Genomic DNA, 230,686 nt, shown 5'->3' on the forward strand with positions numbered 1-230,686 from the left:
CATTCCTGGTCTTTTAATCATAGGGGGAATCAGGATGGCAAAGGCGACAAAAACGGGTTTAAAGTCGGCGGCTACAGTCATCGAATAACCGGGATTCCAGATCCGATGCCCGTCCATACGGTCAGATATTCCTTAGCTGTCAATAACGGCTCCAGCGGTTTTTATGCGAATCATCAGCCAGGCCAGTCGGCTAACTGGATCAATAATACGGCCTATAATAATAGCAGGGCTAACTTCAATATGCTGGAGCGTCTGAGCCCGACTGAAGATATCGACGTTCCCGGTTTCAGAGAAGTGCTGCATAATAACATTGCTTATGCGGGTACGCCAATCATAAATGATAATAATCCGCCGGAAAATGTAACGAATAATTCCTGGACCCTAAAAGATAAGGATCTTAAATCAAAGATAAAGATTTTGTAAGTCTGGATATCACCCAATTATCCGCACCTAGAAAACCGAACGGCAGTTTGCCTGATGTTACTTTTATGCTTCCGGTAAAGAGCAGTCAGCTTTACAAACACGGTTTAGGCTATCTTGCTGAAAAAAGCAGCAGCGGCTCCTAAACCCGGATGATGCTGGAGTCGCCCGACTGGGAAGGTGAGAGCTTTGAAAATCAAATCTGCCCTCTTAATATTACTAGTCGTCATAGGTGCAGCAGCTGTCGGACTGATTTATTATCAACAAATAGCTGCTGACGATGAAATCAATTTACCCAAAACAGAAAGCATTGAAGTGGGGCAGGGCATAAACATGGAGTTTGTTCTCATTCATCCGGGAACATTTACTATGGGCTCTCCTTTGGGTTCGGAAGAAAGCGGGGACGAAAGTCCGGAACACAAAGTCACGATCACCAAACCATTTTATATTGGAAAATATGAGGTGACCCAGGAACAATGGGAACAGCTTATGGGAATCAATCCAAGCACATTCAAAGGCGATAAGCGACCGACCGACAGTGTGAGCTGGGATGATTCTCAATTGTTTTTAAAAAAACTACAAGAAAAGACCGGACATTCATTTACCTTACCTACGGAAGCGCAATGGGAATATGCCGCACGTGCAGGCACAAGCACCCGATGGAATTTTGGCAGCGATGAATCCGTTTTAGGCGACTATGCCTGGTTTGCGGAAAATTCCGATGAGGGGACTCATCCGGCAGGTCAGAAAAAGCCGAATGCTTGGGGGCTTTATGATTTGTACGGCAATGTCCAGGAGTGGTGTTATGATTGGTATGCAAACCCCTACTTGTTAAGTGATGATTCCGACCCGCAAGGTCCAGATTCGGGTGAGTCACGCGTATTGCGCGGCGGGGCATGGGGAGACGACTCTTCAATGGTTCGCTCTGCCTATCGTAACGCTTCCGGATCTGACAATCGAGCTCCCGGCAGCGGGATCAGGGTTGTAATGGTGATCGATTAAAAGGGTGCGCTTGGGAAGCCAATGTTTGGAAAAACAGCCTTGTACGGCAATTGCCGCACAAGGCTGTTTTTTATGTCGTTTAGTCCTCAAAAATAGCAACCGGACGGGCCCAGCCTCCGCTCGCTTTCTCCACTTTCACCGGAAAGCAGCTGACTTTAAAGCCGAATGGCCGTGGAATTTGGTCCAAATTGGCCAGCTTCTCGATCTGGCAGTATTCGTAGTCCTTACCGACAAAATGCGCTGCCCATAAGACGTCATCCCGCGGATTCTGTTTGTATGATTCGGCTTGCAGGTTGAGCGGTATATCCCAGCCCCAGCCATCGGTACCGACCACCTTGATGCCCTGATTCAGCAGCCAGCGAGTCGCTTCGGCCGATACCCCTGCATGAAGGAACGCATAATGATCATTATAAAGACGCTTGTCCGCATCGCACCGGATAAGGACGATATCAAACGGTTTGAGTATGTAGCCGATCCGCCGAAGCTCGGCGATAAGATCATCCGTTGTGATCTCGTACCCCGGCAGCTTCGCGCTGAAATCGAGCAGCACGCCGTCGGAATAAAACCATTCGAGCGGGAGCTCGTCAATCGTTCTTGACGGTTGCCCTTCCGACGTCGGCCAGTAGTGCCACGGCGCATCTATATGAGTCCCCGAATGGGTATTCAGCGTCACCGTTTCCGTTGCCCACGCCCGGCTTTCCGGAAAATCTTCCGGCTTGAGGCCAAGAATCGCAGCAGCCTGCTGCGCTCCGTCCTCATGGCTCGCATAGTCGATCTTTGCGGGAAGCGGCTCCCGGATGCCAGGACTGAGCGGCACGCTCAAATCGATAAGCTTCATCAATTTCCCTCTCCTTAAATATCCAGATTCATTTTTTATTATATCATTTGCACGAAGTAAACGGTTTTTGGTAACAATATATTTCAGGAAGAAATGACCAATTCACGTAAAAGAGGATGAATATGAAGGGAATTACCTTTAAAGCCATTGCAATCATGAACGAAATCGATTTGAACAAAGTAGCTATGGATTGCGGCATTCCCAAAAAATACACATGGGAGCAGCCCCTGATCCTGAGAGGAGACATTCTTCGGTCGATTCTCCAGAAGGATGTGGACGAAGAGCAGCGGGTGCTTGTTTTTTCCTTTGGCAGCCTGGTGTTCATCAATCATTCAAACTATCATGAGATCACCGGTTTTCTGAAATATCTGCAAAGGTTCGAACCGGTGATGAACCTCCAGCAAATCGAAAGGTATACGGATGACTACAGCTTGCACATCGGTGACACCGACATGATCGAATTGACTGATGAATATGTTGTCGTGCCGTCCTATGAGGATTATTATCCGGAATTGATATCGACTGTTCTGGCCAAATCGGTAGCGCTTGAGAAGAACGAGGAGCAGCTGGGGAATATTCAGGACAGCCTCGAAACGATGATAGACCGGGTGGAAAGAGGGAAGCTGCGGGTCGGCAACAAGGAGCTGGCGAGAACAACCGCCAAAATCGTACGTCACGAGTACAATACGCTAGCGTACGTCATGATTCTGGATAAGCCGGATATTACGTGGGCTAACAGCTCTGCAAACGATTTTTACGACAAAATGTTGGAGTTTTTCGAACTAAACGACCGATACAAAATATTGAAGAGCAAGACGGACATTTTGTATCACATTATGGAGGGTTTCTCGAACATGAGCCATTCCATTCGCGGACTGTTCGTTGAATGGATTATCGTTATTCTGATTGTTGTGGAGGTGCTTCTAACGATTATGGAGTTTGCGGGTTGGATTTCTTAGTACATTCAAAAATTATTTCTTTCGAATTCCAAAAATGGATGTATAAATAGAAAAACAATCCACAAAATAACATTACATCCAGAAAAGGAGTGACATACATGAGCAGAAAAAGTTTAGTCGTTCCACAAGCACAAGCAGCTCTTGAGCAAATGAAATACGAGGTAGCCCAACAGTTTGGAATTCAATGGTCTCCGGATGGTTACAACGGGAATATGACGACTCGTGATGCAGGTACGATTGGCGGAAACATCACAAGAGCGTTAATCCAAATGGCAGAACAATCCCTTAGCTCGGGAGCAAGAAGATTCTAAATGACCAATAAAAAATAGCCCTCCTCCATCTCATAAGAGACTGGGGAGGGCTATTTTATATTTATTTTTCTATGGTTCAAAATTTCGAAGAGATTTAGAACTACATATCGATCCTATAGCAAGTGACGCTGAGTTTTCCTGACGATATGATCGGCTGTCCGGATCGCCAGCGCAACGGTCGTGAGGGTCGGATTGGACGCCCCCATAAACGGGATGACGCTGTTGTCCGCCACATAAAGCCCGTCGATGCCATGGATTTGCCCGTAGCGGTCGGTTGCGGACGTCTCGGGGTCGTCCCCCATGCGGCAGGTGCCGGACTCATGATTGCCGTAACCGATCGGGCGCAGGCAAACGTTGGGACGGCCGTTTTCCAGATCCTGCGTTAAACCTGCCGCGCGAATCGCTTGAAGATCCGCTCTTGCCGCCACTTGGATCGTTGCCAGATCCCGAGTGCTGTAGGAGAAATCGACTTGAACTCGCGGGATTCCGTCTTCATCCAATTGGCACGGATTTAACCGGACCCGATTTTCAAACCGCGGCTCCACAATGCCAAGCGCCAGAAACGCGATTCTCCGGTCTTCAAGGCGCCCTGTCCTGAAAATCTGAATTTGATAGGGATGGTTTTCAACTTGAGGAATGAGAAGATCGAAAAACTGCACATCATTAACCGGAGAATCCTCCGGTCTGAAGGTGCCGCTCGCCCGTATAAAGGAGTGATTAGTTAAATAGCGGCCGATCGCTTTCCCTGGAATGCCGGAATACAGCAGCAGGCGCGGAGTTTCCAGCCAGCTTGCCGACAGCACAACGTTTTTTGCGCGAATGAAGTGCATTTTTTTGTCCGGCGACATCACGTTTACTCCCCGGACGGCATGATGATCCCTGACAATCTGCACGGCGCGCGAGCGGACGGCCAGATCGAACGGTAAATGATTTAGCGCTTCGGCCATAAGGCTGAATGAGCTGAAATAAACCTCGGATTGAATTCGTCCGCTGACGGTTAACGTATCATACTCAAGAGCCATCGGCGAGTAGATAGCTTCCGGAAAGCCGCCCGTCCACAGCCTGCTGAGCAGCATCTCCGGAAGCGGAAAGGTGAGCGGCGGCCTTTCACTTCGATTCAGTATTCGTTCTGCGATGTTGTAATAGGGCTCGATTTCCTCATACGAAATCGGCCAATCGGCGAACACCGACGGAAGGATGCGTGGGATAATGGCGTTCCAAAACAGCGTTCTGCCTCCCAGCGCGTAAGTGACGCGAGCTTCCGGCAAATCCGGCACAGGCCGTGACAAATAAGTATAGTAATTGTCCAAGCGTCCGGACATAATCGATAGATTCCGTGCGTTTGTCGGCAGAACGGCGTCCCCCTGCTCGACGATTCCGACCCGCATGCCCGTGCCCCTCCATTGCTCGCACAACCGCCACAACGCTGACGCGCCGCCTGCTCCGCTGCCAACGATAAGCACATCATATTCCTGGTTCGCCATCTGTTCGAGAGGAGTTAATGGAATCCAATAATGTACAGCCGGAATCGGCGCTGACGGACAAGAGGTAATCGGAAGAGGCCCGGTGTCCTCCATTTTTATAATATCGCCTGTATCCGTTACGTAATATCTCATAAGGTCACACTCCGGAAAGGTAAAATGGCAGGACTTCGATATTTATTCGTATGTGGCCGTGGAAAGCTTCATGATTGAGGATAAGCAAACGGAGGTGTTAAACTTCCTGTTTCCAATTTACGGCTATTATATTAAGATATATAGAAGCGAACGGGTAAATCTAAAGCTGGTGCCAGGGATAGAGGCCTTCGAACGCCCCGTTCCGCACGATTACAAAACATATGGATGGTTAACGTGGTGAGAGAGAATTTTTCTCTCTCTTCTTTGTTTTAGAAAGGAGATGTTTCAATGAGCAACGATTATAACGTGCAAGCAAGAATGCCTGTCGTTACAGAATATTTAAAGCTTTGCACCGCAGTAGGCTGGAAAGACTTTATGAACTTCGATGCTGCGGAGCAATCTTTAAAATCATCCCTGTACGGGGTTGTTGTCGAATATAAGGATGAGATCGTCGGAATGGGCAGGGTAGTTGGAGACGGGCATATCTATTTTTATATTCAAGACATTGCGGTTATGCCGGAGCATCAGAACAAAGGAATCGGAAAGCTGATTATGGCTGCCATTACGGACTATATCAAAGAGCATGCGCCGGAGAAAGCTTTTGTAGGCTTGTTTTCGGCTCAGGGAAAAGAATCTTTTTATAATCAATTTGGTTTTCATCGGCACGATGGATTAACGGGAATGTTCGGAGTCGTTCATGAGAGGGAAATTAAATGACGAAAATAGAGGAACATTTTCAACCCTTTCCGGTCTTTGAGACAGAACGGACCTTGTTAAGAAAAATGACCTATGATGATCAAGACGATATGTTTCGTTACTGCAGCGAGCCCGACGTGTCAAAATATACGGTTTGGGATATGCATAAATCGGTGCAGGATACCAAGCAATTTATCGATTTTGTACAGCAGCGTTACGACACTCAAAAAGTTGGCCCATGGGGGATTGAGTACAAAGGAACAGGCAAAATCATCGGCAGCTGCAGCTTTGTGAGCTGGGACAACCGACAAGCAAGAGCCGAATTAGGTTATGTTTTATCGAAGGAATATTGGAATCAAGGTATCATGTCAGAGGTGATCAGCCGGATTATCGAGTTTGGATTTTCCGAATTACATTTGGTGCGGATTGAAGCCAGATGCCATCCGGACAATATCGGATCTGCCAGAGTAATGGAAAAGACGGGAATGAAATTTGAAGGGGTTTTACGGAAGTATATATTTGCAAAAGGCGATTATCAGGACTTGAAGATTTACTCGATTATTAGGGATGATTTGGGAAAGCAGTGATACCGTTATGGATACCATTCTTTATTTTGTCAGACATGCAGAATCTGTTTATGTGGAAGGTGTCTTTCGAGAAAAAAGTTTACTTTCAATCACACGGTTATGGGAGTGAACGCCATGCAAATCAGGAGATTGCAAGCCGGCGATTTTGACGTCTTTTGGCAGCTTCGGTTAAAAGCGCTTAAGGATTATCCGCAAGCCTTCGGCGCCTCTTATGAAGAGGCCGCTGTTCTTCCTCCGGAAGCGGCCAAGCAGAGGCTAACGAATACGGAAACCCGGTTTGTGCTGGGTGCGTTTCTCGATACCGGCGAGCTGGCCGGAATGGTCGGCTTCAGCCAAGAGAGCTCCAGGAAGATGCGGCATAAAGGCTTCGTTTGGGGCATGTACGTGGATCAGCCCTTTCAGGGGCGAGGCATCGGCAGAAAGCTGCTAAGCGAACTGTTTCAGATCGTCGAAGCGATAGAAGAAATCGAATTGGTGAACTTGATGGTCGTGGACAGCAACCTAAGCGCAGTCCGCCTCTACGAGTCGATGGGCTTCAAAACCTATGCGACCGAGATGAACGCTATGAAATTGGACGATTATACGTACGTCAATGAACATCTAATGGTCAAAAAGCTGGAGAGATAGCGATAAAACGGGGGTCTTATTTTGCAATATACGAATGTATTATTTGATTTGGACGGCACGCTGACCGATCCGAAGCTTGGCATTACGAAATCGGTGCAATATGCGCTGCGGAAGTTTGATATCCATGAAGAACATTTGGACAAGCTGGAGCCGTTTATCGGTCCTCCGCTGGCCAAATCTTTTATGGAGCGTTATTCCTTCTCCGAATCCGAAGCCGTAAGTGCAGTGGAGCATTACCGTGAATATTTCAAGCCTTTCGGGCTTTATGAAAATTCACTGTACAGCGGTATGATAGAGCTATTGAGCCTGCTAAAGGATCAGAAAAGAAGGTTATTTGTGGCGACTTCGAAGCCGACGGTTTTTGCCGCGGAGATCTTAAAGCATTTTGACATAGCAGGTTATTTCGAGCGAGTATACGGCAGTGAACTGGACGGCAGGCTGTCCGACAAAACCGAGCTGATCGGGCACCTGCTAAACGAAGAAAAACTGGATAAGCAGGCTGCGGTGATGATTGGCGACCGGAAGCATGACATCATCGGCGCCGCTAACAATGGAATTGCATCTATTGGCGTCGGATACGGGTACGGCTCCGAGCAAGAATTAACGGACTGCAATCCGACATACAAGGTTAATACCGTAAAAGAGCTTAGACAGATATTCCTCACTGGCATGTAGACTCGGAGCATAGCTGAAACACTCCATAACCGTAAAAAAGCTTCCGCCTCGTCCGTGACATAAGACGAAGTCTGGAAGCTTTTTTCTCGCAACGCTACTGGTACCAATACCAAACCCGGACGCTAGCCCTTACCGTCAATTGCCCCGGCTGGATCGGTGTCCCCGCGGCGTCTGCCTTCTGCAGGGAGAGCGCAAACGGTACGGGAGGGGGAGCTTGCGTCAGCTCCTGGACCTCACAGGGGATGGCTGCAAGCGCAACGCCCAAGCTGGCGGCGATCGTCTCGGCTTTTCTGCGCGCATTGGCGATGGCAAGAGATAAGGCTTCATCCTCATACCTTTCGGGCTCCGACAAAGTAAACTGAAGGCTGGACACCTGATTGGCCCCGTGGGCAACCGCCGTGTCGATCAGCGCTCCGACCGAATCAACCATATCGGTTCTAATTTGCAGAAGATGAGTGATCTTGAAATCGCGGAACACCTGCTGTCCTTCAGGGAAATCGTATTGCGGCTCAATCCGGAATTCGGCCGTCTGAATTTGTTCCCGCGGCAGCCCCAGCGCCAATAAAGCTTGAATGATGCCGCTGACCGCTTCTGCGTTCTCGGCCTGCAGCTCCTGCAGCTCCTTTCCTTCCGATATGGCCCCCAGCACGATGACCGCCTCGTCAGGAGTGGCGGAACGTTCGCCCTCGCCGGTAACTTCGATTGTGAACGGACATTTGGAATGCCCGGTTGCCGCCTGGCCGGCAAAATTCGTTTTCATCGCATGCTCCTTTTTGGTGCTTTTATACCGATATATATGAGGGATTGCGGCGAATTAGAGCGAATTGGTTTTAAGCAGCTGAGAGCAGCTGAGAATACTTCCCGCTTTTACAAATTTTACAGACACAGGTGACAGAGACTTAACACTTCCTCCTTATGCTTGTCCTTGTAGAGGATAATAAAGATGAGGAGTGGACAGCTTGAATAAATCGATGGACCGCAAAACGTTTTTGTCTTACTTGGGTACGGGGGGCGGCAGCCTTGGCTACAGCTTCGGCGGGATTGGGCGCTTTGAACGGCAAAGCCTCCGCTGCGTCTGCAACGGCCGACCATCTCTTCGGCTTCGGAACGAACCGGGTAAGCGGCTATTTCGAGCCGATTGAGCCTTCCAAGGCGGACAAACTGATTTTGCCTAAAAATTTCAAATATGACGTCGTAGCGGCATTCGACGATGTCATTAACCAAGCAGGCGAGCGTTTCGGCTCTGGCTGCGATTATAATGCATTTTTCCCGCTTAAGGGCTCGAATACGAGAGGATTGCTTGTCAATAACCACGAATACAGCACGATTTTCTCGATCGGTCCGGTGAAGGACGGCAAGATGACGGCGGACCAGCTCCACAAAAACTTGTACTACCAAGGCATGTCCGTAATCGAAGTTTACCGCGATGATAAAGGCGTGTGGAAGATGGACACGACCTCGACATATGCCCGCCGCATCAACGGTTATACGAAATTCGAAATGACAGGTCCGGCAAAAGGCGGCACGGCGCTCGGCGGCGCAACGACGGCTCAAGGCACGTTCGCGAACTGCTCGGGCGGCGTAACGCTGTGGAACACGGTTCTGTCCTGCGAAGAAAATTTCGCGGAAACGGCTGCAGCTTCCAAGCTTCCGGAAACGCATTACGGCTGGGTCATCGAAGTGGATCCGTTTGACAAATCGTATTTGAAAAAGCATACGGCTCTCGGCCGCTTCAATCACGAGAACACGGCGATGGGACTTGCCAAGGACGGACGCGTCGTGGTGTACATGGGCGACGATAAGAAGGACGCTTGCGTCTACAAGTTTATAAGCAACGGGAAATACGAGAAGCAGAAAGGCCGCGCCAATTCCGCGCTGCTCGAGGACGGTACGCTGTATGTGGCTAACCTGAAAACCGGAAAATGGGTGCCGGTTACGCTGGAGGAAGTGTCGAAGGCGATTAAGGAAAAGCCGGAGCAGCAAAAGAAATTCAAAACGCAGGGCGATGTTGTCACATATTGCCAGGAAGCCGCTATTTTGGTAGGCGGAACGCCGACCGACCGTCCGGAGGATATCGAAATTTCCCCGTTCGACAATACGGTTTTCATCTGCCATACGAACAATGACAACCATGGCAATATTCACGGCCATATCACGCGTATCTTCGAAGCGAAAGACGACCTGGCTTCGCTCGAATTCGATTTTGAAATTTTCGCTGCCGGCGGACGCCAGTCCGGCTTCAGCTCCCCGGATAACCTGGCATTCGATTCGAACGGGCATCTGTGGGTTGTAACGGACATTTCGAGCAGCAGCCAAAATAAAGGCGTTCACAAATCGTTTATGAACAATGGCCTGTTCGTCATTCCGACAAGCGGACCGGATAAGGCGGTCGCTCTGCAGTTTGCTTCGGGACCGGTGGAAAGCGAGCTGACCGGACCGTTCTTTACTCCGGATGAACAGACGCTGTTCCTGTCGGTTCAGCATCCGGGCGAGAATACGACGGATCTGAACAACCCGACGAGCAAATGGCCTCACCGTCCGGGCGACAGCAAGGCGCGCTGCGCGGTTGTCGCGATCAGCGGCTTTAAGTTGGGTTAATTGAACGACAAACTCGGGAAATTCTCACGCAGCCGGGGACTTCGCGTTCGCGGCTGCCATACTATTTTAAAGGAGATGTTTTTATGCCGTTTGGTAATATTGGTATCGGGGGCTTAGTGTTAATTCTCATTATTGCGCTTATTATTTTCGGACCTTCCAAGCTGCCGGAGCTGGGCAGGGCTTTCGGCAGAACGCTGAGCGAATTCAAAGGGGCTACGCGCGGTCTCGTGAACGGCGAGGATGAAGGAAAGCAAGAGGACGAGGAAGCGAAGAAGGCAGCGCCTGCTGCTGGCAAGTAAAATGAAAAATCCGAACGATCAAAGCTTAATCGGCCATTTGGAGGAAATGCGGACAAGACTGATCCGGACGCTTGTTTCCTTCCTGGTCGCCATGGCGGCCGCCTTCCTGTACGTGGAGGAGATTTATGATTGGCTGGTGAGGGATATGGAGCAGAAGCTGGTGCTGCTCGGTCCCTCCGAGGTCATCTGGGTTTATATGATGATCGCAGGGGTAGTGGCCATCGCCATTACGCTTCCGGTCGCAGCCTACCAGATCTGGAAGTTCGTTACGCCCGCGCTGCCGAACTCCACGAAGCGGGCCGCGCTGCTGTTCATTCCAGGCATCAGCGTCTTGTTTGCAGCCGGCATCTGCTTCGGTTATTTTATCCTCTTTCCGATGGTGCTGCATTTCATGAATCAGATGGCGACGGGATCGTTTGAAACGATGTACACGGCGCAAAAATATTTTACGTTCATGATCCATATGACAGTGCCGTTCGGCCTGTTGTTTGAAATGCCGGCTATCGTGATGTTCCTGACGAAGCTGGGCGTACTCAATCCGGTTCGACTGGCCAAAGCGCGAAAGCTTGCCTACTTCGTGCTTGTTATCGTCGCGGTTACGATTACCCCGCCGGATATTTTGTCCGACATTATCGTCGTTGTACCATTGTTCCTCTTATATGAAATCAGCATTACGATTTCCAAATTCGTATACCGGAATCAGCTCCGGGCGCAGCAGGAAATGTACCCGAGCACAAAATAAAAGAGCGGCCGCGGCCGCTCTTTTTCCATCTTTAATGCCGTTTCTCCAGCATGCGAATCATAACCATAACCAACCGACAAATCCGCAAAAAATGCCGGCTAAAATAACCGAGCCCAAAACGAAAACGAGCACTTTCCTCGGAAAAGCCTTGGAAACCAGAAGCAGCGAGGGCAAGCTGATCGCGGGAAGCGTCACAAGGAGCGCCGCGGCAGGTCCCGTGCTAATGCCTAACATCCGGAACGATTGAATGATCGGAATTTCGGCTGCCGTAGGAATAACGAACAAAGCCCCGACGATTGCAAACAGAATAATGGCGGCAATTCCTTCATTCAGCCAGACAGGAAACATGTAGCTTTGCAATGCGGCTAATGCAAATACGGAGATCAGGTAGACGGGAGCAACCTGCAGAACCATTTTCCCAAAGCTTGTGCCCCACCTGATCCACACGGATGCGGATCGATCTTCTCTGGACGAGAGCTCTCCAGCGGCGATGGCATCCGTTATTTTCTCCTGCCGTGCAAACCGGTTGGCCGCATAGCTAACCCCAAAGGTAATGAGGAGGCCGAATACAAGACGCAGAACGGTATATTTCCAGGATAAAACGAAGGTCATGAAAATAAGCGTTGCCGGGTTCAGAAGCGGATTCCCGAGCCAAAAAGCAAGGCTTGCACCAACCGACACTTGCTGTTTCCGCATGCCTGATGCAATGGGAGCCGCGCAGCAGGAGCACATCATGCCGGGAATGGAGGCTGCCCCTCCAAGCACCGTACTTTTCATGGATGAACGCCCGAGCAGCTGGTACAGCCAATTTGCCGGAAGCAAAGCCTGAATGAGAGTAGCGATGAGCATTCCGAGCAAGGCGGCTTTCCAAACCGATTTAAAATAAGTGATGGTGTATTGCAAGGCAGATTCCCAAATGGACAAAGCCTGATCCGTATTTATCCCAGTTAATATAGAAGTGCCGATCGAATGCTCGTTCATTGCCGTAAGAGCCTTTAGATAATAAGGCCACCATTTCACATAGGACAATCCGATTGCGGTCAACAGGACGAATAAGCCGATGAACAGCCATTTTTTCCGGTTAGATGGCTGATTGAGAAGTTTTGAGTGATGGACCGTTGACATATTAACCTCCGAGCGATTAGAAAAAGTTTTTACAAGCTATTGTGGATTATATCATAGACCTCCTCCTGAGAGTGAACAATAAAATTTGCGTTTTCAACGCTCTGCATGTACGATTTCTATAGTAAGCGTGAACACGAATGCAAGAAAGGAATGAAGACGATGAGCGAGTATGAAAATATAAAATTAACTTCATTATCCAGCAAGGGAGGCTGCGGGTGCAAAATAGGTCCTGCCGACTTGAAGCAGGTGATCGGGAGCTTGCCGGTTGCGGAGCAGCATCCGGATTTGCTTGTCGGTATCGACACAAGTGACGATGCCGGCGTATTTCGGATAAGCGATGAGTTAGCCTTGGTTCAAACGGTCGATTTCTTTACGCCTATCGTCGACGATCCGTATTCGTTCGGCCAAATCGCAGCCGCGAATGCGATTAGCGATATTTATGCGATGGGCGGCAAGCCGCTAACGGTGCTGAACATTGTTGCTTTTCCGATTACGACATTGGATAAACGGATTTTGGCCGATATTCTCCGGGGGGCGGCGGATAAAGTGAAGGAAGCGGGGGCCACTCTGGTCGGCGGTCATTCGATTGACGATAAAGAGCCTAAATTCGGTCTTGCCGTTACCGGCCTCATCCATCCCGACCGGATTAAAACGAACGCAGGTGCCAAAGCAGGCGATAAACTGATTCTGACAAAGCCGATTGGGGTAGGGATCCTTACTACATCCATCAAGAAAGACCAGCTTAGCGCAGCCGAGGTCGAAAGACTGACGAGCGTTATGGCGACGCTTAACAAAACCTCCGCCGAAATCATGAGCAAATACGAAGTAAACGGATGTACCGACGTTACCGGCTTCGGCTTAGTCGGACATGCTCTGGAAATGGCTAAAGGAAGCGGCGTAGGCATTACCCTTGTAAAGGATTCGGTGCCGCTGCTGCCTCGCGTGAAGGAGCTGGCGGAAAACGGCTTTGTACCGGGCGGGACCAAAAACAACTTTATGCATGTAAAAGACGACGTCGTGTTCCCCGAACATTTGAGTCAGGTGGATCAGTGGATTTTATGCGATGCGGTCACGTCGGGGGGATTGCTTATTTCCGTAAATCCGGAACAAGCCGTAGCTCTGCTGGATGAACTCATCCGAGGCGGCGTCGAAGCGAGTATTATAGGTGAAACAACGGCGGAGGGCGCCGGCCGTATTGTCGTGAAATAGCTGCTGGAGCAGGCACAAAGAGAGATAGAGAGGGTAATTCATATGTTTCAAGACATAACGGTAGATGAATGGGCAGTACTCCGGTCCAATAAGGAGCTTGTGCTGATCGATGTCAGGTCACCGTCGGAGTACCGGGCGGCGACGGTTCCAGGAAGCTTAAACATTCCGTTATTCGACGATCAGGAGCGCGCGGAAATCGGAACTTTATATAAGCAGGTAAGCGTGCAGGCCGCTAAGGAAAGAGGCCTCGAAATCGTTTCTGCAAAGCTGCCGTCTTTTATCAAACAATTTTCCGAAATCAATCATAAAAAAGCGGTATTTTGCTGGCGCGGAGGAATGCGCAGTAAAACGACAGCCACTTTATTGTCCCTGATGGGGATCCATGCTTACCGGTTATCGGGCGGCTACCGCGCGTATCGGCAGTGGGCGGTCGAACAGCTGCAAACGATCCGGTTTGCGCCTCCAGCCTTTGTTTTGCATGGGCATACGGGCAGCGGCAAAACCGCGATTTTGCAAGGGCTGAAGCAAAAAGGACATCCCATATTGGATATTGAAGGGATGGCCGGGCACCGGGGTTCTATATTCGGAGAGATCGGACTGCAAGCCCATAATCAAAAAACATTTGATTCTCTGCTGCTAAACGAACTGCATGCAAACAGCTCCGCTCCGTATGTTATTTTTGAGGCGGAAAACAGGAAGGTCGGAAAAGTTACGCTTCCCGAAGTGCTCATGGACAAGAGGGCATCCGGATATCATATTCTGATTGAATTGCCGCTTGAAGCACGTGTACGCCAAATTATTGAAGACTATAGGCCTTGGGAGCATCCGGAGGAGTGTATGAATGCCTTTAAGCGGATCAGGGCCAGAATCCATACTCCTGTCGCAGCCGATATCGAGTTTTTTTTGAAAAACGAGCAATATGATACGGCAGTAGAGCTGCTGCTCATCCACTATTACGATCCGAGGTATTCGCATTCCTCCGGTCTCCATCAAGAAATCATTTCTTCCGAAGTGAGAGCCTCGAGCGTCCAGGAAGCATTGCTCGCGGTCGAACAAATTGTTGGAACGGTGTCAGGACAGAGCGCATAAGATCGGCGTTTGAATAAAGAAGCCTCAAGCTGTTTGGTGAAAACGGCTTGAGGCTTCTTGTCTGAACGTTATCTTTTTGCTTTGAAATGGACGACCGCACTGTAATGAATTTTTTCCGTCTTCGGGTTAAAAACGGTTTGATGAGTGACGCTGTAAACGTCAAGCAGCAAAGCTTTATTCGTCTCGATCTGCTGATCGATTTTCTGCTCCAGCGCCTTCAGGTCGTACGCTTCAAAAAATTCAATCTTCGTTTCTATCAGGTCTAACCGGAAATCCATTTGTCTTGTCTCCTAAGCAGGGAATAATAGAACGATTCTATTATACATGCGCGGGCGGAGAGTTACAAAGCCTCGGTACGGGGCTTCAGCTTCGCCTCGTCGCCGGCGGCTTCCGCTTCCCAAAGCGCTTCGATCTGCTCCAGCGATTTTCCTTTTGTTTCCGGCACGATGCGCCACGTGAAGAAGAAGGCCAATACGGCCATGCTGCCGTAAATCCAGAACGTAGCTGCAGGTCCTGCCGAGCTCAGCATAGGCGGGAATGTCTGCGAGACGACATAGTCGGCCGCCCAAAGCGCCATTGCGGCGATCGCCGTCGCTTTGCCGCGGATCCGGTTCGGGAAGATTTCAGAGATGATGACCCATACGACAGGCCCGAGCGAGACCGCAAACGATGCGACGTAAAGCAGGATGAAGATGAGAACGAGCGGCCCTGCCGCATGGCCGGTCTGGAAGGCGATGCCAATGACGAGCAGACAAACGGCCATTGAGGCGGAGCCTGCGAGCAGCAGCGCTTTGCGGCCGACCTTGTCAATCAGCCATAGGGCAACGATCGTGAAGACGAAGTTGATAAAGCCGACCAGAATCGTCTGCACCAGCGAAGCGTTGGTGCCTGCACCCGTTTCCTTGAAAATTTCCGGGGCATAATACATGACGGCATTAATTCCGGTTACCTGCTGGAGAATAGCCAGCCCGACACCGGCGAATAAAGCGATTCGGAGCCCGGGTGCAAAAAGCTGCCGCAGCGAGCCGCTTTCCTCCTGCGCGAACGACTGCTTGATGTCCACGACCTCCTGCTTGGCGAGCTCTTCGCCGTGGATTTTCAGCAGGATCGGCAGCGCATCTGCAGGGCGCCCCTGTTTGATGAGCCATCTTGGACTTTCAGGCACAAAGGCAAGCAGAACCAAGAACAAAATGCCGGGTACGGCCCCGACGCCGAACATCCAGCGCCAAGCCGATTCTACGGCCCATACTTCATCGCCCGAGCCGGAAATCCACAGGTTCACGAAATAAGTCAGAAAAATTCCGCTAACGATCGCCAGCTGGTTGAGCGCCACCAAACGGCCCCTGTATTTGGCTGGTGCGATCTCGGCGTTATAAAGCGGGCAAAGGGTGGAGGTAATGCCGATGCCGATACCGCCGACGATTCGCGCGATGACGAACCAAGTGAAGGTTTCCGGCAAAGCCGTCCCGACCGAGCTGATGACGAAAAGTACCGCCGCGGCGATCAGCACTTTTTTCCGTCCGAACCTGTCACTTAGTATGCCCGATACTGCCGCGCCTACGATACATCCGATAATCAAGCTGGAGACGGCCCAGCCGACTTGCAGCTTGGATAGCTCAAAGTGCTGCTCCATGAAGCCGACCGCCCCCGATACGACGGCCGTATCGAAGCCGAATAACAATCCGCCTAAAGCGGAAATGATTGAAATGAGCGTGACGAATCTTATGCTTACTTGTCCGTTTTTATTGCTTGTCGCTGTTTCCATTTCCAAATTCTCCTCTCTGTATTTCCTTCCGGCCTTGAATTGAGTTCATTATAGCACGCGTCAGCCCGCGGCCGGCGGGCGATCTCCTGCACTTATCGGAGGTATTCCCGCACAATATTAGGGTGAAGGGAGGAGGAGCCGCGACCGGGACCGGAATAGCATTATATTGAGGCGGAAAACACAAAAAAGTCCATGTCGGCAGACATGGACAGCAGCAAACGGCAATTATTTGGATTGCGACTTGAACTCCGACGGGGTGAGGCCGGTCACCTTCTTGAATACGCGGCTAAAATAATTCGGGTCGTTATAGCCGACCTCGAAGCATATTTCCTTCAGACTAAGCTGGTCCTCCGACATCAGCGATTTCGCTTTTTCGATCCGCAAGGCGGTTACGTAATCGATAAACGTCGTGCCGGTCTGCTGCTTGAAAATTTTGCTGAAGTAATGCGGGTTCAAATGGACGTAATCGGCGATGTCCTCGAGCGACAGCTCCTCCGCAAATTTGGACTGAATGTAGCTTTTGGCGCGGTCCAGCACGCTTTCGGTCTGCTGCTCCCGCTGTTCGCGGATGCGCTGCATGGCAGACAGCACGTAGGAATCGGGCAATGCTCCGTTATTGCCGGAGCGTGTATCTGCCGGCAGCGAGGACGGCTTCCCGCCTTGCTTCAGCTCATCGAAGTGACAGACTTGCCCGCACTGCTCATAATAGGTGGACGCGAACACCGCTTCAAAATACGACTTTCGGAAACCATCCGCTCCATCCCGGCACATGCCGACTCCGACCGCAATGTCGGTACCGAGCCGCCGCGAGGTCAAGCCGCACAGCTCTTCTCCGAAAGCTGTCACGGTTTCCTTCCAGCTGGCTGCGGATACTTCCGGAGGCTTGCGCAGGAAGACGGCCATATGGCGGTCGATCAGGGAGCTGACGATACAGCTTAAAGCACGCGACTTCGCATAGCCGCGGACGATGTCGTACATGCTTTGCTTGCTTGCGGCTTGCTGCTGCTCCGGGAAAGCGATGACGACCGCCGAGCCTTGGTCGAGCGGAAATTCCAGCCACTCGGAGAGCTGGCCGATATCCGTTTCGCCTGTCGGCGCTACCATAAGCATCAGCGCAAGCTCGTTTTCCGCCAGGGGCAGAAGCTGAGACAGCTTGTGCTTGAGCTCCAGCTGATCCGACCGCTTTTGCTTCTCTTCATCGAGCTCCCGGACCAGCTGCTCCAATACCGCAACGACCTGCTCCCGTTTGGCCGGTTTTACCAAATATTCCTTGACTCCAAGAGACAGCGCTTCCTTCGCATACGAAAAATAGTCATATGCAGTGACAAGCACAAATTTGGTGTCCGGAAGCTTGCTCCTGATTTCCCGGATCGCTTCCAGGCCTTGTATGCCCGGCATATTAATGTCCATCAGAATAATATGGGGGCGATGCTCCTCGGCTTTCTCGATCGCGATCCGCCCGTTCTCGGCATGGAACAGCTGGAAGCGGCCGGGAAGCATCCGCTCCGCGATCCATTCGAGGCCTTCCCGCTCCAAAGCCTCGTCGTCTGCGATAAGCAGTCTATACATGCTCTAGTTCACCCTCCTGTGAGGCTGGGAGCCGTAACGTGACGGTCGTCCCTATCCCGGATTCGCTCGCGATATGGACGAGGTCTTCCTGTCCATAAAACAGCTGCAGCCGTTTGAATACGTTTTTGGTGCCGAGTCCGCTTGACTGCTTTTTGACGGCTGCCGCATCCTGCCGAAGCAGGGCCTGTCTGTCTTCCTCGCTCATCCCTTCGCCGTTGTCCGCGATGGAAACCGTTACGAAAGCCCCGTCCCGGGCGACCGTCAGCCGGATTTCAGCATCCTTCTCCATATGGGCAATCCCGTGCAAAAATGCATTTTCTACGAGCGGCTGCAGCGTTAATGCTGGAATGGCCTGCTGCAAAGCGGCTTCATCTACTATTAGTTCGATCCGCACACGATCTCTGAAGCGTGCCTGCTGAATCGTGAAATATTCCTTCACATGCTCCAGCTCGTCGCGAAGGGTGACCGGCTGATCGAGATTGCGTAAATTGTAGCGCAACAAATTCGACATCGACACGATCAAATCGCTTGTTTTCTCCGCGCCTTCGATCAGGGCGAGCTTTGACAGCACATTTAACGTATTAAAAAGGAAATGCGGATTGATTTGGCTTTGGAGCGCCTGCAGCTCCAGCTCCTTAACAAGACGGTCCTTCTCCAGGCTTTCCTTTTCCTTCTCCATCATGCTGAGCAAGTCGCCGGACATCTGCTCGAAGGCGTCAGCGAGAACGCCAAGCTCGTCGTTAGACCGCTTGACCGGCGAAGCCGGCTGCAGCATGCCGCCCGATATTTGCTTCGCCCTGCTGACTAGGTCACCGACCGGGCCGGTAACGCTTCTTGAAATCCAGATCGCAAGCAGGATGCTTAGAATCGTATTCGTGAGCAGAATCGCGGCTCCCAGCCGGTTCATCCTTTTATTCTCCGCCTGTATATCTTCATACAAAGGCTGATAAAAGCCCAGCTCGCGGTCGACGAGAGTCTGGCCCTCCTCGCGGATGAACGCCGCCGTCTGCTCGGCCTCTTCATAGCGGGAAAGGGCGGAGGCTTGCGAAGCGTCGTGCATTGACTTCATTACGGCCTGCTCCTGCTCCGCAAACGTATCCAGCATCAGAGAATAAGCGTTTAAGGCATGGGCGGATAGAGCGGCCGATTCGCTTCCTTCAAGCTGTGCCGCTAGCTCCGTTAATGCTTGCCTGGATTCGGACAGCTTGTCCAGCAGCTCGTCGCCCGGATTGACGAGATAAACGTACAGCATTTGCAAGTGGCGGTCCACCGCCTGAGTGGACTGCTTGTACAGCAGGATCCGGTTCAGCAGGTCGTCATAGCTTCTTTGAACCATGGCGCCGCTTTGAAACAGAAAGAAGGTGACGGAATTGACGAGCAGCACGAGCAGCGGGATAAAGACAAGCAGCTTCGTTCGGATCGTCATGGGCGGCCAGCTCCTTCAGGTTTTTCCGCAATCGAGCTTCGATCGAGTACGGAGGCAGCCGTGTAATGCCGCTCCGTGACCGGTTTTCCCTGGATGTGATCGTTCAGCATCGAAACCGCCACATAACCCATTTCATAAGGCTGCTGAACGAGAGTTGCCGAAATACCCCCGCTTCTGATGAGATCAACCGTTTCTTCCAAATCGTCGAAGGCAAAAATTTGCAGGCCCCTCGAAGGAAAACGCTCCGCCGCCTCCGCGATGCCTGCCCCGTCCAAGGCGCTTAAGCCGACAGCGAAATCGAGCCCCGGGTGATCGTCAAGCAGCTCTTCGGCAACCGCGGCGGCTTTCAGGCGCGAGATGCTGGAGGAACGCACCTCCACAACCTTAAGTCCCCGCGATTTATCGATGACCGATTGAAAGCCGTTTAGCCTTAGCTGCTGATTAGGCGCCTGCTCATTGCCGATCAGCACGGCAATTTCGGAGGGGGGGAAGGCGGCGCCTGCCACTAGCTCTCCAAGCCGCTCACCCGCTGCGAAATTATCCGTTCCGATATAGGCCAGCCGTTTGCTCTCCGGTTCATCGGTGTCGATTGTCAAGACGACGGTTCCTTGGTCGGCCGCTTTGTCGATGGCCGCTCTATAGCGCGGGTCGTTCAACCCTTGCAGCAGGACGGCATCGGCTTTTGCGGCCAGCGCTTTTTCGAGCAGCTTGATTTGTTCCTCCGGGTTGATGCGTAAAGGACCGGCATAATCGAGCTGCATGCCGTAAGCGTCCGCCGCTTCCCTGGCTCCTTTCTCGATGGCGCGCCAATAAGGGTTGTCAAGCTCCTGCGCGATCAGCGTGATTCGAAAGGCGGAAGTTTGCGCTTTGTCGTCCGCCGCCTCCGGCTGCAGCAGTCCGCGAATCCGCAGAGAAGAAAGGAAAAAGCTGGCTAATAAGCCCGCGAACAGGAAGAGAAGAAGGAAGACGGCAATGTTCCATTTCATGTTGCGCATGCGTTTGCACCTCTGTAGCATATTGAGGCTAATTATACAAGAAGGTTGCTTCATCGCAAAGCCCGGAGCGAGATGCCCGGCAAGTGTTAGCTCGGAGAGCGTCTTTTTGAGCAATTGTTGCTAAAATGTTAACGAAATTGGCGAGAATAAAAACAGGTTATCATGTACAATAGACGAAGTGAACTGAAGGGAGGAAAATTAGATGGGTGTTCCGGTAAGCGTTTGGGTTATTGCCGGTATAATTGTAGTCCTTTTAACGTGGATGACCTTATGGGTAACGAAAAAAGCCTACTCGAAAAAATGGGACGATTCCGACCATTAAACCTCAGACAGACAGAAGGGAAGAGTGGCATTGCATTCTTATGAGCTGAATTCCTTGCTTATCCATAAGAAGGAGGAGCGCTATTATGTTTTAGCGCTTATCTTCAGTATAATCATTTATCTTGGATTGTTAGTATCGATACTGTTCATTTTCCTCATCCCGCCGCTGCTGCTGCTGCCGCTGTTCGCACAGGCGGTCATGATGGCGGGGATCCGCACGAACGGGGTTCGCGTTACGCCAAAGCAGTTTCCGGAGGTTTACGCCATCGTGGAGGAGCAGTGCGCGCGGATGGGGTTTGCGACGATTCCCGACGTTTATGTCATGGAATCCAGCGGCGTGCTGAACGCGTTTGCTTCCCGGTTTTTTGGCCGGAGCATGGTGGTTCTGTACTCGGATTTGTTCGAGCTGATTCAATCCGGCGGAACCCGCGAGCTTGCATTTGTCATTTCGCATGAGTTGGCCCATATTAAACGAAATCATATCGTGAAGCAGCTGGCGATTATTCCCGCGCTTTGGATCCCGTTTCTTGGAGAAGCCTATTCCCGGGCTTGTGAATACACCTGCGACCGGATGGCGGCTTACTATACGAATGACGCCGAAGCGGCCATGCAGGGGCTCACGGTACTTGCTGTCGGCAAAACGCTCTACAAACGGGTGGATCGGGAGGAATACCTGCTCTACAGCAGCCGTGAGAGGGGATTGTTCGTCTGGCTGTCGGAAAAGCTGTCGACGCATCCGACGCTGCCGAAGCGGATCAGCGCGGTTCAGCAATTTGCCGGATTGCCGGCTTCTGCCGAGTTTAACAGCTCCTCGAGGATGGTCGTTGCGATTGCCGCCATTACCGGAGCGGCCGTTTTGGCCGCAGCTGCTGCCGGAATCACATTCGCCAAGCCGATCGTCCGGTTCGTGGAAACCATAACGGCGGCCGCACCCGCAGAGGATCTGCTTGCCGCCGCTTCCGAAGGAGATGCCGCTCAGGTGAGCTTGCTGCTTGATAGAGGAGCAAACCCGGACGTGACGGACGAGGAAGGATGGACGGCGTTGATGTGGGCTGCCCAGCTGAATGATACTGAAACTGCTTTGCTGCTGCTCGAAGCGGGCGCCGATCCCGATATCGCCGAACAAAGCTATGAGGAGACGGCATTGATGGTGGCGATATATAACGGGAGCGTGGAGATGACAGCCCTGCTGCTGGAGCAGGGAGCAAATCCCGAGCTTCAGGACAGTACGGGCTGGACACCGCTCATGTCGGCGGCTTCGGGCGGAGATATCGAGGCGCTTCAGCTGCTGCTCGATGCGGGGGCGAATCCGGATACGGCGGACGATTCCGGCCGTACCGCTGCGGATTATGCGCTGGAGAACGGCTACCGGGAAGCGGCAGAGGTGCTTCTGGGTCGAGGGGATGCCGTGTAATGCCGAGTCATACAAAAAAGACGCTTGATTTATTCAAGCGTCTTTCTTTATGTATGGGTTCATGCCTTTATTAACGAAATGGTCGGGACGACACGATTTGAACATGCGACCCCCTGGTCCCAAACCATGTGCTCTACCAAGCTGAGCTACGTCCCGGAAATAAGTGGTGCCGTCGAGAGGACTTGAACCCCCAACCTACTGATTACAAGTCAGTTGCTCTACCAATTGAGCTACAACGGCATGTCTTATTTGTGAAACACAAGATGTATTATTGCACAAACCGCAGATTTCATGCAATACCTCTATTTGAAGTTTGAATTTTCAGAAAACAGATTATTTTCATGCAGAGAACCATGCTTTGTTTAAAAGCTTTATTCCCGCTATCAGCTCTTCCTCCGATAACCCTCCAAAACCTATCATAATATATGAATCCGGACAACACTTCGGGTCAAGCCAATGCCGTTCAGGGTTATACACCTTACATCCGAGCCGTGCAGCATGGTCGATCAGGGAGCTCCTGGATTTTCCTTTTACGTCAAGGAGAATGTGAAGTCCCGAATCGCCGCCGATCATTTCGGTGCGTTCATTCAAATACAGCGAAATGGCGGCCGTTAAAGCTTTGTGTTTTGCTTGATACAGACGCTTCATTCTGCGTACATGCCGGGCGTAATCGCCCCGCCTCATGAAGTGCCATATTGCCTGCTGGATAATGGGCGATACCGCTTGGCTGTAATTTTGCAGTTCGTCTTGGATGTCATGCAGCAGCTCGGGCGGAAAGATGATATAGCTTAGCCTTGCTGCGGGGAGGAAGGACTTTGAAAAAGTGCCTAAATAGATGACCCGCTCCTGTCTGTCAAGCGCCTTCAGCGAAGGAATGGGCTTACTGTTGTAACGGAATTCGCTGTCATAATCATCCTCGATAATATAGGAACGGGTGTCGGCAGCCCATTGCAGCAGCTGCAGCCGCTTTTGTACCGGAAGCACCATCCCGAGTGGAAATTGATGGGAGGGCGTCACATAAACCGTATCGACACCGGAAGCACGAAGGCTTTCGAGTGAAATGCCGTCCTTCTCCAGGACAACGGGAACGAGCTTGCAGCCATGATTCCGGAGCACGGTTCTGACACCGTGATATCCCGGATCCTCGATGCCGACAGTTTTTTCTCTCAGCTGCAGAAGCTGGCATAGAAGGCTGACGGCATGCTGGGTGCCTGCGCATAAGACGATCTGCTCTGGTTTACAGGAAATGCCGCGCGATTGAAACACCATATCGGCGATTTCGGTCCGAAGTCCTTCATGACCTTGACGATCGCCGTAGCCCAGCACATTGATATCCGGATGGGATAAAGCTTCAATCATGCATTTTTTCCAATGGGCCAATGGGAACCGGCTGAGCTCGATATCTCCGTATTTGAAATCGTATTTGATTTTTTTAGATGGTGCAGCTGCGATCTTATGTAAAGACTCGGATGCTTCCGATGCTGCTGTATGATGCTCAAGACTTTCGCTCAATTGCTCCAGCGGCAGGACAATGTAGCCGTTCCGCTCCCGGCTTTGAATATAGCCCTCGGCCAGCAGCTGTTGATAGGCCGTTTCTACCGTATTTTTGCTGATGGATAAATGCTGGGCAAGCTGCCTGATCGAGGTCAGAACCGTTCCCGGGCCGATAGATCCATTCTCAATTTGGCTGCGGATATATTGATAGAGCTGAACGTAAATAGGAGTGGAGCTGCTTGTGTCAAGCAAGGGGGTGAATCCCAGCTTCATTGTTTACTGTCCCCTTTATTTAGTGCATTTCTGTCACTTTTGTTAGTGACAAAACCGATTTATATTGACCTTATCATAAAAACGATAAAACAGAAAGGGATGTTGGATATGTTTACAGTAAGATTGCAGAAAAGAGAGTGCACGGACAAAAGCCGGATTGAGGCTTTTCTGGCTCAGGCTCAAACCGGCTTTTTGGGGCTGGCTGACGGGCGTTTTCCGTATGTGGTCCCCTTTAATTTTGTGAAGATAGAAGAATCCATCTACTTTCACGGGGCAGGAGAAGGAAGAAAGCTTTCAATTATGCGTTCGAACAACGAGTGCTGCTTTACCGTCAGCGAGCACTACGGGACGATAACCGATCCTGTCCCTGCCAAAACCGATACGGCGTATATGAGTGTGATGGCATTTGGAGCATTGGAAGAAGTGACGAATATGGAAGAAGCAACTGCCGCGATGCAGAGACTGCTGGATAAGTATGTGCCGGGTTATTACGGTCAGCCTCTTGCAAGCGCGCATGTCGAGAAATACCGGTCCTCGATGGGGAGCGCGACGTCGGTGTTCAAGCTGGTCGTCAGGCAGCTGACTGCGAAGGAAAATGCCCCCGTTCCGGGGAAAATGTATGATAAAGGTTGAGTATTTCGAGTGAAGAAAATAGGCGGCCCCCGAACTCATCGCGGATGAATTCGGGGGCCGCCAGACTTGCTTGAATTATAATTTATGCCGTTTCGCCTTCGACAGCGGCTTCATTTTCCCGGATCAGCATCTCGACCTTCCGGATCCGGTTTTTGCTTGTTTCCCGGATAATAAACTTGAACTGGTCCAGCTCATGCTCCTTGCCCGGCTTCGGATCCGGAACTTGGCTGTACAGCCAGCCGCCTACCGTATCGACATCCTCTTCCTCGAAGTTAATGCCGGTCAAATCGCTTAGCTCGCTAAGCGAAACCTTACCGTCCAGCAAGTAGCAGTTGTCCGCCAGCTGTTCGATTTCCTTTCGTTCGTCGGCATCGAATTCGTCCCGAATTTCACCGACGATTTCCTCCAATATATCTTCAATCGTAATCAGACCAGACGTTCCGCCGTATTCATCGACGAGTATCGCGATATGAACGCGTTCCTGCTGCATCCGCTTCAGCAGCATCTTAACCGGCGTTACCTCTGAAACGCTCAGCACCGGGTGAACAAGCTTCTTGAAGTTGAAATCGCGGTCCGATTCGTACTCCAAGAACAGCTGCTTCGTATTAATCATACCGACGATGTTGTCCTTGCTTTCAAGGGCAACCGGGAATCGCGTGTACTGCTCCTTACGAATGATTTCCATGTTCTCGTGAAGCGATTTGTTCGTGTAAAGACAGATCATGTCGGTGCGGGGCACCATAATTTCCTTCGCCAGCAATTCGTCGAAAGCGAAAATCCGGCTCACATATCCGTATTCGGTATTGTTGATCTTGCCGCTTTGGTAGCTTTCGTTAAGAATGATTTGAATTTCTTCCTCGGTATGCGCTTCCTCATGTTCTGTTGCCGGTTTCAGCCCGAACAGGCGCACAAGTGCGTTGGCCGAACCGTTTAGGAGCCAGATGAAAGGATACATCAAAGTATGGAAGAAAATAATCGGCTTCGCTGTCAGGAAGCTGATAAACTCAGCTTTCTGAATAGCCCAGGTTTTTGGTGCAAGCTCGCCTACGACGACGTGCAGAAACGTGACAGAAATAAATGCGACCAAAAAGGATAAGAGATGACTGATATCACCATTTAAATCAAAATGTTCAAACAAGGGTAAAAGCAGTTTTTCAACTGTTGGTTCTCCTAACCAGCCGAGCCCTAACGCTGTAATCGTTATTCCTAATTGGCAGGCTGACAAGTAGGCATCCAGATTGCTCGTAACCCGTTGAACGGCAAGCGCGTTCTTCCGGCCCTCAAGCACTAACTGATCAATCCGACTGGAGCGAAGTCTGATGATGGCGAACTCCGTTGCGACGAAAAAAGCAGTTAATAAAATAAGTAGAGCAACCATGAATAAATTGAATCCTATACTACCCATTTTCGCTTCTCACTACCCTTTTTTATATGAATTTTTGTATGCTTATGATTTACTATAACGAATCCATACAGCATCTGACAAACGCCATATCCAACGGTAACAGCCTTTTACGACCTTTGTGGGTGATTTAAGAAGATTGAAAAGCTCATTATCATTGATTTTCGAGCCTTTACAACCGACTTTCTCAGGCCTATGATGAGTTCATATGAACTTGAAACGAAAGAGCTGCGAGGTGGATGGGAAATGGAGTCCTTTACGCTGACCCGTAAAGAGATGGCTTGCCTATTGCTGTCTTTGGACGGATCGTCCGGCAGGAAGCCGCTCCAGGTGCTGCAGCAAGCATGGAACAAATCGCATCGGACCGATCTCGAGCAAGGGAGCGGTCTGCCTGCTTTTTTGTCAACGCTGCTGCCTCCGATAGTTGAAAAGCTAATAAAACGGAATGAACTTAAAGGACTGTCTCTGCACGAAATTGCTGCGCTGGGACAGCTTATCGAATATTCGAGCCTTTCGGTCACCTCGATGCAAAACTGGGTGAAACGGGATTTCAAAACCTACTTCGACAGCCCCAAGGCGGGGAAAAAATACAGTTTGAATCAGGCGGCGATGCTGTTTATTATCGATGATTTGAAATCGAATCTCGATTTCGAGTCGATCCGCAAGCTGTTCGATATTTTATTCAGGAATCCGGAGGACGGAGAATCCGATCCTGTAAGTGCGCTTCAATTATATGCCTCATACACAACCATGTTCGAGGAGCTGGATGCGAACAATGACCAGCTGCTCGATATTTCCGGCCATTTGAAAGAGCAGCCGCATCAGGATTTGCTGACGGAGCAAGTGATTCGCGACTCGGCCGAGCGGTTTGCCGGCAGACTGCCTGACTTGACCGGCAAACGGCGGGAAGCGTTCCGTAATTTTTTGCTCGTGGCGGTCATTTCGATCCAGACGTCCTATTTTCACTCCTTGGCCAGACGGTACTGCAATGCGACTTTGTTTCTAATGCCCGATTAGATTGCCTTCGTTCGCTTTAAATTCGGTTTTATCCCCGCCGGATTTATGATATGTTTTAGAGAACAGAGAAAACCAGGTAGTAAAGGGGTAACCGAATGCTGTTCGTACTCATTGCTTTATGGGCCATTGCGGCTATCGTCTGGCTTTCGGACCGGAACGCGGCCATCAACCGCTGGCTCGGAGGTGTGGCGTTCTGCGGAGGGGCTGGCGCGCTTGCAGCCGTCCTCGATTTTCAATGGCTTCCCGTCATGGCCGAGGCGGGGATGAACGAGGTTGCGCAGCAGCTCCTCTTCCGCCTTCAGGCCGTCGCTTCGCTTCTTTCCTATTACGGGCTTCCTTACTGCTTCGTTTTGTTTGCGGTCGCCTACCGGCCTGCGCAGCTGCCCTCGCGCTTAAAAGCGGTTCTGCCTTGGCTGCTGCTGCTGCCGATTGGGGGCTGCTTGCTTTTCACTCCTTTTTATACCGAAATGTATCCGGTCTCGTTCAACATCGTTGTCTGGTGGGCGGTGCCTTACATCTTGTACGGCTCCGTGCAAGTGCTGCTGAAACGAGACATCTATGGCGACTTTTCGCGGACGCATTGGATCGTATGCTCGGCCGTTCTGCCGCCGGTATTGTTCAGCATGGTCATGAATTACGTATTGCCGAGCTTCGGCATGCTTCGCATGTGGGTTTACAATACGTGGATGGTGGGCCTTGGGGTGACCGTATTCGTCATCGGACTGTTTACTTACGGCTTTATGGGCGTTCGCGTACTCGTGGACCGGCGCAGGTTCGATTCCACGCTCCGGGCGGTCACGTCAGGCACCGCGATCTTAAATCATGCGATCAAGAACGATGCGGGCAAAATGCGGCTTTTCTCGGAGAAAATGAAAGCGTACGCGATCGAGACCGGGCAGCAGGAGCTGCTGGCGGACGTCGAGACGGTGCTGAACGCTTCGCGCCATATGCAGGAAATGCTGCAGCGGGTCCACCGGCGGACGGAGGATCTTGTGCTGAAGGTAGAGGAGATCGAGATGGGACGGCTCGTCCGGCAAACCTTTGCCGCCTTCGAGCCTGCGCTCGGCAGCGTCCGATTAAGCATGGAAATCGCCGACGGCTGGATTTGCCGCATCGATCCCGCGCAGACGAGCGAAGCGCTAGGCAATCTCGCGGCCAATGCGCTGGAAGCGATGAAAGGCGGCGGTGAGCTGGTGGTAAAGCTCAGCGAAACGAAGCGGGAGCTCGTCATCGAGGTGAGGGATACGGGTCCGGGGATGAAAAAAAACGAAATGAGCAAGGTGCTGGAGCCGTTCTATACGACGAAAGGCGGCGGCAGCATGAATTTCGGCCTCGGCCTGCCATACGCTTACCACGTTATGCGGAAGCATAAAGGGATGCTGCAGCTGCGCAGCAAGCCCGGGGAAGGCACTTCGGTCTTTATGACGTTTCCAAAGAGGCATATACAAGCGGTGAAAAGGGCCGAAATTCCGGTGGAGGTGAGCAGTGCCCATGGATAAGATCAAAGTGTGGATCGTCGAGGACGATCCGGATTGGCTGCGCGGGCTTGTTGCGTTTTTGAATAAAGAGCAGGATATTCAAGTTGTCTGGACGGCCAGCAGCGCGGGGGATGTAAGGGAAGCGCTGCGCGGACGGCTGGCTGAGGACTGTCCTGCCGATGTCGTGCTCATGGACATTATGCTGGATGATAAGCCGGAGGGCGTGCTGCTCGCCGAGGAGACGGCTTCGGCCGCGGGAGCCCGCGTCGTCATGCTGACGTCTATGGAAGAAAAGGATCTGATTTTTCGTTCGTTCCAGGCAGGCGCTATCGATTATCAGATCAAATCCGATTTCGAAGGGCTTCCCGATGCGGTCAGATCCGCGTATCGCAAGCAGTCGCCGATCAACGCGGCCGTTGCGGAAAGCATGCGTGAGGAATTCAAGCGGCTCAAGCAAATGGAGCGCGATTTCGAAATCAAGAAGGTGGAAGACCTGATTACGCCTTCGGAGCTGCAGCTGCTCGATTTGATCGATCAAGGCTATACGCAGCCGCAAATCGCCGACAAGCTGGTCGTCTCCTTGCGGACCGTCAAAAACCATGTTAATCACATTCTCAAAAAGCTGAACTTAACCGGCTCGCGTGAAGCGGCCGCAAAGGTGAAGGAAATGGGATTGTTTCATAAGCAGAACAAAAACGACAGCGCAGGGCGGTAACGGCGTTGTCGTTTTTTTGTTCATACATTTCAAACCGGAAGGGAATAATGAATGGGTATTGCTTGACAAAGGAATTCACTTCGTTTAAAGTTACTTACGTAAAGTTATTAAATTAATAAATGATAGGCGGGAGAAGCATGACAACACAAACCGGACATGAGACAAAAACATCGAAGCCGTTTATGGATGCCGTTAAAGTAAGGCGTTCGATTTACGCAATCAGCAAAGAAGCAGTCGTTTCCGACGACAAAATTATCGAAATCGTACAGGATGCAGTGAAGCACACGCCATCTTCCTTCAACTCTCAAAGCGCGCGGGTTGTCGTGCTTTTGGGCGAAAACCACGACAAGCTGTGGGATCTCACGACCGAGACGCTGCGCAAAATCGTCGCTGCGGATCAATTTGAGGCGACTGCGCAAAAGATGGGCGCTTTTAAAAGCGGCTACGGCACAGTGCTGTTCTTCGAAGACCAGACGGTCGTTGACGGCCTGATGCAGCAGTTCCCGTCCTATGCGGACAACTTCCCGATTTGGTCGCAGCAATCCTCCGGCATGCATCAGTTCGTCGTATGGACGGCGCTGGAGAATGAAGGTTTCGGCGCAACGCTGCAGCACTATAATCCGCTGATCGACGACGAAGTCAGATCGACATGGTCGCTGCCTTCGTCCTGGAAGCTGATTGCGCAAATGCCTTTCGGCAAACCGACCGCAGCGCCGGGCGAGAAGCAGTTCCAGCCGATCGACGAGCGCGTGAAAGTATTTAAGTAATAGTAGTAAACCGACGGAGCGGGCCTGATTTTTCGGCCTTCTCCGTCTTTTTTCGTTTGTCCGGCGGCTTTATAATAGGAATGAATTTTGAATCTTGCCGAATGGACCGGAGGAGAGCAATTGTTTAAAGCGGTATTTTTTGATTTGGACGATACGCTGTACGACCAGCTGAGCCCGTTTGAGCTCGCCCTCGGGAAAGCCGGGTTGAACGATTGCGTCCGCAGCCGCGAAGGCGCTTCGGATTTGTTTAAGAGCATCCGCCGCCATAGCGACCGGCTATGGATAAAGCATGCAGGCGGCGAGCTAACGCTGGAGAGGCTGAGAATCGAAAGAACATGCGCCGCGTTTGCGGAGCTCGGGATTGATCTCCCGGAGGAAGCAGCTAGCCTTTTGCAGCACTGCTACGAACGGGAGCAGGCGAATATCAAGCTACATACAGGAGCGAAAGACTTATTAATGAATTTAAAGGAGGGGGGTATGGAGACGGGGATTATTACAAACGGACCCGTATCGCACCAAACGAACAAGATCACAGCGCTGGGACTGAAGGATGCGATTAGCGATCGGCGGATCTTCATATCGGATGCGATCGGCGCCGCGAAGCCGGATGTCGGGGTGTTTCATTATGTACGGCAAGCGGCCGGCTATCAGCCTCATGAGCTGATTTATGTTGGCGACGCATGGCATAACGACATCGCTCCCGCGTACCGCGCGGGCTGGCTTGCGGTGTGGGTGAACGTCAGGGGGCAGCTGCCGCATGCGAAGGATGAAGAGGTCCGTTACAGCGAATGTGCGTCGCTCGAAGAGGCGGCTGGGCTGCTTCTTGATCTATGCAAGCCGCAGCCGTAAATCTGGCGGATTGCTCTAAAAACATGTACAATAGAATCCGATAAAGGAGCTAGACAAGCTTAACGAATTTTTCGGCGATTAATTTACGTTTATTGCCAGACGGGAGAGAAACGATGAGTATCGATCCGCGCATTATCAAAACGTTATTGCAGCTTCAGCTGACGCCGGGCGCGAATAACCAGTCGTCCGCTAATCCGTTGAGCGCTGCCGCAGGCAGCGGCACGGCTTCCTTATTCGATACGTTGTTATCACAATATATGTCCGGATTCGGACAGGAGACGGACAGCGCAAAGCCTGTAGCGGCCGCTGATGCGCTTGCCCGTCTTTCCCAGTCGGGTCCGGCTGCAGCTTTGTCGTTTGCAGAGGATTCTGCGGACGTTCGGGATGCGGGAGAATACGGCGGACTGATCGCACAGGCGTCGGCCAAATACGGGGTGGATGCCGCTTTGATCCGGGCGGTTATCCGCACGGAGTCCGGCTTCAGGGCCGATGCGGTATCGGGTGCAGGAGCCAAGGGGCTGATGCAGCTGATGGACGGTACAGCAAGGGGGCTGGGCGTGACCGATCCGTTTGATCCCGCGCAAAATATCGACGGCGGCACAAAATATCTGTCTTATCTGCTTAAAAAGTACAACGGCAACGAGCAGGTAGCGCTCGCAGCCTATAATGCCGGACCGGGACGCGTCGACCGTACGGGCATCAGCACGGACGAACAGCTGGCGGCTAATTCCGGAGAGCTGCCGGAGGAAACGCAGCGGTATGTCCTGAAAGTGCTGCAAGCCAGATAATCCGGCTGCGACAAGATCACGAATCGGCCCTTTGCCGCGATGCGGGGCAGTCGTTGATCTTTTTCTTTTTTGGAAGGAGAAGGATGGACCATGCTTTATTTTGACCATTGCGCCTCTACGCCTCCATATGATGAAGTGATTCAGACGATGACGGAAGTGATGCGGGCGCATTATGCGAACCCTTCTTCGCTTCACCGCGCAGGCACGTCTGCCGGTCACCTGATCGAGAGATCAAGGGCGGTGCTTGCGGAGCAATTCCGGACGAAGAAAGGGTCCTGGCTGTTCACGGGCGGAGGCACGGAATCGAATAATTTGGCGGTTAAAGGGATTGCGAAGCAATATGCGGGAAGAGGGAAACATCTGATTACGACCCGGATTGAGCATGCCTCGGTATACGAAACGTTCGGCCAGCTGGAGGAGGAGGGCTTTCGGGTTACGTATTTGCCTGTCAGCGATACGGGTCATGTCCGGGCCGAGCAGGTGCTGGAGGCCGTAACGGACGAAACGGTGCTGGTGAGCGTCATGCACGTGAATAACGAGATCGGGACCGTTCAGCCTATTGCGGAAATCGGACGAATGCTGAAGAAGCGTTCCCGCGCCTTCTTTCACGTTGATGCGGTACAGAGTATCGGGAAGCTGCCGGTTTCCGTCGAGGAGTGGGGCATCGATTTGCTAAGCGGCTCGGCGCATAAGCTGCGCGGGCCAAAAGGAGTCGGTTTCCTCTATATAAGAGACGGCATTACGCTGTATCCTTTGTTTACGGGCGGCTCGCAGGAGGAAGGCTTCCGGGCGGGCACGCAAAACGTTCCGGGCATCGTCGCATCCGCCAAGGCTCTCAGAATGGCATCGGAATCGATGGAGGCCAGAGGGCGGAAGCTGGGAGCTTTAAAGCGCATGCTGCTGACGGAGATTGCGGAAATTCCGGAGCTGAAGCTGAACGGCGGAGAGCCTTCGGCCCCGCATATCGTTCATTTTTCCTACCCTGGCATGAAGCCTGAGGTGATCGTCCATATGCTGGAGGAGCAGGGCATTCTGGCATCGACGAAGTCGGCCTGTTCATCCAAGGACCAGAAGCCGAGCAGGGTTCTTCTGGCGATGGGAGCAAGCCGAGAGCATGCGGCGGGCGGCGTTCGGATCAGCCTCGGGGACGAGCATACGGAACGGGATATCGCCAGGCTGGCGGAGGCGCTGCGCATCGCGGTACGACAATTGAAGCCGCTTGAGAGGGGATTGACATAATTTTGCAATACGATCGAATTATTTTACGTTACGGGGATTTAACGGTAAAAGGGAAAAACCGCAGCCGTTTCGAGCGCCGCATGCAGGAGCAGGTAAAGCAGTCACTGCAGGGCTTCGAGCGAATTACGTACTTCAAATCGTTCGGCAGATTGTACGTGCTGCTAAACGATCATTCTTACGCTCCGGTTATGGACCGGCTCAAGGATCTGTTCGGCATTGTCACGTTAAGCCCGGCCGTCAGCACCGGGCATAATTTGGAGGAAATCCGGGCCGCGGCTCTTACATTGATGCAGACGCTGCCCGAGCAGCCTTCGACGTTTAAAGTTAGCGCAAAGAGGGCGTGGAAGGAATTTCCTCACAATTCTCAGGAGTTGAACCATCTTGTGGGCAGCCATGTGCTGCGTGCTATGCCTTCGCTGAGGGTGGATGTCAGGAAGCCGGGCGTAGAGCTGAGGGTGGATGTGCAGGAAGAGGCCGTATACGTCTATCATGAAGTCATCGAAGCGGCGGGCGGCTTTCCTTACGGCTCTAACGGCAAAGCCATGCTGCTTCTGTCGGGCGGCATCGATAGTCCGGTAGCGGGCTGGATGGCCTTGCGCAAAGGGCTCGAGCTGGAAGCCGTCCATTTCCACAGCTACCCGTTCACGAGCGACAAGGCCAAAGAGAAGGTGATCGAGCTGGCAAAGCGTCTGTCCTATTTCAGCGGCGAGCCGCTTAAGCTTCACCTCGTCCCGTTCACCGAATTCCAGACGACGCTCGCGCAGAACGGCAATGACAACCTGATCATTACGATTATGCGGAGGGCGATGCTGCGGATTACGGAGCGGCTGGCGGGACGGAACGGCGCAGGCGGCATCGTGACCGGCGAGAGCCTGGGACAGGTCGCGAGCCAGACTCTTGCAAGCATGAACGTCATCGGACGGGCGGCGGAGCTGCCGCTTATCAAGCCTCTCATTATGATGGACAAACAGGAAATCATCCGGGTAGCCGAGAGAATCGGAACGTTCGAAACTTCCATTCTGCCGTACGAGGATTGCTGCACGCTCTTTTTGCCGAAATCGCCGAGCACGAATCCGAATTTGCGCATCGTTGAAATGCTTGAATCGCAGCTCATAAATTACGAGGAGCTGCTGCAGGCGGCGGTTGAGGGGACGGAGGAGCTCATGCTGACGCCGGACAGCCAAACCGCCGTTCAATCGGCGGGGGAAGACAGCTGGTTTTAAACGAAAAAAAAAGCAGCGCCTCTTATGCGGGCTCGCTGCTTTTTTGTTTGTCCGCCTGTTGATTCCGTCGGTTCGTTAACCAGCCTGCCGCAAGCGTAATGATGATGATAGCTGCCGGAAACCACCACTCGGCTGACGGATTGCTTTCGAAATAACGCTCAAACGATTTTTCGTGCGAGATCATCTTCGCAGCCGTATAAGCGAGAACGGCGGAGCCGGCATAGACGATCCACAGGAATCGGTTTACCAGCTTGATGAACAGGGTGCTGCCCCATACGACGGCGGGGACGCTGATCACAAGTCCGATGATGACGAGAAGCGTATCTCCGTGCGCAGCGCCGGCTACGGCTATAACGTTGTCGATTCCCATCGCGGCATCGGCAATGATGATCGTTCTGATCGACTGCCAAAGCGTGCTGCCGGCTTTCACGTCGTCATGCGAATCCTCCTGCACGAGCAGCTTGTAGGCGATCCATACGAGCAGCAGCCCGCCTATGAGATTAAGCCAGGGCACGCTGAGCAGCTGGACGACCAGCATCGTGGCTGCGATCCGGATGCCCACGGCGCCTACCGTACCCCAGATGACCGCCTTTTTCTGCTGTTCCTTCGGCAGGTTGCGTGCCGCCAGCGCAATGACGATGGCATTATCCCCGGCCAGGATCAAATCGATGAAAACAATGGTGAGCAGGGCGGAGTAAAACTCCACCGAGAACAGCTCCATCCGGGCATTCCTCCTTTCGGGCGCAAGCGGTATGCACACGAGCTCTATACATAGATATGAGAGAATCCGGCTGCGAATTCACTATTTTTAGGGACATAATCCCGGAGGCTTGTTCATAAACGTGATTAAGGGAGGGATTATGCCTTGGACAGTCTGCTTATATTTTTTCAAATCGTCTTGATCAACGCATTGCTGAGCGGGGATAACGCGATCGTCATCGCCATGGCAAGCGCTCATCTGCCGCCGCGCCAGAGGAAACGGGCTGTCTGGTGGGGGGCTGTCGCAGCCGTCGGGCTCCGGTGCCTGTTAACGTTTGCGGCCATTTCCTTGCTCCAGATCCCTTATTTGCAGGCGGCCGGCGCTCTTATGCTGTTCTATATTGCCGTCAAGCTCCTCGCGGATTCGGGGGGCGGCCAGGAAACTCACAGAATGAAAAAAGCGTCCACGATCGGACAAGCGATCTGGACGATCGTCGTAGCCGATTTTGTCATGAGTCTTGACAATGTGCTTGCGATCGCAGCGGTCGCGAACGGCGACTTCATCCTAATTCTGCTCGGGCTGGCTCTCAGTATCCCGATGATCATTTGGGGAAGCCAAATGCTTGGCACGCTGCTGCAAAAATTCCCGGCGCTCTCCTATATCGGCTCCGCCCTGCTGGCTTACGCTTCCGGAAAAATGCTCATGCACGATCCCGGACTGAACGATCTGCTGTTCCATGGCTCCGAAACGCTGGCGGAAGCCGTTCCGCTGCTGTGTGTGCCGCTGGTCATCGCGCTTGCGGTGATGCGAAAAAAGCCGCTTTCTTGACGATCGGGCAGCCGGCCGTTCCCGCCAATGATGGCGGAACGTTTTTTTTTGCGCAGACACCTGCTTCGTACTGGTATTTTTGGTCCACTTCCATTAAACTAGTATAGATAAAAACTGTCGTCTTTCGTCGGTATATGCGAATGGCGTTGTAAGGAGCGGAAGCGCATGTCTAATAACAAATATTCCGCTGGAATTATTTTGCTGTTAGCCGGGGTCGTTATTTTGCTGGGCAAGTTGGGAGTATTCAGTTTTCTGGGAGCGATCTTTTGGCCGCTGCTCGTCCTCATTCCGGGATTGCTGCTGCATGTGCTGTATTTCGGAAGATTGGCGCCGGCGATTGTGCTCGTTCCGGGCGGAATGCTCATCGTCTACGCCCTGCTGTTCATCGTCTGCAACCTATTTGGATGGGATAGCTTGAAATATTTGTGGCCGCTGTTTATTTTCGGTGTAGCTGCCGGCCTTTACGAATATTATTTGTTCGGTTCATCCAGACAACGCATCTTGCTTACGTCATCGATCGCTCTGGCTGCGGCGTCCGCCGCGTTCATCGTGCTCGTTCTCCTGTGGAGCTGGGGAATTTACGCGATCGCGGCGGTGCTGATTGGGGCGGGGGCCTGGATGATGCTTGGCAAGCGCAGACGTTGGTAAGAAGAAATAAATTAAAAACAATTGGAGTGGATTATTAGTTATGCAAGCAAGAGAGAATTTACGCAATATCGCGATTATCGCCCACGTTGACCATGGGAAAACGACTTTGGTCGACAAGCTGCTTCAACAATCCGGAACGTTCCGCGAGCACGAGGCGGTACAGGAGCGCGCGATGGACTCCAACGATTTGGAGCGCGAACGCGGCATTACGATTTTGGCGAAGAACACCGCGATTAATTACAAGGATTACCTGATCAACATCGTGGACACGCCGGGCCATGCCGACTTCGGCGGCGAGGTTGAACGGATCATGAAGATGGTTGACGGAGTTCTGCTCGTCGTCGATGCCTTCGAAGGCTGCATGCCGCAAACGAAATTCGTTTTGCGCAAGGCTCTTGAATCGAAGCTGACGCCGATCGTCGTCGTGAACAAGATCGACCGTCCTAACGCAAGGCCGTCCGAGGTCGTCGACGAAGTGCTCGACCTGTTTATCGAGCTGGGCGCAGACGATGAACAGCTGGAATTCCCGGTCGTATACGCATCGGCGCTGATGGGAACCTCCAGCCTCGATCCGGAGAAGCAGGACGAGAACATGGAGGCGATGTACGAGACGATCGTCAGCCATATTCCTTCGCCGACGGAAGACGTAACGCAGCCGCTGCAATATTTGGTGACGCTGCTCGATTACAATGAATATTTGGGCCGTATCGCTATCGGACGCGTCAACCGCGGCATCATCCGCCAAGGACAATCCGTATCGGTTATGACGCGCGAGGGAGCAACCAAGCAGGCGAGAATCGAGAAGCTGTTCGGCTTTCAAGGCTTGAAGCGCGTTGAGATCGAAGAAGCGGGCGCCGGCGATATCGTTGCCGTCGCAGGGATCCGGGAGATCAACATCGGCGAGACCATTGCCGATCCTCAGAATCCGGAAGCTTTGCCTGTCCTGAAGATTGACGAGCCGACGCTGCAAATGACCTTCCTCGTAAACAACAGCCCGTTCGCGGGCCGCGAAGGCAAATGGGTTACCTCCCGTAAGCTGCGCGAGCGCTTGTTCAAGGAGCTCGAGACGGACGTTGCGCTGCGCGTAGACGAGACGGAAAGCCCTGATGCTTTTATCGTATCGGGACGCGGCGAGCTACATCTCGGCATCCTGATCGAGAATATGCGCCGCGAAGGCTACGAGCTGCAGGTTTCGAAGCCTGAGGTTATCATCAAGGAAATCGACGGACAAAAGCAGGAGCCTTACGAGAGATTGCTGATCGACGTGCCGGAGGAAAGCATGGGAGCGGTCATGGAAAGCCTGGGGACGCGCAAAGCGGAAATGGTCAACATGATCAACAGCGGCAACGGCCAGATTCGCCTGGAGTTTATTATTCCGGCGCGCGGCCTGATTGGCTACCGCACTCAGTTCCTCACGCTGACTCGCGGCTACGGGATCATGAACAGCGCCTTCGACAGCTACGGCCCGCTTGCAGGGGCTGGCGTCGGCGGCCGTCACCAAGGCGTGCTGGTTGCGAGCGAGAACGGCACTTCGACTTTCTACGGCATGCTTGGCGTAGAAGACCGCGGCATCCAATTCCTGGAGCCGGGCACCGAAATTTATGAAGGCATGATCGTCGGCGAGCATAACCGCGACAACGATATTATCGTCAACATCTGCAAGGAGAAGCAGCTTTCCAACGTGCGCTCCGCAGGCAAGGACGATACCGTCAAGCTGAAGACTCCGCGTCTGTTCTCGCTTGAGCAAGCGCTCGAATATTTGAACGACGACGAGTATTGTGAAATTACGCCGAAATCGATTCGCCTGCGCAAGAAAATTTTGAACAAGAGCGAACGTGAGCGTGCGGAGAAGCACCGCAAGACTGCACAATCCGGCGTTTAAGAAAAGGGACGACACGAAACGTAAGGCTTTGCGCTCGCGAAGCCTTACGTTTTATTAAAAATATAAAGAATTTATATACTTGAAAGATAAGAGTTTATTCATTTCCGGGACAATCGGACTGACGAATTCTTATAATAAAGGAGGTACTCGGCATGCAAGCATGGCTAAGCGACCATATGCTGGTTTCTTATTTGCTGATCCTGGGCTTCACCATTTACATATTCAACAAGGTGTTCCGGCCTCAGCAGAAGCTGCCGATATTGAAGGAAATTCTCGTATACGCATTAATTGCGTTCGGATCGTTTATTTTAATGATCTTGCAGGTCGATAAGCTGCCGATCATCCAGTGTATGGGCGTGGCGGTACTCATGATGCTGATGCTGCGCGGCCGCCAGCTGTACGACAAATGGAAAGGGAACAAGGCGGCAGGCCCGTCATCCCCAAAGGCGGATTCGGGTAAATGAAGCTCGAAGCCGCATTGTTTAACTGGCTGCAGATCAGGCTGGTGGCGGATGCACGGCCGGAGGACCGGGCCGCGCTCGACACCGTTGTTTTTTTTGAGCAGATCTTGACCGAGGATCACGGATTGACGCGATTTGAAGTGGCCGGTTCCGACGACACGATGATGCATGTAAGATATGAGAAGGACGGCCGGTCGAAGCTTCAGCTGTTTCCGCGCGAAGACGCCATGCAGCTGCTCGCCGATATCGATTCCAATCCAAAATACAATTGAGCTTGAAGGTGGAAACTATGAGTCAAGATAAGACATCCTTACCTCCCAGGTCGGGAAGCCGGAGTCCGTCTAAGCCCAAAAAGCAAAAACCGCCAAAAAAACGCTCGATATTCAAAACGATTTTTGCGATATTTTTCAGTTTGCTTCTTATCATTGCGGCAGGGCTCGCCTATGTCGTTTACAAAGCGGACGACGCCATCTCCCAAATCGGTGTGGATAACGATACGGTAGATATTCCGGCCGGAGAATCAGTCAAAGAAAAACCGGTGGCCATGGTTCTGATGGGACTCGATTCTCGTTCCCACGGCGGCGGATTGAATACGGATGTCATGATGGTTGCCGCATTTAATCCGAACACCAAATCGGCTACGGTCGTTTCGATTCCGCGGGATTCGCGGATTGACGTAGAAGGCTACAAGACGCGGAAAGCGAACGCTTTTTACGCCAATTTCTACAGCGCCTTCCTGAACGAAGGGAAGGACAAGGAGACGGCTTACGCGGATGCAAAGCAGGAAGTCAGCAAGGTGATGAGCGAGCTGTTCGGAATCGACGTGAAATACGCTTCCGTCATTAACTTTCAAGGCTTTGCGGATGTTGTCGATGCCTTGGGCGGGGTAGAAGTAAATGTCGATATGCGCATGAAATACAGGGATACCGCCGACGGAACCGATATCGATCTGCAGCCCGGCCTGCAGGTGCTGAGCGGTGACAAGGCGCTCGACTTCGTCCGTTACAGGCAGTCCAATGACGGCACGAACATGTCCAGCGATTTCGAGCGGAACAAACGCCAAAGCGATGTGATTGGCGCGTTGGTCGACAAGCTGAAATCGCTCGGAGGCGCTGCGAGAATCGGCTCGGTTATCGAAGCGGTCGGCAACAATATGACGATGAACATGCCGAGAAGCGAGATCAGAAATATGATGACCGAGTATTTCGGCATAAGCCGCAGCGACGTTACGTTTATTCCGCTCGAAGGGACCTGGAGAAGCCCGTACGTCTATCTGGACGAAGCGAAGCTGGAAGAGGCGCGTGCCGCCCTTCAGGCAAAAATGGCTGAATAACCATAGACGGTAGCTAATAAACTAAGTATAATATTTCTACAGCTACCGAGTTTTGATTCTGTTCAGAAGGAGGTCATGCGAGTGACCGAATCCGTAGCAGCAGGAAGAGTACAAGAAATTGCAGCTTTTCTGAAACATTCCTTCGTTCTAACGAATAAGGGCAATACGGAGTCTGGCAGACGGGCCTTGAGCGGTTTTGATCCGGGGACCGTAATGTGGAGCGGCGCACGCTTGTCCACTGGCACGGGTACAGCAAGAAGTGTGACCAAAAAAGAGGCGGACTGTGCGAATGTACAAGTGTCCGACCCTATAAGAAAGCCTAGTGATTTTTTCACTAGGCTTTTTGTGTCTTTAAAGAGTCTTTACGAATGCTCAATATTTTTTCCTAACCGCATAAAGCGGCGGGATTTTGCTAACGATTGTTTATTCTTGGCGCTTCCTGCGTCTCGATCTCCTGCGGTTTTACGTCACGCGGCACTTGAGGGACGATGCGGCCCATAATGTCCGCCATCTCCTCGGCAAACCCGGCTGCGGGTCTGCCGAGCCTAATATCGTCGCCAATCTCGTTCAGCCGTTGCGCCAGATCGATATCGGCCGTTACGACGGCGTTGATGCCGTAAGGATCCTTCCGGAACGCTTCGGCTACCGAATATTTGATTGTGCCTACGCGGGACCGTTCCATTTTGGCATCCACATCAATGCCGACGATAGCCGTATTGCCGAGAACGACGCAGTGAGCGTCCGTTACGCCTTCGATTCTTTTGGCCAGCTGCTCCAAATGCGCGGCTACTCCCTCCGAATTGTTGTAGTCTAACGCGCGGGGAACGTTTTGCCGGGCCTGCATGCGGCCATTATTCTGTGGAGAGGGTGATGTTTCATTACGTGCGGCGGTGCTGCAGCCTGTCGCTACAATCGCTACAATGATCGCCGAAGTAAGCCATTTGAGCATGTGTTCCACCTCTTTTTTCATCGAAAATAATTCTTTTGCTTGTTCGCCATAGTTTACCCGCAGCAATGCGAGGCTATGTATGCCTTCTAAAGAATATCCGATTGCCGGGAGGGTTCTCATGAAAAAAATATTCGTGCTCGATACTAATGTGCTGCTTCATGATCCGCAAGCGATATTCGCTTTCGACGATAATGAAGTCATAATTCCCGCGGTCGTGTTGGAGGAAATCGATTCCAAGAAGAGGCTGGCTGACGAATTAGGCCGCAACGCACGGTCCATCTCCCGTCTGCTCGACAAGATGAGAGAAAAAGGGCGTCTTCATGAGGGCATTTCGCTTCCGAGCGGCGGCTTGCTCAAGGTGGAGCTGAATCACCGGAGCTTCATGCGCGTTCAGGAAATGTTCGGTGAAATGTCCAACGATAACCGGATCCTTGCGGTTGCCTTGAATTATCATCTGGAGCAAGAGGAAAGCGAAGAAGAAAAGCGGGGCATCGTGCTGGTCAGCAAGGACGTGCTGGTCCGAATTAAAGCCGATGTGCTTGGGCTGGAAGCCCAGGATTATTTGTCCGACCGCGTCGTCGTTTCCTCGGACCTCTATTCGGGATATATGACGCTGTATGTGCATCCTGCCGTAATCGACGAATTTTATACGTACCGGTTCCTCACCGTGAATAACCTGCATTTGACGATACGTCTTAATCCGAATGAATTCGTTATTTTACGAGATGAGATGGGAACCTCGAAGTCCGCGCTGCTGAAAGTGAGCCAGGACGGTGCAAGACTGGAGCCGTTATTTTTAAGCAACGATCCGGTATGGGGCATTACGGCCCGGAATGCGCAGCAGCGGATGGCGCTTGAGCTGCTTCTGAACGACGACATTCCGCTAGTAACGCTTACGGGCAAGGCGGGGACGGGCAAGACGCTGCTGGCGCTCGCAGCCGGGCTGCTAAAGACGGAAGACGAGCATAAGTACAAAAAGCTGCTGATCGCAAGGCCCGTCGTCCCTATGGGCAAGGATATCGGATATTTGCCGGGCGAGAAAGAAGAGAAGCTGCGTCCGTGGATGCAGCCGATTTATGATAATCTGGAATACTTGTTCGATACGAAAAAAGCAGGGGACATCGACAAAATTTTGATGGGCATGGGCAGCATTCAGGTCGAGGCGCTCACGTACATCCGCGGCAGATCGATCCCAGGCCAGTTCATCATTATCGACGAAGCGCAAAACCTGACCAAGCATGAAGTGAAAACGATCGTCTCGCGGGTCGGGGAAGGAAGTAAAATCGTCCTGATGGGCGATCCCGAGCAAATCGACCACCCTTATCTGGACTCGATCAGCAACGGGTTGACACATATCGTGGAAAGGTTTAAAGGAGAAGGAACAAGCGGTCATATGACGCTCGAAAAGGGCGAAAGATCGAAGCTGGCGCAGCTTGCCGCGGATTTGCTGTAGCGCATAATGCGAAAGGTCCTCCTCGCGCCGAGGGGGACCTTTTGCTGCTGCGGCGGCCATGAGCCGGGTTCAAAGTTCCTTTGGACAAGCTGCAAGATTATTGTTATCCTGTTTTTAAAAGATGGATTGCGGAAAGGAAGAAAGCGGTGTCTCCAAGAAAATATGTGCCGCTCCTCGTAGGCGTGCTGCTGCTTGCCGCTCTGCTGCTTGTCCCGTTATCGCGAAGCTCAAGCCCCTCCAATCAGGGAAATCCGGTTGCCGGCTCCGTCGTACAGCCGTCGTCCAGCGAGACCCATCCCGACAGGCTTGCGGAAATTCATGTAAACGTTTCCCTTCCGGAGGATCAATTCCGATTGCTTCAGCAGGCGAACCAGCGATTTATGATGAAATATCCGCATATTCAAGTGAAGCTGACGAATGAAGAGGAGCTGCGGTCCGCTTACGGTCTATGGAAAAGGCAGAGCCAGCAAGGTGCGGCGGCCGACGTCATGCTGCTTGACAACGGATTTGTGAAGCCGTTCGCGGTACAGGGTTATTTGAAAGCGGTTGACCGTCTCGTTACCGGCGATGCCACAGCCGATCAAATGGCCGGATTGCTGGAGCCGCTGAAATGGAACGGTTACTTGTGGGGCAAGCCGAAGGATGTCAGTCCGTATCTCGTCGTCTGGAGCCGGGCGCTGCTCGAGAAGGCGGGCCTGCAGGAGCCGCCGGGAGACTGGACGGCTTATCAGCAGGCTGCGGCAGCCTTGATCGGAATCGACAGCGAGATAAACATCCTGAATTGGAGCGGCGGGGATTATATCCAGCAGTTAGGGTGGATTGCAAGATTTCAGCCGGAGCAGTCGAATTTGATTAATCTGGATCCGCCGAATGACAGCCAGTCGGAGCAGCTTCTGTGGCTCCAATCGATGGAAGCTCATATAAGCCGTCTGGATACGGCTTCGGTCCCGGAATGGAAGAAAGCGTTCCGCGAAGGGAAGCTGCTCGCGGCTATTTTACCGTGGCATGTATACAGGGAGCTGGGCACCGCCGTCCAGAAGGGGCTAATCGTCGACAAAGAGCATCTGAATTTCTCATGGCTGAACGGCCGAAGCTTCGTCATTTCATCGGGCAGCGCCGCGGAGGAAGAAGCGATGCTGTGGATCGGCGAGATGACGGATATCCACCATCAGCGGACGACCTATGAACGTTTTGGACGGCTTCCTGTAAGCGCATCCTTGTATGCTTCGGGCGTCGGCTCCATCTCAGATCAATCGGAAGCGCCTCCGGCATGGCTGAAGAAGGTGCTGGAGGAGAAGCAGCCGGACGACCAGCTGCCGCATGCCGACCCGGATTGGCCGGATAAGTGGCTGCAGCTTGAAGGGCAGTGGCGGCAATTTTCGGAGGACGGCCTGCATCTGGACGCGTTTGTGGAGTCGCTGCGCAATCGCGATGCCGGCTAAGGTCAATAAGAAGAGACTGCCCGTCTTTCATATGCGGGGACAGTCTCTTTCCGTTACAGCTTCAGGCTGAGCTTGATCTTAAGCTCGCCGTCCTTCATGTCGACTTCATTCGCTTTCAGGAAGGATACGATCAGATCAGGATAAAAGCCGAGGTCAAACTCTTTTTCCAGCGCGCTTCGCGTCGTATCCGGAAGCGAGAAGCCGTTAAATAACAGCTCATCGACGTGAAACATGATGCCGTTCTTCGGTTCGTTCTCTATCGTATAATGTCCGGTTACCCTTATTTCCATATTATCGCGGTTTCCTTGTGCAGTTACTTTGCCGTCTTCGAATGTGAAGGAAAAGTTATGAAAAATGTCGTTTTGCTCGCGCAGGAACGAGTTCAGATCATCCTCAGGCACGGTTATCGTGTATTGGAAACCTTTGATTTCCAGAAGCTGCTTGTTCTCCTGCACCCAGCCGGGCAGCTGCCTCATCGCTTTGGATAACGCGCGGAAATACTGCTTCACCTCGTTCATGCCAGCCGTTTCCCAGAAGGAGGTAAGCTCATTCATGAGCAGTCGCAGCCTGTCGGCATCCGACCGGCCGTTCAGCTGCTCGTCCAGCTGCTTCTCAAGCGCCAGGACGCGGGATTTCTGCAGCTGAAGCTGCTGTTCAACCTCATCGAGCTCCTTGCTTCTCTTTTCAAGCAGGCTATAGCCTTCCTTCATGCTCCGGTATTGCCGGGTATATGAATTTAAAGTGCGTTTGTCATTGGTCAAAATAATTTCCGCATAGTCGAGCATCTGCAACAACTCGGATATGGAATTAAAAGACAGCAGCGCGGTCAGCACGAAATCCCGCTCTCCCATATAATAAGCCCGCACGACCCGGCCTGCCTCTTCCTGCTTGTCCGATATGAGCTGCTCTTGAAGCCCAAGCTCCTTTTCGGCATCAGTCATTTCAAGCAGCAAACGTTCCTTCTGTGCTTGAATGCGGACGATTTCTTTGTCGATTTCAATGACGGAAAGGCTTTTTTCCAGCAGAGCATGGATCTCGTCTTCCTCGCCGGCAGGCTCGGCCGAAGCGGGAAGCCGAAGCAGCAGGAGCATGTACAAAAGCATCATTGCAGCAGAAAGGGCGACTGGCTTTCGCTTAACGTTTACGATCAACGGCATCCTCCCTCCTCAGCAACTAGTTTATGCGGCAATACCTTCTATTATATCTTAGCAGAGTTTTATTTGGGAAAGGGATGATATGATGACGAAGACAAACGAACTCGCAACGAAGCTTGAGAAGCGAATAAGCGCTTCGGTCGATAAGGGCTGGCAGCAGGACAAGGAAGGAAAGCTTCGAGCGGTCGGCTGCATCTCGTTCAAGGAATTTATGGCAGCTTGCCTGTATGATGACGAATACGGCTATTACCGCTCGGGTCCTGTCCGAATCGGAAAAAACGGCGATTTTTATACGAGCTCAGGAATCGGAGCCATAATGGCCGAAGTACTGGCCCGATATGCGCTCGCCTATGCCAATGCTGAGGAATCTCAAATACAGCTCGTGGAGTGGGGGGCGGGAACGGGCAGACTGTCCGCTCAAATCGCCGCTGCCGGCCGGACGCTTGACATGAACTGGGAGAGCAGGTTCAGCAGTGTGCTCGTGGAAGACCATCCTATGCACCGGGAAGCGGTGCAACGGAGCTATCGGGAACTTGCCGGACGGGAATGCGCCGAACCGCTGCTGCTATCGTCCAAAGAGGCATGGGACAGCGGAATACTGAAGCGGAAATCGCTTGTGCTCGCCAATGAGCTGCTCGATGCGTTTCCGGTACACCGGGTGGCCATGCAGGATGGAGAGTTAGTCGAGCTTGGAGTAGGGTGGAGCAAAGAGCAGGGCTTTTATGAGGTCTATATGCCTGTTACGGACCCTCGTCTGGTACATTGGCTCGAAAGTGACGGAATTTCGCTGAAGGAAGGACAGCGAACGGAGGTTCATGCGGCGGCTTATGACTTCCTGCAGCGGCTTCGCGGAGATATGCCTTCCGGCCGGCTTGTCTTGATCGATTACGGGCATGAGGCGGAAGAATACGCTGCCGAACATCGGAGATTAGGCACCTTGATGTGCTACTGGAAGCATCAGGCAAGCGGAAATCCTTATGTACGGATCGGAGTGCAGGATATAACGTCCCATGTTCCGTTCACATTCGTCCGCCGAGCGGCGGAGGATGCAGGCTGGAAGCTTGCCGGCTATACGACCCAAAAGCAGTTTTTGCTGGACAACGGAGTGCTCGGTTTGCTGCAGAGCCATGACGGCTCCGATCCGTTCGGCGAAGCGGCACGGATCAACAGAGCGGTGAGGCAGCTGCTGCTGAGCGACGAGATGAGCGAAGCGTTTAAGGTGATGGTGCTGGATGCTTAATAGTCCTTCATTAAAAAGGTGCCATTCCCAGGCGGGAATGGCACCTTTTTAATTTTCTGCATCTGTATCAAGCAAGCCTTTTCTTGTTAGAAAGGCAAGTCCATTTTGAAAACAGACCAATACGTGAATCCTACGAAAGAAATCACCATATATCCCCAGAACATAATTATGTAAGTTCTTTCGGAGAAATTCAAGTAGCCCAGAAATACGAAAGCAGCGGCTTGCGCGAAAAACAATAACGCAAATTCCGTCATGTGGCCTGCAAAAGCCATTAGTCCGATTACCAGGGTCCAAAAACCAAGTACCCGATACATGCGTGCCATGATAACATCCCCCTTTCGCAGCGACCCGTTTTTCTAATGATCATTATAACGTCAGAAGAAATTGGTGTAAACCTGCAACCGTGACGAATTCGCAAACTTTTTCCCGCTGTCATCAATCATCGGTTTCAGTTTGCTCAATTAAAACCTCAAACATGTATGAGTGCTTAAAAAAATGGATATACAATTTAGTATCCAATAGATTCTATGAACTCTACCAAGGGCATAGAGATAAAGTAAGCGCCTTTACGTTAGGAGGTTTTCATTGCATGACAGCAGTTAGACAAGATGCGTGGAGTCCGGATGACGATTTAATACTCGCCGAGGTTACGCTACGCCATATTCGCGAAGGAAGCACACAGCTTGCAGCATTCGAGGAAGTAGGGGAAAGAATCGGACGCACGTCCGCGGCTTGCGGTTTCCGGTGGAATAGCTGCGTCCGCAAAAGGTATGAGGATGCGATACAAATTGCAAAGCAGCAGCGCCAAAAACGCAACTATTTGAAAAAGCAAACGGTTGTTGCAACGCCGCATGTTTCATCCATAGCCGTATTTGAATCCGATGAACGAACGTTCAAGCCGGATAGCGGTTCTCTGGAGGAAGGTTTATCGATCGATGCCGTTATCCGGTTTCTGCGCGGCTGGAAGACGACCTATCAGGATTTGACGCGCCAAATTAAAATGTTCGAGAAAGACCTGAAAGACAAAGAGGAAGAGCTCTACCGTCTGCGCGAGCAGAATGAAAGATTGTCCAAAGAAGTCAATAACGTACAGACCGACTACCGGGCTGTCAACGACGACTACAAAACGCTGATTCAAATTATGGACCGTGCCAGAAGGCTGACGGTACTGACGAACGAAGAAGAAGCGAAGCCGCGATTTAAGATGGATGCGAACGGCAATTTGGAACGGATTGAATAGGTTATCATATTCGAATGAGAGAGGCATGCCGCTTACGGGCATGCCTCTCTTGCTGTTGCGGCGGTTCGGACATCTTTGATACGATATTCGTGAAAGGGGCAGATTATGCGGATTGATGTGATTGGCGGAGGAGCAATCGGATTATTATTCGGCGGGCGTTTGGCGGAAGCCGGTGCCGATGTTCGTATATGGACGCGTACGAGCGAGCAGTCTGCAGAGCTCGCGGAAGATGGAATCGAGCTGCATCCTTTGGACGGAAGCGCCGCCAGGGCCGTGCGCGTGAAGAGCAGCTGGATCGGCAATGCCGGGCAGCACATAAAAGACGAGAACGGGACCGGCCGTACCGTGCTGCTGACGGTGAAGCAAACGGATGTGGACGAACAATTGCTTGAGCGGCTTGCGATGATCGCATGTCCGGTTAGCACGTTGATCGTCAGCTTGCAGAACGGAGTCGGGCATCTGGAACGGATCAAAAGCAGGACCGGTGAAGCGCCGGTGCTTGCCGCCGTAACAACGGAAGGAGCTAGGAGGCTGGGTCCCCGCAGCGTGCGGCATACGGGCTCGGGAGACACCTGGCTCGGTCCTTGGAAAGAAAACGAGGGAAAAGCGGATCATATGCTCGAAAATCAGCAAAAAATGTTAGTTTCCATGCTGCAATCGGCAGGATTTGCCTCCTCGCTGTCGAAAGAGATGGAAAGTCTAATTTTACGAAAGCTGATGATCAATGCGGTCATTAATCCGCTTACGGCTCTATTCGATGTCACGAACGGGGAGCTTCCGCAGCATCCGGCGCGCAAGCGGCTTATGAAGGCGCTGCTGACGGAGACGGAGACGGTGCTTCGCGCGGCCGGAATGAAGATCCGGGAGGATGGATGGCGGCTGATCGAGGAAGTTTGCGAAAGGACCGGCGGCAACGTGTCATCGATGCTCAGCGATGTAAGGGCCGGAAGGAAGACGGAAATCGATTCGATTAACGGTCAAATCGTAAGGATGGCAGAGAACCTCCTGCTGGCGGCGCCGCTTAATCAAGCAATTGTCGAGCTCGTACACGCACTGGATTGAATGCCCGATAGGGGGACTGAAGAGGGTTGGGGATCATCTGGACTGGCATTACCCATTTATACGGTTATTTGGCTGTCATACCCGTCATCCCGTTCGCTATTATCCTATTCGGATACTGGGCCTGGATACGCGACTGGAAGAAGGCGTTTCGCGCTGCGATGGATATTACAACCGTCTTTCTGATCGGATGTGTGGCTGTCTTGTTTGATACGATTTTTGGCAGCCGGTTTGGCTTTTACGGGATCATGTTGTTTATGCTGATCGGAGCGGGCCTGCTCGGAAACGCCCAATTCAGGAAACGCGGCAGCGTCGATGCCAAAAAAATTTTCCGTACCGTTTGGAGACTAGGCTTTTTCTCGATGAGCATCCTCTACATCTTATTTATGGTTATCGGCCTCGGCAAAATGATGTTCACCGGCATGGCTTAATAGCACTTTCCGAAAAGCGTCTCTTGGATAAGAGGCGTTTTTGCTTTGACGGGCAGCCTTGGCTTTGTGTACAATTACGTTGGAATCGATATTCATTGAGGCTGCTAGGTCGGCTTACAAGCGGGAGGTTACAGGCTGCGCTATGAGAAACGAAACATATTTACTGTCGAGCGCCCAGCCTTTGACAGAGGCATACATACATCGGACGGATAGCCGGCTGGAAGCGATCTACGGCTATCATGCAGGGGCGGAGCAGGATTGGGATAGACGGCTGAAACGGCTGGAAGAAAGCGGCGGCGTGCGTGCGGAGGCCGCGAAGCTATCGGAAGCACTACGTGCTTATAATGAAAGAGCGGGAGCGTCGTCCCCGGAGGTGAGTGCGTCGATCAACGCGCTGGCCGAGGGGGCGCCGGTCGTAATCGGAGGTCAGCAGGCCGGCTTATGGACCGGTCCGCTGCTCGTCATCCACAAAGCGGTGTCGATTATCGCCGCCGCGAAATCAGCGGGCGAGCAGCTTGGCCGTAAGGTCGTTCCTGTCTTTTGGATCGCAGGCGAGGATCATGACTGGGATGAAGCCAATCACGCCTATTTAATCAGTGCCGAGCAGGAGTTGCGCAAGCTGGCGGCTTCCCGTCCGGACGGCGCCCGGACATCCGTCAGCCGCACGCGCATATCCGCGGAGCAATGGGAGCAGCTCTTGACCGAGCTCGAGCAGACGCTGCCCCACTCCGAGTTTAAGCCCGCGCTGCTGGATGAGCTGCGCAGCATGACGGAGCAGGCCGGGAGCCTGTCGGATATGTTCGCCATGATCCTAAGCCGGCTGTTTGGCGCGCATGGCCTGGTGCTGATGGACGCTGACGATCCGGGAGTGCGCAGGCTGGAAGCGCCGATGTTCGCAAGATTAATCGAGCGCAATGACGAGCTTGAGCAGGCATACCGCGCACAAGCAGAGCGGGTGAAGCAGCTCGGGTATACGCTGCAGGCGGATGTAACGCCCGGGAGCTCCAATTTATTTTTGTTCGACGATCAGGACAGCGGCGGCGAGCGCCTGCTGCTTCATAAGCGCGACGGCTTGTTCCGGGACCGGAAGGAGCAGGTCGGCTTGACGGAGGCGGAGCTGCAGCGAATCGCGGCAGAGCATCCGGAGCGCTTGAGCAACAACGTGCTGACGAGGCCGCTTATGCAGGATTATTTGTTCCCCGTGCTGGCGGCCGTGCTGGGACCGGGCGAAATCGCCTATTGGGCGCTGACGGGGGAGGCGTTCAAGGCGCTTGGGATGGAAATGCCGATCCTTGTGCCGAGAATGTCCTATACGATGATTGAGGGTACGGTAGCGAAGCATATGGATAAATACGGCCTATCCTTCGCGGATGTCATGGAGCGTTTTGAAGAACGGAGAAAAGAGTGGCTGAAAGAGCAGGACGGCCTGTCCATCGAGCAAAGATTTGCCGAAGCCGGCGAAGTCTTCGCGACGCTTTACAAGCCGCTACTGGAGCTGGCAGCCGGCGTGCAGCCGTCTCTTGCGAAGCTGGGAGATACGAATCTCCAAAAAATTATGGAACAAATTCATTATATGGGCTCGAAGACGGTGGATGCCTTCAACAAGCAGTTCGAGGCCTCGACCCGCCAGCTGGACCGCATTCAGCTTTCCCTGAAGCCGCAAGGCAAGCCTCAGGAGCGCGTTCTGAACATGACCGCGTACTGGAACCGGTATCAGACAGCATGGCTCGACAAATTGCTCGAAGCGCCGTACAGCCGCACAGGCGGGCATCAGATCGTTTATTTATAATCCGCGGAACCCGTTTGATTACTATCATTTAGGAGGTTTTAACCAGTATGAGTGCAGCAGAGAACAGTATTATCGCGGACGCCGGATTGGCTCCAGAAGGCAAATTGAAAATCGATTGGGTGCAGGCGCATATGCCGGTGCTGAACACGATCCGGGAGCAGTTCGAGAAGGAGCTGCCGTTTAAAGGGCTGAAGGTGACGATCGCACTGCATCTGGAAGCGAAAACGGCATATTTGGCCAAGGTTGTCAAAGCGGGCGGTGCGGAAGTGACAATTACCGGCAGCAATCCGCTTTCGACGCAGGACGACGTGTGCGCGGCACTTGTCGAAGACGGAATTACCGTGTTCGCGAAATACAACCCGAGCGCAGAAGAGTTCAAGGCCCTTAACATCAAGGCGCTGGAATGGAAGCCCGATCTGATTATCGACGACGGAGGAGATCTTGCGACCATCCTGCATTCCGAGCGTCCTGAGCTGGGCGAGAATTTGCGAGGCGGCGCCGAAGAGACGACGACGGGCATTATCCGTCTGAAGGCGATCGAGAAGGAAGGAACCTTGAAGTTCCCGATGGTGGCGGTGAACGATGCTTACTGCAAGCATCTGTTCGATAACCGGTACGGCACGGGACAATCGGTATGGGACGGCATTAACCGGACGACGAATCTGATGGTGGCCGGCAAAACCGTCGTCGTCGTCGGCTACGGCTGGTGCGGCAAAGGGGTGGCGATGCGCGCGAAAGGACTTGGAGCGAACGTTGTCGTAACCGAAGTCGACGCGATCAAAGCGGTGGAAGCTTATATGGACGGCTTTGCCGTTATGCCGATGGCGGAAGCGGCGAAAATCGGCGAATTTTTCGTAACCGTTACTGGCAACCGGGATGTCATCCGAGGCGAGCATTATGAGGTCATGAAGGACGGCGCACTTATTTCGAATGCGGGACACTTCGACGTCGAAGCGAATAAGCCGGAGCTCGAGGCTTTATCGGCTAGCGTGCGTACCGTTCGCCGCAACATCGAGGAATATAAGCTGAAGGACGGCCGCAGCATTTATTTGCTGGCGGAAGGACGTCTCGTGAACCTGGCGGCAGGCGACGGCCATCCGGCCGAAATTATGGATATGACCTTTGCCCTGCAGGCGGTCGCTTTGAAATATGTGAACGAGAATTACAAATCGATCGGAAGCAAGGTCGTTAACGTCCCTTACGAGCTTGACGAGCAGGTCGCGAGACTTAAGCTTCAGTCGCTTGGCTTCGGCATCGACACGTTGACGAAGGAGCAAATCGAATACCTGGAAAGCTGGAAGGAAGCTTAACCATACACGGATATCCTAGCAACAAGCTTCGGGTCGAATTTTGCAACCGGAAAAAGCAGGTCCCTCACTGGGCATCCTGCTTTTTTCTTTTGAGCAGATTTACCCGTCTTAAATGTTTGTAACCTTTTTTTGTCATCCTCCGTCTGTATCTACAAAACAGCATATAGGGGGGATTTTTTTGAAAAAACAGAGAAAATCGGTTTATGTATGGCTCGTCTTCTTGCTCCTGGCCGGTTTGCTTGCCGGCTGTTCGGCCGGCAACGCGGACGATTCGAAGGCGCAGTCGGAGCGAGGCACGGCAAACGGCTCCGGGTCTGTAGGCGGGGCGGCGCCCTACAATGGAAACGCGGCGGACGAGGAGGCGACAACCGCTTCAGGGGGCGAGTCGGGCGGTGAGTCCGAGGGCGCCGGCGGCATTGCCGCGGAAACGCTGGCCGGCGCGGAAGCTTTTAACCAGAAGATCATCTATACGGCTAACCTGACAATGAAGGTGGATGATTTGGCCGCCGCAGCAGGGAAGCTCCGCAGTGCAATCACGCAAAGCGGCGGCTACATTTTACAATTTCAGGATACGCGCTATAACGGGGAGATTGGCTCAAGCTATACGATTAAGGTGCCGGCAGCCGGGTTTATGCCGTTTATCGATCTTGTCGAGCAAATCGAACACCGCAGCTTCGAGAGGAATATCGGCGGCAAGGATGTGTCCGAGGAGTACGTGGATCTGGAAGCCAGGCTGAAAGCGAAGCAGCTGGTGGAGGCGCGGCTGCTCGAGATGATGGATAAAGCGACGAAAGCCGACGATTTGCTCAAGTTTTCGGATCAGATCGGACAGGTGCAGGAGGAAATCGAACGTATTCAAGGCAGACTTCGTTATCTGGACAACAACGTTGCGTTCTCGACCGTCGAGCTGAGCATGTATCAGACGGATCAGACAGTCAAGCAGCTGTCTGCTGCGGATGACGGATTGGGAGGCAAAATGCTGCAGGCGCTGACGGACAATACGAGGAACGTATGGGAAGGCGTGAAGCTGCTTCTGATCTTTGTGGCGGGTGCGCTGCCCGTACTGATCGCGCTCGCCGTCATCGCAGCGCCGATCATTTGGCTGAGGAGGAAAAAGGCGAAAGCGGCGGCAGCATTGAACCGTCCTTCCGCGCCGCAGAGTCAGCCTGATGGGGAATCGCAAGGTTAAGGCCGATAATCATTAATAGAGTGAAATATTTTCAAAAAATCCTGCTCTTTGAGCAGGATTTTTATTTTAGGTGGCGAACTACTGTATCTTAGTGGGGGAAAGTGGAGCGAAGTGGTGGATTTAGGGGAGAAGGTGGAGCGGTTATATGTTTATGGGTGAATACCAACATAGCATTGATGAAAAAGGCCGCATCATCATTCCTTCCAAATTCCGCGAATCGTTAGGAGCTTCGTTCATTGCCACCCGCGGCTTGGACAACTGTCTGTTCGTATATCCGATGAGCGAGTGGAGCGTATTGGAGCAGAAGCTGAAATCTCTGCCTCTTATGAAGTCCGATGCGCGCGCGTTTACCCGGTTTTTCTTCTCCGGGGCGACCGAATGCGAGCTAGACAAACAGGGAAGGGTAAACATACCCAGCCATCTTCGCGAATATGCGAAGCTGGACAAGGATTGCATGGTGCTCGGGGTATCCAGCCGCGTTGAAATCTGGAGCAAGCAAACTTGGGACGGCTATTACGAGCAATCGGAGCAAGCCTTTAATGAAATCGCGGAGAAGCTTGTCGATTTCGATTTTAACTTCTAGAACAGACAACCAGAACGGGAGGGCTGAAGCGTGTTTCAGCATATTACAGTGCTATTGGAGGAAGCGGTTGACGGCCTCGCCGTCAAGCCGGACGGCATCTACGTCGATTGCACGCTTGGGGGAGCGGGCCACAGCGGGCTCATAGCTTCCCGTCTAGGCGAAGGAGGGCGGCTGATCGCATTCGACCAGGATGACTGGGCGCTGGACAATGCTCGCGTTAAGCTGGCTCCTTACATGGATAAAGTGACGCTGGTCAAAAGCAATTTCCGGTATTTAGAGCAGGAGCTTAGCGGCTGCGGCGTTCCTATGAAGGACGGCGTGCCGCAGGTGGACGGCATTTTGTTTGACCTGGGCGTGTCGAGCCCGCAGCTTGACGAAGCCGAACGCGGCTTCAGCTACAACCACGATGCCCCGCTTGACATGCGGATGGACCGCGAAGGCGATTTGACCGCCCACGAGATCGTCAACACGTGGGAAGAACGCGAAATAGCTCGCATACTCGACCGCTACGGCGAAGAGAAGTTCGCGAGATCGATCGCACGCAACATTGTGAAGGCGAGAGAAAAGGCGGCTATTGAAACAACGGGTGAGCTGGCGGAGCTGGTTAAGCTCTCCATTCCGGCGGCGGCAAGAAGAACCGGCGGCCATCCGGCCAAACGCTCGTTTCAGGCGCTGCGCATAGCGGTCAACGACGAGCTCGGCGCGGAGGAAGATGCGCTTGAGCAGACGATCCGCTGCTTGAAGCCCGGAGGACGGGCTTCCGTCATTACGTTTCATTCGCTTGAAGATCGGATTTGCAAGCAAATATTTGCGAAGTTTGTGGAGAAATGCACCTGTCCGCCGGATTTTCCGCTTTGCGTATGCGGCGGCGGCGGCTCGGTCAAGCTGGTTAACCGGAAACCCATCGTGCCCGGCGAGCAGGAGCTGGAGCTTAATCCGCGCGCTCGGTCGGCAAAGCTAAGAATAGCAGAAAAATTGTAAGAGGGGGATTTGAATTGGCGTACGTGAATGGTAATTTGGCGCTGCAGCCGAAACGAAAGCAGGACCGGCAGCCTGAGATTAAGGAGAAGAAACGTGTCGTTGTCACCCGGAAGTCATTGCCCGTACAGGAGAAGCTGTTGTATATGTTCACCGTTGTTATTTGCGTTATCGTCGCAGGCGTTATTATTTCGCGTTACGCACAAATTTACAGCATGAATCTGGAAATTAAACAGCTGAACAGCGACTATCAGGCTGTGAATGTCGAGCTGGAAGATTTGAAGAAGCAAGTTGAGATGCTGAGCGATCCGGAGCGGATCCGCAGGCTGGCGGAAACGCAAGGGATGGTAAGCACAATGGAAGGCGGCATTATGGTGAACACCGGCGGAGACGAAGTCACGTCGGCTATGCGTGAATAGGGTGATGAACGATGAAAAAAAGAATGCGGATGCGTACGTTGTTTTTTGGAGGGGTAATGACCCTCCTTTTTCTCATTTTAGTAAGCCGAATCTATTACGTTCAGGTCGTGCAGGGCGCAGAGTGGTATGAGAGAGCCAAGGAACGGTGGTCTGCGAACGAGGAGCTGGTCGCCAAGCGGGGCACCATTACGGACCGTAACGGCAACATGCTGGCGATGGATACGTACGCATATAACGTCGCGGTGGATCCGAAGCTCATTCACGAGCTCGACATAGCGGATGAAGTCATTGAAGGCTTGAGCGATATCCTCGGCATGTCCGAGGAGGCGATGCGAACGCACGTGACGGCCAAAAAAGAAAACGGGGAATACGTAAGTCAAAGAGAAGTGCGCAATGGAGGCTGGCAAATCGACAAGCAGGTTGCCGATCAAATCGAGGAATTCAGGAACGGGCTTGAGAAGGAAAACAAGGTGTCCAATGTCGGCATTTATATGTACGATCAATTAAAACGCTTTTATCCTAGATACGAAACAGCTTCGCAATTGGTAGGCTATATCGATAAGGACGGCAATGCGATGACGGGCGTGGAAGCCTTCTTTAACGAGCAGCTCAGCGGAAAAAACGGCCATATTACGTACGAGAAGGACGGTAAGCGCGTACAGCTGGCGGAAGGCGAGGTTGATTACCAGCCTGCCGAGGACGGCCAGGACGTGAAGCTTACGATAGACGGCGATATTCAGAATTACGTAGAAGAAGCGCTGAAGGAAATCGTCAAGGAATACGCTCCGAAAAGCGCGACGGCGATTGCCGCCGATCCGAATACGATGGAAATTTTGGCAATGGCTAATATGCCCGAGTACGATCCGAACGTGTATTGGAAAAACAATGCCGGATCTTACAATCATGCGGTCAAGTCGCTGTACGAGCCCGGATCAACCTTCAAAATCGTGACGCTCGCCGCAGCGGTGCAGGAGGGGCTGTTTAATCCGAATGAGATGTACAAATCGGGCAGTATCTCCATTCCGGGCGTACCAAGAGCAATTCGCGACATCAAGCGTGAAGGCTGGGGTACGATCTCCTTCCTGGAAGGCTTGAAATATTCGAGTAACGTCGCATTCGTCAAGCTCGGCTACGAGCGGCTGGGAGAGGAAAAATTCAAGGAATACATTTCTCAATTTGGCTTCGGCCAAAAAACAGGCATCCAGCTCGGCGGCGAATTAAGCGGCCGGATCAATTTGCGCTATCCTCTCGAGGTTGCGAACGCGACGTTCGGACAGGGGGTATCGGTTACGCCGATCCAGCAGGTTGCCGCAGTCGCGGCCGTCGCCAACGGCGGCAAGCTGCTTCAGCCGCAAATCGTAAAAGAATTTATCGATCCCGTTACGAAGACGACGACGAAAGTAGAGCCGAAGGTGATCCGCCAGGTCATCTCCGAGGAAACGTCCCGCAAGGTGGGCGAATATTTGGAGCAGGTCGTATCCGACCAGGAGATCGGCACGGGTAAAAACGCTTATATTGAAGGTTATCGGGTGGCGGGCAAAACCGGTACGGCGCAAAAGGTTGTCGGCACCGGCTATGCGACCGACAAATTCGTCGTATCGTTTATCGGCTACGCGCCCGTTGAAAATCCGAAAATCGTCGTGTATATCGTCGTTGACGAGCCGAACGATCCATTGGTAGGCGGCGGTAAGGTTGCCGCTCCGGCCTTTAAGCAAATCGTACTGAAGAGCCTGCGCAAAATGGGCGTGGCACCAAGCTACAAAACGGACGAAGCTGCTGGGAAGGCCGAAGTGTCGGTCGCCGTTCCTAACGTAACCGAAATGAGCCTGTCGCAAGCGAAGTCGGAGCTTAAGGTAAAAGGAATGACATCCGAGCAGGTCGGCAACGGCAATACCGTGATTCAGCAGATTCCGCCGGCAGACTCCATCGTGCATCCGACGCAGCGCGTCTATCTGATTACAGAACAGAGGGACAAGCTGACGATTCCGGATTTAACCGGCGTATCGCTCAGGGATGCACTGGAAATAACGTCCTTGATCGGCATTCGCCTCATTCCGGAAGGACAGGGCTATGTCGTGTCCCAGACGGAAGAGACGATGAACAACGTAAAGGTGCTCAAGGTCGTCCTCGCACCGCCGGAGGAAGCCGCCGTTCAGGCTGCAACAGCGGAAGAGAACGCAGGCGCCGGTACCGCGGACGAAACGGCGACGGAAGGCGGCGAAAGCCAGAATGCCGCATCTGAAGGCGAATCAAAGCCGGAGGACTCCGGCGGCAGCGCGGAAAGCGCCGTTCAACAACAATAAAGAAAATGGGCCGGCTAAGACATCTGAACCCGGTCCAGCCAGAGCTTGTTCTATCCTCCGCTTGTCCCGAATAGGCTTGGAATGAGCGTCAGCATACGCTCCTTTCGGAATTTCGCTGGGCGGAGGGGGAACGGGGAATGAAGGTATCCAATGTAACAGTAAGGCGCCGCTTATTCATCATTTTGATATTGGGCGGCGCCGCTTTTCTTGCTTTATGCTTCCGGCTGGGGTACGTACAGCTGTGGACGGGCGAAGAGCTGGCGGACAAGGCCGAGGATTCATGGAGGCGCAATGTGCCGTATATGGCCAAACGCGGGGAAATCATAGACCGCAACGGCGTCAAACTGGCTTATAATGTGAGCTCTCCTACGGTATATGCGATTCCGGTGCAGATCAAGGATAAGGAAAGCACGGCGGCAGCGCTGGCTCCGCTCCTGGATATGAGCGTCGATACAATATTAAAAAATATTAAGAAAAAAGAAATGGTCGTCAAAGTAGGATCGGGCGGCCGTAAAATCACGATCGACAAAGCCGAGCAAATTCGTAACCTGGCGCTGCCGGGAATCGTTGTAGCAGAGGACAATAAACGGTTTTACCCGTTCGGAAGTCTGGCCTCTCATGTGCTTGGTTTCACGGGCATCGACAATCAGGGCTTGACCGGAATCGAGGCCAAATACGACAAGGAGCTGAGCGGAATCAAGGGCAGCGTTTCGTTCATGACGGACGCAGCGGGACGACTCATTCCGAATACTACTGATACGTATAACGCTCCTCAGGACGGGCTGACGATGCAGCTGACGATCGACCAGAACATTCAGACGGTCATGGAGCGGGAGCTCGATCAGGCAATGACCAAGCTTCAGCCTGACGGCATCATCGCGATTGCGATGGATCCGAATAACGGTGAAATACTCGGCATGGCGAGCCGTCCAACCTTCGAGCCGGATAAGTACCGCGAGGTCGCAAGCGAGGTTTATAACCGCAATCTGCCGATATGGATGACATACGAGCCGGGTTCCACGTTCAAAATTATTACCCTCGCGGCCGCTTTGGAGGAAAAAAAAGTCGACTTGAAAAACGAGCGATTTTTCGATCCGGGCGCCATCGAGATCGGGGGGGCAAGGCTGCGCTGCTGGAAAAAAGGCGGCCACGGCAGCCAAACGTTCCTTGAAGTCGTGGAAAACTCCTGCAACCCCGGATTTGTGACGCTAGGCAACCGGCTGGGCAAAGAAAAGCTGTTCGATTACATTAAAAATTTCGGCTTCGGCACGAAAACCGGCATCGACATTCCAGGCGAGGAGAACGGGATTTTGTTCAAGCTAAGCCAGGTCGGCCCCGTCGAGCTCGCTACAACGGCTTTCGGCCAAGGCGTATCCGTGACGCCGATTCAGCAAATTGCGGCCGTGTCGGCCGCGATCAACGGCGGAACGCTGTATAAGCCGCATGTCGCCAAGGCTTGGATCAACCCCGAGACGAACGAAACCGTTGAGACGGTCGAACCGGAAGCGGTCCGCAAAGTCATATCCGAGGAAACGTCAAAGCAGGTGCGCGAGGCGCTCGAAAGCGTCGTAGCCCAAGGAACGGGGAAAAACGCATTTATCGACGGCTACCGTGTCGGCGGCAAAACGGGAACGGCGCAGAAGGTCATCAACGGAAGGTACTCGCCGAATGAGCACATCGTATCGTTCATCGGCTTTGCTCCGGCAGACGATCCGCAAATCGTCATCTACGTAGCGGTCGACAACCCGGAAGGCATTCAATTCGGCGGCGTGGTGGCTGCCCCGATCGTCCACAACATTATGGAGGACGCCCTGTCGATTCTGGAAGTGCCCCCGCGCGAGAAGCAAATCGAGCGCGATTATAAATACGGCGAAACGCCGATCGTAACCGTACCGAATCTGGTGGGGAAATCGGTGGCCGAGCTTTACGAGGATTTGAACATGAATTTTAACCTGACGACCGCCGGCTCCGGCAAGACGGTCATCCGTCAGGCGCCGGCCGCAGGTACCCGCGTCGATCGCGGCTCCACAATCCGTATCTATTTAGGCGAAGATGATAATATATCCCACACCCATTGACTATAATGGTAGTTAACGAGGGCGCTTCTGACGGTATGCGCGAAGGTCCGCCGGCGCCCAAGGGGAGGGGTTGAGGCAGATGCGTTTAAAGGAAGTTGCGGAGCTGCTTATCACATCACGCCTGGTCGGCGATGGGGAAATCGAGCTGACCGGCATCGGAAACGATTCAAGAAAGATCGTCCCCGGATCGCTGTTCATTTGCCTGAAGGGGCGTACGGTGGACAGCCACGACTTTGCGCCGCAGGCCGTTGCGGGCGGAGCCGCTGCGTTGATTGTGGAGCGCGAGCTCGCGCTCGGAGTCCCGCAGCTCGTCGTCAGGGATTCGAGGCTGGCGATGGCGGTCATCGCCAATCACTATTACCGGTACCCGAGTCAAACCTTAAGACTGATCGGTGTGACAGGCACAAACGGCAAAACGACGACCACGTACCTGATTGAGCAAATTTTAAATGCTTGCGGCCTTTCCTCCGGAGTCATCGGCACGATCGAGCTCCGGTACTCGGGCCGCTCGTTTCCGATGTCGGGCACGACGCCGCAGACGCTGCAGCTGCAGCAGTATTTGAGCAGGATGCTCGAAGCGGGGACGCAGTACTGCGCGATGGAGGTGTCGTCCCATGCCCTCGAGCAGGGCAGGGTGAAGGGCTGCCGTTTCCGGACGGCGGTGTTCACGAACCTGACGCAGGATCATCTCGATTACCATGAAACGATGAACCGTTATGCGGCGGCGAAAGGCTTGTTTTTCTCAAGACTCGGCAATGTGTATGCCGCCAAGGAGCAAGACCGCTCCTATGCGGTGCTGAATGCGGACGATCCGTTGTCGGCCGCCTACTCTGAACTGACGGCTTCCGAGGTTGTCACTTACGGGATCGATAGCGATGCGGACGTGCGCGCAACGAACATTCGCATAACCGCGCAGGGGACGTCCTTTCACGTAAGCACGTTTCGCGGGGAAGCGGACGTGACGCTGCAGATGGCAGGCAAATTTAACGTATATAACGCTTTGGCGGCAATAACGGCCGTACTGCTGGAGGGAGTCGAGCTGAACGCGATAACGGCGGGCTTAAGCGCGATTCCCGGCGTACCCGGAAGGGTGGAGGCGGTGAACGCCGGACAGTCCTTCGCTGTCATCGTCGATTACGCACATACCCCCGACGGGCTTGAGAACGTGCTGCGGGCCGTACAGCAGTTTGCCGGGAAACGGATTATTTCCGTATTCGGCTGCGGCGGCGACCGGGACCGGACGAAGCGCCCGCTGATGGGACAGATTGCGGCGAAATATTCCGACTACAGCATCGTCACGTCGGATAATCCGCGAACGGAGCCTCCCGCCCGCATTTTGAAGGATATTGAAGCAGGACTTATCCATCAACGAATTGACTCTTCAAAGTACGAATTAATAGAAGACAGAAGGGCCGCGATTCAAAAAGCGGTTGAAATGGCAAGCCCGGGCGATGTAGTATTGATTGCGGGGAAAGGTCATGAAACCTACCAGGAGATTAACGGAGTCAAGCATCCGTTTGACGATCGGATAGCGGCAAAAGAAGCGATAAGGGGAATCATAAATTGATTAAACGTACGATCAAGCAAATAGCCGAAATGAGCGGCGCAAAATGGAATGGAAGCGAGGGCGGTGCTCTGGTGTCGGGCGTATCGACCGACTCCCGAAGCGTCCGGGAGGGACAGCTGTTCGTGCCGCTCGTCGGCGATCAGTTCGACGGACACGACTACGTAGAACAGGCAGCGCGCAGCGGAGCCGCTGCGGCGCTCTGGCAGAAGGGGCGCGAGGTGCCGGAGGCGCTCGCGGACTTTCCGCTGCTTATTGTCCGGGATACGCTGACCGCGCTGCAGAAGCTGGCCTCGTCCTACCGCAGCGAGCTGCTGGTGAGGGTCGTAGGCATTACGGGCAGCAACGGCAAAACAACGACAAAAGATATGACAGCCGCTATATTGGGTACTACTTATAAGGTGCACAAAACGGAAGGAAACCTGAACAACCATATCGGTCTTCCTCTCACCGTGCTGCAGCTTGACGAAGAGACCGAGGTTGCCGTATTGGAGATGGGGATGAGCGGCTTTGGCGAAATCGAGCTGCTGACCAAAATCGCCCAGCCCGACGCAGCCATCATTACGAACATCGGCGACGCCCATCTTTTACAGCTTGGCTCGCGGGCCGGCATCGCGAAGGCGAAGCTGGAAATTGCACAAGGGCTCAGCGAGGACGGTTTGCTGCTTTATAACGGCGATGAGCCGCTTCTGGAGACCGAGCTGGCTCGAGCGTCACTGCCGGAAGGCATTGTGCTCCGGACCTTCGGCCTCGGAGAGCGCAACGAATGGTCTGCGGCTGACATTGTGATCGAGCCGGAAGGCGCATCGTTCACGGCCGTATCGGGCGGCGTTCCGAGCGAAGCCGGCACGGTCCGCATCCCCGTTCCTGGCAGACATAATGTCAGCAATGCGCTGGCAGCCATTGCGGTCGGCCGATTTTTCGGCGTTCCGGCTGCGAAGATTGCCGATGGCTTCGCCGGCATGAAGCTGACGGGAATGCGGATTCAGCCGGCCCGCGCCTTCAATGGGGCTATGCTGCTGAATGACGCATATAACGCCAATCCGACGGCCGTCAGAGCGGCCATCGACCTGGTCGAGCAGCTGCAGGGCTACCGCCGCAAATGGATCGTGCTCGGCGACATGCTGGAGCTGGGACCTGAAGAGAAGGAGCTCCACTACGAGGTCGGGGCTTATATTACGCCTGACAAAGCGGATGCGGTGCTTGTCTACGGACCGTTGTCCGTTCACACCGCCGAAGGAGTGAAGTCGCGTTTTCCGGCCGGTGAAGCGGAAGAGGCCGTCCGTCACTTCGGCGAGAAAGGCGAGCTTGCGGATTGGCTGCGGGGCCGGCTTTCGCCGGACGACATCGTGCTTGTGAAAGGCTCCAGGGGCATGCGGATGGAACAAATCGTGCAGGCGCTAGAGGTGGGGTGAGGACATGGACATGATGGTCATTTTACTTTCGATCGGCGCTTCCTTTCTGCTAGCGGTACTGCTCGGACCATTGTTCATTCCTATGCTCCGGCGTTTGAAATTCGGCCAGCAAATCCGCGAGGAAGGCCCCCAAAGCCATTTGAAGAAAAGCGGCACGCCTACGATGGGCGGCATCATAATTATGATCGCGCTTATGATCGCTTTTATTAAATTTTCCGACAAAACGGCGGATTTTTGGGTATTGCTGACGGCCTCGCTAGGCTTCGGGCTTGTCGGGTTTCTGGACGATTACATCAAGATCGTGTTCAAAAGATCGCTCGGCCTGACGGCACGCCAAAAGCTTCTCGGCCAGCTGCTGTTCTCCATCATCGTATGCGCAATGCTGTACAACATGAACCACAGCACCGAAATTACCGTTCCGGGAACGGGCTGGGGCTTCGATCTCGGCTGGTTCTATTATCCGCTGGTCGTCATTATTATGTTTGCTGCAAGCAACTCGGTTAACTTCACCGACGGGCTGGACGGCCTGCTGGCCGGTACAAGCGCAATTGCCTTCGGGGCGTTTACGGTCGTCGCGCTGCAAACCTCGGCTCACGAATCAGCCGTGTTTTCCGCAGCCATGGTCGGAGCCGTTCTCGGCTTCCTTGTGTTCAATGCGCATCCTGCCAAGGTGTTTATGGGCGATATGGGCTCGCTCGGAATCGGCGGCGGCATTGCGGCCGTTGCTATCCTGACGAAGACGGAGCTGTTGCTCATCATTATCGGCGGCGTATTCGTATTGGAGATGCTTTCGGTCATTTTGCAGGTTGCTTCCTTTAAGCTGAGGGGCAAACGTATTTTCAAAATGAGCCCGATTCACCATCATTTCGAGCTTGTCGGGTGGTCGGAGTGGAAGGTCGTCACCGTATTTTGGCTGGTCGGCCTGGTGCTAGCGGCTATCGGATTGCTGTTTGTGATTTAGATGATTATGGCGGGAAGTATGGATATCGATCCGCTGCCAATAAATTTACAATTGCAGGCGGCTTCCGCCCTGGGCGGGGCCGCTTCATGTATCTATAGAAGGGACTGTCACATATGAACCATCCGTCAACGTACAGCGGACGCCAGGTCGTCGTGCTGGGTCTTGCCCGAAGCGGCGTAAGCGTGGCGAAAGTTTTCCATCAATTAGGAGCCTTGGTCGTCGTAAACGACAAGAAGGAGCGAGAACTATGCCCCGAAGCGGATGAGCTGACTGCTTTGGGCATTTCTGTGATATGCGGTTATCATCCGGAAGACCTGATTACGGAGCAAACGGCCCTGTTAATTAAAAACCCGGGTATCCCTTATTCAGCCCCGCCAGTTGAACAAGCGTTGAAGCTCGGCGTAGAGGTAATTACGGAGGTGGAGGCCGCTTACTGGCTGTCGCCCGCACCGATTATAGGCATTACCGGATCCAACGGAAAAACGACGACGACAACGCTGATCGGCAAGCTGCTCGAGTCGGCCGGCATGAATCCGATCGTCGCGGGCAATATCGGACGGCCTTTATGCGAGGCGGCATTGGAGGCGTCGGAGGATCAATGGATCGTTGCGGAGCTTAGCAGCTTTCAGCTGAAGGGGACGGATGCATTCCGGCCGCGCGTCGCCTTGCTGCTGAATATTGCTGAGACGCATCTGGATTATCACGGCGATATGGACGATTACGTCAATTCCAAAGCCAAAATATTCGACAACCAGACCGAGGAGGACGCGGCCGTCATCAACTGGGATGATCCCGAATGCCGGGCGATTTCCTCGTTTCTGACGGCGCAGCAGCTGCCGTTCTCGCTCTACGAGCGTCTCGAGACAGGCGTTTACATAGAGCCTCCTTATGAGCGCGCCACTGTGGCAGAAGCAGCGGACGGGAGCGCGGTAACGCGCAATATCGTTTACAGCTTCGGCGACGGCACGGTGCATACCGTCCTTAAAGTCGATGAGCTCGGTATCCCGGGCCGCCATAACGCCGCAAACGCGCTTGCGGCCATCGCAGGCTGTCTCGCTGCCGGAGCCAAGCCGGAACAGCTGGCCGAGCCGCTGAGAAGCTTCAGAGGCGTTGAGCACCGGCTCGAATATGTACGGGAACGAAACGGCGTTACATTCTATAACGATTCGAAAGCGACGAACCCGGTTGCGACGACGATGTCTGTGCAATCATTGTCCGCTCCCGTCGTACTGGTCGCCGGCGGCCTTGACCGGGGCTCCGATTACATGGAGCTGGTCCCTCTGTTCCGCGACCGGCTCAAGGGACTCGTCGCCATCGGGGAAACGCGTGAAAAGCTGGCTAAGGTAGCCGAGCTCGCAGGTTTAGAGGCCGTGCAAACCGTCGAACCTAGTGAAGACGCCGAATCGGTCCTGCGCGAAGCGGTGAAGCAGGCGGCCGCGATGGCCGAGCCGGGAGATATCGTTCTGTTGTCTCCTGCATGCGCAAGCTGGGACATGTTTGCATCCTATGAGCAAAGGGGACGCATTTTTAAGGATTCGGCGCATACCTTGTAAGTAGGGGGCATGTCCCTACTTTCCCATGCTAAGAGGTGTGTTCGCTATGGCCAAAGCGCGTTCTGCCCCGGATCTTTGGATGATTGCCGCAATAGGGCTCATACTCGCAATCGGATTGATCATGGTATACAGCGCGAGCGCCGTTCTCGCTTATCACGAGCACGGCGATCGTTTCTATTTTGTGAAAAGACAGGCTTTGTTTGCCGGCCTTGGGATCGGCGCGTTAATATTTACGATGAATATGCACTATTCCCACTGGAAAAGATGGGCTCCGGCCGCCTTGCTGATCTGCTTCGGCCTGCTGGTTATCGTTCTTATTCCAGGCATTGGCGTCGTTCGCGGCGGTGCGCGAAGCTGGCTCGGTATCAGTTCGTTCGGCATTCAGCCGTCCGAGTTCATGAAGCTTGCCATGATTCTATTCCTGTCGAAATGGCTGTCCGAGAAACAGCAGTCGATCACTCTTTTCACGAAAGGGCTTATGCCGCCGCTTGGACTGGTCGGACTAGCCTTCGGACTGATCATGCTGCAGCCGGACCTTGGCACGGGAGCCGTTATGCTCGGTGCTTCTCTATTGCTGATCTTTACGGCAGGTGCGAGAATGGCCCATCTGGGCGGCTTGGCGCTCGTCGGAGTCGCGGGCTTTATCGGTTTGATCATTGCGGCGCCTTACCGCCTTAAACGGATTACTTCCTTTCTCGATCCTTGGGCCGACCCGCTTGGGGGCGGCTATCAGATCATACAATCCCTGCTCGCCATCGGACCGGGCGGTTTAGTCGGTTTGGGGCTTGGAATGAGCCGCCAGAAATACAGCTACTTGCCGGAGCCGCAGACCGATTTTATCTTTTCCATTATCGCCGAGGAGCTGGGCTTTATCGGCGGCATCACTTTAATCCTGCTCTTCCTTGTCGTTGTATGGCGGGGAATCCGGGCGGCGATTGCGGCACCCGATACGTTTGGCAGCTTGCTTGCCGTCGGCATTACGGGAATCGTCGGCGTTCAGGTGCTCATCAACATTGGCGTCGTTATCGGCATGATGCCGGTCACCGGCATTACGCTGCCGCTCGTCAGCTACGGCGGCTCCTCATTAACCCTTCTATTGACGGCCTTAGGAATCTTGCTTAATATTTCGCGCTATTCAAGATAAGGCGGCTTGGCGGTCGTGTGTATCTGCACTTGCCTTACCTGACATAAGGCGGCAACGGGAAAGAGCGGCAAGCGTTTTGCGGCTACTCCCATTGCCGTTTCGCTTGTCCGGCAGTGCGATGCGGTCCATGCCGGCACCGTCTAGGCTGCTGTCACACAAGAGCCCGCAAGGGCATAAGATACATCATATTCGTGACCGTCGCCCGAAAGGGCCGGTTATGGCAACACGAAGACGGCGGCTGCGTGCCGGTCCGGCTTCGGAAAAGGCAAATCTGTCGATGAGCCCATCAACAGGTAAGCGGATGCTTACGGTGCAAACCTTAAGGAGGTACTACTATTGGAAGCATTTAAAGCGGAATTGGAACAAGCTGGTGTAGGCGACGTTTTGTACAATGAACCGCTCTCGAACTACACGACCTGGAAAATCGGCGGTCCCGCCGATATTCTAATCCTCCCGGGAGGCAAGGACGAATTGATCGCTGCGGTACGTCTGCTGCAAAAGCATCAGGTGCCGTGGATGAATTTGGGCAGAGGCTCAAACATGTTGGTGAGCGACAAAGGGGTTCGCGGAGTTGTCATTAAACCGCACAGAGGGCTCGATTACGTGCGTTTTGAAGGAACGACCGCCATTGCAGGCGCTTCGTATTCGTTCATTAAGTTTTCGGTCATGGCAGGGAAGGAAGGGCTGACCGGGCTGGAGTTCGCGGGGGGAATTCCGGGCACGGTAGGCGGAGCCGTCTACATGAACGCAGGCGCGCACGGATCAGATGTGTCACGTATTTTCAAGTCGGCTGACATTGTACTGGAAACGGGAGAATTGGTTCGCTACGAGAAGGACGACATGCGCTTTTCCTATCGTCATTCCATCCTTCAAGAACAGAAGGGGGTTGTCGTAGAGGCGACCTTCGAGCTTGCGGAAGGCGACCGGAAGGAAATTGCGGCAGCCATGGCAACCCATAAGGACAGGAGGCGCAAAACGCAGCCGCTTCAATCGCCTAGCGCAGGCAGCGTATTCCGCAATCCGCCGAACGATCACGCCGCACGCCTCATCCAAGAGGCGGGACTAAAGGGCGTACGTCGTGGAGGAGCGCAGGTTTCCGAACAGCATGCCAATTTTATAGTGAATACCGGGCAAGCGAAAGCCGAAGACGTACTCGCCCTCATCGCACATATTCGAAGCACCGTACAAGAACGCTTCGGCATTCTGCTGGTGCCGGAAGTATTGGTGGTGGGCGAGCGGTAATTCGGAGGTGATACATTGGACAAATTGGTGATTGAAGGCGGGAAACCTCTCTCAGGAACCATAGTTATCCAAGGAGCGAAAAATGCCGCTTTGCCGATATTGGCAGCCAGCTTGCTGGCTGAAGGCACAATAACGATCGATCATGTGCCGAATTTGCTTGATATCGATGTCATGCTGAACATTTTGCGCGAATTAGGATGCCGCGCCGAGCATAAGGAAGGAACGGTTGTGCTGGATACCGAAACCGCACATACGTCCCACGTGCCGGAACCGTTAATGAGACAGATGCGTTCTTCCATATTTCTGATGGGACCGCTGCTTGCAAGGTTTGGAGAAGCACAGGTATACCAGCCGGGCGGCTGCGCGATCGGCGAACGCAAGATCGACCTTCATCTGGAAGGCTTGCAGGCGCTTGGCGCGGAGATCGAGGAGCTGGGCAACCGTATCATATGCCGCGCGGATAAGCTGAAAGGCGCGGATATTCATTTAAGTTTTCCAAGTGTAGGCGCTACTGAAAACATTATGATGGCCGCCGCGCTTGCCGAAGGCCGGACGACGATCAGCAATGCGGCCCGCGAGCCGGAAATTCAAGATTTGCAAGGCTTCCTCAACGCGATGGGCGCTAAGATTATGGGCGCAGGAACGGATACGATCACGATCGACGGGGTACAGTCGCTGACGCCATGCCGTTATCAGGTCATTCCGGACAGAATTGTCGCCGGAACGATCATGGTAGCCGCCGCCGCGACCCGCGGCCAGGTGACGCTCCAAAACACGAGACCTGCCCACTTATCCTCCTTGATTCACGTTATGCGCCGTGCAGGTGTTCAAATCGCGATTGACGGTGATATAATTAAAGTTGGCAGCGCAGCTAGAGCGAAGGCGGTAGAGAGAATCGTAACGTCTCCTTATCCGGCTTTTCCTACCGATTTGCAATCTCAGGTCATGGTGATGCTAACGCTTGCTGACGGCGTAAGCATTATGAAAGAAACGATTTTCGAAGGCAGGCTCAAGCATGTGGATGAGCTGACCCGCATGGGTGCGGACATTCGCGTGGATATGAACGCCGCCATCATCCGGGGCGTGCCGCGTCTGTACGGCGCTACGGTGGAGGCCACCGATTTGCGCGCGGGCGCAGCGCTGGTCATAGCCGGCTTGGCCGCTCAGGGAAAAACCGTAGTGGAGCAGATTCATCATATCGACCGCGGTTACGACCGGATTGAAACGATGCTTTCTCGGCTTGGAGCGCGCATCTCGCGTTACTTGCCTGTGCCTAACAATCAGTAATTTAGCGCTATAGCTGCAAGATAGAAACGGCCGGCTGCCCTTTCAAGCTTCGCGAGCAAGGAACGCCGGAAGTTTTTTTGTAAAGGAAGGGACAAGTTATGAGCGCACAGATGCCCGTACTGAAGGAACCGGGCCGGAAACGGGTGGGAAGCAGCAAGCTTCTTTTTATTCTTCTTCTATTATTTATTGCGATTCTTGCGGTCTTATTCTTCAATTCTTCAATTAGTAAAATTTCAGAAATCCAAATTGAGGGAAATCGCTTCTCAACGCAGGAGGAAATCGAACAAGCTGCGGCAATCGTGATCGGCGACGCTTTTTTCGGAACGACCTCCGGCATGCTGGAGGATAGGGTGAGCGCGCTGGCTCCGGTCGAGAAGGTTACGGTCACAAAAGTGTTCCCCGGCGTAATCAAAATATTGGTGCAGGAATATCCGGTCGTCGCTTTCGAACTGTCGGATGAGGGGGAAATGACGGCACTCCTGTCGAACGGAACGACGGTTGACGCCAGCAACGACCAACTGATGCTGATCGATAAGCCGGTTCTGACAGGCTGGGCTGCGAACGACCCGTTAAAGGGCGAATTGACCAAGCAGCTTGCCCAAATTTCGGCCAAGCAGCTGTCCGACCTGTCGGAGATCATTCCGATTCCTTCCAATGCCTATCCCGACCGCATCCTCATCTATACTAGAACGAGGTTCGAGGTTATAACGGCCATATCCGTTTTGAAGGAAAAAATCGACGCGCTGAATGCCGTCATCGAAACGCAGGAGCCCGGTAAAATTACGATGCTCCTTGCCGACACGTATGTCCCTTTTGATCCCGAAGGTTCAGAAAATATGGACTCCGGCCAAAAAGAGACTACTCAATAGCTTGAAAGAATGGTAGAATTTTAGTTATCGCATTTATACTCGCTGGAGCTGGATAACATTAGGATTTATGGGGCTTCGCAAGGGACGGCGCCTGACAGGAAGTGAACTTTTAACGAAAAATTTGTTGAAAAAAGAGGGAAAGTATTAAAGGCGTTGAATATGTAGAAAGACCTTGAGCAACAATGCAAACGGCTGGCGCCGCCCTATGGGAGGGACAGCCCGTTTTGCGATAAATGATAAGCTGGTTTATAGTTGTGAAATTTATAACTTCTTATCATGGATGAAGGACCGCTGCAGCACGCATTTTAATTTTTATTTGAAACGGAGGTGCCGCGAGTTGAGCAGCAACGACATCATTGTCAGTTTGGACATCGGTACATCCAAAGTTCGTGCTATTATTGGTGAAATGAATAATGGAGCCATTAATATTATTGGAGTTGGATCTGCCGACTCGGAGGGTATTCGCAAAGGGGCAATTGTAGATATTGACCAGACCGTGCAATCGATCCGCAATGCGGTAGAGCATGCGGAGCGCATGGTTGGCATTCAAATATCAGACGTATATGTTGGAATTCAGGGCAACCACATTGCGTTGCAGACGAATCGTGGCGTCGTTGCCGTATCCAATGAGGATCGTGAAATAGGCGAAGAGGATATAGAACGCGTTCTGCAAGCGGCGAAAGTCGTTGCACTCCCCCCGGAGCGTGAAATTATTAATTTGGTTCCGAAGCAATATCTGGTTGACGGATTGGAAGGCATTTCGGATCCGCGCGGCATGATCGGTGTGCGTCTTGAGGTCGAAGCGACCATCGTCACGGGGACGAAGACGGCGATACATAATCTGATGCGCTGCGTGGAGAAGGCGGGGCTGCGGATATCCGGCGTCATTCTCATGTCGCTCGCATCGGGCGTCATGTCCCTTACGAAGGATGAGAAGTCAATCGGAACCGTACTTACGGATATCGGCGCAGGATCGTGTACGATCGCGATATACGATCAAGGCGGGATCGCCGTTACGTCAACGCTTCCAATCGGAGGCGAATATGTAACGAACGACATCGCCTACGGCTTGCGTACGCAAAGCGAACAGGCGGAGAAGATCAAACTTAAGTACGGCTGTGCGAACGTGCAGGACGCCGCTGACGACGTCCGGTTCAAGGTGACACGGATGGGCAGCAACGTGGAGAAGGAGTTCTCGCAGCTCGATTTGGCCAGCATTATCGAACCGCGGATGCAGGAAATTTTTCATCTGATCCGGCAAGAGGTGCGCAGGCTTGGCTACGGAGACAAGGTGAACGGCTACGTGCTTACGGGCGGCGCCGTATCGATGCCTGGAACGCTGGCTTTGGCCCAGGCGGAGCTCGAATCCTCCGTGAGAATCGCTCTTCCTGATTATATCGGCGTAAGAGACCCTGCTTTCAGCAGCGGAGTCGGTATGATACAATACGTGTCGAAATATATGGGTGCCGGCGGCGGCAATAGCCCCGCCAAGAAAACGCCGAGCCGCAAAGCAGCTCCAGCAGCTACAACCAAACCCGGTATGTTCGAGCGGATCAAGAGCATGTTTAATGAATTTATTTGACTACTATGAGAATATAAGTCTCACCTCTATACGATACTTATATTTCACCGCGAAACGTACCTGAGACGTCAATCATACATGACGGCAAAGGGGGTTTACGCTTGACTGGGGGAAAATGAACGATGTTGGAATTTGATTTTGAGCTTGAATCCATGGCTCAAATAAAGGTAATTGGTGTTGGCGGCGGCGGCAGCAATGCGGTCAACCGAATGATTGAGAACGGCGTTAAGGGCGTTGAATTTATTACGGTTAATACCGATGCCCAGGCGCTGCACTTGGCGAAATCCGAGCATAAGCTGCAAATCGGCGATAAGCTGACCCGCGGCTTGGGCGCCGGCGCTAACCCTGAGGTAGGCAGCAAGGCGGCCGAGGAATCGCGCGAAATCATCATGAACCAGCTCAAGGGTTCTGATATGGTATTCGTAACGGCAGGTATGGGAGGCGGAACCGGTACAGGCGCGGCTCCTGTCATCGCAGAAATTGCGCGCGAATGCGGCGCGCTGACGGTAGGTGTCGTTACACGGCCGTTTACCTTTGAAGGAAGAAAGCGGTCGACTCAAGCCGAGCTCGGCATCGAAGCGCTGAAGGAAAAGGTCGATACGTTAATCGTTATCCCGAATGACCGGCTTCTCGAAATCGTTGACAAGAAAACTCCGATGCTCGAGGCGTTCCGTGAAGCGGACAATGTTCTCCGGCAAGCGGTTCAAGGCATTTCCGACCTGATTGCTGTACCGGGCTTGATCAACCTTGACTTTGCCGACGTGAAAACGATCATGACCGAGCGCGGCTCCGCCCTGATGGGCATCGGGATCGCGACCGGCGAGAACCGTGCGGCGGAAGCGGCCAGAAAGGCTATTATGTCCCCGCTTCTCGAAACATCGATTGACGGCGCACGCGGCGTAATCATGAACATTACGGGCGGCACGAACCTGTCGCTGTATGAGGTTAACGAGGCGGCGGAGATCGTCATCTCTGCCTCCGATCCTGATGTGAACATGATTTTCGGTGCGATTATCGATGAAGAACTGAAGGACGAGATTAAAGTAACGGTCATCGCGACCGGCTTTGAGCATAAATCTTCCGGCCCGATCAGACGCGCTCCGCAGCAGCAGCCGCAGCAGGAAACGCAAGAGTCTAGACAGACGAACCACTCCTCCGGAGTAAAGCCGTTTGGCAATAACCATACTTCAAGCGACCAGCTTGAAATTCCGGCGTTTCTGCGCAACCGTCCGCGGGGCGACAGATAATAGCAACAGCTATCCCGTCATACCGGTTTTTACCGGTACGGCGGGATTTTTTGCGTTTTTTTGCGTTTAGCCTACGGCCCGCAGCATCGACTTACGTGAAAAGAAAAGGTATGAAGCTGACGGTTTTTATTCCCGGTCTCGACAAAAAAAGATGTGTCATGCCGTCATGAATAGACAGACTTTGAAATAGGATTTTAATATACTAGTCTCAATCGTTCTCCAGGGTACCGAGTCTGCAAACCCGATCAACGGAAGTAGCAGGAAGGTGACCGAATGGCTATATACGTGGATGTCATGTTTTTGAGGGAAATGCTTGTGGATGGCGCTATTCTACTAACTTCAGCCTGGGCGCGCCATTTGAAACCGAAGCCGTGGCGAGTGCTGCTTGCTTCCGCAGTCGGCGCTTGTTATGTCGTATTGATGCTGTTTCCGCCGTTATCCTTTTTGTTTACGCTTGTCGTCAAAGTAATGATCTCGTTCGTCATCGTTTGGATTGCGTTCGGATTTGCATCGATACAACAATATTTGCGGAATATCGCTGCTTTCTATGCGGTGAATTTCGTTGCTGCCGGCGCGGTGCTAGGTCTTTATTATTTGTTCATGCAGGGCTCTGGAGAAGTATGGAGAACGATTACGTTCGTGAACGGCAGCATGCGGGTGGAGCTCAAGATGGGACTGTTTTATTTCATTGCTGCGTTTTGTATCGGAGTGTATGTTTACCGTTCCGTATTAACGCAAAAACGAGAACGGGAGCTGGTGCAAACTCATTTAGCTGAAGTGAAAATTACGATTGGAGAGCGCATTCAGACATGCACAGGCTTAATCGACACAGGTAATCAGCTGTATGATCCGCTGACACGGACGCCGGTAATGGTGACGGAAGCTTCATTATGGCAGGAAGATCTGCCGGAATCGTGGTTAAAGAGCATCCATGAGGCCCAGGTTGACAGGCTCGTTGCGGGAATGGACGATCAGGACTTTGCGTGGCAGGACAGACTTCGGCTCGTGCCCTTCCGAGGGGTAAACCGCGGCTCCCAATTTATGCTGGCGCTTAAGCCGGATGCAGTTGAGATTACGAGAGAAGGACAAGTTTTTGAAACGCGAAAGGTTCTGATCGGGCTTGATGGCGGGAAGCTGACGTCTGATGGTGCATATCGAGCGATTATCCATCCGTCAATGGTACAACGGCAAGCGTAATCGGTGAACTAATGGGTACCGTCAGCTCGTAATGCTTAAACAATCGGGGAGGGATGGGCCAGATGCTCGTCAAGTATAAATTGATTCTTCAGTTATATTATTATCGGGTTTTGTTTTTATTCGGGTTAAAGAGCGAAGAAATTTATTATATTGGCGGCAGCGAGGCGCTGCCGCCTCCTTTGACCCGCGAGGAAGAGGAATATTTGCTGGAGAAGCTTCCTAGCGGGGACACGGCGATAAGAGCGATGCTGATCGAACGAAATTTGAGGCTGGTCGTCTATATCGCCCGCAAGTTTGAAAATACCGGAATTCATATCGAGGACCTGGTGTCGATCGGCGCAATCGGTCTGATTAAAGCGGTAAATACTTTTGACCCGGAAAAGAAAATCAAGCTGGCGACCTATGCTTCCCGCTGCATCGAGAATGAAATTTTGATGTATTTGCGACGCAACAGCAAGACCCGGACCGAGGTATCGTTCGATGAGCCGCTTAACATCGATTGGGATGGTAACGAGCTTCTCCTGTCCGATGTGCTTGGAACGGAGAACGATACGATATACCGGAACATCGAGGAGCAAGTGGACCGCAAGCTGCTGCACAAAGCGCTGGATAAACTGACTGAGCGGGAACGTATCATTATGGAGCTGCGCTTCGGTCTTGCTGACGGCGAGGAAAAAACGCAGAAGGATGTCGCGGATCTTCTCGGCATATCCCAATCGTATATATCCCGTCTGGAGAAGCGGATTATTAAGCGGCTTCGCAAGGAATTTAATAAAATGGTGTAAAGGCGCCGACTACCGGGCGTTGTCGAACGATGTCGGATCAGGAATAAAATGACCGCTCAAGGAGATAATGTACATTAATGTTTCTCCTTGGGAGGTAATCACGTTGACCCGAAATAAAGTCGAGATCTGTGGAGTGGATACCGCGAAACTGCCTGTCCTAACGAATGCCGAAATGAGAGAATTGTTCACGGCATTACAAACCCGCAACGAGTGGGCAGCAAGAGAGAAATTGGTTAACGGCAATTTGAGGCTTGTACTTAGCGTCATTCAGCGGTTTAACAATAGGGGTGAATTTGTAGACGACTTGTTTCAGGTCGGCTGCATCGGACTTATGAAGGCGATCGATAATTTCGATCTTGGGCAAAATGTCAAATTTTCCACCTATGCCGTACCGATGATTATCGGTGAAATCCGCCGTTACTTAAGAGACAACAATCCGATTCGAGTATCGCGGAGCTTGAGGGATATCGCCTATAAGGCGCTTCAGGTCCGGGACAGCTTGACGAACCGAAATTCCCGCGAGCCTACGATATTCGAAATATCGGAAGCGCTGAACGTTCCGAAGGAAGACGTCGTATTTGCCTTAGATGCCATTCAGGATCCCGTATCGTTATTTGAGCCGATTTATCACGACGGCGGTGATCCGATTTATGTGATGGATCAAATTAGCGACGACCGGAACAAGGACGTGTCCTGGATCGAGGAGATTGCGCTACGCGAAGCGATGCATAAGCTGAACGACCGGGAAAAAATGATTTTATCCATGCGTTTTTTTGAAGGTAAAACGCAAATGGAGGTTGCAGACGAAATCGGCATCTCGCAGGCGCAGGTGTCGCGTCTGGAGAAATCGGCCATCCAGCAAATGCAGAAGCATGTCAAAACATAAGAAAAAGCGGTGCCGGGATACGGCGCCGCTTTTTTACGTTTCGATCAGTCGATGGTCAGCATCCACACCGTAAGAGCCTTCAGCAGCAGGCAGAGAGGGGAGTATACCCAAGTATCCATGCGGGCGAACGGCGTACTCCTGACCCGTTTAAAGAAGCCGAGTGCACGAAATTCTCCAATGGACCGCAATAGCAATGCGGCCGCAAGCGACCAGCCGACAAAGCCGGGCAGCCACTTGGGTCCCACCGGAAATATGCCGCCATACATCATGATCCATGCGGCAGCAGCCCAGAAAAGGAGCGTAACAACGGCGATTTCCGGACGCCCCGGCTTGAAGAACGGCTGCAACGCATCGTCGCGGAATGGAATCGCGGTCATGAAGCTTTTACGTCCTCCCAGAAGCCAATAGAGATGGATAAAGCTGATTACAATGAATACTCCTGCAATCAATTTCTCGACGACTAATGCCTGAACACCTCCCGACGAAAAGGCTTGAAGTCCGAGTTGAATCCAGTCTTGCTCGGTAGCGGCCGTTTTTTAGGAAAACAGGACATTTTGGGCGATTCGTTCATATAGTTATAGGAGATGGTTCGGACGTTCACTTTGCCTGAAGGTGGTGACGCATTATGAAAATTTCCGATTTCCAAACGAAGGATGTCATTAATATTGTTGACGGCAAAAAGCTGGGCCAGATCACCGATCTGGAGCTGGATTTGAGGCAGGGACGCATTGATTCGATTGTCATTCCGCAGTATACGAAATTTCTCGGGATGTTTGGCGGAGGCGGGACCGAGGTGGTCATTCCTTGGCGCAATATCGTAAAAATCGGCGCGGACGTCGTGCTTGTCCGGCTGGACGAAACAAAAGCGCTGCGCGCGGAAGAAGATGATTTGCACGCCCGCTCGTAACAAGGTAAACTTATCCTATGTTTACAGTAGAGGTGATCGGAATTGGAAGTTTTTGAGCTATATCAAACGGCGAAGGGTCCTTCGCTTTTTTTGTTGCCGAAATGGCGTGACCGGTTCCAAAGCATAACCGCAGGCTTTACGAGCCGGTTGGGCGGTACGAGCGAAGCGCCTTACGCTTCTTTGAATGTCGGGCTGCATGTCGGTGATCAAACCGAAAGCGTCATCGCGAACCGCCGGCTGACAGCCGAGGCGCTCGGCTGGCCGTTCGAAGCGTGGACATGTGCCGAGCAGGTGCATGGCAACCGCGTACATCGCGTGACGGTGGAGGATACAGGAAGCGGACGAGAGTCGCTGGAAGACGTCATCAAGGGCTGCGACGCTATTATGACGGATGTTCCCGGCGTTCTGCTAGCCTCCTTCTATGCGGATTGCGTTCCGTTATATTTTTACGATCCCGTTCGTCAAGCGGCTGCGCTCGCGCATGCGGGCTGGAAGGGAACGGTTCAGCAAGTTGCCCGTGTAACGATTGAAGCGATGTCGACGGCGTTCGGAACGAAGCCGGAGGAGCTGTCGGCTGCCATCGGTCCGTCGATCGGGGATTGCTGCTATGAGGTGGACGGTCCGGTTATCGGCCAAGTGGAGCAGCTTCTCGGCAATATGGCAATTTCCGAAGACGAAGCTGATGCTATGCTGCAGAGAACGGGTAATGGAAAGGCAAACTTAAACTTGAAAGAAATAAACCGACAGATTATGATAAAAGCAGGAATTTTGCCGATCCATATCGAAATGACAAAGTGGTGCACCGGATGCAGAACGGATTTATTCTTTTCTCACCGGATGGAAGGCGGCACGACAGGCCGAATGGCCAGCTGGATCGGCATTCGGGAGAGGTGAAGCATGATATCTACGTTAGACAACAGGATAGAGCTTGTAGAGGAAAAGCTGCTGCAGGCCTGCAAACGCGCCGGGCGAAGCCGGGAGGATGTGCAGATTATAGCGGTTACGAAATATGTATCCGCCGATACGACGAAGAGCGCGGTTGAGCATGGGCTTAAGCATCTCGGCGAGAATCGCTGGCAGGATGCACAGGCCAAATGGCAGGCTATTAGCGGCGACGCTGCTCCGAATGAAGACGGACAGCCTGTCTGGCACTTTATCGGTTCTTTGCAAACGAACAAAGTGAAGGAAGTCATCGGGAAATTTACATACATCCATTCGCTGGACAGGCTGTCGCTTGCCGAAGCGATCAACAAACGGGCAGCGCAGCTTGGGATCGTCGTTCCTTGCTTCATTCAAGTCAATGTGTCCGGCGAAGATTCGAAGCATGGGCTTGAGCCCGGTCAATTGTTCGACTTTGCCGCGGAGCTGCAGCGGTTCAAATCGCTGAAGCCGATCGGCTTGATGACAATGGCTCCATACGAGTCGGAGCCGGAGCGGACAAGATCCGTGTTCAGGGCGCTGAGGGAGCTGAGGGATCAGCTTAGGCAAAGCTCGCCGCTGTATGAAGAAATCAAGCATTTATCCATGGGTATGTCGAACGATTTCGAAATCGCGATTGAAGAAGGGGCGACCTGGGTACGGCTCGGTTCGATACTAGTGGGGAAAGAGGAGGTATAAGAGATGAGTGTTATGAACCGGTTTATGAATTTTCTTGGCCTGCAGGACGAAGAGGAAATCGTGGAGCGTGAGAAAACAGTCCCAATGCAGCAGCAGCAGGAAGAGCAAGAACCTGAAACTTCTCCTTTCGAGGCACGTAGAACAACGAAGAGCAATAACGTCGTCAGCATTCATTCGCAGAAAAATGTAAGGGTCGTGCTTAGCGAGCCCCGGTCTTACGATGAAGCGCAGGAAATTGCCGATCACCTGCGGTCCCGCAGGGCCGTTATCGTGAACCTGCAGAGAGTCCGCACCGATCTGGCCGTCCGGATTGTTGATTTCTTAAGCGGCACAGTGTACGCTTTAAGCGGAAGCATCTCTAAGCTTGGTCCGAATATTTTTCTATGCACGCCGGATTCGGTAGAAATTCAAGGTGCCATTACGGAAATGCTGGCGGAGGAGAAAGATTACAACAAAATGAGGTGACCTTGGGTTAATGATGGATCAAGTTGCAAGTTTGATAATGAACATTCAACGAATTTACACCTTTATGATCATCGGGTATGTTCTGCTTTCCTGGTTGCCTAACGCGCGCGAAAGCTTTATAGGCGTTTTTCTCGGCAAGCTGGTTGAGCCTTACTTAGGCATTTTCAGAAAATTTATACCGCCGATCGGCGGTATGCTGGATTTGTCGCCAATCGTAGCCGTGTTCGCGCTGCAGTTCGTTGCATACGGTCTGATTGCGGTAATCAACTTTTTTATCGGTTAAAGGAATGAACAGCTATGAAACAAGCGATATATGATCACTTTCACCCTGACGAGAAGGCTTTTGTCGATCGGGCGTTGGAATGGATAGAGCGGTCCGCCCAGCAGCATGAGCTGAAGCGGACCGATTTTTTAGATCCGAGACAAGCCCAAATCGTCACGATGCTGGCGAACCGGAATCAGGATGTCGGAATAAGGCTGGACGGCGGTTATCCCGAGGCCGAGCGTAAGCGGGCCTTGATTGCGCCGGACTACCGCAGCCTGGAGGATGAGCCGATCGGCGTATCGGTGCTCTCCGTCAGCGGGCCCGGACAAGACCGGATCGACCTGGATCACGGCGATTTTTTGGGGGCGCTGCTCGGATTGGGCATTAAGAGGGACCGAATCGGCGACATACATGTTCATGATGATTTTTGTCATATCGTGGTGATGGATGAGATTGCCGATTATTTGAACATTCATTTGCGTCAGGTGCACCGCCTGAACGTCATGACGGACGTGCTTCCGATTGAGGAACTTCGCAGCGTCATTCCCAAGCTGGAGGAAATAAGCCTTACCGTCGCTTCCATGCGTCTGGACGGGATCGCAAGCGATGTATACCGCATCAGCCGCTCCAAGATTGTAGATCCGATCAGGGCGGGCAGATGCAGGGTTAATTGGAAGTCCGAAGAGGATCCGTCCGGGCAGCTGAAGGAAGGGGATGTCGTTTCCTTCAAGGGACTGGGCCGGTTCAAAGTGCTGGAAGTGGACGGGATGACAAAAAAAGGCAGAATCCGCGTCAAAGTCGGTAAATTTATTTGAACGGTGGCAGGAATTCCTCTCCGGTTGTCGAATGTGTTCACATCGAATATCGAATAGCGTGATTCGGTTGCCTGTGTCACAAATTTGTTGAGGAGGTGCGCCAATGCCGTTATCGCCATTGGACATACATAATAAGGAATTTGGCCGGAGATTACGCGGATATGACGAAGACGAGGTAAACGAGTTTCTCGATCAGGTCATTAAGGATTATGAATCACTTATCCGTGACAATAAAGAGATGCAGAATCAGGTGCTCGCTCTGCAGGAGCGTCTGAATCATTTTACGAACATAGAAGAAACGTTAAGCAAAACGATTATCGTTGCGCAGGAAGCGGCCGATGAGGTAAGGAACAACGCAAAGAAGGAAGCCCAGCTCATTATTAAGGAATCGGAGAAAAACGCGGACCGCATCATTAACGATGCGCTGGCCAAATCGCGCAAGGTTTCGCTGGAGGTCGAAGAGCTGAAGAAGCAGTCCGCCGTATACCGGGCGCGGTTCCGTACGCTTGTGGAAGCGCAGCTTGAACTGCTTACTGCAGACGGCTGGGACACGCTCGAGCCGCTGCCGCAGGCTAAGGTAGTGGAGCATGAGCTGCAGCGCGGCTAAAGCGTAGTGCCAATTTGGGCGAATAACGATTTGACATTGCCCCCGCCGTTACGCTATAACTAAAGTAACTAATGAAAAGAACTTCAGTGATGAGACCAAGTACGTCTCGGGATCGCTCCACAGAGAGCCGGCAGCTGCTGAAAGCCGGTGTGCGAACGATGACGGAATATCCTCTCGGAGAAGCGGTGCCGAGCCTGCCATGCAGCATTAAGCGCCGACGGCTGTCCCCCGTTACAGGGAACGCGGACTATTCGTCCGCGACTAAGGTGCCGCATGGCGCGCAGTTTTTACTGCACGCCGCCATTGACAGCTGCTTGATTGCGGCTTAGCGGAACAAGGGTGGTATCGCGAGCAAGCCTCGTCCCTTTTAACAGGGACGGGGCTTTATTTTTTTGTCTTAGGAGGCTGATAGTATGCAACGCGTTGACGTTAAGGAACGCGCGCGCGCCCGCGAGCTGCGGGTGCTTGAACAATGGAAAACCAACGATACGTTTAGACAATCGATCAAAAACCGGGAAGGAAAGCCGAATTTCGTATTTTACGAGGGACCGCCTACCGCAAACGGCGCTCCTCATATCGGCCATGTGCTGGGCAGGGTCATTAAGGACTTTATTTGCCGTTACAAGACGATGGCAGGTTACCGGGTCGTCCGGAAGGCAGGCTGGGATACACATGGCTTGCCGGTGGAGCTCGGTGTAGAGAAGCAGCTCGGCATTTCCGGAAAACAGGAAATCGAAGAGTACGGCGTAGAGAAGTTCGTAAAAAAATGTAAAGACAGCGTGTTTGAATACGAGAAGCAGTGGCGCGAGCTGACTGAGGCTATCGCGTATTGGACCGACCTGGATAACCCGTATATCACGTTAAAAAATGAATATATCGAAAGCGTCTGGCATATTTTGTCGACGATTCACAAGAAGGACCTTCTATACCGCGGACACCGCGTCAGCCCGTATTGCCCGGATTGCCAGACGACACTCAGCTCGCATGAGGTGGCGCAAGGCTACGAGGACGTAAAAGATCTGAGCGCCACGGTGAAATTCAAGCTGGCAGGCTCCGGAGATTCGGTTCTTGCATGGACGACTACGCCATGGACACTGCCGGCCAACGTTGCGCTTGCCGTCAATCCCGAGCTTGATTATGTCCGTGCTTCGAAAAACGGCGAAGTTTTCATCGTGGCTCAAAATCTGGCGGAAAGCGTTCTGAAGGAAGGCTACGAGATTTTGTCCGTTATCAAAGGCGCGGAGCTCGTAGGACAAAGCTATGAGCCTCCTTTCCGTTACGTGCCGATCGAGAAAGGACATATCGTCATTGCAGGCGATTTCGTCAGCGACTCCAGCGGTACCGGCATCGTTCATATTGCGCCGGCACACGGTGACGACGACTACCGGGTATCTCGCGAGAACGGCATCAGCATGCTGAATGTAGTTGACCTCTCCGGCCGTTATACGGCGGAAGTGACGGATTTTGCCGGCCGCTTCGTCAAGGACGGGGAGCTCGACATCGATATCGTCAAAAACTTGAGCGAGCGCGGTCTGCTGTATACGAAAGAACGCTACGAGCACAGCTATCCGTTCTGCTGGCGCTGCAAAACGCCGCTCATCTATTACGCAATGGAAAGCTGGTTCATTAAGACGACAGCGGTTAAGGATCAGCTGATCGCAAACAATAACGGCGTGGACTGGTATCCCGGCCATATCCGGGAAGGACGCTTCGGCAAGTTCCTCGAGGACCTGGTGGATTGGAATATCAGCCGCAACCGCTACTGGGGAACGCCGCTGAACGTCTGGGTCTGCGAAGCGACGGGCAAGGAATATGCTCCGGGCAGCATTGCCGAGCTCCGCGAAATGGCCGCTCACGACGTGCCGGAGAATATCGAGCTTCATAAGCCGTACGTCGATGAAATCAAGCTGAAATCGCCGTATGCGGAAGGCGCGTTGATGACACGCACGCCGGAGGTTATCGATGTCTGGTTCGACAGCGGCTCCATGCCGTTCTCCCAGCACCATCACCCGTTCGAGAACGAGCAGGAATTTGCGGAGCAGTATCCGGCCGATATTATTTGCGAAGGGATCGACCAGACGCGCGGCTGGTTCTACAGCCTGCTGGCCGTTTCTACGCTTTATAACGGAAAAGCGCCGTATAAAGCCGTTATTTCGACCGGTCACATCCTGGATGAAAACGGACAAAAAATGTCCAAGTCGAAAGGCAACGTCATCGACCCATGGGAAATTATTAACGAATACGGAACGGACGCTTTCCGCTGGGCATTGCTTGCTGACAGTGCGCCTTGGAACAGCAAACGTTTCTCGCGCGGCATCGTCGGCGAGGCGAAGTCCAAGGTGATCGATACGATTGTCAATACGCACGCATTTTATGCGCTGTATGCCACGATCGACGGTTTTGATTATAAAGCCCATCCGGATAGCAAATCCGCCAACAAGCTTGACCGCTGGATCGTCTCCCGCTTGAACAGCTTGATTCAGACCGTTAGCAAAGGACTTGAGGTTAACGACTTCCTTAACCCGGCCAAAGCGATCGAAACGTTCGTCGACGAGCTGAGCAACTGGTATATCCGCCGTTCGCGCGACCGGTTCTGGGGAAGCGGCCTGACGGAGGATAAAGTAGCGGCCTATCAAACGCTGAGAAACGTTCTGCTGACACTGTCCCGTTTGATCGCTCCATATACGCCTCTGCTTGCGGAAGACGTTTACGGCAATCTGGGCGGAGAAGGCAGCGTTCATCTGGCTGATTATCCGAAAGCGGACGAAGCCGCCATTGACGAACGGCTCGAGCAGGATATGGAAAGCGCGAAGCAGATCGTGGAGCTTGCAAGGAATGTGCGCAACGAGACCGGCATCAAAACGCGCCAGCCGCTGTCCGAGCTGATCGTATCCCTTGACCGCGAGTTCGACGTTGAGGGTTATGAGGATATCGTGAAGGACGAAATTAACGTAAAAGCGATCAAAGTCCAACATTCGGACAGTGGTTTTGTCGATTTTACGTTAAAGCTGAATTTGAAGCTAGCAGGCAAAAAATACGGCAAACACGTCGGTCCGATCCAGGGACAGCTCAAGGTGCTGACGCCTGAACAGACTCGTGCGATTGTAAATGGGGAAACTTACGCGTTTACGACAGGCGAAGGTGAGCTGCTGCAAATCGGAGTCGATGAGCTTCTGGTCGAGAAGCAGGCGAAATCGGGCTTTGCGTCCGCATCGGCAAACGGGGTAACGGTCGCGCTGAATACGGACATTACGCCTGAGCTTGAACAGGAGGGCTGGGTGCGCGAGGTCATTAGGGCTGTGCAGGATACTCGCAAAAAGCTGGATCTCCCAATCGAGAAGCGGATCGATCTTGTTCTGGACGTTGATAACGAGCTGAAAGCGGCGCTTGAAGCGTTCGCGGACGTCCTGAACGACAACGTTCTCGTACAAAGCGTCTCCTACGAAGCTCCAGCCGAAATGGAACGAGTATCGCTCGGAGATAAGAATATTGGGATTTTCATACGAGGTTAAGGATATAGTATAAGTATAGCGCAAGCAATGAAAACGAGGCGGCAGCCTTCCGGCTCCCTGCTCCAAGCGGATTAACGCCGTTTGGCCGGGAGCGAGGAAGGAAGTGCCTCGTTTTATTGTTTGAAGAAGGGGGATGCCTCGTATGAAAACCGCTCATCCTGATCATCCGAACCAAACGAATGAGCTTCAAACGTCTCTAAGCGTGCTCGACAAACGTCTTCAGCATATCGCTGCCGAAATGGAAAGGACGCAAATGGCCGAATACGTGGATCTTCTGAACAGGCCGGCCAGGCTGATTTGGAGAAATTTGCTGGCAGGCCTTGCAAGAGGCGTCGGCATCGCGGTCGGCTTTACTTTTTTTGCGGCCACCATTCTTTACGTACTGAGAATATTGGGGGCGTTGAACTTGCCGATTATCGGCGATTACATTGCGGATATCGTTAAAATTGTCCAAATTCAGCTCGAAGGTAAAACGTATTAAAAGCCTTCGGCAAAGCGTATTGTTTTATGTTTGTTCGTCATCTTCCTCCAAACCGTGGTCGCCCTCGCCGCTGTGCATATAATTCATGTACTCGCGGTTGCGAATGACGGAGACATGTCTGCCTGTTATGTCGGTGGCCAGGAAGCTTTCGATCGGCTCCACGAAACCGTCGTTTTCGTAGGCGTCAATGCCGACATGGGAGTAATCCGTTACATCCCTGTTTTCCGAAAAGGCCGGGGAGTCGGAGTTGCCCCATTGCTCGACGATTTGCCAGGCGTCCTCGCCGTCGAAACCGTGATGGTAATCATGCTCGTCCATGCTCGTTCTGCCGAAAGCGGGAGCGAGCACATGCTCCTCCGCCGGCCTGCGCATGGATACATATTGGCGCGGGGCATGCTCAATGCAATAGATCGTATCGGGAACGGCATCCAGTCGTTCAAATGGGATAGGGTTTCCGCAAGTCGCGCATGTGCCGTAGCTGCCGTCATCTATAGCGTTCAGTGCGGCTTCGATGCGGCTGAGATGAAGCTCTTCCTGTTCGACAAGGGCAACGTCCTTTTCCCGCTCATATAGCTCCGTAGCCGTATCGCCGGGATGATTGTCGCTGGTTGACAGCTCGCCGGATTCGTCACGCTGCGAGTTAGCGAGACCGTAATAATCGTCTTCGTCAAGCCGGCGTTCGATTTCCTTCCGTTCATCCAGCAGTCTTTCGCGGAGAAGATCGCGCTGATCGTTTGTTAATCTTGTCATGCTGTGCCCGTCCTTTCGGTCCATTATGATTGCCGTATTAGGATTTGCCGGAACGGGCGGTTTCAGTATGGACTTCATTGGAAGAAGGAAGCCGGCGCGGGGTGGCTCTCTTTTGTACGGGTATGATACAATCATTATGGTTTGTCCGGAATCGATGCTTGACCAAAAATTAGGAGTGATTGCATGCGTTTTTATTACTATTGGATCGCATTACTCGTATTTGTACTTGATTACTTGACTAAAAAAATCATCGCGACCAAGCTGGAAATCGGAGAACAAATCAGCGTTATCGGCAACTTTTTTCTTATTACCTCGCATCGCAATCGCGGCGCGGCGTTCGGCATTTTGCAGGAGCAGCGGTTATTTTTTATTATCATAACCGTCATTATCGTCTCCGGTATTGTTTGGTACATACAGATCATGAGAAAATCGGCAAAGCCTTGGCTTCTCGTCGGACTTGGTCTGGTGCTGGGCGGAGCGCTCGGCAATTTTATCGACCGGGCACGATTCGGTGAGGTCGTCGATTTTCTGCAGTTTAATTTCGGCAGCTACCAGTTCCCGATTTTTAACGTGGCGGATTCGGGCATCGTCTGCGGCGTAGCGCTGATTTTGATCGATACGCTGCTGTCGGCGAAGGATGACAAAAAACATTCGGATAACGGAGAGGACAAGGAAACGAACAATCATGAGCAGCAGCCTGTATAATGAAGAAGCTTTGGAATGGATGGCGGAGGCGGAGCATGAAGGCGTCCGGATCGACAAATTCATAACGGACGGCATTGACGATTCATCCGTATCCCGCACACAGGTTCAGGAATGGATCAAATCGGGAGCGGTAGAGGTAGATGGAAAAGCCGTAAAGGCAAATTATAAAGTGGCTGAAGGAAACCGGATCGTACTGACGGTTCCGGAGCCCGAGGATGCGGCCATCCTTCCGGAGCCGATCCCGCTTGAGGTTATCTATGAAGATTCGGATCTGATCGTGGTTAATAAGCCGCGCGGTATGGTCGTTCATCCTGCTCCCGGGCACTCGTCGGGCACGCTGGTGAACGCCTTGATGCACCACTGCAAGGATTTATCGGGTATCAACGGCTTGATCCGTCCGGGCATCGTGCATCGGATCGATAAGGACACGACCGGTCTCCTTATGGCCGCCAAAAACGATCTTGCTCATTTGTCGCTGGCGGAGCAGCTAAAGGAGCATTCCGTGACGCGCAAATATATCGCTCTCGTTCACGGCAATCTCCAGCATGATCAGGGAACGATTGACGCGCCGATCGGCAGGGATGCGAACGACCGCAAGCTGTTCACTGTCACGGACCGCAACAGCAGGCATGCCGTCACCCATTTTCTCGTTCTCGAGCGGCTGAACGATTATTCCTTGGTCGAGCTGCAGCTGGAGACGGGCAGAACGCACCAGATTCGGGTGCATATGAAATATATCGGCCATCCGCTTGCTGGAGATCCGGTTTACGGCAGAAACAAAACCGTCGATTTGAAGGGACAAGCATTGCACGCGGCCGTTCTCGGGTTTACACATCCGAGAACGGGAGAGCGAATGCAGTTTGAAACGCCTTTGCCTGCCGATTTCGAACATGTTCTTGCAAGCCTCCGTTCAAGATAAGCGCATTTCCGCAAGTGTAAAAGTGCAAACTTTTCGCCACATTATTCATTATTTCGGGCATAGAAGTGCGTTATTCTAATCATTATAACGACTATTAATGATCAAATTAAGGATAGGTGACAAGACATGACATCCATTAATCAAAATTACATGGAGCTGCAGGGTAGCTATCTGTTCTCCGAAATCGCCAAACGCCGCACAAAGTTTATTCAGGAAAATCCGAACGCTGAAATTATCAGCCTGGGCATCGGCGACGTTACCCGCGGTTTGCCGGACGCCGTCCTGAATGCGATGCACAGTGCGGTTGACGAGCTGGCTTCGCCGGGTTCCTTCCGCGGCTACGGCCCGGAGCAAGGCTATGATTTTTTGATCAACGCCATTATTGAGAACGACTATAAAGCACGCGGCATCGAAATCGCTTCGAACGAAGTGTTCGTGAGCGACGGCTCCAAATGCGACGTAGGCAACATCCAGGAAATTTTCAGCGAGAACAGTATCGTTGCCGTTCAAGACCCTGTGTACCCGGTATACGTAGATACGAACGTGATGGCAGGACGCTCCGGCAAATACAATCAGGAAACGAAGCGCTACGACAACATCGCATACCTGGAGTGCACGGCCGAGAACAACTTCAAGCCAAGCCTTCCTGACCGCAAAGTGGATATCATTTACCTTTGCTACCCTAACAATCCGACCGGCATGACGCTGACGAAGGAAGAGCTTAAGGTATGGGTCGATTATGCAAAAGCGAACAACTGCATTATCCTGTTCGATTCCGCATATGAAGCGTTTATTCAGGAAGAAAATGTGCCGCACAGCATTTACGAAATCGAAGGCGCCCGCGAAGTTGCGATTGAATTCCGAAGCTTCTCGAAAACGGCCGGCTTTACAGGCGTCCGCTGCGCTTATACGGTCGTGCCTCGCGAGCTGAAAGGCTTCGACGCTTCCGGCAACGAAGTTCTGATCAACGACCTGTGGAACCGCCGCCACACAACGAAATTCAACGGCGTATCGTATGTAACGCAGCGCGGTGCAGCGGCTATTTATTCGCCGGAAGGCAAAGAACAGATCAAAACGCTCGTCGACTACTACATGACGAATGCGGCAATTATCCGCGACGGTCTGGCATCGCTCGGCCTTGAAGTGTTCGGCGGCGTAAATGCTCCGTATATTTGGCTGAAAACGCCTAAAGGCATGGATTCCTGGTCTTTCTTCGACAAGCTGCTTTCGGAAGCGAACATCGTCGGCACGCCTGGCGTAGGCTTCGGACAAAGCGGCCAAGGCTATTTCCGCTTGACGGCATTCGGCAGCCGCGAGAATACCGAGAAAGCCGTTGAACGCATCCGTAAGCTAAGCCTGTAGTTCCATCGCTATCCTTGCATAGCCGGCAGGAATTAAACCACACTAATTGCAAGCGAAAATATTCGTCTGCTCTTGACAAGTTATGTCGAACGTGGGATAATTCCTATGATAAACGGCAGTACCTTTAACTCAGTCCCGAGAGGCTGGCAAGGTAGCGTGAACAACAGGTCTATAGAAGAGAGGATTAGGACATCCTTTGCTGCGGCTTTCTGTGATGAGAGCCGTCACGATGCTCCTTGTCTTTTCGTGACTGATCACAAGCTCCTTGCGACACACGCAAGGAGCTTTTTTTGTCGCAACCTGGCAGACCGAAGGCTACGGAAGGAGTAAGCGGAAATGACGGAAGAAGAGCGTCTGGTCATTATGGATGAAACGGCGATTCGCCGTGCATTGACCCGGATTGCGCACGAGATCGTGGAGAAGAACAAAGGGATCGACAACTGCGTCATTCTGGGCATCCGCACGCGCGGCATTTATTTGGCCCGACGTGTCGCGGACCGGATCAGGGACATTGAAGGAAAGCCGGTTCCCGTAAGCGAGCTCGATATTACTCATTACCGGGATGACCGCAAAGAAGCTGAGGCGGCCGATATCGAGGTTGCGGCGGCTCTTGGCGAGACGGACGGCATTCCTTTCAATGTCAAGGATAAAAAAGTCATTCTGTTTGACGACGTGCTGTATACCGGACGTACGATCCGTGCGGCGATGGACGCCATCATGGACTGCGGGCGCCCGCAGAGCATTCAGCTTGCGGTGCTTGTAGACCGCGGACACCGTGAGCTGCCGATCAGGCCGGACTTCGTGGGGAAAAACGTTCCGACCTCCAAGCAGGAGGAAATTGAAGTCGCTCTGACCGACATAGACGGGGCAGACCAGGTTACGATTATTAATCAGAGGGGGCAGGCCGGATGACGATGACAAAGCTTAAGCAGCGGAGTTTGCTCGGTTTAAAGGATTTAAGCAAGGACGAGATCGAGTCGATTCTCGATCGTGCGGCATATTGGGAAAACCACCCTGTGAAGGTCCATAACGCGATGCAGGGCAAATTCGCGGCTAACATGTTTTTCGAGAACAGTACGAGAACGAGGTTTTCATTTGAGGTAGCGGAGAAACGCCTCGGTGCGGAGGTACTTAACTTCTCGGCAGCAGTCTCCAGCGTTCAGAAGGGCGAATCCATTTACGATACGGTCCGGACGCTGGAATCGATGGGAATCGACGTGGGGATTATCCGCTTGAAGCCGATCGGCGTGCTGGCGGAACTGGCGGAGAAAATCAAGGTGCCGCTTGTCAACGCCGGTGACGGCAACAACGAGCATCCGACACAAGCGCTGCTCGATCTTTATACGATGCGCAAGCATTTCGGCCAGTTGAAAGGACTGACGGTTACCATCGTCGGAGACGTCCTTCACAGCCGGGTCGCAAGGTCCAATTTGTGGGCGCTGCGGAAGTTTGGCGTAAACGTCAAGTTCTGCTCGCCGCCGAACATGCAGGCCGAGGAGCTGGACGCTCCTTACGTCTCGATGGAGGAAGCGTTGAAATCGGATGTGATTATGATGCTCCGCGTGCAGCTGGAGCGTCACGAGAGCGGCATGCTTAGCTCCGCCGAAAGCTACCGCGAGCATTACGGCCTTACCGTAGAACGCGCAAGCAAAATTGCCGGGCATGCGATCATTATGCATCCTGCGCCGATTAACCGGAACGTAGAGATTGACGATGATCTGGTCGAGCATCCGCAATCGCGCATTTTCACGCAAATGGAAAACGGGGTTCCAATCCGAATGGCCGTCATCGAACGGGCACTCAGCTAACATAAGCAATTTTGACCGAATAAATCCGGAGGGTGAACAAACAATGTCATTATGGATTATTAACGGTAACGTATGGAATGAAGCTTCTGGCAGTCTGGAGAAGAAGCATATCCTCATCGCAGAGGGCATGATCGAAGCGATTGTCGACGGCAGCTCCGCTCCGGACACCGGAAGCTCGGAAGTTATCGATGCGGGGGGCAAGCTCGTATCGGCAGGCTTCATCGATATGCACGTTCACTTGCGTGATCCGGGTTTTGAACATAAAGAAGACATCGCTACTGGCACAAGATCGGCGGCAAAGGGCGGTTTTACGACAATCGCTTGTATGCCGAATACGCGTCCGGTAACGGACACTGCCGAAACGGTACGATATATTAAGGACAAAGCCGCAAGCGCAGGCATCGTAAAGGTGCTGCCCTACGCGGCGATCACAAAAAACGAGCTCGGACGCGAGCTTACGGATTTCGCAGCTTTGAAGGAAGCTGGCGCGATCGGATTTACGGATGACGGAGTCGGCGTACAAAACGCGCAAATGATGAAAAATGCGATGGCGCTCGCCCATTCGATGGATATGCCGATTATCGCGCACTGCGAGGACGATTCGCTTGTGGAAGGGGCTTGGGCTTCCGAAGGAGAGTTTTCGCGGAAGCACGGCATTAAAGGAATTCCGAACGAGTCGGAAGCGATTCATGTCGGAAGGGACGTACTGCTGGCAGAAGCGACTGGCGTCCATTACCACGTCTGCCATGTGAGCACCGAGCAATCGGTTCGCCTGATCCGCCTCGCCAAGCAAATCGGCGTTCGCGTGACTGCGGAAGTATGCCCGCATCATCTGCTGCTATCGGATGAGGATATACCGGGTCTTGACGACGCTAATTGGAAAATGAACCCGCCGCTCCGTACGCCGCGCGACGTTCAAGCGGTAATCGAAGCGCTTGAGGACGGAACGATCGATATGGTGGTAACGGACCACGCGCCGCACAGCGCGGAAGAGAAAGCCCGCGGCGTACAGCTGGCACCGTTCGGTATCGTCGGCTTCGAGACGGCATTCCCGCTGCTCTACACGAAATTTGTACAAACCGGCAAGTGGACGCTCGGCTTCCTGCTTCAGCGTATGACGACGGATCCGGCGCGCGTATTCCGCCTGCAGGAAGGCCGCCTGGAGCAAGGGGCGCCTGCCGACATAACGATCGTAGATCTGGAAGGCGAGCGTACGGTGGATCCAAGCACCTTTGCATCGAAGAGCAACAATACGCCGTTCGGCGGCTGGAAGCTAAGCGGCTGGCCGGTTGCGACAATCGTAAACGGTAAAGTCGTCTGGTCGGAATAATACGATCCTTTCTAATAATGATAAACAATGAAATTTTAGGTTATACATTCAACACCTAAGGAGTGATACGGATGCAAGCAAGATTGTTGTTGGAAGACGGTACGCTGTTTACTGGCTTATCGTTCGGCGCGGAAGCGCAAATGATGGGCGAAGTCGTATTTAATACGGGGATTACGGGATATCAGGAGGTGCTGTCGGATCCGTCGTACTGCGGTCAAATCGTTACGATGACGTATCCGCTCATCGGCAACTATGGCATTACACGAGACGACTTTGAAGCTATCCGCCCATTCATCCATGGCTTTGCGGTCCGCCGCCACGAAGAGGTGCCAAGCAACTGGCGCGCGCAGTATTCGCTCGGACAGCTGCTAAAGGAATACGGCATTCCTGGAATCAGCGAGATCGACACACGCATGCTTACTCGCAAGCTTCGCCACTACGGCACGATGAAAGGCCTGATTACGACCGGCAACGAGAGAGTGGAAGAACTGGCAGAGCGCCTGAACATCTCGAAGCTGATGACCGACCAGGTCGCACGCACGTCGACGACGTCCGTATTCTCGAGTCCCGGTGAAGGCGAGCGCATCGTCCTGGTTGATTTCGGTGCGAAAAGCGGCATTTTGCGCGAGCTTACGAAGCGCGGCTGCGACGTCGTGGTCGTACCTCATAACACGACGGCCGACGAGATTCGCAAGCTGGCTCCGGACGGCATTCAGCTCTCGAACGGACCTGGGGATCCGAAGGATGTTCCATACGCAGTTAAAATGATTTCCGAACTTCTCGGCGAATATCCGATTTTCGGCATCTGCCTTGGACATCAGCTGTTTGCCTTGGCATGCGGCGCGGATACGACGAAGCTGAAGTTCGGCCACCGCGGCGGCAACCATCCGGTTAAAGAGCTGGCGACTAACCGCTGCTACATCACATCGCAAAACCATGGCTACACGGTCTTGGAAGAATCCGTGAACAACACGCAACTGTCCGTCACGCATATCAACAACAATGACCGTACTATTGAAGGTTTGAAGCATAATACATTCCCGGCTTTCTCGGTGCAGTATCACCCTGAAGCAGCTCCAGGACCGTTTGATTCGAGCTACCTGTTCGACGAGTTCCTTCAAATGATCCGTACACACAAGAAAAACAACCCGCAAAAGCGTCGTCAGGCCGTGTTGTCGGAGACGCTGAAAGGAGAGCTTCTGTATGCCCAAAAATAATGAACTCAAAAAAATTCTAGTGATCGGCTCCGGGCCGATCGTCATCGGACAAGCGGCTGAGTTCGACTATGCCGGCACGCAAGCCTGCCAGGCGCTCAAAGAAGAAGGCTACGAGGTTGTTCTGATCAACAGCAATCCTGCAACCATCATGACGGATACGAACATGGCCGATAAAGTTTACATCGAGCCGATTACACTGGAATTCGTATCCCAAATTATCCGCCAAGAGCGCCCGGACGGGCTTCTCCCTACGCTCGGCGGCCAGACCGGCCTGAACATGGCCGTTGAACTGGCTCGCGCCGGCGTTCTCGAGCGGGAGAATGTGAAGCTGCTCGGTACGCAGCTGACCGCGATCGAAAAAGCGGAAGACCGCGATTTGTTCCGCGACCTGATGCGCGAGCTGGAGCAGCCGGTTCCGGATAGCGACATCGTAACGACGGTGGAAGATGCGGTCAATTTCGCGAACAAGATCGGTTATCCGATTATTGTCCGCCCTGCCTATACGCTAGGCGGCACAGGCGGCGGCATTTGCGCGAACGAAGAAGAGCTTCGGGAAACCGTTGCTTCCGGCATCCGCTACAGCCCGATCAGCCAATGTTTGATCGAAAAATCGATCGCAGGCATGAAGGAAGTCGAGTACGAGGTTATGCGCGATGCGAACGACAACTGTATCGTCGTATGTAACATGGAAAACTTTGACCCGGTCGGCGTTCATACAGGTGACAGTATCGTTGTGGCGCCTAGCCAGACGCTGTCCGACCGCGAATACCAAATGCTGCGCTCCGCTTCGCTTAAAATCATTCGCGCTTTGAACATCGAAGGCGGCTGTAACGTACAGTTCGCACTCGATCCGCAAAGCTACCAATACTACGTGATCGAGGTTAACCCGCGCGTAAGCCGTTCCTCGGCGCTTGCTTCCAAAGCAACCGGCTACCCGATTGCTAAGATGGCGGCTAAAATTGCGATCGGCTATACGCTTGATGAGCTGGTCAATCCGGTAACGGGCCAAACTTACGCTTGCTTCGAGCCGACGCTTGACTACATCGTCTCCAAAATCCCGCGCTGGCCGTTCGATAAATTCGTAAACGCCAACCGCAAGCTGGGCACGCAAATGAAAGCGACCGGCGAGGTCATGGCTATCGGCCGTACGTTCGAGGAGTCGATTCACAAAGCGGTTCGCTCGTTGGAAATCGGCACGCACCGGATTCATTTGAAGGAAGCCTCGCAGCTTGAGGATTCCGTGCTGCGCAGCCGTCTGCAGAAGCCGGATGACGAGCGGATGTTCCTGGTTGGTGAAGCATTCCGCCGCGGCTACAAGCTGCAGGAAATTCAAGACATTACGAACATCGACTGGTGGTTCCTGGATAAGATTCAAGGCATCGTAGCATTCGAAAACCGTCTCCGCAGCGAGTCGACGCTGTCGCAGCAAACGTTGTACGAAGCAAAACGTAAGGGCTTCTCGGACCGTTCGATCGCCGAGCTTCGCCGCGAAGGCTTCCCGAACGGCAGCCACACGAACGAAGAGGAAGTACGCGCTCTTCGTCTGCAGCTGGGGCTGAAGCCGGTTTACAAAATGGTTGATACGTGCGCAGCCGAGTTTGAAGCTTCTACGCCGTACTACTACTCGACATACGAGACGGAAAATGAAGTTGTTGAAACAAATAAAGAAAAAGTGCTCGTGCTCGGTTCGGGTCCGATCCGGATCGGTCAAGGCATCGAGTTTGACTACTCGACCGTTCACGCGGTGTGGGCGATCCAAAATGCCGGCTATGAAGCGGTTATTATTAACAACAACCCGGAAACCGTATCGACGGACTTCAGCACATCCGACCGGCTGTACTTCGAGCCGCTGTTCTTCGAGGATGTAATGAACGTAATCGAGCAAGAGAAGCCGATCGGCGTTATCGTGCAATTCGGCGGCCAAACCGCGATTAACCTGGCTTCCCCGCTTGCCAAAGCAGGCGTGCGCATTCTCGGCTCCAGCCTGGAGAGCATCGATACGGCAGAAGACCGCAAAAAATTCGAAGCGCTGCTTCGCAGCTTGAATATTGCGCAGCCTGAAGGCAGCACGGTTACTTCGGTCGACGAAGCGGTTACGACGGCTCAAAAGCTTGGTTATCCGGTGCTTGTTCGTCCGTCCTACGTACTTGGCGGCCGCGCCATGGAAATCGTATACTCCGACGAGGAGCTGCTAAGCTACATGGAGGTAGCGGTAAAAATCAATCCGGAGCATCCGGTTCTGATCGACCGCTACATGATGGGTAAAGAAGCGGAAGTTGACGCGATTTGCGACGGCGAAACCGTTCTGATTCCAGGCATCATGGAACACGTGGAACGTGCTGGGGTTCACTCCGGCGACTCGATCGCGGTATATCCGCCTCAATCGCTGTCGGATGATATCAAACAGCAAATCATTGATATGACAATCAGCATTGCCAAAGCGCTGAACGTTGTCGGATTGGTAAATATCCAATTCGTCATCTATCAGGACAAGGCCTATGTCATCGAGGTTAACCCGCGTTCGTCCCGTACGGTGCCGTTCCTTAGCAAGGTAACGAACCTGCCTATGGCTAACCTGGCAACAAAAGCGATTCTCGGCACGAAGCTGGCCGATCTCGGCTATACGGACGGACTGTGGCCGGAGGATGAATATGTATCGGTGAAAGTGCCGGTGTTCTCCTTTGCGAAGCTGCGCCGCGTTGACCCGACGCTGACTCCGGAGATGAAATCGACGGGCGAGGTTATGGGCCGTGACGTGCAGTATGCAAAAGCCTTGTATAAAGGCCTGATCGGCGCAGGCATGAAAATTCCGACTTCGGGCGCGATTATTGCAACCGTTGCGGACAAAGATAAAGAGGAAGCAACGGAATTGCTGCGCGGCTTCTTCAATCTGGGCTACAAAATTATCGCAACCGGCGGTACGGCTAAGGTGCTTGAAGAAGCAGGCTTGATCGTGACGACCGTGAACAAGCTGAGCGAAGGTTCGCCTAACATTCTAGACCTCGTCCGTGAAGGACAGGCGCAGTTTGTCGTCAATACGCTGACGAAAGGCAAAACGCCTGAGCGCGACGGTTTCCGGATCCGCCGCGAAGCGGTTGAGAACGGAGTTGTCTGCATGACGTCGCTTGACACGGTCCGCGCATTGCTCGTGATGCTAGAAACGCTTAACTTCTCGTCCCGCTCGATGCCGGTGCTGCTTCAGAAATAAATAAGCAAACCGCAGTTTAAAAAAGTACGGCCAGCGTCAATCTCGCCGATGTGTACCGACCGGGCTCCCAGCCTGGCCGGATGCATCGCCGGAGGACGGGTGGCCGTTTATTATGCCGATCAACATAGAAAAGGGGAAATGTCGGATGAAGCTGACGATTGAGCAGGCAGCTGCGAAAATAATGGTTGCGCTGGACTACCCGGATGCAGCGGCAGCGGAGCGTTTAATCGCCGGGCTGCAGGGGATTCCTTGTTATATGAAGGTTGGCATGCAGCTGTTTTACGCAGCAGGCCCTTCCTTTGTGGAAAGCCTGAAGAAGCGCGGCTATTACGTTTTTCTCGATGTGAAAATGCACGATATCCCGAATACGGTTAAGGGCGGCGCGAATAGCGTGACCAGGCTGGGGGTCGACATGTTCAACGTGCATGCCGCCGGCGGAACCGCGATGATGGAAGCCGCTCTTGAAGGCGTGGATACGGCGCTTACCGGCAGCGGTCTTAGCAAGCCGGCTGTCATAGCCGTTACCCAATTGACGAGCACCAACCGGCAAACGTTAAACGAACAGATCGGAATTGCCGGAACGGTTGAAGAGGCGGTGCTCCGCTATGCCCAATTGACGAAGGCAGCCGGACTCGACGGAGTGGTTGCGTCCCCGTCCGAGGTTGAAGCGATTAAAGCGGCTTGCGGCTCCGCTTTCCGGACCGTAACCCCTGGCATAAGGCCGAAGGGCGCCGATGTGAACGACCAATCGCGCATCATGACCCCAGGCGAAGCATTGAAGCAAGGGACGGATTATATGGTAATCGGCCGTCCTATTACAGCCGCGGCCAATCCGCGCGCAGCGCTGGAATCTATTATCGAGGAGCTGATTTCCCATGAGTAAACTGACGGTAAATGAATTGCCGGTCAAAATTGCCCAAAGCCTGCTGGAGATCGAAGCCGTTGCGCTTCGTCCTAACGATCCGTTCACATGGACGTCGGGCATCAAATCCCCGATTTACTGCGATAACCGTTTGACGATGACCTATCCGGAAATCCGCGATCTCGTCGCGGAGGGTTTTGCCTCCATAATCCGTGAGCAATACCCGGATGCCGAGGTTATTGCCGGGACATCGACCGCCGGCATTCCGCATGCCGCTTGGGTAGCGCAAAAGCTGAACCTGCCGATGGCTTACATTCGCGACAAGGCGAAGGGGCACGGCAAGCAAAACCAAATCGAGGGCCGCGTGCTTCCCGGACAAAAGGTAGTTGTTATCGAGGACCTGATCTCGACCGGCGGCAGCTCGCTGAAGGCGGCGCTTGCGGTACGCGAGGCCGGTGCCGAGGTGGCTGCCGTGCTTGCAATCTTCACGTACGAATTCGACTCGGCCGCCGCTGCGTTCGCTTCGGAGCAGGTGCCGCTTACGACATTGTCGAATTACAGCGCGCTTATCCAAACTGCGGTTCAAATGGGGAAAGTGGCGGAGTCGGATGTAGCCGCTCTGCAGTCCTGGAGAAACGATCCGCAATCGTTCGGCAAATAATATAAACTTCTAAAAGACGTGTTCGCCTGAGAAGGGCGGCACGTCTTTTTTATATGTAAGCCAGTGGTTCATGAACAATTTTTTAGTCGTTATTTTGCACCTGCGGCAGGTATAAAAAAGTTGTTTCCCGTTCGTAACTTTTTAAACCCATGCTTCGTCTATCATGTAGATGAGAATTATGAAAGAGTTCGAAAGGGGGATTGAGGGGGGATGGCCTTTCAACAGGAAACCGGGCCTATTGACGATACCGAACAACAGCTGACGTCTCAGCTTCAGCCCTCTGAAGGAAATCGCAATCTGCTGGCTGTAAATGGCGTAGAGCGCATCTTCCAGACGGGCGGAACGCAGCTGCATGTATTAAAAGGGATTCAGATGGAGCTTCAAGAGAGACAGCTGGTTATGCTCAGGGGACGATCGGGCTCGGGCAAAACGACGCTTCTTAACTGCTTGGGAGGCCTTGATACGCCTAGCAAAGGCGAGATTATTTTTAACGGACTGCCTTTCCATCAAATGAGTGACGACGAGCGGACGCTGATCCGGCGGAAGGATATGGGATTTATATTTCAAGCATTTGCATTGATGCCGCTGCTTTCCGCTTGGGAGAACGTAGAGTTATCCCTTCGAATGGCGGGAACGGCCCGCTCGTTATGGAAGGAGCGTGTCGCTCACTGCCTGGAGCTGGTAGGGCTTGAGAAGAGGATGCACCATCGGCCCTTTGAGCTGTCCGGGGGCGAGCAGCAGCGTGTCGCTATCGCAAAGGCGATCGCCCATAAGCCGATGCTGCTGCTGGCTGACGAACCGACGGCAGAGCTGGATACGGCTATGTCCGCGCAAATAATGGCAGTCTTTCAAAACATTATCCGCACCGAACAAGTCACAATCTGTATGACTACACATGATCCTACGATTTTGGAGGTTGCCGACCATGTCTATGAAATGGTGGACGGGAAATTTATTTAAACGGTCGATGATCGCCATGCTGAGCGCAACGGTCGTACTCACCAGCGGCTGCTCGCTGCTCCCGGCCGAACAGGAAGAGGAAGTGCTGCCGGAAATCAATCCGCCGCAAATCTCCAAGAAACCCGAGTATGAGGTGACGACCGCTACGCTGGAGACGAAGGTGCAGGTCATCGGCAAGCTGATCTCGATGAAAGAGGAAACGATGTTTTTCACCCTTGACGGCAAGCATTTGAAAGAGTTGTACGTAAAGGCGGGGGACACCGTCAAAGCCGGGCAGATCATCGGCGAGCTCGACGTAGACGAGAATGTCAAGGCGCTGCGGCTGGAACGGCTGGCGTTCAAGAAGGAAGAGATCGCGATGAAAGAAACGCTTCGTGCCCGGGACGAGATGGATCCGATCGAATTCGAAGAGAAATCGATCGCGTTCGAGGAACGCAGGCAGAAGCTTGCCGACATGGAAGAGGAGATCGGCAAAGCCGAGCTGACCGCGCCGTTCGGCGGAACGATCGTCTCGCTTAATGTACAGAAGGGCGACCTGATCAAAGCTTATGATCCAATCGCGATCGTCGCGGATACGAGCCAATTCGTGCCGGCGGCAAAGCTTAGCAAGACGGAGCTCGAGAAGATAGCCGTCGGCATGGAGGTTGTCGTCAATCTGAACAGCGCGGGTACCTTCAACGGAAAGGTGAAGCAGCTTCCGATTAAGGCGGACGAACAAAATAACGGCGGCGGGAACGGTGAACAGCCGGGAGGAACGAAGCCCGAACGGCCGGAGGATTTTATGATCGTCGAGCTGAAGGATTTGCCCAAGGATTTGCACCGCGGTACGCCGCTTTCGCTGAATATTATTACGAAACGGACGAAGGATGCCATTGTCATTCCGCCTTCAACCTTACGCAACATCGGCTCGCGCACCTACGTTCAGGTGATTGATGAGAACGGGAAGCGCGAAGTGGACGTTGAAGTCGGCCAGCAGACCTCGACACAGGTGGAAATCCTGCAGGGGCTGAAGCCGGGGCAGAAAGTCGTAGGTAAATAGCCTATGGGAATTCCATTGTTTCGTTTCTTATTCCGCAAAATGTGGAATACGCGGTGGCTGACGCTCAGCACGCTTGCGGGCTTGACGCTGGCGGTCGCTTTCGCAACCAGCATTCCGATGTATGCCGACGGAGCCTTGAAGAGAGTAGTGGCCGACTCGCTGCAGCAGAAAAGCACCGGGCTGCCGGCAGGCTCCTTGCTCATGAGGTACCAAACACCAGCGGGAGGAAAAACGGATGTCGCGGCTTTAAACGGGCTCGAGCAGTATATCAAGGAAGGAATCCCGAAGGATATCGGTTTTCCCTTCGATACGTACGTTCGCAGCTATTCTATCCGAAGCGCCGAGGTTGTACCTGAGGATCCGTCGAAAATCGATGCCGGCCGCACACGGCAAATGACGCTGATGTCCATGACCGGGCTGGAGGAGAATACCGAGCTTGCGCAGGGCAGATGGTTCGTTAATGCCGAAGGGGACGGCGAGCTTCTGGAAGCGGTCATGTTCGAAGAAGCGATGTACCGTAATGACATACATATCGGCGACGTTTTCGAATATCCGATATACGGCGGGCTTGATCTTACGTTAAGAGTCAAAATCGTCGGAGCCGTAACGCCGCTCAGCGATACGAGCGCTTACTGGTATCAAGGCATGGAAGGGCTGCTGAACACGTTTCAGGTGAGCGAAGAAGCGTTCGGCAAAGCCTTGCTTGGGAAGAAAGGCATACCGCTGCACAATGCCGGCTGGTATTATGCTTTCGACTTATCGGACATTCAAACGAGCCAATTGACGCCGCTGGGCAGGACGTTGGAGCGCCTTAATATTGAGCTTTATCAGCGCTTGAAGGACACTCGCGTGGAAATTTCGTTTGCGACTACGCTTGCGGAATTCAAAAAGCAAAGCCTGCAGCTGCAGACGCTGCTGTTCACGCTGGCTGCCCCTATGCTCGCGATGGTGTTTTACTTTATCGCCATGAATGCGAGACAGTCGCTCGACAAGCAGCGCAGCGATATCGCGGTGCTGCGAAGCAGAGGCGCCGGTACGCGGCAAATTATTTGGATGTATTTGCTGGAAGGGCTTATTCTTGGCGGCGCAGCTTTGGCGATCGGCCCGTTTCTCGGCTGGTTTATGGCGAAGAGCATCGGCTCCGCCGACGGCTTCCTTTCATTTGTCAACCGGAAATCGATACCGGTAGGCTTTTCGACGGAAGCGATGATTGCGGGCGGCGCGGCGGTATTGCTTGCCGTGCTGGCAACCGTCATACCGGCCGTCATATATGCCAGATCGTCGATTGTCAGCTATAAGCAGGAGCTTGCGCGGTCTGACAAAAAGCCGAATTGGCAGCGCTGGTATTTGGACGTTCTGCTGCTGGGCGTGTCCGGCTATGGCTGGTATTTGTTTAACGAGCGGCAAATGCTCACCTTCAAGACAGGCATGACGACCGATCAGCTTAACGTCCAGCCGTTCCTGTTTTTTGTGCCCGCATTAGCGATCTTTGCGCTTGGCCTGTTTTTCCTGCGGCTGTTTCCGTGGTTTCTCCGGCTGTTTAACTGGCTCGGCCGCAAGTTTTTGCCAGTGCCGATTTATTTGACGCTGACCCAGTTGTCTAGATCGTCGAAGGGCTATTATCCGCTTATGATTTTGCTGGTACTGACGCTGGGACTCGGCATTTATAACGCTTCGGCCGCAAGAACAATCGATCTGAACTCCACCGAACGGGTTCTATATAAATTCGGAACCGACGTGACGATTCAGACGGTATGGGAAGGAACTGCGGAAGTCGTGACGACGCCGGGAGGCGGAGGAACAGGCGGCGGCCAGGGCGGAGGCGGCGGTGAAGGTGGCGGAGGCAACGGCTCGGGCGGCGGTGGCGGCGGTACGGGCGGCGGCGAAGGCGGCCAGACGGTGCCGACGCGAATATTGTACAACGAGCCGCCGTTCGAGCTGTTCAGATCGCTGGAAGGAGTCGAAGCGGCCGCCCGTGTCCTGCAAACGAAGGGCAATGTCGTCGTCTCGGGCAAATCGATTGGCCAGGGTACGGTAATGGGCATCGACAATGTCGACTTTTCCAAAGTTGCCTGGTTCAGGGAAGATTTATATCCTGTCCATCCCTTTTATTATTTGAATAATTTGGGATATGCCGAGCATGCCGCAGTTATCCCTTCGAAGGTGGCGGAGAAAAACCAGCTTAAGCTTGGCGACAGCATTTCGGTAGGCTTCTCCGAAGGCATGCTCGAATTCACGATCGTCGGCATTTTGCCTTACTGGCCGACACAATACCCGGATAAAGCGCCGTTTATTATTGCGAACCTGGACTACATTTACGATCAGCTTCCGCTCATGCCGTATGAGGTATGGCTGAAGATGATGCCGGACGCGAAGGTGGCTCCAATCGTGAATGAGCTTCAGAAGGCCGGTATCGAGCTCGCGTCCGTTACCGATGTGAGGAACGAACTGATCGTGCAGGCCAAACATCCGACACGCGGCGGCGTTTTCGGTATTTTAAGCTTAGGCTTCCTGGTATCGGTGATCATTACGCTTGCCGGCTATATCCTGTTCTGGTTTTTTAATCTTTCCGGACGCGTCGTCCAATTCGGCGTCTTGCGCGCGATGGGCCTATCCCGCAAACAGCTGACCGGAATGCTGCTGCTGGAGCAGCTGTTTACGGCAGGGCTTGCGATCGGGCTCGGCATTTTGATCGGCAAAGCGGTAAGTCTGCTCTTCCTTCCGTTTCTTCAGACAACGGAGAACGTGGCGGAGACGGTGCCGCCTTTCCGGGTCGTGTTCGAGGCAAGCGATACGAACCAGCTGTTCTACGTTGTCGGATTTATGATGCTGATTGGGGCGGTGCTGCTGTACCTGCATATCCGCAGGCTAAGGGTGCACCAAGCGGTCAAGATGGGAGAAGAGCGATGACGGCGATGATTGATTGCGAAGGGCTAGTGAAAATATACAAAACCGACGATCTCGAGGTCGTCGCGCTTCAAGGGCTGAACTTGAAGGTCGAAGAGGGCGAGATGATGGCCATTATCGGCAACAGCGGAAGCGGCAAATCAACGCTGCTGAATACGCTGGGCGGACTCGACCGGCCTTCGGCCGGCCAGGTGAAGGTAGGCCCATGGGACCTGCTCAAAATAACCGAAGAGGAGCTGGTGCGTTACAAACGCGAAACGGTAGGCTTTATTTGGCAAAATAACGCCCGAAACCTGCTGCCGTATTTATCAGCACTCGAAAACGTAGAAATGCCGATGATGCTGTCAGGGAAGGTAGATAGGACATACGCCAAGCAGCTGCTGGAGTGGGTCGGCCTTGAGGACCGCATGCACAACAAGCTGTATCAGCTTTCGGGCGGGGAGCAGCAGCGCGTGGCGATTGCGATTTCGTTGTCGAACCGGCCGATGCTGCTTCTTGCCGACGAGCCTACCGGCTCCGTAGACACGGCCACTTCGGATCTGATTATGAGCATCTTCCGCCGACTTAACCGGGAAATCGGTATCACGATCGTCATCGTTACGCATGACCTGACACTGGCCGGCAAGGTTGACCGGGTTGTGGCAATCCGGGATGGTTTGACGAGCACTGAATTTATTAAACGAAATCCGAATATGATTCCAGATGGAGGTGAGGCGGTGCTTCCGGCGGCGGCAGGTTTACAGGCGGTGCATGAAGCCTTTGTAGTCGTCGATCGCGCCGGACGTTTGCAAGTGCCCAAGGAATATTTGTCGGCTCTTAACATTAAAGACAAAGCGACGATGGAGTTTGACGGGGAGCGGATTATTATTACTTCGCCAAAATCAATGGGGGGTTAGTGAGATGAACAGTTCACGAGGATTACGAAAATTTACGATGGTTGGACTTTCGCTTACGCTGATGGGCGGCTTGCTGGCCGCATGCAGCGGCGGTTCCAGCGAATCGGAGGAAACCAGGGTTTTGCGGATCGGATTTGTTTCCGGGTCCGCCGATATGGAATCCTACTACCGGCAGCAATATACCGATACGTATGAGATGATGCATCAAAATATCGAATTTGAAATCGTAAACGCGATCAACTATGACGACCAGCGGTACGATCAGCCGGAGCCGGGCAAGCCGGTCCAGCAGCCTGATCCTTACGAGAAGCTGAAGGAAATGCTTACCGGACAAAATCCGGTTGACGTGCTTGTTTTTGATTACAATCAGCTGCGGCGGCTGACCCAGGATAACTTGCTCAAGCAGCTGGATCCGCTCATCACTCAGGATAAATTTGATCTGAGCGATTACGTTCCAACGGTCATTGACGGCATCAAATCGGCAGGCGACGGCAATTTATTCGCATTGACGCCGACGTTCGGCTCCTCCGCACTTTTCTATAATAAAAAAATATTTGCCGACAAAGGCATCTCCCCGCCAACGGACAAAATGGAATGGCAGGACGTGTTCAATCTGGCGCGCCAAGTTACCGGCGGCGAAGGCGAAGACCGCACGTTCGGCTTCTCGTTCAACCGATGGAGCTATGACGGCTACAGCGACGTCCAAAACTACAGCTCGGCGCTGCAGCTGAAAATGTGGGATGACAAAGGCGAGAAAATGCTCGTGAACAGCGACCAATGGAAAGAGGTATGGAGCACTGTTGCCTCTCTGCATAAAGATGAGATTGTGCCGACTCAAAAATATATTCAGACCCTGAATGAGAAGATGGCTTCCGAAGGCGGTGCCGGCGATCCTTTCTACGGAGATATGTTCATTAAAGGCAAAGTGGCGATGACGATCGGCGAATACGGCTATATTAACGAATTGAAGCGGGCTGCCGATAACGCTTCGAAGATCAAAGATTTTGTACCGGTCGATTGGGATGTCGTCACGGTTCCGGTGAACCCGAACGATCCGGAAACGGGCGGCAGCATCTACCTGAGCCAGCTGATGGGCATTAACGCCAAAGCGCAAAACGACAAGGATGCTTGGGATTTCATTAAATTTACGAATAGCAAGGAATGGGCGAAGCTTAAATCCAGAAGCATGTACGAAATGGTCGCCCGCAAGGAGTTTTTGAAGCCGATCGGCGGCTTGCAGTATAATATGGACGCGTTCACGACGCTTAAGCCGCTTACTCCTTCCAGTGTGGACAACGAAAAGATTTATCGTGAAAAGCCGGGCATCTACGAAGCGCAGAATCCCGCTTACCAGCTCTTCCAGGAGGTGCTGGAAGGCAAGAAGGAAGCCGGCGAAGCGCTCGCCGAATGGGAAACGCAAGGCAACGCCGTTCTGGAAAAGCTGAAAACGAATCCGAACGGAGAAATGGGCGGCGGTGTAGGCATACCGAGGCCGCTTTGATGATGTAGAATAAAAAAACCTGCAGGTATCCGCAAAGATGCCTGCAGGTTTTTTGACGTCGTGGCAAGCGTTAACCTCTCAGCAGGAAGGTCTGATGAGTCGTCCAAGAGCCGTTCTCCACTTGATACAGCAAATGAATCCGATCCACCTTTGTCACGATGTCAAACGCTTGCATACGCAAATTTCCATATTGGTCGTGAAGCTCGTCTGCGGACATCTGCTGCCCGATCGTCAAATGCGGCGTGAATACATAGGTCGGGTTTACCACCGTAAGCGGGCCGCTGCAAATGCTTTCGTGGAGCTTCTGCACGGGTGCCGCGTCCTCGAGAGCCAAATAGAGGACATGATTGACGGGGTAGAAGGAGGAAACCCGGTTGTAGCGGATCGCGAACGGAGCGAGCCCCATTGTCACCTGCTCCAAATGCCCGATGGCGAGCTGCAGCCGGGCATCGGACCATTCTTCCGCTTCCCGGATTGTCATATGTGCTGGTATCAAGCAGTAATGCGGATCATGGCGCTTGCGCCAGCTGTTGGCAAGGTCCTGCACATGCTTCTCCGGGAAAACGGCTATTCCGAATAACATAAATATCAGCTCCTTCATATGGCCTAACTTGAGTATACCCGATTTTCGGCAATAATAAGAAGCGCATCCAAATACGCTTGTAATATCCGAAATTGGGGTATTCTAAGCGTTACAAGCGGATAGGCATCTTAGAAAGCACAACAGGGGGGATTCGAATGAAATGGGTGTACTGGGTCAGACTGTACGAAACGAAATTTCAGGCTGGGTGCCTGGTCAGAAGGATGGAAAACGATTGGTGGGTTTACGGCTACGATTGCCCGCGGGAGGTAGAAGTGTTTCGTTCGAAGAAAGGGCGGTACGGTGTGCGGTATCTCCCGTAATAAAGGTTAAAATAATATTAGAATTTTTTGCTTGACTTAATTCGTGAGAGTATAGTATATTATTTTATGTCGCCATTTCAAGAAGGTTTTGAAGACAAATGGTAATCGTCGCGGGGTGGAGCAGCCCGGTAGCTCGTCGGGCTCATAACCCGAAGGCCGCAGGTTCAAATCCTGCCCCCGCAACCAACCTTTCGAAGATAACGTTAAATGAGACGTTTTCTAAGGGCCCTTAGCTCAGTTGGTTAGAGCGGTCGGCTCATAACCGATTGGTCGGGGGTTCAAGTCCCTCAGGGCCCACCATTTGCAAGACTTTCCCAACATGCCGGGGTGGCGGAACTGGCAGACGCACAGGACTTAAAATCCTGCGGTGGGTGACCACCGTACGGGTTCGATTCCCGTCCTCGGCATACTTCGAAAACCTTGAGACTTACAACGGTTTTCACGTAATACATAACTCTAGAAGAAACTCCTTTCACAGTCTGGATTACCGGATCTGAGAAAGGAGTTTCTTTGTTGAGGTAAGGCGGTATATTTAAAATTTGGAACAGCCGATTGACGAATATAAAGCGGTGCTGAAGCGCACGATAATTATGGTTAAATCGGAGCTAAAACATATTGGGATCGGAGGTTTGCTCGATGTTAAATCGCAATTTGCAGCAGATCGCTGCTAACGTACAAGAAAACCATAAGCTCCTCGAGGCGCAGCAAGAGGTGCAGAAAGCCCATCAGCTGCTGCAGATCGAAAAACAAGAGTTACTGGGAGCGGAGCAGCAGCTGCAAACGGATATCCAGCACGTGCTGCAGGACCAGCAGCAGGTCAGGAAAGAGCAGCAGGACGTTCAGCTCGCGCAGCAAAAGCTGCAGCAGGCGCAAGCGAACGCATTGACCTATCAGAACAATCCCCTTCAGTAATCAGTTAACTATAAGGACTTAACCGGGCCTTCGGATGACTCCGCAGGCTCTTTGTTTGCATTATTTTCGTAACCCTAGTAAAATGAAGTCGCTTTAGTTTACGATAAAACGACTTTAATAGTTTTAAAGGAGCTTCAGATGCTGACGATAACGTTGACCAATGACTGGTCCAAGCGCCTGGAGCCGGAGCTGTCGGCGCCCTACATGCTGAAGCTTCGCTCCGTGCTGGAACAGAAATACCGTTCGGAAACGGTTTATCCTTGCAAGGAGGATCTATTTAACGCCCTGAATTATACTTCTTATGATCAAACGAAGGTTGTCATCCTGGGCCAGGATCCTTATCACGGACCGAAGCAGGCGCATGGCCTCAGCTTTTCCGTTCAACCGGGAATCAAGCCGCCGCCGTCATTAAAGAATATATACAAGGAGCTTCGTGAAGATATTGGATGTCCGGTACCGGAGCATGGCTGCTTGGAGCATTGGGCGAAGCAGGGGGTGCTGCTGCTGAATACCGTGCTGACCGTCGAGGAAGGACAGCCGGGGTCTCATCAAGGCTTAGGCTGGGAGCGTCTGACGGATGCGATAATCGGGGCGCTAAACGATCGGGAGCGTCCGGTTGTTTTTATTCTATGGGGAAAACATGCCGAGCAGAAGGCATCAGTGATTGATTCTAACAAGCATCATATCATGATCTCGCCTCATCCCAGCCCGTTTGCGGCCCGTAAAGGCTTTTTTGGAAGCAAACCATTCTCAAGGACGAATGCCTTTCTGGACAGCATAGGGAGCGGGCCGATTGACTGGTGCTTGCCTGTATCGCCATCATCCGATCGATTATAAAAAAAGGCTTCTCCCCGGTTGGTTGTTAGACCGCAGCTGGGGAGAAACCTTTATTTTTTATTCGGCAGAAACGCCGGTTCCGACGGAAGCATCGCTGGAGCCAGATTGTGCAGCGAGCACGGCTTTATAAGCGGAATCCACATAAGCGGTCGCTTTCACTTCCGTAATGACTTGCGGATACATACGATCCGGGTCGGGAAGCACCGTCTCGACATGGATGACCGCTTGATTCCCTTCAAAGCTGATGGAGGCGATACGGATCCCGTATCCCGGGTGAGGCACCTGCGCGCTGACGGTTACTTTGTTCACTTCAGCATTAACGGGAGTAACGTTAAGCTTCAGATCGAATACCGGCTGCTCCGGCTGAGGCGTAACAGGCTCCGTCTCTTTGACGAACTGAATTGCGTTATAGATCCAGCCTGCAGCCGTGCTCCGGGTTACCGCTTTTTTCGGATAAAACTTGCCTGAGCTGTCCAGCTCCGCGATTTTGCTGATCAGCAGCTTCTGAATGCTGTCCATGTAGTCGCTGTTCACTTCATCCTGATCTTTAATTTCTATGAACAGCTCGATGAATGCATAGTCGCCCTTCGTCAAAATCGCTTGAAAGAGGGAATGGCCGAATTGTTCGCGAGTCATGATGTCGTTCGCTTTAATCGTCTTCGGCAGGCCGAGGCCGTAGAAGCCGGCAACGATGAAAGCATCCGAATACCACGCATCGTCTTTGACATTCGGGAAGTAATCGGTCGCTTTCGGCGCTTTAATAAATCTTACATGGTCCAGATTAAGCTCGAGGCCTTTCACGATCAAGGACACGCCTTCGGCGTACGTCAGCTTGCCCTTCGGATTGTACTTGCCGTCATGCGGATTGCCCTTAAGTATGCCGAGCTTTTTGAGCTCTTCAATCTTTTGTCCGTTCACATCATTTTTTACGTCTGAAAACGCCAATACGGTTTGTCCGAGCGTAAACAGCATCATCGCCACCAAAGCCAGTATGATAACGGATTTCTTCTTCATACTCAAATCACCTCTTCTGTAATTTGCTGCAGCACTTTATTTGACGAACCTCTAAACCAAATAGTTGCAGCAAAGTTTACGCGGCAAATCATTTTCTTTAAAAAAAATTCAGAGAAAGTGTTGACGAATGCTCAGGTTCCTGATATATTAATACTTGTCGCTAGTAACTAACATGATCTGGTAGCTCAGCTGGGAGAGCACTATCTTGACAGGGTAGGGGTCACAGGTTCGAACCCTGTCCAGATCACCATAATACAAACGACCTGAACCCTTGTACAACAAGGGTTCTTTTGTTTTATTAACATAGAAAGCAGGAGAGCCGAACATGACCTTTTCTAACGAAACCTTTAACCGATTTGCCGAAGAAATAAATAAGCTAAAGGACAAGCCTGGTTTGATCCATCTGCAGAACGATGTGGATTATAAGCTTGTCGTCAGCCGGTTTACGGGCTTTGAAGTAACGGAATATTATGACGACGAGACGGATCCGATGATCTTCAGCATTTCTTTTATTAATGAGTCCGGCAGGGAGGATGCGATCGAGGTTTGGGACAGCGCCGTCCTGGAGCTTGACTTTTCGCTGCCCGAGGTGCAGGAGGAATGGGTGCCGGCAGGACTCCAGTTTTGTTTTGCCGCGTTAAAGGATGAGAGCAATGCGATCGAATTTTATGTGTTTAAATAAATTCATATTATTTGTTGGCCGTTAATAAGGCATAATCGTTCAAGAGGGAGTCGAGCTTCTGGCTGATAGCAACGACTGCAAGATCGGTAAAGCTGTTGCATCCGTTCATCACTCGGACCATCTCGGCTCTGACCTCTTCAATTTGCTGCTTCAGGCTGCGGCTGCAGGTTTGCATCTTTAATCCCTCCGATGAATTGATACTTTCATTTAAGAATATGCTTCGGGTGTTAGATTAGTTTCAAGCATCCATTAGTTTTGTGTTAGCTTTCGGCTGCTTGTGAATTACTACACGTATTTCAAGCCAATGAAACATCATTAGGACAGATGACCCCAGGCTCGTTCAGCGCCTGGGGTTTGTCCGTTATGCCCTGATATCGATATGCTGTCCTAAATGGCGGGCGGCGCCCCTACCTCCATTATCGGCAGAAGGCGTCAGGAAGTTAACAGGCCGCCTAAGATTCGTGCGGAATGTCACATTTATTGCGGATGAAATGAATCTGATTACGCAGCCGGTTTAATTGCTGCTGCTCCTGTTCGGAGAGGCTTCCTTGCGCCGCGGCTTCGAGCTGGGTTAATTCCTGCAGCAGACTGGGCAAATCCGTAGAAGCATTCGCACAATTATAATCGCTCTCAATGTTGTTCAGCATCATATTCCTCCTGATGGTTAAGTTGTGCTTGGAATGGCATCCATTAGTTTGAACTTTAAGCCTGTGGATATTCATTTTTTTGAACAAATATTAGCGTTGCATTCCCTTTCCAAACTACGTACGGAGGGGGAGTCGCAAAAATTAATTTACGATACCCTTTAATCGAACATATGTTTCTGTTATAATGGTAGTAAATATTGGGAGGTGATTCCTTGTGGAAGTGGTCAAAACATTAGAATATAAAATTAAAAATCACAGTAAAATTTTCGGTAAAACTATCGAAATTTTTAACGAAGCACTTAGTTTTATAATTAATGTCATTGACCAAGAATTCGATTCTATTGGTCATTTATCAATGAAATCGTTGGTGCCAGCAGTGGAATCATTCATTCATTTTACAAAGACGAACACCAACCCAAAATATAAAAATGATTGTTTTACAAATACCCATCGTACCTTCGTAGAAGTACAATCGCTGAAGCTTTTGGTATTGTAAAAAGGTATCGTTCCAATCTACAAAATTGGAAAAATGAAAAAGAGATTGCTTTTTCTCAAGGTCTGCTCTTCAAGAAAAAAGCACCCTCGTTGCGCTCTTGCTTTCGACGGTAGCGGCGAAATTGTTCGCAGTGATCGCAAGGACCTTTGCACGTTCACAACCGGAAAAAAGGATCATGCCGACCTAAACGCCTCGTATAATATTGGCACTCGTTATTTCATACGAGAAATACAAAAATCCACTTCTGAAAAGAAATGGTTGTTTCTTCAGGCAAAAGCTCCTGAATTGGCAAAAAGGACTCAATTAACATTGTCTTCATTAATTAGTCTACAAAAGGCGCAGGAATCTGTTTCACAGGTTCCACAGCTCGTGTAGTACCATATTTAAGATAATGGAAGCTCCATCTATAGCGCGTTAGCGTTTAGGTGGTGGAGAGGTTCACAACGAATACTAAACACAAGATTCCTTGCATAGTTATACGGTAAAACGTTCAGGAGGCGGTTTCCGTGGCTGTGCAGTTTGCATTTTTCCTTGTTTGGTTATTAGGAATGTTTGGGATTATCGGGATTGTTGTCGGTTCGGTTGCGAGGTTCGTGAAATACGATACGCAGGCCTATGACGAGCGGTTCGTATGGGGCAAGAAGCTCGAATCCCTGATGGATAAACGCAAATAGACCAAAAATCCGGTTGACGCCGCCAGCTGACGCGGTACACCGGATTTTTTTTGCGGGAATGGGCATCATAAGCGCTGAGAAACATAGCTTTTGAATGAAAGGAGCCATTTCCATGGACGTTCAAAACGGAGGACAAGCAAGCAGGGACCGGATCGTAGCGGTGCAAAAAAACGGGGACGGCGATTTAACGGCATTCAAAACCGAGCAAGGGCGCGTCCTTGATTACGCAACGGCGCTTCAGGAGGTACAAGCCGGGCAGATCGCCGGCGTGAACGCTTTTAAAGGCAGAGACGGCGAGCTGCATATTCGCGGGGACGCCGACGGAGATCCGACAAACAATTTGGACAATCTGCCTCTATTTTGAGGCTTGTTCAATCTGACACAACAAATTAGAGCGTCCCGGTATAGGGGCGCTCTTATTTTTGTAATCCGCTATACTTGATACGATTCATGCTGCCTGACGATGCGCATGAAGCCCGTTTTGCCTTCGTATTGTTCGATAGCATCGCCGTAATGCATAAGCCAGGTTTTCTTTTGAACGGCCTCCGGGAGCGTCATAAGCTCTTCCAGCGTGGCATGAACCACACCAGGAGTCTCAAGCTGGCAGTCGTGGTAGATGGTGCTGATGCCTTGGTCGACTAGCTCCTGCAGCAAGCGGCCGTCGAAGCACATATCGGCCGAATAAAAGAAGCGCCGGTTAAAAATGAAGGAATAGCTCGGCTTGTCAGGAATGTGCTTTGTTTGAATAAGCTTCACCTGCAGGCCGGGGGCTAGCTCGACTTCTTTGTCCGCTTCAAGCGGACGAACGTCGAAAAAGTGCTCAAGCCTGTTCAAAGGACCTTGGGAAAGACCGCCTTTGAGAGTATGCTCCCATAGAGGCCCGGTCAACTTTTCCGCAATATAAAGCACGGGCTTCCGGTTATACTTAAACATCATCTGAAAGGCCAATTCCTCTAATCCGCCTACGTGGTCCCCATGAATATGGCTGATCAGCACTGCGTCCAGCTCGGAGAAGGACAAGCCCATTTGATGCAAAGCCTTCGGCAGAGTGATGCCGCAGTCAATCAGCAAACGAAAGCCGTCAGTTTCCAGCAAGGCGTTATTGTTATCGTATTTCTTCGCAAAAGCGCTTCCTGTTCCGATCATCCGGATTTGCATAACGCTACCTCCTTTTGTTTCCATTCTAACTGTACCAAATATCGAGTCTTCCTGACAATTGCAGATCAATTCCGCCTTCTCCTACATACAATGCAGTAGTCTATATTGGAGGAGATCAGGGCATGGTCAAAGGAAAAGGGAAATCGGCGAAAAAAAAGAAAGCAGTGACCGACCGCAGGCAGGCACACTATAAGCTTGTTCTGTCGGATACATGCGCAGTATGTAAAACGCCCTGCACTCGGGGAATGAGTTATCTGGCACGGATGAGACAGCCCGGTGCGATCGGCAAAGGCGTTCCATGCGTACTGACCAGAACGTTCGGGTAATACCCGTATATTTCCCAGGCAAGCGCAGCTTTCACCACGTTTTGACAACCTCGCTCGAAGTCTTGTGCCGCAAAAAAGTTTCCGCATTAGCGCAACTTTGCGAGGATCGGTGAGTATAACCATACATCCAGGCAATTTTGATGGAGGTTTACAGCCATGAAATTCAAAAAAGTTGCAGTACTGCTGCTGGTGCTTTCTCTATGGAGCGGCACGATGATGTTCGCCGATGCGGCCTCACAGCGGGTGCGTGTCATTATTAACGGAATCGATCAGGATGACGGAGGACTCATCGAAGACGGACGGACCTATTTGCCGGTAAGGCAGCTGGCCAATGCTCTTCACGCGGTCATTGAATGGGACAATCAAACGAAAACGGCGACGGTGGTTAAACCCAATGTTCATATGTTCCTGTTTCAGGATAATAAGGTGTTCGGCAACGTAGACAAAGGGTATCAGGGAAGCTTCAAGGTGTTTTCCCAGATCGACAACCTGAAGACGGATATCGCCGCGGTAAAAGTATCGATCTTTGATCCTGCAGGCAGGGAAAAGGTAATCCAGTCCGAATCCGTGAGTCCGAAAAGCGACAATTTCTGGTATGCGACCGATCCTATCGACTATAAGTTCGAATCCAGCGGTAAATATGCCATTCGATTCTCTCTCAAGCCGAGAGGTTCCGATGAGTGGACGGTCGTTTCCGAGAAGCTTATTTCCTCCCGCTAAACCGGCTAGTCAACCGAACGCCCCTTCCGTACCGGAAGGGGCGTTCGGTTTGACGCTTATAAGCTGTCGTGGTACGATACAATAGTCTGTATATACAATCGAAATGGGGTAATATCATGAGTGAACACCAACATGGAGACGATTGCGGCTGTGGTCATGACCACGAGCATGAGGAGCATGTGTTTATCGTGACTGACGACGAGGGCCAGGAACGTGAAATGGTCATGGTTTATACGTTTGAATCCGAAAACAACGTTTACGCGGTACTGCTGGACCGCAATGATCCTGAGGCGGACGGCGTCATTTTCCGCATCGAGGAAGAAGGGGACGAGTCCTTCCTGGTAGGCATCGAGGATGATGCCGAGTGGGATCGCGTCACAGCTATTTACGAGGAAATTGCACGCACGGAGAGCGAAGGCAAGTAATTGATATCCGTTGTGCAAACAAAAAAAGATCTGCAGGGCTTTTGAGGCCTGCGGATCTTTTTTTCTATTTCCGTGGATTGTAATAGATCGTGCGCCCGTTAAACATGGTAAGCTCCGCCTTCAGCTGCTTCGCCAAATACTTGCAAAGCTCGTTCGCCTTCGCTTTGTCGCCGTGAGTCGCTTCGTCCGGCAGCACGACCTGGATGCAGGGAACGGGAGAGCCGGCTGCGCTTGCCGTCTCGGAAATACCAAAAATGATATGCTTGTATAATGGATTAATCCCTTTTAAATAAAACCACCGGTCATCCTGCCTGGATTCAAACGTATAAGGAAAGGCCGCCTCGGCATAATTCCAGTCCAGCTGTTCGCCGGTTAAGGCGAATTGCTCCCGGTAATGCGCAAGCTTGTTTCGGGCTTCCTCCAGCGTCATACTTTCGACCGCAGATCCTTGTACGAGCTTTATGTAAGCGCTTTGACTCATGGCATCTCACCTCTGCCAACATCATAGCATGCGGGAATACGGTTGACAATACGAGCAGCTTGGCTAGGGAACCCAAAAAAACGCCAATGGTGGAAGCGTAACGCTTCCACCATTGGCGGCGTTCGACCGATTAAGAGATGGCCGTTTCTTCGACGATAACTTTCACGAACTCGATGCTGCGGTCCTCGGGCCCTTTAACAGGCAGACCTACTTCGACGTGTTCGACGATGTAGTCAATATTTTTCTGAGAGATAACCTCACCCGGCAGCAAAATTGGAATGCCCGGCGGATAAACGTAGATGAATTCCGCAATAATACGGCCTGCCGATTCCTTGAACGGAATCGTTTCCGTTTCACCGTAGAAAGCGTCGCGCGGAGTCAGCGACAGCTGCGGGATGTCCGGAATCTTGACGACAAGCTCGCGCGATTCCGCGCCTTCGTAGAAGGCTTCAGACAATCCGCGAAGCGCCGTTAACAATTTTCCGACCGATTCGGACGTATCTCCGGGGGTTACTAAGCACAGAATGTTATACATATCGCTCATTTCAATTTCTATATTATAGTTGTCGCGCAGCCAGTTTTCCGTTTCGTATCCGGTAATCCCGAGATGGCGGATATGGATCGACACCTTGGTCGGATCGTAGTCGTAGGTGGCTTCGGTACCAAGAATATTTTCCCCGAAGCACTCGAGACCCGGAATTTCGTTGATTTGCTGCCGCGCGTACTGGGCAAGTCCGATGGCTTGCTCGGCCAAGGCATGTCCATGGAGCGCCAGATTGCGCCTGGACGTATCCAGCGAAGCAAGCAAAATATAGGAGGTAGAGGTCGTCGTCAGCATGCTGATTACCGTCTGAATCCGGTGAGGATTGACTCTGCCTTTGCGGACGTTCAGCACGGAGCTCTGAGTCATGGAGCCGCCAAGCTTATGTACGCTCGTTGCAGCCATGTCTGCGCCGGCCTGCATCGCTGACATCGGCAGCTTCTCATGGAAATGGATGAGCACGCCGTGCGCTTCATCTACCAGGACCGGAATATCGTAGCTGTGCACAAGGTCGACGATTTCTTTAAGATTGGTGCAGATGCCGTAATAAGTCGGGTTGATCACAAGTACGGCTTTAGCATCCGGATGGCGCTCCAGAGCTTTGCGGACGGAACGCGTCGTAATGCCGTGGTCGATGCCCAGATTGCCGTCGCGCGCCGGGGAAATGAATACCGGACGTGCGCCTGCGAAAATAATGGCGGCCAATACGGATTTGTGGACGTTGCGCGGCACGATGATTTTGTCGCCCGAGGCGCAGACGGTCAAGATCATGGTCATAATCGCGCCGCTTGTCCCCTGGACGGAAAAGTACGTATAGTCCGCGCCGAAGGCGTCTGCGGCGAGCTTTTGCGCTTCTTCGATCACGCCGGTCGGTTGGTGGAGGTCGTCCAGCGGAGCTATATTGATCAAGTCGATGGACAGTGCGTTGTCTCCGATGAATTCGCGGAATTCCGCATCGCTGCCCAATCCTTTTTTATGTCCGGGAATGTGAAATTGTACGGGATCCTGCTCCGCATGACGGCGAAGCGCGCTGAAGAGCGGGGTTTTGTTATGATCCATCGCTTTCATCCCTGCCTTTCATTAAGAGGTTACAAACAAAGTTGAGTATAGCAAATACAGGGGGGATTGCAAGCGTCATTTTCGTGTGCGGCGGGCAATTCCGGATTTGTTCTTCAATTGTTCATACATGAGCGATAATTGATTATGGTAACATAGGTTGGTGGAGGGATGACAGCATGAAGGATAAACGTATGATTATCGTAATGGCGATATTAATGACAACATTTATCGGGTTTGGAATTATCATTCCGGTTATGCCGGAAATTATACTTGCGACGGATCCAGCGAATGCCGAAATACATACCGGAAGAATGCTTGCGATCTACTCCCTGGTGGCCTTTATCCTGTCTCCGCTGTGGGGCGGAATGTCCGACAGGTTCGGGAGAAGGCCGATCATCTTGGTTGGCGTACTGGGTTTTGCGGCGAGCTTTTTATTGTTCGGCTTATCCTCCGGCCATCTCGGGCTCATGTATTTGTCGAGGGTGCTCGGCGGGTTGTTTTCCGGGGCGGTGGCATCGGTTATCGTTGCATATGTCGCGGATATTACGCCGCCTGAGCAGCGCACGAAAGGGATGGGGCTTGTCGGCATGTCGATCGGCTTGGGCTTTACGATCGGTCCCGGCTTCGGCGGCATGCTGAGCGTCATTACGCTGGAGACGCCTTTTTTTGCGGCTTCGGTACTGGCGCTGATCACGTTTGTGCTTGCCTTTGCGAAGCTGAAGGAGTCGCTTACGCCTGAGCAAAGGAAAGCGGGCACAGAGAAAAAAGTATCGCGCTGGACGGCATTCAGAGGGCCTCTTAAATATTTGTATGTGCTTGCTTTCCTGGTTACGTTCACGCTTGCGGGCCTCGAGGCGACGCTGCAATTTTTCGGAATCCGCCGCTTCGAGGTGACTCCGTTCCAGGTCGGCATCATGTTTTTCGTATGCGGCTTGGTCGGCGCACTCGTGCAGGGAGGTTTTGTCCGCAGAAGAATACAGAAGGGGGAGGAGCCGAAATATATTGCAGCGGGACTTATCATCTCCGCTCTAGGCTTCTTTCTTCTGCTCGCGGCACATTCCCTCTGGTGGGCAACGCTGTCGCTGGCCGTGTTCGGAATCGGCAATTCGTTGATTCGGCCTTGCGTGACCTCGCTGATTACGCAGAAAACGACGGTAGGGCAGGGCGTAGCCTCCGGTCTTAGCTCCTCAATGGACAGTCTTGGACGTGTGGCCGGACCGCTGCTCGGCTCCTTTTTCTTTACCATCGAGCTGGGACTGCCGTATTTGCTTGGCGGCCTGTTATGCCTTGCAGCCGTTCTTCTGCTTTTACGCTTCCGGCAGCTGGATAAACAAAGCTTGCCGGAAGCCGGCACTGCCCCGGCGAAATAACTAAAGCCCTTCATCCGCAAGTTCGGATGAAGGGCTTTTTGTTATTCCATGCAGGGACTCCGCGGACCGGCTTACGGTGCCAGCCCCTTCATAATAAAGGCGATCGTCGCTTCCCGCTCCTTCTCATCATCCCATGCCGTGTCGGCACGGCCGGAGACGAAGGTGCGGCTCAGCACATACCCCATCACGGCGGATGCGGTTAACCGGATGACCGTGTTCGGGGACCAATCCACCAAAGTTCCGCTCTGCTGAAACTTCACGATGTTGACATTCATTTTCTCCATCACCTTGTTCAAAATCAGCTTCTGGAACTGCTCCTGCAGATCGGGGTGAAACGGGATTTCCTGAACAAAAATTTTGAACACCTGCATATGCCGCTCCAGAAACGCGATCCGATTCTCAATGATCGCCCTGAGCAGCTGATCGAAGCTGTCGTAGCTGCTGTCCAGCACCTTGTTAAAATCGCGCAGGACGAACGGGGCTACAAGCTTGGCCATGACCGGCGCTACGATAGAGAGAAGCAGGTCCTTTTTTGTTTTGTAATGACGGAAGATCGTTCCTTCCGCTACGCCGGCACGGGTGGCGATTTCGCTTGTCGAAGCGGCGGCAAAGCCTTTTTGAGCGAACACCTCGGAAGCCGCCTGCACGATTTTCAGCTGCTTTTCCGTCATTTTCTGCTCTTCCCCGTCCAGCTTGAGCAGCTCCTGCAGCCATTGATCCACCGGTTCTTGCATGATTGACACTCCTTCGATAAATACCGTTCCGCTTATTCTATCAGATGAAAATCGGCTCTACATGCTGCGGTGCTTCCCAAGCGCCAGTACATTCAGCAGAGCAAAGAGCAGCGAAAATCCGATCAGCACATAAACATTGCTTTGAAAGCTGCTCCATTCTTCGCCCCGGATCATGATGCCCCGCATCGCGTCGGCACCGTAATAGAGCGGCATGACATAGCTCAACTTTTGCAGCCATGGATGCATGGCATCCAGATTGAACAAACCCGAGAAAAAAGCCTGAGGCACGATGACGATCGGGATGAATTGAATGATCTGGAATTCGGTGCTGGCAAAAGAAGATAACAGCGTGCCGAGCGTTAAAGCCGTTAATGAAAGCAGCAAATTAATGATCAGCATGTAACCGATGCTGCCTGCCATATACAGCTGGAGCACGTCTACCGAAAACCAGGCGATGAGCGAAGCTTGCAGCAGCGTAAAGAGGCCGAAGCCAGCCAAATAGCCGACGACGATTTCCGAGCGCCTGACGGGAGTCGCGAGCAGCCGCTCCAGCGTTCCGCTCGTGCGTTCCCTCAGAAAAGATACGCCGGCCAGCAGAAACACAAAGAAAAAGGAAAAGAAGCCGATCAGCACAGGGCCGAAGGAATCGAAAGAGGCCATATCGGGCCCGCCGTGCAAATAAGAGACGTTCGGGGGCATGCCGGGGCTGCCGGCCTGCAGGGCGTTTTGCAGAAGTAGGAGAACAGCTTTATTTACGCCAGGATCGCTTCCTTCCAGCAGCAGCTCCGGGACCGCGCCGTTCCATTGCAGGAGGCCGTCCAGCTCGCCGCTTCTCATCGCCTCTTCCGCGGATTCCCTATTCCCGTATTCGATGATGTCGGCATTCAGCTGCTCAAGTCTGTCAACGGCTGCAGCGGGCAAATCGACAACCCCGAGCGCCGGCGAAACCGATTGTCCGTCAAAAACAAGCTTCATCAGGCTCAGAACGAACAGCGGCGCCAAAAATAATAAAGCGAGCGTCCGTTTGTCGCGCAAAAACTGCCTGATAATCCGAATCGCTAATGCTTGAACTCTCATGAAGCTTCGCCCCCCATCCGGCCCAGAGCGATAAAGGCCTCTTCGATCGTGCCGCAGCCCGCTTTTCTTACGATTTCGGCAGGCGTGTCGACCGCGATAAGCTTGCCGTCGCGAATAAGACCGAGGCGGTCGCATTTTTCCGCTTCATCCATAACATGGGTCGTAATAATAATCGTCACGCCCCGTTTCGTTAATGCGAAAAGCTCCGACCATATCGATTGACGGAGCACCGGATCAATGCCGACGGTCGGCTCGTCGAGGATAAGCAGCTCCGGCTCGTGCAGCATGGCGATCGCGAGCGACAGCCTGCGCTTCATGCCCCCGGAATAAGCGGAGGTTTGTTTGTTCAAGTGCTCCGATAGTTGGACCGTCTCGGCGACAGAGAGGATCCGTTCCTTTAGGCGCTGCCGCTTCAGTCCGAACATCGCTCCGAAAAATTCGAGATTTTGCCTGCCGGTCAGCTCCTGGTACAGCGCATCGGACTGAGCCATATACCCGAAGGCTTGAAGCATGCTGAGCCGGGGCATCGGCACACCGAGCATATGGACCGTTCCCGCGTTTGCCCGGTCTATGCCCGTTATTAATTTGATCAAGGTCGTTTTACCTGAGCCGGAAGGACCTAGCAATCCGAATAGCTCTCCCTTCGGTATCGTTAACGAAATGCCGTCCAATACCGGCGCATCGCCGAAACGGCGGGTAATGCCTTGCAGCTCTACGGCCGGCTCCTGCTTGACGGAGGTCTCATTGGCAATGGACATAACTCCCACGCTCCTCATGAAAATGAGTAAGTACTCACTACAATATACTCCAAAGGTGATAACTTGAGAAGTGAGTGCTTACTCATTTTTTCGAAATCCCAGCCTTAAGTCGTAGTAGGATTCAGACTTTGGGCGAGAAGCAAATACCGTCCTCAGACGTTTTTGCAAATCATTCCCACCCCCTATGATTAGAAAAGACAATTACACAAGAAAAAAGTAAAGGGAAAAGGAGTCAGAATCAAATGAGTAAACTAACGGAATGGTCCTTCCGCAATAAGGCCGCTATTATTTTAGTTGTTATTATGGCGCTGGTAATGGGCGCGATCAGTTATTTGAGGCTGCCGATGGAATTTTTGCCGGCTGCCGACAATCCCCAGGTGATGATCACGGCGATCGGCCCGGGAAGCGACGCCAAATCGATGGAGCAGCAGGTAACGAATCCGATCGAGGAAGCCGTAGCATTCGTCAAAGGAAGAACGGATATGTTCTCCACCTCGGGAGACGGATACGCACAGGTCAACCTGAATTTTGATTCGAAAACGGATATGAAGGAAGCGAAGGCGGAAATCGAACGGCTCGTCGGTCAGGTGCAGCTGCCGGCCAACGTGATGAAGCCGTTCGTCGTACAGTTCAATACGTCAATGATCCCGATCTCGTGGGTGACGCTGACGTTTGCGGATGGCCTGAGCGAGCAGCAGAAGGAAGCGAAGCTGAAGGAAGTAACAGCCGAGCTGCAAAAATCGGAGGGCGCCGGCCAGGTGAGCGTAAGCGGCAAGTCGACACCGGCCATCACGGTTACGCCAAATGCAGAGAAGCTGGCACAAGCCGGGCTTCCGGTTCAATCGTTAATGGGCGTGCTGCAAGGCAGGGGAGCTTCCGCTTCGCTTGGCGAGCGCACGATTGACGGATCGTCCGGCAACCTTACGATTAATGACCAGGTAACGGATATCGAAACGCTGCGCATGCTGCCGGTGGCGCCTGGCGTAAAGCTTGAAGACGTAGCGGTGGTCGAGCTTGCAAAAGAGCAGGAGAGCATTAGCCGGATGAACGGCAAAGATGCCATTATGTTTACTGTTTCCAAATCCGCTGACGCGAACGCCGTCACGGTCGGCAAGGGGATCGAACAAACGGTTGAGCGGCTGAACGAAGAGATGGACGGCATAGAGGCATCGATCATCCTCAGCACGTCCGAATCCATTGTCAGCTCCGTGAACAGCATGCTTCGCGAGGTGCTGCTCGGCGCTTTGTTCGCTACCATCGTCATTCTGCTCTTTATGCGCAATTTGAAAGCGACCATCGTCACGATCGTTTCGATTCCGCTGTCTCTCGGGATCACGCTTTACCTGCTCCAGCTATCGGGCGTCTCGCTCAATATCATTACACTGGGCGGCGTCGCGGTCGCAGTCGGCCGGCTTGTGGACGACAGCATCGTCGTGATCGAAAATATTTACCGCAGGCTGCAAAAGGAAGCTTTTTCGGTCAAGCTGATTACCGACTCTACGAAGGAAGTCGCTTCCGCGATTACCTCGTCTACTCTAGTTACGGTAGCGGTGTTTTTGCCGATGGGTCTGCTGCGCGGATCCCTGCAGGCGTTTCTGCTGCCGTTCGCATTGACCGTCACCTACTCCTTGCTTGCTTCCCTGGCGGTCGCTTTAACGGTGGTGCCGCTCTTGAGCGCGGTTCTGCTTAAGGGAACAAAGGAGAAGGAGCATGGCGGATCGCCAAGGTTTGCGTCGTTTATCCGCTGGAATTTGCAGTACAAATACGTTCCGCTGCTGCTTGCGATCGTTTTATTTGCAGGCTCTGTCAGCGCGTATGTATTCATGCCTAAAGGCGCGCTTGATTCCTCCAGTGCCGAGAATGTGAACGTATCGCTGGAATATCCTAGCGACACGCCTCCGGCTGACGTGTTGGAGTCCGGCAAGAAGCTGGAAGCCAATCTAACGGCCGACGAGGCAGTCGATTGGGTACTGATGTCGCTCGGCAACAGCTCGGATGCAGCCCAATACGGCGCCGTATCGTCTCCGACTCTGGTCACCTACATGATCGATCTGAAGGAAGGCGCAGACGCCGAGCAGTTTATGGACAGGGCAAGGTCGCAGAAGGACGATTATCAAGGTGCCGAATTGACGGCGAATGCCTCCAATTTGATGATGGGCGGCGGGTCCTCCCAAATTTTTGTGGACGTAACCGGCGATGATCCTGACAAATTAAACGAATCGGCGGAGCAGCTTGCTTCAGCGCTGGAGCCGATTGAAGGCGTTCTGAAAGTTGAGACCAACCTGGAAGAGAAGAAGCCGATTTACTCTTTTAAGGTAGACAGCACCGAAGCGAAAGGCCATGAGCTGGCTATGCAGCTTCAGGGCTTGTTAAATCCCGTACCGATCGGCTCGGTCCGTATCGAGAACAGCGATACGCCAGTTATGCTGCAGCCGATTGCGAATCCGGATACAGCGGAAGAACTGAAGCAGCTAACCGTGATGACGGATGCGGGTCCGGTGCCGATTTCTTCGGTGGCCGAGCTGATCAGGTCGGAAGAATCGAGCTTATACTATCATAAGGACGGCAAAGCCTATATCCGGGTAACGGCCGATGCCGATCCTAAAAAACTTTCCGTAGTCGGTGATTCCGTTACGAAGGCCGCGAAAGATCTCAAGCTTCCGGATGGCGTAAGCTTGACCGTGGGCGGAGCATCTGCTGATCAATCGAGCGATTTTGCAGATTTGGGGCTTACGGCGTTGATCTCGATTGGCATTGTGTACCTGGTCATGGTGCTCACATTCAAGACGCTGCGCGCTCCGCTAGCGATTATGATTTCCCTGCCGCTCGCTGCTATCGGCGCCGTTACAGGCCTGCTTCTATCCGGTGTGACGCCGGATTTCACGGCCATGTTCGGAGCGCTGATGCTGATCGGCATCGTCGTTACGAATGCGATCGTGCTCATCGACCGCGTCAAGCAAAACGAGCAGAGCATGCCGATCCGCGAAGCGCTAGTCGAAGCTGCGACAACGCGGATGCGCCCGATTATCATGACCGCGGTGGCAACCATTTCCGCCATGCTGCCGCTCGTGTTCGGATCGCATGAGACGGGAAGCATCGTATCGCAAAGTCTCGCCATTGTCGTCATCGGCGGATTAACCGCGGCAACGCTTCTTACGCTGATTATCGTCCCTTGCGTTTACGAGCTGCTGTTTTTCCGGAAATCGCGCAAACAAAGACGCGCAGGCGTAAATGCAGCGTCGGTCGCGATTGCTGCAGCATCCGAATCATAAAAAGAAGAACCGCTCAGGGTTTTCCTTGAGCGGTTCTTTCTTCGTTTATCCGTTCGCGAGCCGATACAGCGGCATTAGTGTTTCATAGGTGGAGGCGGCGAACTCCAGCAGTGCATCTCCATCGCGGAGAAGCTTATCATCCGCCTGGATATGCCGTCCGATAAGCAGCTCGGCTTTCTGCACGTCGCGGAAGCGGGTCAGCGCATCCGTCCAATCCTGCCGGGTCATACCGCCGGCGGCTATCGCATCTTTTTTCATATGGTCCAATGAAATCATATAGGAAGAGGGCACGGTCTCGATGACGTCGTCAAGCCGGTTAAGGAACGCCGCCCCGATACCCGCCTTGTTCGGGACCTCATAAATAAACGCAAGCCATATAAACAAATGGTCATCGAACAGGCCGAGCTGAAAGTGGGGATGGGCTTTGTAGCCGCGTTTATTGCTGCAGATGGCGAGCCAAGTGTCTTTAGGGGGATTCACCTTTCTGCGCGCATGCCTCGCAATATGCAAATACATATCATTGCCTGCACGGGCGGTTAAGTCTGCCGCGAGCAGTTGGCCGATCGCCCGGAACTTAGGCTGAATCCGGCTTTGGATGGCCGCCATCCTCTCTTCCAGTCCCTGCAGCTGGAATACGTTGAAATCGTCCTGCGTAAAGCCGTCAACAGCTGGGGCTTTCGTTAGTGCGGTCATGTCTATCATCTCCTAGTCGATTCTATCAGAGAAGCAATCTCAATGAACAAAAGGTTGCTTCATTATAGCACAAGAGCAACGGTTGTACGAACTTATTTATAATCATTCTAATTTATGAACGGTGATCTACTTTTTTGATTGTAATGAGAAAAGCGATCGATTATTATGGAAGCATCTTTTTTGCTGTCGTGAACAAGCGGGAGGTACGGTCCAGTGTCTAAAGAGAAAATCAGGGTTATTATTACAGGAGCTACCGGGATGGTTGGGGAAGGCGTTTTGCATGAATGCTTGTTGAATCCGGATGTTGAAAGGGTGTTGGTCGTCAATCGCACGCCGTGCGGAGTCAGCCATGCCAAGCTGTCGGAGATCGTACACGGCGATTTATTTGATTTATCGGAGCTTGAACCGCAGCTTCGGGGATTCGACGCGTGTTTTTTCTGTCTGGGCGTATCTTCTGTCGGTATGAGCGAGCAGGCCTACAGCAGGGTCACGTATGATCTAACGCTGTATGTCGCAGAGCTGCTTGCAAAGCTTAATCCGGAAATGGTGTTTTGCTATGTCACGGGATCCGGAACGGACAGTACCGAGCAGGGAAGAAGCATGTGGGCGCGCGTGAAAGGCAGGACGGAGAACAGGCTGCTGCAGCTTCCGTTCAAACGCGCATATATGTTCCGGCCCGGCTATATTCATCCGATCAAGGGCTTGAAAAACACTCATGGTTACTATAAGGCATTATCCTGGATGTATCCCGCCTTGCGTCTGCTGCTGCCGAAGCACGTCATCACGCTGAAGGAGCTGGGCCGGGCGATGATCAATTCCGTCACTACAGATTACGAATCCTCTATATTGGAAAGCAAAGATATTGCCAAGCTGGCTAAACCGTAACGAAGAAGGGGGCGGCGCCGATGAACGATTTTCGTGCACTCGTATTGGATCTGAAAGATGAAAAGCCGAAATTGGAGGTGAGGCGCCTCCAGGCGGATGAGCTGCCGGACGGCGAGGTAACGATCCGTGTCGCCTATTCCAGCATTAACTACAAGGATGCGGTCGTTGCCGTCAAGCATGCCTATGTCAAATCATTCCCGCTCATTCCGGGCATTGATCTGGCGGGGACGGTGATTGTCTCGGCCGACGGCCGCTTTCGTGCAGGCGATCCCGTCATTGTGACGAGCTACGGGCTTGGAACTTCTCATCACGGCGGGTACAGCCAAATCGCGCGAGTGCCCGCCAAATGGGTCGTTCCGCTTCCGAAGGGGCTTACCTTGAAGGAAGCGATGATTTTGGGAACGGCCGGTTTTACGGCAGCCTTGTCCGTTCAGAGGCTCGAGGATTACGGGCTGACGCCGGAATGGGGGCCGGTGCTCGTGACGGGCGCGACGGGAGGAGTAGGCAGCACGGCAGTCGATATGCTGTCCCGGAAGGGTTATGATGTCTGTGCCGTTACCGGGAAGCCGGAAAGCCAAACCTATTTAATGCGTCTTGGTGCAAAATCGGTCATTCGGCGAGAGGAGCTTACGGATGCACAGCAGAAGCCGCTGCGGAAGGAGCAGTGGGCCGCGGCAATCGATCCGGTGGGGGGAGCGTCGCTGCAGTACGTGCTCAGCAGCTTGAAGTATGGAGGTGCGGTAGCCTCCAGCGGCCTTGCGGGAGGTGCCGACGTCCAGACGACCGTTTATCCGTTTATATTAAGAGGGATCAGCTGGATCGGCATTGACTCCGTATACTGCCCGATGCCGCTTCGGGAGAAGGTGTGGTCCCGTCTCGGCGCCGATTTGAAGCCGCTCCGCCTGAACGAGGATATCGTCCATGAAATATCGCTGGAGCAAGTGCCGGATGCATTGAATGATATTTTGAACGGGAGTCTGCTCGGGCGTACAGTCGTTAATATGCAAGAGTAGAGGAGCCGATGCTTAAGTATCCCTGGAGATCACAAAGGACACCCCGATTTCCATAGTCGGAACTTATGAAGTAGTCGAGCATCCCGGCGGAAATGTCCCGATCGAGCTTAAAAACATTAATGAAGAAAAACAGACCCTTACAACAGAGGTCGGAGGTTTCCCCGTTACGTGGACTTATTACAGAAAGGATAACGACGTCTACGTCGAGAGCGGCAGCGCGGAGCGGAAATTCGGGGGAGTGAATCAGACCTACCGTATATCCGGAAAAGAACATATTCCTAGCTTGCCTGTATCGAACGGTTTTTACGGCGACGGGAACAATCATAAGATTGAGAAATATAACAATTACACCAGCAAAGATTTGACGGTTTACATCTATTATTACACCGTTGAAGAGCCGGACAAACAAATCGAAATTCCGCTCCTGCCAGTGGAATAAATGTAGCAAAAGGGCACAAGCCGTCTCCCGTGGAGGCGCCTGCGCCCTTTTTTAACTTTCATTGCGGAAACTCATAAAAATAGTCAATAATCCAAGTTGCCAGAACATAAGATGAAGTATAAGATAAAGATAAGTACAAATTATCAGACTATTTCGTCAACTAAACTGAAGCAAGGGAGGGATTGCCGTGAACAAGAGCTATGAAGTCGAATACTGCAATTTGGAGCTGCGATTTGACCGCCGGCAAATCCAAAATCTCATCCGCGATCTTATTCAGGAAGGGTACTCCTTGTATTGGAGCGAGACCGAAGGCCAATTCCTCGTTTCCATCCGGACCGGCCGCAAGCTCGTCAAGCTTCAATTCCAACGCATGAAGAGCCGCTACAAAATCGTAGGTGACTACATTATTAAAGACGAGAAGCTGTCGGAGCTGCTAGAGAAGCTGATTAATGACACACGTGGACATGCGGTAGTCAAGCGTATAAAAGACCGTCAAATCGTTATTGAAAGCATAATGTTTGGTGAAATTATTAGACTTGTGGAGGTGTCAGGTATGGAACATCGCATTATTTATCAGAAAAAACCCTTCGTTACGATAGAGGAAATGATCAAAGCGTTTCAGTCGAAGCGTGCGGAGGAGCGTGCCGTTGTATTAAGGTATGAACTGGATTATGAGCTGTCTGTGCTGCATGACGCCCTCCAGAGTCAGGATGAGGAAGCAGCCGAGGCATCGAAGGAGAAATTGATGGCTCTCAGATCAGAAATGCTGCAGCTTGAACTTTGATGATGACGGACTGCCACTATAGACGACAATAAAAACGATCAAAGCGAAGCGGGAAGCCGCAGCCTTTGATCGTTTTTATGCGTTAAAAGAGTGCTTTATAAATTATATTTACAGCTATGGTCAAATATATTGATGCCCTTTATGCGACTTTTTTCCAAGCAAACGGTTTTCTTCTGACCGTAAAAAGAGTAAAATAACTTTATTGTTGACCAAATATAAACAAGAAGGATGGAAGAACCAGATGTCAAAACAGCAAATCGGCGTTATCGGCTTAGCAGTAATGGGCAAAAATCTGGCCCTTAATATTGAAAGCAGAGGCTTCACGGTATCGGTATACAACCGTTCCCGCGAGAAGACGGATGATCTCATTCAGGAAGCTGCCGGCAAGAACCTTGTGCCTGCTTATTCGATCGAAGAGTTTGTCCAATCGCTTGAAGTGCCGCGCAAAATTCTGATCATGGTACAAGCAGGCGCCGGTACGGACGCAACGATCGATTCGCTTGTTCCTCATCTGTCGGAAGGCGACATCATCATCGACGGCGGCAACGCTTATTTCCCTGACACGGTCCGCCGCAGCAAAGATCTTGAAGCTAAAGGCTTCCGTTTCATCGGCACAGGCGTTTCCGGCGGTGAAGAAGGCGCTTTGAAAGGCCCATCGATTATGCCGGGCGGCCAAAGATCCGCTTACGAGCTTGTTGAACCAATCCTTACGGCTATTTCCGCAAAAGTCGGCGACGACGCATGCTGCACGTACATCGGACCGGACGGTGCCGGCCACTATGTCAAAATGGTACACAACGGCATCGAATACGGCGATATGCAGCTGATTTGCGAAGCTTACGACCTTCTTAAAAATGTACTGGACGTTAGTGCAGAAGAGCTTCACGAAATTTTCACCGAGTGGAACAAAGGCGAGCTTGACAGCTACCTGATCGAAATCACTCGTGATATTTTTGCAAAATATGACCCTGAAACGGGCAAACCGATGGTTGACGTTATTCTTGATTCCGCCGGCCAAAAGGGTACAGGCAAATGGACAAGCCAAAGCTCGCTGGATCTCGGCGTGCCGCTTTCCATCATTACAGAATCCGTGTTCACCCGCTTCCTCTCCGCGATGAAAGAAGAGCGCGTAGCTGCAAGCAAAGTGCTGAACGGACCGGAGAAAAAGCCATTCCAAGGCGACAAAGCGGCATTCATCGAAGCGGTGCGCAAAGCGCTGTTCGCGAGCAAAATCTGTTCTTACGCTCAAGGCTTCGCTCAAATGCGCGCTGCATCCGAAGAGTACAACTGGGACCTGAAATACGGCGATATCGCGATGATTTTCCGCGGCGGCTGCATTATCCGCGCCCGCTTCCTGCAAAACATCAAGGATGCGTACGATCGCAACCCGAACCTGCGCAACCTGCTGCTTGACCCGTATTTCCAGAATATCGTTGAATCTTACCAAGGTGCATGGCGTGAGGTTGTCGGCACGGCGATCGCTAACGGCGTACCGGTGCCTGCATTCGCAAGCGCGATTGCATATTATGACAGCTACCGTACGGAGCGCTTGCCTGCCAACCTGCTGCAAGCACAGCGCGACTACTTCGGCGCTCACACCTTCAAACGTGTGGACAAAGAAGGCACGTTCCACTTCAACTGGATGCAATCCTAATCCGGACAATCATTTCGGCTCCCGGGCCGGCTCATCGTTCAAGCCGTATGCCGCTTGTCTGAGCCAATTGCGCAACCGGCCGGCTTCCTGATCGCTGTAATGTCTGCGGTGGATCAGGGACATTGCCGCCTCGGCGAAGAAGTGAAAGTTTTGCATTAAGCGTGGCTGCGACAGATCCATTAACGATGGGTCTTCGTCAGCCACCTTTTTTTTAATATACTCCAGCATCCAGACCACATCTTCGCGGCATAAGGGATGATCAGGATCGAGAATGCGGGTTATGCGCCTTTGCGTCGGGTGGAGAGCGGACAAATGAGGATCGCTGGTCATCGCTATCTTCACTCCTATTATAGAATTAGCATCATTATCATCCATACGGCATTCGCAACTTTTTTATACCCCCGCCGGTCAAAAAAATGATATGATGTTGAAGAACTAGGTTTCGGAATTGCGAAAAGGTGGAACAGTCAAGATGGAATGCGAACAAAACAACAAACTCGTACTTGTTGGTTTTATGGGTACGGGGAAATCCACAGTAAGCCGGCTGCTGTCGGAAAAGCTGGGCTGGAAGCGCATTGACGGCGACGAGGAAATCGAGCGCCGCGAAGGCAGAAAGATCTCCGATATTTTTGCGAGCGAAGGTGAAGCCGCATTCCGCGTTATCGAGACGAAGGTGCTGAAGTCACTGCTGTCCGAGTCCGAGCCGGCAGTCATCGCTACGGGAGGCGGAGCTGTGCTGAGCGGCTACAATTGCGAGCTGATGTTAAAGCATTCCTGCGTGGCGGCGCTCAAGGCAAGTCCCGAGCAAATTATCGAGCGAGTGAAAAACGATACGTCGCGGCCGCTGCTTCAGGGCGATGCGGGCGAACGCGTCAAGCTGCTGCTCGAGCAGCGTAAGAACGCTTACGATTTTGCGCATATATCGGTCGATACGACGTTATTGACGGCCGAAGAGGTCGTTGACGCTATTTTGCAGCAATGGTCCTGCAAGCAATAAGCCGGAAGCCGTTTTTGTTTCGGCCGGATTGCGTACATTTTATAACAAAAGGAGATCATACGAATTATGGACGTTTTAGTTACGCCTACGCCAAGACTCGAAGGAGAGCTGCAGGCGCTTTCCTCCAAAAACTATACAACCCGTTACTTGCTGGTTGCCGCTCTCGCCGAGGGGACAAGCACGATTTATTATCCGGCTCACAGCGAGGACAGCGATGCGATGCGCCGCTGTATCCGTGATTTGGGTGCGGTTGTGGAGGAGGATGACGAGAAAATCGCCATTACGGGCTTTGGCCGTCATCCGAAGCCGGTGGAGCAATTGGATGTCGGTAACGCAGGAGCCGTTCTCCGGTTTTTGATGGCGATCGCATCGCTTTGTCCGGATGTGACATTCATCAACCGGTATCCGGATTCGCTTGGCAAACGTCCGCACAGCGATCTGATCGATTCCTTGACCTCGATGGGCGTTTCGATCGAGCACAACGAGGGCAAGCTGCCGATTACGATTCGCGGCGGTGCGCCTAAGGGCGGGAAAATTCAGGTTTCCGGCAGCATCAGCTCCCAATTTTTGAGCGCGCTGCTGTTTTTGACGCCGCTGCTTGAAGAAGACAGCGAAATTGAAGTCCTTCACGATTTGAAATCCAAAGTGGTCATCGGCCAGACGCTGGAAGTGCTCGAGCAAGCCGGTATCGTTATCCATGCGGATGAGGATTATATGAGGTTTCGCGTTCCGGGCAACCAGAAGTATGAAGCGAAAACCTATTCCGTACAGGGAGACTATCCGGGCTCGGCCGCCATCCTTGCGGCTGCGGCGGTAACCGAATCCGATGTCATCGTCCATCGTTTGGAAGAGAAGAGCAAGCAGGGCGAGAGAGCCGTCGTTGACGTGCTGAAAATGATGGAGGTTCCGCTCACGCACGAGAACGGCATCGTCCACGTGAAAGGCAACGGCAAGCTGAAAGCCGTTGAATTCGACGGCGACCATGCAACCGATGCGGTGCTTGCCATGGTGGCTGCCGCCGTATTCGCGGAAGGCACCTCCAGGTTTTATAACGTCGAGAACCTGCGCTACAAGGAGTGCGACCGCATTACCGATTACTTGAACGAGCTTCGCAAAGCAGGCGCGAACGTCGAGGAGCGTCAAGCCGAAATTATCGTCCACGGCCGTCCGGAAGGTGTGGAAGGCGGAGTCGAAATCAATGCGCACTATGACCACCGTGTCATTATGGCGTTGACGGTTGTAGGCTTGCGGGCCAAGCAGCCGCTTCGCATCCGTGACGCCCACCATGTGGCCAAATCGTATCCGATTTATTTCGACCATTTGCAGGCGCTCGGCGCCAATGTGGAGTGGATCGAAGGATAATCAGTTAAACCTACTATTCAGATTGGGGTGTAACGATGGCGCAATTCGAGAATCCGTCACGCGAGCAAATCAAGGACATTTTGAAAAACAGTCAAACCGTTGCCGTAGTCGGTCTATCCGATAACCCGGAGCGTGTCTCGTATCTGGTATCCGAAGCCATGCAGGCAAAGGGCTACACGATTATTCCCGTTAATCCGAATGCGGATACAATCTTAGGTCAAAAAAGCTACGCATCACTCGGAGACATCCCGGTACCCGTCGATATTGTTAACGTGTTTCGCAGAAGCGAGCATACGCCGCCGGTAGCGAAGGACGCCGTTGCAATCGGCGCCAAGACGCTTTGGCTGCAGCTGGGCATCGCGAACGACGAAGCGGCAGCCATCGCAAGCGAAGGCGGCTTGCAGGTTATTATGGACCGCTGCATCAAGGTGGAGGATTCGATTCTGCTTCCCGAAGGGAAACCCAAAACATAACAATTATAAAAACGAGGTCACTCCTGCACAATAAGAAAGGCTTCAAGAAGGACGCCGAGATCTCTCGCTTTCTTGAGGACTTTATGAAGTGGAATTCAAGGAGGATACGACGTGAATCAATTTTCGCAGCAGTCGGGTAATTTCCAAGGCCAACAGAGCTTTTTGAATCAAGGAAACCAATTCCAGCCTACAGGGTTCGTGCAATCGCACTACCAAGGCCAGCTCAGCCAACCGACTTTTGGCAGACAAACAAATTCGATTGTTTCTAACCAACCAAGCGGATATCAATCTTCGTTTAGCCAAGGTGCTCAGCATTTCGCCCCTTCGAGCTATTCGATGATCTCCAATGCCGGTTTGAATCAATCCTACACGTCGCATCAGCCCGTTCAAAGCCATGCCGCTTCGCCTGCCACTGCTTTCGGAAGCGTAGGCCCAGTCATCTCGCATGTCGGATACCAAGCCGGTCCGGATAACAGCCGTTCGTTCTATCAGCCTTCGGCTTCGCAATTCGCTCAGTCCACGATCGCTCAGCAAGGAGCATTCGGTCAAGGGATGGGTCAAAGCTCCTACGGCCCTACTCCGACACATTCGTATACGAACTCCGCGCATCCGGTATACGATGCGACTAACGCGTATCAGCAATCCGGTCCGGTCATCTCCCATGTAGGCTGGCAATCCAGCCAGGGGACTGGCAACTACCGTTAATCGAATTAATTGAACGGAAAGAATCATCAACATTCGGCGGGCCTTTCGGCTCGCCGTTTTACTTTGACAAAATTCGCACAAACGCTTAACATCGAAGTAGATGAAGGGGAGGTGTGAAATGATCTTCATAGGAAGCCTGCAGCAGCTCGGAAGGGCTTTCATGCTGCCAATGATCGTGCTTCCCGGCGCGGCTATTTTTTTGAGCTTAAGCAAGCTGCCTTGGCATCTGATCGGACTGCCGGGAATGGAAGGATATTTGATTGCGGCAAGCGAAACGATATTTACGTTTCTGCCTTACATATTCGCATTGGGCATTTCGCTAGGCTTGACGGGGAATGCCCTTTCCGCCGGGATGGCGGCGCTGGTCGGCATGATTATTTACAGCGGCATTACCGGCGCTTCGGCTGCGTCGATCGAGCCGACGGTTTTTATCGGAACGATCATCGGAATCTTAGCCGGCATGAGCCACGAACGGTTTAAAAATTTGAGGCTGCCCGAGTACATTCAATTTTTCGGGGGGCCGAGATTTGTGCCGCTGTTCATGAGCTTCGTATCGCTGCTGTTCTCGATCGGCATGGTCAAGCTTGCTCCCTATTTGCAGCATACGCTGATTGAACTCGGGAACATCGTTGCTTCCGGCGGAGGTTTCGGCGTCTTTTTATACGGCTTCGTTCACCGGATTTTGGTCGTTTTCGGCCTGCATCATCTGGTCAGCCACGTCTTCTGGTTTCAGATCGGCGGGTACGAAACGGCGGGAGGAAGCATGGTGTACGGCGATTTGCCGCGCTTTTTCGCCGGCGACCCGACTGCAGGCGTATTTATGGCCGGGCTGTATCCGACGATGATGTTCGCGCTGCCTGCCATCGCCTTCGCCATTATTCACGAGGCGCGCGAGGACTTGAAGCCGAAAATCCGCAAAACGTTTCTGTACGCAGCGCTCGCTTCATTCTTAACCGGCGTGACGGAACCGGTCGAATTTGCATTCCTGTTCGTGGCTCCTTACTTATATGTCGTACATGCCATATTATCCGGCATCATTATGTGGGTGACGTACGAACTAGGCATCAAGCACGGCTTTTCTTTTTCCGCAGGGGCGATCGATTTTGTCATTAACGAGCATTTGGCTACGAGAGGCTGGCTGATTATCCCGATCGGCGTTGTCGTAGGTCTCATCTACTACTTTTTGTTCCGCTGGGCAATCAGGCGGTTCCGTATACCGACGCCTGGGCGCGAAGAGGGATCGCAGCTCGACGAGTGGGCGGGCGACATTCCGTACCGGGCTCCGCTGATTCTGCAAGCGATCGGAGGCAAGCAGAATATCGTTCGGATGGAATCCTGCATTACCCGCTTGAGGCTGAAGATTTCGAACGAGAAGCTTCTCGATATTAACGCCCTCCGCAATCTGGGCGCAGCAGGAGTCATCAAGCTGGGCGGCGGGCATGTGCAGGTCGTGTTCGGCACCTATTCCGAGCTGATCCGCGAGGAAATGCTCAAGTCGATCCAGCGCGATCAAGCCCAGGTGCTGTTCCATTCCCCGATGCAGGGAAGAATGATTCCGCTCGAGGAAGTGCCGGATCCGATCTTCGCCGGCAAGCTTGTGGGCCAAGGCGTCGCGTTTATCCCGGATAGAGGAGAGCTCGTTTCACCTGTTAAAGGAAAGGTTATCCATATTTATCCGACGATGCACGCGATCGGCATTTTAACTCCGGAAGGGCTTGAGGTGCTGCTTCATATAGGCATCGATACCTCGAAGCTGCTCGGAAAGTCGTATTTCAATGCAGTGGTTAAGGAAGGCGACGAGGTGACTCCGGGCATGCTGCTTATCCGGTTTGACTTGCAGCGCGTAAGAAGAGAGAGCAAGTCGCTGGCTACGCCGATGGTCATCACGAATTCCGATCTTGTACATTCATGGAGGTACGCTCCGTTCAAGGCAGTGAAGAAAGGACAGTCCTCAGTCATGTCGGTTGTGCTTAAAGAGAGAAATGGTGGAGGGGAAACGCAATGATTCAAGGAATAGGAGCGTCAGCAGGCATCGCGATCGGTAGAACGTTCGTGCTGCCGAACTGGGAATGGGAGCTGCCGGAGCAAAAAATCGACGTAGCGGACTTTGCCCGCGAATTCGAGCGCGTCTATGAGGGCATCCGCACCTCGAAGTCGGAGATCGAGCAGATCAAGGACGAGCTTCGGGATGTCGTCGGCTCCGAGGAGACTCATATTTTCGATGCTCATCTCGCCATTTTGGACGATCCTGTATTCATGAACGAAATTCAAGGCATCATTCAACGGCAGTACAAAGCGGCGGAAGTGGCGGTAAAAGAAGCGATCGACCATTTTGTGACGATGTTTGACCTGCTCGACGATGAATATATGAAGGAACGCGCACTTGATATCAAGGACGTCGGCAACCGGCTGCTTAAGCATCTGCTTGGCGCTCCCGAAATTACGCTGCCTTCGGATACGCAGCCGTTTATTCTAATCGCCAAGGAGCTTTCCCCGTCCCAGCTGGCCAATATTAATCCGAAGCATGTGCTTGGAATCGTGACGCTGGCGGGCAGCACGACCTCCCATTCGGCGATCATGGCGCGCGCGCTCGGCATTCCGCTGGTCGTCGGCATTGAGAATAAGCTGGACGAGGCGATTATGACCGGCCAGTCCATTGTCATCGATGGAAGCGACGGTTCGGTCTACATCGATCCCAGCAAGGAAATCGTCGAGCAATATTCGCGGCTGCACACCGAGCAAGTCGAAGCGAAGCGGGAACTGCAGCGGATCGCCGACCGCAAGCCGGTTACGCCGGACGGCAAAACGCTGGAGCTAGCCGCCAATATCAGCTCGTTCAAGGAGCTTGAAATTGCGTTGTCGAGCGGCGCGCACGGGGTCGGCCTGTTCCGTACCGAATTTCTGTATATGGACCGTAACCGGTTTCCGCTTGAGGATGAGCAGTTCGACGTCTACAAGAGCGTAGCAGAGAAGCTTGGCGGCGAGCCGCTCGTCATCCGTACGCTCGATGTAGGCGGAGACAAGCAGCTGGATTATTTCGAGCTTCCCGAAGAGGACAATCCGTTTCTCGGCTACCGGGCGATCCGTATATCGCTTGACCGCCAGGATTTGTTCAAAACGCAGCTGCGCGCCATTTTGCGGGCGAGCTGCTACGGTCAAGTGAAGCTGATGTATCCGCTGATTTCCTCGGTCGATGAGATTAGAGCGGCTAACGCCATTCTGGAAGAGGCGAAGAGGGAGCTTGAAGCGGCAGGCATTCCTTACGACAAAGGAATGAAAATCGGGGTGATGATCGAGGTTCCCGCCGCGGTCATAATTGCCGACTTGCTGGCGCAGGAAGTTGATTTTTTCAGTATCGGAACGAATGATCTCGTTCAGTTCACGCTTGCGGTCGACCGGATGAACGAGGAAATATCCCATTTGTACGAGCCCTATCATCCGGCGCTGCTGCGGATGCTCAAAATGACCGTCGATGCTGCTAAGCGTCACGGGATTACGGTCGGAGTTTGCGGAGAGCTCGCCGGAGATCTAAGGGCGCTGCCGCTTTGGCTGAGCCTCGATGTCGAGGAGCTGAGCATGTCCTCGCATTCGATTTTGCAGGTGAAGGAACGGCTGCTCTGCACGTCGCAGAAGGAAAGCAAAGCGGTATGCGAACAGCTTTATCAGTGCCGGACAAGCTCCGAGATTATATCGATTTTGGAAAATTTTACGGCGCGTATGAACGAAAAAACAGCGAATGGTTAAACCATTCGCTGTTCCAATGCCTCGACGAAAGCTTTGGCGTACGGAGGAAGATCCGGCGGTCTGCGTGCGGAAATGATATTTCCGTCAACGACGACGGCTTCATCGAACCAGGTGGCGCCGGCATTTTCCATGTCGTCGCGGATGCCCGGTGTGGACGTAACTTTACGCCCCTCCAATATTTTAGCCGAAATGAGCACCCAGCCTGCATGGCAGATTTGGCCGATCGGTTTGTCAGCCTCGTTCAGCTCTCTGACCAGCTGCAGCACCTTCGGATACCGGCGAAGCTTGTCCGGCGCCCAGCCGCCAGGGACCAGCAGGCCGATAATGTCCTCGCTGTTCACTTCATCGAAGGATAAGTCGGCAACCGCAGGCACGCCGTATTTGCCGATATGCGTTTTTCCTTTTTCGGGACCTGCGTACAGGACGGTAGCCCCGGCCTCACGGACGCGGTATACCGGATACCATAGCTCCAAATCCTCAAATTCGTCGTCGAGCAAGCAGATGACGGTTTTGTTTTGTAAAGTCAAAAAATTCCCTCCCACTATGAAATGTCTCTATTATTGTATCGAAGGAGAAACGATGAAGCAAACGAATAAAGCAACTTCTTTCTTTTTTTCATTCCGTGTCGTCAGATTTGTTCCCGCCGTTATCTGGATGGCCGTCATTTTTTTATTCTCCTCCCGAACCGGCGACGAAATGAATACGCTGCTTCCTTTTTTTCAAAAGTTCTTTCCTTTTATGAACGACTTTAATTGGGGGCATTTCGTGTCCTATTTTATACTGGCCATAACTATCGATTACGGGATCGGCAAGCGGGCCGACCGCTTCGTGTTTAAGCTTCTCATCGTGTTATTATGCGGCTTGTACGGCGTGACGGATGAATTCCATCAATCGTTTGTGGGAGGCAGGATGCTCGATCCGCTGGATGTCCGCAACGATATGATCGGAGCGGCGGTGTGGACCGCGGTTGCGGCCATTCCTCCGGTAAAGCGTCTATGGAGAAAATTAGCGGCATAAGGCTGAAAATACTGCCTAAAGTTTAATTTCAGTAGTAAAAATTACATAGAGGACGGAAGCAGGAGTTTTTGCAAAAAAGGTCGAATAATCTATTTATAAAAACTCTGAAAGCAATGTTCAGCGACATTTGCTGCTAGATGAAGGAGTGGACCATTTTGCAAAAGAGGTGTCATTGTGGTGACATCATGAAGATGAAGCTGCGCACAGTGATTTATTCGGGAAAGGTGGAGATCGATAACGTCCCGATTTTCTCCTGCCCTACCTGCAATAAAAGCGAAGTTTTCCCTGAAGTTAAGCCCGATTTGACCGGATTGATCGCCCAGCTTGGTGCGCAGCCGGATAAACAGACGTTATTGTTCAATGAATGCAACGAATGGGCTGACTTGCTGGTAGAGGCCAAAGCGGAAAAGAGGCAGACCGACCAAAACGCGGTCGAGCAGATGATCGATCACCGGATCAACAAGCTGCTGGATTTGTATTTGCTGGCCAAATCGTTAAACGACGAAGCTTGGATTACGGATATTAATAAAAGGCTGGAGCAAATTAGCCGCCGCATACTCCATACATAGAACCCGGATTTAGCTTTCCAGTACACGATGTGTTAAGGGGGGAAGCCAAGGATCAAAGTTGGAGTGAAGCTAAAAGTAAAGCCCATGGCCGCAGGCCGGGGCTTTTTGTTTTTTTAGCTTTATTTGTCATGAAAAAAGACAAATCGATTTTCAGACGGGGCGCAGTTTTTCCGGCAATTGCTGCTCATCTATACCGTTAAAAGGAGCTCGAAATAGCACGGGAATGATTAATGAAAAACCAATGAAAGCTCGAAACTTCAAGGTTTTTGACGTCTTTTGCTTTGCGTTGAGGAACCCTTTATGCTATGATTACGTTAATATACGGCGTACGTAAGAATAAAAATCTGAGCTAATGGAGAGAAGCACTGTGACGGTAACCATTTATGATGTAGCAAGAGAAGCAGGAGTGTCGATGGCTACGGTTTCCCGGGTTGTCAACAACAATCCGAATGTGAAGCCTGCAACACGCAAGAAAGTATATGAAGCAATTGAACGGCTCGGCTATCGTCCCAATGCGGTGGCCCGCGGCCTGGCAAGCAAGAAGACGACTACGGTTGGCGTTGTCATTCCCGATATTTCGAACGCCATTTTTGCCGAGGTAGCGCGCGGAATTGAAGATATCGCGAACATGTATCATTATAATATCATCTTGTGTAATGCCGATAAGAAGAAGGAAAAGGAGATCCGGGTCATCAATACGCTGCTGGAGAAGCAGGTTGACGGGCTGCTCTTCATGGGCGGCGCGGTCACCGAGGAGCATCTCCAAGCGTTTAAGACCGCTAACGTTCCGATCGTGCTTTGCGCGACGTCCGATGAGAGCGGACAAATTCCTTCGGTTGACATCAACCATGAAGAAGCGGCGTACGATGCGGTCAAGAAGCTGCTGGAGCAGGGGCATACCCGCATTGCAATGATCAGCGGCACGCTGCAGGATCCTTCGCTCGGCTATGCAAGATTCCAAGGCTATAAGCGCGCACTTGAATCCGAAGGCATCGCGTACGACGAAGCGCTCGTGCGGATCGGCAATTACCGCTACGAATCCGGCGCGGACGCTATGAACTATTTTATCGGATTGGACGAGCGTCCTACGGCGGTATTCTCGGCTACTGACGAGATGGCGATCGGCGCGATCCACAGCATTCAGGACTCCGGTCTTAAGGTTCCGGCGGATATTTCGGTGATCAGCGTGGATAACAGCAGGATGGCCTCTATGGTTCGGCCTCAGCTGACGGCCGTCGCACAGCCTATGTACGATATCGGTGCGGTATCGATGCGTCTGCTTACCAAACTGATGAAGAAGGAAAACGTTGACCAGTCCAAAGTCGTGCTTCCGCATGAAATTGTTGTACGTCAATCGGTTGGGGGAAGATAGGGCAGATGGCTTTTACGAAAATCGGAATAATTGGCGCTATGGTGGAAGAGATTGAACTGCTGCACAAGCATGTGGACGTAACGAGCCAGACGGTGAAAGCAGGCATCACATATTATGAAGGCAAGCTGCACGGCAAGCCGGTGATCTTCTGCAAGTCCGGCGTCGGCAAGGTGAATGCGGCGGTGTGTACGCAAATCCTGCTTGATTTGGGTGCGGATTGCGTTTTGTTTACCGGTGTGGCGGGCGCCATCGATCCGCAGCTTAACATCGGGGATATCGTCATTTCCTCCTCATGCATCCAGCACGATATGGACGTTACGCCGCTAGGCTTCGCACGCGGCACGATTCCATTTCACACGAGGTCGGAGTTTGCGGCCGATCCCCGCTTGATCGAGCTGGCTGCCGCCGCAAGCGGCCGTCTTTTCGGAGGACGGAGCTTGACGGGGAAGGTGCTTTCCGGAGATCAGTTCATAGCCAGCCGTGACACGGTGAAGGACCTCTATGATACGTTCCAAGGGGCGTGTGCGGAGATGGAAGGCGCGTCGGTCGCACACGTCTGCGATATGAACGAAGTTCCGTTTGTCATCATCCGTTCCATGTCGGATAAAGCGGACGGTTCCGCTCATGTTAATTTCGCTGAATTTACGGTGACAGCTTCCAATCACTCCTACCAAATCATCGACGATATCGTGAAGCATATTTAATAAATTTTCGAGCCCGGCTTTGTTGGGGACTTGGAACAAAGGACCTATAAAAAAAGAAACAGCATCGGCTGTTTCTTTTTTATAGGTCCTGGATGACTATCGCTTGCGTCTTGCGATTCATTTGCTCGATTTCGGCACGGCGCGGCATCGGTTCGATCAACAACGGATCGTCCAGCCAATGCGGAGGTAAAGGGACAGGACTGCTTGAGGCCCACTTGCTCAGCCACCCCTCAGGCAGACGCTGCGTAGTGCCCGAGACAGCTGCTTCTGCAAGAGGATGCTCCGTCATCGTCAACCAGACGAGAGACCAGGCTCGCGGAACTACCCGGTAAATATCGTATCCTCCGCCTCCGAGAGCAATCCAGCGGCCGTTCGTATAGTCATGGGCCAACTTATGGATAATCGCCGGGATTTCCGCATAAATCCTCATGCTGCAATGGATATGGGACAGCGGATCGTAAGCATGCGCATCGCAGCCGTGCTGGCTGATGATGACGTCCGGCTTGAAAGCTGCAACGACTTTATTAAGCGTAATAGTAAAGCTCTCCAGCCATGAATCATCCTCCGTATAGGGCTCAAGAGGCATGTTAAAGCAGGCTCCAAAGCCGTTGTCGATGCCCTTCTCATGGACAAAGCCGGTGCCGGGAAAAAGAAATTTTCCTGTTTCGTGTATGGAATAGGTGCATACATCCGGATCGTCGTAGAACACCCACTGCACGCCGTCGCCGTGATGGACATCCGTATCGATATATAACACTTTTGCGCCGTATGTCCGGCGGATATGATTGATCGCCACAGCCGCGTCGTTATAGACGCAGAAGCCGGAAGCACGCTCGGGAAATGCGTGATGCAGCCCACCTGCCAAATGGTAGGCATGCTGGACGCGACCTGACATAACGGCGTCAGCTGCCGCAACAGAGCCGCTGACGATCGCCGCTGCGGCATGATGCATGCCGGGAAAAAAAGGCGTATCCTCCGTATTCAGACCGTACTGCTTTGCCAGTCTGTCCGGCTCGGGACCGGGATTGGCTCCGCTGAGCGACTTTACCGCGTTCACATAATCTGCCCGGTGTACGGTCGTCAGAAGCCCGTTATCCGGATCGTGCGCGGGGAGCGCTATTTGTTCCTCCGTTAAAGCGCCTGCCGCCTTCAGCAAATCGATCGTAAGGGCCAGGCGGAGCGGATTGAAGGGATGCTCCTCGCCAAACCGGTATCCGCTGCAGTCCGGATGATAGAAAAATAAAGCGTCTGAAGACATTTCGATCCTCCTAAAGGTTTGCGCAGCAAACCTACTTCGTAAGCATAGGCTTAGGTTTGCGAAGCAAACCTACTTCGTAAGCATAGGCTTAGGTTTGCGAAGCGAACCTACTTCGTAAGCATGGGCTTAGGTTTGCGAAGCGAACCTACTTTGTAAGCATGGGCTTAGTACATGAAACGTTGACGAAAACGCACATGGTCGAATTGCTGGACGGAGCTGAGCGGCACTTCTTTGCCGATCCGCACCATCAGGCAGTTAGCGGGATGGGAGCAAATTTCAGGGTCGTCCGTCGCGAACCAGACCATTCCGACCGATTGCATAAGGCTTTCCATCATTTTGCGGTACTCCCATACGCTTAGCTTCGTACCCTCGAGATCCCAATGCCAGTAATATTCCGTCGTGAAGACGATCATATTTTCGAGCTGATCGTCGGCGAACGCAAGCCTGATCATCTTTTTGCCAAGCCCGTGCCCCCGGTACTCGTCGGCTACCTCGATTGCGCCAAGCTCGATCAGATCGGTCATGCCGCCTTCCGACCAGCGCTCCAGCTCATCTGCGTAATGAAAAGTAACGTAACCCGCAATTGTATTGCCTTCACGGGCCAAAATAATCCTTCCTTCTTCGAGTCCGGCGATTTCAACGAGCGCTTCGTGCTGCTCGCGCGGTTTGCGGAATGCATCCAAGGAAGGATGCATGGCCATGTCGGCCAGTCTGTCAGCAGGAACAGGGCCTTCAATAACAAGCTCACGGCTCGCATCGATTGCATGCTGCTCACGCTGCAAGCGTTTTCTATGCATCAAGGCAAATTCCCCTTTGCTTATGTTGTATGCCTCATTCTGAGCTTCGTTTAGTCTTTTATATCAAAAATCCGCGAAAATGAAAAGCGTAGTCGAAAAAGAAAAGGTTATGCTATAATAAATTTGGCTGTTTTTATGAAAGCGTATTCGCGTAAATAAGAAAAGAGATTTGATGGGAGAGTGACGGCATGATCAACTTGCATCAAGAACGTATACCTGCGACAGCGCAAAATCCGAATTTAAAAAACTATGAAGCGGCGGCCGCTTCATTCGAATGGGATCAAATCGAAAGACAGTTCAGCTGGTACGACACGGGGAAAATGAATATGGCATATGAAGCCGTCGATCGTCACGTCGACGAAGGCAACGGCGGCAAAGTTGCGCTGTATTACAGCGACAATGAGCGGGATGAGTCTTATACATTTGAACAGCTGAGCAAGCAGTCCAACCGGTTCGGGAACGTTCTGAGGAAGCTCGGCATCACGAAGGGCGACCGCATGTTTATTTTCATGCCTAGAACGCCTGAGCTTTACTTCAGCGCTCTTGGTGCCTTAAAGGTCGGAGCGGTCGTCGGACCGTTATTCGAGGCGTTTATGGAAACTGCGGTGAAGGACCGTCTGCAGGACAGCGAAGCGGTGGCGATCGTTACGACGCCGGCTTTGTATCCGCGGATCAAGCGGGCGGAGCTTCCTAATTTAAAACATATCATCGTATTTGGCAAGGACGTGCCGCAGGACGAAGGAGTCATTGACTTTTCCGCAGTGATGGCCGAAGCTTCCGAGGAAGCGGAGATCAAGTGGCTTGACCGTGAAGACGGATTGATACTGCATTATACTTCGGGCTCCACAGGCAAGCCCAAGGGCGTATATCACGTTCAAAATGCGATGATCCAGCACAAATACACCGGGCAGGCTGTTCTGGACCTGAAGGAGAATGACGTTTACTGGTGTACGGCAGATCCAGGCTGGGTGACGGGAACCTCGTACGGCATCTTCGCACCGTGGTTGAACGGCGCTACCAACGTTATCCGGGGCGGACGCTTCAGTCCCGCAGACTGGTACAGCGTCATTCAAAAATACGGCGTTACGGTCTGGTACAGCGCGCCAACCGCCTTCCGGATGCTCATGGGAGCAGGCGACGATATTTCGCAGCAGTACGATTTGTCGAGCTTGCGTCATGTTCTTAGCGTTGGCGAGCCGCTAAATCCGGAAGTCGTCCGCTGGGGGATGAAAGTATACGGACAGCGTATCCACGATACATGGTGGATGACGGAGACTGGCGCCCAGCTCATTTGCAACTATCCAAGCATGGACATCAAGCCGGGCTCCATGGGCAAGCCTCTGCCGGGCATTCAAGCTGCGATCATCGATGACAGCGGCAATGTTGTCCCGCCATACCGGATGGGGAATTTGGCGGTAAGAACGCCATGGCCTTCGATGATGCGCCAAATATGGAACAACCCGTCCAAATACGGCGAATATTTTTACTTAAACGGTTGGTATGTGTCCGGCGACTCCGCCTACATGGACGAAGACGGATACTTCTGGTTCCAAGGACGGATCGACGATGTTATTAACACAGCTGGCGAGCGGGTCGGCCCATTCGAGGTCGAAAGCAAGCTCGTCGAGCATCCTGCGGTAGCTGAAGCAGGGGTAATCGGAAAACCGGACCCGATGCGCGGCGAAATCATTAAAGCGTTTATTGCTCTGCGCGAAGGCTTTGAGCCGTCCGATGAGTTAAAGCAGGAAATTTCGCAGTTTGTGAAGGTCGGCCTGTCCGCTCATGCGGCGCCAAGGGAAATCGAATTCAAGGATAAGCTGCCTAAGACGCGCAGCGGCAAAATTATGCGCCGTGTCTTGAAAGCTTGGGAGTTGAATTTGCCGACAGGAGATTTGTCAACTATTGAGGATTAATTCAACAATATGAAAGAGGATGCCTCCTTTGCGGAGGCATCCTCATTTTTTTGCATGATTTTAACGTTTATCTTTGGAACATTTCGATCCATTCCCGGTCGGGACCTTCGACGAAAAAATATTTGTAGCCGTTAGGCAGCGTTGTAATTTCCTTATCGATAAACGTAACGCCTTGCTCCTTCAGCCGGGTAAATTCCGACTCCACGTCGGGAACCGTAATGGCGAAATGATGGACCTTACCTTCAGAAGGGAGGCTGTCGTTGTAGCCGTGAATGAGTTCCAGATCCGTTTCATCAGCTCCGCCAAACCCGAGAAAGGCCAGCTCGATGACACCGTTCGTATGGGTTAATCGGCCTTTGAGCTCAAACCCAAGCTTCTCCGTATAAAAAGCGATCGATGCTTCCATGTCTTTGACCATTACGCCTACATGGTCCAATTTCATTTTTTTCATCCTGTTCTGTCCTTTCGAATGCTTTGTTATTTGACGAGTACGATAGCAGAAGGACCCGATTCGCCTTTTCCGTTCTCGGCAGTAAAGAAGAAGGCGCCTCCCGCTTTGGGATTGACGAATTCAAAGCCAGGCCCTGAAGGAGAGGCGATATGAATATACTGGCCGTCATTGGCTGCGCTGTAATAGACATGATAGCGCGCAACTTGGTCGGTTGCGGCATTCGGCGTCCAGCTAAACTGTATACTGATATCCGTTTTCTCGGCTTTCAGACCGGTTGGCGGAGCGGGAGCGGCGGCAGCTTCTGTTCCGGCCAAGCCGCCCAGCTGAGGCAGCCCGGAGATGATCCCGCCACCGTAAGGAAGCAGCTGGCTTGGAGCCGATTCCTTGCCCGCAACGTCTACGGCAGTCAAATAATAGGTGTAGGTTTGGCCGGCTGCCACCCTTGTCGGAATGGAGTAGCTTTGACCTGCCCAAATAGATGAGCCAAGCTTCTCGTAGGCTCCTTGGTTAACGGACCGGTACAGCCGGTAACCGACAACGTCATTGGATGAGCTTTTTGTAAACGTGATGGTGACCGTGTCTCCTCCGGATGGTGAGAGCTTCACGCTTGCGGGAGGTGCCGGAACGGCTCCGTCATCCACGCGCGGATCCGATTTGGAAGGCGCATTGTTGCCTGCATCCGCCGGCAAATAGACGGACATCGGCCTGCGGCTGCTGACCGGAAGCTTTGCCTGTGCGGCCGCTATTTCTTCCATTAGCGCGTCAAGCGGCTTCTTCCGTTTGATCACGACCTTCTCGCTCACCATATCCGCCGGCGTTGCGGGATTAGGCACGTAATTCACTCCGTTGTATGAGATGATGGCCATTTTAACGAGCGTATCGTCCGTTTTTTTAGGCAAATCTTTTTTGTTAAACCAGTCGGTTACGAGCATGCCTGCTTGCTTTGTCAAATCGCTAGGAAGCAAGCCGCTTGCGCTGGAGACAGTCGCTTTCACGATTCCCTCAGGACGTTCGAACTTATCGGTCGCGAACAGCTCCGGCTTCGCATCGGTCACTTTGTTCATGATAAGCGCCCAAATCGACCGCGCTCTTCCTTTGCCTTCCTCTGACAGGGAATTCACCTGCTCCTCGTAGCCGGACCAAACGCCAAGCGTAATATCCGGCGAGAAGCCCATGAACCATACGTCGCCGTAGCTTTGGGTGGAACCCGTCTTGCCGGCGATCGGAATCTTCCCGTACTTATTGAACTGCGACGTCAGCTTGTGCCCGGATCCGCTTCTGCTCGAAATAACGGTGGACAGCATATCGGTCATCAGAAACGCGCTTTGCTCGGAGAACACCCGCTTAGGCTCCAATTTGTGCTCGTATACGATTTTCCCGTTGGCATCCGTTATCTTGTCGATCATATAAGCGTCGTTGAACTCGCCTTTGTTAGGTATGGCGCCATATGCGTTGGTCATTTCTTCAACCGAAACGCCGATGCTTAGCCCGCCGATTACTCCCGTTTGCGCATAAGCGTCATCAGGCTGTATAGTCGTAATGCCTAATTCCTTGACGAAATTCCATGCGTTCTCGATTTTGACCTCTTCGTTAAAAATTTTCAGCGCCGGAAGGTTGAGGGAGCGGTTCAGCGCTTCTCTGGCCGTCACGAGTCCGGCAAATTTCCGGTTCACGTTCATCGGGATGTGGAAGCCCTTCTGGCCGTCCTTCAGAACGATCGGCGCATCGTCGATAATGCTGGCCGGCTGGATAAGGCCTTGTTCGATAGCAGGCAAATATGCAGCTAACGTTTTCATCGTGGAGCCGGGCTGACGCGTCATTTGGGTAGCGTAGTTCATCTGCTCCTCATAGAAATCGCGTCCTTCGAGCATGCTGAGAATGGCGCCGGTCTTATGATCCAGCATGACGGCGGCGATTTGCTCGAGTCCTTTCTCCTCGTTGTAAGGGGAGAAGTTATCCGGATTGGAGCCGATTTCGCGCATCAAATGATAAATGTCCTTGTCAATCGTTGTGTAAATACGATAGCCTGCGCGCAGAAGATGGTCTCGAGCTTCTTCGACAAGAGGCGCGTTCTCTTTCTTCCGCAGATCCTCCTTCGTCCAGGTCGGGTTCTGCTGCAAGAGCATAATTTCCGTCGCCTGGCGCTCCGTTTCAAGCATAAGATAAGGATAGGTGGTGTATGCTTTCTCGCTAGGCGGCGCCAACGATTTCTTAATATCGAATTGAAGCGCTTCGTCATACTGCTGCTGCGTAATTCTGCCGGTTTCCAGCATGCGCTGAAGCACCAGCTTCTGGCGTTGGAGCGCGAGCTCGAAGCCTTCCTCATTGAACACGCCTTTGCCCGTGAACGCCGTATAGGCGGATGGCCGCTGCGGCAAGCCGGCCAAATAGGCAGCTTGAGCGATTGAAAGCTGGTTAAGATCGGTAATGTTGAAAATTCCTTTGGCCGCAGCTTTGATCCCGAACACCTGGTAACCGCTAGAGCCGTTGCCGAAAGGCATTTTGTTCAAATAGGCGGCCAAAATTTCTTCTTTGGTCAAGTACCGCTCCATCCTCAGAGAAAGGAAAATTTCCTTGATTTTCCGGCTGTCGGTTTTGTCAAGACTCAGGAATACGCGGCGCGCCAATTGCTGGGTAAGCGTACTGCCGCCGGTTTGCGTCTCCTCGTTCATGAGCTTCTGCTTCACGGCCCGGCCTAGACCGTTGATATCGACGCCGTAGTGCTCTAGAAAATTATTGTCTTCTATGGCCAGAAGGGCATCGATGACCTGCGGCGGCAGTTCTTCGTAAGTGACGATCGTTCGGTCCTCGTCGGTACGAAGCTGGCCGATCAGCGAATCGTCGTTGAAGTATGCATATCCGGTGAGAGCGTTCTCACCAACCTTCTCTTCAATGACCGTTCTCGGCCGAACCTCCTCGTCCTTTACAAGGGCGGCAACATAGCCGGTTACGGCTCCACCCGCAAGCAGTCCGATAAAAATACCGAAATAAATAATCCATTTGACCGTTATGAATGTTACGATACCGAATGTACGCCATTTGCTCCGCTTCATTGGCGCCGGTTGACGTTCTTCTTGCATTTTCTTGTCTCCTCCTCCAAATAGCAGACTTATTATAACATAAATCGCCAAAGTAAGCAGGCATCAACCTGATTGACTTCGCTGTGCATATATGGTATAAACACTATTAAAGTTTTATCAGAATACGGCAATGATAGGCATGAGTAGACAGCGCAACGTTCTTGCAGAGAGTCGGTGGTTGGTGCAAACCGGCAAACGCCGCTTGTCGAATTACCGCCTGGAGCCAAGTGGGGGAACCGGACGGTCCATAGAGCAAATGACGGTTGGCTTCGACAGCCGGCCCTTATGCCGCCTCATCCGCAGTAGTCCATTTCGGAGCTGAACTCCGTTATCAAGCAACGAAGTGAGAGCATGCTTCTGCATTCGTGCAGCGGCTCGCTCTAACGAGGGTGGTACCGCGAGCTAATCCTTCTCGTCCCTTGGGGCTGGAAGGATTTTTTATGTTCATTTTGAACCTTACGAGGAGGAAAAGATTCATGGTGAAATGGGAAAAATTGTCAAAGGATCAGCAGGAGGAGGTAGAACGCCAGCTGGCGGTTATCCGCCGAGGAGTGGTGGAAATCGTTCCTGAGGACGAGCTGAAGCAAAAAATCGCGAACTCCATTGCAACGGGCAAGCCGTTAAAGGTGAAGCTCGGGCTCGATCCGTCGGCTCCGGATATTCATGTGGGGCATACGGTCGTCCTGCATAAGCTTCGTCAATTCCAGGAGCTCGGTCATGAGGTGCAGCTGCTCATCGGCGATTTCACGGGCAGAATCGGCGACCCTACCGGCAAATCGGAAACGAGGAAGCAGCTGACCGAGGAGGACGTGAAGCGGAACGCCGAAACGTACCAGAAGCAAATCTACAAAATTTTGGACCCGGAAAAAACAAAGCTGTACTACAACTCGGAGTGGCTGGCGCCGCTAAACTTTGCCGACGTTGTGAATTTGGCCGCTAAAGTGACGGTGGCGCGCATGCTGGAGCGCGACGATTTCACGAAACGTTACACGAACGGCTTGCCAATCAGCATTCACGAGTTTTTCTACCCGCTCATGCAGGGTTATGACTCCGTAGCGCTTGAGTCGGACGTGGAGCTTGGCGGAACCGACCAGAAGTTCAATCTGCTGATGGGAAGAACCCTGCAGAAGGAATACGGGAAGGAAGCGCAGGTAACGATCACGACGCCGCTGATCGAAGGGCTGGACGGCGTCAACAAAATGAGCAAAAGCCTCGGCAACTACATCGGCATCGACGAGGAGCCGAATCAAATTTACGGCAAGTCGATGTCTATTCCGGATGAGCTCATGTACAAGTACTACGAGCTGGCAACCGATCTGGACAATGATCAGCTTGCCGAACTGAAGAGCGGCCTTGAGGACGGCACAGTACATCCTCGGGACGCCAAAATGCAGCTGGCCGCTACATTCGTCCGTATGTATCACGGCGAAGAAGCGGCGAAGGCGGCTGAGAATCATTTTATTACAGTATTCCAGCAGCGCGCGCTTCCGGATGACATCGAAGAGGTTGTCATTGACCCGGCGGAGCTTGAGAACGGTCAGATCAAAATCGTTAAACTGCTTACCGTGCTCGGCTTGCAGTCGACGAGCAGCGAAGCGAGACGGAGCGTTCAGCAGGGAGCCGTCCGCATCAATGAAGAGAAATTGTCTGACATTAACACGGGTGTAGCACCGAAGGACGGCGACGTCATTCAGGTGGGCAAACGCAAATTCGCGAAAATTAAACTCGGCTAGAAGTTCTAAATAAGCTTGTTGAATTGATAACATTCAACAAGCTTATTTTTTTTAGAAACAATTTCCTTCCCTCAGACGTATTAAATAAAGGAATAATTGTTATCTTCTGGATTCCGGAAAGGGAGGAGGAGACGGAAGCTTGGAAGCCTTATTTTTAGCATGTTTGATCGGCGGCATTTTGTATGCGGTCGTCAGCGTCGTGTTCGGCGATTTTGTGGGCCAGGCGCTGGAAGGGGCATTCGACTTTTTATCGGCGGATTCCCACGCCTGGTTTTCGCCAACCGCATTCGTCGGCGGTATTACGGCTTTCGGCGGAGCGGGCCTTTTGCTTGAGCGCTATTCGGGACTCGGTACGGCGGCCGCCTTATTTCTGGCTCTGTTAACCGCAATCGCTGCAGGGGCAGGCGTATTTTTCCTGTATGTCAGGCCGATGGAAAAGAGCGAAAATTCAATCGCGTTTTCGATCGAAGGTTTGACCGGCATGCCGGCGGAAGTGCTTGTCCCGATTCCGGCTTCCGGCTGCGGCGAGGTGATGGTGAAGGTGGGGGCCGGCTTTACGAATCAGATCGCGGCAAGCTTTGACGGGGTCGACATCGCCGGGGGAGCGAAGGTTGTTGTCGTGGAAACAAAGGACTCCATCTTGCTCGTTTCGGAAATTCATTTGGATTAAAGAAAACGCAAACAACGGGGAGGGTTTACGTCTATGCCGGATATTTTTGTCATTCCAGCGATCGTCGTCGGTGTCTTTGTATTGCTTGGACTCGCTTTTTGGGCAAGGTACAAAACGGTCAGCCCGGACGAGGCGATGCTCGTGACCGGATCTTTTCTGGGCAGCCGAAACGCGAGCATCGATGAATCGGGACGCAAAGTAAAAATTATAAGAGGCGGCGGCGCGTTTATTTTGCCGATTTTTCAGAAGGCCGAATTTTTGTCTCTGCTCTCCCATAAGCTTGACGTGTCGACACCGGAGGTTTATACGGAGCAAGGCGTTCCCGTCATGGCGGACGGCGTGGCGATTATAAAAATCGGAGGAGCCGTCGAAGACGTAGCGACCGCGGCGGAGCAGTTTTTGGGCAAGCCGACGGATGCCTTGAAGGGGGAAGCCCAAGAGGTGCTGGAAGGCCATCTCCGCGCCATTCTCGGATCGATGACGGTAGAGGAGGTGTACCGGAACCGGGATAAGTTTGCGCAGGAGGTGCAGGGTGTAGCGGCCAAGGATTTGAAAAAGATGGGTCTGCAGATCGTTTCGTTCACGATCAAGGATTTGCGCGATAAGCACGGCTATTTGGATGCGCTCGGCAAGCCGCGTATTGCAGCCGTGAAAAGAGATGCCGAAATCGCGGAAGCGGAGGCGGTGCGCGACGCCCGAATTCAGAAGGCGCATGCCGCGGAAGCCGGCCAGAAGGCCGAATTGCTGCGGGACACGAACATCGCCGAGGCGGAGAAGAACAAAGAAATGAAAATCGCTTCCTTTAAAAGAGATCAGGATACGGCGAAGGCGGAGGCGGATCAGGCCTACTCCATTCAGGAGGCCCGCGCGAAGCAAAGCGTCGTGGAGGAGCAAATGAAGGTTGAGCTCGTCCGCAAGGAGCGCGAGATCGACCTGGAGGCGAAGGAGATTTTGCGCCGCGAGAAGCAGTATGACGCAGAGGTGAAGAAAAAAGCCGATGCGGACCGTTATGCGGTGGAGCAAGCGGCGGAGGCGAACAAGGCGAGGCAGCTTCGCGAAGCGGATGCGCTGCAATACCGGATCGAGGCGGAAGCGAAGGCGCAGGCGGCACAGAAGCGGCTGGACGGCTTGGCCGTTGCCGAAGCGGAGAAGGCCAAAGGGACGGCGGAAGCGGAGGTCATCCGGCTGCGCGGCTTGGCCGAAGCGGAAGCCAAGGAAAAGCTTGCGGAAGCGTTCGAGAAATTCGGCGAAGCGGCGATCCTCGACATCATCGTGAAAATGCTGCCGGAGCTGGCCGGCAAGGTGGCGGAGCCGATTGGCGGCATCGATAAGCTAACCGTAGTTGATACGGGGAACGGCGAAGGGGCTGCACGCCTGAGCAATTATGTAACGTCACTGATGGCTACCGCTCCGGAAATGCTGAAGAGCGTTTCGGGTATCGACGTAAACTCGCTCATCAAAGGGCTGACGGGAAAAGCATTGCCCCCGTCTCCGGGCCCGGAACGGAAGGATGAGCCACTCTAAGCCGTTGAAATAAATAAAAGAAGCCTCCGGGTAATGACCCGGAGGCTTCTTCCATACACAAGAGATTCTCGGATTAACGGCTGTAGAACTCGACGATTTGTTTCTCGTCGATTTCTTGGGAAAGCTCGCCGCGGTCAGGAAGACGAACGTATTTGCCTTCCAGAGCTTGATCGTTGAACTCCAAGTAGTTAGGAAGGTGGTGACGACCTTCAATAGCTTCTTTGATTGTTTTCAGGCTGCGGCTGCGCTCGCGCAGGCCGATTACATCGCCAACAGCAACGCTGTAAGATGCGATGTCAACCTTTTTGCCGTTTACAGTAACGTGGCCGTGAGCTACCAGCTGGCGTGCGCCCGCACGGGAGTTGGAAAGGCCAAGACGGTAAACGAGGTTGTCAAGACGGCTTTCAAGGAGACCCATGAAGTTTTCGCCGGCTTTACCTTTCATTTTTGCCGCTTTATCGAACAAGTTGCGGAATTGCTTCTCGTTCAAGCCGTACATGTGGCGAAGCTTTTGTTTCTCTTGCAATTGAACGCCGTAACCGCTAAGCTTTTTACGTTGGTTAGGGCCGTGTTGACCTGGAGGGAAAGCGCGTTTTGCAAGTTCTTTGCCAGTTCCGCTCAAAGAGATGCCAAGGCGGCGGCTTAGTTTAAATTTAGGACCAGTATAACGTGACATACGTAAAGTTAACTCCTTCATCAAATAAATTTGTGAATGGGGTTGTGTTTCGCCGAATACATCCATGTCCGAGCACGCTCGTCCCTGTTAGGCAAGTCAGCCGCTGGCCCCCAGCGGACGTATTCAATGAGGGTGACACAAAACCGTACGCCCATCTATTCATCAATAAATTTTATCCGAAATAGACAGCCGTTGTCAAGATAACTCTGCTAAATTTTATGAGCGGATAAGGGAATCGAAAGTCCTAGATTTTACATTCTTCCTAGTGCAAAACTCTTACAAATGAAGTATGATGTGAATTGATAGCTCATCTCCTTGGTTGACAGATAGAAGGGTTGGGTGCTGTATGGTGGATCGAATGAAAAGCAATTTTGCCCCGCTGTTCAAGTCAGTATCGGCCGATAAGCCGTCACTGCCGGATGCGGTTTGGTTTCATAGCGAAGATATCAGCGATGCGGACAAGCCTATGCTGCCGCCGCTGCTTGCGGAAAGCTTCCGCTATTGGACGACGGAAGCGAAGGAGCTGGCATTATTTAATTCCGGACGGTTCGTTTTATTTGATATAGATTTGCAGGCGGTCGCTGCGACAGAGCATGAGCATATCGGGATAAAGCATGATGAGGCAATGGAGGCGGCCGTGAAGGAGGCCTTGCAGGCAGGAGCGCCGGGGACGTACGCGTCGGCCTGCGCGAAGGCGGCAGCCGCCCCGCTGCTGCGGCGGAGCGACGGAGTTGTGTTTGCAGCGTTGGCTTACGCGTCGGACGACGGTGGTGTAGAGGGCTCGACCGGGCTCGAGTCTTACGCGCTCCATTACCGAAGCTGGTTTTACCGGAAGTTTGAAGAGCTGTATGTGAAGGATTTGCTTCTTCAGCAGCAGCGGACGGAGAAGGAAGCGGCGCGCAGGGACAGCCTGTTTCAAACTGCCAAGCGTCTGTACCATCAGATCGACGTCTCCTCCGTGCTGTCGGAGCTTCTTATGAGCCTCGAGCATCTGTATCCCGATTCCGAGGTTCAGTTATACCTGTCGCAGGATCATTTGAACGGAGATCCGCGCGTGAAGCCCCTGATTTTCAAGAACGCGGAGCACGATATCGTAGCGAAAGCGTTCCTGAGCGGCAAGTCGGTCAAGGAGCACGACCGGGACGGGTCTCTCAGGCTGGCCGTGCCGATGTCCGGCAATCAATCGGCTTATGGAGTGCTCTGTCTGAGCATCGGACCCGGCCAATGGGATGAGGCGGACTTGCCCGCATTTCTGCTGCTTGCGGAAACATCGGGTACGGCTTTCGAGAATGCCAAGCTGTACGAGCAGTCCAACCTGCTGATCAATGAACTCAGGCTGATCAACGAGCTGACCAAACGGCTGAATCAGTCGCTTCGCCTGAAGGAAATTTTCCAGTTCGCCTCTAGTGAACTTCTGACCGTATTTGAAGCGGATTATTGCTGCATCCTGCAGCTGAACAAAGAAAAAAATCAGTTCGCGGTGATGTCCAGCAATTTGCCGGCACTGGAGAGCGAGCACTTTTCTCCGGAATACGGTTTTTCCGGCATGGTATACCGGACCAAGGAGCCCATGATCATATCCGATTACTGGAACACCAGAGTCGTTACCTCTTTGCTGATGGACAACACGGGTTCGCGTTCACTGATTGCCGCTCCGATCATGGTAGACGGCGAAGTGGTAGGCGTCATTCTTGTTACGCATAAGACGCCCAGCTTTTTCTCATACGACAATTACAAGCTGCTGCAGGTGATGAGCACGCATATCGGCTTAGCGATCACGAACGCCTCCTTGCATGCGGAGGTGAGGCGGATGGTCATTACCGACAATTTAACGGGACTGCATGCGCGGCACTATCTCGATGAGCAGATTCAGAGCCGTCAGCGCAAAGATCCGTTCGGTTCGCTTATCCTTGTCGATATCGATCATTTCAAGAAGGTGAACGACACGTTCGGGCATCAGGTCGGGGACCAGATCCTCAAGCAGGTGAGCGAAATTATTTCAACGGCAATCCGTCAAGGCGACATTGCGGCCCGGTGGGGCGGAGAAGAGCTGGCCGTCTACTTGCCTGGTATCCGGGCGGAGCAGGCGTACAGGATCGCGGAGAGGATCAGGCGGCATGTAGAGAACGAAACGAATCCGGTCGTTACCGTTTCCTGCGGCGTTTCCGAATGGACGTTCGAGGACGAGAAGGTAAGCGTCGAAACTTTATTTTACCGGGCGGATATGGCGTTGTACGAAGCGAAGCATAATGGAAGGAACTGTATTTTTGTCGGTCAAACTTGATGGAGCTGCTATGATCTCATAAATGACGCCGTTATCGGCGTCTTTTCTTTTTTTATTTTGGAATAAGGAGCCGTCCGGTTAGGGACCCTAGAAGGTGTAAAAGATTGGACGGGAGGTATGGAAGCTATGAGAATCCGTAAACCAGCCGCCATAACCCTATTGGCTGGCACACTGCTGACTCTGTCAGCATGCGGGCGGGGTGCCGGCGATCGTACGCCGGAGGAGTGGCTGTCACTCGCTTATTCGGGACTGGCGTCGACGGATCAGTATGCGTTCACGGGATCGATGAGCATCAAAACAGCCGCGGGACTTGAATTTAAGCCGGAAATATTCGAAGGAAAGGTCGTTGACCACAAACAGCTGACCGTTCAGACGAGAAGCCAGGATCCGCTCCGCTTTAATCCCGTGCAAGTTCTGCAAACCTTGAACGAAACGAACGATAAGGTGACGATCGAGAACGGCGGCGCGGGCAAAGACTCTATAACCCTGTATATTAAGGAAATGACCGAAGCGTCGACCGAGAAATGGAAGCAAAGGCTGCGCGGGGAGCTGGACAGGATCGGAGAGGATGCCGAGCTTGCGCCGCCCGTCGGAAGCGGGCAGAAAGCCGAATGGACAAAGGAGCTCGAGCGTTCGAAGCGTCAGCTGGAGGAAATGCTGTCAACTCTGCAGGCGAATACCGAATACGAGCTTGTCATTGACCGCGACCGGCTGCTGCCGCTGTCGATGGACGAGCAGACGTCTTTTCGCTACTCCTATAAGGGGAAGCCTGCATCGGAAGAGCGGCAGACGACGGTACGCTTTCAATCCTTCGACGGGTCGACGAGCGATACTGTTCAACGGGCGCTTAATCGTGTTACGATGGATTAGTTACCAAATGCAGGAGTAAAGGAGAGGATGCGAACATGCGCGATCCGCGATTGCAGAAGCTGGCCCAAAATTTGGCCGGGTATTCCATAGACGTTCAGCCCGGCGAAAACATACTGATCGACATGATAGGCTCGGAACGCGAGCTTGCGAAGTGCCTGATTGAAGAGGTGGCGAAGCGGGGCGGAAGGCCTTTTGTAGAAACCAGCGACCGCTCCGTGCTCCGAACGCTGCTTCAGCATGCCACGCAGGAGCAAATGGAGCTTTGGTCCAGGCTCGATCTGGAGCGGATGAAGAACATGCACGGCTATATCGGCATCCGGTCGGGCGATAATGCTAACGAACTCGCCGGTATCCCCGATGCCCAAATGCGTCTGTACGAACAGCTTTACAGAAATCCGGTTCATTTGGAACAGCGTGTCAAAAAAACGAAATGGGTCGTGCTCCGTTACCCGAACGCTTCGATGGCCCAGCTGGCCAACCAAAGCACGGAGGCGTTTGAGAACTTTTATTTCGACGTGTGCAATCTTGATTATGCGAAGATGGACAAGGCGATGGACCCGCTTCAAGCGCTCATGAACAGGACGGACCGCGTGCGGATCGTGTCGCCGGGCACCGATCTGAGCTTCTCCATCAAAGGCATTGGCTCCAAAAAATGCTCCGGTCACCGCAACATTCCGGACGGAGAGGTGTTCAGCGCGCCGGTACGCGATTCGGTGCAAGGCACGATTACTTATAATGCGCCTAGCGTTTATTCGGGCGTGACGTTCCGCAATATTTCATTCACCTTCGAGAACGGCAAAATCGTAAGGGCGGAGAGCAGCGATAACGCACGTTTGAACGAAATTCTCGATATGGACGAGGGGGCCCGTTATATCGGCGAATTCGCGATCGGCTTTAATCCTTACATATTGCATCCGATGAATGATATATTATTTGACGAGAAAATTGCAGGCAGCCTTCATTTTACGCCTGGCCAGGCATATGAAGATACCGACAACGGCAACCGGTCCTCCGTCCATTGGGACTTGGTGCTCATCCAGCGTCCGGATTACGGAGGCGGCGAAATTTATTTCGACGACGTTCTCATCCGGAAGGACGGCTTGTTCGTTATTCCCGAGCTTGAAGGCTTGAATCCCGAAAATTTGAAGTAGCGAAATCAAACCCCGGAAAAACGATCCGTTAAATGGAAATTAAAGCGTTTTTCATATTTCCTCTTGATGGATGTCAGATTTCCATGTATCATGTTGTCAGAGGTAAGCTTTACTAATTTATTTGGAGGGATCACCCATGTCCAACAATGCAGCTATTGTAGAAATTTCCCAAACGGCTAGCCAATTCACTTCTTCGATCGTTCTGCAAGCCGAGAGTAAATATATTGATGTAAAAAGCATTCTCGGACTCTTCACTACGCTTGTAGGTGGACATGCGTACGAGTTGCACGTACACGGTCCTGACGCGGAAGCAGCTAAGAAAGCAATGGCAGATGTATTTGCTAAACATAACCTTAACGTTACCGTTATTTCGGACTAACAGCCGGAAGGCATCAGAAATTAGCGCTTCTTCTATTAAGGAGGAGCGCTTTTCTGTTTTGTCCTTGTATAATCCCTCTTTTTCGTCTAATATAAAGGGTATAGAAGACGGCGGATATGCGCACAGGGGGGAAAACGATGTCTTCACCGGAAATTACGGTCCAATTGCATGAGAAAGCGCTTCGTCTCCTTCAGGAAGATGCGAGTAAAATAGAAAAGCTTATCGAAGTTCAGATGGAGAACCTGACCACTCGTCAATGTCCGCTGTACGAAGAAGTGTTAGATACGCAAATGTACGGATTCTCTCGCGAGATTGACTTTGCCGTCCGTGCCGGCCTGATTGCCGAATCGGCAGGCAAGGAAATCGTGAGCAGACTGGAGAGAAATCTGGCTTTGCTATATGAAGCATTAGAAAGAAAAGAGTAGCCCCCATGCGGGGGCTACTCTTTTCTTTTGGTTCATAAATGTTTTAAACGAGGTAGAACGCGATGCCCAAAATAACGTAAACCATGAGCAGAAGTACTCCTTCGTACCAGTTGGTCTGGCCGTCCCGCGATACGGATTTGGCAATGAATACCGATACGCCGATGGCTGTTAATTCAATTGGAGTGAAGACGATGTCCATCGTATTACCGAACAACGCGCTGACCAGAATCAATACCGGCGCTACGAATAACGCGATTTGAAGGCTGCTGCCGATGGCGATTTCGACGGCAGCGCCGATTTTGTTTTTCATGGCCAGCAGGACGGCGGCGCTGTGCTCGGCGGCATTACCTACAATAGCGATGACGAAGGCGCCGATAAACAGCTCCGACAGGCCGAATTTGGCGCTGAAGGCGTCGAGGGTATGTACCAGCCATTCGCTGACGAACGCGACCATAACCGTGGCCAAGACGAGATACAAAATGGATTTCCCTTTCGACCAAGCGGGCTCTTCCCCGTGATCGGCGGTCATGACCTCGTCTGACAGCATATCCTTGTGGGTAACCATGGAGAAGATCAGCCACAAAATATACGATACGATCAGGATGCCCGCGACGGCCAAGCTAAGAAATTGATCCTTTTCGAAGGAGAAGTTTTCCGATATAACAAATACTGCCGGGACGAACAGGCCGATGACAGCCATGATCATCAGAGTGGAATTGTGATCGGCGAGCCGGGCGTTAAAGCGCTGCTCCTTGTATTTGAGTCCGCCCAGCAGCACGCTGAGGCCGAGAACGAGCAGCAGGTTGCCGATAATTGCACCAGTTAAACTTGCCTTTACCATCTCGAATTCCTGGGCCCTGATCAGGAAGATGGCGATGATCAGCTCGGCGGCATTGCCGAACGTAGCGTTCAAAAAACCGCCAAGCCGCTGACCCGCGTAGTGAGCGACGCTTTCCGTCGCTTTGCCCAAGAAGCCGGCGACGAAAATAATCGCGATCGCTGAAATGACGAACTGTACCGTATTATCCCAATGCATGTAATGGCCGGCTGCGCTTAGAATAAACATCACGATCAGCCCTGTAAAAAACATTTTTTGATTCATATCATCACTCACCTCATCCTCAAATTGTCTACGGCTGATTATAACAGATGTCAATTATTACCCACAATTCTCATTTACTAATAAAATACAGTCCCTTGAATCGAAACCGCCGCTGCGTTCTTGCTTCGCGACTTGCCATCATTTACAATGAACATATATGGTAAAACGAGGAGTGAGTCTGATGAACGAAGAACTTCAAACCGGCATTATCCGAATTTCTGATGACGTAGTAGCGACGATAGCTGGACTCGCAGCGCTTGAGACGCCTGGCATTGCAGCGATGTCTGGCGGTATATCCGAAGGACTCGCCAAACGGTTGAGCGGCAAAAATGCACAAAAGGGTGTATCGGTTGAAGTCGGCCAGCTTGAAGCGGCTATTGATCTTCGTATTATTGTCCATTATGGAATTCCAATTCAAGAAGTTTGCCGTCAGCTTCAGCTGAACGTCCGGGAATCGGTTGAAAATATGACCGGACTGAATGTGGTCGAGGTGAACGTGAAGGTGGAGGGCGTAGCCTTCAAAGAGGAAGAGACCGAAGAGGTGCAGCAGCAGCAGCTGCGTTTGAAATAGGACGCACGGCATCATAAAAGAAGAGACTGTTCAAGCAGGTGCGGCTGCTTGGACAGTCTCTTTTATTTTTTGCCCTTGACGGGCTCAATTCGGGTCGACTCCCTGGAAATACTGAGAAGCACACCTACAGACATTAAGCAAAAGAGCAGGGATGAGCCTCCGTAGCTAATGAACGGGAGCGTAACGCCCGTTAGAGGGATGGTGGCCGTAACCCCGCCGATATTGACGAAGGCTTGAATGGCGAGCAATCCGACGATGCCGGTGCCGACGACCGTACCGTACGAATCCGGACAGCGGAGGGCAACGATCAGGCCGCGCCACAAGAAGAAAAGGTAGAACAGCAGGAACACCGTGCTTCCGATAAACCCTAATTCTTCCGCGATGATGGCGAAAATAAAATCGTTATACGGATACTGCAAGTAGTGCAGCTTCTGAACGCTTTCTCCGAAGCCGGCCCCTGTAATGCCTCCGTGACCTAAAGCCTGCAAGGAGGAAACCAAGTGCCACCCCGAATCCTGTGAGTCGCTGAGCGGATCCCTGAAGATAGTCAGCCGATCGATCCGGTACGACCAGGCGTCTCTTACCTTTTCGGAGACGGCCATCGACAAGCTGATCAGTACGGCGAGAATGACCGAAATGAGTGATCCCGATACGAAGATTTGCTTCAAATTCGCACCGCCGGCCAAAATCATAACGGCGGCGCTTGCCGCCAGCACCAGGCAGGAGCCCAGATCCGGCTGCAGCATAATAACCGCACAAACGACCCCGACAATGACAATGACCGGGACCAGTCCCTTCTTGAAGCTGCGGAACTTATCGCCCTTCTTCGTAATCAGGGCGCCCAGATATAAAATGATAGCGAGCTTTGCGGGCTCGGTCGGCTGTATGCCTAACGTGCCGATGCCGAACCAGCTTTTGGCACCGTTAATATCCTTTCCGACAAACGGAACGAGCAGCAGCATGATCATTACGGGAATAAAAAATAGCATAAAGAAGCGCTTGAACACCAAATAGCGCAAATTCATCACCAGCAGCATGACGAAAACGCCGAGCCCGGCCCATAAGAACTGACGCTTAGTGAAATACAAGGCATCGTTATAGGTTACAACCGCCACGCTCGAGCTTGCGCTGAACACCATCACAAGCCCGAAGCCGACGAGAAGAAGCGTTAAGATGAGGAGCAGAAAGTCCGGTCTTCCACGGCTACCGTTCTGCGTAGCTTTCATAGCTGCCCCTTACACAAGCAATTGTTTGAGCTGCTGCAGCCGCTGCGTAGCCGTATTCATAATCGGCTGCGGGATCGGCGATTCATATTCAAGGCCATGCGGGAACGTAGATCGTCCGATGTATACGGATTCGATAACGAGAACGGCATGCGGCGATTCGAGCTTGCCTTCAACAGCGCGCGTAGCGATGCGCAGATAGTAGTCGGAGCCGCTGGCGCGATCCTCCAGCTTCAAGTCGTATGTAGCGCGATAATATTCCCACTGCCAACGGATAAAGCCAACCTTTTCGGCGGATTCGTCTAAATGTTCGAGTTCGCTTTTAACACCGTTAAGTCCGGTATTTTCAATAATCATGTTAGTTCCTCCCAAAGGTTTTGTGAAGCAAAACAGACGATACGAGCGTATGCTTCCGATTCAATAGACATAAGTCATGCATTCTTTACCCATGATAGTATGTTTCCCCAGCTTGCGCAAGCCTTACTCCCGTTATTCAGAGCAATCAAAAGTGACATTTTCACGAAAAATTTTCGTCTCGCCTCTATCCGGCAGGATAAGCTTCCTATAAGAAGCCTTTATCTGTTAAACTAAATGGAATCAATTAGCGGTTCCGTCCCGGAGGCGGGCCGTTTCGACAGCATAAATTGGAACAAATACAGATAGGGAGGTTTGCGATATGCAAACAGGGGATATCGTAGATCAAACACTTCAGCAATTATATCCGCAGATGGTGCGCTGGCGCAGACATCTTCACCAATATCCGGAGCTGTCGTTCCACGAGCGGGTGACGGCCGGCTGGATCGCATCCCAATTAACGGAGCTCGGATGCGACGTCAGAACGGATGTCGGCGGCCACGGACTTATCGCTTCGATAAAGGGAGATCTGCCGGGCCCAGTTGTGGCCCTGCGTGCCGATATCGACGCATTGCCGATTCAGGACGAGAAAACATGCGAATATGCTTCGAAAATTCCAAACGTCATGCATGCCTGCGGCCACGACGCCCATACCGCAACGCTCCTGGCCATTGCCGCCTATTATTCGGCTAACCGGGCGCAGCTGAAAGGCGAGAGGCGACTGCTGTTTCAGGCGGCGGAGGAGGTAACGCCAGGCGGCGCTCTGCCGATGATCAATGACGGGGCTCTGGAAGGGGTTGACGCGATTTACGGCGTACATTTGTGGACTCCGCTTGCCTCAGGGCTTGTCGCATCGAAGCCGGGGCCGTTCATGTCGGCAGCCGATGAATTCGTTATCGATATCATTGGGCGCGGCGGCCACGGCGGGCTCCCGCATCAGGCGGTTGATTCGATTATGATCGGGTCGGCCCTGGTCCAGGCGGTGCAATCGATCGTAAGCCGCAGCGTCAATCCGCTTCATCCCGCCGTGGTCACGATCGGTTCGTTCCAGGCGGGCTCGACGAATAACATTATCGCGGAGCGGTGCAGGATGAAGGGGACGGTCAGATCCTTCGACGAGCAGACGAGATGGCTGATCCATGAGCGGCTCGAGTCGCTTATCCGCCACACCTGCAGTATGTATGGGGCGGAGCATGAATACCAGATGAGGATCGGTTATCCGCCTGTCGTCAACGACGAGACCGAAGCGGAACGGTTTTTCAATGTCGGCCGCCGGTTATTCGGCGAGCAATCCGTCCAGCTTTCAGAAGCGATTACGATAGCCGAGGATTTTTCCTATTATTTGCAAAAGGTTCCCGGGTGCTTTATGTTCGTGGGGGCGGGAAGCGAGGAATGCGGAGCGGTATACTCGCATCACCATCCGAAATTCGATATCAACGAAAGAGCGATGCTGCAAGCTGCACGTCTGCTTATTGGAATGGCCGAAGATTTCGTTCATGGATGAATCGCTGCCGTATCGGAAATGCTATTTCTCGAACCATGATTCGAGGAGGCACACGATGAGAACAGTTAAACAAATCATGTCAACCGATTGCGTTACCGCGACTCTGCAGGACAACGTTTACGAGCTGGCCTTAAAAATGAAGCAGCACGATATCGGTTTTATTCCGATTCTGGAAGGGAAAAAGCTGGCCGGAGTCGTAACGGACCGCGATTTGGTTATACGCGGTATTGCGGAGAAGCATCCAGGCTCCGCTGCCGTTGAGGAAGTCATGACGAACCATGTTGATTCGATCACGTCGGATACTTCGGCAGACGATGCCGCCAAGCTGATGGCTTCCAAGCAAATCCGCAGGCTGCCTGTCGTCGATAACGGCGAGCTTGTCGGCGTTCTGGCAATCGGCGACCTGGCGGTACGCGAAATTTTCGTCAATGAAGCCGGTGAAGCGTTGAGCGCTATTTCCGAGCATGACGCTCAGCCTGTACATGCCTAATCTTTTTTTGGCCAAATAAGGGCGAATTGTCGCCCCGAATAACGGCAAACGCCCAAGGTAAACCTTGGGCGTTTGCCGTTCGTGCGTCTAATGGTCCTCCCAGACGGCGACAAGCTCATTATAGCTGTTATAGAGCTCGGCCGGATCGGGTTCCGAATTGTTCCAGATGTTTGTGGCGCCCCAGGGCAGGAAGCCGGGACGTTCCGCTGCAGTCTGGTCAGCTGAAGAGACGATGACCTTCTCGCCCGGCGGCAGCTCATATTTGGTGAACGGATAAGTTTGATTGCCTTTGACGCTGACCAGCTTCCAGCCATCCATCACAATCGCTTCATTTGTCGTATTCGATATCGTAACCAACTCATTTTGTTTGTTTACCTCGACGATGATTCCGCTGCGCGCCGCTTTTTTTACCGGAAATTCGGAATTGCTCGCAGTCGATGCGTCTTCCCAGATGCCAAGCTGTTGCTGCTTGGCCTTCTGCTCAAGCTGCTTGTAGACGTTTTCCATTTTTACATTCGGCTCGATGATGAGCACTTTCGCCAATCCTTGCTCGAGCAGAAGCTCATTAAGGATTCGTCCGTCCTTCAACTCGACGACCGCAAGCGTACGGTCATATTTGTCGGTTTGGTCTTTGTCGAAGGTAAGCCTTACTTCCTTGGATTCGGTAAGCAGATGCTCCGTGAACGTGGACGCCTCGGGCCCGAAAGGCTCGTACGCGACGCCCGGTTTTTTAGTTTCAGGCGTGTCGATATAAAGCAGCCGGACGGTTGTTTCCTCGCTGCCCGTTTTGATTTTGAACGTATCGCCGTCTATGAAGCCGGAAACGGTGTACCACTGGTTCGTTTGGACGACGCTGGTCGTCATATCGGAAATGGCCGAGCAGCCGCCTAGCGGCAGGCATACGGCCAGGAGGAGAAGGAGCAGTTTCTTTCTCAACACTTTATGACCTCCATGATGGTGAGAATCTTTTAATTAAGCCGTACTTCTTACTATACCATACTTTTTGATTCGTTACCGACTTGTGTTACGGAAGTCAAAAGCATAAAAATGCCAAAAACCCTTCATACTGACAATAAGATTACTTTATGACACAGGAGGGAACTATGTACGACAGCCATCATCATCCATTAATCGTTCAGTCGGATTTGGCGGTGCTGCTTGACGAAAGCAAGCCGAACGCGCAAGCGGCCAGAGAAAAACTGGTTCAATTCGCTGAAACCGTCAAGCGTGCGGGATCGGTACATACATTCAAAATAACGGCTTTGACGTTGTGGAATGCGGCAGCAGCGGGAATGGCGGCTGAGGACGTGATCCAGTGCCTGAAGCAATTCGGGCGTTATGAGCTGCCTTTCCAAGCCGAAGCTTCCATTAAAAGGCTGATGGGAAGATACGGGCGGCTGTCGTTAATTTCGGAGGCGGGAAAGCTGTATTTGCAGGGAGAGCCGGAGGTGCTGGGGCAGCTTGCCGGGCATGCTTCCGTCGGATCGTTTGTAAAGCATCGGGAGAATCCGGACAGATGGGAGCTGGAGGCCGGGTGCAGAGGAAGCTTCAAACAGGAGCTTACGCGGCTCGGCTATCCGGTCATCGACCGGGCGGGCTTTCATCTCGGCGAAGAGCTGCAGGTGCAGCTTCGCGGTCAAACGCTCGGCAACCGGCACTTCTCCCTTAGAGATTACCAGCGGGAAGCGGTGGACCGGTTCTATCAGGAAGAGGCTGTGCATGGCGGCTGCGGGGTTGTTGTTCTGCCCTGCGGCGCCGGCAAGACGGTTGTCGGGATCGCCGCTTTGGCGCGGCTCGGCCGAGCGACGCTGATTCTGACGTCAAACAATACGTCGGTGCGGCAGTGGCGGGACGAGCTGCTCGATAAAACGACGCTGACCAGCGAGGAAATCGGGCAATATGGCGGCGCTTTAAAGCAGGTTCGTCCGGTTACGATCGCGACATATCAAATTTTGACGCATAGAAAATCGAAAGATTCGGCTTTTTCTCATATGAAGCTTTTTTCCGAACGGGATTGGGGCCTTATTATTTACGACGAGGTTCATTTGCTGCCTGCACCGGTGTTCCGGATGACCGCCGAACTTCAAGCGACCAGAAGGCTCGGTTTGACGGCGACACTGGTCCGGGAGGACGGCTGTGCGGAGGATGTGTACTCGCTGATCGGTCCAAAGCAGTATGATATGCAGTGGAAAACCGCGGAAGCAGGCTCCTATATTGCATCGGTGTCGTGCACTGAAATTAGAGTTCCGCTAACGAAAGAGAAGGAGCAGCAGTATCATGAAGCAACCGCGAGGTCGAAGCTGAGGCTGGCCGCCGAAAATCCGGGGAAAATTCCGGTCGTCCGGGAGCTGCTTCAAACGCATGCGGACAAGCCTACGCTCATCATCGGGCAATATTTAAATCAGCTTCATGAGCTGGCGCATGAGCTTCAAGCTCCTTTGTTGACGGGTGAGATTCCGCAGCACGAACGGCAGGTGCTGTACGAGCGCTTCAAGGCGGGAGAAATAAAGGTTTTGATCGTTTCCAAGGTCGCGAATTTTGCAGTGGATTTGCCCGATGCGTCGGTTGCGATCCAGCTGTCCGGCAGCTTCGGCTCCAGGCAGGAGGAGGCGCAGCGGATCGGCAGACTGCTAAGGCCGAAGCAGGGCGACAACTCGGCGTGGTTCTATTCGCTCGTTACCGAGCGGACGAAGGAGACGGAATTTGCCGTAAAACGGCAAGTATTTATGCTGGAGCAGGGATACCCTTACGACAGGCGAAGCTCTGGCATTGACCCGAGCAGCGGATGGGAGGCGGTCAACCGATGAAATTCAGTCAGCTGGCAGAGAAGCTGGATCAAAAGCAGATCGAGGACTTTGAGCATGCCGCGGTTTGGAAGCCTGCCGTTATGAGGGGGCTGGGCTGGCGCGAAGCCTCTCTCGATCCAAGCTCCGTACAATCGGCAATAGAGCTTCTTTCCGTTTATGCAAGAGCCTTTCTCAAGGAAATGCTGCGCGCCTTTGCCGCCCTTCCGTCCGAGGAGGAGAAGCTGCTGCAAGCCGTCCGGAAAAATACGGCGATGTCGGGCGCCGAATGCCGGATCGGACTTTCGGAGCTAAAGGAGGCGGGAATCGTATTTTCCGTTCGGAAGGTTTGGGGCGAGCGCATCTGCTTTATTCCAGCTGAATGCTTCGTTCTTTGGCAGCAGGCGCTGTGGCCTCTCCGGCTTGAAGCGTTAACGGAACAACAGCAGGAATGTTTAATGAACGGTCAAATCAGGCCTTTCCGCAGGCCGCTCGGAAAGCAGCTGCTTTCCGGCTTTGCCGCGCTTGCCAAATCGGGTATGGAGCTGACTTCCAAGGGAGTGCTTCATAAAAAGACGGTTGCCAGGCTCGCGCAGGCCGTCGATTTGGAGGAGGCCTTGCTCCAGCCTTTCGGGCTGAATTGGCTGCATAAGGAGCATTATCCGCTGAAAGCGGCGTTTGTGCTCGAAGCCGGCACCGCTTTCGGACTTCTGCGGACAGAGCAGGACGCGTTGAAATGGAATGAAGACCGTCTCTCCCATTGGCTTTCCAAGGGCGAGGCGGATCGGGAGAACGATTTGCTGGAATGGTGTATGGGACTGCTGCTTCCGGCGGGGGGAAGCCATGCCCATAACGGAGCCGCCCTGACGGCCTTGCAGGCGGACATCTGGTATTCCGGCCGGGAGATAGAGGCTTGGTCCGGCGAGCTTGAAGCTGCTGCGGCGACGCCTCATGACGCCTCCTTGACGCAAAGCAAACCGTCTCCCTGCTGGCTTGGGCTGTTTTACAATTTCGGCTGGATGGAGGTTGTGGATTGCGAGAGCATAGACCTGCGGCCGGAGATGTTTTTCAGATGGAAAGGGGTTCTGGGTAAAGGCCCCGGCCGGGAGGTATTGCAACAGCAAGCCGAGGAATCTTTCCGGCATATTAGCGTGCAGCCTAACGGGGAATTGATTGCCGACCCTGCTTGTCCCTTCTCGATCCGGTGGGAGCTGGAGCTGCTTGCCGAGCTGATTACGGATGAGCGGATTGCCGTTTACCGGATGGAGCAGCAGACGGTTGCCCTTGCATTGGAAAACGGTAGAACAAGGCATTCGATCCGGACCTTTTTGGAATCGGCATCCGGCGGCGAGCCGCTTCCTGCTGCCTTTGAAGCGTTACTGGAGGTATGGTGCGGGCGCGCCTGCCGCTCCTGGTTCGCCGAAGTTGTCCTGCTGCGATGCGACAATGAACAAATGGCGGCAATCCTAGACAACCATCCCGGCGCAGCAACGATGTTGACAGCAAAGCTGGGAAACACGGATTATATCGTGAGCAAGGCGCACGTAAGCGAGCTCAGGCGCCTGCTGCAGCAGGCAGGTTATCCGCCGCGAAAAGGTGTCCTTATCGAGGAGGAGGAGCAAGGCGGCTATCCGAGCGTAATCCGTTTCTTTCCTGATAAAGGGGTTCAACAGACGGAACAGGGAAGTAAGACCGCGGCGTACGTTTACGAAGCGTTTCCGCTGCAGCATTTTGAATTGGAGGTTCAAGATGCTTCATCCCGCATGCCTCTTCTTCAGACGGACCGGATACCGGCCATTTGGACCAAGCAGCTGCGCGCCTATCATCACTCTACCCGCAAAGAGCTGATCGAGCAGGCGCTGGCCTGGCAGACGCCCGTACAGCTTCGCATGCGGCAGGAGCTGAACGAATTTGTTCCCGAAAAATTGGAGCAAAAGGACGGGGCGTGGGCGGTAGTCGGTTTGCTGCGCAGCACGGAGGAGAAGCAGCAGATCCGGCTGACTCCGGACATGTGGGACGAAATGCGTCTCGTCATCCCGGGCCGCGGGGAGCTAATATAATCTCTATCTATTCGTACAAGTAGTATGATATGATAATGTAGATGTGAGCGAACAGAAATGAGGTGGATGAATGCCAATGGCTGAAGGAACAACAGCTGTTACGGATGAATGGCAGCAGGGCGGCGTTTCTTCGCTGGATATGGCGTCGTTGTTGCTATGCGCCTATGAATTAGGGGATTGGATCAATCAGTCGGCAGAGGTCGCCGATTATTTATATTGGAAGTCGGTCGTGAACGGGGATGAGACCGTAGGGGAAATGAAGAAGCGATTCGCGAAGGCGAAGGAAAGGTTTGCGGAATGCGAGCGCTTCGGCCGTTTTCATCCCGATTATAACGACGCAAAGGATAAATTAAAGGATATCGAACGGGAGCTTGACGGGGTGGAATGCGTCCGGCGCTTCAAGCAAGCGGAGCAGACCGTAGACGAAATGCTTTACGATGTCTCCCGCATGATAGCCGAATCGGTGTCGGACACGATTAAAGTGCCGGGCAACGAGAAGGCGGCCGGCGGCTGCGGAAGCGGCGGATCGTGCGGCTGCGGAAGCGGCGGCTGCGGTTAACGAACCTTAGGAGGGAAAAGATGTTACCGGATCGAACGGGTTATATTGTTTGGGTGAGCGATTTGAAAGCGGCAAGGTCATTGGAACGTTTCGGTTCCGTGCATTATATGTCCCGGAAGATGCATTACGTCGTGATGTATATGAATGCGGACCGCTCCGAGGAAGCGGTAAGGCAGATGAATAAGCTTCCATTTGTACGCAAGGTTGAACGCTCCTACCGCAACGAAATTAAAACCGAATATTCGAAGGACAGCGAAGATAAAACGAGATTTTATAGTCTGTAGCTGTTTGCCTTTTATGAGAAGCTTTCCGGCATGATTTAATCGCCGGGAGGCTTTTTTTTTCGTTTAATTAATGAATATCAACTAAAAATTAACATATTTGGTCGGACTTTAATTTAATGTTGTAATATCGGACAATCATGGTAGAATGGAATTAAATTCATAGTATAAAAGCCCTGGTTCCTTGGAAGGAGTTGGTTGCGTAATGAAGGATAAAACGACAAGCAGATGGAGCACATACGAATCGTTTTTTATCGAGCTTGGTGATAAGAAGGTTGCAGATATCGTAATTACCAACCATGCGAAGAGCCGATGGCTGGACCGGATCGAAAGCGAGAAAACCGGCTACGAGGATATAGCCGAATTTTTATGGGAATGCTTGAAGCAGGGAAGGATCGAGCCCTATTACCGAAACGAGGAAGACGTCTATCTGATCGATGACGATCTTGTGTTCGTCGCGGAATTTACGGATTCGAGCACCGAAGCGGACCTCCTTGGTAACCCTTTACATAAAATGATTGTCGTCACTTTTTTGGGAAGAATGTCCGAGACGATCGAACTAAGAGATCTGAAGTCCTATTACTCGTGGTTGCGCCACTCGCGGAGAATGACGCTGGTGAAGAGCAGCCGGAAGCACAGATAACATGATGTTTACGACATATAGAGAACGGAGCGTATAATCTGCAAAGATTGGACGCTTTTTTTATTTCCGTTTTCGTATGGGAGCGGCGGCGCGACTGCGAACGGGCTTTGTAGTATAATACAAAATTAGAAGAAAGGATGAATGGAAAATGCCACTAAATTTCCACCAGCTGCATATTTTTTATACGGTTGCGGAACGGGGCAGCTTTTCGGCCGCCGCCCAATCGCTGCATATGACTCAACCGGCCGTTACGATGCAGGTGCAGTCGCTTGAGGACTATTTCGGCACGAAGCTGCTGCAGCGCTCGACCAAACGGATCGAGCTCACGGAAGCGGGCCGGGCGCTTATGCCTTACGCGCAGCGCAGCATCGATTTGATTCGCGACACGGATCAGGCGATGTCTTCGTTTACGAAGCAGCTGAAAGGAAGGCTTCAGCTTGGCTCCAGCCTGACGATCGGCGAATACATTTTGCCTCGTTTGCTTGGACCGTTCGGGCAGGAATATCCGCATATCTCCATTAGCATGAAGGTGATGAACACTTCGCAAATTATGGAGGATATTTTGAACCATCAGCTTAACTTCGGGCTGATCGAGGCGCCGGTCAACCATCCCGATATGCATATGGAAGCGGTGATGAGCGACGAGCTTAAGCTGATTGTCTCGAAGGATCATCCGCTTGCGGAGCGGGCCTCCGTCAGTCTGGAGGAGGTCATGGAGTATCCGTTCGTGCTGCGCGAGCAGGGATCGGGAACGAGGCTGGTCATGGAGGAACAGCTGAAGAAGAAAAAAATCGATCCCGCCTCGATGAAGATCGTTATGGAGCTTGGCAGCACCGGCGCCGTCAAATCGGCTGTCGAAGCGGGACTAGGCATTTCGTTCGTTTCCACATCCTCCGTGAAACATGAGGTGGCGCTCGGACTGATCCGTACGATCAAAATAGCGGATACGACGTTTCAGAGGCAGTTTTATTCGATGTATTTGAAATCGGCGCTGCTGCCGATTTCGGCGGTTACCTTTTTAACATTTCTGAGAGAGAGGGATCTGCAGCAATGGCTCTAATTAGCGGTCTTGCCGATTTGCATACGCACACGACTGCATCGGACGGCTTGCTGCCGCCGGCGGAGGTCATCCGGCTTGCGAAGGAAGCCGGACTCACGGCCGTTGCCGTCACCGATCACGATACGGTTGCCGGGGTAGCCGAGGCCGTTCTCGAAGGGGAAAAGCTCGGCATCGTCGTCGTACCGGGCGTCGAGATCAGCACGGAAGCCGGCGGAATCGACATTCATGTGCTCGGCTATTATACGGATAACGGGAATGAAACGTGGCTGGAGCGGCTTGCAGGGCAGAGGAATATTAGAAACCGCCGGAATGAAATGATTGTGGACCGGCTCAAGGAGCTCGGCATCGACATCACGATGAACGATGTTGCGGCAGCCGCACGGAGTACCGCCGCTTCGAAAGAAGGAGATCAGCGGAAGGACGCCAGCATCGGGCGCCCGCACATAGCGGAGGCGCTCATCCGCAAAGGCGCGGTCGCCGATATGAAGGAAGCGTTCGACCGGTATTTGGCATCCGGAGCGGCCGCCTATGTGAACCCGCCCCGCTTGCATCCTGCTGAGGCGATCCGGTGGATCCGGGAAGCCGGGGGGACAAGCGTTATCGCGCATCCCGGCCTTTACGGCAACGATGAGCTAGTGGAGGAGCTTCTCCGCAGCGGCGCGCAGGGCATCGAAGTTTATCATTCCGATCACGGGGAAGAAGAAGTGAAGCGATATGCCGCGCTCGCTGAGAGGTACGGCTCTATCGTAACCGGAGGCTCCGACTTCCACGGCGTCCGCGGCGGCAAGCCGTTCCATGGAGCAGTCGGAAGCCGGACGGTCGATGCGGATACGGCAAGGAAGCTGTACTCCGCCAAAGGACTTTCAACATCATGATGATCCGCACCTCAAGCGGTAAAGTAAAATCACGGTCTCAACCCGCGAACGGGATAGAGACCGTGATTTTTTTACTTGACCTCGACGGCCAGCGATTTGATTCTTTGCTCGTCCGGCGTAATAAACAAGGTTTTCTGATTGTCGTAAATGACGAACCCCGGCTTCGCGCCGCTAGGCTTGCGAACGTGGCGGATGGACGTGTAGTCGACCGGAATGGAGCTGGACGCACGGGCCTGGCTGTAATGCGCGGCAAGCATGGCGGCTTCCTCCAGCGTCGCGTTGCCGTAATCAAGACCCCGGATAACGACGTGGGAGCCGGGAATGTCCTTCGTATGCAGCCAGGTGTCGGTAGGCGACGCCAGTCTGTTCGTCAAATATTCGTTCTGGGTGTTATTTTTACCGACGTAGACGGATGCGCCCTCCGAAGAGGTATAGCAGAGCAGCGAAGGGCGCTGGTTTTTTTTCTTCTTCGGGCCGCGGCGACCCCGCTCCCTCATATAGCCCTGCTCAACAAGCTCGTCCCTGATTTCCTCGATGTCGGCAAGAGATGCGTTGTCCAGCTGCTGCAGCAGCGATTCGAAATAATGAATTTCCGTCCGTGCGATTTCCATCTGCTCGGCAATGACGGACAGGCTGTTCTTATGCTTCGTGTAGCGCCTGAAATAACGCTGCGCATTATCGGAGGGAGTAAGCTGCGGATCCAGATCGATCGTCACTTCGGTCTGCTCCTCGTCATAAAAATTGATGAGCGTGACAGAAGAGTCTCCTCGCTTGATTTGATGCATATAAGCGGTAAGCAGTTCCCCGAGTACCCGGTACTTCTCGGCATCCTTCGCCTCGGTTAGCGTCTCCTCCAGCTTTTTGATTTTGGATATGTTTTTGGCCTTCTCGTTCTGGACGAACCGGATCAGGTCCGCGGCGCGCTGCTTGACCGTATCGCGCTCCGCCTTGTTCCCGAAAAAGCCTTCCAGGCAGGCGCTCACGTCCAGGAATCCGGTTCTTTCTCCCTGTAAATGAGTCAACTCCGTTACGGAAAAATAGGCTTTTCCGTTTTCTTCCGCCGTAACGATGTTCGGAACGAACCTTCCGGCCTTCATTTGCCCGACAAAGGCAGAAAACGCCTCCCACAACGGAACGAGCTCGGTTTCTTCGCCGCCGCCGTATGCCCGGTAGGACAGCTCCTTCGCAAGCAGCGGGCTGAAGCCGCTGAACGCGTCAAGCAGCCGCTTGTGCATCGGGGTGTTCTCCTCGAAGCTTGCGAGGATATCCGCAAACCGTTGTTTGTTCAAGTCGGAAAAAGGATCCGTTTTTCCCTGCTCGGGCGGTGCCGTGTAGCTGCTTCCGGGCATGACGATCCGGTAGCTGCTGATCGCCGGAGTCACATGGTGAATGCCGTCAAGGATGATGCCGGACTGAGGATCCATCAAAATAATATTGCTGTGGCGTCCCATAATTTCGATGACGATCCGCTTATTCGATAAATCGCCAAGCTCGTCGCGGTGCTTGACTTCAATATGAATGATCCGCTCGCGGCCGACCTGCCGGACCGATTCAATGACGCCGCCTTCGCAGTGCTTGCGGAGCAGCATGCAGAACATCGGCGCTTCCATCGGATTGACATAGGTTCCGGTCGTCCAATGAACGCGCGGATATGTCGGATTTGCCGACAGGAGCAGCTTGCCCTGGGCGCCGGCTCCCCGGATGCCGAGCACCAGCTCGTGCTCGGTGGGCTGATGAATTTTATGTATGCGGGCGCCTATGCAGCGCGAGAGCTCCTGCGTGACCGCGTAGGTAACAATGCCGTCCAAAGCCATGTTGTCTCGTACCTCTCTTCCCTTTCATGCTTTCTCTATCATGCCATAGTTGCGGCAAAAACTTAAGCCCTTATGTGGGATATTTTAATGGCTGTCCGAATACATTTAGCCTAGAAGGGCTGTCCGAAGGGCCGGCGCAGCAGCAGCTTGGCTCGGCATATCACGGAAGGGAGTTATACCATGGAACAAGTGAAATGGCATCAAATGGGGACCGGCGAGCTGGCCCAAATGCTGGCAAGCTCTCCTGAGAAGGGGCTGAATACGGCTGAAGCGGCGAAGCGGCTTGAGCAAAACGGGCGAAACGAACTGTCCGAGGGCAAGCGCGTATCGCCGGTTATTTTGTTTCTGAATCAATTTAAGGATTTTATGGTGCTCGTCCTCATGGGGGCTACCTTGATTTCGGGCTTGCTCGGCGAATATTTGGATGCCATTACGATCATCGCGATCATCGTTATTAATGCGGTGCTCGGCTTTGCCCAGGAGTTCCGGGCGGAGCGCTCGCTGCGCGCGCTGAAGGAGTTGTCCGCCCCTTCGGCGAAGGTGCTGCGAGGAGGAGAGCTGATGACGATTCCCGCCAAGGAGCTTGTCGCGGGGGATATCATCTACCTGGAGAGCGGCGACCGGATCCCGGCCGATTTGCGTCTGTTCGAGGCCAACAGCTGTTACGTGGAGGAGTCGGCGCTCACCGGGGAATCGGTGCCCGTCGGCAAGCATGCCGACGTGATCGACGAACCCGAGCTTCCGCTCGGCGACCAGCGCAACGTCGGTTTTATGGGAACCATGCTGACGAGGGGGACGGCAAAAGGGATTGTCGTCCGTACGGGAATGGACACCGAAATGGGGAAAATCGCCGGGCTCATCGAGCAGACCGAGGCGATGGAGACGCCGCTGCAGCACAGGCTCGAGCAGCTCGGAAAAATTTTGATCGTCGTAGCGGTTGCCTTAACGGTGCTGGTCGTCTTAGCGGGCATTTTACACGGGCAGCCGACATACGGAATGTTTTTGGCCGGTGTCAGCCTGGCGGTCGCCGCTATTCCGGAAGGGCTGCCGGCGATTGTCACGATCGCGCTCGCGCTTGGCGTTCAGCGTATGATCAAGCGTAAGGCGATTGTCAGGAAGCTGCCCTCTGTCGAAACGCTTGGCTGCGCATCGGTCATATGCTCGGACAAAACCGGCACGCTGACCCAGAACAAAATGACCGTTACCCACGTTTGGCTGGGCGGCAGGCGGATGGAAGTCAGCGGCGAAGGCTATGTGCCGGCCGGCGCCATTTACGAGGATGGCAAAGAGCTTGATATAAAGCACGATTTGTCGATCAAGCGGCTTCTGCAGGTTAGCGCTTTGTGCAACAACGCCCAGCTGATGCAGGCGGAGGCGGAGGAGCCGAAGAAGCGCAAAAGCAAGGAGTCTCATGAGGAATGGATCATGAAGGGGGATCCGACGGAAGGCGCGCTGGCCGTACTGGCTGCCAAGCTCGGCAGCTCGGCCAAGCAGCTGGAGCCGCTGTACAAGCGCGAAAAGGAGTTCCCGTTCGATTCGGAGCGGAAACGGATGTCGGTGGTCGTCGCCCATCAGGGCGGCAGGCTGATCTGCACGAAGGGCGCTCCCGACATGCTGATGGAGCATTGCGCCTACGTGCTGTGGGACGGCAAGGTCGTGCCGTTCACCGCGACGCTGAAGCGCAAATGCGCGGAAGCCGGCGAGGCGATGGCCCAATCGGCGCTGCGTGTGCTCGGACTCGCTTATCGCGACCTGCGGCCGGGCGAAGCCTGCGAGAAGGAAGCCGACGCGGAGTGCCAGCTCGTATTCGTCGGGCTCGCGGGGATGATCGATCCGCCGAGGAGGGAAGTGAAGGAAGCGATCGCGACGTGCCGCAGAGCCGGCATTAAGACGGTCATGATTACCGGCGACCATCAGCTGACTGCCGAAGCGATTGCGGCCCAGCTCGGCATTATGCCCCGCGGCGGCATCGCCGTAAGCGGAAAGCAGCTGGAGGCGATGGAGGACGAACAGCTTGACCGGCTTGTCGATAACATTTACGTGTACGCACGCGTTTCGCCCGAGCATAAGCTTCGGATCGTAAAGGCGCTGCAGCGCCAAGGGCATGTCGTCGCGATGACGGGGGACGGCGTAAACGACGCTCCGGCGATAAAGGCGGCGGATATCGGGATTGCGATGGGCATTACAGGCACCGACGTATCGAAGGAAGCTTCAGCTCTTGTGCTTAGTGACGATAATTTCTCGACGATCGTTGCCGCGATTGAGGAGGGCCGCGGCATTTACGAAAATATCCGGAAATTTATCCGCTATCTGCTCGCTTCGAATGTCGGCGAAATTCTGGTCATGTTCCTTGCGATGATGGCCGGCCTGCCTCTGCCGCTCGTACCGATCCAAATTTTGTGGGTCAATCTGGTAACGGACGGCCTGCCGGCGATGGCGCTGGGAGTCGACCAGGCGGAGAAGGACTTGATGCAGCAGAAGCCCCGCTCCGCGAAGGAAAGCATTTTCTCCCGCAGGCTAGGCTGGAAAATTATTAGCCGGGGTATTCTGATCGGTGTCTGCACACTCGGAGCCTTCTGGATTACTTTAGTAGAAGGTCAGGGCCATGCGGATCAGCTGATCAAGGCTCAGACGGTCGCGTTTGCGACGCTGGTTATGGCGCAGCTCATTCACGTTTTCGACTGCCGGAGCTCCCGTTCGGTCTTTCACCGCAATCCGCTTCAGAACAAATATTTGGTGCTGGCGGTCATTTCGTCCCTGCTGCTGATGATCGGCGTGCTGTACATCGAAGCTTTGCAGCCTATATTCAAAACCGTTCCGATCGGCTTCCGCGAATGGTGTCTCGTATTCGTAGCCGCGGGCATTCCGACTTTCCTGATGGGAATCGGCAGCGTGCTCGGCAAGCCGAAGAAGAAAAAAACGGGCACCAAATGGCCGGCCGGGCCGCAGACGGCTTCCAGATGACATAAAAATGCAAAAGTTGATACAAATTATGAATAGCGTTTCTTCCGGCTTTGCGGTATGCTAGTATGAAAAAAACACCGCAAAAAACGGGCTGCTGCCTCGGTTCGGCTGCAGCCCGTTTTTGCTTGCAGCATAAGAGAAGACGAGGAGAGAGCATTTATATGAATTTTACGAAGATGCATGGTTTAGGCAATGATTTTATCGTTTTCGCAGGCGAGCGGCAGCTTCCGGACAATGCGGCCGAGCTTGCCGTCCAGCTTTGCAACCGGTTTTTCGGCATTGGAGCTGACGGTCTCGTCTATATCCTGCCTTCGGAAATTGCCGATTTCCGCATGCGCATCATCAATTCCGACGGCTCCGAGGCCGAGCAGTGCGGCAACGCGATTCGCTGCGTAGCGAAATACGTTTACGATAACGGCTTGACCGATAAAGAGGAAATTACGATCGAGACGCTTGGCGCCGGCGCGCAAAAGGTACAGCTCACGGTACAGGACGGACAAGTCGCGACCGTGCGCGTCGATATGGGCGAGCCGATTTTGAACGGCCTGCAGGTTCCGACGACGATCGACGCCGAGCGAGTCATCGAGCATCCGATCGAAGTGGACGGCCGCGAGTTCCGTTTCACGGCTGTGTCGATGGGCAACCCGCACTGCGTTATCTATGTGGAAGACGCCGTGAATTTTGATCTTGCAGCATGGGGGCCGAAGCTCGAAACGCATCCGCTGTTCCCGCGCAAGATCAACGTCGAATTCGTAACGGTCAATTCGCGTACGCACACCGACATGCGGGTATGGGAACGCGGAGCCGGACCGACGCTTGCTTGCGGCACAGGCGCTTGCGCAACCGTCGTGGCGTCGGTATTGACTGGCGCTACGGACCGGACGGCGACCGTCTCGCTTAAAGGCGGAGATCTTCTTATCGAGTGGAATGAAGCGGACAACCACGTTTACATGACGGGCCCTGCCGCGGTAGTCTTCCGCGGCACCCTGTAAAGCAAACGCAGATGGGTGGTATGACAAATATGAAACCGGATTTGCGGGAAGCGCTCAAGCAGCGTATCTTGACCGGGGACGGGGCGATGGGAACCTATCTTTATCAGATGGGGTTCCCTGTCGGCGTTTCTTACGAGGAATTCAATATTTTGCGTCCTGATGTGATAGAGAACATTCACCGCAGGTATTACGAGGCAGGCGCCCGCGTAATCGAGACGAATACGTTTTCCGCCAATTTGGAGAAGCTCTCGAAATACGGTTTGGAGGGCGACATGGAAGCGATCAACCGCGCCGGCGTGAGGGCCGCCCGCGCGGGAGCCGGAGCCGACGCCTACGTCGTCGGCGCGGTCGGCTCGATACGGGACGGCAAGCTGAAAAACCTGCGCACTGTTAAGGTTACCGAAGCCTATGAGCGTCAAATGCATGCCCTGCTCGATGAAGGGGTCGACGGTATCCTGCTCGAGACGTTTTACGATTTGGAGGAAATGCGGCTTGCGCTCCGCATCGCCCGCGCTGCGACCGACCTGCCTGTCATTTGCCAGTTTGCGGTAGAGGATGTCGGCCGCACGCAGGAAGGCAACGGCATGAAATCGGCGTTCGACACGCTTCAGCAGGATGGGGCCGACGTCGTCGGCTTTAACTGCCGAAGCGGCCCGACCGGGATTATGCGGGCGATCGATTCGATCGAAGGGACGGTCGGCTTGCCGTTGTCCGTCTATCCGAATGCGGGTATTCCGGATTACATCGACGGCAAATATAGCTATTCCGCCGGCCCCGAATATTTTGCGGAGACGGCCAGACGGTTCGCCGACCGCGGCGCAAGGATCATCGGCGGCTGCTGCGGGACGACGCCGGAGCATATCGCGGCTATGGCCGCGGCGTTGAACGGTTACGTTCCGCAAGCCCCGCAAGCCGGACAGGCGGCAGGGGCCGCAGCCGAACAAGCGGAGCGGATCGAAGTTAAGCCGGCCGGCAAGGAGTCCGGGCAGCCATCCGCCGCTGACGTAAAGGAGAAGCCGGCTGACCGCGAGCCAACGATTGTCGATCTCGTGAAGCAGCGGCATACGGTCATCGTCGAGCTCGACCCGCCGCGGGACCTGGATATCCGCAAGTTTATGGACGGCGCTGCCGCGCTGAAGGCGGCGAAGGCGGACGCGGTGACGATGGCGGACAATTCGCTTGCGGTTACGCGCATGAGCAACATCGCGCTGGCCGCGCTCGTGCAGGAAAGAGTGGGCATCCGGCCGCTCGTTCATATCGCGTGCAGGGACCGCAATCTCATCGGAACGCAGTCCCATATGATGGGCCTTGATGCGCTCGATATCGACCACGTGCTCGCTGTTACCGGAGACCCGGCCAGGTTCGGCGATTTGCCGGATTCCAGCTCGGTCTATGACCTTACTTCGTTCGAGATGATCCGGATGATCAAGCAGCTTAATGAAGGCACGGCCTTCTCGGGGAAGCCGCTGAAGCAAAAAGCCAACTTCGTCGTCGGCGCCGCGTTCAACCCGAACGTGAAACATTTGGACAAAGCGGTGCAGCGGCTCGAACGCAAAATCAAATCGGGCGCGGATTACATTATGACGCAGCCTGTCTACGATCCGGCCTTGATCGTTCGCGTTGCCGAGGCGACCGCGCACCTGTCCGTGCCGGTGTTCATCGGCATTATGCCGCTGGCCAGCGGCCGGAATGCGGAATACTTGCATAATGAGGTGCCAGGCATTCAGCTGTCCGACGAGGTTCGCCGGCGGATGGCCGGTCTTGAAGGCGAAGCCGGGCGCGCCGAAGGCGTGCAAATCGCCAAGGAGCTGCTCGATGCGGCCTTGCCGCATTTCAAAGGGATTTACTTGATTACGCCGTTTATGTTCTACGATATGGGCGTTCAGCTTACACAGTACGTGTGGCAGAAAACGGAGCGTTTTTAACCAATATCGAAAAAATAGATGCGAAAAACAGGCTTTTTTGCTTGTTTTCGCATTTTCTCTTGTTCGATCGCCTAAAATCAATTAAAATAAAGCATGGATACGGTTGCCATACTCGGAGCGGGCCGCCTTCGCAAACCCTAAATTTGGGGTCTAAAGCGCACGGCGTGCCGGATCAAGAAGTATGCACCGCACTTTTTTCGTCAACAATAGTGCAGTAGTTCTGTCGGTATTTGACGTGAACCCTAACTTGTCGTATTCGCATTTATAATAAACAATAGCTTTGTAAAGACAGCTGCACAGGATAGACCGTGGGCGGAGGAGGAACCAGGCTTGGCTATTAAACTTATTAATATCGGATTCGGTAATATCGTATCTGCGAATCGCATTATTTCAATCGTAAGCCCGGAATCGGCTCCGATTAAGAGGATCATTCAAGAAGCACGGGACAGGCATATGCTCATTGACGCGACATATGGCCGCAGGACGCGCGCTGTAATTATTACCGACAGCGACCATGTTATTTTATCAGCAGTTCAGCCGGAGACGGTTGCGCACCGGTTGTCCACCAAGGACGACGATAACGACGAATAGTACGGGGAGTCATATGGATAAAGGATTGCTAATTGTATTGTCCGGTCCTTCGGGAGTCGGAAAGGGGACGGTATGCTCCGTTCTGCGAAACAAGGTGCCCGATTTGGTTTATTCGGTATCGGCCACGACCAGAGCTCCAAGACAGGGCGAGGTCGACGGCGTTAATTATTTTTTTAAGTCCAAGGAGCAGTTCCAGGATATGATCGCACGCGACGCATTGCTTGAGCATGCCGAGTATGTAGGCAACTATTATGGAACGCCGCGCGAATTTGTCGACCGTACGCTGGCGAGCGGCAAGGACGTCATATTGGAAATTGAGGTTCAGGGAGCTTTAAAGGTTAAGCAGAAGTTCCCGGACGGCATTTTCATTTTTTTATTGCCTCCTTCTTTGGATGAGCTCAAGCAGCGCATTACCGGACGCGGCACGGAGTCTCTCGATACGATTAACAATCGGATGACCGTTGCCGTTGAAGAGATGAACTTGCTGCGACATTACGATTATGCGGTGTTGAACGATGAAATCGATGCCGCCTGCGACCGGATTCGCAGCATTATTATTGCCGAGCATTGCCGTAGAGACCGATTCATCCCTTATGTATCGGATATGGTGGCAGCTATCGAGAAAGCATGAGTGAGGAGAATGAACTATGTTGTACCCATCCATCGATGAAATGGTCAAAAAGGTTGACAGCAAATACACGCTGGTCGTTGCGGCTTCCAGACGCGCACGCATGCTGCGCAACGGCGACAAGTCCGAGCTCCGCAACCCGCGCTCCCGCAAGTTTGTCGGTGTAGCGCTGGAGGAAATTTACGGCGAGCTGCTTCAGGTGGAGAAGGTTCCTTCGAAAGAGGAATAGTCTTCATGTACTATAGTAACGGGAAAGGGATTGCAAACTGGCGACAGCTTGCAGTCCTTTTTTTGTAGCGGCAGCTTCATCCGCAGCAGCGGACTACAAAAAGCAAGCGTCATTTGGTAAACTATTGTAATCACATTTCCGGTCAAGCGGGGAGGCGTTTTTCGATGGCGGAAGAGCGGGAAATTCGCGATTTAAAGGAATCGCTGGAGCGGCTTGAACACAAAGTTGAACGGCTCCAGGCGGAGAAACGGCAGGCAAGACCAGGCTGGCAAAGCTTTTCGGTCGCCTTTTTGATCGTTTTTTTTGTTATGCTTGTCGGAATCGGAGTTATACAGTTCATAGTTCAATAATAAATAAAGAAGAGGAAGTTTGTACGCATGCACAACGAATTAAGCACATTTCCCGTTCTGTCCAAAGGGATTGTAATGGGATTCGTGGAAAACTGCTTCTCGCTTGATTTCAATGTAGACGAAGCGTCTATCAGCAATATCAGCATTATCCCGACGGTAGGGGACCGTTATGTCGTCATGAAAATCGATAACGGAAAGTGGGAGCTTGCCGGAGGCACCCTCGAGCCGGGCGAGCATCATCTGCGCGCTTTGGAGCGCGAGGTCATGGAGGAGCTTGGAGCGGAGCTTGTCACCTATGAGCCATTCGGCTGCTTCAAATGCCATTCGTTCGCGAAAGAGCCGTACCGCCCGCATATTCCGCATCCCGATTTCGTGCGTCTCATCGGCTATGGGGAGGTCCGCCTCGTAGGCAAGCCGCTTAATCCTCCTGACGGAGAACAGGTGATTGCCGTGGAGCTCGTCGATATCGACGAGGCGGTCAACAGGTTTAACAGCATCGGAAGGCAGGACATTGCCGAGCTTTATCGGCTTGCCGATCAGATCCGCCGGCAAAAGCAATAGTTAGTTTTTGGGGTTCCGTATGGTATGATAATAGGTGGATTAGCGTGGCAAGAATCTTGAACAGGAGGGGACGGAATGGACAAATTACGTTATCCGATTGGCAGATATTCTTATGCAGGAATGACCGTTAAGCAGCGGGAGCAGTGGATCGAGGAAATCGAGAAGCTCCCCGGCCAGCTGAGGGCCGCGCTTGAAGGTCTGGACGACGAGCAGCTTGACACGCCGTACCGAAGCGGGGGATGGACGGCGCGCCAGGTTGCGCATCATATCGCGGACGCGGCGATGAACTGTTTTACACGCTTTAAGCTTGCGCTCACGGAATCCAACCCGACGATCAAGCCGTTCGAGGAGGAGCGTTGGGCAATGACGGCAGACAGTCTGCATGCCTCGCCGGCCATCAGTCTGGCGATCGTAGAGGGCATTTACGCTAGATGGGTGCTGCTGCTGCGCTCGATGGAAACCTCCGATTTCGAAAAAATGTTCTACCACCCGGAGCAAGGCAGCCAAATCGGGCTGGCCTATTTTCTCGGATTCGTCGCGTGGCACGGTAAGCATCATGTCGCGCATATTACGAGCTTAAGGGACCGCAAGGACTGGTAGCTCTCGCGGCCTCGTGCCGTGATACATATGCTGAGCCTCCGAAAAGCGGCTTCAGCTGTTTACACTTGGGATAGGAGACACACCATGCTGACAGGAAAATCGATCATATTGGGCATAACGGGCGGAATCGCCGCCTATAAAGGCGCCGCGCTTTGCAGCAAGCTTGTTCAGGCCGGCGCGAAGGTTCATGTCATTATGACGGAATCGGCGACAAAATTTATTACGCCGCTGACATTGCAAACGTTATCCCGCAATCCGGTGTATACGGATACATTCGACGAACGGGATCCATCCGTCGTCTCCCACATCCATTTGGCGGATCATGCGGATTTGATCGTCATTGCCCCTGCGACGGCTAACGCAATCGCGAAGCTCGCAGGGGGGCATGCCGACGATATGCTGAGCACGACTTTGCTGGCGGCAACTTGCCCTGTGCTGATCGCTCCCGCCATGAACGTGCATATGTACGAGCACCCTGCAGTCGTAAGCAATCTGGAACTGCTTGCGTCCCGCGGTGCGATGTTCGTTGAACCCGGTACGGGTCAGCTGGCATGCGGGTATGTTGCCAAAGGCAGGCTTGCGGAGCCGGAGGAAATCGCCGACGCTGTCGAAGCCTGGTTTGCCCGGAGCCGCAGCCTTGCCGGCAAACGTGTACTCGTCACGGCAGGAGGTACGATGGAGAGGCTCGATCCCGTCAGATATTTGACGAACGATTCCTCCGGCAAGATGGGGTTCGCGATCGCCGAAGCGGCTAAGCTGATGGGTGCGGAGGTAACGCTGGTCGCCGGGCGCACGATCGCTCCGCCTCCCGCGGGCGTGCATGTCGTTCGCGTGGAATCCGCCGAGCAAATGCTTGAGGCTGTCACGGCCGAATACGACGATATGGATATCGTCATTAAAGCCGCTGCCGTAGCGGATTACCGGGCGGTGAACATAAGCGGGCAGAAGCTGAAGAAAAACGGCGAGCGTCTCGTGCTGGAGCTGGAGCGGACAACCGATATTCTGGAAACGCTAGGAAGGCGCAAGACGCATCAATTTCTTGTAGGCTTCGCGGCGGAAACGGAGCAGGTCGCCCGATATGCGATGGATAAGCTCCGCCGCAAGCATTGCGATCTCGTCGTGGCCAACGACGTAAGCATGGAAGGCGCCGGCTTTAACGGAGACACGAACATCGTTCAGGTGTTTGGCGAGGAAGGGCTCGTAGAAGCGCTTCCCATCATGTCCAAACGCGAGGTCGCTTCCCGCCTTCTCGAGCTGATCGGGGACAGGCTGGCGCGGCCGGAGGGAAGTAAGCATGATCGCTAAAGTGATTGTTGACGTGCCGAGCCGCCAGACGGATCGGCCGTTTGACTATGAGGTGCCTTTGTCCATGCGGAAATGGATCGAGGTCGGCAGCCGCGTCGGCGTTCCGTTCGGCGGCAGGGTGCTGCAAGGGTTCGTTACGGGGCTGGCGGAGGAGACGGATATCGATGTCAAGAGACTAAAGCCCGTATCCGAGCTGCTCGACCCCGTCCCGCCGCTGCTCCCGGACCTGGTCGAGCTGGCAAAATGGCTCAGCGACAAATATTGCTGCTCCTGGACGACGGCTCTTCAGGCGATGATTCCGGCGGCGCTCAAGGGGAAGGCCGAGCGGCTTGTCGGCATTCAGGATGAGGAGGCCGCTGCGGAAGAGCTTCCTCCGGAGCTGCTGGAATGGCTTGTCGGCAGTGCGAAGCTTGTTAAGCTGGACGCGCTCCTGGCGCGGTTCCCTAATTATGCGGGACCGGTGAAGGCGGCTCTGCGCACCGGCACGCTCGCTGAGCAAACCTCGATCCGCGACAGGCTGGCGGTCCGTAAGGTGCTGACGGTATTCGTCCCCGAAGGCGCAGAAGAGGTTCGCGAGGCGATGGTGAAGCTGCCGGCAAGAGCCGCCAAGCAGCGAGAGCTGCTCGCCCGGATGCTGGAGCATGGCGCTCCCGTACCGCTTCAGGCTTTGCTGGCCGAGACAGGAGGCTCTGCCGCCAGCGTCCGCTCGCTTGCGGACAAAGGGCTTCTTATTCTGCGCGAGGTGGAGACGCAGCGTGATCCGTATGCGGGCCGCGAATTTGAGCGGACGGCTCCACTTCCGCTTACCGCAGGACAAGAGGAGGTATACTCCCGAATCAGACGGGTGATCGGCGAAGGAGTCCCGCAAACGATGCTGCTCCATGGAGTAACCGGCAGCGGCAAAACCGAGGTTTACCTGCAATCGATCCAATTTTGCCTCGAGCAGAGCAAGCAGGCGATCGTGCTCGTGCCGGAAATTTCGCTGACTCCGCAAATGGTCGAGCGGTTCAAGGGACGGTTCGGGGACGCGGTAGCCGTGCTGCACAGCAGGCTCTCGAACGGGGAGCGCTACGACGAATGGCGCAAAATAAGAAACCGCCGCGTCCAGGTCGCGATCGGGGCGAGGTCTGCCATTTTTGCGCCGTTCGAGAGGATCGGCCTCATTATTATCGATGAAGAGCATGAATCGTCCTATAAGCAGGAAGAAAGTCCAAAATACCATGCGCGGGACGTTGCGGTACGGCGGGCGAGGCAGCACGGCGCAGCGGTCGTGCTGGGCTCGGCGACACCCTCGCTCGAAACGTTCGCCGCGGCCAGCCGGCCGCAAGCCTCCAGGGATCAGGGGAGGGAGCAGGCGCTCCTTCCGATGCCGGACCGCGTCGGCGGGCGGCCGATGCCGCCGGTGACGGTGGTCGATATGCGCGAGGAGCTGAAGGAGGGCAACCGCTCCATGTTCAGCCGATTGCTTCACCGCTCGCTCGCCGAACGTCTCGAGCGAGGCGAGCAGTCCGTGCTGCTGCTCAACCGGCGCGGATATTCGACGTTCGTCATGTGCCGGTCATGCGGCTATACGGCTGCCTGTCCCCACTGCGACATCTCGCTGACCTATCACCAGAAGACGCGCGCGCTGCGCTGCCATTATTGCGGGCATGCCGAGCAAGCCCCGGCGACTTGCCCGGCATGCGAAAGCGAGCACATCCGGTATTTCGGGACGGGAACGCAAAAGGTCGAGGAGGAGCTGGCGAAGCTGTTCCCCGGCATCCGGGTCATCCGGATGGACGTGGATACGACGACGGAGAAAAACTCGCACGAGAAGCTTCTGAAGCAGTTTGGCGAGCGCAAAGCGGACGTGCTGCTGGGAACCCAGATGGTGGCGAAGGGGCTCGATTTTCCATACGTTACTCTGGTAGGGGTCATTGCCGCCGACACATCGCTTAACCTGCCGGATTTCAGGTCTGCTGAGCGGACGTTTCAGCTCTTAACGCAGGTAGCGGGCCGTGCCGGGAGGCATCATCTGCCGGGAGAGGTTGTCGTTCAGACCTATTCGCCCGAGCATTATGCGATCGTAACGGCGCAAAAGCACGATTATGCGGCTTTCGTGAACGAGGAGCTGCGCCACCGGGGAGCTCTTGGCTATCCGCCGTACTGCCGGCTCATTCTGATCACGATGTCTCACGAGCAGCTGCCGCTGCTGTCGGCGGTATGCGACCGTTTTGCCGCCGCGCTGCGCGAGCTGGCCGAGCATGAGGGAGTCCTCCTGCCGCTTGCCAGCGGCTTCGGCAGAGCGTTGGAGGTGCTGGGCCCGGTCGCCTCGCCTATAGCTAGAATGAAAGATCGCTACCGTTTTCAATGTGTGATAAAATATCGGGGAAACATCGATGCGTCGGCTCTCGTCCGCAGGGTGCTCGTTCCGTTCACGGAAGGCCCTCCGCAGCGGCAGGTCCAATTCAGTATTGACGTCGATCCGCAAGTTATATTATAAATAGCTATTACTATTTTAATGAGCGCAAAGGAAGGGAATACAATGAGTATCCGTATTATTGTGAAAGAGCCGGATCCGGTACTGCGGGAAGTGGCCAAGGAAGTAACGAAATTTAACGATAATTTGAAAAAGCTGCTGAAGGATATGGCGGATACGATGTACGATGCCGAAGGCGTCGGCCTCGCCGCCCCGCAAATCGGCATTTCCAAGCGCGTTATCGTCGTCGATGTCGGGGACGAGAACGGCCTCGTCGAGATGGTGAATCCGGTTATCGTGGAGCAGGAGGGCGAGCAGCTCGGACCTGAGGGCTGTCTGAGCATCCCGAATTTGAACGGGGATGTTCTGCGTTCCGAACGCATCGTCGTCAAGGGGCAGGACAGCAGCGGACAGCCGATAACCGTCGAGGCGAGGGGCTATTTCGCGCGCGCGTTCCAGCATGAGGTCGATCATCTGAACGGTATCCTGTTCACGGATTTGGCGCAAAACGTTTTCGATATTACCGAAAGACAGAGAAAAGGCGGCGAATAGCTTCATGCGAATCGTATTTATGGGGACGCCGGAATTTGCCGTCCCTTCTTTAAAGCTGCTTGTGGAGCAGAACTATGACGTAGTCGCTGTCGTTACCCAGCCCGATAGGCCGAAGGGCCGCAAAAAAACGCTGACGCCGCCGCCTGTAAAGGAAGCGGCGTTGTCGCTTGGGCTGCCGGTGCTGCAGCCTGAGCGTATGAGGAGTGCGGAAGCGGTTGCTGCTGTGGCCGAGTATGAGCCCGACCTGATCGTTACGGCAGCTTACGGGCAAATTTTACCGAAGGCGGTGCTGGACCTGCCTCGACTCGGCTGTATCAACGTGCATGGCTCGCTGCTGCCGAAATACCGCGGCGGTGCGCCGATTCAGCGCTCCATTATCAATGGCGAAAGCTCGACCGGCGTTACGATCATGTATATGGCGGAAGGCCTCGACACGGGCGACATGATCAGCTCCGTCGAGCTTCCGATCACGGACGAGGATACCTCGGGCACTATGTTCGAGAAGCTTAGCGCGGCCGGAGCGGAGCTTCTGGGCGCGACGCTGCCTTCGATCATAGCGGGCGAAGCGGCAGCGGTGCCGCAGCAGAACGAGCTCGCCACATATGCGCCGAACCTGACCCGCGACGACGAGCGCATCGAGTGGGGCAAATCCGCACGGCAGCTCTTCAACCAGGTGCGGGGCTTGTCGCCGATGGCCGGCGCATTTACGTTTCTGCACGGCGAGGTGTTCAAGGTTTGGACCTGCGCTGTCCAGGACGGGGGCGGGCGTGCCGACGCGGCGCCCGGTACGGTGCTTGGCGCTGACGCAAGCGGCATCCGCGTACAGACCGGCGACGGGGTTCTCGTGCTGAAGGATATTCAGCCGGCCGGCAAACGGATGATGAACGCGGCGGACTGGCTGAAGGGCGCCAGGCTCGAAACGGGAACCCTGTTCGGCGACGGAGGTGCGGCATGACGGAAGAAGGCCGAAATCCGAATGACACCCGCGCCTCCTCCCCGAAGGCGGGCGCCGGACGTCCGCGCAGACGTCCTCCTGGCGGAAGCGGCCAGGCTGCTTCCGGCGCAGCGCCGCGCAAGGCGAAATCGCCGCGCGAGCTGGCGATGGATACGCTGGTGAAGGTGACGCAAACCGGAGCATACAGCAATCTGCAGCTTAATCGGACGCTGCAGGAGGCTCAGCTGCAGCGCGCGGACGCAGGTCTTGTGACGGAGCTGGTATACGGCACGATCCAAAGGCAGGCGACGCTCGATTATTGGCTGGGCCGTTTCGTTTCGAAAGGAATACATAAGCTGGAGCCTTGGGTACACCAGCTGCTGCGCATGAGCGCTTACCAGCTGCTCTATCTTGACCGCATTCCGGCTCACGCCGCGGTTAATGAAGCCGTAGCGATCGCCAAAAAACGCGGGCACGCCGGCATTTCGGGAATGGTCAACGGCGTGCTGCGGAGCATCGACCGGAATCGCGCCGAGCTGACGGTTTCCGGCATTACCGATCCGGATCCCGCGAAGCAAACGGCGCTTCGCCATTCCTATCCCGAATGGCTCGTCCGACGCTGGATCGAGGTTTATGGAGCGGAAACGGCCGAGGCAATATGCGAAGCCGGCAACGACCAGCCGCCAGCCAGCATTCGGGTTAATCCGCTGCGGACCAGCCGCGGGGAACTGATCGAAAGGCTGCGCGCAGACGGCCTGGATGCGGAGCCCTCCGCGGCGGCGCCGGCCGGAATTATCGTCCGGAGGGGCGGCAACTTGACGGAGCTGGACGGCTTCCGGGACGGGCTTTGGACGATGCAGGACATCAGTTCCATGCTCGTCGCAGAGGTCGTGGCGCCGCAGCCGGGCATGCAGGTGCTCGATTGCTGCGCCGCGCCGGGCGGCAAGAGCACCCACCTGGCCGAATTGATGGGCGGCAAAGGCAAAGTATGGGCCAATGACCTGCATGCTCACAAACGCGAACTGATCGCGGCGCAGTCGGAGCGCTTGAAGCTTCGTAATGTGGAAGCCATCACGGGAGATGCAATGAAGCTGGGCGAGCGGTTTAAACCGGGTTCTATGGATGCGGTGCTGCTTGACGCCCCGTGCTCGGGCTTTGGCGTGATCAAGCGAAAACCGGAGATCAAATGGACGAAGACGGCCGGCGACGTCACGGAAATCGCAGCGCTCCAGCAGCGCCTGCTGGATGCCGTATGCGGGCTCGTACGTCCCGGCGGCGTTCTTGTTTACAGCACCTGCACGATGGAGCCCGCCGAGAACGAAGAGCAGGTGGCCCGGTTTTTGCGGGAGCATCCCGAATTTGAGCTGGACGCGGGCTGGCCGGAGACGATCGCCCAGCAGCTGCGGAAGGCGGGCGTAGTCCGGGGGGAGTTTGCCGGGGAGGCGCAGCTTCTTCCGCAGCATTTTGACAGTGACGGCTTTTTTATCGCCAGGATGGTGAAAAGGGCCTAGATTGGGCTTATGGCTGACACTGGACGTTTGTGGTAAAATAAATCGATGGCGGCCCGGATTACCTATAAACCGCCCTACTATAAGGCACAGGTGTGATGAAATGAAACCATGTATTTATGATTTTACGCTCGAGCAGCTTCAGCAGTGGATGAAGGATAACGGCGAGCCTGCGTTCCGCGGAGGACAGCTGTTTGACTGGCTTTACGTGAAGCGCGTCAAGAGCTTTGAAGATATGTCCAACCTCCCGAAGTCTCTGAGAGACAAGCTGGAGGACAACTTTCAGCTGCTGACGCTGAATGAAATTACGAGGTTCGAATCCAAGGACGGCACCGTGAAGTTTCTGTTCGGCCTGCACGACTCGCACGCGATCGAAACGGTAATTATGCGCCATAATTACGGCAACAGCATATGCGTCACGACGCAGGTCGGCTGCCGGATCGGCTGCACGTTCTGCGCCTCCACGCTCGGCGGCCTGAAGCGGAATCTGACGGCCGGCGAAATCGTTGCCCAAGTCGTCACGGCTCAGCAGCTGCTCGACGCGACGGGAGAACGCGTATCCAGCATCGTCATTATGGGCTCCGGCGAGCCGTTCGAGAATTATGACGCTACAATGACCTTCCTTCGCCTGATGATTCATGAGAAGGGGCTCAATATCGGACAACGGCACATTACCGTTTCGACTAGCGGAATCGTTCCGAGCATTTACAAGTTCGCTGAGGAGAACACGCAAATCAACCTGGCGATATCGATACACGCGCCGAACGATGCGCTCCGCTCGAAGCTGATGCCGGTTAACCGCCGCTTCCCGTTCGAAGACGTGATGGCGGCTTGCCGCCATTACATCGCGAAGACCGGACGCAGAATTACGTTTGAATACGCGCTGATCGGCGGTGTCAACGACCGTCCTGAACATGCGCAGGAGCTGGCAGAGGTGCTGAAGGACATGCTTTGCCACGTGAACCTGATTCCGGTAAACCACGTTCCCGAACGTAAATATGTGCGTACGTCGCGCGATGATATTTTCGAGTTTCAGCGTGTGCTGGAGAGAAACAACGTCAGCGTCACGATCCGCAGGGAGCAAGGGCATGATATTGCGGCTGCCTGCGGCCAATTAAGAGCGAAACATATGGAGTCCCAGGCGAGGTGATGACGGATTGTTAACGGCAAACCGCAGTGATATCGGACGGGTTCGTCAAGTGAACGAGGACCAGGCGTGGGTAGGCCAGCTCGAGGGCGGGATAACGCTAGCCATCGTCGCCGACGGCATGGGCGGGCATCAAGCCGGGGACGTCGCGAGCCAGAAGGCGGTTGATGCGTTCCGGAGCATGCTTGAGCGCAGCACTTTCCGGCACGATCTTACCGAGCAGGAAGGCAAAATGCTCATTCGCCAAGCGATATCGCAGGCGAACGACGCCGTATATGAGCTGGCTTCCCGCAACGAGCACTACCATAATATGGGGACGACGATTGTCGCTGCGTTAGTGAGGAAGGACAAAGCGATTATCGGACATGTCGGCGACAGCCGGGCATACAAAATCTCCGGAGGCATGATTACGCAAATCACGAACGACCATACGCTCGTCAACGAGCTGCTCAAATCCGGGCAGCTAAGCCCGGAGGAGGCCGCCCGTCATCCGAGAAGGAACGTGCTTACCCGCGCAGTAGGGACCGATTCCCACGTCGAGATTGACGTTCAAGCGGTCGACTGGTCGTCAAGCGACGTACTGCTGCTTTGCAGCGACGGCTTGTCGAACATGGTAAGCGACCAGGAGATGCTGCAGACGGTCATGTCGGAGCAGCTGGGGCTGGAAGCGAAGGCTGACCAGCTCATTCAGCTCGCCCTGCATGCCGGCGGTGACGACAACATTACCGTCGTTATTTTGCAGGAAGCGTCTCCCGCGAATCGAGAGGGGTGATGAGTATGATCGGACATGACCTTGGCGGTCGTTATGAAATTTTGACGCGCATCGGCGGCGGCGGAATGGCGCTCGTCTATAAAGCGCATGACGTTCTCCTTAACCGGAAGGTAGCGGTTAAGGTGCTGCGGCAGCAATTCGTCCATGACGAGGAATTTATCCGCCGCTTCCGCCGCGAGGCGCAATCGGCAGCCGCGCTTTCTCATCCGAACGTAGTAAGCATTTATGATGTCGGTCAGGAAGACGATAACCATTATATTGTTATGGAATACGTGGAGGGGCAAAACCTAAACGAAGTGATCGGGGAGCGGGCGCCGCTTCAGGCAAGCGAAGCGGTGCGAATCGGCATACAAATCGCCGACGCACTCGACCACGCGCACCAGAATCATATTATTCATCGGGATATCAAGCCTCATAATATATTAATCGGCAACAATGGAAGGGTAAAGGTAACGGATTTCGGAATTGCGAGGGCGGTCACTTCGTCTACGATTACGCAAACCGGCTCGGTTATCGGCTCGGTGCATTATTTTTCCCCGGAGCATGCGAAGGGAATTAACGCCGGCGAGAAATCGGATATCTACTCGCTCGGCATCGTGCTTTACCAGATGCTGACGGGCAAGCTTCCGTTTCTGGGTGAAAGCCCGATCAGCGTGGCGCTTAAGCATTTGCAGGAGCCGTTCGAGGAGCCGCGCAAGGTTAATCCTCACATTCCGCAAAGCGTTGAGAACGTCATACTGAAGGCGATGCGCAAAAACCCGGTCGAGCGTTACGGCTCGGCGCACGAAATGCTGCTTGCTCTGGAGGGCTGCATGAATCCGGACCGGCTGAATGAGCCGAAGATTACGTTCACGAGCGTTAATGACATGGAGGAGACACGCGTCATGCCCGCCATCCGCGCCGAAATGCTCCCTGATGCAGGGAAGGAACGCATGGAGGCGGCCATTAGCTCGAATACGGACACGCAGCTGATTGAAAGCGAAGAAGAATACGTGAAGCCGAGGGGCTGGAAAAAGCCGCTCACCGTCGTAGGCGTGACGCTTCTTATCCTGGCGCTCATTATTTGGGGCTTTATTTGGCTGCTTGGCCGACTGGACGTAGCGGAGGTGGAAGTACCGTACGTCGTCGGCAGGACGGAGGCGGAAGCAAGGCAGATGATCGAGGCGGCCGGGCTTAAGGTCGAGGACCCCGTCATTCACGAGTTTAACAAGGATGTGCCTATCGATCAGGTCATCAGCCAGACGAAGATGAACATGAGAGTAAAGGAAGGCTCCCTGATTCAGCTGACCGTCAGCGACGGACCGGAGCTGGAGGAGCTTGGCGATTACGTCGGCAAGCCGATTCAGACGGCAATCGACGAGCTTACCGCTCTCGGGGTCGATGACAAGAGGATCCACATTGATCGCGTATTTAACGAGCAGACGCCGGAGACGGTGCTGCAGCAGACGCCGGGAGCCGGCGAGCAGTTTGATCCGGAGACGGCCGAGTTTACGTTCATGGTCAGCAAAGGGCGCGAAACCGTTCCGATGCCAAATCTGATCGGCACCAGCCTCGACGAGGCGAAGGATTTGCTCAAGGCAAGCGAGCTGGTTCTGGAGGATGCCGACATTTTGAACGAGCCGAGCTATATTCACCAGAAGGGCTACGTAATCAGCCAGAATCCTTTCGAGCCTAAGGAGCAGGTGGTCAAGGGCTCGAAAGTTTCGATCACGGTAAGCTCCGGCCCGCCGAAGGATGCGAAGGAGCACCTCTTCAACATTGTCATCTCTCCGGCCGAAGCAGGAAAAACGAGCGAAATCCGCATCGTTTATTCGGATGCCCGCGGCGAGGACATCGAGTGGGACAAACGGCAAATTACAGGCACGCAAACCTTCCCTGTCACGGTCGTATTGGCGCCTGACACGGAAGCGACAGTTACAGTCTATCGCGACAATCAATTCATCGATAGGAAATCCATTACGTACGAAGAACTGGCTCAAGGCGCCGACTCATCTACGCTCACGATTCCGGGCGCAGAGCCGCCGCCTACCGAAGAGCCGGCGCAAGCGGAGGTTGACGAAACCGATGAGGAAGCAAACCAAGAAGAGCAGCAGCAGCAGCCTTAATGCTGCAAGCAGCGGCGTCCAGTTGAAAGGGACGATCGTGAAAGCATTAAGCGGATATTATTACGTACGCGCGGAGGATGCGACGCCGAAAGCGGAGACGGTTCAGTGCCGCGCCCGGGGAGTCTTCAAAAACAAAGGAATTTCACCGCTTGTAGGGGACGAAGTGATGTTTAGCCTGACGGAGAACGGGGAAGGCACCGTCGAGGAAATTTTGCCTCGCACTTCGGAGCTGATCCGTCCTCCGGTGGCAAACGTCGATTTGGCCATCCTCGTTTTCTCGGTGACGGAGCCGTCGCTCAATTTGCAGCTATTAGACAAGTTTCTTGTTCATATCGAGCACGCCGGCATTCCGGCGGTGCTCTGTCTGAGCAAGCAGGATCTTGAAAATGACGGATTGGAAACGGAGGAGGCGCAAGCTGCGGCCGCCTCCGTTCAGCGTATATACCGGAAGCTAGGCTACGAGGTTTTCGGTACAAGCTCACGCCTTGGCGAAGGAGTCGATTCGCTGCACGAGCGGCTTAAAGGGCATGTAGCCGTCTTTGCCGGCCAATCGGGCGTAGGCAAATCCTCCTTGCTGAACGCGATCGTTCCCGGTTTGGAGCTGGAAACAAATGCGATCAGCAACAGGCTTGGCCGTGGAAAACATACGACCAGACATGTAGAGCTGATTGAAATCGGAGGCGGACTCGTTGCGGATACGCCGGGCTTCAGCCAGCTCGATTTCACGGAGCTCGGGATTGAGGATTTGGGCTACTGTTTTGTGGAAATGAGAGAGCTTTCGCCGGAATGCAAGTTCAGAGGCTGCACGCATGTGCACGAGCCCGGCTGCGCCGTGCTGGCAGCCGTCGAAGCCGGCGATATCGAGCCAAGCCGGCATGAGCATTACTTGCTGTTCATGGCCGAAATGAAAGAGAAAAAACGGAGGTACTGACAACTATGACGATTATCGCGCCTTCTATACTGTCGGCGAATTTTGCAAGGCTGGGGGAAGAAATTGCAGCCGTAGACGCGGCAGGGGCCGACTGGATTCACGTCGATGTGATGGATGGGCATTTTGTGCCGAATTTGACCTTCGGACCGCCGGTTATAGCGGCCGTGCGTTCCGCTACCAAGCTTCCCTTTGACGTTCATCTGATGATCGAGCGGCCGGAGCTGTCGCTTGCCGATTACATAGCCGCTGGAGCGGACCGGATTACGGTGCATGCCGAAGCGTGCGTGCATCTGCACAGAACGGTTCATTTCATTAAGGAAAAAGGTCTTCCTGCAGGCGTGGCGATCAACCCGGCTACGCCTGTTTCCGTGCTGGAGCCTATCCTGCACGATCTTGATCTCGTCCTGGTTATGACGGTTAACCCGGGGTTTGGCGGACAAGCGTTTATTCCGTATTCGCTTGAGAAATTGCGCCAGGTTAGAGCGATGCTGGCGGAGCGGGGACTGGACAAGGTCGACGTGCAGGTAGACGGAGGCGTCAATCCGATTACCGCGCCTCAGATCCGGGAAGCGGGCGCGAACGTGCTGGTCGCCGGCAATGCGGTATTTGCGGAGAAGGACCGCGCAGCGGCCATCGCCGCTCTGCGTTAGGCGGGAGACGCCATGAACGAACGCGTCAAAACGACGCTGTGGCTGATCGGCTATACGTTTTTAGCGGGGCTGATGCTGGCGATTTTCTCGATGCTGACGGAAATCTATAAGTATTTATTTTCGCTGCTCGCGTTATACATAGGGATCCGATTTTTCCGCAGATTCGAATCGCTCGGACTGCGGATCGCTTTCTTTGTTCTGGCTGTATTTTTCTACCTGGTCATCACGGTAGTCGTGCAAGCGGTGATCTATTTAAGGGATAATCCTCCGCCCGCAGCCTTGTAAGGATGGGCCCTCCCGGACACTCTCGCGATGGAATAGGACGAACCGGCAACGCATAGGATGGTTACATGAGCGAAGGGTTCTAGTCACGGTTCAATTCGATGAGCGTGTCTGAGGAGGGATGAGGCATGAAATTTTACACGATAAAACTGCCGAAGTTTTTGGGCGGATTCGTCAAGGCGATCTTGAACACCTTTCAAAAAAGTTAGATTCGGAAGCCGGAGCATCCTCTTCGGCCGCCGCGATCGTGAACATGAAAAAAAGCACCTGAGCGCTCAGGTGCTTTTGTCTATGGCCGGAGCCATCATTATACGCGGGTAACTTTACCGGATTTCAGTGCGCGAGCGCTGACATAAACACGTTTTGGCTTACCGTCAACGAGAATGCGAACCTTCTGCACGTTTACGCCCCAAGAACGACGAGTTTTGTTGTTAGCGTGGGAAACGTTGTTACCTGTACCAGGCGATTTACCTGTAAGAAAACATTTACGGGACATGACTACACCTCCTTTAAGATTTGCGGGTGCAAGCGATATTACATTTAAACACACTCGAATATCGTATCATAAACACGGTGACTGTTCAACCTAAATATGCGGACTTCTATAAAGGAGTCGTTTATAGTACAATGATACATAGTCCATAATACATATTGCAAGGGAGTGATTGTCCATGCCTTTACAGCTCAGCACCGAACTTGGTTCGATCCATGTCACCGATCACGCTATCTCCATTCTGGCAGGGTCGGCCGCTTTGGATTGTTATGGGCTTGTCGGAATGGCCTCTCGCAAACAGCTGAAGGACGGAATTGCCGAGCTGCTCGGCCGGGAAAACTTTACCCGCGGCGTGGAGGTCAGACGGGTAAACGAGAAGCTGCACATCGACTTGTATATCATCGTGAGCTACGGAACGAAAATTTCCGAAGTTGCGCATAACATCCAGTCGAAGGTGAAATATGTGCTGAATGAAGTAATCGGCCTTCAAGTGGAAGAAGTCCATATATTCGTGCAAGACGTTAGGGTATCGAAGTAACACAGGGAGGGAATTTTCGTTGAGTAAGCGCTCAATTAACGGATCTGATTTTGCTGCAATGGCACTGCTCGGCGCCGATCTATTACAACGTAACGCAGAATACGTTAACGCGTTGAATGTTTTTCCCGTCCCGGACGGTGACACAGGCACGAACATGAATTTGACGATGACCTCCGGGGTGCGCGAGCTTCGCGGCAAGCCGGCAGACGGCATCGGCAAAGCGACGGAAGCTTTGTCCAAGGGGCTGCTGATGGGCGCAAGGGGGAACTCCGGCGTCATTCTGTCTCAGCTTTTCCGGGGATTCTCCAAATCGCTGGCAGGGCTCGAGGAAGCGGGCGCGGCCCAAGTGGCCGCCGCGCTGCAGCAGGGCGTCGACATGGCCTACAAGGCGGTCGTCAAGCCTGTTGAGGGTACGATTCTTACGGTGGCGAAGGAGGCCGCCAAGCATGCGGTGCAGTTTGCGCGCAGATCGGGGGACGTTGCCGAGCTGCTGCGGGAAGTGCACGGGAAAGCGCATGAGACGCTGCAGCGCACGCCTGATTTGCTGCCGGTCCTTAAGCAGGTCGGAGTCGTCGATTCGGGCGGACAGGGCCTCGTTTATATTTATGAAGGATTCATGCGAAGCATGTCTGATAGCGAAGGGGAGCACGATTCCTATTCAATTCCGTCGGAGGCAGCTCCTCCGGAGGAGGTCGCCGTTCCTGCCGCGAGGCCGGCCGTTCCGCCGCTAAAGCGTGTTCAGGAGCCGATATCGTCGGCACAGTCGCGCTTGTCCACGGAGGCTATTGAATTCCTTTACGATATGGAATTTTTTATCAATCGGAAGTTATCTGGCACAAAAACGGCGTTTTTTGATGAATCCGCTTACAAGCGTGCGCTTGAAAAAGACGGGGACTCGATTCTCGTAATCGTAGAAGAGGATTTGATTAAGGTTCATGTTCACTCGCGCAAGCCGGGGGACGTTTTAAATGCATCGCTGCCGTACGGCGAGCTCATCGACATTCGCATCTTGAATATGCGCGAGCAGCATCGCGATTTGCTGGAACAGGAGCATTCGGAAGTGAGTGCAGCGGAGTATTCGTTTGCCGGACTGCTTGCGGGTGAGGACGTGCCCGTCACGCCGCCGGGACAAGTATTCGAACGTGCGCCGTTCGGCATTATAGCCGTTGCGATGGGAGACGGCATTGCGGATATTTTCCTCGATAACGAGGTTGATACCGTCTTGTCCGGGGGGCAGACGATGAATCCGAGCACGGAGGATTTCGTCAAGGCGATCGATGCGTTGTCGGCTGAGCATATTTATATTTTGCCGAATAACGGCAATATCATTTTGGCCGCCGAGCAGGCTGCCGAGCTGAGCGAGCGTGACGTGACGGTAATTCCTACAAGAACGATTCCGCAAGGTCTTGCGGCCGTGCTGGCTTTCAAGGAGGAGGAATCGGCCGAGCGCAACACCGCCTGGATGACGAACGCCGCCCGGCAGGTACTCTCCGGTCAGGTGACGAAGGCGGTCCGCGATACGGAGATCGAAGGGGTCAGCATCAAGGAAGGCGATTTTATCGGCATTAAGGAGAAAACGATCGTCGTGTCCGATGCCGGCCTGCTTCAGGCTTGCCGGGGGCTTGTCAGCAGCATGCTGGAGGACGGCGGAGATTTGCTTACGGTGCTTACAGGAGCGGAAGCCGATTCCGCAGAAACCGCTTCGCTGTGCGAGTGGATAGCCGAGCGTTATCCGGAGCTGGAGCTTGAGGTGCATAGGGGCGGCCAGCCGCTGTATCCATACGTGTTCGCCGTAGAATAACGGGATTCGTTTTTCATGTTGGAGGGGATTCATGGTGGGGAAAGTCCGAATTGTAACAGACAGTACGGCCGACATACCGGCTGACATCAGAGAGAAGCTTGGCATTACGATGGTACCGCTTAAAGTGCTTTTCGGCGAAGAGACTTATTTGGACGCCGTTACGATACACGCCGAACAATTTTATGAGAAGCTGGCGCATGCGCCTGTGCTGCCGACCACATCGCAGCCTTCGCCGCACGAGTTTTCGGAGGTGTATCAGCGCCTTCTGGATGAGGATGCCGATTCGCCGATTATTTCGATCCATCTGTCGGCCGCGCTCAGCGGTACTCATCAATCGGCGGTTATCGCGCAATCTATGCTGGAGGGCGGGGCGGACCTTACGATCGTCGATTCCAAGTCAGCTTCCTACGGATTTGGCCTATGTGTCGTGAAGGCGGCCGAAATGGCGCTGGCGGGCGAAACGAAGGAACGTATTTTGGAGGAGATCGCCCAACTGCAGCGCAATACGCAGCTTTATTTTCTCGTGGATTCGCTGGATTTTTTGCAGAAAGGCGGCCGTATCGGCAAGGCTTCCGCACTGATCGGCTCGATCTTGAACATTAAACCGATTTTATCGCTGGACAACGACGGGGTTGTGCTGGCGGTCGATAAGGTGCGCGGCACCAAAAAAGCGATGGCGCGCATTATCGAACTGCTGAAGCAGCAGTTCGGCGACGAACCGGTAAGCGCGACGATGGCATGGACGAATCCGAATCCGGCGGGTGATGAGCTGACAAGACTCGTGATCAGCGAATTTAATGTTCAGGCAATCAACTACACGACGGTAGGAACCGTCATCGGCACGCATACCGGACCGGGGACGTCAGCCGTGTTCATGCACAGGTTTTAACCGTATGATCAAGCTGGATCAAATTTCAGTTCGGCAAATCAAAGGCGTGAGCGCTCCCAAGGAACAAGAGCTTCACGCCTTTGGCGTGCATACCGTCCAGGATCTGATCGACTATTTTCCGTTTCGCTACGAGGATTACCGGATTCGGGAGCTGACGGACGTCAAGGATGGCGAAAAGGTAACGGTGCTCGGCCAGGTGCGGGGCGTTCCGCTTCTTCAGCGCTACGGCCGAAGCAAATCAAGGCTGACCTGCAAGGTCGAGGTGGGGAATTGGCTGATTACGGCCGTATGGTTTAACCGTCATTTCCTGCAGGATCAGCTGACCGCCGGACGCGAAATTATGCTGACGGGCAAGTGGGAGCAGCAGCGGCTCCAAATCACGGTTTCGGATTCGGAGTTTCCGGACAGCAGCCGCGCTGCCAAAACCGGTACGCTGCAGCCGGTATATTCTGTCGGCGGAGGCATTACGCAGGTCTGGATGCGCAAGACGATCCGCCAGGCCTTGACGCAATACGGCGCCATGCTGGAGGAACCGCTGCCGCTTGAGCTGCTGGAGAGGCATAAGCTGATGGGCAGGCGGGATGCCGTTATGCTCATTCATTTGCCGGAGGATACGCAAAAGGGACAAGCCGCCCGCAGGAGACTGGTGTACGAGGAGCTGTTTCTGTTTCAGTTAAAGCTGCAGGCATACCGCGCGCTGAACCGCAAGCGGGGTGATGGCATCGCCCACCGGATCGAGAGCGAAACGATCCGCCAGTTCGCCGCCTCGCTGCCTTTCGAGCTGACGGACGGGCAGAAGCAGGTGGTCAATGAAATATCGACCGATATGAGACGGCCCTCCTGTATGAACCGGCTGCTGCAGGGTGATGTCGGTTCGGGCAAAACGGTTGTTGCCGCTATCGGGCTTTACGTCACCGTCAAAGCCGGCCATCAGGGGGCGCTCATGGTGCCGACGGAAATTTTGGCCGAGCAGCATATGCGCTCGCTTCAGCGCCTATTCGCGTCCCACGGCATCGAGGTGGCGCTTCTGACCGGCAGCTTGACCGAGCGCAAGCGGCGGGATGTGCTTGCCGACCTGCAAATGGGCATGATCGATATCGTTGTCGGCACTCATGCGCTTATCCAGGAGGATGTGTTTTTCCGCAGTCTCGGGCTTGTTGTCGTGGACGAGCAGCACCGTTTCGGGGTTAACCAGCGCAGCGTGCTTAGGCGCAAAGGGCTCAATCCCGATGTGCTCACTATGACGGCTACGCCGATTCCGCGAACGATGGCGATCACCGCCTTCGGCGATATGGATGTATCGACGATCAAGGAAAGGCCGCACGGCCGTAAGCCGATTAAGACGTACTGGGTAAAGCACAGCATGATGGAGCGTGTTCAGGGCTTTATCCGCAAGGAGGTTGCCAAGGGACGGCAGGCGTATATCATCTGCCCGCTGATCGAGGAATCCGAAAAGCTGGACGTTCAAAACGCCATCGATCTGTACGTGCAAACGCAGCAGTCGTTTCCCGACCTGTGCGTCGGCCTGCTGCACGGCCGGATGTCGGCAGCGGAGAAGGAGTCGGTGATGGGGGCGTTCGGAGCAGGCGAATGCCAGGTGCTCGTCGCCACGACGGTCGTGGAGGTCGGCGTCGACGTTCCGAACGCGACGCTCATGATCATTATGGATGCGGAGCGCTTCGGCCTGTCGCAGCTTCATCAGCTGCGCGGCCGGGTGGGCCGGGGCGAGCACCAGTCCCACTGCATACTGGTCGCCGATCCGAAGTCGGAAACCGGCAAGGAGCGGATGAAGGTCATGACGGAAACCGACGACGGCTTTGAGGTATCCAGGCGGGATCTTGAAATCCGCGGCCCCGGCGATTTCTTCGGAACGAAGCAGAGCGGCCTGCCGGAGTTCCGGCTTGCCGATATGGCGGCGGACTACGAGGTGCTGGAGGAAGCCCGCGAGGATGCGGCCGAGCTGACCGGACGCGAGGAATTCTGGACGGAAGCGGCCTTCGAGAGATTGCGCCGGATGCTGCAGAACGATCCGTTTTTTCAAGGGGAGCAGCTCGACTAGGCAAGATTATCCGTTATTCGGCATATAGTCTAAAGATGGGAATGGATTGGACAGCCGGATGGAGGTGTCTGGAAGGTGAGTTACCAAAAATACGGTATTAAGCCCCAGCTTGTCGAACGCATCAAATATAAATTAAAAAACGCCGTTGTGAAGGATCGGATCAGGCAGCTGCTTGGTAACGTGACGAAGTATGATTTGCAGGACCGGCCGAAGGTGAGAAGGCTTGTGAAAGCGGCCGCCGTTATTTTGCAGGAGCAGCTTACCGATATGCAGGAAGAACAGATCGTGAACTTTGTGATGGCGCAAAAAATCGACCCCAACAACACGTTTCATCTGCTAAAGCTGTGGGGCATGTTTCGCTGACCTGTCGGGGTCGGCGATTTTTTTTTGCAGCGGACTCCGCTACCATAGCTTCAGCTGCTCGTCCAGGGCAAACGGCTCGATCAGCGAGCAATCGTCGTTGCGGACGCTGCCGACGGCTTTGCCTACCGGATATGCTGTCATCTCCTCCGAATCGTACGGCTGCAGCAGAGGCAGCAGCGTATCCGTGTCGGTTACGGAGCGGTCAAGCCACAGCAGCTCGTCCTCCCGCCTTAAAATGACCGGCATCCGGTCATGGATCGGCGCGACCAGGGCGTTCGGGGCCGTCGTCAGAATCGTGCAGGAGCTGATTTTGGCGCCATCAGGCGAAAGCCACGATTCGTAAAGGCCTGCCATGCTGAATATGCCGCCGCCTTTCAGAACGATGCGCATCGGCTGCTTGCCGGACGCCGTCGCCTTCCATTCATAGAAGCCGTCCGCCGGGATGAGGCAGCGTTTGCGGCGGAGCGGCTTGCCGAAGGCAGGCTTGGCCGCAGCCGTTTCCGAGCGGGCGTTGATCATTTGAAACCCGATCTTCGGATCGTTCGCCCAAGGAGGAACGAGTCCCCATTTGAGCTCGCCCAGACGGTTGCCCTTCCCGTCATTGACGACGGAGAGCACCATCTGGCTCGGCGCTACGTTATATTTGGGCCGGTGAAACGGCACCATCGTTTCGTCGATCATGTACCGGACCATCAATTCCTCAAGCGTAACGGTGAGCGTATATCTTCCGCACATGCCGATTCTCCTTTCGCCGTTTGTTTTTCTCTTCATTATACCCCGCAGGCGCGTATAAAGCATATGCCGCTCGTCAAGTATGATGATCCGCCGTGTGGAGGATACTGGAGAGAGAGGATACGCTTGTTGACGTTTTGTGAGGAAGGGGCTTGTCGGATGGACGACAAAAATCGGGCTGGCCTAGGCCGGCCGTCATTCGGCTATTGGCTCGGTCAGCTACTGGAGCTGCCGTCCGCAGCCTATCATTACGCTTTGGGCAAATTTGAAGCTTTAACCGCTTCGCAAGCGATGCTTGCCGAGGCCGTGCCGCTGGAGCTTCCCGCTGCCGCGGCTGCAAGGCTTACGGCCGCTTGGTCGAAGCTGGAAGCTTCGGCCGACCCCGCCGATGCGCCGGACTGGAGCGTGCAGGAGCAGGCGACGATCGAACGGATCCGTGCGGAGACGGCAGCCTGCAACCGGAATAACGTCACGCGCACCGAAGCTTACCGCTCGGTGTATTTCCGCACGCCCGAGCTGCATTGGTCACTGCTCGCGCATATGGTGTCCCGCAACGGCGGCTGGAACATGACGGATTTGCAGGGAGAGCTGCTGCCGCGGCTGCTCCTGACCGGGCAGAGAGAGGCGGTCTTCCTCTTCCTGGAGCAGGCGAATGCTTTCATCTTCCATGACGCCTATCCGCAGCTCAGGCTCTATGAATGGAGCCTTCGGGAAGGGAGGAGCTTGTTTCACCTGCTGCCGGCCTTCGGCGTGTCGAGATTCATGCTGCCGGTCTGGAAGCAGTTTTGGCGGGACCGGAATCCGGTCCCGCTGACGGTTGCCCTTATCGTGAACGAACAAAATTTTATCGAGCGGCGCATTGTGCAGCATCCCTTTTATAGTGAAGCAGTGCTTCATACGCTGTTTTTCGGCCTGCAATCCGTCCTGCAGCTGAACGGCGTCCTGTTTCCGTACGGGCGTCAGGAATCCGCCAAAGACGGTGCGACGCTTAAGCTTTCGGGGCTGATTCTGGAGCGATTCGAGCATTTGAAGGAGAGAATCGAGTTCGGCAAGCGGCTGTATGCGCTGCTCTTCGGCATTCCCCGCGTCCGCGAGGGAGCGCGCCGCTTCGCCGGGGCTGTGAAGCATACCGGCTCGCGTGCCGATTATGCCCCTCATTTGTTCGCGCGGACGCTTTGCGGGCCGCCCGAGACCGAGTATGCGGAGCGGCTGCTCGGCGGCCGGCTGAGGCAGGGGGCGAAGCCGCTGTACAGCCCCGAGCTCGGCGCAGCGTGGAGCGACCGGCCGCTCGTGCCGCCCGAACGGGGCGACTGGTTCCGCTTGGCTTCTGATGTCGCTCCTTACTTTCAGAAGCTGCCCCTGCCGCACATGTTCGAAATTTCGCATGAATACGGGTTTATGCTTAATAAGCTTGAGCTGGCCGTGCTGGCGGCGCAGCGGGAGAGCTAGGCTGCCGGCGCAAGGCTCCAGTGCCCGCGTCCGCGGCTTTTATTCCTCGATGTCCGCTCCTTCAATGTCGTTCATCGCAAACCATTCGCCGTCGACCATAAAACGGCCCTTCAGCTGATCGATGCGGTCCACAATGCCGATGACGGTCAGCTCCTCGGCGGGATGGAACAGCCTCATCGCGATTTGGCGGCGCTGCTGCAGCGACTCGCTCACGCAGCGGGCGACATGCTCCCATTCCTGCTCGTCAAGCTCGATACGCTGCCGAAGCCGAAGCGCCGCCTGCTGTTCGTTAATCGCGACCTTATGCTCCGGCAGCATCATGCGGCTCGATTCCCAAAGTCCATTTCCTTCCAGTTTCTTCCTCATTTATAGTGTCCTCCAATTTTCTCGGAGCGGTGCTGCGCCTGCCCTGCAGGAGTGATCGAAACCGCTCGTAAAATAGTAGCGTCACCGTATTTCCGTTTGAGGGCATCGGTCGCCCTCTCCAGCGCTGCATGCTTTTCCCGGTCGGGATCAAACAGCGAAAGCTGATATTCGTCGTCCGACGTCAGCTGCGAGAGGCTGACGCCGACCTTCCTGACGGGATTGCCGTCCCAATGCTTCAGCAGCAGCTCCACGGCCGCCCGGTACACCTGATTCGTTACGTTGGTCGGATCGCTCATTTTCATTTGGCGGCTGAAGCCGGTCGGCCGGTCGTAATCGGCTCCCATGCAGCCGACCGAAACGACATGCCCCATGTAGCCCTTGCCGCGGCAGCGCTGGCAGACGAGCTCGGTCAGCTCGAGCAGCACGACCTTGATCTCCTCCAGCTTTCCGTAATCGCGCGGCAGCGTCATCATATGGCCGACCGTCTGCGGCGCAACCTCATGGGTGCCGGGCTTGACGGGGCTGTCGTCGATCCCGTTGGCGATGCGCCAGTAAAGCTCGGCGTTAATATCGGAGTTTTTGCCGAATTTGCGCCTCATCATTTGCTTCAGCCGCTCCAGCGGCGTCTCTGCAAGCTTGCCGATCGTATCGATCCCCATCGCGTTAAAATGGCGGGTCATCCGGCTGCCCACCATAAACATTTTGCCGATCGGGAGCGTCCACAGCGTCTCGCTCAGCCGGTTCTTCGGCAGCTCGAACAGGCCTGAGCCGTTCTTCTTGGCATAATTGTCGCAGGCCGTCTTCGCCAAAATTTTGTTCTCGGCGATGCCGAAGCGGGTGTATACGCCGAGCTCCTCCTGAATGCGGGCCTGAATCATGCGGGCCAGCTCCGCCGGCGAGCCGTACAAATGCAGCGAGCCGGTGACGTCCAGAAATTGCTCGTCGATCGAATAAGGCTCAACCAGGTCGGTGAACGATTGATAAATGCTTGTGATCTTCATAGAGGTGTCGATGTACAGCTGCATGCGCGGCCGGATAATGACGAGCTCCGGGCATTTCGCCAGCGCATCCCCGAGACGCTCCGCGGTCGTGACGCCGGCCTTCTTGGCGATCGGGCAGGCGGCAAGGATAATGCCGGATCTGCGCTCCGGGTCGCCCGCAACGGCAACCGGCAAATGACGGTACTCGGGATGCTCCGCCTTCTCCACGGATGCATAGAAGGATTGGCAGTCGGCGAGCATGACGACCCTCTCAGAAGGCATTGGCGCCACCGCCTGCGGAGCTAGGCTGTTCGTTCGTTGTCATAAGGCTCATAGGGCTCCCCTCCGAATAGGAACGTTTGTTCTTATTATATACAGAACGCAAGTTCTTATTCTACAGGATTTTTGTGGTTATTATTGACATAAGCTGCAAGCTCGTCCCGTCAGCAGCAGGACGTGGATATTTTTTCTATGAGATGCAAAAGCTACAACTGTATTATGCGGCATTTTTGTCCGATAACTGTAGCCGCAGAGGGGCGTGAAGCTGTGCGAATTTTGAAAGGGTACGGAAAACCGAAGCAAAAAAAGGCGGTGGCGGCTCCCGGCCAGAAACTGGATGCTTATGAGAATAAGCCGGTCAGCACCAGGCTGGACGATACAGTCGATTTCATCGAAATGCTCTTCGGAGGAAACAGCGATCTGATCATTCGGCATTTCCGTGTGTTCGGCGAGCATCCTGCGGTTTTGGCCTATTTCTCGAATATGGCCGACCAGATAACGATAAATGTTGATATTTTGAAGCCGCTCATGTACAAGCCGTCCCATTTGGAAGGAAAGCCGGCGGAGCCGCCTCAGCTGATGGAGGTGCTGCTGAACGATGCGCTGTACAACAGTGAGGCCGTAAGGGAAACCGAGCTCGCCAAGCTGGCGAACGGTATTTTGCGGGGCGGCACGGTTGTAGCGATCGAAGGCAGCGGCGAGGTGCTCGTCATTGGCACCCGGAAAATCGAGAAGCGGGCGATCGACCAGCCGGCGACCGAGCAGGTCATCCGCGGTCCGCGCGAAGGCTTGATCGAGCAGCTCGGAACGAACATCGCGCTAATCCGCTACCGGCTGCAGTCCGCCGATCTGCGCATCCATTCGATGGAAATCGGGCGCCGGACGAATTCGAAGGTGGCCATCTGTTTTATGGAGGGCATTACCAATCCCGAGCTTGTAGAGGAAGTGAAGAAGCGCTTATCCAAAATCGATATCGATGCGGTGATGGATTCGGGTTACCTGGAGCAATTCATCGAGGATAACCATATATCCCCGTTTCCCCAGGTCCAGTATACGGAGCGGCCGGACAAAATCGTGGCGAACCTTCTCGAGGGCCGGGTCGCCATACTCGTGGACGGGTCGCCGCTCGCTCTGGTCGTACCGACGGTGTTCAGCCAGTTTTACCAGACCGTGGAGGACTATACCGAGCGGTTCCTGCTGATGAGCGCAATCCGGCTCGCCAGGCTGATCGCGCTCGTGTTCTCCCTCGTGTTTCCGTCGATCTACGTCTCGATCATTTCGTTTAACCCGGAGCTTATTCCGACGGAATTCGCGGTTGCCGTAGCCGGCGGCAGGGCAGGCGTTCCGTTCCCCGCCGTCATCGAGGTGCTCATTATCGAAACCTCGATGGAGGTGCTGCGGGAAGCGACGATCCGCCTGCCGCAGCAGGTAGGCGGGGCGCTGTCGATCGTAGGCGTGCTTGTCGTCGGCCAAGCGGCGGTCGCGGCGGGCTTTGCGAGCCCGATTACCGTCGTGATCATCGCGCTGACGACGATCGGATCGTTCGCGACGCCCGCTTACAATGCGGCACTGGCGCTGCGTCTGCTCCGGTTCCCGCTCATCGTCATGGCGGGGGTGTTCGGGCTTTACGGGGTCATGATCGGGCTGATCCTGATCGCAAACCATCTATTATCGTTAAAATCGTTTGGCGTTCCTTACTTAAGCCCGCTCGTTCCGGGAAATTTCCAGGGCATGAAGGATCTGATCGTCCGGGGGCCGCTCAGCTGGATGACGCGCCGCCCTTCCTTCCTCGGGCCGGTCGACGACAGGAAGCTGGGGGAGCAAACGGAAAAAACGCTCGAAGGCAATCTGATGGATACAGCGCAAGAAAACGGCAAGGAGGGATGAGCTGTGGAAGAGAAACGCCAGATTACGGCCATTCAGACGGCTGCTATTATAGTCAGCACGATTATCGGGGTAGGCGTTCTCCCGCTTCCGCTCTTCGCCGTTCGCGCGGGGGATTCGGCGGCGCCGCTGGTAACGCTGCTCGGCATGCTGCTGGCGATATGCGGTCTGGCGCTAATCGCGTGGCTGGGCATGCGCTTTCCGAACCAATCGATCATCCAGTACAGCGAGGCGATCATCGGCAAAATTCCGGCATGGCTCGGAAGCCTGCTCATCATCGTCTTTTTCGCCGTGCTGACGTCATTGGCGGCGAGGGAATTCGGGGAGGTCGTCGTCACTTCCGTTTTGAAAAGAACGCCTGTAGAAGTAACCGTTATCGTCATGCTGCTGCTTGCGGCCATTTCCACCCGGAAGAATATAACGACCTTTGCTTATCTCCATCATTTCTACTTTCCGCTGCTGCTGTTTCCCGGCATTCTGATTGTATTTCTATCCTTGAAAAATGCGGATGTCATTAATCTGCAGCCGGCATTCACGACCGGTTCTCCGGGGATATGGGCAGGGGTTCTGACGATCGCGGCCCTGTTCCAGGGCTCCTTTATTTTGACGATGGTCATTCCGGCGATGCGCAGGCCGGAAAGGGCGATGATCGCCAGCATGGGGGGATTAGCTCTCGCCGGGGGGCTGTATGTGGCCATCGTCGCGGCGGCGGTCAGCGTTTTCGGAGCGGAGGAAATCAAGAAGCTGCTGTGGCCGACGCTGGAGCTGGCGAAAGCGACCTCGCTGCCCGCCAACGTGCTGGAGCGGCTCGATGCGGCGTTTCTTGCGGTTTGGGTGACGGCCGTCTTTACGACGCTGCTGTCCAGCCATTTTTTGACGGTCCGCGCCACCGCCCATCTGTTCCGGATGGACGATCATAAGCTGTTTTCCTTTTTTCTGCTGCCGGTCGTATTTGTCATGGCGATGCTGCCGCAAAACATCGTCCAGATGTACGATATTATTGAAATTGTCGGGCGGTTCGGCTTAAGCATTACGATCCTGTATCCCGGCCTGCTGCTCCTGATTTCGATCTTCCGCAAGAAAAGAGGGGATGTCTCCTGAGGACCAGCCGCTTGTTCAAAACCGTCAGCTTGGCACTAGTTCTTTCCATGGCTGTTCCGCTGCTTACCGGCTGCTGGGACCGGCTCGAGCTTGAGGAGCGCGCGGTCGTGCTCGGCGTTTCCATCGATGTAGCGGGAGAGGAGGCGGAGGCGGAGGAGAGCGAGGTTTCCCATGTAGAGGGCTCGCTTCCCTTACCGGACCATGCTATGGTGCGCGTCGGCGTCCAGATCGCCCTGCCGGGCAGAATACCGCTTGGCCCCGGGGAGTCGGGCGGGGGAAAAGGGGATTCGTCGCAAACGGTATGGGTGATTGACGTTGTGGGGCATTCGATAGACGATGCCTTCATGAATTTGCAGCAGCAGGTGTCCAGCAAGCTTTTTTTCGGGCATTTGCGCGTCATCGTCATTTCCGAGGCGCTGGCGAGACGGGGGATGGACAACGTAAACGATTATTTCCGCCGAAATGCGGAAGTCCGCCGAATGGCCTGGATGATCGTCTCGAAGGGAAAAGCGCTCGATTTAATGAAGGCGGCTCCGAAGCTGGAGCGGGTTCCGACGCTGTATCTCATGTCCACTCTGGACGAGGGAGTGAAGCTGGGCAAGTTTCCGGAGGATTATATCGGCATTTACTGGAGCCATTCCTCCAAGAAGGGACAGGAGGGGTTTCTGCCGTATGTCCAAATGAAAAAAGAGCAGAACGTGGAAGTTAGCGGGCTTGCTTACTTTAGGAGCGATAAAATGGTCGGCGCGACCCAACCGATCGAGATCGCCGGATATTTGGGGCTGAAAGGCATTAATCCGGCAGGTTACCGGTCATTTATCAATGTGGCGAACAATTCGTTCGTATCGGCTGCCACGCAGCGCCGGTCAAGCATAAAACTTGAAATCAGGAACGGCGTCCCGCATTTTCGGATCGAAGTCGCGCTCGAAGTAAATATCGAGGAAAAAATCAAGCAGGAGGCGCACATTACTCCGGAGGTGATCCGGCTTATCCAGCAAAAGCAGGAGAAAAACTCCACTCTTTTTTATGAGAACATGCTTAAAAAGACACAGGAGAAGGGCTCGGACATCTTCGGCTTCGGGGAGCGCGTAAGAGCGAAAAAGCCGGGCTACTGGAACAGCGAAATCAAAACGAAGGAAGCTTGGCAGCGGATGTATAAGGATGTGACCTTCGACATCGTCGTCGCGGTGAACGTCCGCAGGATCGGGGCGAAAGCCTTGTAAGGCTTCCAGCTACTTGACGGGAGGAGGCGGTAAATCATGATCGTGGAAGGATATACGCTGCACTCCTTCGGCTATATCATTTTTTTGTGCTTGGTGAGCGGACTTGTCATGCTGCTCGTCGATGCCCGGGTCTACAAGGCGGAGGCCGCGGGCAAGCCGTACAAAGTATCGCGCGCGCTCGGCTGGGTGAATCTTGCGCTCGGCTTACTCCTGCTGCTGACGATGTTCATTTTCTATTAACCGGCCGAAAAGGTACATATTCACAGCCGGCATGCGCCAAAATAGAAGCAACATGGAAATGAAAGGTGCCGCTATGAACAAACAAAACGCAGAAGCGCATACGCCGCTCAGTCCGTCGCTGCAGGCAAACGTGCAGGCAATCCGCAGCCGGTTCGGCGAAAGCTCGGATGTGGTGATTCGGGTGTTCCGCAGCGATGCGGCTCCCGGCCGCAGGCTTGCCATCGCCTACGTGGATGGAATCGTAGATGCCGAAACGATTAACCGGAGCGTCATGGAGCCGCTCATGTCGCTTCAGCTTCCGGAGTATGTCATCGAGAAAGGGGCGCGGCTGCTTGAAGCGCTGCGCGGCTGCGTCGTCTCCGTCGGCTCCATGCGGGATATTCATACGCTGGATGAAGCGCTGCAGTATATGGCCGACGGGCTGTGCGTCATTATGGCGGACGGGAGCGCGGCCGCGCTGACGGCGGACGTGAACGGGGGCGAGGAGCGGTCCGTCGGCATTGCGCAAACCCAGACGGTCATCCGCGGACCGCAGTACGGCTTCGTCGAAAGCTTAAGGACGAATATCAGCCTGATCCGCCGGGTGATCCGCTCTTCCAGCCTGCATGTGCAAATCCACAAGGTCGGTAAGCAGACCCATACGAATGTAGCGGTGCTTTATGTGCACGGCATCGTCGATGAAGGCATCCTGAAGGAGGTGTACCGCAGGCTGGCCGCCATCGACATCGACGGCATTCTCGAAAGCGGTTATATCGAGGAGTTTATCCAGGATGAGACGTTTACGCTGTTTCCGACGCTTCTGAATACGGAGAGGCCGGATACGGTGGCAGCGGCTTTGCTGGAGGGCCGGGTAGCCATTATCGTGGACGGGACCCCGATCGCTTTGATGGCGCCGACGACCTTTTTCAGCTTTTTTCAATCGCCGGAGGACTTTTATCAGCGTTACGACATCGCGACATTCATCCGTGTCATCCGCTATGTGGCGTATGTGGTTTCCATGCTGCTGCCCGCCTTGTACATTGCGGTGACGACGTACCATCAGGAAATGCTGCCGACGACGCTTCTGATCAGCCTCGCCGCCCAGCGGGAGGGCATTCCGTTTCCCGGTCTGGTCGAGGCGCTGCTGATGGAGATGACCTTCGAGGTGCTGCGCGAAGCCGGCCTCAGGATGCCGAGAGCGATCGGCCCCGCGATTTCGATCGTTGGCGCTCTCGTGCTCGGCCAATCAGCCGTTCAGGCGGGCATCGTATCGGCGGGGATGGTCATCGTCGTATCGTTCACCGCCATCTCGAATTTCGTTATGCCGGAATTCAATATGGCGGCGACCTCCCGGATCATCCGGTTCGGCTTTATGCTAATGGCGGGCATGCTCGGCTTTTTCGGCATTTTCGTATCGGGGCTGTTCATGCTGATCCATCTGGCTTCGCTCCGGTCGTTCGGCGTGCCGTATATGTCGCCGCTGGCGCCCGGCGGAGCAGCGCAGGGGCTGTTCAGGGATATGTTTATCCGTATGCCGTGGTGGGCCATCGTCATGAGGCCGCTCGATATGAAAATGCGTAATCCGAAGCGGCGCCCGAACAAAAAAAAGCCGCCGGCGCAGCGCCATTCCGGCAAGCCTTGACGCGGGAGGATTGAGACTTATGTGGAGGCTCTGCATCATCTGTATCGTATGCCTGTTGACGAGCGGCTGCTGGAACCGGGTCGAGCTCAATGAGATCGGAATCATTTCGGCTACGGGCGTGGACTGGAAGGACGGCAAGTGGGTGCTGTCCCACCAGGTCGTTATTCCGCAGACGATTTCCAGCCAAAGCCCTTCGACGAGCACAGCCGCACCCGTCAACGTGTTCTCGACATCGGGAGACAATTTCCGGATCGCGACGAAGAAGGCGAGCCAGGAAACGACGCGCCAGCTGTATTTTTCCCATAATCAGATTGTAATCATCGGGCAGGAGGCCGCGCGCAGAGGGCTGGAGCAGGTGTTCGACGTCTATTTGCGCAACGCGGACTCGCGGGAAACGGTAACCGTGTTTCTGGCGAAGGGGAGCGCGAGACGAATTCTCGAGCAGCTTATCCCCCTGGAGAAAATACCGGGCAATGCCATCCAGCGCATGATCGATTTTGAAGAGAAGAACAGCTCCGACTTCCGGCAAATGACGATGCATAACGTCGTGCAGGATTTGCTTGGCGCCTCGCAGGCGACGGGCATTCCGAGCCTGGTGGTAGGAGGTACGAACGAGAACCTGGACAGGTCGGAAATGCTCAGCATCACAAATACCCCCTCCAAGGTGAGGCTTTATGATCTGGGATTGATCGAGAAGGACAAGCTGGTCGGATGGGTATCAAAGGAAGAAAGCTTCGGCGTTATGTGGCTGGCGGACCACATCAAACGAACGACGGTTGCCTTTTCGTGCGCTGGGGATACGGAGCGCAAGCAGTCCTCCATTCGCATCATTTCGGCAAAGACGAAGCTAAGTCCCGCGCGGTCGGGCGGCAAGTGGATCATGCGCGTTCAAGTGAAAGCTGAGGGGGGACTGCTGGAATACAACTGCGGGGGGGACTTGATGAAGCCTTACGAGGTGGACAAGGTGGCGCGGCTGATCGAGAGAGAAATCGAAAGCCTGCTCGAGAAAGGCTGGCAGGCCGTCCGCAAGCATAAGGCGGACGTCGTCGGGTTCGGCAGTACGATTCACAAAAAGTACCCGAAAGCGTGGAAGGAAATGAAGGGGGATTGGCCGGAGCATTTCTCGCAGATGGACATCGAGGCGACGGTACGCGTTAAAATCAATTCAACAGGCATGAGCGGCAGCGGCTTTAAGCAGGTGCAGAAGAAGAGCCGCTCGTAGCCGGAAAGGAGACGGTATGCAGCGAATCGGCAAAAATCAGCTGTCCATTTTGATCATTCTGTTTCTGATCGGCAGCACCCCGCTGTTCGAGCTCGGCATCGAGGCGAAGCAGGATGCCTGGATCGCAATGACGCTGGCCGCAGCGGCCGGCTTGCTGCTTACCGCCATGTACCTCCGAATCCAGAGGCGGGCTCCCGAAGCCGGCTTGGCCGAGCTGTATATGATGCATTTCGGCAAATGGCTCGGCGGGGCGGTGGGGCTGATCCACATGCTGTGGTTCGCCTATGAGTCAATGCGCAACGTAAGGGACGTCGGAGAGCTGACGATGATCGCGCTGCTGCCCCTTACGCCAAAGTGGATCGTCATGCTGCTCATATTAGCCGTAGCCGCGTATACCGTCAGCAAAGGGCTGGAGGTATTCGTACGGGTCATTCAGCTGCTTATGCCGGTCGCCGTCCTCAGCTATATGGTCATCGTCCTGCTTTTGCTTGTCGCCCGGCTGCCGGACATCAGCCAGCTTAAGCCCGTTTTGGAAAACGGGCTTGCACCCGTGCTGAAGGCGGCGTTCCCAGATTTGCTGTCCTTTCCGTTCGGCCAGATGGTCATTATGCTCGTCTTCTGGAAGCATGTCGCCGAGAAGAATACTATCGGCCGCGCCTCGTACTGGTCGCAGGCGGGGGTTTCGCTGTTCCTCATTCTGATGAACATGCTGACGCTGTGCGTGCTCGGGCCCGAGGTGTCCTCCCTGTCGGCGCTGCCGCTTCTGGAGGCGGTACAGCTGATCAGGCTGGCGAATTTCCTGGAGCGGCTTGACGTCATCGTCACGCTGCTGCTTTTTATCGGATTGTATGTCAAAATGACCGCGCTGTATATGGCCTCCGCCCTGACGCTGAGCGCGGTTACCGGCATAGCCTACCGCAACTGGGTCATGCCGATCGGAGCCGCGATATACGCTTCGTCCTTTCTGGAGCCGAACAATACGTACCATATATGGATCGGCCTTGACATTACGCTCAAAATCGTACCGCTGTTCCAAATCGTCCTGCCCGTTCTCATGCTGGCGGTCGGCCTCCGCAAAAAATATAAAGCGGCCCGGCCGGCAGCTTAACGCGGCACGCCGAAAAAAGACTAGCTATTTAGTCGGATTTTGCTTACAATGGAGCTTGTTGACGAATCTTCATAAGCTCCGGGGAGCTGGCTTAAGGCCGGCTGAGAGGGAATTCGCTTCATTATTCCGACCCGTTAACCTGATCTGGGTAATGCCAGCGTAGGGACGCAAGCACTGTATGGAATGCGCATTTTGCTCCGAAGGCCGGAGCGGGGCGCCGACAAGCAGACGCACAGCCGATGATATGGCGCCCTCCGGATCCGGAGGGCGCCTTTTGTTGTTGTACGCCCAGGGACAGGGGATATCGTCATCATTCGAACTGCGAACATAAGCTTCAGAGAGGGGAACTATCATGTTTAAACCGAAGAACAAAGGACAAGCGTCATGGAAAGGCGTTGCCGGCATGCTCGTGCTCGCGCTGGCGCTGGCCGGCTGCGGGTCGAAGGAGGAAACGCCGGGCCAGAACGGACAAGCGGAGGCGGAGAAGCCGCTCGAGAAGGTGCAGGTCGTGCTCGACTGGACGCCGAACACGAACCATACCGGACTTTATGTCGCCAGGGATAAAGGTTATTTCAAGGAACAGGGTCTTGACGTAGAAATCATTCAGCCCGGCGAAAGCGGCGCCGACCAGATGGTCGCCTCCGGCGAGGTGCAGTTCGGCGTCAGCTACCAGGAGTCGATTACGATGGCGCGCATTGCGGGCGTGCCGCTCGTCTCGCTCGCTGCGGTCATTCAGCACAACACCTCAGGTTTTGCATCGCCGGCCGAGAAGGGCATCGATTCCCCTGAGAAATTCGAAGGCAAAACGTACGGCGGCTGGGGCGCTCCCGTCGAGGAGGCGGTCATTCAGTCGCTCATGGAAGAGAAAAACGCCGATATTAACAAAGTGAACATCATGAGCATCGGCAACGCCGATTTCTTCACGGCGGTGAAGCGGGATATCGATTTTGCATGGATCTATTACGCATGGACAGGCGTTGAGGCGGAGCTGCGCGGCGAGAAGATCAACATGCTTTACCTGACCGATTACAGCGACAAGCTGGATTATTACACGCCGGTGCTTGCGACGAGCGAGTCGATGATCGCCGAAAAGCCGGAAATCGTTAAAGCTTTTACGGCGGCTGCGGCGAAGGGCTATAAGTACGCGATCGACAATCCGGAGGACGCGGCCGAGGTGCTGATCAAAGCCGAGCCGGACCTGAACGCGGAGCTGGTGCGCGCGAGCCAGAAATGGCTGAGCCCGAAATACCAGGACGACGCGCCTCGCTGGGGCGAGCAGAAGCTGAGCGTATGGGAAAATTATGCGGACTGGATGTACGAGCACAAGCTGCTGGAGAAGGAGCTTGAGGCGGAGAAGGCGTTCACGAACGAGTTTTTGCCCCAGTAATACGGCAACTTTACTAACCGGGAGAAGGAAGGGTTCGACATGGCCAATGCTCTTGTAAGCATTCAAATATTGCCGACGACGCCGGGCGGGGAAAGCGTCATTCCTTATGTGGATAAGGCAATCGATATCATTAAAGCGGAAGGCGTTCCGTACCGGGTCGCACCGCTGGAAACGACGATGGAAGGCGAGCTCGGCCATCTGCTGGGTGTCGTGCAGAAGATGAACGAAGCGATGGCGGAGATGGGCTGCCCGTCGGTCATTTCGCAGGTGAAAATTTATTACAATCCGGCAAATGGCGCTTCCATGGGCAGGCTGCTGGAGAAATACCCGGATGGCCAGTAAGAAAGGTTTTTTGGCGAAGGCATGGCCTCCCATTGCCGTGCTTGCCGGACTGCTCGCCTGCTGGCAGGCGGCGGTAACACTGGGCGGAGTAGCGGACTGGCTGCTGCCGTCGCCGCTTGCCATCGTGCAGGAGGCGGCGCGCGTTTGGCCGCGGCTTATGGAGCATACGGAAGCGACGGTGCGGCTTACGCTGGCCGGCTTCGCGGGAGGATCGGCGGCGGGCTTCGTGCTCGCCGCTTTGCTGCATCTGATCCCGGGACTGCGAACCGGAGCGTACCCGCTGCTCGTCCTGTCCCAGAACGTGCCCGTGATCGCAATTGCGCCTATCTTGACGATGCTGCTCGGCTACGGCTTTTTGCCCAAAGTGCTGCTTCTCATGGTCGTATGTTTTTTTCCGGTGACCGTTGCCACGCTAGGAGGCTTGTCCAGTCCGGATCCGCAGCTCCGCCATTATTTTCAAATGATCGGCATCGGCAAATGGCAAATGTTCTGGCGGGTCGAGCTTCCTCATGCGATCGTCCATCTGTTCTCCGGCCTAAAAATATCCGCCTCCTACAGCGTCCTGAGCGCGATTGTGGCGGAATGGCTGGGCACGAACAAGGGGCTTGGCGCTTTTATGCTCCTGTCGTTCAAAGGGTTCATGCCGGACCGCGGATATGCTGCGGTGTTCGTCATCGTCGCGCTCAGCCTGGCGCTGTTCGGTCTCGTCGTTCTGGCGGAGCGCTGCTTCATACGCTGGCAGCCGGAAAAGGAGGCGGGTAAGGAATGAACGGACATCTGGAAGCGTTGGGACGGGAAGCGCTGCGGGTGCAGGGCGTGCGGAAGTCGTTTGGCAAGCGGGGTGCGGGCAAGGAGGTGCTCGGAGGTTTGTCGCTGACGGTAGCCGACGGAGAATTTGTGTCGATCGTCGGGCCGTCCGGCAGCGGGAAAACGACGCTGTTCAAAGTGATCGGCGGTCTGGAGCGGCCGTCGGAGGGCGACGTCCGGATCGGGGGCAAGCTGACGACCGGCGAGCGCGGGCATATCTCCTACATGCCCCAGCAATCGGCGCTGCTCCCTTGGTTAACCGTGGCGGGCAATATCGAGCTGTCTCTTGCCATATCCGGAGTCGACCGGCGAGCGGCCAAGGAGAAAACGAATGAATGGCTGGAGAGGATCGGCCTTCAGGAATATGCGGACGCCTATCCCCGCGTGCTGTCCGGCGGCATGCTGCAGCGCGTCTCCTTCCTGAGGGCGCTGCTCGCTCCTCAGCGGCTGATGCTGCTAGACGAGCCGTTCGGCGCGCTCGACGCTTTGACCCGGCTGCAGATGCAGCAGTGGCTGATGTCGATTTGGGAGCAAAACCGCAGATCGGTGCTGCTGGTGACGCACAGCATCGAAGAAGCGCTGCTGCTGTCCGACCGCATTCTTGTCCTGTCATCATCCCCTGCGGTTGTCCGGGAGGAGTTTACGGTTCCATTCGGGAGGCCGCGAAGCGAAGCGCTCTGGACGGATCCGCGGTTTAACGAGCTGAAGCAGCGCATATACGGGCTGCTCAAGGCCGATATGGAGGAGGGAGAATGATGGCCGGGGAGCGGAACGGAAAAGCGTTTATCGACGCGCATATTCATGTCGATCTGTACGAAGAGCAGGAGCGGGAGCCGATGCTGGAGGCCGCATTTGAAGAAGGGGCGGCTGCCGTCGTGGCGGTTTCGATGAATCTGGGTTCCTCTATCGTGAACCGCGGGCTTGCGCAGCGGTATCCCGGCAAGGTGCATCCCGCCTACGGCTTTCATCCCGAGCAGCCGCTTCCCTCCGGCCCGGAGCTTGACGAGCTGTTCGGCTGGATCCGGTCGCGCCATGAAGCGGGCGAGCGGTTCGCGATCGGCGAGGTGGGCTTGCCGTATTATACGCGGACCGAAGCGGAAGCGAAGGGCGAGCGCTTCGATGAGGCGCCTTATCTGGCCCTTCTGGACCGGTTTGCTGCGCTGGCGGCGGAGCTGGACCGCCCGATCGTGCTGCATGCGGTTTACGAGGATGCCGGCAAGGCCTGCGACCTCTTGGAGCGGCACGGGGTGCGGCGAGCCCATTTCCATTGGTTCAAAGGAAGCGAGGCGGTCGTCCGGCGCATGGCGGCAAGCGGCTACCGGGTATCGGTGACGCCGGACGTCGCCTACGAGGAGGAAATTCAGCAGCTTGTCCGGAGCTATCCGCTGGAGCTGCTCATGGTCGAGACGGACGGGCCTTGGCCGTTCGAGGGCCCGTATGCCGGCCGGAGCACGAGGCCCGCAATGGCGAAGGATGCCGCGGCGAAGGTCGCGGAGATCAAGCGGCTGCCTGCGGGGCAAGCTGCGCGCGAGCTGCTAGACAATACACGAAGCTTTTACGGAATTTAAAAGACAGACGGCTCTATGCGCCTTGACGGAAGCCCGCTTCCATCGGGGCGTATTCTTTTTTTGTACCGGTTTGTCCGTTGCCGGTCGGGCCATAGCTGCATACTAAAATAGGAAGGGGATTACAGGACGAAAGATAGCAGAAAGGGAGGTTAGACGATGGCTGTGCTTACGAGAGATCAGTTTTTTGCCAAATTGGCCCCTACCGTCCTCCGTACAAGGCGGGAAGGGTCCAGCATGTTTCCTTCCGTCAGGCTCGCGCAAAATTTGCTGGAAACCGGCGGTGTCATTCATCCTTGGAATAATTTGGGGGGGATTAAGGTCGGCAGCGGCCAGACGAACGGATATTGGCAGGGGGAAGCGGTCGTAAAGGGTACCTGGGAGTATGTAGACGGACGAAGCGCCAGTACGAGAGCGGCGTTTCGGGCCTATAAAAGCGTCTATCATTTTTATAAGGATTTGGATTTGCTGCTGGCGGGCCCGCGATACGCAAGGGTGCGCAGCGCGCAGACGCCGGAGCGGCAAGCCGAAATGCTGCAGGCAAGCGGCTATGCGACCGATCCGGCATACGCCTCAAAGCTGATTTCGATCATCAGCCGGTACGGTTTGAAGCGGTACGATGCGCTTGGCAGCAAGCATGTTCCGAATCCGTCGGAGCTTAAGGATGCCGAATCCGTGGCGGTACTGCAGGACGGGCTGGTCATAACGGAAGGCTATTTGCAGGACGGCGTGACGTGGGTGCCCGCCAGGCAGCTGGGAGAGGCGCTTGGTGCGGAGATCGGCTGGACGGGAACGCAGGTGACGGTGAACGGCAAAGCGCTCGAATCGGTTTTGTCGGAGTCGACCGGCTATGTAAAGGTGCGCGAGCTCGCGGACGAGCTCGGACTTGCCGCCAGCTGGGATGCGGAGGCAAGAGCCGTTATGCTGGATTGAACGCGCGATTGACCAAATGACAAAGAAGCTGGCATCCTGCCGATTGCGGCCGGGATGCCAGCTTTTCCTTTTTATTTGCCTTTCCTCGAGGCGGCCCAAAAAGCAAGCACGATAAGGGGAATGAGAATATACCAGGGAATCGTGATCGTGCCTCCGACGATAAAAGCCAAAACCATAACGGCGATCACGCCGAGAATAATGTAAAGACAGCCTCTGCCGAACGTTTCCATCGCTACAATCGCCTCCTTCGCTGACGCCCTTCCTGAATGTATATTCGGAGGCCGCTTTTTTTATGGATTGTACTTCCGGTTGGACCAAGCAAAAACCGCTAAAAATATTTTTTAGAAGAAGCAAACTTTCCGGAAAGACGCCGGGTAATACATATAGAACAGCATGAGAGGGGGAAGCGGTTTGGAGCAGGCAAGGATGGCGCGCATCGCAGAGGGAGACCGCGAAGCGTTCCGCGCGCTGTATGACGACTATTTCGATTACGCGCTGCGTACGGCGAATTTGGTGACGAGAAACGCCGAGGCCGCCAAGGACGCGGTACAGGAAGCTTTTTTGAGAGTGTACCGCCATAGCGGGCAATACGATCCGGCGAAGCCGTTTAAGCCATGGTTTTATTGCATCCTGCTGCGGGAATGCTGCCGGGTCATCGAGAAGGAGAAAAAAACGGTTCCCTACGGGGAGCGTCTGGACCACATCGGGACCGAGCAGCGGTTTCCGGAGGCGGAGACGGACATTTATGCGGCTTTGCAGGCGCTGGACGACAAATACCGGGTTCCGTTTATATTGAAATATTTGCACGACTATAGCGAGAAGGAGATTGCGGACATTTTGGAGCTGAACGTGAATACGCTCAAATCCCGCCTGCTGAAAGGAAGAGAGAAAATGCGGAAAAGCCTGGGAGGGACGTTTTATGGATCGGAAGCTTAAAGAACGGCTGCTGGAGGAAAGCCGCCAGCCTGATGGCGTCAAGGAGGAAATCTGGAATCGGATCGAGGCCCGCCTGAACATGGAGAATAACTTAACGCAAGACGTGAAAATCGACAGCAAGGGGAGAGATGCTTTTATGAGAAAAATCAAAATAACGACAGGCGTAGCGGCCGCGGCGGTTGCGGCAGCCGTCTTCTTCACGCTGCCTGCCGGCACCGCTTTTATGGAGGATGTCAAATCGTGGTTTGTGCCGGAGAAAAAAGTGGAGGTCGAAGTGGAAGGCCACAAGGAGCAAACCGATCAGGAGCTGCATTTGGACGAAGCGGGCAGCTACGCCATTTACTACGATAAGGAACGCTACAAGCTGGTGCAGCAGGACGGCAAGGATGTGATCACGACCAAGGAGCCGCTGCCGGAGGGATATCCGGAGGTATCGCTGACGATCGAGCAATACCGGGACGAGGAGCCTGCCGGGCTCGCGGAGAAGGCAGCCGAGGCGCTGGCTGAGCGTTATGCGAAGGTGCGCGGGATTACGCAGGTAAATGAGCCGGTTGCCGGGTACCGCATATCCGCCATAAACGGTAACGATGCAAGGAGCGAGGTGGAGGTCGTGTACGTGACGGACAACGGCGGGAAGGGCAGCTATATGCTGACGTTAAAATATTTCCTGGAGGCGGCCGAAGGCCACGGCGCCCGCTTCGAGCAGATGCTGAAGGAGTTCCGCGTGCTGGAGCAATAACCTATTTTTCTAGCAAAAGCTTCACGCTTGCACCCCTTTCTCAATAAATTAAATAGAGGAAGGGGTGATAAGCGATGGCTTATCTCATAGCGATTGATGACGGACACGGGATGTCGACTGCCGGCAAGCGCACGCCGAGGCTGCCTGACAGCCGCGTGATGAAGGAGAACGAGTTTAACCGCGCGGTAGCGGCTCTGCTTGACGCCCATTTGCGGCGGAGCGGCTTTCGGACGCTGCTTGTCGCGCCGACCGATTCCGATACGCCGCTCAGGGAACGCACCCGGGCCGCAAACAACGCAAAGGTCGATTTTTATATCAGCATTCATGCCAATGCTTACGGGAATGGCTGGAACAGTGTGCGGGGCATCGAGACTTACCATTTTACGGGCGGAAACGAAGGGAGAAAGGCTGCGGAGATCATTCACCGCTATTTGCTCGGCGGCACCGTATTGCCTAACCGGGGGGTCAAAAATAGAAAAAATCTGGCGGTATTGCGCGATACGCTGATGCCGGCCGTACTGGTCGAATGCGCGTTCATGACGAACCTGGACGACGCGCTGCTGCTGCTGTCCGACTCCTACAGAGCGGAGTGCGCCCGGGAGCTGGCGCTCGGGATCTGCGAATATTTCGGAGTCCCGTTTAACGCAGGAAGCGGCGGAGGAACGGATGAGGCGTCCGAAGAGAATCCCGAAGAGGAGCCTGGAGAAGGCGGCGGGGAGGAGGTCATCCAGATGACGGCAGAGGATGCGAACAAGATTATACGCTTTTTAAGCGCAGCCTATTTTGCGACGGACAGCGCGGAAGCCCGGAAGGAATTCAACCGGCTGGCAAACGAGCTGCGCCTGGTAAGCGGACAGGAGCCGCAGTAAAACGAGGCCCGCCGCCGAGGCGGGCTTTTTGTCATTCCCGATGAAAGGAACGCCGGCGCCTGGACGAGTCTATGATGCGGCGGGATTCCCTCTCCAACACCAAAAGGCCCGCAGCGCGGGCCTTCCGTTTCTGGACGAATATTCATAAAGAGGTCAATTATCCGTGAGTGGATGTCTAACGCGGGCTAGGAATTAGTAGCCGAAGAAGCCGCCCATGCAGCTGCAAGCGATAATGACCAACAAGATGAAAAGGACCAGAATGGCACCTGTGTTATTAAATGCACCACCAACGTATCCGGACATTTTCAAAGCACCTCCTTGTGTACTGGTATTCTGCAGGTTATGCAAGCCGGCGGCCTTGTGATTGGGTGTTTGTTCCGGAGACGGATAATCCGTGTCATCAGCCTAACAAGGGCTGGGACATCTATCCCGGGATGGTCATAGGCGATGTAGTGTCGCTGCTTTCCGTCTTGAAGGCACGGAAGGAGGATGATTAAGGCGCAGAAGGCAAGCAGCGCCGCAGGACGAGCTGGGATTCGCCGGAACTCGACCAGATCCGGATTGGCGGTGTTTCAGGATCAACAGGTCTCGTCCGTAGGTGTCGATGCGATTCTTAGTCTTTCGGCCGGAGATGTAATCCAATTAGTAGCGTTAATTCCACCGACAAGTACACAAACAATCATTAATTTGAGCGCGGATATCCAATATCCGGCGATGGGCGGCGGGATCGTTATACAACCCATTAACAGTGCTTCGATTCGTATTTTTAGACTGGGGCCCGATTAGCGGGATAAGACGATGAAAAGCGGTAAGCAGGGGCTGCCTCTGGACAGCCCCTATTCATGATACATATCTATCAGGAAACATGATCCTGCTTTTTCTTGGTCGTGCGCTTTCTTTTTGGAGCGGCGGGCGCAGGCGGCGCCTTGGTTGCGTCGAGGCTGGCCTGCAAAGCCGCCATCAGATCGATGACGTTCGAACGTCCTTCCGTATCCGGAGCCGTTACGATATCGATGCTCTCGCCGGCAATTTTTTGCTCGATCAGCTCCGTTAAAGCGATGCGGTAGTCGTCCGTATATTTGGAAGGGTCAAATTTCTCGCTAAGCTGCTCAACGAGCGTCTTGGCCATCGCCAGCTCCTTTTCGTTGACGACGGTTTGTTCAGGCAGGTTCGGTACCTGGGAAATGGAACGGATCTCGTCCGGGAAAAACATCGTCTCCAGGCAAAGGCAGTTGTCGACGAACCGGATGGCGGCCAAGCTGCTTTTGCTGCGGATCGAAATTTTGGCGATACCGATTTTGCCGGACTGCTTGATCGCCTCCAGCAGCAGGCTGTAAGCGCCGGCGCCGGCCATGTCTGGGGAGAGGTAATATGCCTTTTGAAAATAAATCGGATCGATATCCGGAAGATCGACGAAGTCCAAAATTTGAATTGTCTTCGCGGATTCCGGCTTAATGGCCTCAAGCTCCTCCTCCTTTACGATGACGAATTTGCCTTTCTCATATTCGAAGCCTTTGACGATATCGTCAGGGCCGACCTCTTTCTCGCAATGGCGGCATGTTTTGGCATAGTTGATCGGCATGCCGCAGTCCTTGTGCAGGCTGCGGAAATGAATGTCCTTATCCTCCGTAGCCGTGTACATTTTCACGGGAACATGAACAAGACCGAAGCTGATCGCGCCTTTCCAAACTGTATGCATCTCTTTCCCACCCTATTTTTTCATATTAGGATGATCTTTATTGAGGAAAGTCATGCATTGGTTTCAGCTTTTCTTATGTATATGCTGAAGTATGTAGGAGCGCCTGCCATACAGGCGCTCTTCGGGATCAGGAATAACGTTTGCATTTTTTACGTTTCTTTATGACGATGACAATAATGATAATGACCACGACAAGTTTTTTGCTGCTGCTGCTGCTGCGCATTATGATCACCCCCTCAATCAGTGGGATGATCTACTATATTCATAGAATGCCGGTTTGGATTGGACAAGTAGTTAGTAGGGGACAAGTTTGGGGAGCCAGAGACAGCTTTAATGCAAAACTTCTCAGACCAAAAAAGCCTGCCGGAATCAATGGATTCCTTGCAGGCTTTTGCTGGATTCTTTTATCCTTACACTGTGTTTAATACGGTTTTTTTCCTTTAGAAGCGGGCATCGATTGTGCCGGATAAGCCTGGTTGGCCGATTGCGCCGGATAAGCCTGGTTAGCCGATTGCGCCGAATAAGCTTGGTTGGCCGATTGTGCCGGATAAGCCTGATTGGCCGATTGTGCCTGATAAGCTTGGTTGGCCGATTGCGCCGGATAAGCCTGGTTGGCCGATTGTACTTCACTTTCCATGTATGTTTTGTGGCAGTACATATCAGAGATGCGCGGGATCGAAACGGTTGTGCCTTGCTGAATTTGATATGGATTCGTGATATGCGGATTGGCTTCTTCCAGAAATGCGCAAGGGATATTGTACATATGCGCGACTTTGTCTAACGTATCTCCGGCTTGCGCCTGGTGATGCGCATAATACATGTCGTTACGGTCTTCTTCGCCATCCTCCCGGAAAAAAGGAAAGAAAAACGGCGAAAAGAAGAAGAACGGGAACAAGAAGCGGCGCGGAAAAAAAGGATGGGGAAACGGGCGGAAAGGACGCCGGAAGCCAGGTCCGCCAAAGCCAGGTCCGCCAAAGCCAGGGCCGCCGAAGCCAGGGCCGCCGAAGCCAGGTCCGCCAAAGCCGGGACCGCCAAACGGAGTAAACGCACGATTCATAAACAAACCTCCAAATTGTTAATGGTCATTTGACTATATAGCCTATGACAATGGCCCAAAAGTGTTCTTTTGAGCCCAAAATTTGGGCTTGTTCATGAGCCGTACGGGCCTGCGCCGGCGGAAGCGTCTGTGTGCTTCAGGATCCGGAAACGCTGCTGCAAAAGCCGGTAAATAAGCAAGTAGAGGCTGATGACGAACAAATAAACCGGCAGCGAATACACCGTCGTCCAGCCCTTATAATTGAATACATGTGCCTGGGCAGCCAGCCATTCGAACCCTAACGCGAGCAAGGAGCAGATCAGCACATAGAGGGCGGCGCCAGTCCCGCGAATATGAAACTTATCGTAAATATACAAAGCCAGATAACCGAACGGCGGATACAGCAGCCACAAAATAAAGTCGAACAGATCGAATTTTGGCGTATCGGTAATATCATACAAGTCATAAGGAGGGGTAGCGATAATAAAATCCGCTGCCTTGGCAATGACGTCGCTGAGCAGAAGCATAACGGCGGTAATGACAGCCGGAAACCGCCGGGGCAGCAAAAAAACTGCTGTATAGGCCGCGGCCATGAACAGGACGATAAACCATTCGTTGGCATCGAATTTCTCCGGCAGCGGCATCATGCTCTCAAATCCTTTTTGATAAGATGTCGAATAAAGCCCTTCAAACAAAAAACGGCGATCAGAAGCAGCGACCAAGCCGTAACGGACCACCACGGCTTCCACGGGGCACGATGATGGAAAATCTGCAGCCAGTCGGCTGCGAATTCCACGGTTGTCAGCAGCGCGATGAATAGTGCGGACAAAATCAGCTTTGCTTGAAATGATTTGACGGAATATACAAGCTCGATGCACCAGGTAACAAGCAGCGGAATCAGCACGATTCGATACACGTAGGACGCCCAGACAAGATCAAGTCGCATGCTCATGTCGATAAGCCGAAGATTGGTAATGAGAATAAGCATGTAATCCCCGAATAAAAGCACAACGCCCATCCAGCAAAACATGCTCTCGAATAGCAGAAGCTGTTTATTCTTCATGACATAAAAACCGAGAAGTATCCAGCAGGTTATTAATATTGCAGTTAATGCCATAGTTTTGTCCTTTTCCGCGATTCGAATTAATCCGGCGTGTCGGCCTTATTACCTTGTGGTCAACTCTTTGCGGTTCAACGCTTGGGGAGGCTCCTCCAGCCATCCGTGTTCAATCATTAATTTCGCGCCATCCTCCGCATATCTGGCGATTTCAGCCGCGAGTCTCACATAATTCATTGCAACGTCCTTGCGGGGGCTTGCAGAAGCGGCTACACCGTAATTTCCTGTTCCGGCGGCTACCAGAACCGAGACATGGAAGAGGATTAGCTTGTCCGAAAACGGAGGTTCGACCGAATCTGTTACATCCGTCGCCCAGGTCATCGGAACGGGTAGATTATCGTCCTTGAGCGTTTTATCGAAATATTCAATGTGCTTTCTTGAGATTTCGACTCCGCGAGTAATGTATTTGCGGATTTCATTCGATCGGACAACCTGGCTAAAGCCAAGCAGCAGAGCTTCGCCCAGACTGTTCGTCTGCGAATTCTCGAATAAATGCGCGATTTCGATTGAAGTGAGAGGACGCTTTTCGCCAAAGCCGAAGAAACCGCCTGACAGGAAGCTTTTGCTTTCCACAAAATCGATATGATTCGGCACTGAAATATATGGAGGGCGGATGTAAAGCCCCTTTGATTGCAATAAACTTGTGACCTTTTGATCCAAAGCTACGGTTCGCGTTAATGCCTCATGAAAAAAGGCTCTTATATCGGAGCGGGAGCACATGCTAAAGGCCAGGGAATAGGTGGCAAGGCCGACCTTTGACATGTTTTTTAAATAATACAAATAGAAATGATCGGAATACAATCGTTTGGCATTCCGATTAACATCGTCATCTGTAAACCCTTGCGGGACCGGAAAGTTTTCGTCCTCAAAAATCGAGGTCAGCTTGCGGATATGCTGCTCCGAAATGTCGAAAGCATATTCAATGGCCGGCTTGATTTGCGTATCTTCCACTATATTCAAAAAATAACTTAATACGCAGCTCGAAAACGTATCGTTTATATACGTAGTCCACAGCCCGCCGATCTCGGATGCCGTCAAGCAGATGTGATGTTGGGATTTCATCGGGACTCAGCTCTCCTGACTTTTTAATTTAACTTTGTTTTATCCTTGAAGCCTGCAGGTTATTCATTGGATAGGAATGGGTTCATTCCCATAATTATTTTCTTTCTAAGAGATTGGGTTCGATTTACAATGACTCTCGTAAACTATGAAAACGAGAGGATCCTTCATTTGAAAATCGTAAGTCGGCTTATTCTTTTAAATATGATAGGTTTAGCCGTTATGTGGGCGGGAGGCGCGGAAATGGCGTCTGCCTTTGGCACCATTCTCTATAACGGCAAGCCGCTGCAAACCGCAAGTTATGTGACCGTTGTAAGCGTAACGAAAGCTGCCGCGGAGGTGCGCGCCGGAACGGCCGTTCAATCCGTGAAACTGGCGGTATTAAAGCGAGGGGACGAATATCCGCTTATTGCGGAATCGAAATATCATTACCGGATTCAATTGCTGGGCGGCAAACAAGGGTGGATATCAAAAGCCTCCGTATCCGTACGAAAAGCCGCCCGTTATGTGGCGGGCTGGAACTATGCTGGAGGAACGGATCAATTTATAAAAGACAGTAACAAAGCGGCGCTTGATATCGTGATTCCGCGATGGTATAAGTTAAGCCTCAATGGGCTTGTAACGGCTTCGCCCGACAAAAGATATGTCGATTGGGCTCACTCGAAGGGTAAAAAGGTATGGGCGATGCTGGGCAACGGTTTCGACCCCGAGCTTACGGACCGGATTCTGTCCTCATCCGCCAATCGTACAGCCGTCGTCGGCAAAATAAAGAGTTCATTGCTTGCGAACGGAATCGACGGGATCAATGTGGATTTCGAGAACATGAAGATGGAAAACCGCGAGCAGTTCGTCGCCTTTATTCGCGAATTAAAAACGGCTTTATCCGTCAAAGGCAAGCTCGTTACCGTCGATGTGACGAGAGAAAATCCGGATCCGTTCTGGTCCGGGAGCTATAATCGGGCAGGTATCGGCAAAGCTGCGGATTACGTGATTATGATGGGCTATGACGAATATTATGGGGGACGCGGCGAAGCAGGCTCCGTCTCGTCTTTGCCATGGGCGGAAGAAGGGCTGCGCTTATTGCTTAAGGATGTGCCCGCCCATAAAGTACTGCTTGGCGTTCCGTTTTATACGAGAGAGTGGACGGAGCCTGCCGGCGGCGGCAGAGCCGTATCCGAGGAAGTTTCCGCTAAAGAGATCGACGGATGGCTCTCCGCCCATAGGCTAACCAAAAGATGGGATCCGGCTGCCCGTCAATTTTACGCGGAGTATACCGACAGCAAAGGCCGGCACCGGCTGTGGGTTGAAGATCGAACATCGATGGCCGGACGCTGGAGCCTTGTCTCCAAATACCGGATCGGCGGTGTGGTCGCCTGGGCGATCGGTCAGGAGCCGGCCAATATGTGGAGTGTATTTAAATAACCAAAGCAAGAATGAACCTCTGAACAAAAAAAGAAGGCCCGTCGCACGAGCCTTCTAAAGCGGGGAGGTTCTATAAGATAAATTTAGTTGATCCGTCAGCGGAATTAGTAGCCTTTGGGGTAGCCGGTGCCGACTCCGCCGACGTTGCCGCAATAGCCTTGGTTTACGCCGGCAACGTTGCCGCCGTAGCCCTTGAAGAAACCGCAGCTGCAAGCGATGATGACAAGCAGGATGAACAGAACCAGAATGACGCCGATATTATTGTTAACGCCGCCCACATGACCTACATTACCCATTAAACATGCACCTCCAGTGTTTGAGTACTTTGTAAGGTATGCGCCTTACGGGCACATTGATTGGGTGTTTATACCCTAATGATAAGAGCCTAATAGTAAACAAAGACGAGCAGAATTCCCGCTAATGTCGGGAAGAATCTAGTCTTTTGTCGGTTCAGACGGAACGTCCCGGACATCATCCTGTTTCGTCATTTATTTCATGAACAGTCTCGCAATGTATGCGAGCAGTGACAGCACGACGCTGATAACGATACATGTCACAATGGGAAAATAAAATTTTACGTTCCCTTTCTCAATCGCGATATCCCCCGGCAGTCGGCCCAGATTTATAAACTTTCCTAAGCCCGCCCAAATGAAGCCAATAACGATTAAAGCGATACCGCCTAATATAAGCAATTTTGGAATCGTATTCATGTAATTCGCCTCCTTGTTGATTTGCACTCCTGATTATAAACACTGGCTCCTTAAGGTTTTACCGTACTAATTTACTCCTTTTTTTGAATGAGGCAATGATCGTGATTAGCAACATTGGAATTAGAAAGGCTATAGCCCCCCACAGAGGATAGATCGTGAAAATCATATTTTCCCACTCCGCTGCTCCATCAAACGACACAAGTCCAAGCAGAAATCCGATCAGTCCCAAAGGCATGATGAATGTGCGATAGTCTTTAAATTTGAATAATTGGGTTAAATACAGGCTCAACACATAAAGAATAATCGTTGTTTTCATATAAGCCCACATAATAATCGCCATGCTATAAATGGACTCGATCCTTTGAATGATTTCCTGAATATCAATACTGCGTGCTAAATTGTAGATTAAATAGGGCCTAACACCTGCAAACGTACCGAAAACCATGATGCCGCACAGAGTTGGTATCACAAGGATTACAACATTCAGAACCAGAGATAAGCTCATCGCCCGTGACACTTGTTTGAATGAACTTTTGTTTGCAAAAGGGAGCAGCATAGAAAATATAAAAATTTCAACATAAGGAAAACCGAATGTTAAATAGGCGCCATGGAAAACCGGTTTGATTCCTTTCGGCAAGATTGGCAGCAGCTCAATTGGATGATAATTCGGTATTGCTAATAAAATCACAAGCATAAGACAAAAAGTACAATAGAAGAGAATCAGCGTAAACATTCTTGCCATGACCTCAATTCCGGCTCTAGCCGTCACCGTAGCTACGGCGAAAAGCAAAAAAGTAAAAGAATACAAAGGTGTATCCTTCATCATGGAGGTAACGAGGAAGACGCCTACGTTTACGATGACAACCGACTGTAATTGGAGCATAAAGGGTAAGATCAACACGGAGCAGGCTGCGGTAAGTCCAATCCCGATTAATTGATTGCTGTATTCCACGAATGTCATGGATGGAAATTTGCGGTGTAAATAAAGAACACAAGATAAGATGAGGAAACCGATCAAAGCTGACAACAGAAGAGAGATCCATCCGGCATTGAGCGCTCGGCTGGTAAGCGGGCCGGGGATTTTGTTTATGGCAGAGCCGGTCATAAAAGTGAAGAAGAGAATGCCTAATTGGAGGTGACTTATAGTTTGTTTTTCGATGATAGCCACATCCAATCCCTTAGAATTAAGAACTAACATCACATACATAAAGCAGTATTTTTTATTCTCACCAATTATATTTGAATTAAATCACCGGCTTTTGGATGAAACAACCATGTTAAAACCATTGCCGCATCAGGCTTTACACAAAAAAATCGGGCGCCCCTTTCGGGACGCCCTTTTCATGGGAGAGGAGAAACCGGACGAAGAGCTTATGGGGAAACGTAAGTCTTCTCCGCGGTTGTCTACGGCATCTCGCGACGCCGATGACATTATCTTGTCCGCGTGGAGGGAAAATATACATAAGCGAAAAAAATAATTATTTTCGGACGTACAGGATGCTTGGTTATGCTTTCTTCGGTGCGGGTTTCTATGGTACGATAGGCGAGAAATGTGTGAGAAAGGGGGCAATTTGCAATGAGAGTCATTGCGGGCGAGGCTAAAGGCCGAACGCTTAAGGCTGTTCCCGGCACGAATACGAGGCCGACAACGGATAAGGTTAAGGAAGCGATATTTAGCATGATCGGGCCTTTTTTCGATGGGGGGATGGCGCTGGATCTATTCGCGGGAACAGGCGGGCTCGGCATCGAGGCTTGGAGCCGCGGCGCGGAGAGAACGGTTTTTGTTGACCGGGAGAAAGCCAGCATCGATATTATCCGTCAAAATGCCGAAGCGGCGAGAATGGGGAGCGCTGCGGAAATATACCGGAACGATGCGGAGCGTGCATTGAAAGCGCTAGCGAAGCGGGGACAGCGGTTCCGGCTTGTTTTTCTTGATCCCCCCTATAAGATGGTTACGATGGACTCACTGATGGAGCAGCTCGCGGAGCTGGGCTTGCTCGAGACAGAGGCCATTATTGTGGTGGAGCACGACGCCGGGCATTCTTACCCCGAGCGGCAGGGCCGCTTCAACCAGTTCAAGCATGCCAAATACGGCGATACCGCCGTATCCATATACAAATACGACAGCGATGACAGCCATGACGGGAGTGCAGCAAATGTCAACGAGTAAACAAGAGCGGGTTGCGGTATATCCGGGCACCTTTGATCCGGTTACATACGGCCATTTGGATATTATCCGCAGATCCGCCAAGCAATTCGACAGGCTGATCGTAGCCGTGCTTAACAATACGAGCAAAAATCCTCTATACACGGTAGAGGAGCGCAAGGAGCTGCTTACAGAGGTTACGCAGGATATCCCGAACGTGGAAATTGACAGCTTCAGGGATTTGCTTGTGCGCTTCATGAAATCGAAGCAAGCGAACGTCATCATTAGAGGGATCCGATCGGTCACCGATTTTGAATACGAGCTGCAGCTCGCTTCAACCAATCATTTGCTTGATAACGAAATCGATACGATGTTCATGATGACGAATCCGAAATATTCCTATTTAAGCTCCAGCATCGTCAAAGAGATTGCCCAGTTTGAAGGCGAGGTGCGCGAGCTCGTGCCTCCTGTCGTGGAAAAGAGGCTGCGGGAGAAGTATAAGGCTAAAGCGGCGGGACGTGACTAGGCGGAGCGCCCGCTTCTGCGGAAAAGCACGAGCAGCAGCGTCAGCGCCAGTCCGAGTAAAGTAACCGCCGCGCAGGCGGCAACGGAATAAGGCCAAAGGGCGGGCAGGTCGTTCGCCTTCACGATCCAGGCGGAAGCCGCCCCCTGGTTCACGGCATCGAATGCTGCGGCAGAAGGCACTGCTTCCGGCGGGAGGATACGCCGCAGGACGGCCGTGACGGGCTTCCACAGCAAGACAAGGAACACAAAGGCATGAAGAGCGTGTGCGGAGCGGAGCAGAAGAAATGGCAGCAGCTTGAGATCGGTCCCGGCAATGAAGTAACCCGCCTGCAAAATGCCGCTAAGCCCGCTCCAGGCCAGTACGGCGGCGATGACGGCGGCGGTCGTCACCGCTCCCCCTCCCGTCCCGTTCCATGCGGCTGCGGAATAAGCGCCTAAATGGCCTTCAAGGAACGCTTGCAGCAGAAATCCGAAGGCGCTGCTGTCCGGCACCGGACGAAGCAGCGGCTCCGCAAGCTTGGCCAGTACGGCGGCGAAAATCATGAATCCGCCGATCGTCATCAGCTTCTGCACAGCGGAGGTCACCGAATCGCCGAGCGCCTTGCCGAAGCTGCGGCCGTCCTGCTCCCTTCCGTAGCTGAGCGCCTGCGCGGCTTTTGCCAGCATGCCGGAGGGCTGTCCGTATTCTTGCTCGTATTCAGGCGGCAGCTTCGGCCGGTCTTCTTGCTTGCTGAACAGCGTCAGCAGAAACATAAGCCACAGGGCGGACAGCCATACGGCTCCCGCAATCATCGCCGCCATCACGGGCTTGTGCAGGAAGCCTGCGCCGATTACGACCAGCATGAACAACGGATTGGGCATGTGGGCAAGGGCCAGCAGACGCTGGCCCTGTTGTTTTGTTACCAGCTTTCGTTTTCGCAGCGAAGCGGCTGCTTCGGCTCCTGCCGGATATCCGCCGAGCCAGCCTAGGACAATGGCGAGAGCGGCTTCGCCGGGAAGCTTGAACAGCCTGCTCATTAGCGGCTGAAAAAGAGATGCAAAAGCATGCGCCAGCCCGAAAGCGGCGATAAGCTCGAATAGAACAAGAAACGGCAGAAGTCCGGGAAACACGATGTTCCACCAAACGGTAAGTCCTTGCAGCGACGCTTGAAAAGCGGCATCGGGCTGCACAATGATCGCCGTGACGAGCAGGATCGATAAGATCGCTAAAATGACCGTTTTGGGCAATGCCGCTCAACTCCTTTATTTCGAATGCGCCCGGCTCTTCAGCAAGCCGGCAGCAGACATTAACGGATGGACAACCGTATACGTTAAATAGTACGCGTCGCGGACAGACGTTAGACCACTCATCGCGAATGGGAAAGCGGGGCCGTGCTGCCGGCCGCCTGGATTCGAACGGTGAAAATGAGGAGGTGCACACATGCCGACGAAAAGATCCGAAATACGCCGCATTGCCTTTATCGTCCTGATGACAGCAGCCGTCATGTGGGTGCTGTTGTACGCGCCGACTCCCTACGTGGTATACGAGCCTGGAATCGCGGTTTCCGTAAAACCGATGATAACGGCCGAGCAGGGCGATGCTCCGGGAAAAGGGGATTTTCTGCTGACAGCGGTGAAATTGACGGAGCCGAACTTTTTGCAGACGTTTGAGGCGATGTGGAACTCCGATAAGGATGTGTATTTGAAACGGGATGTGCTTAGGGGATATTCCCGGCAGCAATACGTTGAACGCTCGAGTGTCATTATGAAGGGCTCGCAAAACAATGCAGTCGAAGCGGCATACGGCGATGCGGATATCGACTATGCCAGCGTGACGGAGGCGATCATCGTATCGGATGTTCAGCATCAAAAGCTGAATACGGCAGCGGCTTTCCATGCCGGCGACCGGCTGGTCGGCTTGAAGGGCGGAGAGCACTTTGAAAGCATGGCGGATATTTTGGAGGCGCTAAAGAGGATAGACGGGGGGAAGGATACGACTGTAGAAATCGAACGCGGCGGCCGACGGCTGCTGGTGCCGATTTTTGCTGGAGCGTTTCATTCGTCTCTGACTGCGGAGCAAATGCTGGAGGCGCTTGGCGTCATTGGGCTGACCGAGCTTCGGAGCGTCGAGCCGGCGGACAGCCGCTACAAGCTGGACATAGCTGCAGGGGAGATCGGAGGCCCGTCTGCCGGACTTGTATTCGCGCTGCAGGCGATCGACCTGCTGACGGAAGGAGATATGTCGGGCGGACACCGCATCGCTGCCACCGGAACGATTACGGCTGACGGGGAAGTCGGCCCGATTGGCGGGATCAGACAGAAGATCGTCGTCACAAGCCGGGCAGGCGCCGAGCTGTTTCTGGCGCCTGCGGACAATTATGAGGAAGCAAGCGCCAAGGC

At 53.6% G+C, this 230,686-nt stretch carries 227 protein-coding genes, 6 tRNA genes, 1 pseudogene, 1 riboswitch and 2 other annotated features (2 of these 237 cut by a window edge); of the genes and pseudogenes, 177 read left to right on the forward strand and 57 right to left on the reverse strand.

All coding sequences use genetic code 11. The features are described 5' to 3' along the window. Positions 1–423, forward strand: partial view of a DUF1565 domain-containing protein gene (locus tag KP806_RS01830; protein WP_224721841.1) — the end only. The gene continues 750 nt to the left of window position 1, outside the view; only the last 423 of its 1,173 coding nucleotides appear in the window; the start codon falls outside the window, past its left edge; it ends in the stop codon at positions 421–423. 177 nt (positions 424–600) lie between these two features. After that, positions 601–1,422 (forward strand): formylglycine-generating enzyme family protein, encoded by an 822-nt coding sequence (locus KP806_RS01835; RefSeq protein ID WP_224721842.1) that lies wholly within the window; start codon positions 601–603, stop codon positions 1,420–1,422. A gap of 79 nt (positions 1,423–1,501) precedes the next feature. Here the strand turns inward: KP806_RS01835 and KP806_RS01840 are convergent, their stop codons facing one another. Continuing rightward, entirely contained in the window at positions 1,502–2,260 is a 759-nt protein-coding gene (locus KP806_RS01840; RefSeq protein ID WP_224721843.1) for a cyclase family protein, read from the reverse strand. A gap of 122 nt (positions 2,261–2,382) precedes the next feature. Here KP806_RS01840 and KP806_RS01845 point away from each other — a divergent pair, with 122 nt between their 5' ends. Both KP806_RS01845 and KP806_RS01850 read left to right on the forward strand, forming a co-directional pair. After that, on the forward strand, positions 2,383–3,219 hold the full coding sequence (locus KP806_RS01845; RefSeq protein WP_224721844.1) for an RMD1 family protein: 837 nt from the start codon (positions 2,383–2,385) through the stop codon (positions 3,217–3,219). A gap of 98 nt (positions 3,220–3,317) precedes the next feature. After that, on the forward strand, positions 3,318–3,530 hold the full coding sequence (locus tag KP806_RS01850; RefSeq protein ID WP_224721845.1) for an alpha/beta-type small acid-soluble spore protein: 213 nt from the start codon (positions 3,318–3,320) through the stop codon (positions 3,528–3,530). 113 nt (positions 3,531–3,643) lie between these two features. Here KP806_RS01850 and KP806_RS01855 read toward each other — a convergent pair whose 3' ends face one another. Then, positions 3,644–5,146, reverse strand: coding sequence for a GMC oxidoreductase (locus KP806_RS01855; RefSeq protein ID WP_224721846.1), 1,503 nt, complete (start codon positions 5,144–5,146; stop codon positions 3,644–3,646). Positions 5,147–5,434: 288 nt separating this feature from the next. Between KP806_RS01855 and KP806_RS01860 the strand changes: the two genes are divergently transcribed. The 4 genes from KP806_RS01860 (at position 5,435) to KP806_RS01875 (ending at position 7,731) form a co-directional block, all read left to right on the forward strand. After that, positions 5,435–5,863, forward strand: coding sequence for a GNAT family N-acetyltransferase (locus KP806_RS01860; protein WP_224721847.1), 429 nt, complete (start codon positions 5,435–5,437; stop codon positions 5,861–5,863). Next, positions 5,860–6,429: a GNAT family N-acetyltransferase gene (locus tag KP806_RS01865; protein WP_224721848.1), complete on the forward strand. Its 570-nt coding sequence runs from the start codon at positions 5,860–5,862 to the stop codon at positions 6,427–6,429. Before KP806_RS01860 ends, KP806_RS01865 begins: the two co-directional genes overlap by 4 nt. 114 nt (positions 6,430–6,543) lie before the next feature. Further along, a complete protein-coding gene (locus tag KP806_RS01870; protein ID WP_224721849.1) occupies positions 6,544–7,056 on the forward strand; it encodes a GNAT family N-acetyltransferase in 513 nt (170 codons plus the stop codon). A gap of 21 nt (positions 7,057–7,077) precedes the next feature. After that, positions 7,078–7,731, forward strand: a complete 654-nt coding sequence (locus KP806_RS01875) for an HAD family hydrolase (protein WP_224721850.1) — start codon at positions 7,078–7,080, stop codon at positions 7,729–7,731. A 94-nt stretch (positions 7,732–7,825) separates the two neighbouring features. Here KP806_RS01875 and KP806_RS01880 read toward each other — a convergent pair whose 3' ends face one another. After that, a complete protein-coding gene (locus tag KP806_RS01880) occupies positions 7,826–8,491 on the reverse strand; it encodes an SIMPL domain-containing protein (RefSeq protein WP_224721851.1) in 666 nt (221 codons plus the stop codon). A 211-nt stretch (positions 8,492–8,702) separates the two neighbouring features. Between KP806_RS01880 and KP806_RS01885 the strand changes: the two are divergent. From KP806_RS01885 to tatC, 3 genes and pseudogenes are all read left to right on the forward strand, one after another. Continuing rightward, positions 8,703–10,329: pseudogene (locus KP806_RS01885) on the forward strand (PhoX family protein). A gap of 83 nt (positions 10,330–10,412) precedes the next feature. After that, positions 10,413–10,628, forward strand: coding sequence for a twin-arginine translocase TatA/TatE family subunit (gene tatA / locus KP806_RS01890; RefSeq protein WP_224721852.1), 216 nt, complete (start codon positions 10,413–10,415; stop codon positions 10,626–10,628). 1 nt (position 10,629) lies between these two features. Continuing rightward, positions 10,630–11,370 (forward strand): twin-arginine translocase subunit TatC, encoded by a 741-nt coding sequence (gene tatC / locus KP806_RS01895; RefSeq protein WP_224721853.1) that lies wholly within the window; start codon positions 10,630–10,632, stop codon positions 11,368–11,370. Between the two features lie 57 nt (positions 11,371–11,427). Here tatC and KP806_RS01900 read toward each other — a convergent pair whose 3' ends face one another. Further along, complete coding sequence (locus KP806_RS01900; protein ID WP_224721854.1) at positions 11,428–12,495, reverse strand: permease; 1,068 nt, start codon at positions 12,493–12,495, stop codon at positions 11,428–11,430. 159 nt (positions 12,496–12,654) lie between these two features. Between KP806_RS01900 and selD the strand changes: the two genes are divergently transcribed. Both selD and mnmH read left to right on the forward strand, forming a co-directional pair. Then, positions 12,655–13,704: a selenide, water dikinase SelD gene (selD, locus tag KP806_RS01905; RefSeq protein WP_224721855.1), complete on the forward strand. Its 1,050-nt coding sequence runs from the start codon at positions 12,655–12,657 to the stop codon at positions 13,702–13,704. Between the two features lie 42 nt (positions 13,705–13,746). After that, complete coding sequence (mnmH, locus tag KP806_RS01910) at positions 13,747–14,793, forward strand: tRNA 2-selenouridine(34) synthase MnmH (RefSeq protein WP_224721856.1); 1,047 nt, start codon at positions 13,747–13,749, stop codon at positions 14,791–14,793. 68 nt (positions 14,794–14,861) lie between these two features. Here mnmH and KP806_RS01915 read toward each other — a convergent pair whose 3' ends face one another. From KP806_RS01915 to KP806_RS01935, 5 genes are all read right to left on the reverse strand, one after another. Further along, positions 14,862–15,071 (reverse strand): YrzA family protein, encoded by a 210-nt coding sequence (locus KP806_RS01915; protein ID WP_224721857.1) that lies wholly within the window; start codon positions 15,069–15,071, stop codon positions 14,862–14,864. A 62-nt stretch (positions 15,072–15,133) separates the two neighbouring features. Further along, positions 15,134–16,558: a sugar porter family MFS transporter gene (locus KP806_RS01920; RefSeq protein WP_224721858.1), complete on the reverse strand. Its 1,425-nt coding sequence runs from the start codon at positions 16,556–16,558 to the stop codon at positions 15,134–15,136. A gap of 225 nt (positions 16,559–16,783) precedes the next feature. After that, positions 16,784–18,127 carry a helix-turn-helix domain-containing protein gene (locus tag KP806_RS01925; protein WP_224721859.1) on the reverse strand — a complete coding sequence of 448 codons (1,344 nt, stop codon included), beginning with the start codon at positions 18,125–18,127 and terminating at the stop codon, positions 16,784–16,786. Beyond that, entirely contained in the window at positions 18,120–19,553 is a 1,434-nt protein-coding gene (locus KP806_RS01930; RefSeq protein ID WP_224721860.1) for a sensor histidine kinase, read from the reverse strand. Before KP806_RS01930 ends, KP806_RS01925 begins: the two co-directional genes overlap by 8 nt. Then, the gene (locus KP806_RS01935) at positions 19,550–20,548 is read right to left on the reverse strand and encodes a substrate-binding domain-containing protein (RefSeq protein WP_224721861.1); all 999 of its coding nucleotides are present in this window, start codon (positions 20,546–20,548) and stop codon (positions 19,550–19,552) included. Before KP806_RS01935 ends, KP806_RS01930 begins: the two co-directional genes overlap by 4 nt. A 346-nt stretch (positions 20,549–20,894) precedes the next feature. On the opposite strand from KP806_RS01935, the gene KP806_RS01940 reads away from it, so the two are divergent. Next, entirely contained in the window at positions 20,895–22,283 is a 1,389-nt protein-coding gene (locus tag KP806_RS01940) for a M48 family metallopeptidase (protein ID WP_224721862.1), read from the forward strand. Positions 22,284–22,362: 79 nt separating this feature from the next. On the opposite strand, the gene KP806_RS01945 is transcribed toward KP806_RS01940, so the two are convergent. From KP806_RS01945 to pdxR, 3 genes are all read right to left on the reverse strand, one after another. Further along, positions 22,363–22,439: transfer RNA gene (locus tag KP806_RS01945), tRNA-Pro, on the reverse strand. An 8-nt stretch (positions 22,440–22,447) separates the two neighbouring features. Then, positions 22,448–22,523 (reverse strand) — tRNA-Thr (locus KP806_RS01950). 99 nt (positions 22,524–22,622) lie between these two features. After that, the gene (gene pdxR, locus KP806_RS01955; protein WP_224721863.1) at positions 22,623–24,050 is read right to left on the reverse strand and encodes a MocR-like pyridoxine biosynthesis transcription factor PdxR; all 1,428 of its coding nucleotides are present in this window, start codon (positions 24,048–24,050) and stop codon (positions 22,623–22,625) included. A gap of 108 nt (positions 24,051–24,158) precedes the next feature. Between pdxR and KP806_RS01960 the strand changes: the two genes are divergently transcribed. Next, the gene (locus tag KP806_RS01960; RefSeq protein WP_224721864.1) at positions 24,159–24,683 is read left to right on the forward strand and encodes a pyridoxamine 5'-phosphate oxidase family protein; all 525 of its coding nucleotides are present in this window, start codon (positions 24,159–24,161) and stop codon (positions 24,681–24,683) included. An 82-nt stretch (positions 24,684–24,765) separates the two neighbouring features. On the opposite strand, the gene KP806_RS01965 is transcribed toward KP806_RS01960, so the two are convergent. After that, a complete protein-coding gene (locus KP806_RS01965) occupies positions 24,766–26,061 on the reverse strand; it encodes a hemolysin family protein (RefSeq protein WP_397376344.1) in 1,296 nt (431 codons plus the stop codon). 270 nt (positions 26,062–26,331) lie between these two features. Here KP806_RS01965 and KP806_RS01970 point away from each other — a divergent pair, with 270 nt between their 5' ends. The 8 genes from KP806_RS01970 (at position 26,332) to thiI (ending at position 34,161) form a co-directional block, all read left to right on the forward strand. Next, positions 26,332–27,102, forward strand: a complete 771-nt coding sequence (locus KP806_RS01970; protein WP_224721866.1) for a DUF1836 domain-containing protein — start codon at positions 26,332–26,334, stop codon at positions 27,100–27,102. A gap of 95 nt (positions 27,103–27,197) precedes the next feature. Next, complete coding sequence (locus KP806_RS01975; protein ID WP_224721867.1) at positions 27,198–28,601, forward strand: sensor histidine kinase; 1,404 nt, start codon at positions 27,198–27,200, stop codon at positions 28,599–28,601. Beyond that, entirely contained in the window at positions 28,594–29,295 is a 702-nt protein-coding gene (locus KP806_RS01980; RefSeq protein WP_224721868.1) for a response regulator transcription factor, read from the forward strand. Before KP806_RS01975 ends, KP806_RS01980 begins: the two co-directional genes overlap by 8 nt. 137 nt (positions 29,296–29,432) lie before the next feature. Further along, the gene (locus KP806_RS01985; protein ID WP_224721869.1) at positions 29,433–30,062 is read left to right on the forward strand and encodes a nitroreductase family protein; all 630 of its coding nucleotides are present in this window, start codon (positions 29,433–29,435) and stop codon (positions 30,060–30,062) included. A gap of 120 nt (positions 30,063–30,182) precedes the next feature. Then, positions 30,183–30,911 (forward strand): HAD family hydrolase, encoded by a 729-nt coding sequence (locus KP806_RS01990; protein ID WP_224721870.1) that lies wholly within the window; start codon positions 30,183–30,185, stop codon positions 30,909–30,911. 113 nt (positions 30,912–31,024) lie between these two features. Beyond that, positions 31,025–31,699 carry a lytic transglycosylase domain-containing protein gene (locus tag KP806_RS01995; protein WP_224721871.1) on the forward strand — a complete coding sequence of 225 codons (675 nt, stop codon included), beginning with the start codon at positions 31,025–31,027 and terminating at the stop codon, positions 31,697–31,699. A 90-nt stretch (positions 31,700–31,789) separates the two neighbouring features. Continuing rightward, positions 31,790–32,938 (forward strand): cysteine desulfurase family protein, encoded by a 1,149-nt coding sequence (locus tag KP806_RS02000; protein WP_224721872.1) that lies wholly within the window; start codon positions 31,790–31,792, stop codon positions 32,936–32,938. Between the two features lie 2 nt (positions 32,939–32,940). Continuing rightward, positions 32,941–34,161: a tRNA uracil 4-sulfurtransferase ThiI gene (thiI, locus tag KP806_RS02005; protein WP_224721873.1), complete on the forward strand. Its 1,221-nt coding sequence runs from the start codon at positions 32,941–32,943 to the stop codon at positions 34,159–34,161. Between the two features lie 22 nt (positions 34,162–34,183). On the opposite strand, the gene KP806_RS02010 is transcribed toward thiI, so the two are convergent. Then, entirely contained in the window at positions 34,184–34,882 is a 699-nt protein-coding gene (locus KP806_RS02010; RefSeq protein WP_224721874.1) for a TerC family protein, read from the reverse strand. Between the two features lie 144 nt (positions 34,883–35,026). On the opposite strand from KP806_RS02010, the gene KP806_RS02015 reads away from it, so the two are divergent. The 6 genes from KP806_RS02015 (at position 35,027) to KP806_RS02040 (ending at position 40,013) form a co-directional block, all read left to right on the forward strand. Beyond that, positions 35,027–35,689, forward strand: a complete 663-nt coding sequence (locus KP806_RS02015; protein ID WP_224721875.1) for a TerC family protein — start codon at positions 35,027–35,029, stop codon at positions 35,687–35,689. A 165-nt stretch (positions 35,690–35,854) separates the two neighbouring features. After that, on the forward strand, positions 35,855–36,337 hold the full coding sequence (locus tag KP806_RS02020; protein ID WP_224721876.1) for a hypothetical protein: 483 nt from the start codon (positions 35,855–35,857) through the stop codon (positions 36,335–36,337). A gap of 40 nt (positions 36,338–36,377) precedes the next feature. Beyond that, complete coding sequence (typA, locus tag KP806_RS02025; protein WP_224721877.1) at positions 36,378–38,219, forward strand: translational GTPase TypA; 1,842 nt, start codon at positions 36,378–36,380, stop codon at positions 38,217–38,219. Positions 38,220–38,371: 152 nt separating this feature from the next. After that, entirely contained in the window at positions 38,372–38,683 is a 312-nt protein-coding gene (locus tag KP806_RS02030; RefSeq protein WP_224721878.1) for a YlaH-like family protein, read from the forward strand. Then, positions 38,680–38,952 (forward strand): hypothetical protein, encoded by a 273-nt coding sequence (locus KP806_RS02035; protein ID WP_224721879.1) that lies wholly within the window; start codon positions 38,680–38,682, stop codon positions 38,950–38,952. Before KP806_RS02030 ends, KP806_RS02035 begins: the two co-directional genes overlap by 4 nt. Before the next feature lie 140 nt (positions 38,953–39,092). Then, the gene (locus KP806_RS02040; RefSeq protein WP_224721880.1) at positions 39,093–40,013 is read left to right on the forward strand and encodes an LCP family protein; all 921 of its coding nucleotides are present in this window, start codon (positions 39,093–39,095) and stop codon (positions 40,011–40,013) included. A 412-nt stretch (positions 40,014–40,425) separates the two neighbouring features. Here the strand turns inward: KP806_RS02040 and KP806_RS02045 are convergent, their stop codons facing one another. Beyond that, positions 40,426–40,962 (reverse strand): YhcN/YlaJ family sporulation lipoprotein, encoded by a 537-nt coding sequence (locus KP806_RS02045; protein WP_224721881.1) that lies wholly within the window; start codon positions 40,960–40,962, stop codon positions 40,426–40,428. 118 nt (positions 40,963–41,080) lie between these two features. Between KP806_RS02045 and KP806_RS02050 the strand changes: the two genes are divergently transcribed. Together KP806_RS02050 and KP806_RS02055 are read left to right on the forward strand one after the other, a co-directional pair. Beyond that, positions 41,081–42,415: a PhoH family protein gene (locus KP806_RS02050; protein ID WP_224721882.1), complete on the forward strand. Its 1,335-nt coding sequence runs from the start codon at positions 41,081–41,083 to the stop codon at positions 42,413–42,415. 146 nt (positions 42,416–42,561) lie between these two features. Then, entirely contained in the window at positions 42,562–43,857 is a 1,296-nt protein-coding gene (locus KP806_RS02055) for an extracellular solute-binding protein (RefSeq protein WP_224721883.1), read from the forward strand. A gap of 53 nt (positions 43,858–43,910) precedes the next feature. On the opposite strand, the gene KP806_RS02060 is transcribed toward KP806_RS02055, so the two are convergent. Beyond that, positions 43,911–45,008, reverse strand: coding sequence for a coiled-coil domain-containing protein (locus tag KP806_RS02060; RefSeq protein WP_224721884.1), 1,098 nt, complete (start codon positions 45,006–45,008; stop codon positions 43,911–43,913). 85 nt (positions 45,009–45,093) lie between these two features. Between KP806_RS02060 and KP806_RS02065 the strand changes: the two genes are divergently transcribed. Continuing rightward, entirely contained in the window at positions 45,094–46,251 is a 1,158-nt protein-coding gene (locus KP806_RS02065) for a class I SAM-dependent methyltransferase (protein ID WP_224721885.1), read from the forward strand. 86 nt (positions 46,252–46,337) lie between these two features. On the opposite strand, the gene KP806_RS02070 is transcribed toward KP806_RS02065, so the two are convergent. Continuing rightward, entirely contained in the window at positions 46,338–46,574 is a 237-nt protein-coding gene (locus KP806_RS02070) for a DUF2626 family protein (protein ID WP_224721886.1), read from the reverse strand. Positions 46,575–46,840: 266 nt separating this feature from the next. Between KP806_RS02070 and KP806_RS02075 the strand changes: the two genes are divergently transcribed. From KP806_RS02075 to sigG, 24 genes are all read left to right on the forward strand, one after another. Next, complete coding sequence (locus KP806_RS02075) at positions 46,841–47,491, forward strand: RsfA family transcriptional regulator (protein WP_224721887.1); 651 nt, start codon at positions 46,841–46,843, stop codon at positions 47,489–47,491. A gap of 105 nt (positions 47,492–47,596) precedes the next feature. Then, the gene (locus KP806_RS02080; protein ID WP_224721888.1) at positions 47,597–48,553 is read left to right on the forward strand and encodes a ketopantoate reductase family protein; all 957 of its coding nucleotides are present in this window, start codon (positions 47,597–47,599) and stop codon (positions 48,551–48,553) included. A 26-nt stretch (positions 48,554–48,579) separates the two neighbouring features. Then, the gene (locus tag KP806_RS02085) at positions 48,580–48,981 is read left to right on the forward strand and encodes a DUF3397 domain-containing protein (protein ID WP_224721889.1); all 402 of its coding nucleotides are present in this window, start codon (positions 48,580–48,582) and stop codon (positions 48,979–48,981) included. A 142-nt stretch (positions 48,982–49,123) separates the two neighbouring features. After that, positions 49,124–50,770, forward strand: coding sequence for a bacillithiol biosynthesis cysteine-adding enzyme BshC (bshC, locus tag KP806_RS02090; RefSeq protein WP_224721890.1), 1,647 nt, complete (start codon positions 49,124–49,126; stop codon positions 50,768–50,770). A gap of 47 nt (positions 50,771–50,817) precedes the next feature. Next, positions 50,818–52,080, forward strand: a complete 1,263-nt coding sequence (locus KP806_RS02095) for an adenosylhomocysteinase (protein ID WP_224721891.1) — start codon at positions 50,818–50,820, stop codon at positions 52,078–52,080. 178 nt (positions 52,081–52,258) lie between these two features. Beyond that, complete coding sequence (locus tag KP806_RS02100) at positions 52,259–53,269, forward strand: DUF4349 domain-containing protein (RefSeq protein ID WP_224721892.1); 1,011 nt, start codon at positions 52,259–52,261, stop codon at positions 53,267–53,269. Between the two features lie 145 nt (positions 53,270–53,414). Next, complete coding sequence (gene mraZ / locus KP806_RS02105; RefSeq protein ID WP_224721893.1) at positions 53,415–53,852, forward strand: division/cell wall cluster transcriptional repressor MraZ; 438 nt, start codon at positions 53,415–53,417, stop codon at positions 53,850–53,852. A 30-nt stretch (positions 53,853–53,882) separates the two neighbouring features. After that, positions 53,883–54,833 (forward strand): 16S rRNA (cytosine(1402)-N(4))-methyltransferase RsmH, encoded by a 951-nt coding sequence (gene rsmH / locus KP806_RS02110; RefSeq protein WP_224721894.1) that lies wholly within the window; start codon positions 53,883–53,885, stop codon positions 54,831–54,833. Between the two features lie 23 nt (positions 54,834–54,856). Then, on the forward strand, positions 54,857–55,249 hold the full coding sequence (ftsL, locus tag KP806_RS02115) for a cell division protein FtsL (RefSeq protein ID WP_224722411.1): 393 nt from the start codon (positions 54,857–54,859) through the stop codon (positions 55,247–55,249). Between the two features lie 11 nt (positions 55,250–55,260). After that, the gene (locus KP806_RS02120; RefSeq protein ID WP_224721895.1) at positions 55,261–57,552 is read left to right on the forward strand and encodes a penicillin-binding transpeptidase domain-containing protein; all 2,292 of its coding nucleotides are present in this window, start codon (positions 55,261–55,263) and stop codon (positions 57,550–57,552) included. 137 nt (positions 57,553–57,689) lie between these two features. Continuing rightward, positions 57,690–59,630, forward strand: a complete 1,941-nt coding sequence (locus tag KP806_RS02125; protein WP_224721896.1) for a stage V sporulation protein D — start codon at positions 57,690–57,692, stop codon at positions 59,628–59,630. A gap of 79 nt (positions 59,631–59,709) precedes the next feature. Further along, on the forward strand, positions 59,710–61,197 hold the full coding sequence (locus KP806_RS02130; RefSeq protein ID WP_224721897.1) for a UDP-N-acetylmuramoyl-L-alanyl-D-glutamate--2,6-diaminopimelate ligase: 1,488 nt from the start codon (positions 59,710–59,712) through the stop codon (positions 61,195–61,197). Continuing rightward, a complete protein-coding gene (locus tag KP806_RS02135; RefSeq protein ID WP_224721898.1) occupies positions 61,194–62,609 on the forward strand; it encodes a UDP-N-acetylmuramoyl-tripeptide--D-alanyl-D-alanine ligase in 1,416 nt (471 codons plus the stop codon). The genes KP806_RS02130 and KP806_RS02135 overlap by 4 nt, the downstream gene beginning before the upstream one ends. A 4-nt stretch (positions 62,610–62,613) precedes the next feature. Next, complete coding sequence (mraY, locus tag KP806_RS02140) at positions 62,614–63,570, forward strand: phospho-N-acetylmuramoyl-pentapeptide-transferase (protein WP_224721899.1); 957 nt, start codon at positions 62,614–62,616, stop codon at positions 63,568–63,570. 113 nt (positions 63,571–63,683) lie between these two features. Further along, positions 63,684–65,123 carry a UDP-N-acetylmuramoyl-L-alanine--D-glutamate ligase gene (gene murD, locus KP806_RS02145; RefSeq protein WP_224721900.1) on the forward strand — a complete coding sequence of 480 codons (1,440 nt, stop codon included), beginning with the start codon at positions 63,684–63,686 and terminating at the stop codon, positions 65,121–65,123. A gap of 46 nt (positions 65,124–65,169) precedes the next feature. After that, positions 65,170–66,267: a stage V sporulation protein E gene (gene spoVE / locus KP806_RS02150; RefSeq protein WP_224721901.1), complete on the forward strand. Its 1,098-nt coding sequence runs from the start codon at positions 65,170–65,172 to the stop codon at positions 66,265–66,267. Positions 66,268–66,603: 336 nt separating this feature from the next. After that, positions 66,604–67,509, forward strand: a complete 906-nt coding sequence (gene murB / locus KP806_RS02155; protein WP_224721902.1) for a UDP-N-acetylmuramate dehydrogenase — start codon at positions 66,604–66,606, stop codon at positions 67,507–67,509. A gap of 15 nt (positions 67,510–67,524) precedes the next feature. Further along, a complete protein-coding gene (gene murA, locus KP806_RS02160) occupies positions 67,525–68,796 on the forward strand; it encodes a UDP-N-acetylglucosamine 1-carboxyvinyltransferase (protein ID WP_224721903.1) in 1,272 nt (423 codons plus the stop codon). Positions 68,797–68,894: 98 nt separating this feature from the next. Beyond that, the gene (locus KP806_RS02165; protein ID WP_224721904.1) at positions 68,895–69,665 is read left to right on the forward strand and encodes a cell division protein FtsQ/DivIB; all 771 of its coding nucleotides are present in this window, start codon (positions 68,895–68,897) and stop codon (positions 69,663–69,665) included. Positions 69,666–70,002: 337 nt separating this feature from the next. Then, positions 70,003–71,247, forward strand: a complete 1,245-nt coding sequence (gene ftsA / locus KP806_RS02170; protein WP_224721905.1) for a cell division protein FtsA — start codon at positions 70,003–70,005, stop codon at positions 71,245–71,247. Positions 71,248–71,369: 122 nt separating this feature from the next. Next, a complete protein-coding gene (ftsZ, locus tag KP806_RS02175) occupies positions 71,370–72,494 on the forward strand; it encodes a cell division protein FtsZ (protein ID WP_224721906.1) in 1,125 nt (374 codons plus the stop codon). Between the two features lie 273 nt (positions 72,495–72,767). Beyond that, on the forward strand, positions 72,768–73,691 hold the full coding sequence (gene spoIIGA, locus KP806_RS02180; RefSeq protein WP_224721907.1) for a sigma-E processing peptidase SpoIIGA: 924 nt from the start codon (positions 72,768–72,770) through the stop codon (positions 73,689–73,691). Between the two features lie 62 nt (positions 73,692–73,753). Continuing rightward, complete coding sequence (sigE, locus tag KP806_RS02185; RefSeq protein ID WP_224721908.1) at positions 73,754–74,476, forward strand: RNA polymerase sporulation sigma factor SigE; 723 nt, start codon at positions 73,754–73,756, stop codon at positions 74,474–74,476. Between the two features lie 103 nt (positions 74,477–74,579). Further along, the gene (sigG, locus tag KP806_RS02190) at positions 74,580–75,362 is read left to right on the forward strand and encodes an RNA polymerase sporulation sigma factor SigG (protein WP_028611215.1); all 783 of its coding nucleotides are present in this window, start codon (positions 74,580–74,582) and stop codon (positions 75,360–75,362) included. 44 nt (positions 75,363–75,406) lie between these two features. Here sigG and KP806_RS02195 read toward each other — a convergent pair whose 3' ends face one another. Next, a complete protein-coding gene (locus tag KP806_RS02195) occupies positions 75,407–75,811 on the reverse strand; it encodes a DUF3995 domain-containing protein (protein WP_224721909.1) in 405 nt (134 codons plus the stop codon). 176 nt (positions 75,812–75,987) lie between these two features. On the opposite strand from KP806_RS02195, the gene KP806_RS02200 reads away from it, so the two are divergent. The 9 genes from KP806_RS02200 to KP806_RS02240 all read left to right on the forward strand — a co-directional run bounded on the left by KP806_RS02200 (position 75,988) and on the right by KP806_RS02240 (position 84,031). Beyond that, positions 75,988–76,269, forward strand: a complete 282-nt coding sequence (locus KP806_RS02200; RefSeq protein ID WP_224721910.1) for a YlmC/YmxH family sporulation protein — start codon at positions 75,988–75,990, stop codon at positions 76,267–76,269. Positions 76,270–76,311: 42 nt separating this feature from the next. Next, the gene (gene pgeF, locus KP806_RS02205) at positions 76,312–77,163 is read left to right on the forward strand and encodes a peptidoglycan editing factor PgeF (protein ID WP_224721911.1); all 852 of its coding nucleotides are present in this window, start codon (positions 76,312–76,314) and stop codon (positions 77,161–77,163) included. A gap of 3 nt (positions 77,164–77,166) precedes the next feature. Continuing rightward, on the forward strand, positions 77,167–77,886 hold the full coding sequence (locus KP806_RS02210) for a YggS family pyridoxal phosphate-dependent enzyme (protein WP_224721912.1): 720 nt from the start codon (positions 77,167–77,169) through the stop codon (positions 77,884–77,886). A gap of 3 nt (positions 77,887–77,889) precedes the next feature. Beyond that, positions 77,890–78,351: a cell division protein SepF gene (locus tag KP806_RS02215; RefSeq protein ID WP_224721913.1), complete on the forward strand. Its 462-nt coding sequence runs from the start codon at positions 77,890–77,892 to the stop codon at positions 78,349–78,351. A gap of 37 nt (positions 78,352–78,388) precedes the next feature. After that, entirely contained in the window at positions 78,389–78,634 is a 246-nt protein-coding gene (locus KP806_RS02220; protein WP_224721914.1) for a YggT family protein, read from the forward strand. A 14-nt stretch (positions 78,635–78,648) separates the two neighbouring features. Continuing rightward, positions 78,649–79,431: a YlmH family RNA-binding protein gene (locus KP806_RS02225; protein WP_224721915.1), complete on the forward strand. Its 783-nt coding sequence runs from the start codon at positions 78,649–78,651 to the stop codon at positions 79,429–79,431. Positions 79,432–79,534: 103 nt separating this feature from the next. Beyond that, entirely contained in the window at positions 79,535–80,038 is a 504-nt protein-coding gene (locus KP806_RS02230) for a DivIVA domain-containing protein (RefSeq protein ID WP_224721916.1), read from the forward strand. Between the two features lie 77 nt (positions 80,039–80,115). Further along, positions 80,116–80,407 (forward strand) — a binding site (T-box leader). 44 nt (positions 80,408–80,451) lie between these two features. Beyond that, positions 80,452–83,550: an isoleucine--tRNA ligase gene (gene ileS, locus KP806_RS02235; protein WP_224721917.1), complete on the forward strand. Its 3,099-nt coding sequence runs from the start codon at positions 80,452–80,454 to the stop codon at positions 83,548–83,550. Positions 83,551–83,692: 142 nt separating this feature from the next. After that, positions 83,693–84,031, forward strand: coding sequence for a DUF5665 domain-containing protein (locus tag KP806_RS02240; protein ID WP_224721918.1), 339 nt, complete (start codon positions 83,693–83,695; stop codon positions 84,029–84,031). Positions 84,032–84,055: 24 nt separating this feature from the next. On the opposite strand, the gene KP806_RS02245 is transcribed toward KP806_RS02240, so the two are convergent. Then, positions 84,056–84,781: a TraR/DksA C4-type zinc finger protein gene (locus KP806_RS02245; protein ID WP_224721919.1), complete on the reverse strand. Its 726-nt coding sequence runs from the start codon at positions 84,779–84,781 to the stop codon at positions 84,056–84,058. Between the two features lie 183 nt (positions 84,782–84,964). Here KP806_RS02245 and lspA point away from each other — a divergent pair, with 183 nt between their 5' ends. The 15 genes from lspA to KP806_RS02320 all read left to right on the forward strand — a co-directional run bounded on the left by lspA (position 84,965) and on the right by KP806_RS02320 (position 104,156). Next, positions 84,965–85,486, forward strand: a complete 522-nt coding sequence (lspA, locus tag KP806_RS02250; RefSeq protein ID WP_224721920.1) for a signal peptidase II — start codon at positions 84,965–84,967, stop codon at positions 85,484–85,486. Then, positions 85,467–86,405, forward strand: a complete 939-nt coding sequence (locus KP806_RS02255) for an RluA family pseudouridine synthase (RefSeq protein WP_224721921.1) — start codon at positions 85,467–85,469, stop codon at positions 86,403–86,405. Before lspA ends, KP806_RS02255 begins: the two co-directional genes overlap by 20 nt. Positions 86,406–86,531: 126 nt before the next feature. Then, the gene (locus KP806_RS02260) at positions 86,532–87,767 is read left to right on the forward strand and encodes an LL-diaminopimelate aminotransferase (RefSeq protein WP_224721922.1); all 1,236 of its coding nucleotides are present in this window, start codon (positions 86,532–86,534) and stop codon (positions 87,765–87,767) included. Positions 87,768–88,103: 336 nt separating this feature from the next. Beyond that, positions 88,104–88,679, forward strand: coding sequence for a bifunctional pyr operon transcriptional regulator/uracil phosphoribosyltransferase PyrR (gene pyrR, locus KP806_RS02265; RefSeq protein WP_224721923.1), 576 nt, complete (start codon positions 88,104–88,106; stop codon positions 88,677–88,679). Further along, a complete protein-coding gene (locus tag KP806_RS02270; RefSeq protein WP_224721924.1) occupies positions 88,676–89,575 on the forward strand; it encodes an aspartate carbamoyltransferase catalytic subunit in 900 nt (299 codons plus the stop codon). Before pyrR ends, KP806_RS02270 begins: the two co-directional genes overlap by 4 nt. Before the next feature lie 43 nt (positions 89,576–89,618). Further along, positions 89,619–90,905: a dihydroorotase gene (locus KP806_RS02275; protein WP_224721925.1), complete on the forward strand. Its 1,287-nt coding sequence runs from the start codon at positions 89,619–89,621 to the stop codon at positions 90,903–90,905. 71 nt (positions 90,906–90,976) lie between these two features. Then, positions 90,977–92,122 (forward strand): carbamoyl phosphate synthase small subunit, encoded by a 1,146-nt coding sequence (locus KP806_RS02280; protein ID WP_224721926.1) that lies wholly within the window; start codon positions 90,977–90,979, stop codon positions 92,120–92,122. Then, positions 92,109–95,330 carry a carbamoyl-phosphate synthase large subunit gene (gene carB / locus KP806_RS02285; RefSeq protein ID WP_224721927.1) on the forward strand — a complete coding sequence of 1,074 codons (3,222 nt, stop codon included), beginning with the start codon at positions 92,109–92,111 and terminating at the stop codon, positions 95,328–95,330. Before KP806_RS02280 ends, carB begins: the two co-directional genes overlap by 14 nt. Positions 95,331–95,475: 145 nt before the next feature. Further along, the gene (gene pyrF, locus KP806_RS02290) at positions 95,476–96,213 is read left to right on the forward strand and encodes an orotidine-5'-phosphate decarboxylase (protein WP_224721928.1); all 738 of its coding nucleotides are present in this window, start codon (positions 95,476–95,478) and stop codon (positions 96,211–96,213) included. After that, positions 96,206–96,853, forward strand: a complete 648-nt coding sequence (gene pyrE / locus KP806_RS02295; RefSeq protein ID WP_318153456.1) for an orotate phosphoribosyltransferase — start codon at positions 96,206–96,208, stop codon at positions 96,851–96,853. Before pyrF ends, pyrE begins: the two co-directional genes overlap by 8 nt. Before the next feature lie 210 nt (positions 96,854–97,063). Next, complete coding sequence (locus KP806_RS02300) at positions 97,064–97,813, forward strand: ABC transporter ATP-binding protein (RefSeq protein ID WP_224721929.1); 750 nt, start codon at positions 97,064–97,066, stop codon at positions 97,811–97,813. Then, positions 97,779–98,852, forward strand: coding sequence for an efflux RND transporter periplasmic adaptor subunit (locus tag KP806_RS02305; protein ID WP_224721930.1), 1,074 nt, complete (start codon positions 97,779–97,781; stop codon positions 98,850–98,852). The genes KP806_RS02300 and KP806_RS02305 overlap by 35 nt, the downstream gene beginning before the upstream one ends. A 3-nt stretch (positions 98,853–98,855) precedes the next feature. After that, positions 98,856–101,762 (forward strand): FtsX-like permease family protein, encoded by a 2,907-nt coding sequence (locus tag KP806_RS02310; RefSeq protein ID WP_224721931.1) that lies wholly within the window; start codon positions 98,856–98,858, stop codon positions 101,760–101,762. Between the two features lie 5 nt (positions 101,763–101,767). Further along, positions 101,768–102,655 (forward strand): ABC transporter ATP-binding protein, encoded by an 888-nt coding sequence (locus tag KP806_RS02315; RefSeq protein ID WP_224722413.1) that lies wholly within the window; start codon positions 101,768–101,770, stop codon positions 102,653–102,655. Positions 102,656–102,659: 4 nt separating this feature from the next. Further along, entirely contained in the window at positions 102,660–104,156 is a 1,497-nt protein-coding gene (locus KP806_RS02320) for an ABC transporter substrate-binding protein (protein ID WP_224721932.1), read from the forward strand. 70 nt (positions 104,157–104,226) lie between these two features. On the opposite strand, the gene KP806_RS02325 is transcribed toward KP806_RS02320, so the two are convergent. After that, complete coding sequence (locus KP806_RS02325; RefSeq protein WP_224721933.1) at positions 104,227–104,739, reverse strand: 2'-5' RNA ligase family protein; 513 nt, start codon at positions 104,737–104,739, stop codon at positions 104,227–104,229. Positions 104,740–104,894: 155 nt separating this feature from the next. Here KP806_RS02325 and KP806_RS02330 point away from each other — a divergent pair, with 155 nt between their 5' ends. The 6 genes from KP806_RS02330 (at position 104,895) to KP806_RS02355 (ending at position 106,808) form a co-directional block, all read left to right on the forward strand. Continuing rightward, positions 104,895–105,059 carry a hypothetical protein gene (locus KP806_RS02330; RefSeq protein ID WP_224721934.1) on the forward strand — a complete coding sequence of 55 codons (165 nt, stop codon included), beginning with the start codon at positions 104,895–104,897 and terminating at the stop codon, positions 105,057–105,059. 109 nt (positions 105,060–105,168) lie between these two features. Next, a tRNA-Met gene (locus KP806_RS02335) sits at positions 105,169–105,245 on the forward strand. A gap of 37 nt (positions 105,246–105,282) precedes the next feature. Next, positions 105,283–105,359, forward strand: a tRNA-Ile gene (locus KP806_RS02340). A 21-nt stretch (positions 105,360–105,380) separates the two neighbouring features. Then, positions 105,381–105,466, forward strand: a tRNA-Leu gene (locus KP806_RS02345). A gap of 229 nt (positions 105,467–105,695) precedes the next feature. Next, positions 105,696–105,971 carry a hypothetical protein gene (locus KP806_RS02350; RefSeq protein WP_224721935.1) on the forward strand — a complete coding sequence of 92 codons (276 nt, stop codon included), beginning with the start codon at positions 105,696–105,698 and terminating at the stop codon, positions 105,969–105,971. Between the two features lie 138 nt (positions 105,972–106,109). After that, complete coding sequence (locus KP806_RS02355; RefSeq protein WP_224721936.1) at positions 106,110–106,808, forward strand: uracil-DNA glycosylase; 699 nt, start codon at positions 106,110–106,112, stop codon at positions 106,806–106,808. Between the two features lie 57 nt (positions 106,809–106,865). Here KP806_RS02355 and KP806_RS02360 read toward each other — a convergent pair whose 3' ends face one another. Next, positions 106,866–107,822 (reverse strand): S-layer homology domain-containing protein, encoded by a 957-nt coding sequence (locus tag KP806_RS02360; protein WP_224721937.1) that lies wholly within the window; start codon positions 107,820–107,822, stop codon positions 106,866–106,868. A 174-nt stretch (positions 107,823–107,996) separates the two neighbouring features. Here KP806_RS02360 and KP806_RS02365 point away from each other — a divergent pair. Both KP806_RS02365 and KP806_RS02370 read left to right on the forward strand, forming a co-directional pair. After that, positions 107,997–108,072 (forward strand) — tRNA-Val (locus KP806_RS02365). A gap of 75 nt (positions 108,073–108,147) precedes the next feature. After that, the gene (locus tag KP806_RS02370; protein ID WP_224721938.1) at positions 108,148–108,504 is read left to right on the forward strand and encodes a hypothetical protein; all 357 of its coding nucleotides are present in this window, start codon (positions 108,148–108,150) and stop codon (positions 108,502–108,504) included. A gap of 7 nt (positions 108,505–108,511) precedes the next feature. Here the strand turns inward: KP806_RS02370 and KP806_RS02375 are convergent, their stop codons facing one another. Together KP806_RS02375 and KP806_RS02380 are read right to left on the reverse strand one after the other, a co-directional pair. Next, on the reverse strand, positions 108,512–108,679 hold the full coding sequence (locus tag KP806_RS02375) for an aspartyl-phosphate phosphatase Spo0E family protein (protein ID WP_224721939.1): 168 nt from the start codon (positions 108,677–108,679) through the stop codon (positions 108,512–108,514). Between the two features lie 277 nt (positions 108,680–108,956). Then, positions 108,957–109,151, reverse strand: coding sequence for a DUF2524 domain-containing protein (locus KP806_RS02380; RefSeq protein WP_224721940.1), 195 nt, complete (start codon positions 109,149–109,151; stop codon positions 108,957–108,959). A 214-nt stretch (positions 109,152–109,365) separates the two neighbouring features. Here KP806_RS02380 and KP806_RS02385 point away from each other — a divergent pair, with 214 nt between their 5' ends. The 3 genes from KP806_RS02385 (at position 109,366) to KP806_RS02395 (ending at position 110,685) form a co-directional block, all read left to right on the forward strand. Continuing rightward, positions 109,366–109,647, forward strand: a complete 282-nt coding sequence (locus KP806_RS02385; protein ID WP_224721941.1) for a hypothetical protein — start codon at positions 109,366–109,368, stop codon at positions 109,645–109,647. A gap of 506 nt (positions 109,648–110,153) precedes the next feature. Next, positions 110,154–110,321: a hypothetical protein gene (locus tag KP806_RS02390; protein WP_224721942.1), complete on the forward strand. Its 168-nt coding sequence runs from the start codon at positions 110,154–110,156 to the stop codon at positions 110,319–110,321. A 112-nt stretch (positions 110,322–110,433) separates the two neighbouring features. Beyond that, positions 110,434–110,685, forward strand: a complete 252-nt coding sequence (locus KP806_RS02395) for a DUF3892 domain-containing protein (protein ID WP_224721943.1) — start codon at positions 110,434–110,436, stop codon at positions 110,683–110,685. 68 nt (positions 110,686–110,753) lie between these two features. On the opposite strand, the gene KP806_RS02400 is transcribed toward KP806_RS02395, so the two are convergent. Continuing rightward, complete coding sequence (locus KP806_RS02400; RefSeq protein ID WP_224721944.1) at positions 110,754–111,479, reverse strand: MBL fold metallo-hydrolase; 726 nt, start codon at positions 111,477–111,479, stop codon at positions 110,754–110,756. A 122-nt stretch (positions 111,480–111,601) separates the two neighbouring features. Here KP806_RS02400 and KP806_RS02405 point away from each other — a divergent pair, with 122 nt between their 5' ends. From KP806_RS02405 to KP806_RS02415, 3 genes are all read left to right on the forward strand, one after another. Beyond that, positions 111,602–111,805, forward strand: coding sequence for a hypothetical protein (locus KP806_RS02405; protein WP_224721945.1), 204 nt, complete (start codon positions 111,602–111,604; stop codon positions 111,803–111,805). 156 nt (positions 111,806–111,961) lie between these two features. Then, positions 111,962–112,525, forward strand: coding sequence for a stalk domain-containing protein (locus KP806_RS02410; RefSeq protein WP_224721946.1), 564 nt, complete (start codon positions 111,962–111,964; stop codon positions 112,523–112,525). A gap of 116 nt (positions 112,526–112,641) precedes the next feature. After that, complete coding sequence (locus KP806_RS02415) at positions 112,642–112,950, forward strand: DUF1292 domain-containing protein (protein ID WP_224721947.1); 309 nt, start codon at positions 112,642–112,644, stop codon at positions 112,948–112,950. A gap of 64 nt (positions 112,951–113,014) precedes the next feature. On the opposite strand, the gene KP806_RS02420 is transcribed toward KP806_RS02415, so the two are convergent. Both KP806_RS02420 and KP806_RS02425 read right to left on the reverse strand, forming a co-directional pair. Beyond that, complete coding sequence (locus tag KP806_RS02420; protein ID WP_224721948.1) at positions 113,015–113,431, reverse strand: DUF1885 family protein; 417 nt, start codon at positions 113,429–113,431, stop codon at positions 113,015–113,017. Between the two features lie 130 nt (positions 113,432–113,561). Then, on the reverse strand, positions 113,562–115,031 hold the full coding sequence (locus KP806_RS02425; protein WP_224721949.1) for an aminotransferase class I/II-fold pyridoxal phosphate-dependent enzyme: 1,470 nt from the start codon (positions 115,029–115,031) through the stop codon (positions 113,562–113,564). Between the two features lie 176 nt (positions 115,032–115,207). On the opposite strand from KP806_RS02425, the gene KP806_RS02430 reads away from it, so the two are divergent. Further along, complete coding sequence (locus tag KP806_RS02430) at positions 115,208–116,401, forward strand: MFS transporter (protein WP_224721950.1); 1,194 nt, start codon at positions 115,208–115,210, stop codon at positions 116,399–116,401. Positions 116,402–116,472: 71 nt separating this feature from the next. On the opposite strand, the gene KP806_RS02435 is transcribed toward KP806_RS02430, so the two are convergent. Genes KP806_RS02435 through KP806_RS02445 form a run of 3 tightly spaced genes read right to left on the reverse strand, consistent with a single transcriptional unit; the run spans position 116,473 to position 118,970 of the window. Next, the gene (locus KP806_RS02435) at positions 116,473–117,135 is read right to left on the reverse strand and encodes a TetR/AcrR family transcriptional regulator (protein WP_224721951.1); all 663 of its coding nucleotides are present in this window, start codon (positions 117,133–117,135) and stop codon (positions 116,473–116,475) included. Between the two features lie 57 nt (positions 117,136–117,192). Further along, positions 117,193–118,212, reverse strand: a complete 1,020-nt coding sequence (locus tag KP806_RS02440; protein ID WP_224721952.1) for an ABC transporter permease — start codon at positions 118,210–118,212, stop codon at positions 117,193–117,195. Next, positions 118,209–118,970 carry an ABC transporter ATP-binding protein gene (locus KP806_RS02445; protein ID WP_224721953.1) on the reverse strand — a complete coding sequence of 254 codons (762 nt, stop codon included), beginning with the start codon at positions 118,968–118,970 and terminating at the stop codon, positions 118,209–118,211. The genes KP806_RS02440 and KP806_RS02445 overlap by 4 nt, the downstream gene beginning before the upstream one ends. Before the next feature lie 242 nt (positions 118,971–119,212). On the opposite strand from KP806_RS02445, the gene KP806_RS02450 reads away from it, so the two are divergent. Beyond that, positions 119,213–122,242 carry an efflux RND transporter permease subunit gene (locus tag KP806_RS02450; RefSeq protein ID WP_224721954.1) on the forward strand — a complete coding sequence of 1,010 codons (3,030 nt, stop codon included), beginning with the start codon at positions 119,213–119,215 and terminating at the stop codon, positions 122,240–122,242. A 45-nt stretch (positions 122,243–122,287) separates the two neighbouring features. Here KP806_RS02450 and KP806_RS02455 read toward each other — a convergent pair whose 3' ends face one another. Next, on the reverse strand, positions 122,288–122,935 hold the full coding sequence (locus KP806_RS02455; protein WP_224721955.1) for a YktB family protein: 648 nt from the start codon (positions 122,933–122,935) through the stop codon (positions 122,288–122,290). A 213-nt stretch (positions 122,936–123,148) separates the two neighbouring features. Here KP806_RS02455 and KP806_RS02460 point away from each other — a divergent pair, with 213 nt between their 5' ends. The 5 genes from KP806_RS02460 (at position 123,149) to gndA (ending at position 127,710) form a co-directional block, all read left to right on the forward strand. Next, a complete protein-coding gene (locus KP806_RS02460; RefSeq protein ID WP_318153457.1) occupies positions 123,149–123,820 on the forward strand; it encodes an NAD-dependent epimerase/dehydratase family protein in 672 nt (223 codons plus the stop codon). A gap of 20 nt (positions 123,821–123,840) precedes the next feature. Further along, entirely contained in the window at positions 123,841–124,833 is a 993-nt protein-coding gene (locus tag KP806_RS02465; RefSeq protein ID WP_224721956.1) for an acrylyl-CoA reductase family protein, read from the forward strand. Between the two features lie 238 nt (positions 124,834–125,071). Further along, entirely contained in the window at positions 125,072–125,272 is a 201-nt protein-coding gene (locus tag KP806_RS02470) for a hypothetical protein (protein ID WP_224721957.1), read from the forward strand. A 187-nt stretch (positions 125,273–125,459) separates the two neighbouring features. Beyond that, on the forward strand, positions 125,460–126,056 hold the full coding sequence (locus KP806_RS02475) for a hypothetical protein (RefSeq protein WP_224721958.1): 597 nt from the start codon (positions 125,460–125,462) through the stop codon (positions 126,054–126,056). A 241-nt stretch (positions 126,057–126,297) separates the two neighbouring features. Next, positions 126,298–127,710, forward strand: a complete 1,413-nt coding sequence (gene gndA / locus KP806_RS02480) for an NADP-dependent phosphogluconate dehydrogenase (RefSeq protein ID WP_224721959.1) — start codon at positions 126,298–126,300, stop codon at positions 127,708–127,710. A 9-nt stretch (positions 127,711–127,719) separates the two neighbouring features. On the opposite strand, the gene KP806_RS02485 is transcribed toward gndA, so the two are convergent. Further along, the gene (locus tag KP806_RS02485; RefSeq protein ID WP_224721960.1) at positions 127,720–128,040 is read right to left on the reverse strand and encodes a hypothetical protein; all 321 of its coding nucleotides are present in this window, start codon (positions 128,038–128,040) and stop codon (positions 127,720–127,722) included. Between the two features lie 142 nt (positions 128,041–128,182). On the opposite strand from KP806_RS02485, the gene KP806_RS02490 reads away from it, so the two are divergent. The 6 genes from KP806_RS02490 to ptsP all read left to right on the forward strand — a co-directional run bounded on the left by KP806_RS02490 (position 128,183) and on the right by ptsP (position 134,991). After that, positions 128,183–128,707 (forward strand): shikimate kinase, encoded by a 525-nt coding sequence (locus KP806_RS02490; protein ID WP_224721961.1) that lies wholly within the window; start codon positions 128,183–128,185, stop codon positions 128,705–128,707. Positions 128,708–128,773: 66 nt separating this feature from the next. Continuing rightward, complete coding sequence (aroA, locus tag KP806_RS02495) at positions 128,774–130,069, forward strand: 3-phosphoshikimate 1-carboxyvinyltransferase (protein WP_224721962.1); 1,296 nt, start codon at positions 128,774–128,776, stop codon at positions 130,067–130,069. A 35-nt stretch (positions 130,070–130,104) separates the two neighbouring features. Continuing rightward, positions 130,105–130,542 carry a CoA-binding protein gene (locus KP806_RS02500; protein WP_224721963.1) on the forward strand — a complete coding sequence of 146 codons (438 nt, stop codon included), beginning with the start codon at positions 130,105–130,107 and terminating at the stop codon, positions 130,540–130,542. Positions 130,543–130,653: 111 nt separating this feature from the next. After that, positions 130,654–131,247 (forward strand): hypothetical protein, encoded by a 594-nt coding sequence (locus tag KP806_RS02505; RefSeq protein ID WP_224721964.1) that lies wholly within the window; start codon positions 130,654–130,656, stop codon positions 131,245–131,247. Between the two features lie 118 nt (positions 131,248–131,365). Next, positions 131,366–133,252 (forward strand): glucose PTS transporter subunit IIA, encoded by a 1,887-nt coding sequence (locus KP806_RS02510; protein WP_224721965.1) that lies wholly within the window; start codon positions 131,366–131,368, stop codon positions 133,250–133,252. Further along, positions 133,249–134,991, forward strand: a complete 1,743-nt coding sequence (gene ptsP, locus KP806_RS02515; protein ID WP_224721966.1) for a phosphoenolpyruvate--protein phosphotransferase — start codon at positions 133,249–133,251, stop codon at positions 134,989–134,991. The genes KP806_RS02510 and ptsP overlap by 4 nt, the downstream gene beginning before the upstream one ends. Here the strand turns inward: ptsP and KP806_RS02520 are convergent. Continuing rightward, on the reverse strand, positions 134,988–135,518 hold the full coding sequence (locus KP806_RS02520) for a type 1 glutamine amidotransferase domain-containing protein (protein ID WP_224721967.1): 531 nt from the start codon (positions 135,516–135,518) through the stop codon (positions 134,988–134,990). The two genes, ptsP and KP806_RS02520, sit on opposite strands and share 4 nt — an antisense overlap. 52 nt (positions 135,519–135,570) lie before the next feature. Between KP806_RS02520 and KP806_RS02525 the strand changes: the two genes are divergently transcribed. The 4 genes from KP806_RS02525 (at position 135,571) to KP806_RS02540 (ending at position 138,653) form a co-directional block, all read left to right on the forward strand. Further along, positions 135,571–136,008 (forward strand): VanZ family protein, encoded by a 438-nt coding sequence (locus KP806_RS02525; RefSeq protein ID WP_224721968.1) that lies wholly within the window; start codon positions 135,571–135,573, stop codon positions 136,006–136,008. 191 nt (positions 136,009–136,199) lie between these two features. Continuing rightward, positions 136,200–136,577, forward strand: coding sequence for a hypothetical protein (locus KP806_RS02530; RefSeq protein WP_318153458.1), 378 nt, complete (start codon positions 136,200–136,202; stop codon positions 136,575–136,577). A gap of 367 nt (positions 136,578–136,944) precedes the next feature. Further along, positions 136,945–137,949: a catabolite control protein A gene (gene ccpA / locus KP806_RS02535; RefSeq protein ID WP_224721970.1), complete on the forward strand. Its 1,005-nt coding sequence runs from the start codon at positions 136,945–136,947 to the stop codon at positions 137,947–137,949. A 5-nt stretch (positions 137,950–137,954) separates the two neighbouring features. Next, positions 137,955–138,653 (forward strand): 5'-methylthioadenosine/adenosylhomocysteine nucleosidase, encoded by a 699-nt coding sequence (locus tag KP806_RS02540; RefSeq protein ID WP_224721971.1) that lies wholly within the window; start codon positions 137,955–137,957, stop codon positions 138,651–138,653. Positions 138,654–138,732: 79 nt separating this feature from the next. Here the strand turns inward: KP806_RS02540 and KP806_RS02545 are convergent, their stop codons facing one another. Further along, positions 138,733–139,911, reverse strand: coding sequence for an acetoin utilization protein AcuC (locus tag KP806_RS02545; RefSeq protein ID WP_224721972.1), 1,179 nt, complete (start codon positions 139,909–139,911; stop codon positions 138,733–138,735). Positions 139,912–140,075: 164 nt separating this feature from the next. After that, a complete protein-coding gene (locus KP806_RS02550; protein ID WP_224721973.1) occupies positions 140,076–140,708 on the reverse strand; it encodes a GNAT family N-acetyltransferase in 633 nt (210 codons plus the stop codon). Between the two features lie 188 nt (positions 140,709–140,896). Here KP806_RS02550 and acsA point away from each other — a divergent pair, with 188 nt between their 5' ends. After that, on the forward strand, positions 140,897–142,621 hold the full coding sequence (gene acsA / locus KP806_RS02555; RefSeq protein WP_224721974.1) for an acetate--CoA ligase: 1,725 nt from the start codon (positions 140,897–140,899) through the stop codon (positions 142,619–142,621). Between the two features lie 67 nt (positions 142,622–142,688). On the opposite strand, the gene KP806_RS02560 is transcribed toward acsA, so the two are convergent. Both KP806_RS02560 and KP806_RS02565 read right to left on the reverse strand, forming a co-directional pair. Continuing rightward, a complete protein-coding gene (locus KP806_RS02560) occupies positions 142,689–143,072 on the reverse strand; it encodes a VOC family protein (protein ID WP_224721975.1) in 384 nt (127 codons plus the stop codon). 26 nt (positions 143,073–143,098) lie between these two features. Next, positions 143,099–146,152, reverse strand: coding sequence for a transglycosylase domain-containing protein (locus KP806_RS02565; protein WP_224721976.1), 3,054 nt, complete (start codon positions 146,150–146,152; stop codon positions 143,099–143,101). A 121-nt stretch (positions 146,153–146,273) separates the two neighbouring features. After that, positions 146,274–146,575: a binding site (T-box leader), on the forward strand. A gap of 56 nt (positions 146,576–146,631) precedes the next feature. On the opposite strand from KP806_RS02565, the gene tyrS reads away from it, so the two are divergent. The 3 genes from tyrS (at position 146,632) to KP806_RS02580 (ending at position 150,079) form a co-directional block, all read left to right on the forward strand. Continuing rightward, on the forward strand, positions 146,632–147,885 hold the full coding sequence (gene tyrS, locus KP806_RS02570; RefSeq protein WP_224722415.1) for a tyrosine--tRNA ligase: 1,254 nt from the start codon (positions 146,632–146,634) through the stop codon (positions 147,883–147,885). Between the two features lie 139 nt (positions 147,886–148,024). Continuing rightward, positions 148,025–148,555 (forward strand): protease, encoded by a 531-nt coding sequence (locus KP806_RS02575; RefSeq protein ID WP_224721977.1) that lies wholly within the window; start codon positions 148,025–148,027, stop codon positions 148,553–148,555. Between the two features lie 33 nt (positions 148,556–148,588). Continuing rightward, positions 148,589–150,079, forward strand: coding sequence for a flotillin family protein (locus KP806_RS02580; RefSeq protein ID WP_224721978.1), 1,491 nt, complete (start codon positions 148,589–148,591; stop codon positions 150,077–150,079). Between the two features lie 73 nt (positions 150,080–150,152). Here the strand turns inward: KP806_RS02580 and rpsD are convergent, their stop codons facing one another. Further along, positions 150,153–150,755 carry a 30S ribosomal protein S4 gene (rpsD, locus tag KP806_RS02585; RefSeq protein WP_224722416.1) on the reverse strand — a complete coding sequence of 201 codons (603 nt, stop codon included), beginning with the start codon at positions 150,753–150,755 and terminating at the stop codon, positions 150,153–150,155. Positions 150,756–151,113: 358 nt separating this feature from the next. Here rpsD and KP806_RS02590 point away from each other — a divergent pair, with 358 nt between their 5' ends. The 5 genes from KP806_RS02590 (at position 151,114) to KP806_RS02610 (ending at position 155,864) form a co-directional block, all read left to right on the forward strand. Then, positions 151,114–153,039, forward strand: coding sequence for a sensor domain-containing diguanylate cyclase (locus tag KP806_RS02590; protein WP_224721979.1), 1,926 nt, complete (start codon positions 151,114–151,116; stop codon positions 153,037–153,039). A gap of 126 nt (positions 153,040–153,165) precedes the next feature. Next, positions 153,166–153,909: a hypothetical protein gene (locus tag KP806_RS02595; RefSeq protein ID WP_224721980.1), complete on the forward strand. Its 744-nt coding sequence runs from the start codon at positions 153,166–153,168 to the stop codon at positions 153,907–153,909. Positions 153,910–153,944: 35 nt separating this feature from the next. Further along, complete coding sequence (locus KP806_RS02600) at positions 153,945–155,060, forward strand: aminopeptidase (RefSeq protein WP_224721981.1); 1,116 nt, start codon at positions 153,945–153,947, stop codon at positions 155,058–155,060. A 136-nt stretch (positions 155,061–155,196) separates the two neighbouring features. Continuing rightward, positions 155,197–155,439: an HPr family phosphocarrier protein gene (locus KP806_RS02605; RefSeq protein ID WP_224721982.1), complete on the forward strand. Its 243-nt coding sequence runs from the start codon at positions 155,197–155,199 to the stop codon at positions 155,437–155,439. Between the two features lie 137 nt (positions 155,440–155,576). Further along, positions 155,577–155,864: a YlaN family protein gene (locus KP806_RS02610; RefSeq protein ID WP_224721983.1), complete on the forward strand. Its 288-nt coding sequence runs from the start codon at positions 155,577–155,579 to the stop codon at positions 155,862–155,864. 43 nt (positions 155,865–155,907) lie between these two features. Here the strand turns inward: KP806_RS02610 and cax are convergent, their stop codons facing one another. Further along, on the reverse strand, positions 155,908–156,966 hold the full coding sequence (gene cax, locus KP806_RS02615; protein WP_224721984.1) for a calcium/proton exchanger: 1,059 nt from the start codon (positions 156,964–156,966) through the stop codon (positions 155,908–155,910). A gap of 181 nt (positions 156,967–157,147) precedes the next feature. On the opposite strand from cax, the gene KP806_RS02620 reads away from it, so the two are divergent. Further along, positions 157,148–157,537 carry an Asp23/Gls24 family envelope stress response protein gene (locus KP806_RS02620; protein ID WP_224721985.1) on the forward strand — a complete coding sequence of 130 codons (390 nt, stop codon included), beginning with the start codon at positions 157,148–157,150 and terminating at the stop codon, positions 157,535–157,537. A 62-nt stretch (positions 157,538–157,599) separates the two neighbouring features. Here KP806_RS02620 and ftsW read toward each other — a convergent pair whose 3' ends face one another. Next, entirely contained in the window at positions 157,600–158,763 is a 1,164-nt protein-coding gene (gene ftsW, locus KP806_RS02625; protein WP_224721986.1) for a putative lipid II flippase FtsW, read from the reverse strand. A gap of 9 nt (positions 158,764–158,772) precedes the next feature. Then, positions 158,773–159,117 (reverse strand): YugN family protein, encoded by a 345-nt coding sequence (locus KP806_RS02630; RefSeq protein WP_224721987.1) that lies wholly within the window; start codon positions 159,115–159,117, stop codon positions 158,773–158,775. Positions 159,118–159,436: 319 nt separating this feature from the next. Between KP806_RS02630 and KP806_RS02635 the strand changes: the two genes are divergently transcribed. Both KP806_RS02635 and KP806_RS02640 read left to right on the forward strand, forming a co-directional pair. Next, positions 159,437–160,618, forward strand: a complete 1,182-nt coding sequence (locus tag KP806_RS02635) for an amidohydrolase (RefSeq protein ID WP_224721988.1) — start codon at positions 159,437–159,439, stop codon at positions 160,616–160,618. 55 nt (positions 160,619–160,673) lie between these two features. Continuing rightward, a complete protein-coding gene (locus KP806_RS02640) occupies positions 160,674–161,108 on the forward strand; it encodes a CBS domain-containing protein (protein ID WP_224721989.1) in 435 nt (144 codons plus the stop codon). A gap of 87 nt (positions 161,109–161,195) precedes the next feature. On the opposite strand, the gene KP806_RS02645 is transcribed toward KP806_RS02640, so the two are convergent. Next, positions 161,196–162,047 carry a thermonuclease family protein gene (locus tag KP806_RS02645; RefSeq protein ID WP_224721990.1) on the reverse strand — a complete coding sequence of 284 codons (852 nt, stop codon included), beginning with the start codon at positions 162,045–162,047 and terminating at the stop codon, positions 161,196–161,198. A 164-nt stretch (positions 162,048–162,211) separates the two neighbouring features. Between KP806_RS02645 and KP806_RS02650 the strand changes: the two genes are divergently transcribed. From KP806_RS02650 to KP806_RS02680, 7 genes are all read left to right on the forward strand, one after another. Continuing rightward, positions 162,212–163,915 carry a DNA repair helicase XPB gene (locus tag KP806_RS02650; RefSeq protein WP_224721991.1) on the forward strand — a complete coding sequence of 568 codons (1,704 nt, stop codon included), beginning with the start codon at positions 162,212–162,214 and terminating at the stop codon, positions 163,913–163,915. Beyond that, positions 163,912–165,951, forward strand: a complete 2,040-nt coding sequence (locus tag KP806_RS02655; protein ID WP_224721992.1) for a helicase-associated domain-containing protein — start codon at positions 163,912–163,914, stop codon at positions 165,949–165,951. Before KP806_RS02650 ends, KP806_RS02655 begins: the two co-directional genes overlap by 4 nt. A 76-nt stretch (positions 165,952–166,027) precedes the next feature. Next, positions 166,028–166,510, forward strand: coding sequence for a YlbF family regulator (locus KP806_RS02660; protein ID WP_224721993.1), 483 nt, complete (start codon positions 166,028–166,030; stop codon positions 166,508–166,510). 20 nt (positions 166,511–166,530) lie between these two features. Continuing rightward, entirely contained in the window at positions 166,531–166,794 is a 264-nt protein-coding gene (locus KP806_RS02665) for a YlbG family protein (protein WP_224721994.1), read from the forward strand. Between the two features lie 202 nt (positions 166,795–166,996). Further along, positions 166,997–167,434, forward strand: a complete 438-nt coding sequence (locus KP806_RS02670; protein WP_224721995.1) for a hypothetical protein — start codon at positions 166,997–166,999, stop codon at positions 167,432–167,434. 148 nt (positions 167,435–167,582) lie between these two features. After that, on the forward strand, positions 167,583–168,494 hold the full coding sequence (locus KP806_RS02675; protein WP_224721996.1) for a selenium metabolism-associated LysR family transcriptional regulator: 912 nt from the start codon (positions 167,583–167,585) through the stop codon (positions 168,492–168,494). Further along, positions 168,485–169,369 carry a PHP domain-containing protein gene (locus KP806_RS02680; protein WP_224721997.1) on the forward strand — a complete coding sequence of 295 codons (885 nt, stop codon included), beginning with the start codon at positions 168,485–168,487 and terminating at the stop codon, positions 169,367–169,369. The genes KP806_RS02675 and KP806_RS02680 overlap by 10 nt, the downstream gene beginning before the upstream one ends. Positions 169,370–169,440: 71 nt before the next feature. Here KP806_RS02680 and KP806_RS02685 read toward each other — a convergent pair whose 3' ends face one another. Next, on the reverse strand, positions 169,441–171,183 hold the full coding sequence (locus tag KP806_RS02685) for an Rqc2 family fibronectin-binding protein (RefSeq protein ID WP_224721998.1): 1,743 nt from the start codon (positions 171,181–171,183) through the stop codon (positions 169,441–169,443). A gap of 180 nt (positions 171,184–171,363) precedes the next feature. Between KP806_RS02685 and KP806_RS02690 the strand changes: the two genes are divergently transcribed. From KP806_RS02690 to spoVM, 21 genes are all read left to right on the forward strand, one after another. Beyond that, positions 171,364–174,147: a calcium-translocating P-type ATPase, SERCA-type gene (locus KP806_RS02690; protein ID WP_224721999.1), complete on the forward strand. Its 2,784-nt coding sequence runs from the start codon at positions 171,364–171,366 to the stop codon at positions 174,145–174,147. A gap of 161 nt (positions 174,148–174,308) precedes the next feature. Continuing rightward, on the forward strand, positions 174,309–175,139 hold the full coding sequence (gene dapF / locus KP806_RS02695; protein ID WP_224722000.1) for a diaminopimelate epimerase: 831 nt from the start codon (positions 174,309–174,311) through the stop codon (positions 175,137–175,139). A 29-nt stretch (positions 175,140–175,168) separates the two neighbouring features. Beyond that, entirely contained in the window at positions 175,169–177,064 is a 1,896-nt protein-coding gene (locus KP806_RS02700) for a bifunctional homocysteine S-methyltransferase/methylenetetrahydrofolate reductase (protein ID WP_224722001.1), read from the forward strand. A gap of 330 nt (positions 177,065–177,394) precedes the next feature. Continuing rightward, entirely contained in the window at positions 177,395–177,655 is a 261-nt protein-coding gene (gene remA / locus KP806_RS02705; RefSeq protein ID WP_005548256.1) for an extracellular matrix/biofilm regulator RemA, read from the forward strand. Positions 177,656–177,668: 13 nt separating this feature from the next. Continuing rightward, on the forward strand, positions 177,669–178,286 hold the full coding sequence (gene gmk / locus KP806_RS02710) for a guanylate kinase (protein WP_224722002.1): 618 nt from the start codon (positions 177,669–177,671) through the stop codon (positions 178,284–178,286). A gap of 16 nt (positions 178,287–178,302) precedes the next feature. Next, a complete protein-coding gene (rpoZ, locus tag KP806_RS02715; RefSeq protein WP_224722003.1) occupies positions 178,303–178,512 on the forward strand; it encodes a DNA-directed RNA polymerase subunit omega in 210 nt (69 codons plus the stop codon). A gap of 164 nt (positions 178,513–178,676) precedes the next feature. Then, on the forward strand, positions 178,677–178,862 hold the full coding sequence (locus KP806_RS02720) for a hypothetical protein (protein ID WP_224722004.1): 186 nt from the start codon (positions 178,677–178,679) through the stop codon (positions 178,860–178,862). Positions 178,863–178,889: 27 nt separating this feature from the next. Next, entirely contained in the window at positions 178,890–179,423 is a 534-nt protein-coding gene (locus tag KP806_RS02725) for an NUDIX hydrolase (protein ID WP_224722005.1), read from the forward strand. A gap of 75 nt (positions 179,424–179,498) precedes the next feature. After that, positions 179,499–180,023, forward strand: a complete 525-nt coding sequence (locus KP806_RS02730) for a YfiT family bacillithiol transferase (RefSeq protein ID WP_224722006.1) — start codon at positions 179,499–179,501, stop codon at positions 180,021–180,023. A gap of 84 nt (positions 180,024–180,107) precedes the next feature. Then, the gene (gene coaBC, locus KP806_RS02735) at positions 180,108–181,328 is read left to right on the forward strand and encodes a bifunctional phosphopantothenoylcysteine decarboxylase/phosphopantothenate--cysteine ligase CoaBC (RefSeq protein ID WP_224722007.1); all 1,221 of its coding nucleotides are present in this window, start codon (positions 180,108–180,110) and stop codon (positions 181,326–181,328) included. Further along, positions 181,318–183,810, forward strand: a complete 2,493-nt coding sequence (priA, locus tag KP806_RS02740; protein ID WP_224722008.1) for a primosomal protein N' — start codon at positions 181,318–181,320, stop codon at positions 183,808–183,810. Before coaBC ends, priA begins: the two co-directional genes overlap by 11 nt. Positions 183,811–183,852: 42 nt before the next feature. Further along, positions 183,853–184,338 (forward strand): peptide deformylase, encoded by a 486-nt coding sequence (def, locus tag KP806_RS02745; protein WP_224722009.1) that lies wholly within the window; start codon positions 183,853–183,855, stop codon positions 184,336–184,338. Between the two features lie 4 nt (positions 184,339–184,342). Further along, complete coding sequence (gene fmt / locus KP806_RS02750) at positions 184,343–185,293, forward strand: methionyl-tRNA formyltransferase (RefSeq protein ID WP_224722010.1); 951 nt, start codon at positions 184,343–184,345, stop codon at positions 185,291–185,293. A 146-nt stretch (positions 185,294–185,439) separates the two neighbouring features. Further along, positions 185,440–186,783 (forward strand): 16S rRNA (cytosine(967)-C(5))-methyltransferase RsmB, encoded by a 1,344-nt coding sequence (gene rsmB / locus KP806_RS02755; RefSeq protein WP_397376356.1) that lies wholly within the window; start codon positions 185,440–185,442, stop codon positions 186,781–186,783. A gap of 100 nt (positions 186,784–186,883) precedes the next feature. After that, complete coding sequence (rlmN, locus tag KP806_RS02760) at positions 186,884–187,930, forward strand: 23S rRNA (adenine(2503)-C(2))-methyltransferase RlmN (RefSeq protein ID WP_224722012.1); 1,047 nt, start codon at positions 186,884–186,886, stop codon at positions 187,928–187,930. A gap of 7 nt (positions 187,931–187,937) precedes the next feature. Then, positions 187,938–188,699, forward strand: coding sequence for a Stp1/IreP family PP2C-type Ser/Thr phosphatase (locus tag KP806_RS02765; protein ID WP_224722013.1), 762 nt, complete (start codon positions 187,938–187,940; stop codon positions 188,697–188,699). A gap of 5 nt (positions 188,700–188,704) precedes the next feature. After that, a complete protein-coding gene (gene pknB, locus KP806_RS02770; protein WP_224722014.1) occupies positions 188,705–190,804 on the forward strand; it encodes a Stk1 family PASTA domain-containing Ser/Thr kinase in 2,100 nt (699 codons plus the stop codon). Next, positions 190,764–191,735: a ribosome small subunit-dependent GTPase A gene (gene rsgA / locus KP806_RS02775; RefSeq protein WP_224722015.1), complete on the forward strand. Its 972-nt coding sequence runs from the start codon at positions 190,764–190,766 to the stop codon at positions 191,733–191,735. The genes pknB and rsgA overlap by 41 nt, the downstream gene beginning before the upstream one ends. 5 nt (positions 191,736–191,740) lie before the next feature. Next, entirely contained in the window at positions 191,741–192,385 is a 645-nt protein-coding gene (rpe, locus tag KP806_RS02780; RefSeq protein ID WP_224722016.1) for a ribulose-phosphate 3-epimerase, read from the forward strand. A 12-nt stretch (positions 192,386–192,397) separates the two neighbouring features. After that, positions 192,398–192,670, forward strand: a complete 273-nt coding sequence (locus KP806_RS02785) for a hypothetical protein (RefSeq protein WP_224722017.1) — start codon at positions 192,398–192,400, stop codon at positions 192,668–192,670. A gap of 125 nt (positions 192,671–192,795) precedes the next feature. Continuing rightward, positions 192,796–192,876, forward strand: a complete 81-nt coding sequence (gene spoVM / locus KP806_RS02790) for a stage V sporulation protein SpoVM (RefSeq protein WP_040711006.1) — start codon at positions 192,796–192,798, stop codon at positions 192,874–192,876. 98 nt (positions 192,877–192,974) lie between these two features. Here the strand turns inward: spoVM and rpmB are convergent, their stop codons facing one another. Then, entirely contained in the window at positions 192,975–193,163 is a 189-nt protein-coding gene (gene rpmB, locus KP806_RS02795; RefSeq protein ID WP_137185270.1) for a 50S ribosomal protein L28, read from the reverse strand. A gap of 175 nt (positions 193,164–193,338) precedes the next feature. On the opposite strand from rpmB, the gene KP806_RS02800 reads away from it, so the two are divergent. The 5 genes from KP806_RS02800 to KP806_RS02820 all read left to right on the forward strand — a co-directional run bounded on the left by KP806_RS02800 (position 193,339) and on the right by KP806_RS02820 (position 198,810). Beyond that, complete coding sequence (locus KP806_RS02800) at positions 193,339–193,698, forward strand: Asp23/Gls24 family envelope stress response protein (RefSeq protein ID WP_224722018.1); 360 nt, start codon at positions 193,339–193,341, stop codon at positions 193,696–193,698. A gap of 58 nt (positions 193,699–193,756) precedes the next feature. After that, the gene (locus KP806_RS02805; protein ID WP_224722417.1) at positions 193,757–195,499 is read left to right on the forward strand and encodes a DAK2 domain-containing protein; all 1,743 of its coding nucleotides are present in this window, start codon (positions 193,757–193,759) and stop codon (positions 195,497–195,499) included. Between the two features lie 34 nt (positions 195,500–195,533). Further along, the gene (locus KP806_RS02810; protein ID WP_224722418.1) at positions 195,534–196,388 is read left to right on the forward strand and encodes a DegV family protein; all 855 of its coding nucleotides are present in this window, start codon (positions 195,534–195,536) and stop codon (positions 196,386–196,388) included. Positions 196,389–196,392: 4 nt separating this feature from the next. After that, complete coding sequence (gene recG, locus KP806_RS02815; RefSeq protein ID WP_224722019.1) at positions 196,393–198,447, forward strand: ATP-dependent DNA helicase RecG; 2,055 nt, start codon at positions 196,393–196,395, stop codon at positions 198,445–198,447. Between the two features lie 75 nt (positions 198,448–198,522). Next, positions 198,523–198,810, forward strand: coding sequence for a stage VI sporulation protein F (locus KP806_RS02820; protein ID WP_224722020.1), 288 nt, complete (start codon positions 198,523–198,525; stop codon positions 198,808–198,810). Positions 198,811–198,849: 39 nt separating this feature from the next. Here KP806_RS02820 and KP806_RS02825 read toward each other — a convergent pair whose 3' ends face one another. Further along, positions 198,850–199,545, reverse strand: a complete 696-nt coding sequence (locus KP806_RS02825) for an SOS response-associated peptidase (protein WP_224722021.1) — start codon at positions 199,543–199,545, stop codon at positions 198,850–198,852. 156 nt (positions 199,546–199,701) lie between these two features. Between KP806_RS02825 and KP806_RS02830 the strand changes: the two genes are divergently transcribed. Further along, positions 199,702–200,991: a DUF2515 domain-containing protein gene (locus KP806_RS02830; RefSeq protein WP_224722022.1), complete on the forward strand. Its 1,290-nt coding sequence runs from the start codon at positions 199,702–199,704 to the stop codon at positions 200,989–200,991. A 39-nt stretch (positions 200,992–201,030) separates the two neighbouring features. On the opposite strand, the gene KP806_RS02835 is transcribed toward KP806_RS02830, so the two are convergent. Continuing rightward, entirely contained in the window at positions 201,031–201,357 is a 327-nt protein-coding gene (locus KP806_RS02835) for a YolD-like family protein (protein ID WP_224722023.1), read from the reverse strand. Continuing rightward, entirely contained in the window at positions 201,354–202,619 is a 1,266-nt protein-coding gene (locus tag KP806_RS02840; RefSeq protein WP_224722024.1) for a DNA polymerase IV, read from the reverse strand. Before KP806_RS02840 ends, KP806_RS02835 begins: the two co-directional genes overlap by 4 nt. Before the next feature lie 309 nt (positions 202,620–202,928). Between KP806_RS02840 and KP806_RS02845 the strand changes: the two genes are divergently transcribed. The 13 genes from KP806_RS02845 to KP806_RS02905 all read left to right on the forward strand — a co-directional run bounded on the left by KP806_RS02845 (position 202,929) and on the right by KP806_RS02905 (position 216,049). Next, entirely contained in the window at positions 202,929–204,503 is a 1,575-nt protein-coding gene (locus KP806_RS02845) for a spore germination protein (RefSeq protein WP_224722419.1), read from the forward strand. A gap of 3 nt (positions 204,504–204,506) precedes the next feature. Continuing rightward, entirely contained in the window at positions 204,507–205,601 is a 1,095-nt protein-coding gene (locus KP806_RS02850) for a GerAB/ArcD/ProY family transporter (RefSeq protein ID WP_224722025.1), read from the forward strand. A gap of 11 nt (positions 205,602–205,612) precedes the next feature. After that, entirely contained in the window at positions 205,613–206,824 is a 1,212-nt protein-coding gene (locus tag KP806_RS02855) for a Ger(x)C family spore germination protein (RefSeq protein WP_224722026.1), read from the forward strand. A 36-nt stretch (positions 206,825–206,860) separates the two neighbouring features. After that, complete coding sequence (locus tag KP806_RS02860; RefSeq protein WP_224722027.1) at positions 206,861–207,064, forward strand: CLC_0170 family protein; 204 nt, start codon at positions 206,861–206,863, stop codon at positions 207,062–207,064. A 73-nt stretch (positions 207,065–207,137) separates the two neighbouring features. Continuing rightward, positions 207,138–208,685, forward strand: a complete 1,548-nt coding sequence (locus KP806_RS02865) for a spore germination protein (RefSeq protein WP_224722028.1) — start codon at positions 207,138–207,140, stop codon at positions 208,683–208,685. Between the two features lie 19 nt (positions 208,686–208,704). Next, positions 208,705–209,907: a Ger(x)C family spore germination protein gene (locus KP806_RS02870; RefSeq protein WP_224722029.1), complete on the forward strand. Its 1,203-nt coding sequence runs from the start codon at positions 208,705–208,707 to the stop codon at positions 209,905–209,907. A 16-nt stretch (positions 209,908–209,923) separates the two neighbouring features. Beyond that, positions 209,924–211,015 carry a GerAB/ArcD/ProY family transporter gene (locus tag KP806_RS02875; RefSeq protein WP_224722030.1) on the forward strand — a complete coding sequence of 364 codons (1,092 nt, stop codon included), beginning with the start codon at positions 209,924–209,926 and terminating at the stop codon, positions 211,013–211,015. Between the two features lie 71 nt (positions 211,016–211,086). Then, positions 211,087–211,199: riboswitch (TPP riboswitch) on the forward strand. A 219-nt stretch (positions 211,200–211,418) separates the two neighbouring features. Further along, on the forward strand, positions 211,419–212,402 hold the full coding sequence (locus KP806_RS02880) for an ABC transporter substrate-binding protein (protein WP_224722420.1): 984 nt from the start codon (positions 211,419–211,421) through the stop codon (positions 212,400–212,402). A gap of 39 nt (positions 212,403–212,441) precedes the next feature. Then, positions 212,442–212,744 carry a thiamine-binding protein gene (locus tag KP806_RS02885; RefSeq protein WP_224722031.1) on the forward strand — a complete coding sequence of 101 codons (303 nt, stop codon included), beginning with the start codon at positions 212,442–212,444 and terminating at the stop codon, positions 212,742–212,744. Continuing rightward, positions 212,734–213,513 carry an ABC transporter permease gene (locus KP806_RS02890; protein WP_224722032.1) on the forward strand — a complete coding sequence of 260 codons (780 nt, stop codon included), beginning with the start codon at positions 212,734–212,736 and terminating at the stop codon, positions 213,511–213,513. Before KP806_RS02885 ends, KP806_RS02890 begins: the two co-directional genes overlap by 11 nt. Then, positions 213,510–214,307, forward strand: coding sequence for an ABC transporter ATP-binding protein (locus tag KP806_RS02895; protein ID WP_224722033.1), 798 nt, complete (start codon positions 213,510–213,512; stop codon positions 214,305–214,307). Before KP806_RS02890 ends, KP806_RS02895 begins: the two co-directional genes overlap by 4 nt. After that, positions 214,307–215,119, forward strand: coding sequence for a TatD family hydrolase (locus KP806_RS02900; RefSeq protein ID WP_224722034.1), 813 nt, complete (start codon positions 214,307–214,309; stop codon positions 215,117–215,119). The genes KP806_RS02895 and KP806_RS02900 overlap by 1 nt, the downstream gene beginning before the upstream one ends. A 156-nt stretch (positions 215,120–215,275) precedes the next feature. Beyond that, on the forward strand, positions 215,276–216,049 hold the full coding sequence (locus KP806_RS02905; RefSeq protein ID WP_224722035.1) for a glucosaminidase domain-containing protein: 774 nt from the start codon (positions 215,276–215,278) through the stop codon (positions 216,047–216,049). 71 nt (positions 216,050–216,120) lie between these two features. On the opposite strand, the gene KP806_RS02910 is transcribed toward KP806_RS02905, so the two are convergent. Further along, the gene (locus KP806_RS02910) at positions 216,121–216,279 is read right to left on the reverse strand and encodes a hypothetical protein (protein WP_224722036.1); all 159 of its coding nucleotides are present in this window, start codon (positions 216,277–216,279) and stop codon (positions 216,121–216,123) included. A 181-nt stretch (positions 216,280–216,460) separates the two neighbouring features. On the opposite strand from KP806_RS02910, the gene KP806_RS02915 reads away from it, so the two are divergent. From KP806_RS02915 to KP806_RS02925, 3 genes are all read left to right on the forward strand, one after another. Beyond that, positions 216,461–216,985, forward strand: coding sequence for an RNA polymerase sigma factor (locus KP806_RS02915; protein ID WP_224722037.1), 525 nt, complete (start codon positions 216,461–216,463; stop codon positions 216,983–216,985). After that, a complete protein-coding gene (locus KP806_RS02920) occupies positions 216,969–217,724 on the forward strand; it encodes a hypothetical protein (protein WP_224722038.1) in 756 nt (251 codons plus the stop codon). The genes KP806_RS02915 and KP806_RS02920 overlap by 17 nt, the downstream gene beginning before the upstream one ends. A 74-nt stretch (positions 217,725–217,798) precedes the next feature. Beyond that, entirely contained in the window at positions 217,799–218,593 is a 795-nt protein-coding gene (locus KP806_RS02925; protein WP_224722039.1) for an N-acetylmuramoyl-L-alanine amidase family protein, read from the forward strand. Between the two features lie 192 nt (positions 218,594–218,785). Here KP806_RS02925 and KP806_RS02930 read toward each other — a convergent pair whose 3' ends face one another. The 6 genes from KP806_RS02930 to KP806_RS02955 form a co-directional block, all read right to left on the reverse strand. After that, the gene (locus KP806_RS02930; protein ID WP_224722040.1) at positions 218,786–218,896 is read right to left on the reverse strand and encodes a sporulation protein YjcZ; all 111 of its coding nucleotides are present in this window, start codon (positions 218,894–218,896) and stop codon (positions 218,786–218,788) included. A gap of 553 nt (positions 218,897–219,449) precedes the next feature. Continuing rightward, complete coding sequence (gene ku, locus KP806_RS02935) at positions 219,450–220,292, reverse strand: non-homologous end joining protein Ku (protein WP_224722041.1); 843 nt, start codon at positions 220,290–220,292, stop codon at positions 219,450–219,452. Positions 220,293–220,713: 421 nt separating this feature from the next. Beyond that, positions 220,714–221,349 carry a LysM peptidoglycan-binding domain-containing protein gene (locus tag KP806_RS02940; protein WP_224722042.1) on the reverse strand — a complete coding sequence of 212 codons (636 nt, stop codon included), beginning with the start codon at positions 221,347–221,349 and terminating at the stop codon, positions 220,714–220,716. A 92-nt stretch (positions 221,350–221,441) separates the two neighbouring features. After that, positions 221,442–221,975 (reverse strand): hypothetical protein, encoded by a 534-nt coding sequence (locus KP806_RS02945; RefSeq protein WP_224722043.1) that lies wholly within the window; start codon positions 221,973–221,975, stop codon positions 221,442–221,444. Then, positions 221,972–222,391 (reverse strand): hypothetical protein, encoded by a 420-nt coding sequence (locus KP806_RS02950; RefSeq protein WP_224722044.1) that lies wholly within the window; start codon positions 222,389–222,391, stop codon positions 221,972–221,974. The genes KP806_RS02945 and KP806_RS02950 overlap by 4 nt, the downstream gene beginning before the upstream one ends. Positions 222,392–222,493: 102 nt before the next feature. Next, positions 222,494–223,507: a DUF3231 family protein gene (locus tag KP806_RS02955; protein WP_224722045.1), complete on the reverse strand. Its 1,014-nt coding sequence runs from the start codon at positions 223,505–223,507 to the stop codon at positions 222,494–222,496. Positions 223,508–223,747: 240 nt separating this feature from the next. Between KP806_RS02955 and KP806_RS02960 the strand changes: the two genes are divergently transcribed. Continuing rightward, positions 223,748–224,926: a glycosyl hydrolase family 18 protein gene (locus KP806_RS02960; protein ID WP_224722046.1), complete on the forward strand. Its 1,179-nt coding sequence runs from the start codon at positions 223,748–223,750 to the stop codon at positions 224,924–224,926. 104 nt (positions 224,927–225,030) lie between these two features. On the opposite strand, the gene KP806_RS02965 is transcribed toward KP806_RS02960, so the two are convergent. The 3 genes from KP806_RS02965 to KP806_RS02975 all read right to left on the reverse strand — a co-directional run bounded on the left by KP806_RS02965 (position 225,031) and on the right by KP806_RS02975 (position 226,804). Beyond that, a complete protein-coding gene (locus KP806_RS02965; protein ID WP_224722047.1) occupies positions 225,031–225,222 on the reverse strand; it encodes a hypothetical protein in 192 nt (63 codons plus the stop codon). A 192-nt stretch (positions 225,223–225,414) separates the two neighbouring features. Beyond that, complete coding sequence (locus KP806_RS02970) at positions 225,415–225,636, reverse strand: DUF2905 domain-containing protein (protein ID WP_224722048.1); 222 nt, start codon at positions 225,634–225,636, stop codon at positions 225,415–225,417. A 58-nt stretch (positions 225,637–225,694) separates the two neighbouring features. Beyond that, a complete protein-coding gene (locus KP806_RS02975) occupies positions 225,695–226,804 on the reverse strand; it encodes a GerAB/ArcD/ProY family transporter (RefSeq protein WP_224722049.1) in 1,110 nt (369 codons plus the stop codon). Positions 226,805–227,212: 408 nt separating this feature from the next. On the opposite strand from KP806_RS02975, the gene rsmD reads away from it, so the two are divergent. Further along, on the forward strand, positions 227,213–227,806 hold the full coding sequence (rsmD, locus tag KP806_RS02980; RefSeq protein ID WP_224722050.1) for a 16S rRNA (guanine(966)-N(2))-methyltransferase RsmD: 594 nt from the start codon (positions 227,213–227,215) through the stop codon (positions 227,804–227,806). Continuing rightward, positions 227,793–228,308: a pantetheine-phosphate adenylyltransferase gene (coaD, locus tag KP806_RS02985; RefSeq protein ID WP_224722051.1), complete on the forward strand. Its 516-nt coding sequence runs from the start codon at positions 227,793–227,795 to the stop codon at positions 228,306–228,308. Before rsmD ends, coaD begins: the two co-directional genes overlap by 14 nt. Here the strand turns inward: coaD and KP806_RS02990 are convergent. After that, positions 228,305–229,534 (reverse strand): nucleoside recognition domain-containing protein, encoded by a 1,230-nt coding sequence (locus tag KP806_RS02990; RefSeq protein WP_224722052.1) that lies wholly within the window; start codon positions 229,532–229,534, stop codon positions 228,305–228,307. The genes coaD and KP806_RS02990 overlap by 4 nt on opposite strands. Before the next feature lie 193 nt (positions 229,535–229,727). Between KP806_RS02990 and KP806_RS02995 the strand changes: the two genes are divergently transcribed. Next, positions 229,728–230,686, forward strand: the 5' portion of a protein-coding gene (locus tag KP806_RS02995) for a S16 family serine protease (protein ID WP_224722053.1). 97 nt of this gene lie beyond the right edge of the window; only the first 959 of its 1,056 coding nucleotides appear in the window; the start codon lies at positions 229,728–229,730; the stop codon falls past the right edge of the window.

This window comes from Paenibacillus vietnamensis (assembly GCF_020169515.1).
GTDB classification, from domain to species: domain Bacteria; phylum Bacillota; class Bacilli; order Paenibacillales; family Paenibacillaceae; genus Pristimantibacillus; species Pristimantibacillus vietnamensis.

Coding starts and splice junctions, on each gene's coding strand:
- KP806_RS01840 (WP_224721843.1), bottom strand. CDS start 2,260: ATGAAGCTTATCGATTTGAGCGTGCCGCTCAGTCCTGGCATCCGGGAG.
- KP806_RS01845 (WP_224721844.1), top strand. CDS start 2,383: ATGAAGGGAATTACCTTTAAAGCCATTGCAATCATGAACGAAATCGAT.
- KP806_RS01850 (WP_224721845.1), top strand. CDS start 3,318: ATGAGCAGAAAAAGTTTAGTCGTTCCACAAGCACAAGCAGCTCTTGAG.
- KP806_RS01855 (WP_224721846.1), bottom strand. CDS start 5,146: ATGAGATATTACGTAACGGATACAGGCGATATTATAAAAATGGAGGAC.
- KP806_RS01860 (WP_224721847.1), top strand. CDS start 5,435: ATGAGCAACGATTATAACGTGCAAGCAAGAATGCCTGTCGTTACAGAA.
- KP806_RS01865 (WP_224721848.1), top strand. CDS start 5,860: ATGACGAAAATAGAGGAACATTTTCAACCCTTTCCGGTCTTTGAGACA.
- KP806_RS01870 (WP_224721849.1), top strand. CDS start 6,544: ATGCAAATCAGGAGATTGCAAGCCGGCGATTTTGACGTCTTTTGGCAG.
- KP806_RS01880 (WP_224721851.1), bottom strand. CDS start 8,491: ATGAAAACGAATTTTGCCGGCCAGGCGGCAACCGGGCATTCCAAATGT.
- tatA (WP_224721852.1), top strand. CDS start 10,413: ATGCCGTTTGGTAATATTGGTATCGGGGGCTTAGTGTTAATTCTCATT.
- tatC (WP_224721853.1), top strand. CDS start 10,630: ATGAAAAATCCGAACGATCAAAGCTTAATCGGCCATTTGGAGGAAATG.
- KP806_RS01900 (WP_224721854.1), bottom strand. CDS start 12,495: ATGTCAACGGTCCATCACTCAAAACTTCTCAATCAGCCATCTAACCGG.
- selD (WP_224721855.1), top strand. CDS start 12,655: ATGAGCGAGTATGAAAATATAAAATTAACTTCATTATCCAGCAAGGGA.
- mnmH (WP_224721856.1), top strand. CDS start 13,747: ATGTTTCAAGACATAACGGTAGATGAATGGGCAGTACTCCGGTCCAAT.
- KP806_RS01915 (WP_224721857.1), bottom strand. CDS start 15,071: ATGGATTTCCGGTTAGACCTGATAGAAACGAAGATTGAATTTTTTGAA.
- KP806_RS01920 (WP_224721858.1), bottom strand. CDS start 16,558: ATGGAAACAGCGACAAGCAATAAAAACGGACAAGTAAGCATAAGATTC.
- KP806_RS01925 (WP_224721859.1), bottom strand. CDS start 18,127: ATGTATAGACTGCTTATCGCAGACGACGAGGCTTTGGAGCGGGAAGGC.
- KP806_RS01930 (WP_224721860.1), bottom strand. CDS start 19,553: ATGACGATCCGAACGAAGCTGCTTGTCTTTATCCCGCTGCTCGTGCTG.
- KP806_RS01935 (WP_224721861.1), bottom strand. CDS start 20,548: ATGCGCAACATGAAATGGAACATTGCCGTCTTCCTTCTTCTCTTCCTG.
- pdxR (WP_224721863.1), bottom strand. CDS start 24,050: ATGAAGCTGGGATTCACCCCCTTGCTTGACACAAGCAGCTCCACTCCT.
- KP806_RS01960 (WP_224721864.1), top strand. CDS start 24,159: ATGTTTACAGTAAGATTGCAGAAAAGAGAGTGCACGGACAAAAGCCGG.
- KP806_RS01965 (WP_397376344.1), bottom strand. CDS start 26,061: ATGGTTGCTCTACTTATTTTATTAACTGCTTTTTTCGTCGCAACGGAG.
- KP806_RS01970 (WP_224721866.1), top strand. CDS start 26,332: ATGGAGTCCTTTACGCTGACCCGTAAAGAGATGGCTTGCCTATTGCTG.
- KP806_RS01975 (WP_224721867.1), top strand. CDS start 27,198: ATGCTGTTCGTACTCATTGCTTTATGGGCCATTGCGGCTATCGTCTGG.
- KP806_RS01980 (WP_224721868.1), top strand. CDS start 28,594: ATGGATAAGATCAAAGTGTGGATCGTCGAGGACGATCCGGATTGGCTG.
- KP806_RS01985 (WP_224721869.1), top strand. CDS start 29,433: ATGACAACACAAACCGGACATGAGACAAAAACATCGAAGCCGTTTATG.
- KP806_RS01995 (WP_224721871.1), top strand. CDS start 31,025: ATGAGTATCGATCCGCGCATTATCAAAACGTTATTGCAGCTTCAGCTG.
- KP806_RS02000 (WP_224721872.1), top strand. CDS start 31,790: ATGCTTTATTTTGACCATTGCGCCTCTACGCCTCCATATGATGAAGTG.
- KP806_RS02010 (WP_224721874.1), bottom strand. CDS start 34,882: ATGGAGCTGTTCTCGGTGGAGTTTTACTCCGCCCTGCTCACCATTGTT.
- KP806_RS02020 (WP_224721876.1), top strand. CDS start 35,855: ATGTCTAATAACAAATATTCCGCTGGAATTATTTTGCTGTTAGCCGGG.
- typA (WP_224721877.1), top strand. CDS start 36,378: ATGCAAGCAAGAGAGAATTTACGCAATATCGCGATTATCGCCCACGTT.
- KP806_RS02030 (WP_224721878.1), top strand. CDS start 38,372: ATGCAAGCATGGCTAAGCGACCATATGCTGGTTTCTTATTTGCTGATC.
- KP806_RS02035 (WP_224721879.1), top strand. CDS start 38,680: ATGAAGCTCGAAGCCGCATTGTTTAACTGGCTGCAGATCAGGCTGGTG.
- KP806_RS02045 (WP_224721881.1), bottom strand. CDS start 40,962: ATGCTCAAATGGCTTACTTCGGCGATCATTGTAGCGATTGTAGCGACA.
- KP806_RS02050 (WP_224721882.1), top strand. CDS start 41,081: ATGAAAAAAATATTCGTGCTCGATACTAATGTGCTGCTTCATGATCCG.
- KP806_RS02065 (WP_224721885.1), top strand. CDS start 45,094: ATGATGACGAAGACAAACGAACTCGCAACGAAGCTTGAGAAGCGAATA.
- KP806_RS02070 (WP_224721886.1), bottom strand. CDS start 46,574: ATGGCACGCATGTATCGGGTACTTGGTTTTTGGACCCTGGTAATCGGA.
- KP806_RS02075 (WP_224721887.1), top strand. CDS start 46,841: ATGACAGCAGTTAGACAAGATGCGTGGAGTCCGGATGACGATTTAATA.
- KP806_RS02080 (WP_224721888.1), top strand. CDS start 47,597: ATGCGGATTGATGTGATTGGCGGAGGAGCAATCGGATTATTATTCGGC.
- bshC (WP_224721890.1), top strand. CDS start 49,124: ATGAGAAACGAAACATATTTACTGTCGAGCGCCCAGCCTTTGACAGAG.
- KP806_RS02095 (WP_224721891.1), top strand. CDS start 50,818: ATGAGTGCAGCAGAGAACAGTATTATCGCGGACGCCGGATTGGCTCCA.
- mraZ (WP_224721893.1), top strand. CDS start 53,415: ATGTTTATGGGTGAATACCAACATAGCATTGATGAAAAAGGCCGCATC.
- KP806_RS02120 (WP_224721895.1), top strand. CDS start 55,261: ATGAAAAAAAGAATGCGGATGCGTACGTTGTTTTTTGGAGGGGTAATG.
- KP806_RS02125 (WP_224721896.1), top strand. CDS start 57,690: ATGAAGGTATCCAATGTAACAGTAAGGCGCCGCTTATTCATCATTTTG.
- KP806_RS02130 (WP_224721897.1), top strand. CDS start 59,710: ATGCGTTTAAAGGAAGTTGCGGAGCTGCTTATCACATCACGCCTGGTC.
- mraY (WP_224721899.1), top strand. CDS start 62,614: ATGGACATGATGGTCATTTTACTTTCGATCGGCGCTTCCTTTCTGCTA.
- murD (WP_224721900.1), top strand. CDS start 63,684: ATGAACCATCCGTCAACGTACAGCGGACGCCAGGTCGTCGTGCTGGGT.
- spoVE (WP_224721901.1), top strand. CDS start 65,170: ATGGCCAAAGCGCGTTCTGCCCCGGATCTTTGGATGATTGCCGCAATA.
- KP806_RS02165 (WP_224721904.1), top strand. CDS start 68,895: ATGAGCGCACAGATGCCCGTACTGAAGGAACCGGGCCGGAAACGGGTG.
- ftsZ (WP_224721906.1), top strand. CDS start 71,370: ATGTTGGAATTTGATTTTGAGCTTGAATCCATGGCTCAAATAAAGGTA.
- spoIIGA (WP_224721907.1), top strand. CDS start 72,768: ATGGCTATATACGTGGATGTCATGTTTTTGAGGGAAATGCTTGTGGAT.
- sigE (WP_224721908.1), top strand. CDS start 73,754: ATGCTCGTCAAGTATAAATTGATTCTTCAGTTATATTATTATCGGGTT.
- KP806_RS02200 (WP_224721910.1), top strand. CDS start 75,988: ATGAAAATTTCCGATTTCCAAACGAAGGATGTCATTAATATTGTTGAC.
- KP806_RS02210 (WP_224721912.1), top strand. CDS start 77,167: ATGATATCTACGTTAGACAACAGGATAGAGCTTGTAGAGGAAAAGCTG.
- KP806_RS02215 (WP_224721913.1), top strand. CDS start 77,890: ATGAGTGTTATGAACCGGTTTATGAATTTTCTTGGCCTGCAGGACGAA.
- KP806_RS02220 (WP_224721914.1), top strand. CDS start 78,389: ATGAACATTCAACGAATTTACACCTTTATGATCATCGGGTATGTTCTG.
- KP806_RS02225 (WP_224721915.1), top strand. CDS start 78,649: ATGAAACAAGCGATATATGATCACTTTCACCCTGACGAGAAGGCTTTT.
- KP806_RS02230 (WP_224721916.1), top strand. CDS start 79,535: ATGCCGTTATCGCCATTGGACATACATAATAAGGAATTTGGCCGGAGA.
- ileS (WP_224721917.1), top strand. CDS start 80,452: ATGCAACGCGTTGACGTTAAGGAACGCGCGCGCGCCCGCGAGCTGCGG.
- KP806_RS02240 (WP_224721918.1), top strand. CDS start 83,693: ATGAAAACCGCTCATCCTGATCATCCGAACCAAACGAATGAGCTTCAA.
- KP806_RS02245 (WP_224721919.1), bottom strand. CDS start 84,781: ATGACAAGATTAACAAACGATCAGCGCGATCTTCTCCGCGAAAGACTG.
- lspA (WP_224721920.1), top strand. CDS start 84,965: ATGCGTTTTTATTACTATTGGATCGCATTACTCGTATTTGTACTTGAT.
- KP806_RS02255 (WP_224721921.1), top strand. CDS start 85,467: ATGAGCAGCAGCCTGTATAATGAAGAAGCTTTGGAATGGATGGCGGAG.
- KP806_RS02260 (WP_224721922.1), top strand. CDS start 86,532: ATGACATCCATTAATCAAAATTACATGGAGCTGCAGGGTAGCTATCTG.
- pyrR (WP_224721923.1), top strand. CDS start 88,104: ATGACGGAAGAAGAGCGTCTGGTCATTATGGATGAAACGGCGATTCGC.
- KP806_RS02270 (WP_224721924.1), top strand. CDS start 88,676: ATGACGATGACAAAGCTTAAGCAGCGGAGTTTGCTCGGTTTAAAGGAT.
- KP806_RS02275 (WP_224721925.1), top strand. CDS start 89,619: ATGTCATTATGGATTATTAACGGTAACGTATGGAATGAAGCTTCTGGC.
- KP806_RS02280 (WP_224721926.1), top strand. CDS start 90,977: ATGCAAGCAAGATTGTTGTTGGAAGACGGTACGCTGTTTACTGGCTTA.
- carB (WP_224721927.1), top strand. CDS start 92,109: ATGCCCAAAAATAATGAACTCAAAAAAATTCTAGTGATCGGCTCCGGG.
- pyrF (WP_224721928.1), top strand. CDS start 95,476: ATGAAGCTGACGATTGAGCAGGCAGCTGCGAAAATAATGGTTGCGCTG.
- pyrE (WP_318153456.1), top strand. CDS start 96,206: ATGAGTAAACTGACGGTAAATGAATTGCCGGTCAAAATTGCCCAAAGC.
- KP806_RS02300 (WP_224721929.1), top strand. CDS start 97,064: ATGGCCTTTCAACAGGAAACCGGGCCTATTGACGATACCGAACAACAG.
- KP806_RS02305 (WP_224721930.1), top strand. CDS start 97,779: ATGTCTATGAAATGGTGGACGGGAAATTTATTTAAACGGTCGATGATC.
- KP806_RS02310 (WP_224721931.1), top strand. CDS start 98,856: ATGGGAATTCCATTGTTTCGTTTCTTATTCCGCAAAATGTGGAATACG.
- KP806_RS02315 (WP_224722413.1), top strand. CDS start 101,768: ATGATTGATTGCGAAGGGCTAGTGAAAATATACAAAACCGACGATCTC.
- KP806_RS02320 (WP_224721932.1), top strand. CDS start 102,660: ATGAACAGTTCACGAGGATTACGAAAATTTACGATGGTTGGACTTTCG.
- KP806_RS02325 (WP_224721933.1), bottom strand. CDS start 104,739: ATGTTATTCGGAATAGCCGTTTTCCCGGAGAAGCATGTGCAGGACCTT.
- KP806_RS02330 (WP_224721934.1), top strand. CDS start 104,895: ATGAAATGGGTGTACTGGGTCAGACTGTACGAAACGAAATTTCAGGCT.
- KP806_RS02350 (WP_224721935.1), top strand. CDS start 105,696: ATGTTAAATCGCAATTTGCAGCAGATCGCTGCTAACGTACAAGAAAAC.
- KP806_RS02355 (WP_224721936.1), top strand. CDS start 106,110: ATGCTGACGATAACGTTGACCAATGACTGGTCCAAGCGCCTGGAGCCG.
- KP806_RS02360 (WP_224721937.1), bottom strand. CDS start 107,822: ATGAAGAAGAAATCCGTTATCATACTGGCTTTGGTGGCGATGATGCTG.
- KP806_RS02370 (WP_224721938.1), top strand. CDS start 108,148: ATGACCTTTTCTAACGAAACCTTTAACCGATTTGCCGAAGAAATAAAT.
- KP806_RS02375 (WP_224721939.1), bottom strand. CDS start 108,679: ATGCAAACCTGCAGCCGCAGCCTGAAGCAGCAAATTGAAGAGGTCAGA.
- KP806_RS02380 (WP_224721940.1), bottom strand. CDS start 109,151: ATGCTGAACAACATTGAGAGCGATTATAATTGTGCGAATGCTTCTACG.
- KP806_RS02395 (WP_224721943.1), top strand. CDS start 110,434: ATGGACGTTCAAAACGGAGGACAAGCAAGCAGGGACCGGATCGTAGCG.
- KP806_RS02400 (WP_224721944.1), bottom strand. CDS start 111,479: ATGCAAATCCGGATGATCGGAACAGGAAGCGCTTTTGCGAAGAAATAC.
- KP806_RS02405 (WP_224721945.1), top strand. CDS start 111,602: ATGGTCAAAGGAAAAGGGAAATCGGCGAAAAAAAAGAAAGCAGTGACC.
- KP806_RS02410 (WP_224721946.1), top strand. CDS start 111,962: ATGAAATTCAAAAAAGTTGCAGTACTGCTGCTGGTGCTTTCTCTATGG.
- KP806_RS02415 (WP_224721947.1), top strand. CDS start 112,642: ATGAGTGAACACCAACATGGAGACGATTGCGGCTGTGGTCATGACCAC.
- KP806_RS02420 (WP_224721948.1), bottom strand. CDS start 113,431: ATGAGTCAAAGCGCTTACATAAAGCTCGTACAAGGATCTGCGGTCGAA.
- KP806_RS02425 (WP_224721949.1), bottom strand. CDS start 115,031: ATGGATCATAACAAAACCCCGCTCTTCAGCGCGCTTCGCCGTCATGCG.
- KP806_RS02430 (WP_224721950.1), top strand. CDS start 115,208: ATGAAGGATAAACGTATGATTATCGTAATGGCGATATTAATGACAACA.
- KP806_RS02435 (WP_224721951.1), bottom strand. CDS start 117,135: ATGCAAGAACCGGTGGATCAATGGCTGCAGGAGCTGCTCAAGCTGGAC.
- KP806_RS02440 (WP_224721952.1), bottom strand. CDS start 118,212: ATGAGAGTTCAAGCATTAGCGATTCGGATTATCAGGCAGTTTTTGCGC.
- KP806_RS02445 (WP_224721953.1), bottom strand. CDS start 118,970: ATGTCCATTGCCAATGAGACCTCCGTCAAGCAGGAGCCGGCCGTAGAG.
- KP806_RS02450 (WP_224721954.1), top strand. CDS start 119,213: ATGAGTAAACTAACGGAATGGTCCTTCCGCAATAAGGCCGCTATTATT.
- KP806_RS02455 (WP_224721955.1), bottom strand. CDS start 122,935: ATGACCGCACTAACGAAAGCCCCAGCTGTTGACGGCTTTACGCAGGAC.
- KP806_RS02465 (WP_224721956.1), top strand. CDS start 123,841: ATGAACGATTTTCGTGCACTCGTATTGGATCTGAAAGATGAAAAGCCG.
- gndA (WP_224721959.1), top strand. CDS start 126,298: ATGTCAAAACAGCAAATCGGCGTTATCGGCTTAGCAGTAATGGGCAAA.
- KP806_RS02485 (WP_224721960.1), bottom strand. CDS start 128,040: ATGACCAGCGATCCTCATTTGTCCGCTCTCCACCCGACGCAAAGGCGC.
- KP806_RS02490 (WP_224721961.1), top strand. CDS start 128,183: ATGGAATGCGAACAAAACAACAAACTCGTACTTGTTGGTTTTATGGGT.
- aroA (WP_224721962.1), top strand. CDS start 128,774: ATGGACGTTTTAGTTACGCCTACGCCAAGACTCGAAGGAGAGCTGCAG.
- KP806_RS02500 (WP_224721963.1), top strand. CDS start 130,105: ATGGCGCAATTCGAGAATCCGTCACGCGAGCAAATCAAGGACATTTTG.
- KP806_RS02510 (WP_224721965.1), top strand. CDS start 131,366: ATGATCTTCATAGGAAGCCTGCAGCAGCTCGGAAGGGCTTTCATGCTG.
- ptsP (WP_224721966.1), top strand. CDS start 133,249: ATGATTCAAGGAATAGGAGCGTCAGCAGGCATCGCGATCGGTAGAACG.
- KP806_RS02525 (WP_224721968.1), top strand. CDS start 135,571: ATGAAGCAAACGAATAAAGCAACTTCTTTCTTTTTTTCATTCCGTGTC.
- KP806_RS02530 (WP_318153458.1), top strand. CDS start 136,200: ATGAAGCTGCGCACAGTGATTTATTCGGGAAAGGTGGAGATCGATAAC.
- KP806_RS02540 (WP_224721971.1), top strand. CDS start 137,955: ATGGCTTTTACGAAAATCGGAATAATTGGCGCTATGGTGGAAGAGATT.
- KP806_RS02545 (WP_224721972.1), bottom strand. CDS start 139,911: ATGTCTTCAGACGCTTTATTTTTCTATCATCCGGACTGCAGCGGATAC.
- KP806_RS02550 (WP_224721973.1), bottom strand. CDS start 140,708: ATGCATAGAAAACGCTTGCAGCGTGAGCAGCATGCAATCGATGCGAGC.
- acsA (WP_224721974.1), top strand. CDS start 140,897: ATGATCAACTTGCATCAAGAACGTATACCTGCGACAGCGCAAAATCCG.
- KP806_RS02560 (WP_224721975.1), bottom strand. CDS start 143,072: ATGAAAAAAATGAAATTGGACCATGTAGGCGTAATGGTCAAAGACATG.
- KP806_RS02565 (WP_224721976.1), bottom strand. CDS start 146,152: ATGCAAGAAGAACGTCAACCGGCGCCAATGAAGCGGAGCAAATGGCGT.
- KP806_RS02580 (WP_224721978.1), top strand. CDS start 148,589: ATGCCGGATATTTTTGTCATTCCAGCGATCGTCGTCGGTGTCTTTGTA.
- rpsD (WP_224722416.1), bottom strand. CDS start 150,755: ATGTCACGTTATACTGGTCCTAAATTTAAACTAAGCCGCCGCCTTGGC.
- KP806_RS02590 (WP_224721979.1), top strand. CDS start 151,114: ATGAAAAGCAATTTTGCCCCGCTGTTCAAGTCAGTATCGGCCGATAAG.
- KP806_RS02595 (WP_224721980.1), top strand. CDS start 153,166: ATGAGAATCCGTAAACCAGCCGCCATAACCCTATTGGCTGGCACACTG.
- KP806_RS02600 (WP_224721981.1), top strand. CDS start 153,945: ATGCGCGATCCGCGATTGCAGAAGCTGGCCCAAAATTTGGCCGGGTAT.
- KP806_RS02605 (WP_224721982.1), top strand. CDS start 155,197: ATGTCCAACAATGCAGCTATTGTAGAAATTTCCCAAACGGCTAGCCAA.
- KP806_RS02610 (WP_224721983.1), top strand. CDS start 155,577: ATGTCTTCACCGGAAATTACGGTCCAATTGCATGAGAAAGCGCTTCGT.
- cax (WP_224721984.1), bottom strand. CDS start 156,966: ATGAATCAAAAAATGTTTTTTACAGGGCTGATCGTGATGTTTATTCTA.
- KP806_RS02620 (WP_224721985.1), top strand. CDS start 157,148: ATGAACGAAGAACTTCAAACCGGCATTATCCGAATTTCTGATGACGTA.
- ftsW (WP_224721986.1), bottom strand. CDS start 158,763: ATGAAAGCTACGCAGAACGGTAGCCGTGGAAGACCGGACTTTCTGCTC.
- KP806_RS02630 (WP_224721987.1), bottom strand. CDS start 159,117: ATGATTATTGAAAATACCGGACTTAACGGTGTTAAAAGCGAACTCGAA.
- KP806_RS02635 (WP_224721988.1), top strand. CDS start 159,437: ATGCAAACAGGGGATATCGTAGATCAAACACTTCAGCAATTATATCCG.
- KP806_RS02640 (WP_224721989.1), top strand. CDS start 160,674: ATGAGAACAGTTAAACAAATCATGTCAACCGATTGCGTTACCGCGACT.
- KP806_RS02650 (WP_224721991.1), top strand. CDS start 162,212: ATGTACGACAGCCATCATCATCCATTAATCGTTCAGTCGGATTTGGCG.
- KP806_RS02655 (WP_224721992.1), top strand. CDS start 163,912: ATGAAATTCAGTCAGCTGGCAGAGAAGCTGGATCAAAAGCAGATCGAG.
- KP806_RS02660 (WP_224721993.1), top strand. CDS start 166,028: ATGGCTGAAGGAACAACAGCTGTTACGGATGAATGGCAGCAGGGCGGC.
- KP806_RS02665 (WP_224721994.1), top strand. CDS start 166,531: ATGTTACCGGATCGAACGGGTTATATTGTTTGGGTGAGCGATTTGAAA.
- KP806_RS02670 (WP_224721995.1), top strand. CDS start 166,997: ATGAAGGATAAAACGACAAGCAGATGGAGCACATACGAATCGTTTTTT.
- KP806_RS02675 (WP_224721996.1), top strand. CDS start 167,583: ATGCCACTAAATTTCCACCAGCTGCATATTTTTTATACGGTTGCGGAA.
- KP806_RS02680 (WP_224721997.1), top strand. CDS start 168,485: ATGGCTCTAATTAGCGGTCTTGCCGATTTGCATACGCACACGACTGCA.
- KP806_RS02685 (WP_224721998.1), bottom strand. CDS start 171,183: ATGGCTTTGGACGGCATTGTTACCTACGCGGTCACGCAGGAGCTCTCG.
- KP806_RS02690 (WP_224721999.1), top strand. CDS start 171,364: ATGGAACAAGTGAAATGGCATCAAATGGGGACCGGCGAGCTGGCCCAA.
- dapF (WP_224722000.1), top strand. CDS start 174,309: ATGAATTTTACGAAGATGCATGGTTTAGGCAATGATTTTATCGTTTTC.
- KP806_RS02700 (WP_224722001.1), top strand. CDS start 175,169: ATGAAACCGGATTTGCGGGAAGCGCTCAAGCAGCGTATCTTGACCGGG.
- gmk (WP_224722002.1), top strand. CDS start 177,669: ATGGATAAAGGATTGCTAATTGTATTGTCCGGTCCTTCGGGAGTCGGA.
- rpoZ (WP_224722003.1), top strand. CDS start 178,303: ATGTTGTACCCATCCATCGATGAAATGGTCAAAAAGGTTGACAGCAAA.
- KP806_RS02720 (WP_224722004.1), top strand. CDS start 178,677: ATGGCGGAAGAGCGGGAAATTCGCGATTTAAAGGAATCGCTGGAGCGG.
- KP806_RS02725 (WP_224722005.1), top strand. CDS start 178,890: ATGCACAACGAATTAAGCACATTTCCCGTTCTGTCCAAAGGGATTGTA.
- KP806_RS02730 (WP_224722006.1), top strand. CDS start 179,499: ATGGACAAATTACGTTATCCGATTGGCAGATATTCTTATGCAGGAATG.
- coaBC (WP_224722007.1), top strand. CDS start 180,108: ATGCTGACAGGAAAATCGATCATATTGGGCATAACGGGCGGAATCGCC.
- priA (WP_224722008.1), top strand. CDS start 181,318: ATGATCGCTAAAGTGATTGTTGACGTGCCGAGCCGCCAGACGGATCGG.
- def (WP_224722009.1), top strand. CDS start 183,853: ATGAGTATCCGTATTATTGTGAAAGAGCCGGATCCGGTACTGCGGGAA.
- fmt (WP_224722010.1), top strand. CDS start 184,343: ATGCGAATCGTATTTATGGGGACGCCGGAATTTGCCGTCCCTTCTTTA.
- rsmB (WP_397376356.1), top strand. CDS start 185,440: ATGGATACGCTGGTGAAGGTGACGCAAACCGGAGCATACAGCAATCTG.
- rlmN (WP_224722012.1), top strand. CDS start 186,884: ATGAAACCATGTATTTATGATTTTACGCTCGAGCAGCTTCAGCAGTGG.
- pknB (WP_224722014.1), top strand. CDS start 188,705: ATGATCGGACATGACCTTGGCGGTCGTTATGAAATTTTGACGCGCATC.
- rsgA (WP_224722015.1), top strand. CDS start 190,764: ATGAGGAAGCAAACCAAGAAGAGCAGCAGCAGCAGCCTTAATGCTGCA.
- rpe (WP_224722016.1), top strand. CDS start 191,741: ATGACGATTATCGCGCCTTCTATACTGTCGGCGAATTTTGCAAGGCTG.
- KP806_RS02785 (WP_224722017.1), top strand. CDS start 192,398: ATGAACGAACGCGTCAAAACGACGCTGTGGCTGATCGGCTATACGTTT.
- spoVM (WP_040711006.1), top strand. CDS start 192,796: ATGAAATTTTACACGATAAAACTGCCGAAGTTTTTGGGCGGATTCGTC.
- rpmB (WP_137185270.1), bottom strand. CDS start 193,163: ATGTCCCGTAAATGTTTTCTTACAGGTAAATCGCCTGGTACAGGTAAC.
- KP806_RS02800 (WP_224722018.1), top strand. CDS start 193,339: ATGCCTTTACAGCTCAGCACCGAACTTGGTTCGATCCATGTCACCGAT.
- KP806_RS02805 (WP_224722417.1), top strand. CDS start 193,757: ATGGCACTGCTCGGCGCCGATCTATTACAACGTAACGCAGAATACGTT.
- recG (WP_224722019.1), top strand. CDS start 196,393: ATGATCAAGCTGGATCAAATTTCAGTTCGGCAAATCAAAGGCGTGAGC.
- KP806_RS02825 (WP_224722021.1), bottom strand. CDS start 199,545: ATGTGCGGAAGATATACGCTCACCGTTACGCTTGAGGAATTGATGGTC.
- KP806_RS02830 (WP_224722022.1), top strand. CDS start 199,702: ATGGACGACAAAAATCGGGCTGGCCTAGGCCGGCCGTCATTCGGCTAT.
- KP806_RS02835 (WP_224722023.1), bottom strand. CDS start 201,357: ATGAGGAAGAAACTGGAAGGAAATGGACTTTGGGAATCGAGCCGCATG.
- KP806_RS02840 (WP_224722024.1), bottom strand. CDS start 202,619: ATGCCTTCTGAGAGGGTCGTCATGCTCGCCGACTGCCAATCCTTCTAT.
- KP806_RS02860 (WP_224722027.1), top strand. CDS start 206,861: ATGATCGTGGAAGGATATACGCTGCACTCCTTCGGCTATATCATTTTT.
- KP806_RS02865 (WP_224722028.1), top strand. CDS start 207,138: ATGAACAAACAAAACGCAGAAGCGCATACGCCGCTCAGTCCGTCGCTG.
- KP806_RS02870 (WP_224722029.1), top strand. CDS start 208,705: ATGTGGAGGCTCTGCATCATCTGTATCGTATGCCTGTTGACGAGCGGC.
- KP806_RS02875 (WP_224722030.1), top strand. CDS start 209,924: ATGCAGCGAATCGGCAAAAATCAGCTGTCCATTTTGATCATTCTGTTT.
- KP806_RS02880 (WP_224722420.1), top strand. CDS start 211,419: ATGCTCGTGCTCGCGCTGGCGCTGGCCGGCTGCGGGTCGAAGGAGGAA.
- KP806_RS02885 (WP_224722031.1), top strand. CDS start 212,442: ATGGCCAATGCTCTTGTAAGCATTCAAATATTGCCGACGACGCCGGGC.
- KP806_RS02890 (WP_224722032.1), top strand. CDS start 212,734: ATGGCCAGTAAGAAAGGTTTTTTGGCGAAGGCATGGCCTCCCATTGCC.
- KP806_RS02895 (WP_224722033.1), top strand. CDS start 213,510: ATGAACGGACATCTGGAAGCGTTGGGACGGGAAGCGCTGCGGGTGCAG.
- KP806_RS02900 (WP_224722034.1), top strand. CDS start 214,307: ATGGCCGGGGAGCGGAACGGAAAAGCGTTTATCGACGCGCATATTCAT.
- KP806_RS02905 (WP_224722035.1), top strand. CDS start 215,276: ATGGCTGTGCTTACGAGAGATCAGTTTTTTGCCAAATTGGCCCCTACC.
- KP806_RS02910 (WP_224722036.1), bottom strand. CDS start 216,279: ATGGAAACGTTCGGCAGAGGCTGTCTTTACATTATTCTCGGCGTGATC.
- KP806_RS02920 (WP_224722038.1), top strand. CDS start 216,969: ATGGATCGGAAGCTTAAAGAACGGCTGCTGGAGGAAAGCCGCCAGCCT.
- KP806_RS02925 (WP_224722039.1), top strand. CDS start 217,799: ATGGCTTATCTCATAGCGATTGATGACGGACACGGGATGTCGACTGCC.
- KP806_RS02930 (WP_224722040.1), bottom strand. CDS start 218,896: ATGTCCGGATACGTTGGTGGTGCATTTAATAACACAGGTGCCATTCTG.
- ku (WP_224722041.1), bottom strand. CDS start 220,292: ATGCATACAGTTTGGAAAGGCGCGATCAGCTTCGGTCTTGTTCATGTT.
- KP806_RS02940 (WP_224722042.1), bottom strand. CDS start 221,349: ATGAATCGTGCGTTTACTCCGTTTGGCGGTCCCGGCTTTGGCGGACCT.
- KP806_RS02945 (WP_224722043.1), bottom strand. CDS start 221,975: ATGATGCCGCTGCCGGAGAAATTCGATGCCAACGAATGGTTTATCGTC.
- KP806_RS02950 (WP_224722044.1), bottom strand. CDS start 222,391: ATGAAGAATAAACAGCTTCTGCTATTCGAGAGCATGTTTTGCTGGATG.
- KP806_RS02955 (WP_224722045.1), bottom strand. CDS start 223,507: ATGAAATCCCAACATCACATCTGCTTGACGGCATCCGAGATCGGCGGG.
- KP806_RS02960 (WP_224722046.1), top strand. CDS start 223,748: ATGGCGTCTGCCTTTGGCACCATTCTCTATAACGGCAAGCCGCTGCAA.
- KP806_RS02965 (WP_224722047.1), bottom strand. CDS start 225,222: ATGGGTAATGTAGGTCATGTGGGCGGCGTTAACAATAATATCGGCGTC.
- KP806_RS02970 (WP_224722048.1), bottom strand. CDS start 225,636: ATGAATACGATTCCAAAATTGCTTATATTAGGCGGTATCGCTTTAATC.
- rsmD (WP_224722050.1), top strand. CDS start 227,213: ATGAGAGTCATTGCGGGCGAGGCTAAAGGCCGAACGCTTAAGGCTGTT.
- coaD (WP_224722051.1), top strand. CDS start 227,793: ATGTCAACGAGTAAACAAGAGCGGGTTGCGGTATATCCGGGCACCTTT.